At 69.9% G+C, this 230,686-nt stretch carries 177 protein-coding genes, 44 pseudogenes and 1 other annotated feature (1 of these 222 cut by a window edge); of the genes and pseudogenes, 126 read left to right on the top strand and 95 right to left on the bottom strand.

What is annotated here, in order from left to right; all coding sequences use genetic code 11:
* Positions 1 to 47: the beginning of a recombinase family protein gene (locus WJ438_RS37045; RefSeq protein WP_406729057.1), read on the bottom strand. The gene continues 385 nt to the left of window position 1, outside the view; 47 of the gene's 432 nt are visible here — the first part of the coding sequence; the start codon lies at positions 45 to 47; its stop codon lies beyond the left edge, outside the window.
* A gap of 35 nt (positions 48 to 82) precedes the next feature.
* On the opposite strand from WJ438_RS37045, the gene WJ438_RS37050 reads away from it, so the two are divergent.
* Positions 83 to 685: a maleylpyruvate isomerase N-terminal domain-containing protein gene (locus WJ438_RS37050; RefSeq protein ID WP_406729058.1), complete on the top strand. Its 603-nt coding sequence runs from the start codon at positions 83 to 85 to the stop codon at positions 683 to 685.
* A gap of 372 nt (positions 686 to 1,057) precedes the next feature.
* On the opposite strand, the gene WJ438_RS37055 is transcribed toward WJ438_RS37050, so the two are convergent.
* The 3 genes from WJ438_RS37055 to WJ438_RS37065 all read right to left on the bottom strand — a co-directional run bounded on the left by WJ438_RS37055 (position 1,058) and on the right by WJ438_RS37065 (position 4,979).
* Entirely contained in the window at positions 1,058 to 1,609 is a 552-nt protein-coding gene (locus tag WJ438_RS37055; protein WP_406729925.1) for an AAA family ATPase, read from the bottom strand.
* A gap of 334 nt (positions 1,610 to 1,943) precedes the next feature.
* Entirely contained in the window at positions 1,944 to 3,488 is a 1,545-nt protein-coding gene (locus WJ438_RS37060) for a DUF6056 family protein (RefSeq protein WP_406729059.1), read from the bottom strand.
* A gap of 6 nt (positions 3,489 to 3,494) precedes the next feature.
* The gene (locus WJ438_RS37065) at positions 3,495 to 4,979 is read right to left on the bottom strand and encodes a glycosyltransferase (RefSeq protein ID WP_406729060.1); all 1,485 of its coding nucleotides are present in this window, start codon (positions 4,977 to 4,979) and stop codon (positions 3,495 to 3,497) included.
* Positions 4,980 to 5,697: 718 nt separating this feature from the next.
* Between WJ438_RS37065 and tap the strand changes: the two genes are divergently transcribed.
* The gene (tap, locus tag WJ438_RS37070) at positions 5,698 to 7,956 is read left to right on the top strand and encodes a telomere-associated protein Tap (protein WP_406729061.1); all 2,259 of its coding nucleotides are present in this window, start codon (positions 5,698 to 5,700) and stop codon (positions 7,954 to 7,956) included.
* Between the two features lie 9 nt (positions 7,957 to 7,965).
* Positions 7,966 to 8,523: a telomere-protecting terminal protein Tpg gene (gene tpg / locus WJ438_RS37075; protein WP_406729062.1), complete on the top strand. Its 558-nt coding sequence runs from the start codon at positions 7,966 to 7,968 to the stop codon at positions 8,521 to 8,523.
* A gap of 214 nt (positions 8,524 to 8,737) precedes the next feature.
* Here tpg (WJ438_RS37075) and WJ438_RS37080 read toward each other — a convergent pair whose 3' ends face one another.
* From WJ438_RS37080 to WJ438_RS37090, 3 genes are all read right to left on the bottom strand, one after another.
* Positions 8,738 to 8,959: a hypothetical protein gene (locus WJ438_RS37080; protein WP_406729063.1), complete on the bottom strand. Its 222-nt coding sequence runs from the start codon at positions 8,957 to 8,959 to the stop codon at positions 8,738 to 8,740.
* A 173-nt stretch (positions 8,960 to 9,132) separates the two neighbouring features.
* A complete protein-coding gene (locus WJ438_RS37085) occupies positions 9,133 to 9,666 on the bottom strand; it encodes a TetR/AcrR family transcriptional regulator (RefSeq protein ID WP_406729064.1) in 534 nt (177 codons plus the stop codon).
* A gap of 365 nt (positions 9,667 to 10,031) precedes the next feature.
* Positions 10,032 to 11,057, bottom strand: a complete 1,026-nt coding sequence (locus WJ438_RS37090; RefSeq protein ID WP_406729065.1) for a glutathione S-transferase family protein — start codon at positions 11,055 to 11,057, stop codon at positions 10,032 to 10,034.
* Positions 11,058 to 11,470: 413 nt separating this feature from the next.
* Between WJ438_RS37090 and WJ438_RS37095 the strand changes: the two genes are divergently transcribed.
* The 3 genes from WJ438_RS37095 (at position 11,471) to WJ438_RS37105 (ending at position 13,073) form a co-directional block, all read left to right on the top strand.
* Positions 11,471 to 11,905 (top strand): integrase core domain-containing protein, encoded by a 435-nt coding sequence (locus tag WJ438_RS37095; protein ID WP_406729926.1) that lies wholly within the window; start codon positions 11,471 to 11,473, stop codon positions 11,903 to 11,905.
* A complete protein-coding gene (locus tag WJ438_RS37100) occupies positions 11,853 to 12,053 on the top strand; it encodes a hypothetical protein (protein ID WP_406729066.1) in 201 nt (66 codons plus the stop codon). The genes WJ438_RS37095 and WJ438_RS37100 overlap by 53 nt, the downstream gene beginning before the upstream one ends.
* Positions 12,054 to 12,380: 327 nt before the next feature.
* Positions 12,381 to 13,073, top strand: a complete 693-nt coding sequence (locus tag WJ438_RS37105) for a lysophospholipid acyltransferase family protein (protein ID WP_406729067.1) — start codon at positions 12,381 to 12,383, stop codon at positions 13,071 to 13,073.
* Between the two features lie 241 nt (positions 13,074 to 13,314).
* On the opposite strand, the gene WJ438_RS37110 is transcribed toward WJ438_RS37105, so the two are convergent.
* The 5 genes and pseudogenes from WJ438_RS37110 to WJ438_RS37130 all read right to left on the bottom strand — a co-directional run bounded on the left by WJ438_RS37110 (position 13,315) and on the right by WJ438_RS37130 (position 16,259).
* Positions 13,315 to 13,584: a hypothetical protein gene (locus tag WJ438_RS37110; protein WP_406729068.1), complete on the bottom strand. Its 270-nt coding sequence runs from the start codon at positions 13,582 to 13,584 to the stop codon at positions 13,315 to 13,317.
* Positions 13,585 to 13,600: 16 nt separating this feature from the next.
* Positions 13,601 to 14,014 (bottom strand): DUF2267 domain-containing protein, encoded by a 414-nt coding sequence (locus WJ438_RS37115; protein ID WP_406729069.1) that lies wholly within the window; start codon positions 14,012 to 14,014, stop codon positions 13,601 to 13,603.
* 26 nt (positions 14,015 to 14,040) lie between these two features.
* Entirely contained in the window at positions 14,041 to 14,472 is a 432-nt protein-coding gene (locus WJ438_RS37120; protein ID WP_406729070.1) for a CBS domain-containing protein, read from the bottom strand.
* Positions 14,423 to 15,603 (bottom strand): annotated as a pseudogene (locus WJ438_RS37125) (erythromycin esterase family protein). The gene WJ438_RS37120 and the pseudogene WJ438_RS37125 overlap by 50 nt, the downstream one beginning before the upstream one ends.
* 167 nt (positions 15,604 to 15,770) lie before the next feature.
* Positions 15,771 to 16,259, bottom strand: a complete 489-nt coding sequence (locus tag WJ438_RS37130) for an integrase core domain-containing protein (RefSeq protein WP_406729071.1) — start codon at positions 16,257 to 16,259, stop codon at positions 15,771 to 15,773.
* 596 nt (positions 16,260 to 16,855) lie between these two features.
* On the opposite strand from WJ438_RS37130, the gene WJ438_RS37135 reads away from it, so the two are divergent.
* Positions 16,856 to 18,451, top strand: coding sequence for a hypothetical protein (locus WJ438_RS37135; protein ID WP_406729072.1), 1,596 nt, complete (start codon positions 16,856 to 16,858; stop codon positions 18,449 to 18,451).
* A gap of 6 nt (positions 18,452 to 18,457) precedes the next feature.
* Positions 18,458 to 18,893 (top strand): annotated as a pseudogene (locus WJ438_RS37140) (helicase); the annotation flags it as partial.
* A 252-nt stretch (positions 18,894 to 19,145) separates the two neighbouring features.
* Here the strand turns inward: WJ438_RS37140 and WJ438_RS37145 are convergent.
* Positions 19,146 to 19,343 carry a hypothetical protein gene (locus WJ438_RS37145; RefSeq protein ID WP_406729988.1) on the bottom strand — a complete coding sequence of 66 codons (198 nt, stop codon included), beginning with the start codon at positions 19,341 to 19,343 and terminating at the stop codon, positions 19,146 to 19,148.
* A 124-nt stretch (positions 19,344 to 19,467) separates the two neighbouring features.
* On the opposite strand from WJ438_RS37145, the gene WJ438_RS37150 reads away from it, so the two are divergent.
* Entirely contained in the window at positions 19,468 to 19,743 is a 276-nt protein-coding gene (locus WJ438_RS37150; RefSeq protein WP_406729927.1) for a hypothetical protein, read from the top strand.
* 279 nt (positions 19,744 to 20,022) lie between these two features.
* Here WJ438_RS37150 and WJ438_RS37155 read toward each other — a convergent pair whose 3' ends face one another.
* Positions 20,023 to 21,054 (bottom strand): SDR family oxidoreductase, encoded by a 1,032-nt coding sequence (locus WJ438_RS37155; RefSeq protein ID WP_406729073.1) that lies wholly within the window; start codon positions 21,052 to 21,054, stop codon positions 20,023 to 20,025.
* Between the two features lie 313 nt (positions 21,055 to 21,367).
* On the opposite strand from WJ438_RS37155, the pseudogene WJ438_RS37160 reads away from it, so the two are divergent.
* Both WJ438_RS37160 and WJ438_RS37165 read left to right on the top strand, forming a co-directional pair.
* Positions 21,368 to 22,516, top strand: a pseudogene (locus tag WJ438_RS37160) (IS30 family transposase).
* 306 nt (positions 22,517 to 22,822) lie between these two features.
* A pseudogene (locus WJ438_RS37165) lies at positions 22,823 to 23,128 on the top strand (RNA-guided endonuclease TnpB family protein); the annotation flags it as partial.
* Positions 23,129 to 23,667: 539 nt separating this feature from the next.
* On the opposite strand, the gene WJ438_RS37170 reads toward WJ438_RS37165, so the two are convergent.
* The 5 genes and pseudogenes from WJ438_RS37170 to WJ438_RS37190 form a co-directional block, all read right to left on the bottom strand.
* Entirely contained in the window at positions 23,668 to 24,561 is an 894-nt protein-coding gene (locus WJ438_RS37170) for a Gfo/Idh/MocA family protein (protein WP_406729928.1), read from the bottom strand.
* Positions 24,555 to 25,790 carry an ROK family protein gene (locus WJ438_RS37175; RefSeq protein ID WP_406729074.1) on the bottom strand — a complete coding sequence of 412 codons (1,236 nt, stop codon included), beginning with the start codon at positions 25,788 to 25,790 and terminating at the stop codon, positions 24,555 to 24,557. Before WJ438_RS37175 ends, WJ438_RS37170 begins: the two co-directional genes overlap by 7 nt.
* A gap of 4 nt (positions 25,791 to 25,794) precedes the next feature.
* Positions 25,795 to 26,679 carry a carbohydrate ABC transporter permease gene (locus WJ438_RS37180; protein WP_406729075.1) on the bottom strand — a complete coding sequence of 295 codons (885 nt, stop codon included), beginning with the start codon at positions 26,677 to 26,679 and terminating at the stop codon, positions 25,795 to 25,797.
* Positions 26,676 to 27,694: pseudogene (locus WJ438_RS37185) on the bottom strand (carbohydrate ABC transporter permease). The gene WJ438_RS37180 and the pseudogene WJ438_RS37185 overlap by 4 nt, the downstream one beginning before the upstream one ends.
* Before the next feature lie 32 nt (positions 27,695 to 27,726).
* Complete coding sequence (locus WJ438_RS37190) at positions 27,727 to 29,133, bottom strand: ABC transporter substrate-binding protein (RefSeq protein WP_406729076.1); 1,407 nt, start codon at positions 29,131 to 29,133, stop codon at positions 27,727 to 27,729.
* Positions 29,134 to 29,258: 125 nt separating this feature from the next.
* Here WJ438_RS37190 and WJ438_RS37195 point away from each other — a divergent pair, with 125 nt between their 5' ends.
* From WJ438_RS37195 to WJ438_RS37215, 5 genes and pseudogenes are all read left to right on the top strand, one after another.
* Positions 29,259 to 30,305 (top strand): zinc-binding alcohol dehydrogenase, encoded by a 1,047-nt coding sequence (locus tag WJ438_RS37195; RefSeq protein WP_406729077.1) that lies wholly within the window; start codon positions 29,259 to 29,261, stop codon positions 30,303 to 30,305.
* 10 nt (positions 30,306 to 30,315) lie between these two features.
* Positions 30,316 to 31,116: a TIM barrel protein gene (locus WJ438_RS37200; protein WP_406729078.1), complete on the top strand. Its 801-nt coding sequence runs from the start codon at positions 30,316 to 30,318 to the stop codon at positions 31,114 to 31,116.
* A complete protein-coding gene (locus tag WJ438_RS37205) occupies positions 31,113 to 32,468 on the top strand; it encodes an MGH1-like glycoside hydrolase domain-containing protein (RefSeq protein WP_406729079.1) in 1,356 nt (451 codons plus the stop codon). Before WJ438_RS37200 ends, WJ438_RS37205 begins: the two co-directional genes overlap by 4 nt.
* On the top strand, positions 32,465 to 34,378 hold the full coding sequence (locus WJ438_RS37210) for a glycogen debranching N-terminal domain-containing protein (protein ID WP_406729080.1): 1,914 nt from the start codon (positions 32,465 to 32,467) through the stop codon (positions 34,376 to 34,378). Before WJ438_RS37205 ends, WJ438_RS37210 begins: the two co-directional genes overlap by 4 nt.
* Before the next feature lie 80 nt (positions 34,379 to 34,458).
* Positions 34,459 to 34,802: pseudogene (locus WJ438_RS37215) on the top strand (transposase); the annotation flags it as partial.
* 324 nt (positions 34,803 to 35,126) lie between these two features.
* Here WJ438_RS37215 and WJ438_RS37220 read toward each other — a convergent pair.
* On the bottom strand, positions 35,127 to 35,624 hold the full coding sequence (locus WJ438_RS37220) for a DUF1877 family protein (RefSeq protein WP_406729081.1): 498 nt from the start codon (positions 35,622 to 35,624) through the stop codon (positions 35,127 to 35,129).
* Between the two features lie 430 nt (positions 35,625 to 36,054).
* On the opposite strand from WJ438_RS37220, the pseudogene WJ438_RS37225 reads away from it, so the two are divergent.
* Together WJ438_RS37225 and WJ438_RS37230 are read left to right on the top strand one after the other, a co-directional pair.
* Positions 36,055 to 37,204: pseudogene (locus WJ438_RS37225) on the top strand (IS630 family transposase).
* 127 nt (positions 37,205 to 37,331) lie between these two features.
* Positions 37,332 to 37,988, top strand: a complete 657-nt coding sequence (locus tag WJ438_RS37230) for a hypothetical protein (protein WP_406729082.1) — start codon at positions 37,332 to 37,334, stop codon at positions 37,986 to 37,988.
* Positions 37,989 to 38,167: 179 nt separating this feature from the next.
* Here the strand turns inward: WJ438_RS37230 and WJ438_RS37235 are convergent, their stop codons facing one another.
* Both WJ438_RS37235 and WJ438_RS37240 read right to left on the bottom strand, forming a co-directional pair.
* A complete protein-coding gene (locus tag WJ438_RS37235; protein ID WP_406729083.1) occupies positions 38,168 to 39,511 on the bottom strand; it encodes a UDP-glucose dehydrogenase family protein in 1,344 nt (447 codons plus the stop codon).
* Between the two features lie 228 nt (positions 39,512 to 39,739).
* Positions 39,740 to 40,952: pseudogene (locus WJ438_RS37240) on the bottom strand (transposase); the annotation flags it as partial.
* A gap of 397 nt (positions 40,953 to 41,349) precedes the next feature.
* Here WJ438_RS37240 and WJ438_RS37245 point away from each other — a divergent pair.
* Positions 41,350 to 41,994 (top strand): protein-L-isoaspartate(D-aspartate) O-methyltransferase, encoded by a 645-nt coding sequence (locus WJ438_RS37245; protein WP_406729084.1) that lies wholly within the window; start codon positions 41,350 to 41,352, stop codon positions 41,992 to 41,994.
* Positions 41,995 to 42,298: 304 nt separating this feature from the next.
* On the opposite strand, the gene WJ438_RS37250 is transcribed toward WJ438_RS37245, so the two are convergent.
* Positions 42,299 to 43,036, bottom strand: a complete 738-nt coding sequence (locus WJ438_RS37250) for a PP2C family protein-serine/threonine phosphatase (protein WP_406729085.1) — start codon at positions 43,034 to 43,036, stop codon at positions 42,299 to 42,301.
* Positions 43,037 to 43,578: 542 nt separating this feature from the next.
* Positions 43,579 to 44,289 carry an IS6 family transposase gene (locus WJ438_RS37255; RefSeq protein WP_406729086.1) on the bottom strand — a complete coding sequence of 237 codons (711 nt, stop codon included), beginning with the start codon at positions 44,287 to 44,289 and terminating at the stop codon, positions 43,579 to 43,581.
* A 58-nt stretch (positions 44,290 to 44,347) separates the two neighbouring features.
* Between WJ438_RS37255 and WJ438_RS37260 the strand changes: the two are divergent.
* Positions 44,348 to 44,497, top strand: a pseudogene (locus WJ438_RS37260) (DUF2267 domain-containing protein); the annotation flags it as partial.
* Between the two features lie 254 nt (positions 44,498 to 44,751).
* Positions 44,752 to 45,183: an SRPBCC family protein gene (locus WJ438_RS37265; protein WP_406729087.1), complete on the top strand. Its 432-nt coding sequence runs from the start codon at positions 44,752 to 44,754 to the stop codon at positions 45,181 to 45,183.
* Between the two features lie 102 nt (positions 45,184 to 45,285).
* On the opposite strand, the pseudogene WJ438_RS37270 reads toward WJ438_RS37265, so the two are convergent.
* A pseudogene (locus tag WJ438_RS37270) lies at positions 45,286 to 45,866 on the bottom strand (TetR/AcrR family transcriptional regulator).
* Positions 45,867 to 45,979: 113 nt separating this feature from the next.
* Between WJ438_RS37270 and WJ438_RS37275 the strand changes: the two are divergent.
* Positions 45,980 to 46,357, top strand: coding sequence for a DUF4267 domain-containing protein (locus WJ438_RS37275; protein WP_406729088.1), 378 nt, complete (start codon positions 45,980 to 45,982; stop codon positions 46,355 to 46,357).
* 7 nt (positions 46,358 to 46,364) lie between these two features.
* Here WJ438_RS37275 and WJ438_RS37280 read toward each other — a convergent pair whose 3' ends face one another.
* Positions 46,365 to 47,459: an IS630 family transposase gene (locus WJ438_RS37280; protein ID WP_406729089.1), complete on the bottom strand. Its 1,095-nt coding sequence runs from the start codon at positions 47,457 to 47,459 to the stop codon at positions 46,365 to 46,367.
* Between the two features lie 281 nt (positions 47,460 to 47,740).
* Here WJ438_RS37280 and WJ438_RS37285 point away from each other — a divergent pair, with 281 nt between their 5' ends.
* Together WJ438_RS37285 and WJ438_RS37290 are read left to right on the top strand one after the other, a co-directional pair.
* Complete coding sequence (locus WJ438_RS37285) at positions 47,741 to 49,276, top strand: hypothetical protein (protein WP_406729090.1); 1,536 nt, start codon at positions 47,741 to 47,743, stop codon at positions 49,274 to 49,276.
* Between the two features lie 175 nt (positions 49,277 to 49,451).
* Positions 49,452 to 50,135 (top strand): DUF899 family protein, encoded by a 684-nt coding sequence (locus WJ438_RS37290; RefSeq protein ID WP_406729091.1) that lies wholly within the window; start codon positions 49,452 to 49,454, stop codon positions 50,133 to 50,135.
* 312 nt (positions 50,136 to 50,447) lie between these two features.
* Here WJ438_RS37290 and WJ438_RS37295 read toward each other — a convergent pair whose 3' ends face one another.
* The 3 genes from WJ438_RS37295 to WJ438_RS37305 form a co-directional block, all read right to left on the bottom strand.
* Positions 50,448 to 50,846 carry a hypothetical protein gene (locus WJ438_RS37295; RefSeq protein ID WP_406729092.1) on the bottom strand — a complete coding sequence of 133 codons (399 nt, stop codon included), beginning with the start codon at positions 50,844 to 50,846 and terminating at the stop codon, positions 50,448 to 50,450.
* Positions 50,846 to 51,121: a hypothetical protein gene (locus WJ438_RS37300; RefSeq protein ID WP_406729093.1), complete on the bottom strand. Its 276-nt coding sequence runs from the start codon at positions 51,119 to 51,121 to the stop codon at positions 50,846 to 50,848. The genes WJ438_RS37295 and WJ438_RS37300 overlap by 1 nt, the downstream gene beginning before the upstream one ends.
* A 306-nt stretch (positions 51,122 to 51,427) precedes the next feature.
* A complete protein-coding gene (locus tag WJ438_RS37305) occupies positions 51,428 to 52,045 on the bottom strand; it encodes a hypothetical protein (RefSeq protein WP_406729094.1) in 618 nt (205 codons plus the stop codon).
* Positions 52,046 to 52,552: 507 nt separating this feature from the next.
* Here WJ438_RS37305 and WJ438_RS37310 point away from each other — a divergent pair.
* Both WJ438_RS37310 and WJ438_RS37315 read left to right on the top strand, forming a co-directional pair.
* Positions 52,553 to 53,560 (top strand): TerC family protein, encoded by a 1,008-nt coding sequence (locus tag WJ438_RS37310; protein ID WP_406724034.1) that lies wholly within the window; start codon positions 52,553 to 52,555, stop codon positions 53,558 to 53,560.
* A 173-nt stretch (positions 53,561 to 53,733) separates the two neighbouring features.
* Entirely contained in the window at positions 53,734 to 53,931 is a 198-nt protein-coding gene (locus tag WJ438_RS37315; RefSeq protein ID WP_406729095.1) for a hypothetical protein, read from the top strand.
* 63 nt (positions 53,932 to 53,994) lie between these two features.
* Here WJ438_RS37315 and WJ438_RS37320 read toward each other — a convergent pair whose 3' ends face one another.
* The 3 genes and pseudogenes from WJ438_RS37320 to WJ438_RS37330 form a co-directional block, all read right to left on the bottom strand.
* Positions 53,995 to 54,624 carry a hypothetical protein gene (locus WJ438_RS37320; RefSeq protein ID WP_406729096.1) on the bottom strand — a complete coding sequence of 210 codons (630 nt, stop codon included), beginning with the start codon at positions 54,622 to 54,624 and terminating at the stop codon, positions 53,995 to 53,997.
* A gap of 52 nt (positions 54,625 to 54,676) precedes the next feature.
* Positions 54,677 to 54,865: a hypothetical protein gene (locus tag WJ438_RS37325; protein ID WP_406729097.1), complete on the bottom strand. Its 189-nt coding sequence runs from the start codon at positions 54,863 to 54,865 to the stop codon at positions 54,677 to 54,679.
* Positions 54,866 to 55,095: 230 nt separating this feature from the next.
* A pseudogene (locus WJ438_RS37330) lies at positions 55,096 to 55,317 on the bottom strand (DDE-type integrase/transposase/recombinase); the annotation flags it as partial.
* 358 nt (positions 55,318 to 55,675) lie between these two features.
* On the opposite strand from WJ438_RS37330, the gene WJ438_RS37335 reads away from it, so the two are divergent.
* Complete coding sequence (locus WJ438_RS37335; protein ID WP_406729098.1) at positions 55,676 to 55,885, top strand: hypothetical protein; 210 nt, start codon at positions 55,676 to 55,678, stop codon at positions 55,883 to 55,885.
* Positions 55,886 to 56,574: 689 nt separating this feature from the next.
* Here WJ438_RS37335 and WJ438_RS37340 read toward each other — a convergent pair.
* The 4 genes from WJ438_RS37340 to WJ438_RS37355 form a co-directional block, all read right to left on the bottom strand.
* Complete coding sequence (locus WJ438_RS37340) at positions 56,575 to 57,120, bottom strand: YceI family protein (RefSeq protein WP_406729099.1); 546 nt, start codon at positions 57,118 to 57,120, stop codon at positions 56,575 to 56,577.
* 130 nt (positions 57,121 to 57,250) lie between these two features.
* Positions 57,251 to 57,493 carry an integrase core domain-containing protein gene (locus tag WJ438_RS37345; RefSeq protein WP_406729100.1) on the bottom strand — a complete coding sequence of 81 codons (243 nt, stop codon included), beginning with the start codon at positions 57,491 to 57,493 and terminating at the stop codon, positions 57,251 to 57,253.
* Between the two features lie 142 nt (positions 57,494 to 57,635).
* Positions 57,636 to 58,322 (bottom strand): hypothetical protein, encoded by a 687-nt coding sequence (locus WJ438_RS37350; RefSeq protein ID WP_406729101.1) that lies wholly within the window; start codon positions 58,320 to 58,322, stop codon positions 57,636 to 57,638.
* 428 nt (positions 58,323 to 58,750) lie between these two features.
* Positions 58,751 to 59,515, bottom strand: a complete 765-nt coding sequence (locus WJ438_RS37355; RefSeq protein WP_406729102.1) for a BlaI/MecI/CopY family transcriptional regulator — start codon at positions 59,513 to 59,515, stop codon at positions 58,751 to 58,753.
* Positions 59,516 to 60,734: 1,219 nt separating this feature from the next.
* Between WJ438_RS37355 and WJ438_RS37360 the strand changes: the two genes are divergently transcribed.
* The gene (locus WJ438_RS37360; protein ID WP_406729103.1) at positions 60,735 to 61,385 is read left to right on the top strand and encodes an endonuclease domain-containing protein; all 651 of its coding nucleotides are present in this window, start codon (positions 60,735 to 60,737) and stop codon (positions 61,383 to 61,385) included.
* Positions 61,386 to 61,637: 252 nt separating this feature from the next.
* On the opposite strand, the gene WJ438_RS37365 is transcribed toward WJ438_RS37360, so the two are convergent.
* Positions 61,638 to 61,970 (bottom strand): hypothetical protein, encoded by a 333-nt coding sequence (locus tag WJ438_RS37365; RefSeq protein WP_406729104.1) that lies wholly within the window; start codon positions 61,968 to 61,970, stop codon positions 61,638 to 61,640.
* Positions 61,971 to 62,324: 354 nt separating this feature from the next.
* Here WJ438_RS37365 and WJ438_RS37370 point away from each other — a divergent pair.
* Positions 62,325 to 63,052, top strand: a pseudogene (locus WJ438_RS37370) (IS6 family transposase).
* Between the two features lie 456 nt (positions 63,053 to 63,508).
* Here the strand turns inward: WJ438_RS37370 and WJ438_RS37375 are convergent.
* Positions 63,509 to 64,195, bottom strand: a complete 687-nt coding sequence (locus WJ438_RS37375; RefSeq protein ID WP_406729105.1) for a TetR/AcrR family transcriptional regulator — start codon at positions 64,193 to 64,195, stop codon at positions 63,509 to 63,511.
* A 213-nt stretch (positions 64,196 to 64,408) separates the two neighbouring features.
* On the opposite strand from WJ438_RS37375, the gene WJ438_RS37380 reads away from it, so the two are divergent.
* The 21 genes and pseudogenes from WJ438_RS37380 to WJ438_RS37480 all read left to right on the top strand — a co-directional run bounded on the left by WJ438_RS37380 (position 64,409) and on the right by WJ438_RS37480 (position 86,765).
* A complete protein-coding gene (locus WJ438_RS37380) occupies positions 64,409 to 66,094 on the top strand; it encodes a class I adenylate-forming enzyme family protein (RefSeq protein WP_406729106.1) in 1,686 nt (561 codons plus the stop codon).
* A 3-nt stretch (positions 66,095 to 66,097) separates the two neighbouring features.
* Positions 66,098 to 66,901: an SDR family oxidoreductase gene (locus WJ438_RS37385; RefSeq protein WP_406729107.1), complete on the top strand. Its 804-nt coding sequence runs from the start codon at positions 66,098 to 66,100 to the stop codon at positions 66,899 to 66,901.
* A gap of 34 nt (positions 66,902 to 66,935) precedes the next feature.
* Positions 66,936 to 68,171 carry an acyl-CoA dehydrogenase family protein gene (locus WJ438_RS37390; RefSeq protein ID WP_406729108.1) on the top strand — a complete coding sequence of 412 codons (1,236 nt, stop codon included), beginning with the start codon at positions 66,936 to 66,938 and terminating at the stop codon, positions 68,169 to 68,171.
* Entirely contained in the window at positions 68,171 to 69,256 is a 1,086-nt protein-coding gene (locus tag WJ438_RS37395; RefSeq protein ID WP_406729109.1) for a phosphotransferase family protein, read from the top strand. The genes WJ438_RS37390 and WJ438_RS37395 overlap by 1 nt, the downstream gene beginning before the upstream one ends.
* 75 nt (positions 69,257 to 69,331) lie before the next feature.
* Entirely contained in the window at positions 69,332 to 70,651 is a 1,320-nt protein-coding gene (locus WJ438_RS37400) for an MFS transporter (RefSeq protein WP_406729110.1), read from the top strand.
* A gap of 108 nt (positions 70,652 to 70,759) precedes the next feature.
* Positions 70,760 to 71,488 (top strand): IS6 family transposase, encoded by a 729-nt coding sequence (locus WJ438_RS37405; RefSeq protein ID WP_406729111.1) that lies wholly within the window; start codon positions 70,760 to 70,762, stop codon positions 71,486 to 71,488.
* Positions 71,489 to 71,872: 384 nt separating this feature from the next.
* The gene (locus tag WJ438_RS37410; protein ID WP_406729112.1) at positions 71,873 to 72,241 is read left to right on the top strand and encodes a hypothetical protein; all 369 of its coding nucleotides are present in this window, start codon (positions 71,873 to 71,875) and stop codon (positions 72,239 to 72,241) included.
* Entirely contained in the window at positions 72,238 to 72,441 is a 204-nt protein-coding gene (locus WJ438_RS37415) for a hypothetical protein (protein WP_406729989.1), read from the top strand. Before WJ438_RS37410 ends, WJ438_RS37415 begins: the two co-directional genes overlap by 4 nt.
* Before the next feature lie 219 nt (positions 72,442 to 72,660).
* A complete protein-coding gene (locus WJ438_RS37420) occupies positions 72,661 to 73,533 on the top strand; it encodes a trypsin-like serine protease (protein WP_406729113.1) in 873 nt (290 codons plus the stop codon).
* A gap of 154 nt (positions 73,534 to 73,687) precedes the next feature.
* Positions 73,688 to 74,408: pseudogene (locus WJ438_RS37425) on the top strand (IS6 family transposase).
* A 117-nt stretch (positions 74,409 to 74,525) separates the two neighbouring features.
* Positions 74,526 to 74,735, top strand: a complete 210-nt coding sequence (locus WJ438_RS37430) for a hypothetical protein (RefSeq protein ID WP_406729114.1) — start codon at positions 74,526 to 74,528, stop codon at positions 74,733 to 74,735.
* Positions 74,736 to 75,091: 356 nt separating this feature from the next.
* Entirely contained in the window at positions 75,092 to 76,048 is a 957-nt protein-coding gene (locus WJ438_RS37435) for a PDR/VanB family oxidoreductase (protein ID WP_406729115.1), read from the top strand.
* Between the two features lie 190 nt (positions 76,049 to 76,238).
* Positions 76,239 to 77,393: an acyl-CoA dehydrogenase family protein gene (locus WJ438_RS37440; protein ID WP_406729116.1), complete on the top strand. Its 1,155-nt coding sequence runs from the start codon at positions 76,239 to 76,241 to the stop codon at positions 77,391 to 77,393.
* Between the two features lie 402 nt (positions 77,394 to 77,795).
* Positions 77,796 to 78,533 (top strand): LLM class F420-dependent oxidoreductase, encoded by a 738-nt coding sequence (locus WJ438_RS37445; RefSeq protein WP_406729117.1) that lies wholly within the window; start codon positions 77,796 to 77,798, stop codon positions 78,531 to 78,533.
* A 262-nt stretch (positions 78,534 to 78,795) separates the two neighbouring features.
* Positions 78,796 to 80,250 carry an aldehyde dehydrogenase gene (locus tag WJ438_RS37450; RefSeq protein WP_406729118.1) on the top strand — a complete coding sequence of 485 codons (1,455 nt, stop codon included), beginning with the start codon at positions 78,796 to 78,798 and terminating at the stop codon, positions 80,248 to 80,250.
* 72 nt (positions 80,251 to 80,322) lie between these two features.
* Complete coding sequence (locus WJ438_RS37455; RefSeq protein ID WP_406729119.1) at positions 80,323 to 81,126, top strand: crotonase/enoyl-CoA hydratase family protein; 804 nt, start codon at positions 80,323 to 80,325, stop codon at positions 81,124 to 81,126.
* 97 nt (positions 81,127 to 81,223) lie between these two features.
* On the top strand, positions 81,224 to 82,417 hold the full coding sequence (locus WJ438_RS37460) for a thiolase family protein (protein ID WP_406729120.1): 1,194 nt from the start codon (positions 81,224 to 81,226) through the stop codon (positions 82,415 to 82,417).
* Positions 82,418 to 82,462: 45 nt separating this feature from the next.
* Positions 82,463 to 83,224 (top strand): 3-hydroxyacyl-CoA dehydrogenase, encoded by a 762-nt coding sequence (locus tag WJ438_RS37465; protein ID WP_406729121.1) that lies wholly within the window; start codon positions 82,463 to 82,465, stop codon positions 83,222 to 83,224.
* A 120-nt stretch (positions 83,225 to 83,344) separates the two neighbouring features.
* A pseudogene (locus WJ438_RS37470) lies at positions 83,345 to 84,398 on the top strand (LLM class F420-dependent oxidoreductase).
* A 71-nt stretch (positions 84,399 to 84,469) separates the two neighbouring features.
* Complete coding sequence (locus tag WJ438_RS37475; RefSeq protein ID WP_406729122.1) at positions 84,470 to 85,573, top strand: CaiB/BaiF CoA transferase family protein; 1,104 nt, start codon at positions 84,470 to 84,472, stop codon at positions 85,571 to 85,573.
* A 37-nt stretch (positions 85,574 to 85,610) separates the two neighbouring features.
* Entirely contained in the window at positions 85,611 to 86,765 is a 1,155-nt protein-coding gene (locus WJ438_RS37480) for an acyl-CoA dehydrogenase family protein (RefSeq protein ID WP_406729123.1), read from the top strand.
* Between the two features lie 235 nt (positions 86,766 to 87,000).
* Here WJ438_RS37480 and WJ438_RS37485 read toward each other — a convergent pair whose 3' ends face one another.
* The 3 genes from WJ438_RS37485 to WJ438_RS37495 form a co-directional block, all read right to left on the bottom strand.
* A complete protein-coding gene (locus WJ438_RS37485) occupies positions 87,001 to 88,506 on the bottom strand; it encodes an acetyl-CoA acetyltransferase (RefSeq protein WP_406729124.1) in 1,506 nt (501 codons plus the stop codon).
* The gene (locus tag WJ438_RS37490; RefSeq protein WP_406729125.1) at positions 88,503 to 89,540 is read right to left on the bottom strand and encodes an LLM class F420-dependent oxidoreductase; all 1,038 of its coding nucleotides are present in this window, start codon (positions 89,538 to 89,540) and stop codon (positions 88,503 to 88,505) included. The genes WJ438_RS37485 and WJ438_RS37490 overlap by 4 nt, the downstream gene beginning before the upstream one ends.
* 75 nt (positions 89,541 to 89,615) lie before the next feature.
* On the bottom strand, positions 89,616 to 90,428 hold the full coding sequence (locus WJ438_RS37495; RefSeq protein WP_406729126.1) for an enoyl-CoA hydratase/isomerase family protein: 813 nt from the start codon (positions 90,426 to 90,428) through the stop codon (positions 89,616 to 89,618).
* A gap of 499 nt (positions 90,429 to 90,927) precedes the next feature.
* Here WJ438_RS37495 and WJ438_RS37500 point away from each other — a divergent pair, with 499 nt between their 5' ends.
* From WJ438_RS37500 to WJ438_RS37510, 3 genes are all read left to right on the top strand, one after another.
* Positions 90,928 to 91,365, top strand: a complete 438-nt coding sequence (locus WJ438_RS37500) for a Zn-ribbon domain-containing OB-fold protein (protein ID WP_406729127.1) — start codon at positions 90,928 to 90,930, stop codon at positions 91,363 to 91,365.
* Positions 91,362 to 92,528, top strand: coding sequence for a thiolase C-terminal domain-containing protein (locus WJ438_RS37505; RefSeq protein WP_406729128.1), 1,167 nt, complete (start codon positions 91,362 to 91,364; stop codon positions 92,526 to 92,528). The genes WJ438_RS37500 and WJ438_RS37505 overlap by 4 nt, the downstream gene beginning before the upstream one ends.
* A 172-nt stretch (positions 92,529 to 92,700) precedes the next feature.
* On the top strand, positions 92,701 to 94,110 hold the full coding sequence (locus WJ438_RS37510) for an aldehyde dehydrogenase family protein (RefSeq protein ID WP_406729129.1): 1,410 nt from the start codon (positions 92,701 to 92,703) through the stop codon (positions 94,108 to 94,110).
* A gap of 31 nt (positions 94,111 to 94,141) precedes the next feature.
* Here WJ438_RS37510 and WJ438_RS37515 read toward each other — a convergent pair whose 3' ends face one another.
* The 5 genes from WJ438_RS37515 to WJ438_RS37535 form a co-directional block, all read right to left on the bottom strand.
* Positions 94,142 to 94,657, bottom strand: coding sequence for a lipocalin-like domain-containing protein (locus WJ438_RS37515; RefSeq protein WP_406729130.1), 516 nt, complete (start codon positions 94,655 to 94,657; stop codon positions 94,142 to 94,144).
* A 220-nt stretch (positions 94,658 to 94,877) separates the two neighbouring features.
* Positions 94,878 to 96,218, bottom strand: coding sequence for an MFS transporter (locus tag WJ438_RS37520; RefSeq protein ID WP_406729131.1), 1,341 nt, complete (start codon positions 96,216 to 96,218; stop codon positions 94,878 to 94,880).
* Between the two features lie 1,013 nt (positions 96,219 to 97,231).
* Complete coding sequence (locus WJ438_RS37525; RefSeq protein WP_406729132.1) at positions 97,232 to 98,032, bottom strand: SDR family NAD(P)-dependent oxidoreductase; 801 nt, start codon at positions 98,030 to 98,032, stop codon at positions 97,232 to 97,234.
* A gap of 139 nt (positions 98,033 to 98,171) precedes the next feature.
* Positions 98,172 to 99,353 carry an aromatic ring-hydroxylating dioxygenase subunit alpha gene (locus WJ438_RS37530; protein ID WP_406729133.1) on the bottom strand — a complete coding sequence of 394 codons (1,182 nt, stop codon included), beginning with the start codon at positions 99,351 to 99,353 and terminating at the stop codon, positions 98,172 to 98,174.
* A 434-nt stretch (positions 99,354 to 99,787) separates the two neighbouring features.
* Entirely contained in the window at positions 99,788 to 100,738 is a 951-nt protein-coding gene (locus WJ438_RS37535) for a GNAT family N-acetyltransferase (protein ID WP_406729134.1), read from the bottom strand.
* 486 nt (positions 100,739 to 101,224) lie between these two features.
* Here WJ438_RS37535 and WJ438_RS37540 point away from each other — a divergent pair, with 486 nt between their 5' ends.
* The 16 genes and pseudogenes from WJ438_RS37540 to WJ438_RS37615 all read left to right on the top strand — a co-directional run bounded on the left by WJ438_RS37540 (position 101,225) and on the right by WJ438_RS37615 (position 117,846).
* Positions 101,225 to 101,899: a TetR family transcriptional regulator gene (locus tag WJ438_RS37540; RefSeq protein ID WP_406729135.1), complete on the top strand. Its 675-nt coding sequence runs from the start codon at positions 101,225 to 101,227 to the stop codon at positions 101,897 to 101,899.
* Between the two features lie 240 nt (positions 101,900 to 102,139).
* On the top strand, positions 102,140 to 102,514 hold the full coding sequence (locus tag WJ438_RS37545; RefSeq protein ID WP_406729136.1) for a hypothetical protein: 375 nt from the start codon (positions 102,140 to 102,142) through the stop codon (positions 102,512 to 102,514).
* 455 nt (positions 102,515 to 102,969) lie between these two features.
* Positions 102,970 to 104,493: a class I adenylate-forming enzyme family protein gene (locus tag WJ438_RS37550; RefSeq protein ID WP_406729137.1), complete on the top strand. Its 1,524-nt coding sequence runs from the start codon at positions 102,970 to 102,972 to the stop codon at positions 104,491 to 104,493.
* Positions 104,494 to 104,516: 23 nt separating this feature from the next.
* Complete coding sequence (locus WJ438_RS37555) at positions 104,517 to 105,257, top strand: SDR family oxidoreductase (RefSeq protein WP_406729138.1); 741 nt, start codon at positions 104,517 to 104,519, stop codon at positions 105,255 to 105,257.
* A gap of 294 nt (positions 105,258 to 105,551) precedes the next feature.
* Positions 105,552 to 106,502 (top strand): molybdopterin-dependent oxidoreductase, encoded by a 951-nt coding sequence (locus tag WJ438_RS37560; protein ID WP_406729139.1) that lies wholly within the window; start codon positions 105,552 to 105,554, stop codon positions 106,500 to 106,502.
* Positions 106,430 to 107,752 carry a molybdopterin dinucleotide binding domain-containing protein gene (locus WJ438_RS37565; protein ID WP_406729140.1) on the top strand — a complete coding sequence of 441 codons (1,323 nt, stop codon included), beginning with the start codon at positions 106,430 to 106,432 and terminating at the stop codon, positions 107,750 to 107,752. Before WJ438_RS37560 ends, WJ438_RS37565 begins: the two co-directional genes overlap by 73 nt.
* 40 nt (positions 107,753 to 107,792) lie before the next feature.
* Complete coding sequence (locus WJ438_RS37570) at positions 107,793 to 109,919, top strand: molybdopterin-dependent oxidoreductase (protein ID WP_406729141.1); 2,127 nt, start codon at positions 107,793 to 107,795, stop codon at positions 109,917 to 109,919.
* Between the two features lie 125 nt (positions 109,920 to 110,044).
* Positions 110,045 to 111,120 (top strand): annotated as a pseudogene (locus tag WJ438_RS37575) (AMP-binding protein); the annotation flags it as partial.
* A 228-nt stretch (positions 111,121 to 111,348) separates the two neighbouring features.
* Positions 111,349 to 112,137: an AMP-binding enzyme gene (locus tag WJ438_RS37580; RefSeq protein ID WP_406729929.1), complete on the top strand. Its 789-nt coding sequence runs from the start codon at positions 111,349 to 111,351 to the stop codon at positions 112,135 to 112,137.
* Entirely contained in the window at positions 112,100 to 112,867 is a 768-nt protein-coding gene (locus WJ438_RS37585) for a DUF2889 domain-containing protein (protein WP_406729142.1), read from the top strand. The genes WJ438_RS37580 and WJ438_RS37585 overlap by 38 nt, the downstream gene beginning before the upstream one ends.
* A 112-nt stretch (positions 112,868 to 112,979) precedes the next feature.
* A pseudogene (locus tag WJ438_RS37590) lies at positions 112,980 to 113,812 on the top strand (glucose 1-dehydrogenase).
* A gap of 131 nt (positions 113,813 to 113,943) precedes the next feature.
* Positions 113,944 to 114,661, top strand: a pseudogene (gene npdG / locus WJ438_RS37595) (NADPH-dependent F420 reductase).
* A gap of 325 nt (positions 114,662 to 114,986) precedes the next feature.
* Positions 114,987 to 115,796, top strand: a complete 810-nt coding sequence (locus WJ438_RS37600) for a helix-turn-helix domain-containing protein (RefSeq protein ID WP_406729930.1) — start codon at positions 114,987 to 114,989, stop codon at positions 115,794 to 115,796.
* Positions 115,793 to 116,035: a hypothetical protein gene (locus WJ438_RS37605; RefSeq protein WP_406729143.1), complete on the top strand. Its 243-nt coding sequence runs from the start codon at positions 115,793 to 115,795 to the stop codon at positions 116,033 to 116,035. Before WJ438_RS37600 ends, WJ438_RS37605 begins: the two co-directional genes overlap by 4 nt.
* Before the next feature lie 179 nt (positions 116,036 to 116,214).
* Positions 116,215 to 117,186 carry a serine hydrolase gene (locus WJ438_RS37610; RefSeq protein WP_406729144.1) on the top strand — a complete coding sequence of 324 codons (972 nt, stop codon included), beginning with the start codon at positions 116,215 to 116,217 and terminating at the stop codon, positions 117,184 to 117,186.
* A gap of 447 nt (positions 117,187 to 117,633) precedes the next feature.
* On the top strand, positions 117,634 to 117,846 hold the full coding sequence (locus WJ438_RS37615) for a hypothetical protein (protein WP_406729145.1): 213 nt from the start codon (positions 117,634 to 117,636) through the stop codon (positions 117,844 to 117,846).
* A 44-nt stretch (positions 117,847 to 117,890) separates the two neighbouring features.
* On the opposite strand, the gene WJ438_RS37620 is transcribed toward WJ438_RS37615, so the two are convergent.
* Together WJ438_RS37620 and WJ438_RS37625 are read right to left on the bottom strand one after the other, a co-directional pair.
* Positions 117,891 to 118,208 carry a dihydrofolate reductase family protein gene (locus tag WJ438_RS37620; protein WP_406729146.1) on the bottom strand — a complete coding sequence of 106 codons (318 nt, stop codon included), beginning with the start codon at positions 118,206 to 118,208 and terminating at the stop codon, positions 117,891 to 117,893.
* Between the two features lie 90 nt (positions 118,209 to 118,298).
* Positions 118,299 to 118,496 carry a hypothetical protein gene (locus WJ438_RS37625; protein WP_406729147.1) on the bottom strand — a complete coding sequence of 66 codons (198 nt, stop codon included), beginning with the start codon at positions 118,494 to 118,496 and terminating at the stop codon, positions 118,299 to 118,301.
* 415 nt (positions 118,497 to 118,911) lie between these two features.
* On the opposite strand from WJ438_RS37625, the gene WJ438_RS37630 reads away from it, so the two are divergent.
* From WJ438_RS37630 to WJ438_RS37660, 7 genes and pseudogenes are all read left to right on the top strand, one after another.
* Entirely contained in the window at positions 118,912 to 120,636 is a 1,725-nt protein-coding gene (locus WJ438_RS37630; protein WP_406727186.1) for an IS1182 family transposase, read from the top strand.
* Positions 120,637 to 120,975: 339 nt separating this feature from the next.
* Positions 120,976 to 121,849, top strand: a protein-coding gene (locus tag WJ438_RS37635) for an IS5 family transposase (RefSeq protein ID WP_406729148.1) whose coding sequence is annotated in 2 segments (ribosomal slippage) — positions 120,976 to 121,367 and positions 121,366 to 121,849 — 876 coding nt in all. Because the reading frame shifts where the segments join, the coding sequence is not laid out codon by codon here.
* A 98-nt stretch (positions 121,850 to 121,947) separates the two neighbouring features.
* Positions 121,948 to 122,951, top strand: a pseudogene (locus tag WJ438_RS37640) (IS5 family transposase).
* A 344-nt stretch (positions 122,952 to 123,295) separates the two neighbouring features.
* Complete coding sequence (locus tag WJ438_RS37645; RefSeq protein WP_406729149.1) at positions 123,296 to 125,977, top strand: hypothetical protein; 2,682 nt, start codon at positions 123,296 to 123,298, stop codon at positions 125,975 to 125,977.
* A 54-nt stretch (positions 125,978 to 126,031) separates the two neighbouring features.
* Entirely contained in the window at positions 126,032 to 127,567 is a 1,536-nt protein-coding gene (locus WJ438_RS37650) for a hypothetical protein (protein WP_406729150.1), read from the top strand.
* A 68-nt stretch (positions 127,568 to 127,635) separates the two neighbouring features.
* On the top strand, positions 127,636 to 128,943 hold the full coding sequence (locus WJ438_RS37655) for a hypothetical protein (RefSeq protein WP_406729151.1): 1,308 nt from the start codon (positions 127,636 to 127,638) through the stop codon (positions 128,941 to 128,943).
* A gap of 73 nt (positions 128,944 to 129,016) precedes the next feature.
* Positions 129,017 to 129,314 (top strand): annotated as a pseudogene (locus WJ438_RS37660) (transposase); the annotation flags it as partial.
* Positions 129,315 to 129,482: 168 nt separating this feature from the next.
* Here the strand turns inward: WJ438_RS37660 and WJ438_RS37665 are convergent.
* A complete protein-coding gene (locus WJ438_RS37665) occupies positions 129,483 to 129,665 on the bottom strand; it encodes a hypothetical protein (RefSeq protein WP_406729152.1) in 183 nt (60 codons plus the stop codon).
* Between the two features lie 19 nt (positions 129,666 to 129,684).
* Between WJ438_RS37665 and WJ438_RS37670 the strand changes: the two genes are divergently transcribed.
* The 3 genes and pseudogenes from WJ438_RS37670 to WJ438_RS37680 form a co-directional block, all read left to right on the top strand.
* Positions 129,685 to 130,056, top strand: a complete 372-nt coding sequence (locus WJ438_RS37670) for a peptidoglycan-binding protein (RefSeq protein ID WP_406729153.1) — start codon at positions 129,685 to 129,687, stop codon at positions 130,054 to 130,056.
* The gene (locus WJ438_RS37675) at positions 130,056 to 130,985 is read left to right on the top strand and encodes a LysM peptidoglycan-binding domain-containing protein (protein ID WP_406729931.1); all 930 of its coding nucleotides are present in this window, start codon (positions 130,056 to 130,058) and stop codon (positions 130,983 to 130,985) included. Before WJ438_RS37670 ends, WJ438_RS37675 begins: the two co-directional genes overlap by 1 nt.
* Before the next feature lie 80 nt (positions 130,986 to 131,065).
* Positions 131,066 to 131,629: pseudogene (locus WJ438_RS37680) on the top strand (IS6 family transposase); the annotation flags it as partial.
* 275 nt (positions 131,630 to 131,904) lie between these two features.
* On the opposite strand, the gene WJ438_RS37685 reads toward WJ438_RS37680, so the two are convergent.
* The gene (locus WJ438_RS37685) at positions 131,905 to 133,080 is read right to left on the bottom strand and encodes an MFS transporter (RefSeq protein WP_406729154.1); all 1,176 of its coding nucleotides are present in this window, start codon (positions 133,078 to 133,080) and stop codon (positions 131,905 to 131,907) included.
* A 329-nt stretch (positions 133,081 to 133,409) separates the two neighbouring features.
* Between WJ438_RS37685 and WJ438_RS37690 the strand changes: the two are divergent.
* From WJ438_RS37690 to WJ438_RS37705, 4 genes and pseudogenes are all read left to right on the top strand, one after another.
* Positions 133,410 to 133,538, top strand: a pseudogene (locus tag WJ438_RS37690) (short-chain dehydrogenase); the annotation flags it as partial.
* Between the two features lie 60 nt (positions 133,539 to 133,598).
* Positions 133,599 to 134,090, top strand: a pseudogene (tpg, locus tag WJ438_RS37695) (telomere-protecting terminal protein Tpg); the annotation flags it as partial.
* A 635-nt stretch (positions 134,091 to 134,725) separates the two neighbouring features.
* The gene (locus tag WJ438_RS37700; RefSeq protein WP_406729155.1) at positions 134,726 to 135,109 is read left to right on the top strand and encodes a hypothetical protein; all 384 of its coding nucleotides are present in this window, start codon (positions 134,726 to 134,728) and stop codon (positions 135,107 to 135,109) included.
* 377 nt (positions 135,110 to 135,486) lie between these two features.
* Complete coding sequence (locus tag WJ438_RS37705) at positions 135,487 to 136,995, top strand: ISL3 family transposase (protein ID WP_406729932.1); 1,509 nt, start codon at positions 135,487 to 135,489, stop codon at positions 136,993 to 136,995.
* Between the two features lie 197 nt (positions 136,996 to 137,192).
* Here WJ438_RS37705 and ltrA read toward each other — a convergent pair whose 3' ends face one another.
* Entirely contained in the window at positions 137,193 to 138,665 is a 1,473-nt protein-coding gene (gene ltrA, locus WJ438_RS37710; protein WP_406729156.1) for a group II intron reverse transcriptase/maturase, read from the bottom strand.
* 771 nt (positions 138,666 to 139,436) lie between these two features.
* Here ltrA and WJ438_RS37715 point away from each other — a divergent pair.
* The 3 genes and pseudogenes from WJ438_RS37715 to WJ438_RS37725 all read left to right on the top strand — a co-directional run.
* A pseudogene (locus WJ438_RS37715) lies at positions 139,437 to 140,753 on the top strand (Mu transposase C-terminal domain-containing protein); the annotation flags it as partial.
* A 511-nt stretch (positions 140,754 to 141,264) separates the two neighbouring features.
* Positions 141,265 to 141,660, top strand: coding sequence for a hypothetical protein (locus tag WJ438_RS37720; RefSeq protein ID WP_406729157.1), 396 nt, complete (start codon positions 141,265 to 141,267; stop codon positions 141,658 to 141,660).
* Positions 141,661 to 142,539: 879 nt separating this feature from the next.
* Positions 142,540 to 143,678, top strand: a pseudogene (locus WJ438_RS37725) (integrase core domain-containing protein).
* Positions 143,679 to 143,733: 55 nt separating this feature from the next.
* Here WJ438_RS37725 and WJ438_RS37730 read toward each other — a convergent pair.
* Positions 143,734 to 145,350, bottom strand: a complete 1,617-nt coding sequence (locus tag WJ438_RS37730) for an IS1182 family transposase (RefSeq protein WP_406723662.1) — start codon at positions 145,348 to 145,350, stop codon at positions 143,734 to 143,736.
* Positions 145,351 to 146,026: 676 nt separating this feature from the next.
* Between WJ438_RS37730 and WJ438_RS37735 the strand changes: the two genes are divergently transcribed.
* A complete protein-coding gene (locus WJ438_RS37735) occupies positions 146,027 to 146,176 on the top strand; it encodes a hypothetical protein (RefSeq protein ID WP_406729158.1) in 150 nt (49 codons plus the stop codon).
* A gap of 525 nt (positions 146,177 to 146,701) precedes the next feature.
* Here WJ438_RS37735 and WJ438_RS37740 read toward each other — a convergent pair.
* The 3 genes from WJ438_RS37740 to WJ438_RS37750 all read right to left on the bottom strand — a co-directional run bounded on the left by WJ438_RS37740 (position 146,702) and on the right by WJ438_RS37750 (position 150,207).
* Entirely contained in the window at positions 146,702 to 147,751 is a 1,050-nt protein-coding gene (locus WJ438_RS37740) for a zinc-binding dehydrogenase (protein WP_406729159.1), read from the bottom strand.
* A gap of 487 nt (positions 147,752 to 148,238) precedes the next feature.
* A complete protein-coding gene (locus tag WJ438_RS37745; RefSeq protein ID WP_406729160.1) occupies positions 148,239 to 148,847 on the bottom strand; it encodes a YceI family protein in 609 nt (202 codons plus the stop codon).
* Positions 148,848 to 149,445: 598 nt separating this feature from the next.
* Positions 149,446 to 150,207, bottom strand: a complete 762-nt coding sequence (locus WJ438_RS37750; protein WP_406729161.1) for a pirin family protein — start codon at positions 150,205 to 150,207, stop codon at positions 149,446 to 149,448.
* A gap of 231 nt (positions 150,208 to 150,438) precedes the next feature.
* Here WJ438_RS37750 and wrbA point away from each other — a divergent pair, with 231 nt between their 5' ends.
* The 4 genes from wrbA to WJ438_RS37770 all read left to right on the top strand — a co-directional run bounded on the left by wrbA (position 150,439) and on the right by WJ438_RS37770 (position 154,082).
* The gene (wrbA, locus tag WJ438_RS37755; protein ID WP_406729933.1) at positions 150,439 to 151,059 is read left to right on the top strand and encodes an NAD(P)H:quinone oxidoreductase; all 621 of its coding nucleotides are present in this window, start codon (positions 150,439 to 150,441) and stop codon (positions 151,057 to 151,059) included.
* Between the two features lie 704 nt (positions 151,060 to 151,763).
* The gene (locus WJ438_RS37760; RefSeq protein WP_406729163.1) at positions 151,764 to 152,279 is read left to right on the top strand and encodes a VOC family protein; all 516 of its coding nucleotides are present in this window, start codon (positions 151,764 to 151,766) and stop codon (positions 152,277 to 152,279) included.
* An 859-nt stretch (positions 152,280 to 153,138) separates the two neighbouring features.
* On the top strand, positions 153,139 to 153,729 hold the full coding sequence (locus WJ438_RS37765) for a hypothetical protein (RefSeq protein ID WP_406729164.1): 591 nt from the start codon (positions 153,139 to 153,141) through the stop codon (positions 153,727 to 153,729).
* Positions 153,711 to 154,082 carry a helix-turn-helix transcriptional regulator gene (locus tag WJ438_RS37770; RefSeq protein ID WP_406729165.1) on the top strand — a complete coding sequence of 124 codons (372 nt, stop codon included), beginning with the start codon at positions 153,711 to 153,713 and terminating at the stop codon, positions 154,080 to 154,082. The genes WJ438_RS37765 and WJ438_RS37770 overlap by 19 nt, the downstream gene beginning before the upstream one ends.
* 57 nt (positions 154,083 to 154,139) lie before the next feature.
* On the opposite strand, the gene WJ438_RS37775 is transcribed toward WJ438_RS37770, so the two are convergent.
* From WJ438_RS37775 to WJ438_RS37785, 3 genes are read right to left on the bottom strand one after another with little or no spacing between them, the layout of a single operon-like run.
* Positions 154,140 to 155,048: an intradiol ring-cleavage dioxygenase gene (locus WJ438_RS37775; RefSeq protein WP_406729166.1), complete on the bottom strand. Its 909-nt coding sequence runs from the start codon at positions 155,046 to 155,048 to the stop codon at positions 154,140 to 154,142.
* Positions 155,045 to 156,100, bottom strand: a complete 1,056-nt coding sequence (locus tag WJ438_RS37780; protein WP_406729167.1) for a maleylacetate reductase — start codon at positions 156,098 to 156,100, stop codon at positions 155,045 to 155,047. Before WJ438_RS37780 ends, WJ438_RS37775 begins: the two co-directional genes overlap by 4 nt.
* Positions 156,101 to 156,106: 6 nt before the next feature.
* Positions 156,107 to 157,900, bottom strand: coding sequence for an FAD-dependent oxidoreductase (locus WJ438_RS37785; protein ID WP_406729168.1), 1,794 nt, complete (start codon positions 157,898 to 157,900; stop codon positions 156,107 to 156,109).
* Positions 157,901 to 158,387: 487 nt separating this feature from the next.
* Between WJ438_RS37785 and WJ438_RS37790 the strand changes: the two genes are divergently transcribed.
* Entirely contained in the window at positions 158,388 to 159,107 is a 720-nt protein-coding gene (locus WJ438_RS37790) for an IS6 family transposase (RefSeq protein WP_406729169.1), read from the top strand.
* A 310-nt stretch (positions 159,108 to 159,417) separates the two neighbouring features.
* On the opposite strand, the gene WJ438_RS37795 is transcribed toward WJ438_RS37790, so the two are convergent.
* From WJ438_RS37795 to WJ438_RS37815, 5 genes and pseudogenes are all read right to left on the bottom strand, one after another.
* Positions 159,418 to 160,062 carry an integrase core domain-containing protein gene (locus WJ438_RS37795; protein ID WP_406729170.1) on the bottom strand — a complete coding sequence of 215 codons (645 nt, stop codon included), beginning with the start codon at positions 160,060 to 160,062 and terminating at the stop codon, positions 159,418 to 159,420.
* Positions 160,063 to 160,129: 67 nt separating this feature from the next.
* A complete protein-coding gene (locus WJ438_RS37800) occupies positions 160,130 to 160,843 on the bottom strand; it encodes an IS6 family transposase (protein ID WP_406729171.1) in 714 nt (237 codons plus the stop codon).
* Between the two features lie 86 nt (positions 160,844 to 160,929).
* Positions 160,930 to 161,742 (bottom strand): annotated as a pseudogene (locus WJ438_RS37805) (transposase family protein).
* Positions 161,743 to 162,011: 269 nt separating this feature from the next.
* Entirely contained in the window at positions 162,012 to 162,869 is an 858-nt protein-coding gene (locus WJ438_RS37810; protein WP_406729172.1) for a class I SAM-dependent DNA methyltransferase, read from the bottom strand.
* A 1,447-nt stretch (positions 162,870 to 164,316) separates the two neighbouring features.
* A complete protein-coding gene (locus WJ438_RS37815; protein ID WP_406729173.1) occupies positions 164,317 to 164,841 on the bottom strand; it encodes a DUF6328 family protein in 525 nt (174 codons plus the stop codon).
* Positions 164,842 to 164,987: 146 nt separating this feature from the next.
* Here WJ438_RS37815 and WJ438_RS37820 point away from each other — a divergent pair, with 146 nt between their 5' ends.
* The 4 genes and pseudogenes from WJ438_RS37820 to WJ438_RS37835 form a co-directional block, all read left to right on the top strand.
* A complete protein-coding gene (locus WJ438_RS37820) occupies positions 164,988 to 165,374 on the top strand; it encodes a hypothetical protein (RefSeq protein WP_406729174.1) in 387 nt (128 codons plus the stop codon).
* Between the two features lie 104 nt (positions 165,375 to 165,478).
* Positions 165,479 to 165,640 (top strand): annotated as a pseudogene (locus tag WJ438_RS37825) (DDE-type integrase/transposase/recombinase); the annotation flags it as partial.
* Positions 165,641 to 165,693: 53 nt separating this feature from the next.
* Positions 165,694 to 165,945 (top strand): annotated as a pseudogene (locus tag WJ438_RS37830) (ISAzo13 family transposase); the annotation flags it as partial.
* A gap of 303 nt (positions 165,946 to 166,248) precedes the next feature.
* A pseudogene (locus WJ438_RS37835) lies at positions 166,249 to 166,536 on the top strand (DUF2269 domain-containing protein); the annotation flags it as partial.
* Positions 166,537 to 166,557: 21 nt separating this feature from the next.
* On the opposite strand, the gene htpG reads toward WJ438_RS37835, so the two are convergent.
* Together htpG and WJ438_RS37845 are read right to left on the bottom strand one after the other, a co-directional pair.
* Positions 166,558 to 168,453 carry a molecular chaperone HtpG gene (htpG, locus tag WJ438_RS37840; RefSeq protein WP_406729175.1) on the bottom strand — a complete coding sequence of 632 codons (1,896 nt, stop codon included), beginning with the start codon at positions 168,451 to 168,453 and terminating at the stop codon, positions 166,558 to 166,560.
* Positions 168,454 to 168,581: 128 nt separating this feature from the next.
* A complete protein-coding gene (locus WJ438_RS37845; RefSeq protein WP_406729176.1) occupies positions 168,582 to 169,178 on the bottom strand; it encodes a TetR/AcrR family transcriptional regulator in 597 nt (198 codons plus the stop codon).
* Between the two features lie 173 nt (positions 169,179 to 169,351).
* Here WJ438_RS37845 and WJ438_RS37850 point away from each other — a divergent pair, with 173 nt between their 5' ends.
* Positions 169,352 to 170,257, top strand: coding sequence for an NAD(P)-dependent oxidoreductase (locus tag WJ438_RS37850; protein WP_406729177.1), 906 nt, complete (start codon positions 169,352 to 169,354; stop codon positions 170,255 to 170,257).
* Between the two features lie 561 nt (positions 170,258 to 170,818).
* Here the strand turns inward: WJ438_RS37850 and WJ438_RS37855 are convergent.
* Together WJ438_RS37855 and WJ438_RS37860 are read right to left on the bottom strand one after the other, a co-directional pair.
* Positions 170,819 to 172,198, bottom strand: a pseudogene (locus tag WJ438_RS37855) (IS1380 family transposase); the annotation flags it as partial.
* Positions 172,199 to 172,330: 132 nt separating this feature from the next.
* A protein-coding gene (locus WJ438_RS37860) for an IS5 family transposase (protein WP_406724978.1) occupies positions 172,331 to 173,145 on the bottom strand; the annotation gives its coding sequence in 2 pieces (ribosomal slippage) (positions 172,331 to 172,791 and positions 172,791 to 173,145; 816 coding nt in all).
* A 504-nt stretch (positions 173,146 to 173,649) separates the two neighbouring features.
* Between WJ438_RS37860 and WJ438_RS37865 the strand changes: the two are divergent.
* A pseudogene (locus WJ438_RS37865) lies at positions 173,650 to 174,138 on the top strand (IS6 family transposase); the annotation flags it as partial.
* 33 nt (positions 174,139 to 174,171) lie between these two features.
* Here WJ438_RS37865 and WJ438_RS37870 read toward each other — a convergent pair.
* On the bottom strand, positions 174,172 to 175,827 hold the full coding sequence (locus WJ438_RS37870) for an ISAzo13 family transposase (protein WP_406729178.1): 1,656 nt from the start codon (positions 175,825 to 175,827) through the stop codon (positions 174,172 to 174,174).
* A 63-nt stretch (positions 175,828 to 175,890) separates the two neighbouring features.
* Here WJ438_RS37870 and WJ438_RS37875 point away from each other — a divergent pair.
* Both WJ438_RS37875 and WJ438_RS37880 read left to right on the top strand, forming a co-directional pair.
* Positions 175,891 to 175,977 (top strand): annotated as a pseudogene (locus WJ438_RS37875) (IS6 family transposase); the annotation flags it as partial.
* Positions 175,978 to 176,024: 47 nt separating this feature from the next.
* A pseudogene (locus WJ438_RS37880) lies at positions 176,025 to 176,282 on the top strand (ISAzo13 family transposase); the annotation flags it as partial.
* A gap of 45 nt (positions 176,283 to 176,327) precedes the next feature.
* On the opposite strand, the pseudogene WJ438_RS37885 reads toward WJ438_RS37880, so the two are convergent.
* Both WJ438_RS37885 and WJ438_RS37890 read right to left on the bottom strand, forming a co-directional pair.
* A pseudogene (locus WJ438_RS37885) lies at positions 176,328 to 176,900 on the bottom strand (IS6 family transposase); the annotation flags it as partial.
* A gap of 74 nt (positions 176,901 to 176,974) precedes the next feature.
* Positions 176,975 to 177,229: pseudogene (locus tag WJ438_RS37890) on the bottom strand (IS110 family transposase); the annotation flags it as partial.
* A gap of 250 nt (positions 177,230 to 177,479) precedes the next feature.
* Between WJ438_RS37890 and WJ438_RS37895 the strand changes: the two are divergent.
* Complete coding sequence (locus WJ438_RS37895) at positions 177,480 to 178,022, top strand: hypothetical protein (RefSeq protein WP_406729990.1); 543 nt, start codon at positions 177,480 to 177,482, stop codon at positions 178,020 to 178,022.
* Between the two features lie 137 nt (positions 178,023 to 178,159).
* Here WJ438_RS37895 and WJ438_RS37900 read toward each other — a convergent pair.
* Positions 178,160 to 178,484, bottom strand: a pseudogene (locus WJ438_RS37900) (IS110 family transposase); the annotation flags it as partial.
* Positions 178,485 to 178,704: 220 nt separating this feature from the next.
* Here WJ438_RS37900 and WJ438_RS37905 point away from each other — a divergent pair.
* The 3 genes and pseudogenes from WJ438_RS37905 to WJ438_RS37915 form a co-directional block, all read left to right on the top strand.
* Positions 178,705 to 178,983, top strand: a pseudogene (locus tag WJ438_RS37905) (hypothetical protein); the annotation flags it as partial.
* An 88-nt stretch (positions 178,984 to 179,071) separates the two neighbouring features.
* Entirely contained in the window at positions 179,072 to 180,157 is a 1,086-nt protein-coding gene (locus WJ438_RS37910; protein WP_406729179.1) for an integrase core domain-containing protein, read from the top strand.
* 716 nt (positions 180,158 to 180,873) lie between these two features.
* The gene (locus tag WJ438_RS37915; RefSeq protein WP_406729180.1) at positions 180,874 to 181,470 is read left to right on the top strand and encodes a hypothetical protein; all 597 of its coding nucleotides are present in this window, start codon (positions 180,874 to 180,876) and stop codon (positions 181,468 to 181,470) included.
* A 127-nt stretch (positions 181,471 to 181,597) separates the two neighbouring features.
* On the opposite strand, the pseudogene WJ438_RS37920 reads toward WJ438_RS37915, so the two are convergent.
* The 7 genes and pseudogenes from WJ438_RS37920 to WJ438_RS37950 all read right to left on the bottom strand — a co-directional run.
* Positions 181,598 to 181,852, bottom strand: a pseudogene (locus WJ438_RS37920) (DDE-type integrase/transposase/recombinase); the annotation flags it as partial.
* A 28-nt stretch (positions 181,853 to 181,880) separates the two neighbouring features.
* Positions 181,881 to 183,115, bottom strand: a protein-coding gene (locus tag WJ438_RS37925) for an IS3 family transposase (protein WP_406727042.1) whose coding sequence is annotated in 2 segments (ribosomal slippage) — positions 181,881 to 182,836 and positions 182,836 to 183,115 — 1,236 coding nt in all. Because the reading frame shifts where the segments join, the coding sequence is not laid out codon by codon here.
* Positions 182,709 to 182,840 (bottom strand) — a sequence feature (AL1L pseudoknot). It overlaps the preceding gene by 132 nt.
* 51 nt (positions 183,116 to 183,166) lie before the next feature.
* A pseudogene (locus WJ438_RS37930) lies at positions 183,167 to 183,670 on the bottom strand (IS6 family transposase); the annotation flags it as partial.
* Between the two features lie 155 nt (positions 183,671 to 183,825).
* Positions 183,826 to 184,050 carry a helix-turn-helix domain-containing protein gene (locus WJ438_RS37935; RefSeq protein ID WP_406729181.1) on the bottom strand — a complete coding sequence of 75 codons (225 nt, stop codon included), beginning with the start codon at positions 184,048 to 184,050 and terminating at the stop codon, positions 183,826 to 183,828.
* Positions 184,051 to 184,255: 205 nt separating this feature from the next.
* On the bottom strand, positions 184,256 to 185,179 hold the full coding sequence (locus WJ438_RS37940) for an IS3 family transposase (protein WP_406729182.1): 924 nt from the start codon (positions 185,177 to 185,179) through the stop codon (positions 184,256 to 184,258).
* Entirely contained in the window at positions 185,176 to 185,484 is a 309-nt protein-coding gene (locus WJ438_RS37945; RefSeq protein WP_030420377.1) for a transposase, read from the bottom strand. Before WJ438_RS37945 ends, WJ438_RS37940 begins: the two co-directional genes overlap by 4 nt.
* Before the next feature lie 67 nt (positions 185,485 to 185,551).
* Positions 185,552 to 186,055, bottom strand: a pseudogene (locus tag WJ438_RS37950) (serine/threonine-protein kinase); the annotation flags it as partial.
* A 177-nt stretch (positions 186,056 to 186,232) separates the two neighbouring features.
* Here WJ438_RS37950 and WJ438_RS37955 point away from each other — a divergent pair.
* The 3 genes from WJ438_RS37955 to WJ438_RS37965 all read left to right on the top strand — a co-directional run bounded on the left by WJ438_RS37955 (position 186,233) and on the right by WJ438_RS37965 (position 190,816).
* Positions 186,233 to 187,129, top strand: coding sequence for a transposase family protein (locus WJ438_RS37955; protein WP_406729183.1), 897 nt, complete (start codon positions 186,233 to 186,235; stop codon positions 187,127 to 187,129).
* Positions 187,130 to 187,815: 686 nt separating this feature from the next.
* On the top strand, positions 187,816 to 189,294 hold the full coding sequence (locus WJ438_RS37960; protein WP_406729934.1) for an ISKra4 family transposase: 1,479 nt from the start codon (positions 187,816 to 187,818) through the stop codon (positions 189,292 to 189,294).
* Positions 189,295 to 189,721: 427 nt separating this feature from the next.
* Positions 189,722 to 190,816, top strand: a complete 1,095-nt coding sequence (locus WJ438_RS37965) for an integrase core domain-containing protein (protein WP_406729184.1) — start codon at positions 189,722 to 189,724, stop codon at positions 190,814 to 190,816.
* A gap of 55 nt (positions 190,817 to 190,871) precedes the next feature.
* Here WJ438_RS37965 and WJ438_RS37970 read toward each other — a convergent pair whose 3' ends face one another.
* From WJ438_RS37970 to WJ438_RS37980, 3 genes are all read right to left on the bottom strand, one after another.
* Positions 190,872 to 192,488 carry an IS1182 family transposase gene (locus tag WJ438_RS37970; RefSeq protein ID WP_406723662.1) on the bottom strand — a complete coding sequence of 539 codons (1,617 nt, stop codon included), beginning with the start codon at positions 192,486 to 192,488 and terminating at the stop codon, positions 190,872 to 190,874.
* Positions 192,489 to 192,827: 339 nt separating this feature from the next.
* Entirely contained in the window at positions 192,828 to 193,049 is a 222-nt protein-coding gene (locus WJ438_RS37975; RefSeq protein ID WP_406729185.1) for an SUKH-4 family immunity protein, read from the bottom strand.
* A gap of 307 nt (positions 193,050 to 193,356) precedes the next feature.
* Positions 193,357 to 193,497 carry a hypothetical protein gene (locus tag WJ438_RS37980; protein ID WP_406729186.1) on the bottom strand — a complete coding sequence of 47 codons (141 nt, stop codon included), beginning with the start codon at positions 193,495 to 193,497 and terminating at the stop codon, positions 193,357 to 193,359.
* 181 nt (positions 193,498 to 193,678) lie between these two features.
* On the opposite strand from WJ438_RS37980, the gene WJ438_RS37985 reads away from it, so the two are divergent.
* Positions 193,679 to 194,767: a hypothetical protein gene (locus tag WJ438_RS37985; RefSeq protein WP_406729187.1), complete on the top strand. Its 1,089-nt coding sequence runs from the start codon at positions 193,679 to 193,681 to the stop codon at positions 194,765 to 194,767.
* A 98-nt stretch (positions 194,768 to 194,865) separates the two neighbouring features.
* Here WJ438_RS37985 and WJ438_RS37990 read toward each other — a convergent pair whose 3' ends face one another.
* Complete coding sequence (locus WJ438_RS37990) at positions 194,866 to 203,898, bottom strand: DNRLRE domain-containing protein (protein ID WP_406729188.1); 9,033 nt, start codon at positions 203,896 to 203,898, stop codon at positions 194,866 to 194,868.
* A gap of 369 nt (positions 203,899 to 204,267) precedes the next feature.
* Between WJ438_RS37990 and WJ438_RS37995 the strand changes: the two genes are divergently transcribed.
* The 3 genes and pseudogenes from WJ438_RS37995 to WJ438_RS38005 all read left to right on the top strand — a co-directional run.
* The gene (locus tag WJ438_RS37995; RefSeq protein WP_406729190.1) at positions 204,268 to 204,852 is read left to right on the top strand and encodes a hypothetical protein; all 585 of its coding nucleotides are present in this window, start codon (positions 204,268 to 204,270) and stop codon (positions 204,850 to 204,852) included.
* 744 nt (positions 204,853 to 205,596) lie between these two features.
* A protein-coding gene (locus tag WJ438_RS38000; protein WP_406729192.1) for an IS3 family transposase occupies positions 205,597 to 206,828 on the top strand; the annotation gives its coding sequence in 2 pieces (ribosomal slippage) (positions 205,597 to 205,918 and positions 205,918 to 206,828; 1,233 coding nt in all).
* A pseudogene (locus WJ438_RS38005) lies at positions 206,825 to 207,304 on the top strand (IS6 family transposase); the annotation flags it as partial. The gene WJ438_RS38000 and the pseudogene WJ438_RS38005, both read left to right, overlap by 4 nt.
* A 22-nt stretch (positions 207,305 to 207,326) precedes the next feature.
* Here WJ438_RS38005 and WJ438_RS38010 read toward each other — a convergent pair.
* Together WJ438_RS38010 and WJ438_RS38015 are read right to left on the bottom strand one after the other, a co-directional pair.
* Entirely contained in the window at positions 207,327 to 208,847 is a 1,521-nt protein-coding gene (locus WJ438_RS38010) for a transposase (RefSeq protein WP_406729193.1), read from the bottom strand.
* Between the two features lie 11 nt (positions 208,848 to 208,858).
* Positions 208,859 to 209,059 carry a hypothetical protein gene (locus WJ438_RS38015; RefSeq protein ID WP_406729194.1) on the bottom strand — a complete coding sequence of 67 codons (201 nt, stop codon included), beginning with the start codon at positions 209,057 to 209,059 and terminating at the stop codon, positions 208,859 to 208,861.
* A gap of 92 nt (positions 209,060 to 209,151) precedes the next feature.
* Between WJ438_RS38015 and WJ438_RS38020 the strand changes: the two are divergent.
* The 4 genes and pseudogenes from WJ438_RS38020 to WJ438_RS38035 all read left to right on the top strand — a co-directional run.
* A pseudogene (locus WJ438_RS38020) lies at positions 209,152 to 209,391 on the top strand (IS6 family transposase); the annotation flags it as partial.
* Between the two features lie 913 nt (positions 209,392 to 210,304).
* Positions 210,305 to 210,895, top strand: coding sequence for a reverse transcriptase domain-containing protein (locus WJ438_RS38025; protein WP_406729935.1), 591 nt, complete (start codon positions 210,305 to 210,307; stop codon positions 210,893 to 210,895).
* Positions 210,829 to 211,008, top strand: a pseudogene (locus WJ438_RS38030) (reverse transcriptase domain-containing protein); the annotation flags it as partial. The gene WJ438_RS38025 and the pseudogene WJ438_RS38030, both read left to right, overlap by 67 nt.
* A gap of 93 nt (positions 211,009 to 211,101) precedes the next feature.
* Positions 211,102 to 211,452, top strand: a complete 351-nt coding sequence (locus WJ438_RS38035; protein ID WP_406729936.1) for a group II intron maturase-specific domain-containing protein — start codon at positions 211,102 to 211,104, stop codon at positions 211,450 to 211,452.
* A gap of 101 nt (positions 211,453 to 211,553) precedes the next feature.
* Here WJ438_RS38035 and WJ438_RS38040 read toward each other — a convergent pair whose 3' ends face one another.
* The 5 genes from WJ438_RS38040 to WJ438_RS38060 all read right to left on the bottom strand — a co-directional run bounded on the left by WJ438_RS38040 (position 211,554) and on the right by WJ438_RS38060 (position 214,913).
* Positions 211,554 to 212,015: a hypothetical protein gene (locus WJ438_RS38040; RefSeq protein WP_406729195.1), complete on the bottom strand. Its 462-nt coding sequence runs from the start codon at positions 212,013 to 212,015 to the stop codon at positions 211,554 to 211,556.
* A 346-nt stretch (positions 212,016 to 212,361) separates the two neighbouring features.
* A complete protein-coding gene (locus WJ438_RS38045) occupies positions 212,362 to 212,724 on the bottom strand; it encodes a hypothetical protein (RefSeq protein ID WP_406729196.1) in 363 nt (120 codons plus the stop codon).
* Between the two features lie 514 nt (positions 212,725 to 213,238).
* A complete protein-coding gene (locus tag WJ438_RS38050) occupies positions 213,239 to 213,442 on the bottom strand; it encodes a cold-shock protein (protein ID WP_406729197.1) in 204 nt (67 codons plus the stop codon).
* A 256-nt stretch (positions 213,443 to 213,698) separates the two neighbouring features.
* Positions 213,699 to 213,965, bottom strand: coding sequence for a hypothetical protein (locus tag WJ438_RS38055; protein WP_406729198.1), 267 nt, complete (start codon positions 213,963 to 213,965; stop codon positions 213,699 to 213,701).
* Positions 213,966 to 214,313: 348 nt separating this feature from the next.
* Complete coding sequence (locus tag WJ438_RS38060; RefSeq protein WP_406729199.1) at positions 214,314 to 214,913, bottom strand: hypothetical protein; 600 nt, start codon at positions 214,911 to 214,913, stop codon at positions 214,314 to 214,316.
* 12 nt (positions 214,914 to 214,925) lie between these two features.
* Between WJ438_RS38060 and WJ438_RS38065 the strand changes: the two genes are divergently transcribed.
* The 7 genes from WJ438_RS38065 to WJ438_RS38095 all read left to right on the top strand — a co-directional run bounded on the left by WJ438_RS38065 (position 214,926) and on the right by WJ438_RS38095 (position 219,092).
* A complete protein-coding gene (locus tag WJ438_RS38065) occupies positions 214,926 to 215,123 on the top strand; it encodes a hypothetical protein (protein ID WP_406729200.1) in 198 nt (65 codons plus the stop codon).
* Positions 215,124 to 215,152: 29 nt separating this feature from the next.
* Positions 215,153 to 215,320, top strand: a complete 168-nt coding sequence (locus WJ438_RS38070; protein WP_406729201.1) for a hypothetical protein — start codon at positions 215,153 to 215,155, stop codon at positions 215,318 to 215,320.
* Between the two features lie 279 nt (positions 215,321 to 215,599).
* Positions 215,600 to 216,346, top strand: coding sequence for a DUF5131 family protein (locus WJ438_RS38075; RefSeq protein ID WP_406729202.1), 747 nt, complete (start codon positions 215,600 to 215,602; stop codon positions 216,344 to 216,346).
* Between the two features lie 68 nt (positions 216,347 to 216,414).
* Positions 216,415 to 216,603, top strand: coding sequence for a hypothetical protein (locus WJ438_RS38080; protein WP_406729991.1), 189 nt, complete (start codon positions 216,415 to 216,417; stop codon positions 216,601 to 216,603).
* Positions 216,604 to 216,704: 101 nt separating this feature from the next.
* Entirely contained in the window at positions 216,705 to 217,559 is an 855-nt protein-coding gene (locus WJ438_RS38085) for an IS5 family transposase (RefSeq protein WP_406723466.1), read from the top strand.
* Positions 217,556 to 217,960: a hypothetical protein gene (locus WJ438_RS38090; RefSeq protein ID WP_406723465.1), complete on the top strand. Its 405-nt coding sequence runs from the start codon at positions 217,556 to 217,558 to the stop codon at positions 217,958 to 217,960. The genes WJ438_RS38085 and WJ438_RS38090 overlap by 4 nt, the downstream gene beginning before the upstream one ends.
* Positions 217,961 to 218,138: 178 nt before the next feature.
* On the top strand, positions 218,139 to 219,092 hold the full coding sequence (locus WJ438_RS38095) for an IS5 family transposase (RefSeq protein WP_406729937.1): 954 nt from the start codon (positions 218,139 to 218,141) through the stop codon (positions 219,090 to 219,092).
* A gap of 794 nt (positions 219,093 to 219,886) precedes the next feature.
* On the opposite strand, the pseudogene WJ438_RS38100 reads toward WJ438_RS38095, so the two are convergent.
* Both WJ438_RS38100 and WJ438_RS38105 read right to left on the bottom strand, forming a co-directional pair.
* Positions 219,887 to 221,068, bottom strand: a pseudogene (locus WJ438_RS38100) (recombinase family protein); the annotation flags it as partial.
* A gap of 245 nt (positions 221,069 to 221,313) precedes the next feature.
* Positions 221,314 to 222,213, bottom strand: coding sequence for a hypothetical protein (locus tag WJ438_RS38105; RefSeq protein ID WP_406729203.1), 900 nt, complete (start codon positions 222,211 to 222,213; stop codon positions 221,314 to 221,316).
* Between WJ438_RS38105 and WJ438_RS38110 the strand changes: the two genes are divergently transcribed.
* A complete protein-coding gene (locus WJ438_RS38110) occupies positions 222,212 to 223,156 on the top strand; it encodes an aldo/keto reductase (protein WP_406729204.1) in 945 nt (314 codons plus the stop codon). The genes WJ438_RS38105 and WJ438_RS38110 overlap by 2 nt on opposite strands.
* 50 nt (positions 223,157 to 223,206) lie before the next feature.
* On the opposite strand, the pseudogene WJ438_RS38115 reads toward WJ438_RS38110, so the two are convergent.
* Both WJ438_RS38115 and WJ438_RS38120 read right to left on the bottom strand, forming a co-directional pair.
* Positions 223,207 to 223,846, bottom strand: a pseudogene (locus tag WJ438_RS38115) (PrsW family glutamic-type intramembrane protease); the annotation flags it as partial.
* A 279-nt stretch (positions 223,847 to 224,125) separates the two neighbouring features.
* Positions 224,126 to 225,088 (bottom strand): helix-turn-helix transcriptional regulator, encoded by a 963-nt coding sequence (locus WJ438_RS38120; RefSeq protein ID WP_406729205.1) that lies wholly within the window; start codon positions 225,086 to 225,088, stop codon positions 224,126 to 224,128.
* Between the two features lie 98 nt (positions 225,089 to 225,186).
* Between WJ438_RS38120 and WJ438_RS38125 the strand changes: the two genes are divergently transcribed.
* Positions 225,187 to 225,732: a DinB family protein gene (locus WJ438_RS38125; protein WP_406729206.1), complete on the top strand. Its 546-nt coding sequence runs from the start codon at positions 225,187 to 225,189 to the stop codon at positions 225,730 to 225,732.
* Positions 225,733 to 226,148: 416 nt separating this feature from the next.
* Here WJ438_RS38125 and WJ438_RS38130 read toward each other — a convergent pair whose 3' ends face one another.
* Positions 226,149 to 226,799 carry a hypothetical protein gene (locus tag WJ438_RS38130; protein ID WP_406729207.1) on the bottom strand — a complete coding sequence of 217 codons (651 nt, stop codon included), beginning with the start codon at positions 226,797 to 226,799 and terminating at the stop codon, positions 226,149 to 226,151.
* Positions 226,800 to 227,151: 352 nt separating this feature from the next.
* Here WJ438_RS38130 and WJ438_RS38135 point away from each other — a divergent pair, with 352 nt between their 5' ends.
* On the top strand, positions 227,152 to 228,660 hold the full coding sequence (locus WJ438_RS38135) for an ISL3 family transposase (protein ID WP_406729932.1): 1,509 nt from the start codon (positions 227,152 to 227,154) through the stop codon (positions 228,658 to 228,660).
* A gap of 43 nt (positions 228,661 to 228,703) precedes the next feature.
* Here WJ438_RS38135 and tcmP read toward each other — a convergent pair whose 3' ends face one another.
* On the bottom strand, positions 228,704 to 229,000 hold the full coding sequence (gene tcmP, locus WJ438_RS38140; RefSeq protein ID WP_406729209.1) for a three-Cys-motif partner protein TcmP: 297 nt from the start codon (positions 228,998 to 229,000) through the stop codon (positions 228,704 to 228,706).
* Between the two features lie 388 nt (positions 229,001 to 229,388).
* Between tcmP and WJ438_RS38145 the strand changes: the two genes are divergently transcribed.
* Positions 229,389 to 230,612, top strand: coding sequence for an ISAs1 family transposase (locus WJ438_RS38145; RefSeq protein ID WP_406729210.1), 1,224 nt, complete (start codon positions 229,389 to 229,391; stop codon positions 230,610 to 230,612).
* The last annotated feature ends 74 nt before the right edge of the window (positions 230,613 to 230,686 follow it).

The following is a 230,686-nucleotide window of genomic DNA, read 5'->3' on the forward strand; positions in this document are numbered from 1 at the left end:
GTCGATTCGGATGTGGTTCCTGCTTGACGGTTACGGAATGCTGTCATCGGGCCGGGCCCTGGCGGTGGCTAGGGTCGGCCTCATGCGTGGCGACGATGTCCGAGCAGCAGCCGGGACGGCGATGTCCTTCCTCCAGCCGCACGCCGTCCGTGACTGGTCGGTTTCGGTACCGGGCTTGGACTTCACCGTGGCCTCGGTGGTGGCACACGCCGGCCAGGGGCCGTTGTGGTATGCGCTGGACCTCACCGGCGGCCCGGCGGACGACACGGCGTTCGAGATCAGAGTTCGGCCCGATGCCGGGCCGGAGGCGTTGCTCAGGAGCCTGTGCAACGCGGCTCACCTGTGTGCGACGGCCGTGGACAGCCTTCCAGTGACGGCGCGTGGTTTCCATCCGTTCGGGGCCGCCGACCCGTCCGGATTCGCGGCGATGGCCTGCGGGGAGATCCTGGTCCACACCTATGACGCGGCCACCGGTCTCGGCGAAGGCTTCCGGCCCGGCCAGCGCCTCGCGCGACGGGTGCTGACGCGGCTGTTCCCCTGGCATGCTCCGGGCACCGACGCCTGGGCGACCCTGCTGTGGGCCCACGGCCGGCTGGACCTGCCGCACGCGCCGCGCCAGTGCGACTGGCGTTGGCACAGCGCGCCGATTGCCGAATGGGACGGGACGATTCCCCGCAAGGCGTGACCGAGTGCTCACCTGCCACCGGTCCTCGGCTTCGGTCAGCCCGGCCAGGTCCTACCGGTGCTCGCCAGTCAACGGTCGCGAGCTCTCCGCGGGGTCCAGCCTGCTGATGACCATTTGTGATCTCCAGCGGCGTATCGGCTCCACCGATCTGGGGGAGGGAGGCCAGAGTGGTGTTCTTCTCGCCGAGCCAATGGAGGAAGGTCCGATACGGGTCAACTGTGGCTCCGAGGACGGTTCGTGGTACCACTGAACCGCCAGGGCCGGCTCCACCGGTGCCGGCGGCCACATCATCGAGACCGGCGCCGGCTCCTGCCGCCTGCCGCAGCCAAGACCCAGCAGGACGGCGGCGGACCGCAGACGCCAACACCGCGATCACCCTCCGGATGCCCCGCACGCTCGTACCCGGGCCAGCACGAGGTCCGCCAGCTCCTGCGGGGCCAGCTCGCCATCCAGGAACACCGTGTCGCCCGGCAGAGTGCCGACGGCGGCCATGCACGGTCCAATCCTGTCCTTGCCCCAGCGCCGGACCCGCTCCTCCCGCTCGGGGTCATCAGGGAAGAAGCTTCGTCCGTCGATCCGCTTCTCCAATACCTCTCGGGAGACCTTGAGGAAGAAGTGGTGAACGTCGATGCCCGCGTCCCTCAACACGCCGAAAATCTCAGCGACATAGCCCGGGTCAACCAGGGTCATGGGGACCAGGACCGGGCGGCGGTACTCTTCGACCAGCCCGACCGCCAGATCGGCAACCTGCCGGCGCCACAGCCGGAGATCCTGGAAGTCGCCGGTCGGCACGTCCACGATCTCCCGCAGCACAAAGCCGACCATCTCCGGGTCGTAGACCAGTGCCTCGGGCCAGCGCGGACGCAACTCGTCCACCAGCGTCGTCTTCCCGCTGCCGAACGCACCGTTCACCCAGACGATCAACGCGATCCTCCCCGCCTCATTGTCATGCCCGCGCGCCGGGCCTGGCACGTCGGACCAGCATGTCGCGCGGCCTGAGTGAGGCCGAAATCCATTGCCAGACCATGACCGAAAGATCGCTGAGCAGGACGGAATCCCGCCACCGAGCGGAACCGGCTCACCTTAGCAATGACACGACATCACAAGTCCAACCTCAGTGAGCGCTTCGGCGCAGTGCTTCCGTATAGGCATTCCGGAGCCCATCCATCACCGTCAACGATTGGTGCTCCAGGCGAACTCGTCCGGTGATTGCCACCAGTGGGGAGAACCCGCACAGTCGGCGCACCGTCTGACCGTCCTACGTTCGGCCCGGGGGCCGGGTGGCGTCGGTGATGCGGTCGATCCGGTAGTAGTCGGCGACACACCCTCCGGGCCAGTAGGAGCGTCCCTGCCGACTGAACGGCTCCAGCACCTGGCTGATCACGAGTCGCTCGTACGGGAGGACCCTGGCACCGGAACTTGCACCCGCGCGCAGCCGCCGGTCCTGGGCATCCCACTTCACCGCCCGCGCGCGCATGTTCGCGTCGAGGTCGAGCAGGGCGACCGCCGGGCCGAAGCAGACCAGGACGCAGAGCACCGCGCACGCGGCCTGCAGGGGACCGGTCTGCCGCGCACGCTGCCGGGCCGCCATGCCCAGCAGCGCCCCAGCGCCGACGAGCAGGGCCACGTACACCAAGAGGTAGTCGTTCCAGAGCCGGTTGGCGCTGGGATCACTCACCCGATCCTGGAAGGCAGGGTAGGTGATGACCGTGCAGAGGTAGCCGGACACGAGGAGCGCGGCCACTCCGGCACAGGCCGTCACAGGCCAGTGGGTGGGCGGGCCTGGCGGGCTCCCGTCCAGGCGTCGGCACAACAGGCCCAGGAGCATCCCCACCGCGACCGCCCCGACGTACTGCCAGGTGGTGCCAACGGTGTGGGCGATCTCCGCGAACCCGCGCAGCGAGGCGGCGAGCGACTCCGGCGCGATCAAGGATGTCGTATCCGCACCGAACCGATCCCGCCGGGTGTTCGAGCCGGGTGAGGTGATCAGGACGAGAACCCCGGCCGTGATCCCGGCGATGCCCGCTGCGCACCAGAGGCAGAGGAAGTGCCGGGAGGGACCGGCGGCGGCACGGCCGCTGAGAAGGAGGACGGTGACCAGCAGCACCATCACGACGATCGCGGTCTCTTCCGACAGAGTACCGATGGCCAGACCGGCGAACAGGGCGACGGCGAGGGCCACGCCCCTGCCACGGCGCGAGCGCCCCACCAGGAACGGGAGCAGCGCGGCGCAGGCCACTACCGGTGGCATCGTGTGCGAGACCGACGCTGCGGGCCAGTAGAACGTCTTGTACGTGTTGGGCGTCACGAACAGGAAGAGGGCGGTCGCCATGGCTGCGACCAGCAGCGGCAGCCCGCGCGGCACGGCGATCCTGGCCCGCCGCAGCGCGAGGACCGTCACCGCCCACAGCACCGCGAGCGTCAGCACGCCGCTGACCAGGCCGAACCATTGGTGGCCCGCGACCTGGAACTTCGCGTAGGCACCGACCAGCACCGCGTTGGCGACCCGTCCGTTGTCGTCGAAGTAGAACCGGCCGATGAGGCCTGTGATGCCGTCGTCCCGCACCACCGGCAGGAAGCACCAGTCGTCCGCGCCCGGCCGGACCGACCGCCCGAACCACGCGGCCGCGGCGAGCAGGGCGAGGGGCGGGAGGGAGAGGGCGGTCACCCAGAGCGAGGTCCGCGCGCGCGGCCGGGAGCCGTGCTCCGGCCGTCCTGGCACGCCCTGCGGGTCGTGCAGGTCGTACTGCCGCGTGGCGTCCGGCCGGCCCGGGGCCGCGGATTCCGGTGTGCTGTCGGGCATCCGTGCTCACCGGTCCTCGGAGCAGTGGAGGGGGCGGTCGGCGACCGGCTTGCTCACCGGCCGGGGTAGCTGTGCGGCCGCCCCGGCCGGGGCGGAGGTTTCGCGGCGACCCGACATGATCGCCCATCGGGCCAGCAGGAAGGAGACGGGAGTGACGAGGACACCGGCGACGAGGGCAGCCAGGTTCTTGTCCAGGCCGAGACCGCTGACCGCCCCGTAGAGCAGCGCGCCCGATGCCACGAGATTGACGAGGCTCGACACGGGATAGCGCACGAACGCGTGCCACGTCGGCTTCGTCCGACAGGTGACGTACGAGTTGAGCATGAACGAGCACACGATGCTGACCGCATATCCGAGGACATGGGCGACCAGGTAGGGGATCCATTGGTTCAGAACGGCGTAGACACCGAGATAGACGGCTGTGTTCACGCACCCCACCAGGACGAAACTGCCGAACTGGCGCGCGGTGCGTACCTGGACGGAGACAAGCCCGATCCGGGAGGAGACAAGCTCGTTCAGTTCCGATGTGCCCGGGGGCGGAGGGCGGTCCGACAGCACCGGACAGCTCTCGTCGGTCTCCCGCACCACGTACGGCGGACGGTGCTTCGCCTCCTGATAGATGCGCCCCACATATTCGCCGATGACCCCAAGAGTGACCAACTGGATACCGCTGAGGGCCACCACCGCGGTGAGCAGCGTGGCGTAGCCCGGCGTGTCGGCACCGTGCAGCACGACGGTCACAACGGTCCACACCGCGTAGGCCAGTGCCGACAGGAAGACCCAGAATCCTGTGTAGATGGCCAGGCGGAGCGGACGGTTGTTGAAGGAGAGAAGCCCGTCGATGCCGTAGTTCAGCAGCCGCCTGCTCCCCCATTTCGACCGGCCGGCGACGCGTTCGCTGTTCCGGTAGCGGAAGCTGACCGTGTCGAAGCCGATCCAGGAGAAGATCCCCTTCGAGAAGCGGTTGCTCTCCGGCAGGGACAGGACGCTCTCCACCGCCCGCCGGGACAACAGCCGGAAGTCACCCGAGCCGTCGAGGAGTTCCACGTCCACACAACGGCGTACGACTGCGTAGTAGGCGTGGCTGAGTGTGCTGCGGACCACGCCCTCGCCCGAGCGGTTGCGACGTGGGATCACCTGGTCGTATCCGTGCCGGTGCAGTTCGAGCATGCGGGGGATGAGTTCGGGCGGGTGCTGGAGGTCGGCGTCCATGATCACCACAGCGGCGCCCCGCGACATGCGGAGACCGGCAAGCATGGCGGCCTCCTTGCCGAAGTTCCGGCTGAGCGCCGTGTAGCGGGTCCGCTCGTCCTGTGCGGCGAAGGCGTTGAGCAGCAGTCGTGTGCGGTCGAGACTGCCGTCGTCCACGTAACAGATCTCGAAGGTGTCTTCGAGCCCTTCCAGGACGGCGATCAGAGCCGCGTGGAAAGACCTGATGCCCTCGGCCTCGTTGAAGCAGGGCACGACGACCGACAGTTGAAGGCCGGTCACGCGACACCTCCGGACGTCCTCGGACTCGGACCTGTTGATCTCGGATCGCTCCGTTTCACCACAGTGGCCCATCCAACGGTAAGGTCCTCCTCCTCGTGCTCCGACGCGCGAGCCGCCGCCCTCTTTCGCACGAACGGCGCACGGGCAGTGCCCAGGAAGGGGCTTCGGACCCCCGAAGGACCCGAAGCAGGAGGCGACCGGTACCGTGCCGCCCGGCGAAGGCAAGGTCACCTTTGAGATCGCCAGGGCCGATCCCCAGACCCCCGAACCCCCAGAGCCCCCAGGTCCCTCCCGGGGACCGATTCGCCGGCAGGCGCTTCGAGAAGGCCCTGAACGTCACGCTCGACTCGGTGGTGTTCGGCTCCTGCGGAGGGAGCCGCCCACCGCCGGCACCTTCCTCGAGATGACCTCCCGCGTGACCGGGTCCGCCCTTTTGGGCCTGGCGGCCCGTAACCGCGTCGAACGCCGACCCGGCCCGCCCACGGCCAGGGATCGGCAGAACACCAGCCTTCCTGTGCCGGTCTCACCAGCCTGCCGCCACGCCCTGTCCGGGGAGCGACGCGCCCTGCACGGCACCGTCCTGTGACCTGCTGCCCGGCCACTGCTGTGAGCCAGTACCGCCTTCCCCGCCCTCGAACGCGTTCTGTACGTTTTCAGTACGGTAAACATACGCGATCTGTGCGGTTCGCGGGATAGGGTGGCGGTCAGGAGGTGTTTCATGTCCGAGTTGTTCGACGCGGTCGACGCGCTGGTCGGGTCCCGCGCCCCGCTGCCGCCGGCGGCGGAGCGCAAGCGGCTGCGCCAGGCGCACGGCTTGACGCTGGACGACGTGGCCGCCGCGCTGAAGGTACGCCGGGCGACAGTGTCCGGCTGGGAGTCGGCCAAGAAGCCGACCGAGCCGCGCGGCGAAGTCCGCGAGGCGTACGCACGGCTGCTCAAGCAACTCGCAAAGCTCTACCCCGCACCCAGCGCAACGGAGGGGCCGACCGCCACGGTCGCGGCGCCTGCCACGTGCACCGGCACGGCCGCCACCCCGGCGGAGCGGATTCTGTCCCCGGGCCCGGCCCCCGGGACCGCGGCCATGACCGCCCACGAGAACACCCAGACCACCCCCGCTTCCGCCGCCACAGCTCCGCAGGCTGCGCCGCGACCGGCGCGCACCACCAAGAACACGTCCACGTCGACGTCGCGCCGCCCGGACACGCGGAAGGCGGCCCCGGCCGGCACCCCGGCAGGCGGCCCCGACCCGCGCTTCGCCAACGGGCCGCTCGCGGTCGTCGACGTCGACGCCGACGGACAGGTGCTGGCGTACTGCACCGGCGGCCTGGTCCTGGAGGTGCCCGCCAAGAGCCTGCCGGCCCTGGTCGACTGGACGCTCACGGAGGCAGGGCTCGGGCAGCCGAAACTGTCCGGCCCGGGCAGGGACGCCGACCCGCTGCTCGTGCTCACCCAGGCCGCGCTGGAGCGCTACGGCCTGCCCGCCGCCCTCACCGAGGAGGAGCGGCTCGCCGGGCGGATCCCCGAGGGCCACAAGGTCGTCAAGCAGCTGGTCCGCGCCGACTGGAAGCTGACCAAGCGCGGCTTCGGGCCGTGGGCGCGGATCTACCGCCCCGCCACCGGTGCACAACGGGCCTGCGTGCAGCTGTGCATCCCGTCCTGGCACGCGCTCGACTCCCGCCACTGGGGCGGGGCCGGACAGCTCCCACCGGCGGACCTCGCCCGCGTGCTGGGCGTGTACGCGTCGCGGGTGATGACGCCGCGCGGCTCCACCGCCGTCACCGGCCTGGAGCTGATGACCGCGCTGCACCCGCCGACCCGGGCCTCCGAGCCCGACACCGACGGCACGCGGCACTCCGAGCACAACCCCGGCAGCCTGGGCAAGGACCCGGTGGACTGCGCGCCGTGCGAGGCCCCGGACGGGCACCCGCTGCTGGCGGACCTGCCGCGCTTCCACGTGCGCGGCCCGGCGGAGAAGCTGTTCGAGGAGGCGTACGACTGGGCGCGGCCGATGACGGACGCCGAATGCATGCGTCGCCACCTGGTCGGCATCGACGTGAACATGGCCTTCGCCGCCGGCGCCAACGGCCTGGTCGTCGGCCTCGGTGCGCCGACGCACGTCAAGGCACCGGTGTTCGATCCGAAGCTGCCCGGCTCCTGGCTGGTCGATCTTTCCCACGTCGACCTGTCCCGGGTGAAGGTCGCCAAGGACACGTGGGCGGACCTGGATGCCGGCCTGCTGCCCAGCCCGTTCACGCCGACGGGCGAGCGACCCGAGGGCCCGGCCTGGTACGCGACACCCACTGTGGCCTACGCGGTGGAACTGGGCTACGAGGTGCGCCCGGTCGAGGCATGGGTGCGTTACGGCAACGGCCGCTACCTGGACGGCTGGTACCACCGGCTGCGCGACGCCTACCTCGCCACGATGGCCGACCTCGGCGTGGACGCGGACCTGTCGCCGGTCGGCTTCCTGGCGGCCATGGACGGCTACCAGGAGCGCGACCCTCAGCTGGCGATCGTCGTCTCGGCGATCAAGGCGACGGTCAAGGGCGGCCTGGGCAAGCTGCGCGAGCGGCCTCGTGGGGAGGGCTGGCGGCCGGGCGAGCCGTGGCGCGCGCTGTCCCGCCCGACGTGGCGGCCGGACATCCGCGCGGCGGTCATCTCCCGCACGCGGATCAACCTGCACCGCAAGATCGTCAAGCATGCGGCGTTCACCGGCGACTACCCGGTGGCGATCCTGTCCGACTGCGTCGTGTACGCGGCCGACGGAACGTCGCCGCTGGACTTCCTGCCCTACCGGGGGGGCAAGCCGCTGCCGGGCGGTTTCAAGCTCGGGGTGAACCCCGGGCTGGTCAAGCACGAGGGCACCCAGAGTGTGCTGTGGGGCGAGGAGGTCCGCGAGCGGTTCAACGCTCCGGAGCTCAACCTTGCCCGGTACATCAAGGACGGCACCGTCACCGGCGTCGACAACGGAGAGTAGGGGAGGGGCATGGGCCTGTTCGGGGACGGCCTGGACGCCGCGGTGCAGAAGGCGTTCACCCGCCCGGTGCCCAAGAGCGCGCCCGCGCAGATGCGGTACCTGGTCAAGCGGCTGGGGGGCACCAAGGCGGTCGCCCAGCTGCTGCGGATCTCCCAGCGCACCGTCGAGCGGTACGTGAAGGACCAGATCAAAAAGCCCCGGGCGGACCTCGCCGCCCGGATGGAGCACGAGGTCAAAAGGCGGTGGCAGCCGCAGATCAGGGCGAAGGCCCGCGAGAAGGCGGCGACCACCGGCGGCATCGTCCTCGACACCCGCGCCCGCCTCGGCTACACCGCGCCGATCGGGTCGACGGACCAGGACCGCATCCGGCACCTGACCGTGGCCCTGCCGCCCCGCTACGCCGCCCGCCTCTTCGACGCCCAGCAGGCCGGCGTCGGCGACCAGCAGCTCAAGGAGATCGCCGCCGAAGCGCTCAAGGAGGTGTACTTCCAGGACGGCGGCCGCCGCGCCGGAAGCCTGGAGGAGGTCCGGTTCACGGACATCGAGCACCTGGAGTTCGACCTCTGACTTGACTCGGACAGCCCGCGAGCCTGGACCAATTGGTCCAGGCTCGCTCACGTATGACGTGGGCTCAGGGAGCTGGCGGCTATCGACCCATCAGCTCGTTGAGCAGGCTGACGACGATGGCGCCAACACCGATCGCTGCTCCGACTGCCGGGTGAGGGAGAGCGAGGACGGCGGTTGAAGCGCCCACCGACCGTGGAAGTGAATACAGCTCCGCTCAGTTCCGTTCTTCGATCGCGGAGTTGAGATGCGTCAGAACATGGGCCGGGCCGGGTCTTGCCACGATAACGACGTAGCCGAGAGCTTCTTCGGCCTGCTCGAGGCGGAGATCGGCACCACCATCTGGAACACCCGGGCACAGGCCTGAGCCGACGTCTTCCGCTTCGTCGAGGTCGGATAAAACCGCAGCAGACTCCGCAAGCACCCCGAGTGCGGACATCTCACCCCCATCGAGACACGAGAACTGCTGCACCAAGATATCGCCCCGCAGCGTAGACACCCGCTGTCCAAGATCAGGGGAACTTCCGGGGGTGCGGGCCCAGTACGTCGGCGTCGGGGCCGCGTGACCGGTCGAGATGAGTGTCAGAGAGATGCAAGACCCGGAGGCGTGTATCAGCGCGGCCACCAGCCCGGGAGTTGCGCGGCGATGCCGGTGGCCGCGGCATCGACATCGGTCTCTTCACCGATGACCCAGACTTCGAAAGCCGTCACGACGCCTCCGGCGATGACCGCGGCCGGGTATCCCGAGGAGCGGGCGGGTACGTCGACCCCCAGCCGTGCCAGGTGCGAGATCGCCGCCTCCGCGCGCTCGCGCATGGCCTCGGTCAGGTGCCGGTGGAAACCCGCGTCGGCGTCCGAGGCGAACAGAGCGCGGTAGGTGGCCCGACGGCACAGAAGCTCCCGCAACTGGTGACGCAGCGCGATCATGTAGGCGGCTGCCAGGTCGGCAGGAGTAGCGGCGGTGGCGGTCGCCTCCTCGGGCACGCCCGCGAGGCGGTCGACGGCCTGGGCGAACACATCGGCCGCCAGGGTGCGGATGTCGGGCCAGTGCCCGTAGAAGGTCACCCGGTGCACACCGGCGCGGCGGCACAGCTGCGCGACGGACAACTCCTCCAGCGGGGTGTCGGGGATCGGTGTTCGGCGCACACGGCACACGCCGCCCGCGGCGCCGGGGGAGCGAGGGCGTCGGGACCGCGCCGCGGGCTCCTCGGACGAACGCCCCCGGCGAACGGGTCCTCGAGACCCCGCGGCGCGAGGTCCTGGACCGTCTGCCGAGCTGGCACGGGACGCACGTCCGGCACGTCCTGGCCGCCTGCGCCACTACAACCGGCATCGCCCGCACCGGGCCCGGGGGCGGTTTCTTCTCCTTGCCCGGGAGCATCCGGCGCCGGTGACCGGCCCGGCCGCTCACCGGCTTTGACCCACCCGGGTGCTCGGCGGCGTCCTCACCGGGTACCGCTACGCGGCCTGACCAGCAGCGACGACTTTCCCAACGGCACAAGGTCCGAGCGTCAGGGGCGGCCCCGCTCGGCTGTCTCCCCGTCCGCGCGGACCGGCCCAGGCGGCGTCCCGTCGCCGAACGGCCGACCGCCCAGGTCCTCGCGGTGATGAGGGGCCGACCAGCCGGACAGATCGGGGCCGAGGGGCACGATGCCGGTCGGGTTGATGCCGGTGTGAACCTGGTAGTAGTGCCGTTTGATGTGGTCGAAGTCGACGGTGTCGCCGAAGCCGGGCGTCTGGTAGAGATCGCGGACGTACGCCCACAGCACCCGGTTCTCCGTCAGTTTCCAGCGGTTGCACTTGAAGTGGCCGTGATAGACGGCATCGAACCGCACCAGCGTGGTGAACAGCCGGATGTCCGCCTCCGTGATCGTGTCGCCGACGAGGTACCGCTGCCCCGCCAGCCGCCGCGCCAGGAGTTCGAGCCGCCGGAACACGCCCGCGCACGCCACCTCGTACTCCCGCTGACCGGTGGCGAAGCCCGCCCGGTACACCCCGTTGTTCACATCGTCGAACACCTCCGCCATCACCGCGTCGATCTCGTCGCGCCGCCTCTCGGGATACAGGTCGGGCGCGCCTGCGCGGTGCAGTGCCGTCCACTCGGTGGCGAAGTCGAGAGTGATCTGCTGGTAGTCGTTGGTGACCAGCCGCCCGCCGGCCACCTCCACGATCGCGGGGACACTCACCCCGCCCGGGTAGTCCGTCTCCCGCCGGTTGTACGCCTCGCTCAGATACCGGATGCCGAGAACCGGATCACGACCGCCCGGGTCCAGGGTGAAGCGCCAGCTGCGGTCGTCCTGGACCGGGTCGGCGACGGCCAGGGACAGCGCGTCCTCCAGACCGAGTAGCCGCCGGGACACCAGCGCTCGGCTCGCCCACGGGCAGGCACGGCTGACGACGAGCCGGTAGCGCCCGGCCTCCACCGGCCACCCGTCCCTGCCGTCCGCGGTGATCCGGTCCGTGAAGTGGGCTCTCGACCGCTTGAACGCCTTCCGGCCGTAGGCGCTGTTGTCGCCGTCCCCCTCGTCGCGGCTCATGATGTCCTCCTCCTCGTCGCTTCGAACCCCGGTGAACGCGTTCCCCGTTTTCGGCGGTCGGCACGGTGTGACCGGGGCAACCGGCCGGGGTGGGTACACGATCGGATCGCAAGACCCGGGTCACCGTCCTGGTCGCGCTCGCAGACCTGGTCGGGCTGGGTCTACGTGGCCTTCGTCCTGGACGCGTACCCCGCCGGATCGTGGGCAGGCAGGCCGCCACCCACATGCGCACCGACCTGCCGCTGGACGCGCTGGAGATGGCCCTTTGGCGGCAGAAGCTCAAGAAGGACGCCGACCTCATTCATCATTCCGCCCACGGGTCGCGATACGTGTCCGCTCGCTACACGGAGCGACTGGCGGAGGCCGGAGCCTCGGCATCGGTCGGCTCACTCGCAGACTCGTACGATAACGCGATGGTCGAGGCTCTGCACGAAACGTTCAAGGCCGAACTGATCGAGCATCAGGGCCCGTGGCGGGACTTCGACGAGGTCGAACGGGCCGTTTTCCAGTGGGTCGCGTGGTACGACGGTGAACGACTCCACGCCGCCCTGGGCTACACGTCCCACCCGACGAGTACGAGCAGGCGTACTGGGCGAGCCTGGAGGAAGCCCCGCAGACCGCTTGATCACACGATCGCGGACTCCACGAAACGCGGGGCAGCTCACTGCATGGGACGGGATGGTGGATTTATCGTGGTCAGGGACTCTGGTCGCAGCCGTCCACAGGCCCGGACGGAGCCGACAGCTCCGTGCTCTGCTGCTCCTGCCGTCCACGGGGGGCGAAATGAGAATCGAAATGATCCAACGGGCAGCGGCCGCACTGTTCGAGATCTCGGACGAAGCGCGTGAGGAGACCATCACGTTCATCGAAGCTGTGGCCGGGGACTCGACGACAGAGGTCCCGGACCTGGCCGCAGCATTCGGTGAATGGTGCTGGCTTGTGTATACCCGCCATGGTGAGGTGGTCGAAGTACTGGACGCCGGCTGCGCCCGGTAACCAGCGAGGGGCCCGTACCACTGTCTGCTTTCTTACGTGGCCGACCGGCTTCATGACGTAGCCGGTGACGCTGTCGGTCGCGGGGGACGAAGATCCCGGTGACGAGCGCGGGCGGGGCGGGCTGGACGGCGGGGCGTAGTCGAGGGGCCCCAACCACAGCACTTTCGCCCGCTCCATAGCGTGCCCGGGTGCCCGGGGCCGGCGCGTGGGGGATGCGCGAGTGGACACGCGTCGGTGACCGTTCACCGGGTCCCGGCCGGGGAGGACAGGACCTGACAACCAGGCCCAGAGTACCGGGGAGCCGAGTCGGCAGGGGAGAAGCCGCCCGTGTTCTATTACCTGCTCAAGTACGTCTTTCTGGGGCCGTTGCTGCGGCTGTTGTTCCGGCCGCGGGTCGAGGGGCTCGAGCATGTTCCGGCGCAGGGCGCGGCGATCGTCGCCGGGAATCACCTGTCCTTCGTGGATCCCCTCCTCATGCCCGCGGTCCTGAAGCGGCGCATCACGTTCCTGGCCAAGGCGGAGTACTTCACGGCGCCGGGTCTCAGAGGCCGGCTGACCGCGCTCGTTCTCCGCGGTGCCGGGCAGATTTCGGTGGACAGGTCGGGCAGGGCCGCAGGGCAGGCGGCGCTTCGGAAGGGGCTGGGGGTGCTGGCGAAGGGGGAACTGCTCGCGATCTATCCGGAGGGCACGCGCTCGCCCGACGGCCGGCTGTACAAGGGCAAGGTCGGGGCGGCGGTGATGGCTCTGGGCGCGCAGGTTCCGGTGATTCCGTGCGCGATGGTGGGGACGTTCCGGATCTGGGCTTCGGGACGTGTCCTGCCGAGGCTCACGCCGGTCACGATTCGTTTCGGGGAACCGCTGGACTTCTCGCGTTTTGCGGGGATGGGGCACCAGAAGACGGTGCTGCGGGCCGTCACCGACGAGATCATGTACGCGATCTTGCGGCTGTCGGGCCAGGAGTACGTGGACCGGTATGCGGCCGAGGTGAAGGCCGTACAGGGGAGGGGGCGGCGAGGCTGAGATTCCGCCGCGCCTGGGTGCGATCCGGTCCGGACGGCCGTCCGTCCCAAGCGAGCAGTCATGCGACCACCACACCGGCCCGAAGACCTCTTGTCCGCTCATGCCCACGCCGACGGCGGGCACATCCGGCGCTCAATCGATGCCGCAGGTGCTCGATCTCTCATCTCACCGCCCGGCTGGCCACCGCTTGCTCCGAAGGGCCCTGTCGACCCTCGCTCCACGGCTCTGCCCGAACCTGCGTTCACGACTTGGTGTCCGGCTCCTTCCGGCGTGTCGAGAACTCCTTATGGCCTTTGGGGCATGCGGGGATCTTGTCGCCCTGCTTCACATGGACTTTCTCGTCACACTCGGCGCGGTAGAAGTCGCCTGTCTTCTGGGCCTTCTCGCCGGCTTTCGCGGTCACGGTTCCTCGCCTCCCTAGGTCTCGTCGTCCGACGCCCACGGCCCGGCGGTCGTCGTGGTTCTGGTGACGGTCGCTGTTGCCGAGGCCGGAGGCGCCCGGTTCGGTCACGTGAGCAGCGCATGTGTCAGGTGATCCCGCCGCTGCTGCCGGCGAAGAGGATCCGGGCGAGTTCGTCGTCCAGCGACTGGCGGACTTTGTCCGTCAGGCCGCCTTGAGTGGCCTCGCCGACGAGCTCCATGACGGTGCGGGCCTCGTGGGTGGCCTTTGCCTTGTCTTCGCCCGCGCGCTGGGCGACGCGGTCGAGGAATGTGTCGTAGTCCATCCGGATGCCGGTTTCCGGCAGGTCCGGTGCGGTGGCGACGCGGCGCAGGTGCTCGCCGATCTCCTGTGGCAGCTGGGCGGCGAGGTTGTCCGCGAGGGAAGCGGGGATGCGTTCGGCGAGGGTTTCCAGGGTGGCGCGGGTGGCGGTCTCGGCGGTGCCCCGGCTGTCGAGGTGGGCGCGCGCCTGTACCTGCCCGATGAAGGTGTCGTGGTCCATGGCTGTTCTCCGTTCGAGGTGATCGTTCAGGTGTTGGGCTCCGCCGCGCTGATCCGGCCCAGCGCGGAGTCGGGATCGCGTTCGGCGGCCAGATCGCCCAGCGAGACGATGCCGACCACACAGTCCCTGTCGGGGTCGACCACCGGCAGGCGGCGTACTGCCTTCTCCCGCATGGGTTCAACCGCGCGGTCGACCGGGTCGTCGGGAGTGACCGTGATCAGTTCGGCGCTGCACGCCTCCTGCACGCGTTTGTCGGTGACATCACCGCCTTCGGCGAGGGTCCGCACAGTCAGGTCCCGGTCGGTCACCAGCCCGCGCGGGTGGCTGCCCTCCGTCAGCACGACCGCGCCGATGTCCTCGTCGCGTATACGGCGGGCCACATCGGCCACGTAGGCGTGGGGGCTGGCCTCAACCGGCGGGGCGGTCATCACGTCCCGCACCATCTGTGCCGTCGCCATGGCAAGACCTCCAGCAGTCGTCGTATCGCCGTGCAGGTGTTGCTGCCCGAACTACCACGAACGCCACGATCCATGTCTGTTTCCCCCAAGATGTGCCCTGCCCAGGAGATCGGTGGTGCGCCGCAGTGGGCAGGGGGCACATACCGGAGGGCCAGGTCTCTTCTTCCTCGCCCGCGCCGGGACGTTCGGGGTGCGGCGGGGTGAGTGCCGTTGTGTGGTCGAGGTGGCGGAAGGTGTTGTATCGGTCGGCCAGCCGGGTGGGCACGTAGGTGCCCCAGCGTTCCCGGGCCGGACGGTAGGTGACGCCGATCGCACGGTGGTCGTTTTCCCGCTGGAACCACGGCCGCCCGTCCTCGGCCTGCCCGTCGGGTCGATCGCCGGGCGGGAACACGAACAGCACCTGCCGCCCAGGCGGTGCCTGGTGCAGGCGGTGCTCCAGGCTTCCGTCGCGCGCCGGCGGCGCACGCAGGACACGGGGGCGGGCGCCCCAGAAGTCCGCCGCCATCACGGTGCCTTCGTAGGAGCCGAACCCCACCAGCACGACATCATCGGCACCGTTGCGCTCGCGGACGAGCTGCCCGACGTTGACCATGCCGGCCTCCGCCATGTCGGTGGCCCGCGCGTCCCCGATGTGGGTGTTGTGCTCCCACACCACGGTCTTCGCTTCGGGCCTGTGGTGGGCCATGAGCCGGTCCACGATGTCGGCCATGTGGCGGTCGCGGATGTTCCACGACTCCGGCCCGCCGCGCACCAGCGCCCGGTAGTACGCCTCGGCGCCGGCCGGCACCTCGGCGTTCTGCCGGGCCGCGAACTCCGCCAGCCCGTCCGGCGCCCGGCCTGTTCCGCCCCGCGTCGCAGCTCGATGAGCAAGGCCAGCACCTCCGGTCCACATCCGGAGGGAATCAGCCGGGTGGCCTCGGCGTACTCCTGCGGATCCTTGGCATACGGCTCGAAGCAGCGATACGCCTCCATGGCCGCCTCGGCCCGGTCCGGATCGTGGGTGCGCAGATGGACCAGGACGGCGCGCAGGGACTCCCACAGGGTGTAGACGTCCAGGCCGAAGAAGCCGACCCGCTGCTCGGCGGGCCGTACGGCATTGTGACGTCGCAGCCACCGGGTGAAGTGGGCCACCTCGGTGTTCGCTCACCTCCACCGCGGCCAGCGGGTGAAGTCCTCCAGCGCCTCGCGCGGATCCTCAAGGGTGCCCGGCGCCGCGGTCACCGAGCAGTGCACCTGTAGGGTTCCAAAAGTCCTGCATGCACGCTGGCCTGCTGCTTCGTCAAATTTCGCGATCTTTTTCAGGCGGTGTTGTGGTACTCGTGGATCAGCCCGCTGAGGATGTCGTGGCGTTGGATCCGCAGTGCCGGCAACGGGACGACGTCCGGATCGTCGGCAGGCGCCCGGAGTCGCAGGGCCCGGTGCGGCCGTCCGGTGTCGTAGTGCTGGGCGTACTCGGCGAGGACGCGTAGCGCGTGCTGCTCGTTGTAGATCAGCAGGCGGTCCGTGCACTCGGCTCGTGCCGTGCGGAGGAACCGCTCCGCGTGGGCGTTCATCCGTGGCGCCTGCGGCGCGGCCTTGAGGATCTCGGTGCCGTCGGCGGCGAAGACCGCGTCGAACGCCTGGGTGTAGCGGCTGCCGCGATCGCGCAGCAGGTAGCGGAAGCCGGCGGCGCGGTCGCCGAGGTCGGTGATGAGGTTCCTGGCGAGCCAGGCCCAGGCCGCAGTGGGATGGGCCGTGGCGCCGAGGATGTGGACGGGGCGGGTGCCGACCTCCATGGCGAAGAACACGTACAGGCTGCGTGGCGGCGGGCGATCAGGGCGCGGGGCCGGGCAGCACCGTGTCTGGTCGGACCAGCGGTCGGATCCGCCGAATCGCCAAGCCTTGGACCGGTGCGGCCAGGAGGGCTCGGTCGCTCGCTGGAACCCGCCGGGAGATCCGCTGCCAGCGCGTCTGTCGCTCGAGTACAGCGATCCGGTAGCGCAGCGCCAGCACCTCCGAGTCTTTCTCTCGCTTGCTCATCGGCGGCAGCCGCAGCATCGCGAACGCTTTCGTCACGCCCGGGCACGTCGGTCGCGGAAGCACAGCCGCTCATCGTGCCACGATGATCACGCTGATGCGGGGCATCGGTGGGTCCGTCCATCAGCTGACGCCCAGGCACCCAATAACCGCACCCGCCTGTATGAAGCATTCGGCAAGGGCAGCGCTACCGGAGGCTGTCTTTCTCAAGGTGCCGCTGGTTCTGATGGCAGATAACGTGACACATGGGTCGAATGTTTCTTTTGTAAAGAAGAGCCGCGACGACTACGGGGATGCGTCCTCGCTGATAATGCCTGCGAGCGGGGAAGCCAGGCTTTGGTGGTCGCGCCCTACAGATGGGGACGCCATGGCCAACGATGTGCGCGCTGCGGACACTCCGCGGGAAGTGAAGGCGGGCAGGGAGCAGCAGCCGCGGGAGCCGGTAACAGACCCCGCCCTGAACATCGACGTCCACCCTGGTGGGCAGGGGCCGCCGCCCCGTCACCGGCTGGTGACGATCGGCGACTCGCTCACGCACGGTTTCCAAAGCGGGGCGGTCTTCCACACCGACCTGTCATACCCGGCGATCATCGCCGACGAATTGGGCTGGGGCGGGCACTTCCGCTACCCCTGCTACCCCGGGTATGGGGGCCTGCCGCTCAACATTGAACTGCTGCTGCGTGAGTTGGAAGACCGCTTCGGCCAGGACCTCGACTGGTGGGAGACGCCCCTTGCACTGTTCCAGGCCCGCCGGTTCATGGACGGTGCGGAGGACTACTGGGAGCGCGGACCGGGCGCTATCGGTCCCCGGACCACCGGCATCAACCACAACCTCTCGGTGTACGGCTGGGACCTGCGCGATGTCCTGGAGAGGACCGCGAAGACCTGCCGGGACGCCCTCCAGGCGCCCAAGGACAACTGGCTGCAGCAGGTCGTGGAGAACCACGGCGACCGCGCGGCCCTGCGAGTCCTGCCCTCCGACAGCGTCGACGGCAACGGGCGGCTGACGCTGCTGGACGCGGCGCAGCGGCTCGGCAACGAGCGGGACGACGGCCAGGAGCACGGCATCGAGACCTTGATCGTCTTCCTCGGGGCTAACAACGCCCTGCAGGCGGTAACCCAGCTGAAGGTGGTGTGGAGCGGCGAGGGATACAAGGACCTGCGCGGCAAGTGCTCGTATACGGTGTGGACTCCCCAGCACTTCCGGGAAGAACTGGAGGAGCTCGCCGAGCGAGTGCGTGAGATCAAAGCCCGCCACGTCATCTGGTGCACCGTGCCCCATGTCACCATCGCCCCGCTCGCCCGCGGCGTGGCGGGCAAGACCGAGCCCGGATCGAGGTACTTCCCGTACTACACCCGGCCGTGGATCAGCGACCGCGACTTCAATCCGCTCCTGCACCCGCACCTGACCGGCCAGCAGGCCGAGGACGTCGACCGGGCCATCGACCTGTACAACGACGCCATCACCGACCAGGTGCGCGAGGCACGGAAGGATGGCCGGGACTGGTACCTCATGGACACCGCCGGTTTGCTCGACCGGCTCGCCTCACGCCGCTACATCGAAGACCCCCTGGCCCGACCGACCTGGTGGCAGCCCTACCCACTGCCCCCGCAGCTGCAGGCCCTGTCGCCGGAGCCGAACTCCCACTTCCTGGCCAGCGACGGAACTCGGCGCACTGACGGAGGCCTGTTCTCCCTCGATGGCGTCCACCCCACCACCATCGGATACGGCATCCTCGCCCAGGAACTGATCACCATCATGCGCCGGGCCGGCGTGGAGTTCCGCCATGCCGACGGCAGCGTACGGCCGGACCCGGTCACCGTCGACTTCTCCCGCCTCATCCGCCGAGACACCCTGATCAACCAGCCGCCCGGAAACCTCACCTCTGGCCTGGGCGTCCTCGCCTGGGCCGAGCCCACCCTGAGCCTCGTGCAGCGCACCCTGTACTTCCGCGCCTGTTAGGGCGTGGAGAAGATGCCGGAGACGGCCGCGGAGCTGTACGTCAACGACGCCTCCGATGACGACTTGGCCAAGGCGGAGAAGCTGCCGAAGTCGTCGATCGACGCGAAGTTCTACGAGCTGGAGGCCGGCCGCCACGCACCCCGGAGCGGATGTGGTCGGCGTGACTGTGCGGCGACCACCTCGTCGCCGAGCGGCGCGGGGTCCTGCGGCAGTTCGCAGGCGGTATCGACGCGGCCGGTTGCCGGGGTGCACCGCGCGTTCCTCGCAAGCTGTCGCGTGTTCGGCGAAGGCGTCGACAGCGCCGGCGAGCGAGGAGTCGAGGCCGTCTGCTTCGCCGACACCCGCACCCCCAGGTCGAGATCGTGCAGACATCGGCCGCGCGCTGCGGCCCAACCGCGACGGTTCCACCAAGGTCGCCCGCATCATCGTGCCCGTCTTCCTCACCGTCCGGGATCCCGTCGGACGGGCGCTGCGCGGGCGGCGCGTGCGCCGAACGCCGGGGCGCCCACCCGGCGCAGGCCGGCCGGGCCGGGGGGTCAAAAACTCCCGCCCCGTCGGGCCGGCGCGGCGCGGGGCCGGCCGCGGCGCCGTCACCGCGCGCCGCGGCCGGCCTCCCGGGCCTGCCCCGGTGTCTGCTGGAGTCCCGCTTCCGGGCGATCGGCCTTGCGGCGCCCCACCAGCAGGGCCCCGGGCGTCACCGGGACCACCTGCGCCCCCCGGCGTCGGGGGGGCGCAGCGAGGACGGCGCCGCGCACCACGGCCGGTCCGCGGACTCGTCCCGCACCGGGCCCGTGAGCTGCCTGCGCGGCACCGCGTTCTCCCGCCGCGGCGGCAGCACCGCCGGGACGGAGAGTGGCTTGCGTGCCGCCTGGGACACCGGTGAGACAGCCACCCGGACCGAGTTTGAGTAAGCCGTCGTGGCGCACCAGCCCCACTGCGAGCAGCGGCGATGAGCCTCCGAACGGCACAGGATGATCGGCACTATCCGGCGCGAAGCCCTCAACCATGTCCTCCTCATGAACGAGGCCCACGCCCGGCACGTCCTGGCCACCTACCGGCGTCACTGCAACGAACACCGCCCCCACCAGACCCTCAACCAAATCCCGCCCGGCGCCGGTGGCCGGCCCGGCCGCTCACCGGCTTTGACCCACCCGGGTGCTCGGCGGCGTCCTCACCGGGTACCGCTACGCGGCCTGACCAGCAGCGACGACTTTCCCAACGGCACAGGGTCCGCGACCGCGGGTTGCCTGCCTGTCGTTGTGCTGGACGGTGATCTCGTATCCGAGGAGTGACGCCGCGCCTTTACGGGCGTAGGTGATCAGTGTTTTCTCTGGTGACAGCCAGGTGTGAGATCTTCACAAAGGAACGTCGCGAGACGGTGCTTGATCTCCGCGGCCTCGGATTTCGGCCCGAGCGCGCCGCACTCGGCGTCCCCGAACTCCGAGCCCCCGGTCCCGGACGAGTCGCCCGCGTAATCCGCCAGATCCGCGTGTGGCCCGGGAGGGCTCGCCCACCCGGGCCGCACCTGCGTCAGGTCCCGCCTGGGCTGCGACGTCAGGGTTCCGCCAGGGTCAGGCCACCTTCCGCCCCCGCAGCGGTTCCGTCGGCGCCCCCGCGCCCTGCTGCAGGCCCTGCAGGAACTCCTCCAGTACCTCGGGCGCCGTACGCGTCGGCCGCCAGCCCAGTTCCGTGTGCGCCCGCGTGCAGTCCATCAGGGGCAGCCTCAGCACGGCGTCGAACAGGTGCGGAGAGGCGGGCAGCAGGTGCAGCCCCCAGGCGGCGGCGACCGCCGAGCGGGCCGCCGTACGCGGGAGCCGGACCCTACGGGTGCCGAGCATCGTGCCCAGCAGTTCCGCGTCGACCGGCGGTTCGGCCGCCAGGTTGAAGGGGCCCCGGGCGTCGGGGGACAGCACCGCCCGCCGATAGGCGTCCGCCGCGTCGCCGGTGTGCAGGACCTGCACCCGCAGCCCGAGGATGTCGGGCAGGAAGGGCAGCAGGTCCGGGCGCACCAGCGGACCCGGCAGGAACCGTCCGCCGAAGATACGGCGCTGCTCGCTCGCCGACTCCCGCTTGAAGAGGAACGCGGGCCGCATCCGCACCACCCGCGTCCCCGGGTGGTCGCGTTCGAAGGTGTCCAGCGTCCGCTCCAGATAGGCCTTCTCCCGGCAGTACGCGGCATCCGGCCAGCCATGTGTCGGCCACGACTCGTCCACCTGCCGGTCCTTCGGCCCCGGCGAGTACGCTCCGACCGACGAGGCGTGCACCAGCGCGGGGACCCGGGCCTCGGCCACCGCGTCGAACACCTGCATGCTGCCGAGCACATTGGTGCGCCACGTGGTCGCCGGATCGTGCGTCGGCTGGAACGCCCAGGCCAGATGGATCACCGCGTCCGCGCCCGCGAACTCCTCCACGAGCCCGAACCGTTCGGAGGCCAGATCGACCGCGGACCACTGCGTCTTCGGCGGCGACCACGGGGGGACCCGCCGGGCCATGCCCAGGACGGACCCGACCTCCTCCGCCGCCGCGAGGGCGCTCACCACGCTGGTGCCGACGTTACCGGTGGCGCCCGTGACAACGACCCTGATACCCGTTTCACTGCTCACCTTCCGCTCCTTTCGGCCGCGTAGTCCCGCAGGAGCGGTCCGAGTACCCGGTCCGCGGCGCTCGGCACACGGCCGGCGGACGCAAGGACGAGACTTACGCGGAGAACGCGCGCAAGCGACGGCGCGGAGGCATGGAAACCCCCATCCACTCCTTCAGTTCAAGAGGTCGTCGCAACACCCCGATGCAGGGGGACGCGATGGACTTCGAGATCCGGGAGGGCCGGAGGCCGCAGGGGCCAGGAAACCCCTGAAGGGGCGTGAGCTCTACCTTGCTCTTGTGGATCAAGGGACGAGTATCACGCAGGCCGGCCGGATGGTGGGGGTGCATCCCCGGACCGGCCGGGAGTGGCGTCACGGACGGCCCGAGGGCCGGGCGAAGAGACCGCGACCGCGGGCGCAGGACGCGTCGGCGGTCGCGGTCAGATCCGTAAGACCGAAAACGCGGTTGATCGAGGTCCGTGGCGACTCGCGCTCTCTCGGCGAGGACGAACGGATACACATCGCCGACCGGCTGCGGGAGAAGGCCACGATCCGGGCCATCGCGGCCGAGCTGGGCCGCAGCCCCTCCACCATCAGCCGGGAGATCCGCCGCAACCGGCACCCCGTCAACGGCCAGTACCGGCCGCACGCCGCGCACGCCCGGGCCAGGGCCCGCCCGCCCCGCCCCAAGGGCGGGAAGATCGCGGCGTGTCTGTTGCTGCGTGACACCACCCAGTCGTGGCTGGGGCTGAAGTGGAGTCCCGAGCAGATCAGCCGGAGTCTGCGCCGGCACTTCCCCGACCGGCCGGGGAGGCACGTGTCGCACGAGACGATCTACCAGGCCCTCTACGTCCAGGGCCGGGGCGAGCTGCACCGCGAACTCCCCAGGGCGCTGCGCACCGGCCGCACCCTCCGCAAGTCCCAACGCCCGGGCCAGCGCGTTCCGGGCTTCCCGGCACCGATGGTGATGAGCAGGCCGCCCTCCCCATGCCCGGGGCCGAGGACCGAGCCGTCCCCGGGCATGGGGAGGGCGGCCTGCTCATCTGCAAGGACAACGGCTCCGCGATCGGCACCCTGGTCGAGCGGACCACCCGCTACGTGATGCTGGTCCACCTGCCCGGCACCCGCGCCACCCTCACCGTCCGCGACGCGCTGATCGACACCCTCGCCATCCTCCCGGACCACCTGTGCCGCTCGCTGACCTGGGACCAGGGCTTAGAGATGGGCCTGCACCACCAGTTCTCCATGGCCACCGGCATGCCGGTCTACTTCTGCGACTCCTCCGGCCCTTGGCAGCGCGGATCGAACGAGAACACGAACGGGCTGCTGCGGCAGTACTTTCCCAAGGGCACGGACCTGTTCCCGGCACAGCCGGGAACACCTGGACGCCGTCGCCGCCGAACTCAACGGCCGTCCACGCAAAACGCTCGGCTGGGAAACCCCAGCCGAGCGCCTCGCTAAGCTGCTGACAACAGCCGCATGACCAGCGGTGTTGCCACGACCCCTTGGATTCGCCCGTCATAGGGGGTGATCACGGCCGGGGCGGTCATCAGGATTCTGCCGTGGATACCCCGGCCGTCAGGCCGGGGTGGGGGTACCCCCGCTTGCGGGGGAGAAACGGACTTCTGCGGAGCGGGGCAAGCAAGGCCGAATCGCCGCCAGGGCGATTCGTCGTCCGCCGACCACAGGCCGGCACCCTTGGCTCCCACGGGAGCTGATACAACGTGAGGCGTGACGCGGCAGGTCAAGCGGGCCTTCAAGTACCGCTTCTACCCCACGGACGAGCAGGCAGCGGGAGCTGTCCCGGAAGGCGAAGGGCTCGGCCAACCGGGCCAAGGTCCGCCGGAAGGTGGCCCGCGTCCATGCGCGGATCGCCGACCGGCGCCGGGACTTCCTGCACAAACTCTCGACTCGTCTCGTCCGTGAGAACCAAACGGTCGTGCTCGAAGACCTGACCGTCCGCAACCTGGCCAAGAACCACACGCTGGCGCGCGCCATCTCGGACGCGTCGTGGACCGAGCTGCGGACGATGCTGGAGCACAAGTGCGCCTGGTACGGGCGCGAACTCGTCGTGATCGACCGCTGGTTCCCGTCCAGGCAAGATCGTCTCCAGGCGGACCGGCAGCAGGAGATGCCGCGGCTGCTCCCTCGGCAGGCGGCGGAGCGGACCGGCCAGGCTCACCCGGTCGGTGTCGGTGCACGTCGGCTTGCCGACCTGGCGTTGCAGGACCAGCAACTGGTGCCGCAGGGCGAGGATCTCGATGTCCTTGTCCCGGTCGCTCATCGGCAGCAGACTTGGCAGGGCGAGGGCGTGGGTGGCGGCGAGGTGGGCCAGGCGCAGCAGCACGAGAGAGCATGATGCCGTCCGCATTGGTCCGCGGGAAGACGACCAACGGTCGGTGTGCGCGGCTCGCCGCTGGGCAATCGAGGCCGTGACCTGCGCGGATGATGTATCGGCACCTGCAGAGTGGGGAGCGCACCCGGTCTGTGTGCATCGGCGCGAAAAGCAGCTGGGGATAGCAGTGGAACTCCAGGTCGCGGACCTGGGTCACGGGGTGTGTACGCTCGTCGGCGTGCCCCCGCCGGGTGCCCGCTGCTTCTCGGTCACACCGACCTCCGCCGTCCGGGCGTAGGTCAGCTGCGGGTTGCCCGCTCGATCAGGTCCTGGAGATACAGCCCCCGGGCCGCGTCGAGCTCAGGCGGTGTGTGAGTGCGTACCGCTGTGGCGAACTCCCGGCGCAGTATGGGCCAGCACTCCTCGTGGTCGATCTCGGCGGTGTCGTAGACCAGGGGCGGCTCGGTGCCGAAGAGTTCGACGCGGGTGACGGCGCGGGGCACGTCGACGGCGCCGGACAGGGAGGCCTGGCTCACCGCGCCATTCGCGTGTTCGAAGGTCAGCTCGATCCATGTGCGTGGGTCGCCCGTGCCGTGGATCGCGGTGATGGGACCGATCGCGGTGTCCAGGAGGTCGAGCAGATGCGGGCCCAGATCGAGCAGCGCGCCCCGTTCGAGGCGCCAGCCGGTCGCGAAGTCGCCGCCCAGGAAGGCGCCGTGCAGGTAGCAGGAGCGAGCGCCGGCGACCTCGATGCCGCGGGCGGCGTCGAGAAACGCACGGGTGGTCGGGTGATAACGCTTGGTCAGCACCAGCTGGGAGATGACCTCCGCCTCGGCGACGGCGTCCGCCACACGTCGTGCGGCAGCCCGATCAGGGCCCAGAGGCTTCTCGAGCAGCAGCGCCTTGCCCTGCTTGGCCGCCAGGGGCGCCAACTCCGCCTGGACGGCGGGCGGGACGGCGAACGCCACTGCCTCGCACCGGTCGAGCAGGTCCTCGAAGCTCCCGGCGGCCCGCGCCGCGTAGGGCTGTGCAGCCTGCTGTGCGGCCTCGGGGCGGCGGGCCCAGACGGCGGCAAGCCGGGTCTCTGGGCCGGTCGCCAGCATGCGGGCGTGCATGGCCCGGGCCCAGGGGCCGGCACCCACGAGGCCGACCTCGACCGGCCGGTGCGCCCAGGGGGATATGAGGGTCACGATGTTCCTGTCTGCGCGGAAGGGATGGTGCCGCTGAGACGGGCGTCCGCGCGGGCGGGGGAGTAGAGGTAATCGACGACCATGGTGGCCGCCCCGATCAGCCCGGCGTGGTCGCCGAGCCGTGAGGTGACGATCTGCAGGTTGGCCGTGGTACGGGGCATGGCGCGCTGGTAGAGCAGCTCGCGCACGCCGGTCATGAAGGGCACTCCGGCGAGGTCCCCGGCGAGCATCAGCACGCCGGGGTTGAGGAGGGTGACGACGGTGACGAGGACCTCGCCGACCCGCTGGCCGGCCTCCCGGGCGAGGCGGATCGCGTCCGGGTGGCCCTCGGTGAGCAGACGCTTCACGTCGGAGCCGGACGCCGCGCCGGCATGCAGGGCGGAGAGCTGCCTGGCCAGCGCACGGCCGCTGGCTACGGCGGCCAGGCAGCCGTAGGACCCGCACATGCACAGGGAGTCAGTCCGGTCATGCAGACGGATGTGGCCGATGTCGCCCGCGCCGCCGTCGATTCCGCGGTAGACGCTGTTGTCGATCACCACACCCGCGCCGATGCCGGTGGAGACCTTCACGAGGACGAAGGCCGCGCAGTCGGCGTGGTGGGCCTGCTGCTCGGCCAGCGCCATCAGGTTGGCGTCGTTGTCGACGAGGACGGTGACCGGCCCCTCGTCCAGGCCCGCGCCCACATGCCGGCCGTAGGCCGTCTGGAGGCGCTCGCGGATGGGGTACCGGTCCCAGCCCGGCATGATGGGCGGCTCGACGACCCGGCCGATCTCCCAGTCGACCGGGCCGGGCACCGACAGGCCGATTCCGCAGACCCGGGCCCCGTTGACGCCCGCCGCGGCGATCAGGTCCGGGAACCAGGCCGACACCTCGTCCAGGACCCGGTCGGGTCCTTCGGTGATGTCCAGCGGGCCGGTGTGCTCGGCGAGGATCGTGCCGGCCAGGTCGAGGACGGCGGCGCGGGCATGCCGTGTCTCCAGGTCGACGGCGATGACCGAGGCATGGGTGGGATCGAAGACGATCCGCTCCGACGGACGGCCGCCCGTGGAGGTGCCCGTGGTGTGCCGCAGCCAGCCCGCGCGGTTGAGCGTGTCCAGCCGTTGCCCGATGGTGGAGCGGGACAGACCGGTGGCGCGCAGCAGGTCAGCGCGGGTGTTGGCCCGGCCACTGCGGATCAGGTGCAGCAGCGCGCCCGCGCTGACCTGGTTCGACGTGATCACAACATCACCCATGATTTCAGCTCTTGTCGGCGCCGCTGGTCAAGCCCTCGGTGAGAAGTCGCTCGGCGGCGAAGAACAGAACTACCACGGGAATCGTCAGCACCACGGAACCGGCCATGAGGATCGTCTTGGGCACCTCGATGCCGTTGGAGAGTTGGGCCAGGCCCAGGGACACGGTCCACGCGTCGGGATCGGCGGCGAGGAAGAGCAGGGCGAACAGGAACTCGTTCCAGGCGATCATGAAGACGTAGAGGCCGGTCGCCATCAGGGAGGGCAGGGCGAGCGGGAGGATCACCTTGCGGATCGTCTGCAGCCGTGAGCACCCGTCGAGCGCCGCTGCCTCCTCGATGGAGTACGGGATGGTGACGAGGTAGTTCTTCAGCATGTAGATCGACACCGGCACGGTCTGGGCGACATAGACGATGGCGAGTCCGACCAGGCTGGAGGAGAGCCCCATCTTCGCGAAGATGACGAACAGCGGGACGGCCAGCAGGGTCGCCGGGAACAGGTAGACGGCCAGGAAGAGCGCGCTGACCTGGCGGTGACCGAAGAACCTCAGCCGGCTGACCGCGTAGGCGCCGGGCACCGCGGCCAGCAGGGTCAGTACGACCGTACCGAGGGACACCAGGGCGGAGTTGACGAGGAACGTCACGAAGCCCTGGCCGCCGGCGTCGGTGGACTTCAGCACATCGCGGTAGGTGGACAGCGTGAAGTCCTTGACCGGGATCCACAGGGAGCCCGGGTCGAGGAGCAGGGCGTCGATGGGCTTCAGCGACAGCAGGAGCATGTAGTAGAAGGGCAGCAGAGTGATCAGCGCGAGGAACGCGATGACGAACCAGCGCAGGACGCCGAAGAACCGGTCCTCGAACTGTGCCCTGGTCAGGGCGGTCTTGCGGGTCACGATTCCTCCTGGACCTTGTTGCCGAAGAACTTGAAGTAGAGGCCCAGCAGGATCATCAGCGAGGCGGCGAGGACGAGGGCCTGGGCGGCCGCGGCTCCCACGTCGTAGCGGGCGGTGAGGAAGTCGTAGACCCGGACGGCGGCGACGTCGGTGCCGGCGCCGCCGCCGGTCAGCAGGTAGACGTCGTCGAACTTGTTGAAGGTCATGATGAACCGCAGGACGCACAGCAGCGCGATCATGGGCATGAGCTGCGGAAGCAGAATGTGCCGGAAGCGCTGGGTGGGCGTGGCCCCGTCGACCGTCGCGGCCTCCTCGAGTCCGTTCGGGACGGCCTGCAGACGGGCGAGGAGGAACAGGAACGCGAAGGGGAAGTAGCGCCAGCACTCGAAGACGATGACGGTCAGCAGGGCCAGCGGGATGTCGAACCGGAGGCCCAGCAGGTTGACTTCGTACGCGCGGGTGGAGAGGAAGGCGATGGGGTCGTCCCAGCCGAACAGGCTTCGGCCCCAGTCGTTGACGATGCCGTACTGCGGGCTGAGCGAGACCTCCCAGACGAACGCCACGGCCACGACGGGTGCGACGTACGGCAGCAGCATCGCGGCGCGCAGCAGGCCACGGCCGCGGAACGGCTTGCGCAGGGCGAGCGCGGCGATCAGCCCGAGGAGGAGGAGCCGGCCGTGCTGCCCGCGGTGTAGATCAGGGTGGTGCTCAGGCTCGACCAGAAGCCGGCGGAGGCGAAGACCTGGCTGAAGTTGTCCAGGGACCAGTTGCCGAACAGGCTCAGCCCCTGGACGTCGACGAGCTTGGCGTTTTGGAACGCCAGCAGCACCGTCCAGGCGATGGGCAGGACGACGACCACCAGGACCACGATGAAGGTGGGCGAGACGAACGCGAGCCCCGCGCGGTTGGCGCGTCGGCTTGCGGTCATCGGGCGGCGGCCCCGGGCGGTCGGACCACCCGTGGGCCGGGGGCTGGTCTTCCGGCGCTGCGGCGCGCCGGTGGGAGCTGTTGTCATGAGGGGACCTTCGTGACGGGCGCGCGGGGCGGCTACTGGAGGGACTTCTGCAAGGCGGAGACTTCGTCGCCGGCTTCGCGGGCCGCCTCCGAGGGGGAGGTCTGCCCGCTGGTCATGGCGCCGATGGCCTTCGGTACGGGCAGTTCGCCGTTGGTGGCGCCGACGAGGGCTCCCTCGCCCTGGGTGATGCCCCAGCGGCGCATGTTGCTGACACCGTCGGCGAGTTCGTTGAGCAGGCTCGCCGGGAAGACCTCGTCGAAGGGCTTCCTGGTGTCGACCCCGATGTCGCTGTGCAGCCAGGCGTCGATGTAGCGGTCGGGCTGCGCGGCGGTGCCCTCCCGGACCGGGATCTTGCCCTCGGGGGACATACCGAACCAGGACTCGTAGCCGGTGCCCATCATGTACGCGATGAACTCGCGGGAGGCCGCCGTCTCGGCGGTCTTCGTCGCCACCCAGGAGGTGATCTCGCCGAACTGGGCCGCCTCGTCGGCGTCGGGGCCCCGCATCGCGGTCACGATGCCGCTGTTGTCGGCCAGGTAGCCCGGGTCCTTGCGGCACTCGCGGCAGCTGGGCAGGGCGTCCTTGCGTAGACCGGCGAGCTCGTCCAGCAGGAAGGAAGACCAGACGATCATGGAGGACCGGCCCGCGAAGTAGGTGGCGCGGGTGGAGTCCACGGTCTGCGTGCCCGGGGCGCCGTAACCGCGGGCCAGCTGGTCGTAGGTGCTGAACGCGGTCTCGCACTGCGGTGATTCGAGGGCGACCTCGTGCCGGTCGTCGACCAGCTGGCAGTCGTTGGCGAGGGCGATGCTCTCGAAGCTCTGCGAGGTGAAGACGTCGCCCGGATCGGTGGCCGCCGAGATGCCGTCGTGCCCCTTGGCGGTGAGTGCCTCGGCGGCGGCCAGGGTCCGCTCGTAGGTGTCGGGGGGCGCCAGTTGCTTCCCCTCGAACTGGTCCTTGCGGTACACCAGCAGCTGGAGCCAGGCGTCGGAGGGCACACCGAGGCTGGTGGCGCCGTCGGAAGTCAGGTCGAGCGCGTTGGCGTTGAAGGTGCCGCGCCCGAGCTCCCCGATGATCTCCTTCGGGATATCGGTGTTGAGCAGGCCGTTGGTGTACATCTGCCACACTTGGCCCATCGGTGCGGCACCGATGACGTCGGGCAGCTCGCCCGCCGCCGCGGCCGACATGATCAGCTGGGGCATCTGGCCCTCGTCGACCCCGACGAGTTTGACCTTGATCCCGGTCTCCTTCTGGAACCCGTCGATGATCTTTTGTGTCGCCGCGACGCGGTCCGGGAGGTTCTCCTGGGACCAGACGGTGATCTCACGGTCCGGAGTGCCGGGCCCGGTACCGCCGGTGGAGCAGCCCGCGAGCAGCCCGGTCCCCAGGGCTGTTGCGACGCCGACCGCAGTCATCCTCGACCGCAGGGTCCTGATGCGCATTGCGTTCCCTCGTTCCGACTTATGTCTACTGGGAACGCATCTCAGCATCACTATTGCTTGTTGACAAGGCATAAGTTCCGGATATCGTCAACGCAACCCGCCCAACGCACCGTTCGGAGTCCTTCGTGGAACGCGTCGTCCAATTCACCGGTCCCCGCCAGGTGGAGGTAGCCGAGCAGGTCAGGGCCGAAGTGCCTGCCGGGCACCTGAGGGTGCGCACCCGCTACTCGGGCATCTCGGCCGGCACCGAGCTCACTGCCTACCGCGGCACCAACCCGTATCTGACGCGCACCTGGGACCCCGAGGCCCGCCTCTTCCGCGACGGTGCGGCAGGCATCGAATACCCGGTGGCCGGCTGGGGCTACTCCGAGGTCGGCGAGGTCGTCGAGATCGCCCCGGACCTTGTCGGCACGCCGGGCCTTCCGCAGGTGGGCGACATGGTGTGGGGTATCTGGGGCCACCGCAGCGAGGGCATCGTCCCCGTCGAACGCATGATCGGCCACACCCTGCCGGCCGGTTTGGAGCCGCTCGCCGGCGCCTTCGCCCGCGTCGGGGCCATCGCCTACAACGCCGTGCTGGCCGCCGACATCCACCTCGGCGAGGACGTGGCCGTCTTCGGGCAGGGCGTGATCGGCCTGCTCACCACCCGGCTCGCCCAACTGAGCGGTGCCCGGGTCACAGCCGTCGACGCCCTGGACGGCCGCCTGGAGACCGCCAGGCGCTACGGCGCCCATCACACCCTCAACGCTCGCACCGACCAGGTCGCCGAAGCCATCCGCGCCGCCACCGCCGGTCTCGGCGCCGACCTCGCCATCGAGATCAGCGGCGCCTACTCGGCCCTGCACGAAGCCCTGCGATCGGTCGCCGTCGGCGGCCGGGTCGTGGCCTCCGGTTTCTACCAGGGCGACGGCATCGGCCTGCGCCTGGGCGACGAGTTCCACCACAACCGCGTCCAGCTCGTCTGCTCCCAGATCGGCGGCATCCCCCCGCAGCTGTCCAGCCGTTGGAGCGTCGAACGCCTCCAGCAGACCTTCCTGCGGCTGGTCGCCGAGGGACATGTGGACGTGACCTCCCTGGTCAGCCATGTCGTCCCGGCCGCCGAGGCCGCCGATGCGTACGCACTGCTGGACGAACGCCCCGCCGAGGCGCGGCAGATCGTCCTGGAATTCTGAGAGGCCCCTCATGCTCAAGACCGCCGTACAGGAACAACTCCTGCCCGGAGACACCCTGCAGGCCAAGTGGGAGTTCGCGCAGGAGGCCGGCGACGACGCCATCGAACTGCGCGGCAAGGGCGGCCTCCACTTCGCCTCCCGCCTCGACGAACTGAAGCAGGCCCACAAGGACGGCGTGGCCATGCCGACGGTGTGCGTCGACATGCCGCACTTCTTCGGTGCCTTCGACGAGGACCTGCGCCGCGACGCGCTCGCCCAGATGAAGTCCCAGCTCACCGTGATCGCCGAGATCGGCGGCCGGGGCGCCCAGACCCCGGCCTCCTACGGCATGTTCTCCCGCCGTCTGCCGCCTTTCGAACCCCCGCGTACCGAGGAGGAGGACCGCGAGATCCTCCTGGCCGGCCTCACCGAACTGGGCGAACACGCGCGCAGGGAAGGCGTCATGCTCTTCCTCGAGCCGCTCAACCGCTACGAGGACCACATGGTCAACCGTCTCGAACAGGCCGCGGACCTGATCCGTGCCACCGGCCTCGGCTCCGTGCGCATCGGCATCGACAGCTACCACATGAACATCGAGGAGTCCGACCCCACCGCCGCGATCCTCGCCCACCCCGACCTCATCGGCCACGCCCAAGTCTCCGACTCCAACCGCTTCCAGCCCGGCGCCGGACACCTCGACTGGCCCGCCTGGCTCGGCGCCCTGCACACCATCGGCTACGACGGCCACCTCGCTGCCGAGTGCCGGCTGACCGGCGATCCCGTCGAGGCCGTCCGCTCCATCCCCGCCTTCCTCAAGAGGTCCGGCGCGTGAAGACCCTCCTGGGCCGGCCCGCGCCCTCCGCGCCCGCAGACCACCTGACACTGCGGCGCGGTGCGGCGCGGGTCCTCATCGACAACTGGACCGGCACCTCCACCGTCCCCTCCCGCACCCTCTACCCCCATCAATGGAGTTGGGACTCCGCCTTCATCGCCATCGGCCTGCGCCACCTCTCGGTACGCCGCGCCCAGCGGGAACTCGAATCGCTGCTGGCCGGACAGTGGGCTGACGGCCGCCTGCCGCACATCGTCTTCAACCCCGCCGTGCCGTACGGGGCCTATTTCCCGAGCCCGGACTTCTGGCAGTCCTCCCGCGCCGCGCGGGGCGTGGGCGCACCGGCGATCCCCGAGACCTCGGGCATCATCCAGCCACCGGTGCACGCCCTGGCGGCCTGGCTCGTGCACTGCTCGGACCCCGCCGAGTCGGACCGCCGCGGCTTCCTGGCCCGCATCCATCCCGGGCTCACCGCCTGGCACGACTATCTCCTCACCCACCGCGACCTCGGAGGCGGGGGACTGGCGGCCGTCGTCCACCCCTGGGAACCCGGCATGGACAACAGCCCCTGCTGGGACCGGCCTCTTGCCCGCGTCGAACCCGCCGCCGACACCTTCCGCCGAGCCGACCTGGACCACGGCAGCCCCACCGACCGGCCCACCGACCTCGACTACGGCCGCTACGTCCGGCTGGCCGCGACCTACCGCGCAACCGGCTACGACGACCGGTCCACGGTCCACGGTTTCGCCGTCGAGGACCCCGGCTTCAACGCCCTGCTGATCACCGGCGAACTCGCCCTGGCCCGCATCGCGGAACACCTGGGCCACGCCGGGGGCGCCCACACCGAGCGGGCCGCCGACCTCACCCGGCGGCTCGTCGACCGCCTCTGGGACGACTCCGCGGGACTCTTCCGAGCCCGCGACCTCGCCGACGACTCCCTCATCGACGAGCGCAGCGTCACCGGACTCGTCCCGCTCGTCGTCCCCGGCCTGCCCGCCGACCTCGTTCGGCGTCTGCTGGAAACCTTGAACGGACCGCACTTCCGGGCACCAGCCACCCGACTCGTCCCCAGCTACGACCTGTCCGGACCGAGCTTCGACTCCCAGCGGTACTGGCGGGGCCCCGCATGGTTCAACACCAGCTGGCTCATCGAACGCGGACTGCGTACCCACGGCTGGCATGCACAAGCGCAGCACCTGCGCCAGGCTCTTGTCACGGAGGCCGGACGAACCCGGTTCGCCGAGTACATCGACCCCCTCACCGGCGAGGGCCGCGGTGCCCGGTACTTCTCCTGGACGGCCGCCCTCGCCCTGGATCTGTTGCTCACCGACGACAAGGAGCCGTTGCCATGACCGAGGCCGGCGAGCAGGTACAGCTCGTGCGCGACGCCGCCTTCGTCCGCCTCGGCCCGGACGGCGACCTCCACGGCGTACGCGGCACGGCACCCGACGGACTCTTCCTGCGCGACGCGCGGCACCTCAGCCGCTGGCGGCTCACCGTCGACGGCACCACCCCCACCACGCTCATGCCGTCCGCGGCCGCGACGGCAGACACCGCCACCTGTGTGCTCACCCCCGCCGGCACCCGCGACGAACCGCCCGCCTACGCCGTCTTCCGCCGGCAGACCCTGACCGCCACAACCCTCACCGAGCACCTGCGCTTCGTCAGCAACCGCCCCGAACCCGTGACCGCCCACCTGGACCTCACGGCCGACGCCGACTTCGCCGACCTCTTCGAACTGCGCGCCGACGACCGGCACTACGCCAAGCCGGACGCCGTACACCGCGTCCACACCACCGACGACGGCGTACGGTTCGAGTACCGCAGAGCCGAGTGGCACGCGCAGACGACCGTGGCCTGCCGGCCCGCTCCCGACGCCGTGACAGAGGCACAGGAGGGGCCGACGGCGCGCACCCTGCGCTGGCGGCTCCGGCTGGACGGCCACGCGGAGGCCGAACTCCACCTGACCGTACGCGCCCGGCCACACGGCATGCCCTCGCACATCCCGCAGGCTCCCCGCACCGATCGGAAACAACTCCCCGAACAAGCCGATGACTTGGCTCGGGCAATCGACCAGGGCCTCGCCGATCTGGATCTGTTGACGGTCCTGGCGACCGGGGTGGACGGCGAGGACGTGTTCGTTCCCGCCGCCGGTATCCCCTGGTTCCTCACCCTGTTCGGCCGGGACTCGCTGATCACGTCGTACTTCCTGCTGCCGTACCGGCCCGGCCCGGCCGCCGCGACCCTGAGCGCCCTCGCCGCGACCCAGGGCCAACGCCACGACGCCTTCAGCGGCGAGCAGCCCGGACGGATCGTCCACGAGATCCGCCACGGCGAACTCTCGCACTTCCGCCAGGTTCCCTTCGGGCGCTACTACCGCACCGTCGACGCCACCCCACTCTTCCTCGTCCTGCTCCACGCCCACTACGAGACGACCGGCGACCGGTCCCTCGCCGTACGCCTGGAGCCGCACGCCCGGCGGGCCGTCGACTGGATGCTCACCGACGGCGGCATCAACGACCACGGCTACCTCGTGTACACCCCGGACCCGAACGGTCTGATCAACCAGAACTGGAAGGACTCCCCGAACGCCATCTGCTTCACCGACGGTACCCAGGCCGAGGGCCCCATCGCCGTGTCGGAGGCGCAGGGCTACGCCTACGACGCCCTGACGCGCACGGCTCGACTGGCACACGAGGTATGGGGGGACGAGGCCTACGCGGCCCGGCTGCGCGACCTGGCGGTGCCGTTGCGGCACCGCTTCCTGCGGGACTTCTGGATGCCCGGCGCCGACTTCCCGGCCCTGGCCCTGGACGGCGAGGGCCGCCAGGTCGACGCCCTCGCCTCCGACGCCGGCCACCTGCTGTGGTCGGGCATCCTCGACACGGAGCACGCCCGCACTGTCGGCCGAAGGCTGCTGCGACCCGACTTCTTCTCGGGCTGGGCCATCCGCACTCTCGCCTCCGGCCAGCGTCCGTACCACCCGCTGTCCTACCACCGCGGCAGCGCCTGGCCGCACGACAACGCCCTCATCGCGCTCGGCCTCGCCCGCCACGGACTCGCCGACGAGGTCCGCACCCTCGGCGCGGGCCTGATCGCGGCGGCGGCAGGCTACGGCTACCGACTGCCCGAGGTCCTCGCCGGTTACGACCGCGCGGCGACCGCGTCACCGGTCCCGTACCCGCACTCCTGCTCCCCGCAGGCCTGGGCGGCGGCCACCCCGCTCGCCCTGCGGACCGCAATCGAACAGGTGGGCGTGTAGTCCGGTATGAACCGTTCCGGGTTCGATAGGGACTCGATCATTTGAGAGGATCGAGTCATGGCACGTCCTTCCCCCTACCCGTCACCACCGCGAGCCTCTCCGAAAGCGCCCTGGGAAGACGCCTCCTCGACCAGGCCAAGAACTGGGTCGGCACCGGCTTGAAGAAGGCCGTCGTCGAGCACGGCGCCAATCTCGGAATCGACGTCGAAGTCGTCAACAGACAGCCCGGAGCTCGCGGTTTCCGTGTCGTCAAAAGGCGCTGGGTCGTCGAACGTAGCCTGGGACGGATCATGACGCACCGGCGCCTCGCCCGCGACTACGAGACGCTCCCCGTCAGTTCCGAAGCGATGGTCGACATCGCGTCGATCGACAACCTCGCCAAGTGCGTAACGGACGAGAACACCCCACCTGGCGAAGCACCCACTGGCCTCGATCTTGCATGACGGTCCGTCGGTTCTTCCGTCGGGCCGTTTCGCTGTTGTGGGTTGGTCGTGGGAATGCCGGTGGCCCGACTGTCGTGTCGGGTGGGCGCCGGGTTCCACGGCTCCGGTGGGGTGATGCTGCTCGGAGGGACGGGAAGCTGCTGGTCAACCGGGGTTCGACAGGGCATGGAGCCGTCAGCTTCACCTGAGGAGTGCAGCTTTTCTGACGACGAACAGGACCCTAGACAAGTCCCATCGTCCCAGGTCAGAGGCACTCTTCACTTATTTGATCAAGCCTCGGACACTCACACTCGCGAAGCGCGAGGCTAGTACCAGAACGCCTTGGCGACGGCGCGGTGTGCAGCGGCCGCGCGGCCGTAGAAGTCCCGAAGGCCGGTGTGGTGGGCAAGGTAGTTCTCCTTGGCCGCGCCTTCCGGGTCCTCCCACTGGGCGTACGGCGCGGTGAGTTTGGCCCCCTCCACCTGCCAGAGAGCTTCGAAGGAGGCCCCGGCGAGCAGGTCTGCGACCGTGGCGACCTGGTTCGGGTCGAGGATGACGAATGGCGGTTGCTGGTCCATGCAGGCGGGGACGATCCGACCCCCGTAGACCGGCAGATCCCATGATGAAGTCCCGCCGGCGAGCGTGGGCCCTGCCAGGTAGAGGTCGTTGAGGGGGTCGAAGTCCTTGGCTATGGATTCCGCGATGCCTGCCGCGTACTCGGTCTCATGGTTGTCCCAGGCCGCGCCCATGAACTCCTCCAGTGAGGCGTGGTCGTCCCGGATCTCATCTTCTGCCACCGCTCGAAGGTGAAGGTGAAAGCTCATGTCTCGGTCTCCTCGTGACTGCCTGCCTTGATCTTGCATGACGGCCCGTCGGTTCCTACGACGGGCCGAGTCGCTGTTGCGGACTGGCTGCGGGAGTGCAGGTGGCCCGGCTGTCGCGTCGAGTGGGCGCCGGGTTCCACGGCTCCGGTGGGGTGATGCTGCTCGGAGGGACGGGAAGCTGCTGGTCAACCGGGGTTCGGCAGGGCATGGAGCCGTCATCTTCACCTGAGGAGTGCAGCTTTCCTGACGATGAACAGGACCCTAGAGAAGTCCCATCGTCCCAGGTCAGAGGCACTCCTCGCTTATTTGATCAAGCCTCGGACGCCCACACTCGCGAAAGCGCGAGGCTAGTGCTGTGACCGGCAACGTTCACCGGGTTGCTCGTTGTGCTGGTTGGAAGTGACGACTTCCAACCAGCAGGGGAGGCGGGATGGCACCACCGGTCAAGGTCCGGAGGCTGACTGAGCAAGAGGGGCAGAAGCTTCAGCAACTCGTGCGGCGGGGCAGCACGAGCTCGGTGCGGTTTCGGCGGGCGATGATGCTGCTGGCCTCGGATGGCGGCAACAAGGTCCGGGTGATCGCGCGGCTGGTCCAGGCGAACGAGGACACCGTCCGCGACGTGGTCCACCGCTTCAACGAGATCGGGCTCGCATGCCTCAACCCTCGGTGGGCGGGAGGCCGTCCTCCCCCAGGCTCCGCCCGGGGGTACCCCCAGCCTGCTGAGCAGTGACGACGAGGACTTCGTCATCCAGACGGCCACCACCCGCCCCACCATGCTGGGCAAACCCTTCACCCGCTGGTCGATCCGCAAACTGGTCGATCACCTGCGCAAGAACATAGCCCGGCCCGTCCGGATCGGCCGTGAGGCCCTGCGGTCGTTACTGGCACGTCGCTGGATCACCTTCCAGAGGACGAAGACCTGGAAGGAATCCCCGGATCCAGCGTTCGACGCCAAGCTGGAACGGATCGAGTACGCGGTCAACGAACGTCCGGACCGCACGTTCGCCTTCGACGAGTTCGGGCCACTGGGCATCCGCCCCACCGCCGGCTCCTGCTGGGCCGAACAGAGCCGCCCCGACCGATTGCCAGCCACCTACCGACGCACCCACGGCACCACCTACTTCCACGGCTGCTACTCGGTCGGCGACGACAAGCTGTGGGGGATCAACCGGCGTCGCAAGGGCACCGACCACACCTGGGCCGCCCTGCGGTCCATCCGCGCCGCCCGTCCGGACGGCGCCCCGATCTACGTGGTCCTCGACAACCTCTCCGCCCACCTGAACTGGAGAACCCGCAGGTGGGCGGACCGGAACAAGGTCGAGCTGTGCTTCACCCCGACCTACGCGTCCTGGGCCAACCCCATCGAGGCCCACTTCGGACCGCTGCGGCAGTTCACGCTGGCCAACTCCAACCATCCGAACCACACCGTCCAGACCCGCGCCCTGCACGCCTACCTGCGCTGGCGGAACAACAACGTCCGTCACCCCGATGTCCTGGCCGCCTAGCGACGCGAACGCGCACGCATCCGCAGCGAACGAGGCGTCCGCTGGGGCGGTAGACCTCTACCAGCGGCGGCCTGACGTCATCGCCCCGACCACAGGAACTGCTCGTCCGGTTCCTCATGCCGCTCCAGCACTCCCGCGGCGACCAGCTGAAGCAGCACCTCATGGATGTGATTGCCCTCTTCCCTCGCGATACGGTGCTGTCATGTCTCGATCAATCGAAGCCGGATCAGTCTTGTCTCCCGTCACCGCGGACGACGTCGACCTTGCCGTGCGGCTCGCCGTGGGCATCCTTCGGGACGCACCCCCGGAGGGGTGGGGCGGTAAGGCCGGTTCGCTGGAGTGGGACTGCTGGGAGACCGTCGAGCACCTCGCCAACGACCTGTTGTACTACGCCGTGCAGCTGGGGCCGCAGAGCCCGCCGCTGGACACCCATGTGCCTTTCGCGTTGAGCCAGAAGAGGCCGGACGGACCCATGGTCTTCGTCTACGCGGAGCGTGATGCGGGTCCGGCCGGCCTGGTGCAGGTGCTGGAGGCGTGCGGCGCGCTGCTGGTCGCCATGGTGCGTACGACGCCGCCCCGGGTCCGCGCCCACCACGCCGCCGGGGTGTCGGACCCCGAAGGCTTCGCGGCGCTGGGGGTGCAGGAAACGCTGGTGCACATGCACGATGTGGCGGAAGGCCTCGGGCTTGCCTGGACCCCGCCCTCCGCTCTCTGCTCGCGGGTGCTCGCCCGTCTGTTTCCAGAGGCTCCGGGCGGCGCGGATCCCTGGCTCACCCTGTTGTGGGCCACCGGCCGCGCCGAACTGCCGGGGCACCCTCGTCTCACCACATGGCGCTCGGACAGTACACCACGGTCATAGGAGCGGATCGGCTTCAGCCGCGGCCAGGCTGATGATCGTGCCCTTACCGCGGCGAGAGCGCACCGGGCCACCCGTCCCAACCGGCAACCCGGCGAACCTATGCGGTCACGGCACTTGGTGCATAAGGGGCAATGCGCCTACGTCAAACGCCCTCTCAGGTGCGCGAGGTGCCTCGCCTTTCACGGGCCGGGCAACGGGTTGGTGCCCTCTGTAGGCACCGGGTCCGCGCTCGGCAGACGGTTGCCGATACTGCGGTATGCCAGAAAAGGGCTTCTCATCCGGTGGGCGGGAAGGCAGTTCTTGCCGTCGACCACGACGCGCGGCGGGGCGAGGAGCTCTGCCAGGCCGACCCAGTCCGCCTCGATCACCTGGGGCCATTCGGTGAGTACCAGCGCGCCGTGCGCGCCGCGAACCGCATCGGGCAGGTTGCCCTGCGGCACGGCTGCAGGGAAGAGGCGCATCAGCTCATCCGGGGACGTCCCCGGGTCCCATACCCGCACCCGTGCCCCTTCCCTCAGCAAACTCGGCACGATCGTCCGGCTAGGGGCGGCACGCAGGTCATCGCTCCATGGCTCATAGCGCACCCCCAGGACTGCGATCTCGCACCCGGCCAGATCGCGACCCAGTCCTTGCGCCAGCACGGTGACCGCCGTCTGCGGTTGTGCGGCGTTGATGTCGATCGTCGCGTTCAGCAGCGGCGTGTGGATGCCGTGGGCCGCGGCCCAGTGAGCCAGCGCCGCGGTGTCCTTGGGCAGGCAGGAGTCTCCGAAGCCCAGGCCGGGCTGCAGCAGCGCGTGCCCGATCCGCGGGTCCGATCCCACTCCCTGGATCACCGTGTCGATGTCCAGATCAGGCAGTGTGCACAACCGGGCCAGTTCATTGGCGAAGCTGATCTTCGTGGCGAGGAAGGCGTTGCTCGCGTACTTGATCATCTCGGCGCTGGTCGGAGTGGTCACGATCCACGGGCAGGCGACGCCGGCGTACATCTCCCGCAGCACCGCAAGACAGGCCGGTGAGGTTGTTCCAGCGACGACGCGGGCGGGCGTTTGCCAGTCGTCGAGGGCGCTGCCCTGATTCAGGAACTCCGGGTTGTAGGCGTAGCGGCCGCGCAGGCCGGGGCGGGCAGTCAACAGCGTCTGGCTCGTCCCGGGCGGCACGGTGGACTTCAGCACCGTGCACGGCTGCGGCAGCAGCCCCGCCACCTCCTCCAGAGCCACTTGGACCTGCAAGAGATCAGCCGTGCCGTCCGCGCTGGGAGGAGTACCGACGGCAATCAGGACCACCTCGAACGGCCACTGACGGTGCAGCGGCTCCAGCTCGGCCGCGAAACGCAGACGTCCGGTGGCCAGGGCCGCCGCGAGCTGCTCCGGCAGGCCGGGCTCGTACACCGGCGCCTCGCCGGCCAGCAGGCGGGCCAGCCGCCCGCTCTCCTGCTCAATGCCGGTGACGTAATGACCCTGCAACGCCAAAGCCACCGCACCGGTCAGTCCCACATACCCCTGGCCCACGACGGCGATGCGCACGTGCCCGCTCCAACGGATCCGGCCGTGACACGGCTTTCAGCCCTGAGAGGGCGGACCGGCCACGGATGTCTGCACCATGTACCCGTTGGGAACGGCCACGTCCCGGCTGCACGAGGACTGCCGCTCGAACAGATGAGTCGAGGGCGCCGGACCACGGCCCCAGCCGGGACTGTAAATCGTTCGGCTCTGAACATGATTTTCGTAGCCGTTGATCGTCGGCTGGAGGGATCAGTTGAGCAGGATCCGGTGACGGAGGAGGCGGAAGCCGACCCGGCCGTACATCTGGTGCTTGATCAGTTTCGTCATGGTGCTGACGCCTCCGGTCCCGCCGTTGTGGAACGGCAGGGTGAATGCGTTGATCACGGCGTCACGGTCGCGTTCCAGGCCGCGGGTGAAGGCGTCCAGGTGGGGCAGGTCGTCGGCGCGGACACGAGTGATCCATTCCTTGAGGTGCCGGGCGTTGTCCGGGGCCAGGCTCAGGAGGTCCGCGAAGGTCCGGATACGCCCGGTCGGGGCGGTCATCTCGGGGCAGGTGCCGGTCAGTTCCGCGAGGAGCGCGCGGTCGGTGTCCTTGAGCCGGTCGGCGTCGATGCCCGGCCGCTTGCCGATCAGACGGGTGGTGGGGTGACCGATGACGTTGATGCGGGGGTTCTCGCAGGCGCGTACGATCCGCCGGGTCATCGTCTTCCGGCCGATGCGGAGTGGGAACGCACCAAGGCCACGCAGATGTCGAAGTCCTCGAGGAACTCGTCGGGCCAGTCCACCTCCCGGCCCGGGCCGATGTCGGGCTCGGTGCCGTGCAGCAGCCGCATCCCGTGGTGCCTGCCGTCCAGTGACCGCACCCGCTCGCGCTGGGCGAGGATCTTCTCGTCGGTCATGCGCTGCATGTAGAGGCTCGGTGCGTGGTCGGCGACCGCGTAGTACGCGTAGCCCCGTCCGGCGGCCGCTGCCATCTCCTTCAGTGGGCGAGGCCGTCGGTGAGGTCGATATGGGTGTACAAGTCGCCTCTGATGTCGTCCTCCGTCACCACCTCGGGCAGCTCGCCGCGCAGGCCAGCTTCGATCTCCCCTCGGTCCTCCCGCAGCGTGGGCGGGATCCATGGCAGGCCGAGCCGGGCGTACACCTCGTCCTCGGACCGCGAGGCGACCCGCTTTCCGCCCTCGGTCTCGAACAGGCCGTCCTCGTAGAGCCTCAGCCCCAGGTGGGCGGCGATCGTGCGGGTGCGGACGTTGTGCGCTTTCGAGCCGGTGAAGTACTGCTGGCCCGCGCCCCATGAGTCCGGCCGCACCACGCGCAGGTCGACCTGGACGCCCTTAACGGTACGGATCGAGGTCTTCTTGTCCTCCTGTGTGATGACCTCGGCGGTGGAGTGCAGTGCGGTGAGGGCGCCCATGAAGGGGGCCGACCGGCCGGCGGCGACCAGGATGTCGATGTCGCCGATCTCTCGAACGTGAGTCGTACGGTGATCTGGCTGATGGACACCGCCCCCCGGGCGGCGCGGTGGCCCGTGACCGTGGCCCGGCACCACCGGGTCGGCTGCAGCGGGCAGGCGTCCACTTGGGCCCGGTCGCCCCATTTCCTGACAAGCGTGGACATGGCGGATTGTCCGGCATGGTCCGAGCGATCGGATTGAGCACGTCGGTGAGGCGCTGGAGAATGTCAGAAACAGGTCGTCAATGGTCAGGACGTCGGCGGCGCGCCGTCGCTCGTTCAGGATGGCGCTGGCGTACGCCTGAGCTGCGAAGCCCTGGCCGGCGGCCGAGACGCCGTCGGTGGCCCGTCGACCGTGAGCCCGACGACACGTTCGCCCTCCGGCCATCACACGGAAAGCAGCGGACATGACCGAAGCCGCCCATCCGTTCGAGGAGCTCGTGCGGGCCGTTCGAGAGGCCGGTATCAGCGACGAGCGCCTGCTCCAGGCCGTACGAGCGACGCCCCGAGCGGCATTCGTCCCCACCGGCCACCAAGCGCATGCCTACCATGACGTGCCCTTTCCGATCGGGCACGCACAGGTGACCACGCAGCCCTCGCTCTCCGCCATGATGATCGAGGGCCTTGACTTGAGCGGGGACGAGCACGTACTCGAGATCGGTACCGGCCTCGGCTTCCAGACCGCGCTGCTTGCCCGGTTGGCCGCCGATGTCGTGACCATCGAGATGTGGCCGGACATCGCCCGGCAGGCACGGCGCAACCTCGCCAGGCAGGGCATTCGGAATATCGAGCTGCGCATCGGGGATGGCAGCGGTGGCGTACCGGACCGCGCTCCGTACGACGCAGTCATCGTGTCCGCCGCGTTCCCGGAGGTTCCCGCCCCGCTGGCCGAGCAACTGCGCTTCGGTGGCCACCTCGTCCAGCCCATCGGGCCGGGTGGCCGGGAGCAGGTGGTGTCCTTTCTGCGCACCGCGATGGGGCTGGAGCGCCGACGGATACTTACGCCCGCGCACTTCGTCCGCCTGCAAGGACGGTACGGCTTCCCTTCCTGAGCCCCGCCGACCGCGTCGGATTGCCGACATTCCGGCGACCTTGCGACATGAGGAGGGTGACGGTCAGCTCGCCGCGGCTGGGGCTGCGTCCACGCCGACACAACCGGAACGCGCGGCGATACGGCGGCAGCGCGCCGGTGACAACCGCGAGGGCAAAAGCGTCAGAACTCCCCGGAGCGCGAGGAGCGGGCGCTGACGTCAATCAGCGGTGACGCGGGTTCCCCTGTGATGTCGTGCCCTTCGCCGCACATCAGAGGGGCGCCCTCGGCCCCACCGTCCGGTTCGAACCCGTCAAAGCCGGGGCTCATTGGTTTGCGATGCGTGCCAGGGCGAGCGCGATGTTGTCGGGTCCGCCGGCCGCGATGGCGGCCTTCCACAGTTCGAAGGCGGCCCGGCCGTCGCCGTACCCCCGCATCAGGCCGTCGAGGACGTCGTACGGCACCGGGTCGGTCAGGCCGTCGGTGCAGATCAGGTACCGGTCGCCAGGGGCCACGGGGGTGGCGGTCACATGGGGGTGATGGCGCGCTACTCCGCCGTGCCGCCGAGGGCCTGGGCACGAGGGAAGTGATGCGCTGCCCTGGCCCGGTCGGGGATTGCCGTCCACGCTGACCTGGAGCAGTCCGTCCCGGGATGCGGCGAAGACCCGGCTGTCGCCCACGTTGAACGCCAGCAGCGATCGGGGCAGTATGACGGCGCCCGCGACGGTCGTGCCCATCGTGGCCGGTCCGTCTCCGCTTGCGGCCGCGTACACCTCGCGGTTGCAGGCGTGCAATGCCTCACGGACGCCGTTCTCATCGGTCAGGACAGGCCCGGTCAATGCGAGTCGGCGGACGACCAGGGCACTGGCCACCTCCCTGCCGGGCTGGCCGCCGAGCCCGTCGGCGGCGGCGACGACGAGCGGCGTACCGAGGGGGAACACGAGCGTCTGCGGGTTCTCGGTGACGGTGGCGCACGGTGTCCACGGCCCGACGACGAGGCTGTCCTCGTTCCGGTCGCGGACCAGTCCTGGATGGCTGAGCGCACTCACAGCGACGTACGTCATCGGATGCCACCGCCTTTCCATACGGGCCGATGGGTGCGTGACCCGTGACCGTCTGCCCTGGGGGCGGGTGCCAGGCAGTGCATCCGAGGCCGGATCGTGCCGTGACCATTCTCAAGTGGCCCACTCGGCAGTGCATCTCGGCCGCAGCGGCCGCTTCCGCGTGCGATTCGGCCATGCCCGTGACGCCGGGCAGTGGTGCGGCTGCCAGTCGGCTTCATCGGCAATAGCATGAATGTGACAGGGCTGGGACACGGAGGAGCCTGCGCGGGCAACGAGCCTCTTCCCACGGGGCGCACCGCCGACGCAGCGGCCGCTCGTCGTTCCGCCGCTTCTTGAACCTCCTGACCGCTTCCGGGTATCGGTGTCACGCACCGCCCGCGACGGAGGTGCGGCAGCCGGTGAGGCGCAGGCACGGATGCACGGACAGACCGCAAGGGGAAGATCCCTGTCCGCGACGCGCTCAGCCGGCGTTGTCACGTTGTGGGGTGCGTGACTGTCTGACGGCGGGCCGGGGCGTGGTGGGGCCGGGTGGCGATTTCGGGTCAGGCCGCGGTGGGCATGGCGGCGGCACCGGTGATCCGGTCCCAGATCGCGAAGCGGAGGGTCGTCTCGGCGCGGGGGACGGCGGCGGCCATCAGGTGGTGGGGGCGGAAGTGGGGTGGGATGCCGCTGCAGGCGGCCGGGAACCGCTGCGCTGCGCCGGCGGAGCGGAAGCCCTTCCTGGCGCGTTCGTGCCGCCGGGTGGGCTGGTGGCAGTTCTCCGCCCGGTGGTTCAGGCCCTGGTGCGAGCGGTGCTCGACCGAGCGCATCAGCTCCCGGCGGGCCACGCCGTGGGAGCGGAGCCTGTCGGTGACCAGCGCCCGGGGCACCCGGTGCTCCTTCATCAGCTTGGCCATGAACGGCTTGGCGGCCTTGGCGTCGCGCCTCGACCGGAGCAGGATGTCCAGCACGTTCCCGTGCTGGTCCACCGCCCGCCCCAGGTAGTGCCGCTCGCCGTTGATCTCGAGGAAGACCTCGTCCAGGTGCCACTTGCCCCCCGGGTCGGGTCGGCGGCGCGGGCCGTCGGCGCGGGCCTGCCCGAACGTGGTGCACCAGCGCCGGGCGCTCTCGTAAGACACGAGCACGCCGCGCCCGGGCATGAGCACCTCGACCTCGCGGAAGCCGAGCGGGAAGCGGACATACCGCCCCACGCAGTGGGAGATGATCTCCACCGGGTACCGGTGCCCCTGGTACGACGGCGACGCGCTGTCCATGGATGATCCCTCCCCGGCATGACCGACCAGAAGATCATCCCACCCGGTCAGCCAACGTGACAGTGCCCGACCGCGGACTGCGGAGTGGGACACGAGCGCAGTGCTGTCCACCGTCGCCGACGCGGCCTCCGACAGGCAAGTCGATCATCTGCTGTCTCAACTACCTGAATCTTGCGCGGAGTTGTTTGGCAGGCCAATCCTGAGCTAACCGCTCAGGCGTGGCCCGTCGCCGGTCGGCATCCGCACCCCACCGCGGCAGCCGAGCGCACAGCAAGCCCTGACCGATGTGCCCGGCGACGTCGCCTTCGACGTCACTGGATCCGTGCTGTAGCCAGTCGACCTCCTCGACCGGTCACATGGTGACCCTCAGCCCCGTCTCGTGTTTCGGTCGACCGGTCGGTGCCGACGCATACTGGAACCAGAGAGCCACATACGCATATGAGCCGGACGTGGAGGTGGGCCATGAGCACCCTCGAACAACACGTTGACGTTGGAGTTCCGATCGGCAAGGCATGGGACAGTCTCCACCGGGTGGAGAACTATCCGCGCTTCGTGGACGGACTGCGAGACGCCCGTACGGAGACAGAAGGCCGAGCGCATCTCGGCGTCGAGGCCGGCGGCCGGTCCCGGGAATTCGAGGCCGAAGTCTCCGACCGCGAGGGGGAGCACGTGATGGAGTGGCATACCACCGGTGCTCCCGACCTGACGGGTTCCTTCTCCCTGCGGTCGATCGACGAAAACCACACCCGGGTCCAGGCACGGCTCGAGTACGAGCCCGGCACCATCAGGGACACCTTCGGCGGGCCGAAGGGCTTCGCCCAGGCGAACGCGATAGAACGCCTCGTCCGCAGCGATCTCGAGCACTTCAAGGAGTACGTGGAACAAGGGCGGTGAACAGCAGGCGGGCCCCGCTGCGGTACCCGGCAGGTCAGCGCACAGCTAACAGCTAGTAGCTCGGCTCAGATCCTTGGCCTTTCCATTGCTCTTGTCGCGTGGTCAGCCCGCTGGGATGCCGGCGATCTGAGTGACGAGGAAATCGAGCCGTTCCTCTTGGCCGTCCGGGGGGATGCGGCCGCTGTCGGACAGGACAACCATGCCGTGCAATGCGCTCCAGGTGACTTCGGCGAACAGTTCGCGTCGCTCGTTGTCCAGGCAAAAGCAGCTGACGAACTCGCCGAAAGCGGCCCGTAGCGGGGGTGGTGTCTCGGCGCTCGCGAATTTCACGTCGGTGGGCAGGACGAACATGGCCTGGTACAGGGCAGGCCGCTCGGTCGCGAATTCCAGATAGGCGCGGCAGACGGCGCGCAGGGCCTGCCCGGCTCTGGGGCGGCCTGCCGGGCGCGGCGCAGGTGGGCGGCGAGTCCGCTGAAGCCATCGATGGCGACGGCGCTCACGATGGCGTCCTTGCCGTCGAAGTGGCTGTACAGCACCGGCTGGCTGTACTCGACGCGTTCAGCCAGCCGTCGCGTCGTCACCGCCTCCCAGCCTTCGGCCTCCGCGAGTTCGCGCGCGGCCGTGATGATCAGCTGATGACGGTGGGCGCGTTCACGTTCACGGCGCTCGTTGATGGCGGACATGACGGCATCCTAGCAACGCTAGACATCCTGTCGCGGCTAGGTCTATCGTCGCTAGCACTACTAGCGCCGCTAGAAATCGCTGCGGGCGCCGCCACCGAGAGGGGAAGCAACCCATGCTCACCAACGTCGCCAACGTGCTCACCGGACTGATCGGCGCAGGCATCATCTTCGTCGGCGCACGCGCATTTTGGGCACCTCAGGCCGCGGTCGGCTTTGGCATCTCCGGCACGCCGACCGAGGACCGGAACTTCCAGGCCTGGCTGTCCGTCAAGGCCGTGCGCGACATAGCCTCGGGGCTCTTCATCTTCATCCTGCTGGCTGGAGCGACACCCCACCTGTTGGGCTGGTTCATGCTGGCCGCCACCGGTATACCCGTCGGCGACGCGCTGATCGTGCTGCGCAGCAACGGGCCCAGGGCGGCCGTTTACGGCATCCACGGAACCACCGCCGTGGTGATGCTGGCGATCAGCGTGCTCCTGCTCGTCGCGTAACCGCTTGTCACGCCGCTTGGGCCGGGTATTGCGTCCACTGACGGATGGGTGAGTCCAGGGCGAAGTTGGTCTTCGGTTCGGCGCGGGCGTTGCGTCGGCGGACGTAGGCCGCGATCGCGGCGTTCTGCTCCTCGTGGGTGCGGTGGTCGGTGCCGTTGAGGACGAAGTAGCGCAGGGCCGCGAACTCCGACTCGGCCCAGTTCAGCCAGGAGCCGTAGGTCGGCAGGAAGGCCAACTCGACGTCGTTGTCAGCGGCCCGGCTGCGGACCTCGGCATGCTTGTGCGGGGAGAAGTCGTCCAGGACGACGTACAGCTTCTCTCCGGGCCAGCGCGAGCGCAGGGCCTTGAGCAAGCCGAGGAACTCTCGCCACCGCTTACGCTTCCGAATCCTGTAGTAGATCGTGCCGGTGGCAAGGTCGAGCGCGGCGAGCATGTGCATCACTTCGCCGTACCGGTGGTAGGTGGCCCGCAGCCGGCGGGCTTGCCGACCGGACGCCAGGACCTGCCCTTGCGGCTGGAGGTTGAGAGGGCCGATCTCGTCGACGCATGTCACCCGGCCGTCGGTCGGCGGGGTGTCGTACAGCGCGAGGATCCGGTGCATCTTGGCGACGAAGTCCGGATCGGTAGAGACCTTCCACGTGGTTGTGGCCTGCCAGGAGACCTTGCCGGAGCGCAGGATGCGGCGCAGCGTCTCCCGGCTGATTCTCGGAACCACGGGCCGTTGGACCAGGTGGTCGGCGAGCTTGGACAAGCTCCAGGTGGTAAAGCCGGTCAGGCCCCAGTCGGCGGGGGACGTCCGGGCGATCAGGCAGATGTGCTCGCGCACCCGCTCACTGATCGCCCTGGGGCGTCCCCCGCTCCATTTTGGGTCCAGCGCGTCGAACCCCCGCTCGTTGAAGGCGTGGATGACATCGCGGACGTCGTCCTCGCCGACCTGCATCAGCGAGGTGATGTCCTTGACCGTCTGGCCCTGGGCGGACATCAGCACCACGATCGCCCGGCGCAGCCGAACCGGGTCCTTCGCGGTCCGGCTGATCCGCTGCAGGCGGCGGCCCTCCTCCCTGCTGACCGGACGGACGAACACACTCGGTCGACGTCCCACGACCACCTCCAAGATCAAGTACTGGGGACAGTCTGCTGACCATCAGACGGGACGTCGATTACCCACCCAACGATGCGAGACGAGCCACTAGATCCACAACGCTGCAGGTCAAATGCCTTCAAGGAGCCACTGACATGGTCTGCAGATCTACCGACACACTCATGCCGACTCGCACTGGGCGCGCGGGTGCATGCGTCCGTACCGCTCCAAATTCCCGCGACGTTCCGTCGCCCCACCTCTACGATCGCTCGAAGCAGCAGGTCGGCAGGGGTGGGGCGAGCATGGACGACGGCATCGGAAGCGGCGGGACGGCGGCGGTCCGCCTGATCCGGGGGACGCCCCTCACCAAGGCTTTGGACACCGCCGACCCCCGCGCCTGGACCGCGTTCGACGTGGGCGTCCGGCAGGTCCTCCGGTACGGACATGCGCTGCTGCCGGAGGAAGAGCGGACCGCGGTGCTTCGCTCCGGCACGGCCGCCGATGCCTCACCGCGGACGGAGACGTCTTCCCGGCACCCGGCACCCGATCGGTCCGACCGCCTCCGCCGCTGGGTCAGCGCCCGCTTCCGCCGCCCGGCCGGGAGCTCGGGGCAGGATGCGCGGGCCCGGCTCGCTCTTGCCCTGTGCCATCCGGACGGGCGGGTGCGCGAGGCCGCTCTGGAGGGGGTCGCGGGGCATCCCGTACTGCTGCCGCTGCTCGTCATACGTGCTGGTGACCGGGTGATGCCCGTGCGGGAGCGGGCCCGGCGGTTGCTGGGCGAGAGGCTCGACGTGGAGACCGCGGTCGTCCTCGCGCCGCTGATCCTGCGGGTCGGTCGGCGCGACCGGGGCGCCTTCGGGCTGGAACTGCTCGACGGCGTGCTCCGACGGGCACCGCGCGAGCGGTTGCTGCCCCTGCACACCCACACCGACCGCGCGGTACGTCGGTTCGCCTTCCGGCTGGCCGTCGAGGAGGGGCTCCTCTCCCCCGGCGAGCTGGCCCGCCGCGCGGCCTGGGACGACGACGCGGTCGTCCAAGGCCTGTGCGCCGACGCCGCCCTGGCCACCATGACGGACGGAGGCGACTGGGACGAGGTGCTGGAAGCGCTGCTGGGCGCGCGCAATCCCCGAGCGCGGTCGGCCGGGGTCACTGCGCTGCGACGGGCGGGACGGCCCGGGCGGGCGGTGGGATTCCTCATCGACCGGTCCGCGGTGGTCCGGGCCTGTGCGCGGTATGTCGTACGGCAGCACGGGATGGACCCGCTGCCCTGGTACCGGAAGCAGTGCGCGGACCCGGCCGGCCCGGCGGTGCCGCCCGGTGTCGTGATCGGGCTGGCGGAGTGCGGGGAGCGCGCGGACGCAGAGCTGCTGCGGCCACTGCTCACCCATCCGGCACCGGCGGTGCGGGCACGGGCGGTGGCCGGGCTGCGCATACTGGACGTGACCGATGTGACCCGGCTGCTGCCGCTGCTCGACGACCCGGCGCCCGGTGTCGTACGGGAGACGACCACCGCGCTGCTTCCCTTCGCCGGGACACTGCCCGACGGGCTGCTGATGACGCGCCTCGGCGCCGAGCAGTCCCGGCCGGTCCGGGTCGCCGCGTTCCGGCTGCTCGACGCGCGCGGCGACCTCATAGGGCTGCGGGCCGCGGTCGCCCTGCTGGACGATCCGGACTACAAGCTACGCACGTGGGCCGGGCAGTCGGTGCAACGCTGGCATCCGGGAGCGGACACCCCGCGCGGGGAGGCGGAAGTGGGCGAGCTGCTGGACCGGGCCCGGCACCTCTTCAGCGACTACGTCCTTCAGCGGCGCAAGTGGGAGGCGGGGTTGACCGGCTGACGCAACCTCCGCACGGGGCGACTTCCTCGGTCCACCCGCGGATCAGCACAGAGCCGGACTTCAGCTCAACTGTCGGCGGACCATGAAGCCGCCATAGACTCAAAGGACCGGTTCGGGAACTGGGAGCTCGTGATTCGGACCGGGGGCCGGGGGATGGCCACCTCAGGAGGACGTGATGTTGCGGCACACCAGACTGGCCGGCGAATCGGCGGACTACCTCGACGCCCGCGAAGAGCTGCGCCTGGCCGAGATCGACCTCATGCGCCACCGCGAGAAGGTCGCGGCCCAGCGACGGGCGCTCCCGCAGGGGCCGCCCATCGACGACTACGTCTTCATCGAGGGCCCCGCCGATCTCGACGCCGGCGACACACCGGTCCGCGAGGTCACTTTGAGCGAGTTGTTCACCGCCCCGGACCGCCCGCTGATCGTCTACCACTTCATGTACGGCAAGCTGCAGACCGACCCCTGCCCGATGTGCACCCTATGGATCGACGGCTTCAACGGCATCGCCCACCACATCGCCCGCAACGCCGACTTCGCCATCGCCGCGGCCGCCGACGTGCCCGCCCTGCGGCAGCACGCCCGTAACCGCGGCTGGCACCGGCTACGGCTCCTGAGCTGCGGCGACAGCATGTTCAAGTACGACCTGGGCAGCGAGGACAAGGACGGCGAACAGGACTCCACCATCTCCGTCTTCACCCGCGACGGCGACGGCACGGTCCGCCATTTCTACTCCACCCACCCACTCATGGCCGACGACATCGACGAGCGCGGCATCGACCTCCTGGCCGCCGTCTGGCACCTCCTCGACCTGACCCCGCAGGGCCGCGACGACTGGTACCCGAACCTCGACTACTGACCCCCGACGACCGGCGGTGCCGGCTCCAAGCGTGAGTCACGTCAGATATCACGGCGCGTGCTCTGGGGCCGAGCGGATTCACAGGACTGCCGTACGCCCGTAAAGACCGCCGTTGACCGCCGGCTCGCGGTGAACCAGATCATCTGACACGACGAGCGAATCGGACCAGATCACTCGAGACAGGGACCAGATCGACAGAGACGGGACAGCAGCGGAGCTGTTGTCCCGTGCCACCGAACCTTGGTCGTTGCCATCGGAAGTTGATGATCGGTGAGTTCGTGCCATCGAACTTCCCGGTCTCCGGCGCTGGTGTCAGTCGCCGGGGCGGACGGCCTGGACGCCGGTGCCCGCATGTGCCTTGGGGGTCAGGGTGAGCAGGAAGCGTCCGGTGGGGTGGGCGGCGGAGGGGCGGGCGGCGTGGATGGCGTGGACGGCGGCCCAGGAGTCCCCGAAGCGCAGCAGCTCGGTGGCGGTGACCGCGGCGTCGGTGTCGAACGCCTCGAGTGGGATGAACCGCAGTCCCTTGATGTAGCCGAGCAGGCCGGGCCGCTCGGCGTCGCCGGCCGTCAGCGGCAGCACCGGCGCGTACAGCGTTCCCAGCCCGCCGGAGGCCTGCACGTAGAACGCGGCGACCGCCTCGTTGAACGGGTCCTTCGGGTCGTACAGCGCCGCGGCGGTCGTGTGGTCCAGGACGACTGCGATCGCCCTCACTACGCGACCGCCTGCGGGTTGTGCTGCGTTCCGCCCAGGCGCTCCAACAGTGCACGCGCCTTCGCCTCTGCCTCCGGGCTCGGCGCGCTGCCGAGCGCGGAGGAGAGCTCGGCGCGGGCCAGCTCGGCACGCTCGGCGTACTCGCCCTGGGTCGGGGCGCCCTGCGCGAGGTCCTCGACCAGGGCGCGGAGGGTCGTGCCGTGCTCGGCCGCCGGCCGGGCCAGCCGGTCCCGCGCCGCCGTGCTCACCTCGGTGCTCGTCTCGTCTGCTGCCATACCCCGACTCCACCGCGTTCCTCTACTCCGAGTAGAGGACTGTGGCCGTACCGGAGACGCCCGGCCCCGGGGGAACCGCTGGCCGGGTGTCCTTGGCGCTGCCGGTGCGGCCGGTGGGGTTTCCTGCGGATCCGACCGGCGACGTACTGGATCTCCTTGCCAGCTGTGGCCTGGGCACCGTTCGGTTCAGATGCCGGGTTCGCTGGCCGGGTGGGCGCACGCGATGTACGCGTGAGTTCGTCACGCAGGGTCTTGCCCGTTCCCGGGGCGAGCTGGGGATGCTCCCGCTGCAGCGCCTCCAGCTCGTCAGGTGAGGCTGTCGACCCACACGATCATGCGGCCGGTCTCGGCTTCCTCCGCGTTACGCAGCTGCTGGTCGTACCGGTCGAGTTCCGGCCCGGTACCGGCGAGCCAGGGTCGGGCGGTCTCGTCCTGCTGGCGCCGCTCGTTGGCACGCTCGGCGATACCGCACGGATACCCCTCCAACCCTCGCGGCCCGGCCAGGATCCGCCGCCGGGCGGCGAGCAGCGCCTGCTCGGTCTCCTCGCTGATGCCGCAGGCGGCGGCGAATCCGATCAGCAGCTCCTCGCTGGGTAGCCGCCGACCGCTCAGGGCGTGGGGAAGGGCGCCGCGGGAGAACCGGCCCTGGCCCGCCTCGGTCAACACGTCCAGACTGGGATTGTTGGCCTCGGCACGCAGACGCTGCATGGCCCGGGCGAGACACCCGCCCAGCTGGTGATCCGTCCCGGCACGTACGGGGCGTACCGGAACCGGCCGCGGACGCAGCACACGGACGGCACGCTCCCGCAGCCGCGCGGCCTTCTCCGGATCGGCGCCGGAACCCAGAGTGAAGGCGCGGACGGTGCGCTCGGAGGGCGGCCGCCCGTCCAGGGCCCGGCGCAGGATGCGTTCGCAGACCTCCACCCCGCGGGCGGGCCAGGCTGGCGAAGGTCCTTCCGCGCCGCACGCCGCGCAACCAGTCCCACAGCTCGGCCAGTTCCACCGGTACGGCCAGCGGGCCGGACGCCCGCCTCACTGCCGCCGCCGGTGAGGCGGCGAGCAGGCGGCACGCGCGGTGGGGGAGCAGCAGAAGCCCGGCCGCCGCGGCGGAGATCGGCCTCTTCCGTGTGCCGAAGATCTTGGTGTTTGAGAAGGACGCCTGAATACGAGGCCGCATTCGCAGCCCGACCGCTACACCGATGGTGTCCGTCATAGCGGAACAAGCTCACACCCCGTCGGCCATCTCCGCCCGCATCACGGCACCGGTGGTTGCGGCACTCGCCTACGTCGGGTGCTCGGGGGTCCGGGCGTGCGAGCGAGTCGGCGCCTTCCCACGGAGCACCGGAGGTCGAACCGTCCTGATCGTGCGCGTTTCCGCGGCCCCTGCCAGTACAGTCGCTGCAAGGTGCGGCTGGAGAGGCAGGTGCGGGAATGCTCGAGATCAGCGGGGGCACCTGGGCGGCGACGCTCGCGGTCATCGTGGGACTGCTGGCCCTGGACCTGACGCTGGGATGGGTGAAACCGCACCGCGTCGGCTTCCGGGAGGCCGCCGCCTGGTCCGTGTTCTACGTCGCGGCCGCTGTCGTCTTCGGCGTGTGGTTCATGAGCGCCCACGGGGGCACGTACGGCACCGAGTACTTCGCCGGTTATCTGGTGGAGAAGAGCCTCTCGGTCGACAACCTGTTCGTGTTCGTCATCATCATGACGACGTTCACCGTGCCGGAGGAGCACCAGCAGAAGGTGCTCTCCTTCGGCATCGTGCTCGCGCTCGCCATGCGTGCCGTCTTCATTGCACTCGGAGCCGCGCTGATCTCCGCGTTCTCCTTCATGTTCCTGCTGTTCGGCCTGCTGCTGATCTACACGGCCGTCCAGCTCTACCGGCACCGGGACGAGGATCCGGACGTCGAGGACAACGGCGTGGTGAGGGCGGCCCGGCGACTGCTCCCGGTCACCGAGGGCTACGTCGACGGCCGGATCCTCACCCGGGTGGAGGGGCGACGGATGGTGACGCCGCTGCTGATCGTGCTCATCGCGATCGGCAGCGTCGACCTCCTGTTCGCGCTCGACTCCATCCCCGCGGTCTTCGGCGTGACCGAGGAGCCCTACATCGTCTTCGTGGCCAACGCGTTCGCCCTGCTCGGCCTCAGGGCGCTGTTCTTCCTCGTCAAGGGGCTGCTGGACCGGCTCGTCTACCTGTCGACGGGCCTCGCGGTGATCCTGGCCTTCATCGGGGCGAAGCTCGTCCTCCACTGGGCGCACGAGGACATCTCGCACGGCGTTCCGGAAATCTCCACTCCGCTCAGCCTCGTCGTCATCGGGGTCGTGCTCGCCGTCGCCACGGTGGCCAGCCTGGTCAAGACCCGCCGTGACCCCACCAGCAAGGCGCACGCCGGATCGCTCAGGGCCCACCGGCCCCGGCCGGAGCAGGACAAGGACTGAGGCCGCCGGCACCCGCCACGAAGATTGCGCCGCATGCCGGGCTGACCGTTCAGGGTGCCCGGCCCGCGCCCCGGCACCGAACATCCTGCGGTTCAGCCTCCCCAAGGTCGCCGGCCTCTCCGCCTGGGAGCTCGGTCGCCCTCACCCGCCGCGCGAAGCCGCAGGTGCCCGCCGTGCAGGCCATGCCCGCGTTCCGGCACCGCGGCATCGCCCGCGAGCCGGTCGTGGTGATCGACTCCACCGCGGCCCACACCGGCCGCCCGGTCGAGCTCGACTCCGCGGTCGGCGCCGCCTGCATCCGCGTATCCGGCACCTGCGGGCTGACCCCCTTCACCACCGAGCTCTTCCACAGCCACGACCTGGCGCTGTGAACCCCAGCGCCCCCGCTCCTTCCGCCACGGCGAGTGAGTGGGGGCGCTTCGTCGTGTCCGACGTCAGTCGGCGATCTCGCCCTCGAACGCGGGGAAGTCGAGGTCGAAGTTCTCGCTGCTCCGCTGCACCGTGACCACGATCTTCCGCCCGTACTTCGTCTCGAGGACGTCGTCGTTGGTCTTCGTCGCCGCCACACCCGGCGCGAGACGCCCCTCGAGCGGCTGCGACCCCTTCTCGAACATCGTGAACGCGGCCTCGCCGCCGTTCGTCGCACCCTCCACGATGACCGACAGATCGTCGAGGTCCACCGCTGACTTGCCGCCGGTCTCCAGCTTCAGCGTCACCCGGAAGTCCGTACTGCCAGGCTCCGCCGACTCCAGCAGTTCCGGGTCGTAGTCAGTGAACACCCGCGCATCGACGACCGTGACCTTCAGCCCGTCCGGCCACGTGCACGACTCCCCAAACTTCAGGCCCGTCGCCTGCCACCCGGTGCCGTCACCGCCAGTGCCGGCCTCGTCGGAGCAGTGCTCCATCCACTCGGCCTGGTCGAGCGCCTGGTCGGTGCAGTCAACGGTGTCTGACTTGGACGCTCCCGGCTTCGGCTTGGATGCCGTGTCGGAACTGCTGCCACCGCCGCATGCGGTGAGTGCGGCCAGGAGCAGGGCGGCCGTGGCCGCGTAGCGCGAACGCACATGGATTCACCAGGTTGAACATCGGAATGCTGCCGGTCAGGGATTGCCGCCCCTACGGGCAGCTCTTCCCGAACTTGACCGCGGTGAGCTCCACCGGCTGCCCGTCCAGGGCCGTACCCCCGGCCGGCGTCTGGGAACAGACCTGCCAGTTGGACTCCATCAACACCATCCGGTCATCGGCCGACGCATCGTTCACCGTGATCGACGTGCTCGAGTCCAGGGCCCCGCGGGCCGCCTTCACCGACTCCTCCCTGAAGTCCGGCATCTTTCCGCCAGCAGCAGACGGCGGGACGTTGCCACGTTGTTGGGTGCGTGACTGTCTGATGGTGGGTCGGGGCGTGGTGGGCCCGTGGCCCGGGCCTGTGTTCCGGCCGTGGTGGGCAGATTGGCAGCGCCGGTGATCTGGTCCCGGATCGCGAAGCGAATGGACATCTCGGTGCGGTAGTTCGAGGCGGTCATCAGGTGGCGGTGGGGTCGGAAGTGCGGTGAGATGCCGCTGAACGCGGCCAGGAACCGCTGCGCGGCACCCACCGATCGGAAGCCTTTCCTCGCGCGCTCGCGTTGCCGCGTGGGCTGGTGGCTGTTCTCGGCCCGGTTGTTCAAGCCCTTGTGGGAGCGGTGCTCCACGGAGGGCATGACCGCACGGTGGGCGGCGCCGTAGGAGCGCAGCTTGTCGGTGACCAGCACCCGGGGCACCCGGCTTCGGGGAAGGGCCCCCGGGCGACTCACCCCAGAGCGACTTCACGCCGGGGCCCCGGCTGGGCGGGACGAAGACGCGAGGAGGAGGGCCCGGCGCAAAGTCACCGTGGTTCCGGTCGACGTGATCGGCGGCGCGGGTCGAAGAGCATTGGGGCGTTGGGCAGCGGCCTGGCGGAGCGGCGCGGGCGTGACCCGCGCCGCCGGGCGGGTCGACGGCGAGCGGGCCGCAGGAGGACGCACGTGGTCCCGCTGACGTGCGCCCCACACGGGACGGGTAGCGGATTTCTTGTGTTCGGGGACCCTGGGCGTAGTCGTTTACAGGCCCGAGCGGAGTGCACAACTCCGCCGTACCGTGCTGCTCCTGCCGCTGACGGTGGGCGAAATGAAAGTCGAACTGATCCAACCGGCTGCCGGCGTGCTGTTCGACGTCCCGGACGACACGCATGAGGAGAGCACCAGGCTCATCACCGCCGTGGCCAAGGATCCGGAGGTGCAGGTCCCGGGCCGGCCGCAGCGTTTGGTGAACGGTGCTGGCTTGTGTACACCGCCCATGGAGACGTGAGCGAAGTGCTGGACGTCGGATGCGCTCGGTGACGTCGGTGGCACGTGGGGCCTGTATCGCGGTGGTGCCGCTGTCGTGTCCAGATGCCTGGGTCCTGGCCGGCGAAGAGGGACTGTCTGTCACGGTGTCTCCGGGGCGCTGGGTCGCACGGCCAAGGCACACTGGTCACGTCTCTTTACGGCTGTCGGGCGAGGGGGTGTGGCCCCGCCCGCAGCCCGTGCACAGCGTGCACGGGCGCGAAGCCGCCAGGGAAGCCCTGAAGCGTTCCAGGGAGAAGTCTTGGGAGGAGGCGGCGGGGGCATGTGGGCGCGTGTGCCGGTCAGATCTCCATCACGGCATCGCAGTCGGGGCAGACCAAGGAGGCGTACTCATCGGGGTACCACGGCGCCCCACGGCGCTCGGAGGGCCTGCGGCGGGCGGTCGCCATAACGAACGTGTCCTTGCCGCAGAGGGTTCGTGGTCCGGTCCTGGTGGGCGCTCCCGGCGCGGTGGGCGCCGCGTGCACCCGGCGGACGGGCCGTTCTCCATCACCTGGTGAACCGGGGAGGAGCGTGTGGCCACCGGCTTGTCGAGCTCGTACACGACGACGATGTCGCTCATGCCTTTACCGTAGGCCGAGGGGTCGATCCGCCCGCAGCCTCGAGCCGGGTGGCTGTGATCGGCTGTCGCGCCTGGCCCGCGAACGGCGGCTACCCGGGCCTGTCCACCGGGCCAAGCCCGGCCACCTCGAACTCCACCCGGACCTCGTCGGCCAGCCGCAACGCGCCCAAGAACGCGGTGTAGGGCTTGATTGCCCAGGCGGACTGCGTGACGGTCGCCCAGCCGCGCAACGGCCCGCCGTCATTCCCCCTCCCGTGCACGGTCGCCGGGTGGGTCCGGCCTTTGATGGTGAGCTCCCCAGTGATCTCGAAGGACTGCGGGGTTCCCGTGATGCGGGTGGAACGGAAGGTGATCGCGGGGTGCTCCGCGATGTTCAGTAGGGCCTTGTCCGCCAGCGTCCGTTTGATCTCGGCCCGGTCGGCGTCGGTGAGCGCCTTCAGCCCGCCCGTCTCGACCGTCACACTCACCGACGACCTGTCCGGGGCGCCGACGGCCACCACGGCCTCCCCGGACCATCGGGTGACCTCGATGGTGAGGTCGTGTCCCGCCCTGCGGCCCGGCCCGGCGCGGCCGGTCTTGATCAAGAGGCGGCCGGTCGACGGCCCGAGCCGGTACGTTCCGTCGGTCAGCGTCACAGCGCCCAGGCTACGGGCGGGCACGGCTGGGGCCGTCGACGCGGTCCAGTCGGCGTGTCCCCATGGGGCGAGACGATGTCGCAAGGGAGCCGGATACCCGGTGTGGGGCTCGGAAAGTCGTCGCTGCTGCTCAGGCCGCCTGGCGGTACTCGTTGATGGTGCCGCCGAGGACGCGGGTGCGCAGGAGTCTGCGGTCTTCGAGGTTGTGGACGAGGGTGGTCGGCTCGGTGGCCTCGGGAGGTCGCTGATGCCGGGCACGATGCGGCCGATGCGTGTTGTAGTGCCGGGCGAACTCAGCCAATACCCGTGTGGCGTGGGTCTCGTTCAGGATCAGGGCGTGGTCGAGGGCTTCGCGACGGATGGTGCCGATCACTCACTCGCAGTGCGCGTTCATCCGCGGCGCCCGGGGTGCGCTGAGCGGCACCTCGGCCTCCTCCGCTACGAAGACGGCATCAAAGGCCGCGGTGTACTTCGCATCCCGATCGCGCAGCAGGAACCGCGGTGACCGGTCGCGCTTACCGAGGCTGACGGCGGTGTTGCGGGCCTGCTGCACCACCCCACACGGCCGCCGGGTGCGCGGTCGCCCCGGTCACGTGCAGTCTGCGGGTGCCGTGCTCCAGGAACGCCATGGCGTACAGACGCTTCCCCAGCACGGTGTCCAGAGGGAAGAAGTCCGCGGCCACGATGCTGTTGGCCTGCGCGGTCAGGAAATCGCGCCAGGTCAGGCCGGAGCGGCGCGGGGTCGGGTCGACGCCCGCGGCGTGGAGGATTTCCCAGACCGTCCAGGCGGCGATGGGGTGGCCGAGCCGGGCCGGCTCGCCCTGGATCTTCCAGTGCCCCCCACCGGGGGTTCTCCCGCGCCGGACGCGGGGTGAGCTTTTTGATCGCCTTCCTGGTCGGCGGCCGTCCGGTTCGCGAGCGCCGCCTGCTGTGGTCTCCCTTGGCGGCGCTGCACCGGCGGTGCCGGGCCAGGAGCGTGCCGGGGTGACGGGAAGACCGGGCGCCAGAGGCCGCCGGGGCAGCAGCGCGGACAGCACCGCGCACCGGAACCGGTGCGCGGGCGCGGAGCGGACCGGGCCCTTCCACTGCCGGCGCGGCACCGCGTTTTCGTGCCGCGGCACGAGCGGCTCGGCGTCCCTGGAGGTGTTGCGGCGCAGCAGCACCGCCGGGACGGACGGCGGCTTTCGGGTCACCTGGTACACCAGTGAAACGATCGCGCGGAGATGGTGCCGGCCGACGCCGCATTGCCGCCCTCGCCTGCAGCGATGACTTTCCGAGCGCCATAGGATGCCGTGGCGCCGCCGGGGGTCGCCCAGTCCCGCCAGCGCGCCCAACTGGCCCCCGCCGGGGGACCGCGCACGGACGACCCAGCCCAAGCGCAGCGGCAGCCCCGCAGCACATGCCTCCGGCGCGGCACAGCTCCGCCGTCCGGCCCACCTGAACCAGGTCTTCCCTTCGCGGCGGGATGCCGCCGCACGCCTGTGCGTGGCCGCCACGTGGGCGGCCACGCACAGGCGCCCGGCAGCGCACTTCCAACTCCTCACCAGCTGAGTGCTGCTGTCCGGCCATACGCATCACGCTGCGGACTTGGCGTCCGGCCCGGCCGGCGTCACCGCGTCAGGCGCGGGAGTCAGGCCTGCGCCGGCACCTTCTCGGTGTTCGCGGTCTCCGCGACGCCGGCCGTCTCGGCGGCCGAGGACGCTTCTACGGCTGCGTCGTCCGCGGCGGGCGCGGACTCGGTCACGGCGGTGTACAGCACGGTGTTCTTCTGCTTCATCCGCTCGATATGCCTCTTGGCGACCAGCCGCTCCAGGGTGCTGCGTACGGTGTTGATGTCACGGGCCCGCTCGGGGTACTCCCGCCCCAGGTCGCCGGTGACCTCGCTCGCGGTGCGCGGCTGCCCGGCGTGCTTGCCGAGGACGCTCAACAGCAGCTCACCCAGGGCCGGTTCACCGGCCTTGGTCGCCGTCGTCTTCTTCACCGCGGGCGCCTGCTTCGCTGCTGTCTTCTTCGCCCCCGGCTTTTTCGCCGTGGCCTTCCTGGCCGTCTTCTTGGCCGTGGTCTTCTTCGCGGGTGCCCCGGCCGGCTTGTCCTGCCGCTGCTTCGGCACCGCCGCGGAAGCCTCAACATCGGCCGCTTCGGTCGGCTCGGTGGGCCCGGACGTGTTGTCCTGCGGCCGTGCCGGCTCGCCCTCGGGCGCCCGGGCGCCGGCGCTGGCCGGGGCGGACACCGTCTCCAGTGCCTTGACCAGCCAGGCCTCGTCCGCCTCGAGCTGCTCAAGACGCTTACGCAGACGGGCCTGTTCCTCCCGGTTGGCCTTGAGGTGATCGGCGAACTGGGCCGCGTACTGGCTCTGCAGGCTCTGGGTGGTGGGCTCTTCCGGCTCGGTGGCCACGCGGCACGCTCCTTCATACGGGGGTTGTTGCTGCCGGATGCTACTCACCCAAACGGGACCGTCGCCGCTGTCCTGGGCACACACCACCCTTACGAACAGCCGCACCCGGCCTGCCGCACCTCCCGGCACCGGCCCGCCGGAAGGGACACCGGACGCGAAACCACCTCACCGTCTCCCGCTCCATGGCCCGCTCGGATCCGACCGCACAGACGCCCTGCCCACGAAGTTGACACTGCCGTGACCGCCGGTACGCGCCGTTTCGTGCCGCCGCGACGCACAGGATGAGGTGGGAAAGAGCTTGAGATCGGAGTGGTCGTGATGCGTGAGGCGTACGACGGGTACCAGGCAGCGGGCCGGCTGAAGGTGCCGGTTGCGGCCTGGCGGTGGGCGGGCGGCCTCGCACCTGGTCCCGGCCGCCCATGTGGGAGTGGGGCTGTGGGCGCGCGCGGTCGTCGAGGCCACAGCTGCGGAGGCGCTGCGGGCGGCGCTGCGGAGACCGGCCGTTAGCCTGTCGGTATGTCAGAGCGTGTCATCCCGGGCCGTAAGGGCGGCCTGATCACTCTGGGCGCCGCGGACGCTCTGTGGGCCGGCTTGACGGCCGACAGCGCTGTGCCGACGGCTTCTGCGGCGTTCACCTGCTCTCCCGCCCATGCCCAGGCGGGCTACGTCCTGCTCGGCGGCCGTGTGGTGGCGACGGTGAAGGCAGGCGGTGGCCAGTGGAGTGTTCCGGAGACTGAGGTGCGCCGGGCGGCAGCGGAACTGAACGCGGTGGAGATGGACCGCCAGGACCTGGTCCGCATCGGTCCGTTCCGTGACGGGTCGAAGCAGGAGCACAACGAGGGAACGCCGCTGCGATGGCGCCAGCGCATCGCCCGGGAACTGCAGGAACTGGACGAGCCCGAGCGGGCAGCACGATGTGAAGGCGGCCGGCCGTACCATCTGGCGGGGATCGACTGGCGGCGGATACTCGTGGAGAAAACCCGCGACCGGACGGCGCGGACATGGTGGCTGCCGCGCGCTGTGGTCAGGCTGCTGGATGTGGCCGAGCACACCGAAACGCGGTGGCTGCGAGCCGCGCGGACCTGTCAGGCAAGCGCAACCGTCACCGAGTCGCCCTCCCACCACCGGCAGACCCGAGCCGCCGACGGCCTGGCAGACGACGAGTCCCGACTGCCCAACCACCCCGCTGCGCCCGTACAACGAGGAACTGAAAGGCCACTTGTACTCGGTACTCAGCAGGAAACCCGACATCTCCCGCAAGGTGGCTGGGTGGACTTGCGCCATCTGCCGCACCGCACCCGCCGCCGTACTCGACCATTGCCACGAACATGGCTACGTTCGCGCTCCCGTCTGCCACTCCTGCAACACACAAGAACGACCCGACCACCTCTACAGCAACGACATCCGCGTGGCCAACCACTACACACGTCTCTTCCACACCCACACCGCCGACTGGCTCCGCCACTGGCACCGCTGCCCCGGCTGCCGCACCCGCACCACCCTGCCACTGCCCCACCTCGCCGCATGGACCGCCCACATAGCCTGCCGATCACTGCGCCCGACCCACCGCGCCCCCAGCGGCTCCCGCGGGCGCAAACCCTGCGGTGCGCTGCGCGTGTCCTGGACCGGCAGCCACAATGCGCCCGGCTCCTGCCTGCTCACTGTCGCCGTCGACTTGTGCCCCTCCGGCGAGCACCGTGTCCTGGCGCAAGTCCCCTACCGTGAAGCCGCCGAGCGGTTTCGTACCTGGCTGGCCGAGACCGCCCCTGCCGTGGCGGCTGAGGCCGGACCCGACCGCCTGGACGGCCTCCCGGCCCGATTCCGGCCAGTCATCGCGGACACCAGCGGTGAGGGCCTGGCGCTTTTCTGAGCGAACAGCGAGAGACCCGACACCAACGTCGACCGGATGATGACGAGGACCATAATGACAAAGCCGAAGGTCAGGGATGTGGCTGCGCGGTACCGGCCGGTGGGCGCCTTCCCGCGCCACCTACTGCGCGAGGGCCGTCAGGCCGCGCTGGAACGCCGCCTTCGCTGCGCGCTTGGCCGCCGGGGCCGGAGACGGCGCCTGGGCGGGCTTGATGCCCAGCCGGGCCAGCCGTTCCTGCTGCTTGCTCGACAGTTACTTCCAGGTGCCAGGCTGTTTCTGTCGCTGGAGCCACCGCCCGAGGTCGTCGTCTTCGAAGAGCACGCCGGGGGCGATGTCGGGCAGGCTGCCGTCGGCGTCGACGACCTGGTCGCGCGCCGCCACGTCCCGGCCGTCCTCGAACTCCACCCCCTGAGAGGCTGGCGCCATGCCGTCCAGCTCGACCACCTCGGACTGCGCCCCGGCGACCGTCCCGACCTCCACCGCGGCCACCAGGTCGTCCGCCTCGCTCGCGGGCACACCCTGGGCCTTCAGGAGCGCGAACAGCTTCAACCAGGCGTGGGTGCCTGTGGTCTGATACTGGCTCACCCTGTGCACAGAATCGCTGCTCAGCGCGGGGTCCGTTCCGGTAGATTCGTGGTGACCAATCACTGATGATCTGTAGGTTTTTGTCGGTGGTGGTTCGGCATGGTGATGTCAGTGCGGTAGGTATTGGGTTTCTGCTGTTCAGCGTGCTGTGGTGGGGGTTTCGGGTGGTGACACGGATGCCGATCTGGGGCTGAAGTTTTTGGTGATGGTGCGGGTCAGTTGGTTGCCGGTCGGTATAGCGCGGGGTGTGTTGTTGCTGGTCAGCGCCGTGGTGGCAGGGGCTGGATGGCACTGTCACGTTGGCCGACCGGCCTGGGAGGATCTTGGAGTTGATCGTGCCAGGGGGACTCGCTCGTGTCGTCCGCGCCGCCGTCGTACCAGCGGCACCGGCGCCCGGTGGAGACCGTCTCCCGCTGCGTGGGGCGGGACTTCCGCTTCCCGCTCGGCTTCCGCGAGGCCGGGGAGCCGATGCCCGGGCGCGGCGTGCTCGTCTCCCACGAGAGCGGCAGGCGGTGGTGCGCGAAGTTCGGGCAGACCTGCGCCGCCGCCGACCCGGGGACAAGTGGCATCTCGACGAGGCCCTCATCAAGATCAACGGAGAGCCGAAGTACCTGTGGCGGGCCGTCGACGCCGACGTGCCCGGCATCCTGGTCCGGGGCCGAAGGGACAAGGCCGCGGCCCGGCGCTTCTTCCGCCACCTGCTGAAGACGACCCGCACGGTGCCGCGGGGGGTGGTCACCGACAGGCTGCGCCCCTGCGGTGCGGCCCACCGCGAGGCGATGCCGTCGGTGGAGCACCGCTCGCACCAGGGCCCGAACCACCGGGTCGAGAACAGTCATCGGCCCACCCGGCAGCGCGAACGCGCGAGGAAGGGCTGCCGCTCCGCCGGCGGGGCCCGGCGGTTGCCGGCCGCGTGCAGCGGGATCTCACCGCGCTTCCGGCCCCGCCGCCACTTGATGACCGCCACCGAATACCGCACCGAGACGACCCCCCGCCTCGCCCTCTGGGACCGGCTCACCGGTGCCGCCGCCGTGCCCACCGCAGCGTGCCCCAGGCCCCCGCCCGCCCCCTCCATGCCCTGACGCGCCCACAATCGCTCAACACCCCATCCACGTGACAACGCCCGTCCAAGAAGGCAGAGCCACTTGTCACCGGGCCCCGGACGGCGCCGACGTGGAGCAGCGGCATAGGCCGGGCCGAACCGGCGCGTCCACGGGTGGACTGTCTCGTGGCCGACCTCGATGCCGCGCCCGGGCATCGGCTCCTCGATGTCGCGCAGGCTCGGGTGGAAGCGGTGGCACAGCCACACGCAGGGGAGATGACCTCCGGAGGGAAGCGGAAACCCCGGTACGACGGCGTCACCACGGACAGCCCCTCCAGCGATCCGACCAGACGGATGATCATGCCGCCCGAGAAGGCCACCACTCAACCTGACAACGCCTGCCTGACCTGTGACGATGACTTTTCGAGCGGCACAGGTTTCAGGGTTCGCGTGGTGCGTGGTGAGGGCCGGTGTCGTGGTTCGTGTGGGGGGTGGGTCAGGATGGTGGCAGGGGTGGTTCGCGGGATGTCGTGCCGACGGTCATGCGGGCCATGATGCGGTAGCGGGCGGCCAGTTCCGAGGGGGCGAGTCCGCCGTCCACGCGGTACCACTGGGACACCGCCGTGCACATCGTGACGATCGCCCGGCTGACCTCACGGGGGTACGGTGTCGTGAACGTTCCCCGCGCCACGCCTTCCTCGACGGCGGCGTCCATCAGGCGCTGCTGCCGGTCGCGGGCCTGGAGGTACGCGGCCCGGTCGTCGCCGAGCACGCTGCGGATCTCGCTCGCCGCGATGAACGCGAGTTCCCGCCGGTGCGCGTGGAACAGCACCAGGCACTCCACCAGTAGGTCCAGCCGCCGTCCTGCGTCGGGCCCGGCCTCTTCCAGTGCGGCCGTGCTGCGCTCCCACAGCTCCGCCATCGCCCGGGTGACGACGCCGACCAGCAGGGCGTGTTTCGACGGGTAGTGGTGGTACACCCCCGGTACTGACAGGCCCGCCCGTGCGGCCACCTGCCGGATCGTGGTGCCGTGGTATCCCTGTTCCACGAAGCAGGCCAGGGCGGCCCGCAGGACGGGTGGCATGCCGTCGCTGGTGTAGAGCCTCCAGTCCGTCCGGTGCCCGGCCGTGTCATCACCGGTCACCTCAGCTCCGCCGGGGGTCAGTGCTTCGGCTGCGGTCATGCTCTCCTCGCCGGTGTGCTCGTGCCGGTACATCAGTATGCACAGGCACCCCACTCGCTCGGCCGGGCCGTCGTGGCCGGGCGCCTCCGCGGAGCGGCCCCTTGACAGGGTGACGCGCCCCGTAGATCCTCACCTGCAACACCGAGCGAGCGCTCGGTCGGTACGTTGTCCAGCTTACCCCGAGCTATTCCAAGCCGGTGGAGGGAGCGGGAGATGTCGATGCCCGAGGCGCGTCCGTGGCGGGAGCTGTACCCGTCGGCGGTGCCGGCGGAGATGACCGTCGGCCATGATTCCCTGACAGCCGCATGGCGAGCCCGGGTGGAGCGCCACCCGGACGGCGTCGCGCTGCGCTACTTCGACGGCGCGCTCACGGCGCGCGAGGTGGACACCGCCTCCGACGCACTGGCCTGCGCCTTCGCCGCCCGCGGCACCCGGCGCGGTGACCGGGTCGGCATCTACCTGCAGAACATCCCGCAGTACGCCCTGGTGCTGCTGGCCCTGTGGAAGCTGGGCGCCACCGCGCTCCTCCTCAACCCGATGTACCGCCGCAACGAGCTGCGCCGCCTGATCGACGATGCCGGGGCCGTCGGTATCGTCTGCGCCGACCTGGACGTCGAGGAGACCCGCGCGACCCTCGCCGGCAGCTCGGTGCGATGGACGGTCAGTACATCGGCGCTGGACTTCCAGACGCGCAACGACCCGCGTGCCTTCCCCACGGCCGAGCGTCCATCTCCCGCCGCCGACGGCGATCTGGCGGCCCTGCTCAACGAGTTCGCGGGCCGCCGTCCCGAGCCGGTGGATCTCACCCGCGACGACGTGGCCCTGCTGTCCTACACCTCCGGCACCACCGGACCGCCCAAGGGCGCGATGAACTCCCACGGCAACATCCTCAACGTGGCGCTCACCAACGCCGCCTGGGCCGATCTAGCCGATGGCGACGCGGTGTACGCACTGGCCCCGCTCTTCCACATCACGGGGGCGGTGGTGAACGGGGTCATCTCGCTGATCACCCCCACCACCCTGGTCCTCACCGGCCGCTTCCGGCCCGAGGTGGCGCTGGACGCGCTCGTGGAGCACCGGGTGACCTATATGGTCGGCTCGATCACCGCGTACAACGCGATGTACGCGGTGGAGCATGCCGGACCGGAACACTTCGCCGCGGCCAAACACCTCTTCTCCGGCGGGGCTCCCATCCCGCCCGCCACTGTCGACCGGTTCCGGGAACGATTCGGCGTCTACATCCACAACGTGTACGGCATGACCGAGACCAGTTCCGCCGTCATCGCCGTGCCACCCGGCACCACCGCGCCGGTGCACGAGGCCAGTGGCACCCTCTCCATCGGCGTGCCGCTGCCCAACCTCACCGCCCGGGTCGTCGACCTCGACGGCAATCCGCTGCCCCCCGGCGAGCAGGGGGAACTCGAACTGAGCGGCCCCCAGGTGGTCGCCGGCTACTGGCGGCAGCCCGCCGCCACCGAACAGACCATCCCCGGCGGCAGGCTGCGCACCGGCGACGGCGCGATCATCGACGAGCAGGGCTGGGTCTACCTCGTCGACCGGCTCAAGGACCAGATCAACGCCTCCGGTTACAAGGTCTGGCCGCGTGAGGTCGAGGACGCCCTCTACGAGCACCCGGCGGTCCATGAGGCCGCCGTGGTCGGGCAGCCGGACGACTACCGCGGCGAGACCGTCGTCGCCTACGTCTCGCTCACCGCCGGTGCCTCGGTCACCCCGGACGAACTGATCTCCTTCACCCGCGAGCGGCTGGCCGCATACAAGCGGCCCACCGAACTGCACATCCGTGCCGACCTCCCCAAGACTCAGACCGGCAAAATCCGGCGCACCGAACTGCGCAGGGCCGTGGGCCACGACCTTCCTCCCACCACGACGAAAGGCTGACCGGTGCAGCACCACCCCACCGACCAGAACAACGCCACGCAGGCAGCGGGCCGTCTCGCCGGACGCACCGCCGTGGTGACCGGGGCCAGCCGCGGGATCGGCCTGGCCATCGCCGAACGCCTGGTGGCTGAGGGCGCGCGGGTGTGCATCACCGCCCGTAAGCCCGAGCCGCTGCTCGAGGCCGCCCGGACACTGCCCGACGGCAGTGTGCTCGCCGTGGCGGGCAAGGCGGACGACCCCGAGCACCGCGCCGAGGTCCTCGACACCGTGGCCCTGGAGTTCGGCCGCCTCGACATCCTCGTCAACAACGCTGGCATCAATCCGGCGTACGGCCCCGTCACCGAGATCGGCCTCGACGTGGCCCGCAAGGTGCTGGAGGTCAACGTGCTCGCCACGCTGGGCTGGGTGCAGGCCACCCTCGCCCACCCGCAGCTGCGCTTCGCCGAGCGCCACGGCACCGTCGTCAACCTCTCCTCCGTCACCGGCGACACACCCGCGCCCGGCATCGGGCTGTACAGCGTCAGCAAGGCCGCCGTCTCCCACCTCACCCGTGCCCTGGCCGCCGAACTCGGCCCGGACGTCCGCGTCAACGCAGTCGCCCCGGCCGTGGTCAAGACCCGCTTCGCCCAGGCGCTCTACGAGAACAGGGAGGACGAGGTCGCCGCGGCCTACCCGATGCGGCGGCTCGGCGCACCTGCCGACGTGGCCTCCGCCGTCGCCTATCTCGTCTCCGACGACGCCTCCTGGGTCACCGGCCACGTCCTCACCGTCGACGGCGGCCTCGCTGTCGCCGGCGGCACCGCCTGACCCACGGCACCCGTTCAACGAAAGGACCTGGACCATGTCCCCCAGCACTCTGCCGCCCTCGGTCGAGGAACTGCGCGAGCGCACCCGCCGTTTCATCCGTGAGACCGTCATCGACGCCGAGCCCGTCCCCGGCGAACGACTGCAGGGGGACACACGTGTCCGGCTGCAGGCCGCGGCCAAGGAGGCCGGGGTCTTCGCCCCCCACGTGCCCACCGAGTACGGGGGCCAGGGCCTGCCCATCGAGCACTGGTCACCGATCCTGCAGGAAGCGGGCTACTCGCCCATCGGCCCCAGCGTGCTCAACTGCATGGCCCCCGACGAGGGCAACATGCACATGCTCCACCTCATCGCCACCGAGGAGCAGAAGAAGCGCTACCTGTTCCCGCTCGCCACCGGTGAGATCCGCTCCTGTTTCGGCATGACCGAGCCGCACCCCGGTGCGGGCTCCGACCCGGCGGCGCTGCGTACCTCCGCCGTACCGGCCGAGGGCGGCTGGGTGATCAACGGGCACAAGCGGTTCATCAGCGGTGCCGTCGGCGCCGGCTTCTGCATCGTGATGGCCCGCACCCCCCAGACCGGGGACGCCCCCGAGGGCGCCACCATGTTCCTCGTCGACATGACCAACCCCGGCGTCCGGATCGGCGCCCCCATCCACACCGTCGATCGCTACATCGACGGCGGCCACCCGCACGTCCACCTGGAGGACTGCTTCGTTCCCGACGAAGCAGTCCTCGGATCGCCCGGTCAGGGCTTCCGGTACGCGCAGGTGCGGCTCGGACCGGCACGGCTCACCCACTGCATGCGATGGCTCGGGCTCGCCCGGCGCTCCCTGGACATCGCCCTCGACCGGGCCGAGGAGCGAGAACTGTTCGGCGCTCCGCTGAACGCGCTCGGCCTGGCGCAGAACCTGATCGCCGAGTCCGTCATCGACATCGAGACCTCCGACGCGATCATCGACAAGACGGCCGCGCTGCTGGCGAGCGATCCCCGGGCCGGCTCCGCGATGTCCTCGGTCGCCAAGGTGTACTGCTCAGAGGCCATCTCCCGAGTCATCGACCGGGCGGTCCAGCTGTGCGGCGGCGACGGCGTCTCCGACGGGCTGCCGCTGGCCCAGTACCTCAACGAGATCCGCCCGTTCCGCATCTACGACGGGTCCACCGAGACGCACAAGTGGGCCATCGCCCGCCGGGCCGCCAAGCGGCGCGGCGCCGAAGTACAGGCCGGAGAGCGCCACCAGGGCACCGCCGTCGTCCGGGGCAAGGAGGCGTGATGGAGACCATCCCCGATGGCATCGAGGTCGTCGCCGACCGGGAAGCCGCGGACCGGCTGACCGTCCCGCCCCTGCTCATCGTCGACGAGATCACCGGCTTCCTCGACAAGCACGGCATCGGCAGCGGCCCCCTGTCCTGGGGACGCATCGGCGACGGGCACTCCAACGTCACCTATCTGCTCCGGCGGGGCGACACCTCCGTCGTGCTGCGCCGCGGGCCGCGCCCGCCGCTGCCCAGGTCCACCCACGACATGGTCCGCGAGGCGCGCATCCAGCGGGCCGTGGGTGGCCACGGCGTGCCGGTGCCGGAGATCCTCGCCATCTGCGAGGACGACTCGGTGCTCGGAGTGCCCTTCTACTTGATGGGCCATCTCGACGGCGCCGTCATCACCGACACCGTCCCCGCCCACCTCGACGCTCCACAACGACGCCGGACCACGGGACTTGCGGTCGTCGACACCCTCGTCGGCCTGCACCGCCTCGACGTCACCCAGGGCGAACTCGCCTCCTTCGGGCGGCCCGAAGGCTATCTGGGCCGGCAGGTGGAGCGCTTCGCAGGCCTGTGGGACGTCAACACCACCCGCAGCCTGCCGACTGTGGCCCGGCTCGCCGACTGGCTCGGCAACAACCTCCCGGTCAGCCAGGCCGCCACGGTGGTGCACGGTGACTACCGCATGGGCAACCTGATGTTCGCGCCCGACGGCCCGCCCCGGCTCCTGGCCGTCCTCGACTGGGAGATGGCCACCCTCGGCGATCCGCTGGCCGACCTCGGCTACCTCGTCGCCACGTACGCGGAGAAGGGGCAACCCGTCACCCCGCTCGAACTCACCCCCGTCACACGTGAGGAGGGGTATCCCACCCGCGCCGAGCTTGTCCGGCATTACCACGCCGGCATGGACCACCTCGATCTCACAGCCCTCCCCTGGTACCAGGCCCTCGCGCTGTGGAAGGCGGCGATCTTCTGCGAGGCCATCTACACCCGGTGGCTGCGCGGGGAGCGCCCCAACGACCGCACCTTCGGGCCCTCGCTGGAGGCAGGGGTACCCCTGCTGCTGGAGGCAGCCGCCGCACACGCCGCCGGCTGACCGCGGCGTCCGGCCGCACCCCCGGCGCCCCAACGCAACGCCCTGCCCCTGCCTGCCCAGAGCAAAGGAGCTCTCGTGAGCGACGTACAGACATCTCACGGCGCGCCGCACGAAGCCGGAGCACCGACCGGCCTCTCGCTGCGTGCCAAGCGCAAGTCCCTCATAGCCAGCACGGTCGGCAACGTCCTTGAGTGGTACGAGTGGAGCGCGTACGCCGTCTTCACGCCGTTCATCGCCACGGCCATGTTCAACTCCCAGGACTCGGTCTCCGCCCTGCTGTCCACCCTCGCGGTGTTCGCGGTCGGCTTCCTCATGCGGCCCCTGGGCGGCATCGTCTTCGGCCGTATCGCCGACCGGCGCGGGCGCAAGTTCGTGCTGATCACCACCATGCTGATGATGGCCGGAGGCAGCCTCGTCATCGGCTTCCTCCCGTCGTACGCATCCATCGGCGCCTGGGCCTCGCTGATCCTGCTGCTGGCCCGGGTGGTGCAGGGATTCGCGCACGGCGGCGAGTCGGCCACCGCCAACACCTATGTAGCGGAGATCGCGCCCAGCCACCGGCGCGGCATGTGGGGCAGCATCGTCTTCGTCGCCATCTTCGGTGGCTCCGTCGTCGCCTATACCGTCGGCGGTGTGGTCACCTCCACCCTGACGGAGAGCGCCGTCGCCGACTGGGGCTGGCGCATCCCGTTCTTCCTCGGCGCGTTCCTCGCTCTGGCGGCGCTGTACCTGCGCCGCAACATGGAAGAGAGCGACGTGTTCGAGAACGAGCAGTCCGGCCCGGCGGACGCCGGCAGGCCGGTCTCGCGCAAGCAGGTGACCCGGTCGGTGCTGCTGGTCATCCTGATGACGTCCGGCATCACCTCGGCCCACTACACCTGGACCTCGTACGTCTCCACCTACGCCATCACCCAGCAGGGCATGGACCCCGGCGTCGCCTACTGGTGCTCGGTCGCGGCCCAGTGCATCGCGCTGGCGACGCTGCCTCTGTGGGGATACGTCTCCGACCGGGTCGGACGCCGCCCGATGATGCTCGCCTTCGCGGTGCTGATGACGACCCTGCACATGCCGCTCACCGGGATGATCGGCTCGGCGGGCTGGACGCTCTTCGTCGCGGCCACCGTGGCACTCGTCGTCGTGGCCATCCCCGGCGCGCTGCTGTCGGCCACCATGGCGGAGACCTTCCCGACCAAAGTGCGCACCCAGGGCATCGGCTTCGCCTACTCCATCTCCGTCGCCCTCTTCGGCGGCACCGCCCCGTACCTCAACCAGCTCTTCATCGACCTGGAGATGGCGCAGCTCTCCGAGGTCTACATCATGGTGCTGTGCGTGTGCACCGGTATCGCCGTGTACCTGATGAAGGAGACCAAGGGCATCGAGCTGAAGAACGCCTGAGGCGGCGCCCCGGGCGGGCCGGGCTCGGCACCGGAACTACGGGTGCCGAGCCCGGAACGAGGCACTGTCACGTTGGTGAGCTCCCATAGGGTGATCTTCAGGTTGATCATGGTGGAGGGGGTTGCTCGGAGTGCCGTGTCGCCGTCGTCCAAGGGGCACCGGTACCCGGTCGAGATCATCTCCCACTGCGGGTGGCTGTCTCACCGCTTCCCGCTGTCGTTCCGGGAAGTCGAGGAGCCGATGCCCGGGCGCGGTGTGCTCGTCTCGTACGAGACGATCCGGCGGTGGTGCGCGAAGTTCGGCCGGATCTATGCCGATGAGCTGCGCCGGCCGCGGCCGGGGGACACGTGGCACCCGGACGAGGTTTTCCTCACGCTCGACGGACAGCGGCAGTACCTGTGGCGGGCGGTGGACCAGCACGGGAACGTGCTGGACATACTCGGTCGGCCCCAGCGCGACACCCGCGCCGCCGTGCGGTTCTTCCGTCGGCTCCTGAAGGGCCTGGAGTACGTGCCGCGTGTGGTGGTCACCGACAGGCTCCGCTCCTACGGCGCGGCCCACCGCCAGGTCATGCCGGGGGTGGAGCACCGCAGTTCGAGGTACCTGAACAACAGGGCGGAGAACTCGCACCAGCCCACCCGCCGGCGCGAACGGGCGAGGAAGGGCTTCCGCTCCGCCGGCGGGGCCCAGCGGTTCCTTTCCGCGTTCGGCGGCATCTCACCCCACTTCAAGCCCCGCCGCCCCCCGATGACCGCCGCCGGCCACCGAGCCGGGATGACCATCCGCTTCGCGATCCGGGACCGGGCCACCGGCGCCGCCAGGCCCGCCGCGGCCTGAGCACCGGCCCGAAACCCGACCCCCGCCACATCCCGACGCGCCGTCAGAGAGCCACGCACCCCACAACGTGACAGCGCCCGGCAGATGCATCCGCGCTTTCCGGTGATCCCCGAACAGCTCGGTCTCTCCACCGGGCGCACCCCTGCGCAGCAGCGCGCCGCGTGGGGGCACGAGGTCTTGGAGGTGCACCAGCACCGGCGTCACCGCCGCTGACGTGCGGTCGGCGGGTCGGCCCCGGCCGTGCTGCACCCCATCACAGCGGTCGGAGCCTTGCCCGGGGCAACATACACCCGGAAAGCCACCATCCCGCTTAAACGGGTGCACATCGCGGTGACCGCGCGGTTGTGTGGTCACCGCGATGTCCGAGGGGCGATGCTGAGAGGCATGTCCGTGTCCTCGTCCACATCCTCGGCGCCGAGCGCATACGAGAGGCTGCGCGAGCAGTACGCACTGCGGCTGCCCACGTCATTGGAGGATCTCGCCGGTCCGGCGACCGGCATGGTGCACCTGCCCTTGCACGTTGTCTGGTCCGGTCGCCGCTCGTACGGGCTCGGCCGGCCTCGCTCGCGGATGAGTCTCTACCGCACCGTACTGGCCGAGGGGCAGCGTCAGGACCTGATCGCTTTCCTCAACCGGGACCTGCTCATCGCCCAGTGGCCGATCTTGCGTACGCTGATCAGCCGACCCCTCCGCGACGCCTGGGAGAGCCACTTCCCCGAGCTGCCCGTGGACAGGGCCGCTACTGCCGCGTGAACCTCTCCGAACCGCACCGACGCCTCCTGGCCGACGTCCTCGACATTGGAACCCCATACCCCCTGGTGATCACCGGCGGGTACGCCGTCCAAGCTCACGGTCTGGTCGACCGACTCTCCCAGGACGTCGACGTAGCCACCGAGGGGACCTGTCCCCGAGTGGTGGACACCTCCTACCCGGTCCCGGCAGGGGCCGGGTAGGAGGGATCTCTCCCAGCGGTACGAGATCGTCGGCTCTCACGCTGCACCTTCCCCACGCCACGGCCGGCCTCCATCGTGATGGCAGGGGGATCTCGCCGACCAGGCGCCGACCACGCCGGCGCCCGGGCTCGTGGTCTTGCCGCAGACGATCACAGGCGCTTCAATGCACCCACCCCCACAGGAGGAATACCCGATCCATACCCAGCGAAGGGGTTCTTCTTGACCGCCATACGCGCCACCGCCGTCACCGCGGCCGCCTGCGCCACCGTGCTCGCCATTGCGTCGCCCTCGTCCGCGATCAACTCCTACAACGCGACCCCCGCCCCCGAACGCACCGAGGTCGGCGCCCTCGTGGCCACCTGGGACAACGACGGCGATCCGGCTACCCCGGACCGCGTCGACTGGGTCTGCTCCGGCACGATGATCGACGCGGACACATTCCTGACGGCCGCTCACTGCACCACGGACTGGCCGGACAACGTACGGTTCTACGTCTCTCTCGACCAGGACGTCCAGGCCGGACTGGACGCCGCCGCGAAGAAATACCCCGGCGACCCCGTCACCCAGGCGAGAACCGTCGCTGTCCAGGGCGCGGCCCACAGCCACCCCGGCTACCCGGGCCCCGCCGCCGACACGCACGACATCTCGGTCGTCGAACTCCCCGCCGCGGAGATGAGGTCACGCTGGTCCTTCACCCCGGCCGCGCTGCCGACCGCCAACCAGTTGGGGGTGCTCGGACCGCAGAAACTCAACTCCACCGACTGGGTCGTGGCCGGATACGGCACCCAGGAGGCCGTGAAGGGACCGGGCGGCCACACCCACCCGGGTGGCGGTGTCCGGATGAAGGCACCGGTGAGCTTCGACGCCCTCAACGACGCCTGGGTGCACCTCGCCATGACCGCGCCGCAGGGCAACGGCGGTACCTGCTACGGCGATTCGGGCGGACCCAACTTCGCCGTCATCGGCGGTAAGCGCATCCTCGCAGCGACAACCATCACCGGCGACAGCCCGTGCTACGCCACCAATGTCACCTACCGGCTGGACACTCCAGGAGCGCGCGCCTTCCTGTCGCCGTTCGTGCAACTGCCCTAACCCTCAAAGCGCACAGGGCCGGGTGATGCCGGTGGCGGGCCATGCTGCCGGCACCACCCGGCCCAGCACGTTTGATGGGTCAGCCGGGCACTGTCACGTTGGCTGACGGTGTGGGACGGTCTTCGGGTTGACCGTGCCGTGTCGGGGGTTGCCGGTGCTGTCCGTGCCGCTGCCGTACAAAGGGCACCGGGTACCCGGTGGAGATCATCTCCCCCTGTGTGTGGCGGTACTTCCGGTTCCCGTTCGGCTTCCGCGAGGCCGGGGAGCCGATGCCCGGGCGCGGCGTGGTCGTCTGCCACGAGACGGTCCGCCGGTGGTGCCCGAAGTTCGGGCGGTCCTACGCCAACGCGCTGCGCCGCCGACGTCCCCGCCCCGGCGACAGGTGGCACCTCGACGAGGTCTTCCTCACGCTCAACGAAGAACAGACGTACCTGTGGCGGGCCCCGGACGCCGACGGCACCGTGCTGGACATCCTCCTGCAGAGCCGCCGGGACAAGGCCGCGGCATGACGCGTCTTCCGCCGCCTGAGGCGGAAGACCCGGGCGGTGCCCCGGGTGATCGTCACCGACAGGCTCCGCTCCTACCGGGCGGCCCACCGCGAGGTCATGCCCTCCGTGGAACACCGCTCGCACCAGGGCCTCAACAACCTGGCAGAAAACAGTCATCAGCCCACCCGGCAGCGCGAACGCGCCAAGAAAGGATTCCGCAGCATTGGCGCAGCCCAGTGGTTCCTGGCCGCGTTCCGCGGCATCTCACCCCACTTCCGGCCCCGCCGCCCCCCGATGACCGCCGCCCGCTACCGAGCCGAGATGACCATCCGCTTCGCGATCCGGGGCCAGATCACCGGCGTCGCCGGCCTGTCCGCCGTAGCCTGAGCCGCTGTCACCACCGAAGCCGAAACACGCCGAACCGGCTCACACCCTCGAGCACTCGCTCAACCTGACAACGCCCGGCCTATGGCGTTGTCAGCGGGCGCTCGTGGGCTGCCGGGCATGGCCCGTTCCTGGACGCGACTGCATGAGCACCTCGGTGTGCCGCCCGGCCCCGTCACCTTCGGCATGGTCGAGAAGGCCGCCGCCGACCGGCTGGCCGAGTTTGATGATCTGGATGGTGAGGAGCAGTTTCCCAGCCTCCTTGCGAGGATCGGTGGAACGAGCTGGCCAGGGACGTCGCCGCGATGGCCGACACCCATGGTGGCCTGATCATCTTCGGAGTGCGGGACAGACGTGCGAGCTGGTCGGCATCGATCCCGACGAGGTGAACACCGAGCAGTACGCCCAGTGGGTCCGCAACAACGTCCAGCCCTACCTGCCTGACCTCACCTTCACGCCCCTCACCTTGCCCCGATGGCGCCCGCACTCCGCCGCCTCGCGATGGTTCCGTGAGCCTCCCCGTCCCGGACCGGTGCGTCCCGGCCCCGGGGGACGCCCGGACAGGGGGAAGCCGTCTTCTTCGCCGATGGGGGTGGCGGCACGCAGTAGATGCAGTTAATCTACAGCCATAAGGTTATCTGGTTGCGGCGAGCGGTCGATCCGCAATTGCTTGAGAGGTGAGAGCGGTGCCGGCGAACGAGGGTGTTCACGATCTGGTCGTCCGACGGCGTGATCAGTTGGCCCAGGACGTGGTGCGCCTGACGCTGGCGTGCCCCGATGGCGGCGAAGTCCCCTTCTGGGAGCCGGGCGCGCACATCGACCTGGTCCTCGGCGGCGGCCTGGTACGCCAGTACTCGCTGTGCGGTGACGTCGGTGACCGTGCCGGATTGCAGGTGGCGGTGCTGCGCGAGCAGGTCGGCCGCGGGGGCTCCGTCCACGTCCACGACAGGTTGGCGGAAGGGGACCGTATCCAGGTCCGCGGCCCCCGCAACAACTTCGCTCTCGTCGACAGCCCTGAGTACCTGTTCATCGCAGGCGGTATCGGTATCACGCCGCTCATGCCTATGATCCGCCGGGCAGAGGCGGCGGGGGCGGAATGGACACTCCTCTACGGAGGCCGGACCCGCTCCTCCATGGCGTTCCTCGACGAACTCGCCGGTGAGCGCGCCGACCGGGTCCGCATCCAGCCCCAGGACGAGTTCGGGCTGCTGGACCTGGAGTCGGTCCTGGGTGAACCCCGGGACGGAGTCGCCGTGTACTGCTGCGGGCCGGAACCACTGCTGGAAGCGGTGGAGAAACTCACCGCGCCCTGGCCGCAGGGGAGCCTGCACCTCGAGCGGTTCTCCCCCAAGACACTCCACGACGTCCCCGAGCCCGGAGCGTTCGTCGTGAAACTCGCCCGCACGGGCACCGAGGCCACCGTGCCCGCAGACCGCTCCATCGTCGACGTGCTCGGCGAGGCCGGCGTCGACCTGCCGACCTCGTGCCTCGAGGGCACATGCGGCACCTGTGAGACGGCCGTGCTCGAGGGCAGGCCCGATCACCGGGACTCCCTGCTCTCCGAGGAGGAGCGCCGGCAGGGCAAGACGATGATGCCCTGCGTGTCCCGGTGCCTGTCACCGACCCTGGTTCTGGATCTGTGACGAACCGGGCCACCGGCACACACCTGCGCAAGGACCGGACGGGGCGGGCCGTGTGCGCTGGGGCGCGCCGCCCGGCCGCGAGGGCGGCCCGGCGGCGTGCCCCGGGGCCCGCCCCTTTCGCGCCCCGGCGGCGCCCGGCCGTCCGGCTGACCCATGGGCGCGTCAATTCCGCCCTGAAAAAGGAGACCTGATGGACAGTGACCTTTTCGAGCCCGACCACGAGGCCTACCGCGAGACCGCGCGTTCCTTCGTCCAGCGGGAGGTCGTGCCGAACATGGCGCGCTGGGACGAGGAGCGCTGCGTCGACAGGGAGACGTGGAAGAAGGCCGGCCGCGCCGGCCTGGTGGGGCTCCCCGTGCCGGAGCGCTTCGGGGGCGTGGGCGAGCCGGACTTCCGCTACCGCGTCGTCCTGTGCGAGGAGATCGCCCGCGTCGGCGCCTCCTCGCTGCAGTCCTCGTTCAGCACGAACGACGACATCGTGCTCGGCTACCTGCTGAACCTGGCGACCGAGGAGCAGCAGGAGCGGTGGCTGCCCGGCTTCGCCACCGGCGAGACCGTCGGTGCGATCGCGATGAGCGAGCCCGCCGCCGGGAGCGACCTGCGGGGGATCACCACCACCGCCGTCCGGGACGGCGACCACTGGGTGCTGAACGGCTCGAAGACCTTCATCACCAACGGCATCCTGGCGGACCTCGTCGTGCTGGTCGCGCGGACCGACCCGGACGCCGGCAGCAAGGGGTACAGCCTCTTCGTGGTGGAACGCGACACCCCCGGCTTCACCCGCGGACGCAAGCTGGACAAGGTCGGCCTGCAGGCGCAGGACACCGCGGAGCTGTTCTTCGAGGACGCCCGCGTCCCCGCCGGCAACCTCCTCGGCCCCCTGGGCAGCGGCCTGCCCTCGCTCATGCAGAACCTGCCGCGGGAGCGGCTGGCGATCGCGGTGGCGGCACAGAGCTCGGCGGAGGCGGCGTTCCGCTGGACGCTCGACTACGTCCGCGAGCGGCAGGCCTTCGGCAAGTCGGTCGCGGAGTTCCAGAGCGTCGGGTTCACCCTGGCGGAACTGCGTACCCGCATCGAGGTGACCCGCGCCTACATCGACCGCTGCGTCAGGGCCATCAACGCCGGAACGCTGACCGCGGTGGACGCGGCGAAAGCCAAGTGGTGGGCCACCGACATGCAGTGGAAGATCATCGACGCCGGAGTCCAACTGCACGGCGGATACGGCTACATGAAGGAGTACCCGATCGCCCAGGCGTTCATGGACGCGCGCATCCAGCGCATCTACGGCGGCACGAACGAGATCATGAAGGAAATCATCAGCCGCGACCTGGTACGCACCCCCTGACGGCCACGGGGCCGCAGGAGGGCCGGGCCCGGCCCCCCCTGCGGCCGCCGCCCGCACGACGGCCCCGGACCACACCCCTCCCCGGACACGCGGATCACGGACCACACCGATCACGCGGGACACGAGGCGACGCCGAGCAGTCGGACGGGCGGTCGACACATCATGGAGCTGATATGACGAAGCGTTGGGGCATCACCCTCCCCGTGGCGGGACTGTCGCTCCCCGACCATCGGGAGCTGGTCGCCTCCCTGCCGGACATGGGCTACACGGACGTCTGGTCGGCCGAGGCCAACGAGACCGACGCCTTCACCCCGCTGGCACTGGCCAGTGCGTGGGCGCCCGCGCTGCGGCTGGGAACCGCGATCGTGCCGGTGTTCACCCGTGGGCCGGCCGACCCTGGCCGTGAGCGCCGCCACCCTGGCCGCGGCGGCCCCGGGCCGGTTCGCCCTGGGCATCGGCACCTCCTCCGACGTCATCGTCGAACGCTGGAACGACATCCCCTTCGAGGAACCGTACAAACGGGTGCGGGACACCGTGCGGTTCCTGCGCTCGGCGCTGCGCGGGGAGAAGGTGACGGAGACCTACGACACCTTCACGGTGCGCGGGTTCACCGCGCAGCTCGTCCCTGAGGAGCCACCCCCCGTGCTGGTCGCGGCCCTGCGCCCCGGCATGCTGCGACTCGCCGGCCGGGAGGGGGACGGCGCCGTCGTCAACTGGCTGTCGGCGCAGGACGTGTGCACCGTGGCCCCCTACGTCCGTGAACGGGACCCGGACAAGGAGATCGTCGCGCGGATCTTCGTGATGCCCGGAGCGGACCCCGATACCGCCCGCGCCCTGGGCCGGCGGATGATCGCCGCCTACCTCAACGTCCCCGTCTACCGGGCCTTCCACGAGTGGCTGGGCCGCGGGGACGACCTGGGGCCGATGTGGAAGGCGTGGAGCGACGGCGACCGCGCGGCGGCACTCCGGGCCATCCCCGACGCGGTGGTCGACCAGCTGGTGCTGCACGGCCCGGCCGCGCACTGCCGTGAGCGAATCCAGCACTACGTCGACAACGGGGTCACCACCCCCGTGATCCACATGGTGGGCGCCGAAGGCGATCCGGTACCGCTGGTGCGCGGGCTGGCCCCCACGGGGTGAGACGGCCGGGCCGGCGCACGGGGAGAGAAACCTCCCCGGGGGCTGGCTCACCGGTCCCGAACACCCATATGCTTATCTATAGCCATTAGTTTATTGGTGGCAGGTTCCCCTCACGCCGCCGCGCACCGCCGCCGTCCTCGTGAGCCTGCCATCACCTGCGCCGCCACGCGCTTTTGGAACCCGTCATCCCTGTCCGGCAGGGAGCCCGGTACGTCCCGGCGAAACGGTCGATCGAACGAGGCGGAAGAAACGAGGGAGCTCCATGGAACTGGACCGATGGGAACTGTTCATCGGCGGGAAGTGGTCCGCGCCGGCCGACGGCGGCCGGGCCGAGGTCGTCGAGGCCGCCACCGGAAAGGTCCTGGGCCGGACCGCGATGGCGTCGGCCGCGGACGTCGACGCGGCGGTGACCGCAGCCGAATACGCGCTCACCGGGCCATGGGGGACCATGCAGGCCGGCGAACGGGCAGACCTACTGGACCGGTTCGCGGCGGCGCTGAAGGCCCGCGGACGCGACATCGCCCCCCTGGTCAGCCGGGAGAACGGGATGCCCCTCTCGCTCTCCATCCCCGTCAACGGGTTCAGCGCCTCGATGATCGTCTCCTACTACGCCCGGCTGCTGCGGGAACTGCCCGCGACGGACGTACGGCCGAGCCTGATCGGCGAGACCGTCGTACGCCGCGAACCGGTGGGCGTCGTCGGCGCGATCACCCCGTGGAACTACCCGCAGTCCCTGGCCGCGATGAAGATCGGGCCGGCCCTGGCCGCAGGCTGCACGGTCGTCCTCAAACCGGCGCCGGAGACCGCCCTGGACGCCTTCTTCTTCGCCGACGCCGCGCAGGAGGCTGGACTGCCCCGGGGCGTGCTCAGCGTCCTGCCGGGCGGCCGCGAGGCGGGGGAGCACCTGGTCTCCCACCCGGGAGTCGCCAAGATCGCCTTCACCGGCTCCACGGCAGCGGGCCGCGCCATCGGGGAGCAGTGCGGACGCCTGCTGCGGCCGGTCACCCTGGAACTGGGCGGGAAATCCGCCGCGATCATCGCCGAGGACGCCGACCTCGCCGAGTTCACCGGGGCGCTCCTGGACGTGAGCCTGACCAACAACGGCCAGACCTGCCACGCCAGCACCCGGATCCTGGCCCCAGCCTCTCGCTACGACGAGGTGGTCGACGCGGTCACCGACACCGTCCGCGGCCTGCGCATCGGTGACCCGCTGGACAGGGCGACGCAGATCGGCCCGCTCGTCAGCGCCGCCCAGCGCGAACGCGTCCACGCCTACATCGACCTCGGCGTGCGGGAAGGAGCCCGCCTGACCACCGGCGGCACCGCGCCGGTCGACGGCCTGACGGACGGCTGGTTCGTGCGGCCGACCGTCTTCGCCGACGTGAGCAACAACTGGCGGATCGCCCGCGAGGAGATCTTCGGCCCGGTGCTGTGCGTGATCCCCTACGAGGACGAGGACGAGGCGGTCGCCCTCGCCAACGACTCCGAGTACGGCCTCGCCGGCACGGTCTGGACCGCCGACATGGCAAGGGGCATGGACCTCGCCGCCCGGATCCGGTCCGGCACGGTCGGCATCAACCAGTACGGCGTCGACCTCCAGGCACCCTTCGGCGGAGTGAAGGCCAGCGGGTTGGGCCGTGAGATGGGGCCGGAGGGCCTCGACCCCTACCACTGCCTGAAGTCGGTCTACCGGCCGGCGCAGGAAGCGGCGAGCTGACACGAGCGAGTGGGCCGGACCGGCAGCCGCCGCACCGGCCCCAACCGGTACACCACAGGAGACAGGACAGCAATGACCACCTCGAAGGAGACGGCCGGCGAGGCCGCGACGCTGGAACGGCGCGGACACGTGGGAGTCATCACCCTGAACCGTCCGCAGGCCATGAACGCGGTGAACTCCGCCCTCTCGGCCGCCGTCGGCGCGGCACTGGAGGAGATCGCCGCCGACCCCGATCTGCGGGTCGGTGTGATCACCGGCGCGGGTCGGGCGTTCTGTGCGGGCGCCGACCTGAAGGAACTGGCCGCCGGACGCCCGGTGACGGCCGAGGGGCACGAGGAATGGGGCTTCGCCGGTCTGGTGCAGCACCCGATCGACAAGCCGCTGATCGCCGCGGTCAACGGGTTTGCGCTGGGCGGCGGCACCGAGATCGTCCTCGCCTGCGACCTGGTGGTCGCCGCCGAGGAAGCCCGACTGGGCCTGCCCGAGGTCAAGCGCGGCCTGATGGCGGCCGCGGGCGGAGTGTTCCGCATGCCCCGGCAGATCCCGTCCAAGGTCGCGGCCGAACTCCTCTTCACCGGCGAACCGATGAGCGCGCAGACCGCCCACGGCTGGGGCCTGGTGAACCGGGTCGTACCGGGCGAGCAGGTCCTGGCGAGCGCGCTGGAACTGGCCGAGTCCATCGCCGCCAACGCGCCCCTGTCCGTCCAGAGCAGCAAGCGGCTGATGCGGGACAGCTACGCCTACGGCTCGGACCTGGACCCGCAGCTGTGGACGCTCAACCACAAGGAAATGGCCGCCCTGATGGCCAGCGAGGACGCCAAGGAAGGCCCGCGCGCCTTCGCCGAGAAGCGCACCCCCCGCTGGACCGGCCGCTGACACCCGGCCGGACCCCGGTGCGGCGCCCGTGGAGCGACACCCCGGACGCCCGCCGACCCCACCACCGCCCGCACGTTCCTCACGAAAAGGAAGACCCATGACCGAAGCGGTAATCGTGGATGTGATCCGCACCCCCTCGGGGAAGGGCAAGCCCGGCGGGCAGCTGTCCGGGGTGCACCCGGCAGACCTCCTCTCCCGGGTACTGCGCGCCCTGGTGAAGCGCAACGACCTCGACCCCGCCCTGATCGACGACGTCATCGCCGGATGCGTCTCCCAGTCCGGCCAGCAGACGATGAACATCGCCCGCAACGCGGTGCTGGGCGCGGGCCTGCCCGAATCCGTGCCCGGCACCACCATCGACCGGCAGTGCGGTTCGAGCCAGCAGGCCGCGCACTTCGCCGCCCAGGGTGTGATCGCCGGCGCCTACGACGTCGTGATCGCCTGCGGCGTGGAGTCGATGAGCCGGGTACCGATGTTCAGCAGCTCGCAGGGCGAGGACCCCGCCGGGCCCGCCGTGGCCGCCCGCTACCCCGACGGCCTGGTCAACCAGGGCATCTCCGCCGAACTCATCGCCGCCCGCTGGAAGCTGGACCGGAACACCCTCGACGAGTTCTCCGCCCGCTCGCACGCCCGCGCGGCCGCCGCGGCGGCCTCCGGCGCCTTCGACAACGAGATCCTGCCGATCACCGTCCCCGGCCCCGACGGCACCGAGCGCACGCTCACCACCGACGAGACCGTCCGGGCCGCGACCACCGCCGACGGCCTGAGCGCGCTCAAGCCGTCGTTCCGCAACGAGGCCATGGGCGAACGGTTCCCGGAGATCGACTGGTCCATCACCCCGGGCAACTCCTCACCCCTGACCGACGGCGCCTCCGCCGCTCTGATCATGAGCGCGGAGAAGGCCGCCGCCCTGGGCCTGCGTCCCCGGGCCCGCTTCCACTCGTTCGCGGTGACCGGCTCGGACCCGCTGCTCATGCTGACCGGAGTCATCCCCGCCACCGAGAAGGTCCTCGCCCGCGCCGGCCTGGCGATCGGCGACATCGACGCCTACGAGGTCAACGAGGCGTTCGCGCCCGTCCCCCTGGTCTGGCAGCGGGAACTGGGCGCCGACCCCGAGCGGCTCAACCCGCGCGGCGGTGCCATCGCCCTGGGCCATCCGCTCGGTGGGTCCGGCACTCGTCTGCTGGCCACCCTGCTCAACCACCTCGAGGCCACCGGCGGCCGTTACGGCCTGCAGACCATGTGCGAGGGCGGCGGCATGGCCAACGCCACCGTCATCGAACGCCTCTGACTCCACCCCACCCCCACCACACCTCGTTCGAAGAAGGGAAATGCCGTGGATATCACCGGCAGCGTCGCCCTGGTCACCGGCGGCGCCTCGGGCCTGGGCCTGGCCACCGTCAGGAAGCTGGCCGCCTCCGGAGCACGGGTCGTCATCGCCGACCTGCCCTCCTCGCCCGGCAAGGCCGTCACCGAGGAACTCGGTGACGGAGTCGTCTTCGCACCCGCCGACGTCACCAGCGAGCAGGACATCACCGCCGCCCTGGACGCCGCCCGGGAACTGGGCACCCTGCGGGTGGCGGTGAACTGCGCGGGCATCGGCAACGCCATCAGGACCGTCGGCAAGCAGGGCCCCTTCCCCCTGGCAGACTTCACCAAGGTCCTCCAGGTCAACCTCGTCGGCACCTTCAACGTCATCCGGCTGGCCGCGGAACGCATCAGCCGGGCGGAGGAGATCGACGGGGAACGCGGAGTCATCGTCAACACCGCTTCCGTGGCCGCCTTCGACGGCCAGATCGGCCAGGCCGCCTACTCCGCCTCCAAGGGCGGCGTGGTCGGACTGACCCTGCCCGTCGCCCGTGACCTCGCCTCCCTGAAAATCCGCGTGGTCACCATCGCCCCCGGTCTGTTCGAGACGCCCATCCTGTCCGGGCTCACCGACGAGGCGAAGGCCTCCCTCGGCGCGCAGATCCCGCACCCCTCCCGGCTGGGTGACCCCGCCGAGTACGCGGCGCTCACCGCGCACATCGTGGAGAACCCGATGCTCAATGGGGAGACCATCCGCCTGGACGGCGCGATCCGGATGGGCCCGCGCTGACACGCCCCCACCCCTGGTCCACGTGTCCGCGCCCCGCGAGGCGCGGACACGTGGACCTCGTCCCCCCGCCCGGCACCGCCGGGTGCACCCACCCGGCTCCCCACGGAAGGGACTACTGCCATGCGTATCGGGATACAACTGGACTACAGCGGCGGTTTCGTCGAAGCCGTCGAGGAGTTGCGCGACCTGGAACGCGCGGGACTCGACATCGTCTTCGTCGCGGAGGCCTACAGTTTCGACGCGGTCAGCCAGCTCGGCTACATCGCCGCCAAGACCGACCGGCTCCAGATCGCCTCCGGCATCCTGCCGATCTACTCCCGCACCCCCACCCTGATGGCCATGACCGCCGCGGGACTCGACTACGTCTCCGGCGGCCGCTTCACCCTCGGGCTGGGCGCCTCCGGCCCCCAGGTCATCGAGGGCTTCCACGGCCTGCCGTACCACGCGCCGCTGGGCCGGACCCGGGAACTCGTCGAGATCTGCCGCAAGGTCTGGAGACGCGAGGCCGTCACCCACGAGGGCCTGGCACTACCGCATCCCCCTGCCGGCCGAGCAGGGCACCGGACTCGGCAAATCCCTCAAGCTCATCAACCACCCCGTCCGCGACCGGATTCCGGTGATGCTCGCGGCCATCGGCCCCAAGAACGTGGCACTGGCCGCGGAGATCGCCGAGGCGTGGGAGCCGATCTTCTTCCACCCCGGCAAGGCGGCCGAGGTCTTCGGCCCCGCCCTCGCGGAGGGCCGTGCCAAACGAGCACCGGAACTGGGCGAACTGGAGATCAGCATCGGAGTCCCCACCGCGATCGGCGACGACACCGAGGAGGCGCTGCGCGCCGTCCGCGCCCAACTCGCCCTCTACATCGGCGGCATGGGGGCCCGCGGCAAGAACTTCTACAACGACCTCGCCCACCGCTACGGCTACCCGGAGGAAGCCGAACGCACCCAGGACCTCTATCTGGCCGGACGCAAGGACGAAGCCGCCGCCGCCCTCCCCGAGGAACTGGTACGCGCCCTGTGTCTGGTGGGTACCGCCGACGAGATCGGCGAGCGCCTCACCGCCTACGCCGAGGCCGGCGTCACCACCCTGTCCCTGCAGCCGGTGGGCCCAAACGCCGCCGACCGCCCCGGACGCGTCCGGCTCGTCGAACAGGTCGCCGCACTCGCCGCCGGCTGACTACCCGACCCTCTGACCCCCGCAGCCCAGACGCCCGACCCGCACACCGCGCGGAGCACAAGGAGGACACGATGCCCGGACCGCTGGCAGGCCTGCGGGTGGTGGAACTGGCCGGTATCGGCCCCGGACCGCACGCGGCCATGCTGCTGGCCGACCTCGGCGCCGACGTCGTACGCATCGAACGGCCCTCCGGCGGCATCCGGACCGTGCCCGAGGGCCGACCGGACTGGCTGCTGCGCGGCCGTCGCTCGGTGGCGGCCGACCTCAAGGACCCGGCCGGACGGGACACCGCGCTGCGGCTGGTCGAGCGGGCCGATGTGCTGATCGAGGGCTTCCGACCCGGCGTGACCGAACGCCTCGGTATCGGCCCGGACACCTGCCTCGCCCGCAACCCCCGCCTGGTCTACGCCCGGATGACCGGCTGGGGCCAGGACGGCCCCCTGGCCGACCGCGCCGGACACGACATCAACTACCTCTCCCTCACCGGCGTCCTGCACGCCATCGGCACCACCGGCGCCCGCCCCACCGCCCCCCTCAACCTCGTCGGCGACTTCGGCGGCGGCTCCCTCTACCTGGTCATGGGCATCCTCGCCGCCCTCTTCGAACGGGAACGCTCCGGAGCCGGCCAGGTCGTCGACGCCGCCATCGTCGACGGCACCGCCTCGCTCGCACAGATGATCTGGGCCTTCCGGGCCGCCGGAGTCTGGAACGACCGGCCCGCCACCAACCTGCTGGACACCGGCGCCCCGTTCTACGACACCTACGCCTGCGCCGACGGCGCGTACGTCGCCATCGGCGCCCTGGAACCGCAGTTCTACGCCCAGCTCCTGGACGGCCTCGGCCTGGACCCCGACCACCTGCCGCCCCAGAACGACCCGGCCGGCTGGCCCGCCCTGCGTGCCGCGTTCACCCGGGCCTTCGCCACCCGCACCCGCGACGAGTGGATCGAGGTGTTCACCCACACCGACGCCTGCGTCACCCCCGTCCTCACCTTCGCCGAAGCCACCGAACACCCCCACCTGGCCGCCCGTAACACCCTCACCACTCTCGACGGCGCCCCCCAGGCCGCCCCCGCGCCCCGCTTCTCCCGCACCACCCCCGACACACCCACCGCCCCGCCCGCCCCCGGCACCGACACCGACGCCGTGCTGCACGACTGGGGCATCACCGCATGACGCCGGACGCGGGAGCGCCACGCCCCAAGGAGCCACGATGAAACGAGGCCTGTACACCGCCGACCACGAGGAGTTCCGCGAGGTCGTCGCGGAATTCGTCAGACGGGAGGTCACCCCCCACCTCGACCGGTGGGAGGAGCAACGGCTCATCGACCGGGACGTCTGGCTCGCCGCGGGCAAGCAGGGCATCCTCGGCCTGGCCGCACCCACGGAACACGGCGGAGCCGCACTGAGCGACTACCGCTACCGCAACATCGTGCAGGAGGAACTGGCCAAGGTCTTCGCCTCCTCCCTGGCGTCCGGCTTCTCCCTGCAGGACGACATCGCCATCCCCTACATCACCTCCCTCGGCACCGAGGAGCAGAAGCAGCGCTGGCTCCCGGGAATGGCGGCCGGCGAGCTGATCGGGGCCATCGCGATGACCGAGCCGGGAACCGGCAGCGACCTGCGGGGCATCAAGACCTCCGGCACCAGGGTCGACGGCGGCTGGCGGATCAACGGCAGCAAGACCTTCATCACCAACGGCATCCAGTCGGACCTGGTGATCGTCGTGGTGCGCACCGACCCCGACGGCGGCTCGCAGGGGTTCAGCCTGCTGGTGGTCGAGCGGGGGATGACGGGATTCACCCGCGGCCGCAAGCTGGCCAAGGTCGGCCTGCACGCCCAGGACACCGCGGAACTGTTCTTCGACGACGTGTTCGTTCCGGACACCCACGTCCTGGGCACCGTCGGGGGCGGGTTCGGGCAACTGGTCTCCCACCTGCCGCTGGAGCGCCTGTCTATCGCCGCGCACGCCATCGCGCTCGCCGACGCGGTGCTGGCCGACACCATCACCTACACCCAGCAGCGCGTCGCCTTCGGTCAGCCCATCGCCGACTTCCAGAACACCCGGTTCGAGCTGGCCGAACTGAGCACCGAACTCGACGTCACGCGCGCCTTCGTCGACAGGGCGGTCCTGGCCCACGGCGAGAACGACCTCACCGTGGTCGACGCCGCCAAGGCCAAGTGGTGGGCCACCGAGGTCCAGAACCGGGTCGTCGACCGATGCCTGCAGCTGCACGGCGGATACGGCTACATGCTGGAATACCCCGTGGCCCGCGCCTTCCAGGACTCCAGAATCCAGAAGATCTTCGGGGGCACCAACGAGATCATGAAGCAGATCATCGGACGGGACATCATCGGCCGGAAGTGATCCGCCCGCACCCCGGCCCGCGCCCGCGTCACCGCCCCACCCGGCGGCGGCGCGGGCGCCGCGCGTCTGCGGCGAAGCGGAGCAACGGCGGCACGGGCCTGCGGCGTCCGGCACCCCTGGGGACGCACGACGCCCCGGCCGGACATCCCGAAAACCCCGGCCGGACACGGGGATGCGGCCTGGTGCCCTTCCCGCGTCCGGCCGGGGGGTGAAGGACACTCCCCGGCCGGAGGGCTCAGGCCCCGCCGGGGTCCGCACCGTCCTCGAGCCGGGCGGTGCCGTCCAGGGCGACCCGCACCTTTACGCCGGCGAGCTCGCTCCGTGCCATCTCGGCCAGCTCATCGGCCTGACGGCAGATCGCCAGGGTCCGCCCGCCGTCCGGGGCCCGGACACTGAGGAAAGCCCGCTCCGGCAGGCCCTCCCGGTCATGGACCACCGTCCACGCCTCCAGTGACCCGGTCCCCTCCCACTGCGTCAGCGCCCGGACCCTGGGCTCGCGGTCCACCTCCGCCTGGACGTCCGGCGCCCGGAAACCGGCGGCCGGCGGCTCCGTCCCGTACACGCCCATCGCGTGTTTGGTGAGATAGCCCCCGTTCGCGGTGACCAGCCCCACCGACCCCGGGGCGGAACGCAGCCGGGCCGCCATCGTGGCGATGGAGTGGCTGACGTAGTTGTTCCAGGGACCGCCCGCGAACGTCAGACCACCGGTCACCGTCAGCGGACGCGCCGGATCGTCGATCGCCAGCCCCAGCTCCTTGGCCGCCACCTGCACCGCGGAAGGGAAACACGAGTAGACGTCGACGAGATCGAGGGCGCCGACATCGGTGCCCGCGAGCTCCAGCGCCCGCCGACCGGCGATGCGGATCGCCGGCGACCGGTGCAGCGCGCCGCGCTCGCCCAGCTCATGGGTGTCGTGCGCCTCCGCACCCGCCAGCGGGAACACCCACCGCTCGGACGGCACCCCGTACAGTCGGGCGGCCCGCACCGAGCACAGCAGCAGCGCCGCCCCCTGCTCCACCATGTTGTTGGAGTTCATCAGCTTCGTGTACGGCCACGCGATCCAGCGGTTGGAGTCGGACGGGGTCAGGATCTCCTCCGCCGTGTGCTCACGCCGGATCCAGGCGTGCGGGTGGCCGGCGGCGACCCGGCTGAAACCGGCCCACAGCTCCGCGCTGCGCCGCATCTGCTCCGCGACGCTGCGGCCCGCGGCGATGCGGTGGGCCTGCTCGAACAGCGGATACACCCAGGAAGGCGGCTCGAGCCCGATGCGCTTCTCGCCCTGCCCCAGGAGCGGGCCCTGGGAGCCGAGGGGCGAGGCCGCGGGGACCGTCTCCTCCTGGACTGTCCACGCGGGCCGCTCGCCGTTCGCCCGCAGCCGCATCCGGGTCCGCCACGCCTCCGCGCCGCCGATCAGGACGACGTCCGCCCGGCCGGCGGCGATGTCCAGCGCGGCCCGGTTGAGCAGGGCCTGCGGATTGTTGCCGCCGTCGGCGGTGTACCCGGTGTGCCGGGGGGACGCGCCGACCCGTTCGGCGACCAGCGCGCCGGGATCGCGGTAGCGCCAGGAGAGCATGCGCACGACCTGGACCGAGTCCAGCGACTTCAGCAGCCCCGAGCCGCCGGAGTCCCGTTCGGCCTCACGGGCCGCCGCCGCGAGCAGGTCGACCGGCTCGAGCGCGCCGTCGCGCTGGTCGACCTGCCCGACGCCGACCAAGACCGGGGTACGGGGATCGAGGCTCATCCGCGCACCGCTTCCAGGATCCGGCCGCGGACCTCGGGCCGGGGCCAGCCGGAGAGGATTATCGTGGTGACACACGTCGGGCGCCACCGGCGCTCGATCTCCTCGCAGATCTTGTCGGCCGGCCCCACCAGCGCGACGTCCTCCACCATCGCCGTCGGGATCGCCTCCCTCGCGGCCTCCTTGCGGCCCGCCAGGTACAGGTCCTGCACCTCCGCGCACACCTCGCCCCAGCCCATCCGGGCAAAGACCTCGGTGTGGAAGTTGGCGCCCTTCGCGCCCATGCCGCCCGCGTACAGCGCGATCATCGGCTTGATCTTCCGGGCGGCCACCTCGACGTCGTCGTGTTCGGCGATCGGGCAGACGGCGGCGACCTCGAAATTGCCGGGGCCGCGCCGAGCCCCCGGCCGGGCGAAACCCTCCTCCAGAGCCGCCCGGTAGAAGCCGTCGCTCTTGGGGGAGAACCACAGCGGGATCCAGCCGTCGGCGATCTCGGCGGCCAGCGCCACGTTCTTGGGCCCCTCGGCGCCGAGCAGAACGGGGATGTCCGCCCGCAGCGGGTGGACCGTCGACCGCAGCGGCTTGCCCAGCCCCGCGCCGCCCGGATGCGGCAGCTGGTAGTGCCGGCCCGCGTACGTCACGGGCTCCCGGCGCTCCCAGACCCGGCGCATGATGTCCACGTATTCCCGGGTCCGCTCCAGCGGCCGGGGGTAGGGCTGCCCGTACCAGCCCTCGACGACCTGCGGCCCCGAGGCCCCCAGTCCGAGCATCACCCGCCCACCGCTGAGGTGGTCCAGGGTGAGTGCGGCCATGGCCGTCGCGGTCGGTGTACGCGCCGAGAGCTGGGCGACCGACGTGCCCAGGCCGATGCGCGACGTACGCGCCCCCCACCACGCCAGGGGAGTCAGCGCGTCGGAGCCGTAGGCCTCCGCGGTCCAGAAACTGTCCACCCCCAGCGCCTCGGCCTCGGTCAGCCGCTGCTCGACCTTCGCCGGTGGGCCGGAGCCCCAATAACCTGCCTGGAATCCGACCTTCACAACCGTCCCTCCGCCGTGTGCGAGAGCGCCCCGGACCCGCCGGAGCGCTCCATGTTGGGTTCCTCCACGCGAGCCTCAGCGGTTGCGGTAGACGGGCGGACGCTTCTCCAGGAACGCGGCGACCGCCTCCTGATGGTCCTTCGTCATGGTGCTGAGGATCTGCGTGCGATTCTCCAGCTCGACCGCCGACCGGAAACTCGGCGCCTCGAGGTTGGCCCACAGCACGCTCTTGGTCATCCACACACCGAACGGACTGTTCTCCGCGATCGCCGACGCCCGGTCGAGCGCCGCCTCCAGCAGCTCGTCGTCGGGCACCACGGCCGACACCAGACCGATCCGCTCGGCCTCCCGGGCATCGAGGGACCCTCCGGTGAGCAGCAGCTCGGCGGCCCGGGAGAAACCGATCAGACGCGGCAGCAACCAGCTGACCCCGATGTCACCCCCGCCCAGACCGCGCTTGATGAACGAGGCGTGGAAGGCGGCCGACGACGCCATCACCCGGATGTCGCAGAACAGCGACAGCGCCATGCCACCGCCGGCGGCGGCTCCGTTGACGGCCCCGACGATGGGCGCACGCACCCGCCGGAAGGCCTCGCCCAGACTGACGATGTGTTCCTGCACCCGCAGCCCGGCCTGGGGGCGCCCCTCACCCTCGACCGCCCCCGGAGCGGCTCCATAGCCGCGGAAGTCGAAACCCGCGCAGAAGGCCCGGCCCGCCCCGGTGAGCACCACGGCCCGCACCCGCGGGTCGTCCCGGACACCGTCGAGCACGTCGTGGAGACCCTGGATCAGGTCGGAGGTCATCGCGTTCAGTTTGTCCGGCCGGTTCAGCCGCACGAGCAGGATGCCCGGACGCGGCTCCTCCGTCTCGATCACTGTGCTGGTCATCAGTGCTCCTTGTTTCGTCACCCATGCGGTCGGCCAGGTGGGCCGCGGCCTTCCGCGGCCACCGCGTGACGGCACCGTAGCCGCACCGAATTAACCTAATAGCATAAGGTTGGTGAGGCAAGAGTCGCGCTGGAGAGGAGCCGCCCGTGCGTGACTCAAAGCGCTGGGTGCCGTCCGCCCGACTCGGGCGCCGCGCGCCGAACAGCCCTCGGGTCGGTGAGTTTCACTGTGGGCTCGGCCTGCGGACCTCCCGGTGCGGGGCGGCGGGCCGGCGGACGGCAGTGGGCCGGGGGAGAGGGTGCGGCGCGACACCTTGCCGTCGATAACCAGAAGGCTTTAGTTTTGATTCTGTGGGGGAGAACCACACGAGGCACGCGACAGGGCCCGGCTCTCCGCGGATGAGCGGCACGACCACGAAGCCCGGCCCGTGTGGCACCCCACGACACCCGAAGCACTCCAGGACCCGCTCCCACCGCGCGACGGAGGAAGGCCGACACCCATGAGACTCTCCGAGGCACCCACCGCGGGGCCGATCGCACCGGACCCCGACGGCGCGGACCGCCCCTACTGGGACGGCCTGCGCCGGGGCGAGCTGCGCATTCCGTGCTGCGAGAACTGCGGCCGCCACGTCTGGACCCCGCAGCGGATGTGCCCCCAGTGCCAGAGCACCGCGTTCGCCTGGCCGGCCGTCGCCGCGACCGCCACCGTGTACTCCTGGACCCGCACCTGGCACCCGTTCCTGCCCGAACTCGCCGACCACGTGCCCTACACGGTGGTCCTCGTCCAACTCGACGAGGTCCCCTCGGTCCGCCTGCTGGGCATGCTCGTCGACGATGAGAGCGCCCTGCGGATCGGAGCCCCCGTCCACGGTGTGATCCAGCCCCCCGGCCCGCTCACCCACGACACCCCGGTACTGCGCTGGAGGCTCACGGCATGACGGTCGAACTGCGCGGCGCGACAGCCGTCGTCGGCATCGGGGAGACGCCCTGCCACAAACGCGGCACAGCACCCCTCGACGAGGACGGCCTGCGGCTGGAGGCCATCGTCGCGGCCTGCCACGACGCCGGCGTCGCCCCCGCCGACATCGACGGCTTCTCCTCCTACGGCCACGACGCCGAGGCGACCAGCCTCGTCCCCGCTCTCGGCACCCGCGAACTGCGCTGGGCCTCGCAGGTGTCCGGCGGCGGAGGCGGCGGCCTGGGCGCGGCCCTCGCACAGGGAGCCGCCGCCCTCGCCCTGGGCCAGGCCCGGTACGTGATCGTCTACCGCGCACTGGCCCAGCGCCAGAGCGGCCGGCTGTCCTCGGCGGTCTCCAGCTACTTCTTCGACGAGCACTACCGCGCACACGGCCTGGTCTCACCCGCCCAGGTCTGCGCCCTGCGCACCCAGCGGATGATCGAGCACGACGGCATCCCGGCCGGCGCGCTCCAGGCGTTCGCCCAGGCCTGCTACCTCCACGCCCGCCGCAACCCGCTCGCCGTGGGCCGCGAGGTGGACCTGACCGACGAGACCTACCTGGCCTCACGCATGATCTCCGAACCGCTGCGGCTGTTCGACTCCTCCCGGGAGAACGACGGAGCCGGAGCCGTCCTGCTCACCACTGCCGAGCGTGCCCGGGACCTGCGCCGGCCACCGGCCTACATCCTCTCCGCCGCCCAGGGCGCCGGAGCGGACTGGGGCGAACTGCACGAGAACGATAGGGACTACACCTCGGCGGGCTTCGCCCCACTGGCCCCACGGCTGTGGAGCGACGCGGGCATCGGGCCGGGCGACGTCGACGTCGCCCAGATCTATGAGAACTTCACCGGCCCCGCCGTCGCCGCCATGATCGACCTCGGGCTGGTGACCCGGGAGAACGCCGGCGAGTTCCTGACGGTCGAGAACCTCACCGCGCCGGGCGGCCGGCTGCCGGTCAACACCGGGGGCGGCAATCTCGCCGGCGGTTTCGTCCACGGAATCGGACTGGCCGCCGAAGCCGTCCGCCAACTGCGCGGCACCTCGCCCAACCAGGTCCCCGACGCCAGGATCTCCCTGCTGACCGGCGGCCCCTCCGCCCCCCTGGTCAGCGCCGTCGTCCTCGGGAGCGCGGACACGCTCTGACCCCGCGGGAGATGAGGGGATGCGCCACCGGGCGCGGGGAACCGGCGCGCCGTCCGCGGCACCCCGCGCCCGCCTCCCCGGCCCCCGCGCGGGTGCCCCCGGCGGCCGACCTCCGCCCCTTCGTGTCACGAGGACCTCCCCCACCCACATCACCGACAGGAGTGGCCCGGCAATGACACACGACACCTACGTGGACGGCGCGTGGAAGGCCTCGCACACCCGCGACCGCGTGGACGTGATCAACCCCGCGACCGAGGAACGCGTCGGCAGCGTCCCGGCGGGCGCCGCCGAGGACGTCGACGCGGCCGTGGCCGCCGCCCACCGTGCCCTCGACGACTGGGCGCGTCGCGATCCCGCGGACCGCGCCCGGCTGGTCACCCGTCTCGCGGACGAACTGGAACGGAGTCAGGACGAACTGACCGACCTCGTGGTCGCCGAGGTCGGCACGCCCCGCCGCGTCGCCCGCTGGGCACAGGTCGGCTTCGGCATCCTGGATCTGCGCAGCGCCGTCGACGGAGCCCGGCAGATCACCTGGGAGCAGCCGGTCGGCAACTCCCTGGTCCTTCGGGAACCGGCCGGAGTGGTCGGCTGCATCACCCCCTGGAACTACCCGCTGCACCAGATCACCGCGAAGATCGGGGCCGCCCTGTGCGCCGGCTGCACCGTGGTGGTCAAACCCAGCGAAGTGGCACCTTTGACCGCGCTGGCACTCGCCCGCGCGGTGCACGAGGTGGGCTTCCCGCCGGGCGTCTTCAACCTCGTCAACGGCTACGGCACACGCGTGGGCGAGGCCCTGGCAGCCCACCCGGACGTCGACATGGTCAGCTTCACCGGCTCCAACGCGGTGGGCCGCCGGGTTCTCGCACTGGCGTCCGGCACGGTGAAGAAGGTCGCCCTCGAACTCGGCGGCAAGAGCGCCAGCGTGGTCCTCGACGACGCCGACCTGGAGCGGGCCGCCGCGTTCACGGTGCGCAGCTGTTTCCTGAACGCGGGGCAGAGCTGCAACTCCCAGACCCGCATGCTGGTGCCGCGCGGCCTCCTGAGGGAAACGGAGGCCCTCGTCACCCGGGCCGTGGCCGCCTACGTGCCGGGAGACCCGCTGGATGAGTCCACCAGGATCGGCCCGCTGGTCAGCCACGTCCAGCGCGAACACGTCCTGGAGTACATCCGGCAGGGCATGGGCGGCGCTCGGCTGGTCACCGGCGGCCCACAGCCCCCCGCGGGCCTGCCCAGGGGCTACTACGTGAAGCCGACGGTCTTCAGCGACGTACCGCCCGGCCTGCCGATCGCGCAGGAGGAGATCTTCGGCCCGGTCCTGTCGATGATCCCCTACGACTCGCAGGACGAGGCCGTGGCCCTCGCCAACGGCACCGTCTATGGCATCGCCGGCGCGGTGTGGTCCGAGGACCGCGACCGGGCCCTGGCGACAGCGCGTCGTCTGGCGGCGGCCCAGGTCGAGGTCAACGGGGGCCGCTTCAACCCGGCCGTCCCCTTCGGCGGTTACAAGCAGTCGGGACTGGGCCGTGAGGGCGGGGTCTACGGCGTCGAGGAGTTCCTGCAGCTCAAGAGCCTCCAGCTGTAACCCGGCGGGCACCGGAGGGGCCCGGCACACCTCAACGGGCGGACCGGGCCCACTCCAGACGGTCCGTCAGCGTACGGCCGGAACGGGTCCGCAGATCCTGCGTCTCCAGTACCAGACGGGGCCCCGACCACGACACCCTGCGGACCAGGACGGCACCCACGTGCTCGACGTACAGCGACATCTCCACGTGATGGAACACCAGGCCGTCCCGCAGCACGAAGCGGCCCGCGTAGCCGACGAAGCCCAACGCGGCCGCCCCGCGCTCCTCGTCGGTGGCGTCGGTGAACGACCTGCCGGACGTCCAGGGGCGTTCGCGCCTCATCAGGAGCGCGCAGACCCGTCCGTCACGCTGGTAGACGAGCTGCCCCACGGGGTCGGGCCCCAGGGGACGGCCGATGACCTCCGCGTCGACCCGGCGGGTGTAGTCGACCAGGGCCCAGGTGCCGTGGAGGCGGTCCGGCGCGTCCGGCTCCTGCGCGCGCCCGGCCGCCGGCCCGGGCGGTGACGGCTGCGCCGGGCCGGCGGACGTGTGCGGCTGATGTGTCATGACGACCCCGTTCGGTCTGCGGTGCGGACGGGCGCGGGCCCGCCCCCGGGTTCTTCCGTACCGGGCTCGGTACGGGCTCCTGTGTGTCCACGGCGGCCGGGGCCCGTGTGCGCGGAACGGTGACGGTGTCCTCCCAGGGGAGGGCACCCGTCCGCACGCCCCGGCTGCCTGGCAGATGCCGGCAGCCGGGGGCGCGCACATCCGGGCCCCGAGGCGGGACTCACGCGGCGGAGGGGGCTTCCTGCCGTTCGGCGGCCGCGGGTCCGTCGTTCAGACCGGTCCGCGGCACCAGCAGCACGAGTAGCGCCGCGGCCACCGCCGCGAGGGCGAAGAAGTAGAACACCCACGAGGTGCCGAGCGACGATCCCATGATCAGACCCACCAGGATCGGCCCGAAGACGGCTCCCAGACGCCCCAGTCCCACCGCCGCACCGAGCGCCGTGCCACGAGCGGCCGCGGGATAGTAGATCCCCACGAACCCGGAGACGGCCGTCTGCGCGGACGAGCAGAACCCGATCACGAGCACCATGGCGAAGACGACCGCCTGCGGCGGGTGCAGGGTCAGGAAGGCCACGGCCAGGGCGGCGCAGACGAACCCGGCCGAGATCACCGGACGCGGACCCCAGCGGTCGGCGAGACCGGCCAGGATCAGCATGCCGATCGTGCTGCCCAGGTAGAAGGCGACCAGGAACGTCAGAGCGGACCCGAGGTCGTAACCGGAGGCCCGCAGAAGCTGCGGGATCCAGGTGTTCATGCCATACCCCAGAAGGAGCCCGCAGAAGCTGATGACCGGGAAGAGCAGCGTCGCGACCCGGAACCCCGGCGCGAACAGCAGCTTCAGGGACGCGGTCCAGCTCGGCTTCACCGCCGCGGGCCCCGCCGCGGGCTCGGCCGGCACCTCGACCCCGTAGCGCTCGGCGAGCTGCCGCGCCTCCTCGTGCCGACCCCGGCTGGTCAGGAAGGCGAGCGACTCGGGGATCCGCCGGTAGACGCCCGCGAACAGGACCAGACCGATGACGCCGCCCAGGACGAACAGGGAGGTCCAGCCGAAGGACGGCAGAAGGAAGATCGCGAGGAAGGCGACCAGGCACCCGCCGATGGGGAAGCCCGTCTGGACGACACCGTTGTAGAACTGCCGCTTGTCCAGCGGCACGTACTCCATGGTCAGGGCGATGACGGTGGGGAGGGCTCCGCCGAAGCCGAAGCCCGCCAGCAGCCGGAGCAGGCCGAAGACCTCCAGGTTCGGGGCGACCGAGCACAGCAGGGTGAACACGCTGAAACTCGCGACGCAGGCGAGCACCGTCGGCCGCCGGCCGATGATGTCGGCGACGTAACCGGACAGCAGCGCCCCCAGCATCATTCCGATCAGGGAAAGACTGCCGATGACACCGGCCGACGCAAGGGTGATCCCCCACTGTTCGGACTGCAGCAGGGTCGGCAGCACGGCGCCGTACATGCCGCTGTCCAACCCGTCGATGAGAGTGATCGCCAGACAGGCGAAGACCACCGACCGGGCACCCGTCGAAGTTCTCGGACGCACTGCCGAGCTGGGTCGAGTCAAGGGAAACTCCTTGTCGTGGAGCAGACGTCCGTCCGGCCCGGTGGGCCGGACGGTCTGAGAAGCGGATGTCCCTCCCACCGGGCACCCGGCCCGCGGGAGGTCACCGAGCGGGCCCGAAAGGGCCCGCGGCATCAGGCCGGTGCCGGGTACCGGCGGGCGCCGGAGCGGCGCGCACCGGTGGGGCCGGCCGTCGTGTTCCGGCCGCCGGCCGCATGGGCGCGGCAGCATCGCGCTCCGGTGGTCGTTCCGAGAGGATTCCCGCACCCCCGGCCCCCCTCGCCGCCGGATGGGAACCACGGACCGGCCCCGGGGACACCGGGCACCGGAACGAAGAGACAAGGCAGACCGACGAGCACCTTCGATCCTCCTGTTGGACGTGCCGGCCCGCGCCGGCCACCGGAAGAACCGCAGTGCCGCACGGGGACACACGTCGTGCGCCGGGCGGCGGGAGAGAGAAGAGGACGAACTCAACGATGCCGACGCCGCCTCCGATCGGAGGCGGCGGCCAGGAATGCTCTGGTAAGGCGCTGGACCATTTAACTTATGGCCGTAGTTTATGGTCAAGAGTCAGGCAGGAAGAACTTTCCGGCCCGCGCGCCCGCCGGTCGAAGGGCCGCCCCGGGCGCGGTGTTCCCCGCCCCGTCCGGCGCGCCACCAGGTCGCCGGTCTGCGCCGCAGTGGTCGGCAAGCCGGGCGGGCACCATGAACTGCCTTGTCAGGTAAGGGGATGAGGGCGCGGACGGTATCCCGGGGCGGGGGAGGGGGACGCAGGATCCTGCACGGGGCAGCGGCGCCATCCGGGGTCCCGGTTGCCCGCCGCCGGAGTGCCCAGCCCGTGGGGGTCCGACGGCCGCGGCTCCACGCCACACCCCGACAAAACCTATGACCTTAAGGTCAGTGATGGTCTTTCCAAGCAGAGCGGAAGGCGAACGCCGGCCCGGCGGGCCACCGGTCTTCGAAAACCGGGGCCCTGCCGGACCGGCGCACCGACGTCCGGACGTGTGAGCGGATGCTCAGTGTCCGGACATTCCCCCGTCCACGGCGAGGGTCGTGCCGGTGATGTAGCTCGAGGCCCGGCTGGCCAGGAACACGATTGCCGCGTCGAGTTCCCGCTGGGTGCCCGTGCGGGCCAGCGGGCTGGTCGCACGCAGGAAGCCCTCGAGGGTCTCCGCGGGCATCTCCGCGATCATCTCCGTGGCGACGAAACCAGGCGCCACGGCGTTGACCCGGATCCCGCGGCGTCCCGACCACTGTTGCGACAGGTCCCTGGTCAGACCGATGAGGCCGGCCTTGCTCGCGGCGTACGCGGCCTGCGGCAGCACAGACTTGATCAGGCCGAGCACGCTGGCGACGTTGACGATGCTGGACCCGGGGCCCATGACCCGCGCGCACGCCTGCGCCATCCAGTACGCGCCCATCAGGTTCACGTCGAGGACCTGGCGGAACTCCTCCGGGCGTTCGCGCAGCGCGGGCACCGCGGAGGAGACGCCGGCGTTGTTGATCAGGACGTCGACGTGCCGGAAGCGTTCCACGGCCGCCGCGACGGCCGCCTCGCACTGCTCCGGATCGGTGACGTCGGTGGTGACGACGAGGCTCTTGCGGCCGATGGCGGCGATCTGCTCGGCCGTCTCCTGGAGCCGGTCCGCCCGTCGGGCCGTCAGGACCACGTTCGCCCCGGCTTCGGCCAGCGCGAGGGCGAAGCCCGCTCCCAGGCCCGAGCTGGCGCCGGTGACGAGCGCGGTCGTTCCGTCCAGCCGGAACAGATCCAGCACCCCGTCGCCGGGAAGGGGGCGGTTCGTCGTGGTCGTACCCATGTGCCGTCCTTGCCTCTTCTGGTGCCTTCGGCCGTGCGGCACACGGTGCCGCACGGCCGAAGGCACCGGTTGGTCTGCGACCCGGAGAAATGAGATGACCGCGCCGGGGCGCGCGCCGGGCAGGCCCGGCGCGCGGGGCTCAGTCCGTGCCGTCGGCCGCGAGCAGCCGCTGGGTCTCCCGGTGGAAGACCTGGTTCGCGACCTCGTTGCGGCCGAAGATCATGGGCCCGGCATCCTGGCTGGACAGCGCTGTCTGAGAGCCGCGCAGCAGCGGGAAGTCCTCCGCGTGCAGGACGTCCAGCAGGATCTGCCAGTTCCTCTCCCAGCGCTTGTTCCAGGTGGCCTCGTCGTAGGAGGTCTCCTCCAGACGCGGCACGATCACCCGCATCTCCATCCGGCACCGGCCCGGATCGACCGGGTCGGGACGGAAGGTGAGCAGCTCGAAGTGATTGTCGGGCAACCGCAGCAGGGTGCTGTTCGGCAGCAGCAGATGCGACTCGGTCACGTGCTTGGCGAGGCTCTGGTCCCCCGGGTCCTCGTCGATCCACCGATCGATCGTCTTGCGGGGCGCGAGCCAGCGGCAGTGCCGCCCGTAGTCCTCGAACGCGTACACGTTCGTGTGGACGATCTTCCCGGCGGTGTTCGGGTGGGCGTACTGGATGTGGTACCCGTCCAGGAACGCGTCCTGCATCAGCTTCCAGTTGCACGGCTCGTCGAAGCCCTCGGCGCGGAAGGAGACCAGATCGCCGAGCTTGTAGCCCCGCAGGACCGCGTCCATCTCCGGGCCCAGCCAGGCGGCGACGTCGATCTCGGCGCCGACCGCGTCGATCACCCAGATGAACCCGTGCCGTTCCTCGGCGGGGAGTTCGAGCAGCCCGTACTGCGAACGGTCGATGTCCCCGAAGGTGTTGTCGCGTGTGATCGTGCGCAGGGTGCCGTCGGTGTCGTAGGACCACCGGTGGTAGCCGCAGGAGAACAGCCGGCACTTGCCCGACGGCTGTTCCTCCAGCAGGGCGCCCCGGTGTCGGCACTGGTTGACGAACGCCTTGATCCCGCCGTCCGCCTGCCGCACCACGATGGCCTTGTTGCGCGGCAACTGCAGGGTGATGAAGTCGTTGGGCTCGGGGATCTCCGAGCTGTGCGCGACGATCGACGGGACCCGCCCGAAGATCAGCTCTCGTTCCCGGGCCGCGAGGTCGGCGTCGGTGAACTCCGTCGGGCTGAAGGAGACCGTCCCCTCGAACTGGTCGGTCGTGTTGTTCCGCAGATGTTCGAGCAGGCGACGAATTCGTTCTTCGCGCATTGCATCAAGTTCCGGCACGTCGTCCTCCTGTACTGTCCGCATTCACTTGCGCCGCTGCGGTCGCTCGGCCCCAGAGGCAGGTGCGGTCTCGCGACGCGGGATGCGAGACACACGGCATCACGGCCCTTTTCTCCGGCCCCGCCGAGGAGCTGCGGGAACGGAAGCGAGAGGGGCGCTGGATGTCCTACGGGTGGGGCACGTCCCCCACCCGTCGGCGACCCCGGGGCGATGACTCGCTCCAGGACGTCACTCGTGTGAGCGGAAAAGCTCACTTAATCTTATGGCTATAGGTTTTCTCGGTCAAGTGAACGGCCTCTTCCCCTTGGGTTCTGGCGTCTGCCAGCTACCTAAAGGTAGTAGGTAAAGACCTGAGGGATCCCGGGGTCGCCCCCGATCGCCCCCGCCCCCGGGCCCGGCCCCGGCCCGCGGACCGGCGGACACGGTAGGCCCCGTCAGCCCGCAGCCGGCCGTCCGCCGACCGGCACCCTGAAGCACACATCGGTCTGGTCGTGGTGGAAACCCAGGGCGCGGCAGACCCGCACCAGCGGCTCGTCCAGCGGATCGACCGACATCTCCACCTCGCGCACCCCCGTGTCGGCCAGCCGTCCCAGAGCCGACGCGAGTAGCGCACGCCCCACCTCGTGCCCCGCGGCCGCGGGGCCGGCCGCCAGTGCGTGCACCGAGCCCAGGCCGGACTGCCCCTCGCCGCCCAGGGGTCGCGCCGAGAACGCCACGAACCCCAGGACCTCCTCCGCCGGCCCGTCCACCGCGACCAGCACCTCCTGCGAGGACAGATCCGCCCACGCGGCCCCTCCCGCGGTGCGCGCGATCGCCTCGACCGCGGCCTCGTCCCGGCCCGGCAGCAACCGTCGCAGGCGGACCCCGGCGGGCGGCGCGACCTCGGCCATGCTGTTCGCCCTGCGCAGCGGCCGGATGATCCGCCACAGCACGGCCTCCGGGGTGGCGCCGAAGCGCCGCGCCATCCGCTCGGCGGCAGGGTGGGACCCGTGGGCCCAGGCCCGCAGCGACCGGGTGCCGTCGCCGGCCCAGTCCGCCGCTCCGCCGTCCGCCAGGCCCAGCCGCTCGAACAGCAGGGTCGCGATCCCGAGCGACCTGAACCCGGGACGCACCACGAACTCGACCCGGCCGACCCCCTCGGATCCCGTCATGACCCGCAGGAAGGCGACGACGGCCTCCTCCTCGCCCGCTCCGGCCGGACCCACCTCCTGCGACATCCGGACGATAAGCTCCGACAGGCGCCCGGCTTCGTCCCCGCCGAAAGCGGACGGCACGGGAGGCACGGCCGAGAACCCCTGCTCGGCGTCGAAATCCGCCGCCTCCCGCAAAAGACTGACGACCTCCGGATCAGTGCCGAAGGAGGTGCCCCACTCATACGTGATCACGGATCATCCTCGGTTGTCGGGTCGTCGCCGGGGCGCTCCCTCCCCGGCGGCCCGCGAAGGTGCACCGGAGCCGGGGGAATCCCGGGAGGGTGCACGCGTCGCCCGTGCGACAGGTCCCTCGTGACGCGGCACGTGCGGTGAGGGCGCGCCGCGCGCGGCCCCGGCGCTGCAGGGAGGTTCATGGTGCCGGAAGGGCCCCAGGGCAACGACAACGTCAGCAGCTCATTACCTCCAAGCTATAGGTATAAGGGAGTGCTCACAAGCCTGGAGCGTAGGACGAGGCCTTGCTATGTCTAGGAGTTGACTCCACTCCGCAGACCGAAGAGCGCCCAAGAAAACTAGAACCTTATGATTAGTCCGAGGTGGAGGAAGCCTCCCCGGATTCGGCGGAGCGCAGGCCCGCCCGCACGGCCCCCGGGGCCGACGCCGCTCGCCGGCCCGGCCGCCGCGGTCCCATCCACGCGGCGGGTGCGGGATACTTCGGCCATGCCCCGACCGCTCCAACCACTACTCAGCCGCGAAGCGATCATCGCCGCCACCCTGAAGATCATCGACGTGGAAGGGATCGATGCGTTCAGCATGCCTCGCCTGGCAAAGGTGATGGGAGTCCGAGCGCCGTCGCTGTACCACCACTTCAAGAACAAGACGGAACTCATGACGGAAGTGGCCCGGGTGATCGTGCTGGACACGCGCTTCCCGCGCCGTCCCGCCGATGAGAACTGGCCGGACTTCTTCGTCGCTCTGAGCCTGAATTTCCGGCGCTCGATCCTCCGCCACCGCAATGCCGCTCCGATTCTCCTGGAGCACCTGCCACGCGACGTCCTCATCACCATGTACGAAAGAGTGGCCCGCTTCCTAGATAAGGCAGGCGTTCCCCCACACCTGCACGTGCTCATCCTCGACGGGATGGAGAAACTGAGCCTGGGAGCCAGCCTCAGCGAGGCCATGAAGACCCCGGAGAGCCAGGCGCAGATCTTCCCCAACGTCAATTCCCAGGAGGAACCCACTCTCGCCACGGCCCTCGCCGCCAACGAATGGAGCGCCGAGCAGATCTTCGCCCAGACGATCCGCAGCTTCCTGGCGGGCGTCATGCAGCTGGACGCGCAGCAGCACCAGGAGGCGGCGCCCCCCGCGCAGCGGAGCGCAGGCCGGAAGGCCTGACCCCGGCCGCCGCGCCCTCTTCCCGCACCGGGCCGGAGGCGCGGCGGCGCCTCCGGCCGCCCGTGCCGCCACGCGGTACGGACGGCCGGACCGCACGCCCCAGGAAGGACTCCGAGCGCGAACCCTTGCCCCTTGTTATCTAAGGGCTTTAGGCTGAGGGTGAGTTCGCGCAGTGAGCGCCGGCTCGGGTTCCGCAGGGGCGTGACAGCCCGACGGTCACCGATGGGGAGGCATGTCCAGATGTCCACGGAGTCCCAGGAGTTTCACGAGCTGTACAGGCGGCACGTCCAGTACGTCCTCGAAGGCGACGTCAGGGCGTCCCTCGCGGACATGGTGCAGGAGAACATCCCCCAGGTTTTTCACGGGGTGACCGTCCCGCGCGGGAAGGTCGATTCCCTCCGGATCGTCGACATCCGGCCCGAGGGTGACACGTGGGTGGGGGAAACGGTGTACGACACCTCCCAGGGGCGCATCGGGCTGCGGTCCATCTGGGAGCTGCACGACGGCTCCTGGAGGGCCGCTGCGCTGGAGAACTTCCCCCGGGGGAGGAGGGTTGACCTCCGGGCCCGCCCGCCGGGCGCCGGCTGCACCCGCCGTCGACGGTCGCACCGGTAGCGGCACTCCCGCCGGGCCAGGAATACATCCCGCAAAAACCTTGTCCGGGATACCTGAAGCTCTTAGATTAATCGTCCACGGTCACGCGAACGGATCCCGCCATCAGGGGCTCGCGGGCCAGGTGCGTCGAGAAGTGTGTGGCAGCCCGTCCGGCCGCAGAACCCGGTCTCTCCGGTGCACGCCACACGAGGTCGGCCGGCCCGGCGGGGCGACCGACGCGCGCGGTCCCGTCCCCGGCCCCTGTGCCGTCGAACGGAACGCGCCGCTGGGCAGCGGCGGACCCGCTCCTTCCCGGTGAGGAAACGACCCGGCTGTCACCACGACATGTGACGCCCTTCATCAGAATTTTTTCGGCATGAGCTCGGGTGTATCTGCTGGTGCGCCGCGAGAGGACGACTTGTTCGGCGGCCCGAAGTGCTGAAAGAGATCGCGGACAGAGCGCAGGAGGAACAGACGTGAGCGGGACGCTCGTGAGTACCCTGACCTGGTGGGCTCGGAACATTCCTGACCAGCCGGCCATCGATCTCGATGGCGACGTGGTCACCTACCGGCAGTTGGAAACGTGGGCGGACGGCGTGGCCGCTGACCTCAGCGGAGCGGGAGTGGGCCACGGGGACCGGGTGTCCCTCGTCGGCCAGAACTCCCTGGAGTGGTGCGTCGCCGCGCTCGGCGCGATGAAACTCGGCGCCATCGTCGCACCGTTCAACCATCGGATGGTGGCGCGCGAGCTGACCGGCCTGCTGGAGGACTGCGAGCCGACCGTCGTCTATTGCGACGACGCGCTGCGCGACCGGCTCGACGAGGCGCGCCAGGGCCTGCCGTCCGTCGGGATCAAGTCGCTGCAGGGCGACGTCCGGCCGTTGCGGGAGGGGGAGCACGAGCCGGTCACCGCCCCCGTGACGGAGGTGTCCGAACCCGCCGCCATCGTCTACACCAGCGGCACCACCGGAAGACCCAAAGGCGTGATCTTCACGCACGCCAGCATCGCCGGCGAGATGCACGAGTGGTCGCTCATGGAGCCGGTCCAGCCCAACGGCCTGCGGCCGCTGCTCGTGCTGCCGCTGTTCACCGCGGCGGGCATCGTCTGGGGACTCGCCCGGGTGGTCATCCACGGCGGCACCCTGCTGCTGCAGACTCGTTTCGACCCACCGAAGGCCCTGCGCGTCCTGGCCGACCAGAAGGTCACCACATTCACCGGCCCACCGATCCTCTTCGAACAGATCGCGGCCGAACCGGGATTCGACCGGGCCGACCTCAGCAGCCTGACGACCGCCCACGTCGGCGGGGCACGGGTCCCCGTCGACCTGCTGACCTCCTGGCAGCGCAAGGGCGTCTCGCTGCGCCAGATCTACGGCCAGACCGAGATCGGCGGGTCGGCCACCGTGATGCCCCGTCACGAAGCCATGGAGCAGCCGGAGAAGTGCGGCTGGGGAGGCGCGTTCACCAAGATCAGGGTCGTCGACACCGAGGGCAACGACTGCCCGGCGGGCAAGCCCGGACAGATCCTGTTGCGAGGGCCGGGAATGATGCCCGGCTACTGGCGCAACGAGGAGGCCACCCGCGCGGCGATCGTGGACGGCTGGCTGCACACGGGCGACATGGGAATCCTTGACGAGCACGGTTACCTGACCTTCGTCGACCGCATGAAGGACATGATCATCTCGGGTGGGCTGAACATCTCGCCGACCGAGATCGAGAACGTTCTGCAGGAGATGCCCGGCGTCGAGGAGGTGGCCGTCATCGCGGTCGAGGACGCCAAGTTCGGCGAGACACCGGCCGCCCTGCTCAAGACCAGTACCCCGGTCGAGCCTGCCGACGTGGTGGCGTACTGCAACGAACGGCTGGCCGACTACAAGGTCCCGCGGTACGTCGTGTTCCTCGACTCGGCCCTGCCCCGCATGGCCAGCGGCAAGATCGCCAAGCGTGAACTCAAGGCGACCTATGCCACCCTGCCCCAGACGCACACCAAGGTGCGCTGACCACACCACGGAGGCCGTCCCTGATGGAGCGTGCGAAAGTCGCGGTGGTGACCGGCGGCGGGCGGGGCATCGGAGCCGCGGTGTCCCGCCGGCTGGCCGCCGACGGCTTCGCGGTCGCGGTCAACTACTCGCGCAGCGACCGCGAGGCGAAAGCACTGGCCGACGGGATCACAGCCGGCGGAGGCCGGGCGGTGGCGATCCGGGCGGACGTGTCCGACGCGCGTGAGGCGACCGCCCTCATCGAACAGACCACCGAACGGCTCGGCGCTCCCACCGTGCTCGTCAACAACGCGGGAGTGAACGCCAACGGTTCGGCGAGGTCGCAGCCCCCCGAGCAGTGGGACCGGGTCGTCGGCGTCAACCTCAGTGGCGCCTACTACTGCACGCACGCGGCACTGCCCGGGATGTACGAGGCGGGCTGGGGCAGGGTCGTCTTCTTCGGCAGCCCGAGCGGAGGCCGCGCGCTGACCCCCACCATGAGCGCCTACGCGGCCGCGAAGGCGGGACTGGTCGCGATGGCCGGCGTCATGGCCAAGGAAGTGGCCCGGCGCGGGATCACCGTGAACACGGTGGTGCCCGGCTTCGTCGAGACCGACATGGTGCGCTCCGCCGGCGAGCGCGCGGTGGAGAACCTCCACGCCGGCTGGCCGCGGGTGCCCGCCGACGCGGTGGCATCGGTCGTGTCGTTCCTGACGGGCGACGAAGCCGCCCACGTGTCCGGCGAGGAGATCGGTGTGTGGCTGGGCGGGCCGGTCTCCGTCTGAGCGGCCCGCCTCCCGGCGCGCCGGGAAGGCCGCCGACGGCACCCCCGGCCGGGGCCGGCCCCGCACCACGAGGGGCCGGCGGCCCGAAGCCGTGCGGGGTCCCGCCCCGCGACCGGCACCGCGGGCACGACAACACCCTCCGGCGCCACCGTGCCGGACCGAGCCGCGTGGCGCCGGACGCCCGCGGAGGAAAGGGCCGTTGATGACAAGCCCACTGACAAGGCACGGGCCGGCCGAGGCCGGCGGCCCGGCCGGGTACGGGCGCCCGCGCGCGCCACGACGGAGGCCCCTGTGGTGAGGAGGACGTCGTACTGCCGCCTGTGCCCCGCCTGCTGCGGGGTCGGTGTCGAGATCGACGGCGAGCGCATCCTGCGTGTCCTGGGGGACCGGGAGCACCCGCTCTCCCAGGGGTTCACCTGCCCCAAGGGGCGACGGGCCGGCGAACTCATGCAGGGGCCGGGCCGACTGACCACCTCCCAGCGGCGCACACCCACGGGCGGTCACGAACCGGTCGACGCGGCACGGGCGATCGCGGAGGTGGCCGAACGGCTCAACCGGATCGTCCGGGAGCACGGCCCGGACGCGGTGGGCCTCTTCATGGGCACCCAGCACAACTTCGCCACGCTCACTCCCTTCATGGCACGGGCGTGGTTCCGCGGCCTGGGCTCACGCAAGCTCTTCTCCACCATGACCATCGATCAGTCGGCGAAGTGGCTGGTGGCCGCCCGGATGGGCCAGTACACCGGCGGGCCCCAGTCGTTCGGCGACGCCGATGTGTGGCTGCTGGCGGGCACCAACCCCCTGGTCTCCGTCAACGGAGGCGACGGGGACGGCGCCCTGGTCACCAGCCCGTCCGCGAACCTGAAGGCCGCCCGGGACCGGGGGCTGCGGCTGATCGTGGTCGACCCCCGCCGCACGGAGACCGCGGCACGGGCCGACATCCACCTGCAGCCCAGACCCGGACACGACGCTCTGCTGTTCGCCGGCATGCTCCACGTCATCCTGCGGGAAGAACTCCACGATCGTGACTTCTGCGCCCGGTACGCGGACGGCCTGCCCGAACTGCGGGCGGCCGTGGCGAAAGCCACCCCCGACGTGGTCGCCCGCACCTGCGACGTGCCCGCCGACGACCTGGTCAGGGCGGCCCGGCTGTTCGCAGGGCCGGCCGGGGCATGGCGACCACCGGAACGGGCGTCTGCATGGGGCCCCACTCCAACGTCGCCGAACACCTGGCTGCCTGCCTGAACGTCGTCTGCGGACGCTTTCTGCGGGAGGGCGAACCGGCACGGGGACGCGGCGTACTCATGGGCGACCGGACGGCCCGGGCGGAGGTGCTCCCCGCGGACCGCGACTGGGAGAACGGATTCCGCAGCCGCGTGGGCGGTCACGGACTGATCCGCGGCGAGCTGCCCTCGGCACTCCTGCCCGACGAGATCCTGCGGCCCGGACCCGACCGGATCAGGGCCCTGGTGGTCTCGGGCGGCAACCCCGTGCTCGCACTGCCGGACCAGGACACGGCACAGCGCGCGCTGAACCACCTGGAACTGCTGGTGTCGATCGACACCAGGATGTCGCAGACCGCGCAGCTCGCCGACTACGTGATCGCGCCCACGATGCTGTACGAACGCGCCGACCACACCGCGCTGATGGAGACCTTCTTCCCGCAGCCGTTCGCCCAGTACACACCTGCTCTGGTGCCCCCGCCGCAAGGAGTCATCGAGGACTGGCAGTTCTTCTTCCGGCTGGCGGCCGCCATGGGGCAGAAGCTGCGCTTCGCGGGAAGGGACCTGGACACTTCGCGGCTGCCCGCATCGGAGGAACTGCTCGACATGGTCGCCGAACGCGGCCGGGTCCCCCTGAACGACGTCCGCCGGGCGCGGCACGGCCTGCTCGTCAGCCACCCCGCCACCACGGTCGCCGCGCCCCGCCCGGACCGGGCGGGCCACCGCCTCAGCCTGCTGCCCCCCGACGTGGCGGCGGAACTCGACGCCGCCCTGGAGGACGAGGCCGCGAACGACGGCTTCCCGCTGCGGCTGGTGGTGCGCCGGATGCGGGAACTGGTCAACTCGCTGGGGCGGGACGTCGCCGGACTGCCGCCGCACCCGTACAACCCGGCCTTCCTGCACCCCGAGGACATGGAACGCCTCGGCATCGAGGACGGCGCCCCGGTCATGGTCCGGTCGCCGCACGGATCCGTCGACGCCGTCGCACACGGTGACGCGTCGGTGCGGCCCGGCGTCCTGTCGATGTCCCATGGGTGGGGGAGCGTCGACCCCGCGGCGGACCCGCGCGAGTGCGGCAGCAACGTCAACCGGCTCACCTCCCTGGACCACGCCGCCCAGCCCATCAACCACATGCCGACCATGACGGCCGTACCGGTGACGGTCGTACCGGCGGAGCGGCGGCCGCCGTCCCGCGCCCACCCGGACGACCCCTTCCTCCCGGCCACCGGGAGGGCTGGGGAAGCGACCCCACCGCACACTCGTTTCGCATGACCCCACACCACGGGAGCGGTCCCGGACTCGGAGGCAGGCTGTGACCCAGAGGCGAACCGCGACGTACTGCCGGATCTGCGAAGCCGCGTGCGGTCTGATCGCGACGGTCACCGACGGCGTGCTGACCGGACTCGAACCGGACCGGGAACACCCCGTCTCCAGGGGCTTCGCCTGCGCCAAGGGGCTGGCCGCGGTCCACATCAACACGGACGCCGACCGCCTCCGGGTGCCCCTGGAGCGGATCTCGGCGACGGACACGCGGGAGCGGAGCTGGGACACCGCGTCGGACGCCATCGCGGGCCGGCTCTCCGCCCTCGTGAACGAGCACGGACCGCAGGCCGTGGGGGTCTTCCTGGGCAACCCCGCTGGATTCAACAGCCTGCTCGGCGTGGGCACGCCCGAGGTGTTCGCCCGGCTCGGCGTCGACCGGATCTTCTCCTCCGGCACCCAGGACACCATGAACAAGTACGCCGCGAGCGCCGCCGTCTACGGGTCCAGCCTCCTGCACCCCCTCCCCGACGTGCGCAACGCCGACGCCGTGCTGCTGTTGGGGAGCAACTGGCGGGTCAGCAAGGGCACGCTCATCTCCATGCCCAACGCCTACAACGACCTGGTCGGCGCCGCGTCCAGGGGCGCCAGGATCTGGTTCGTGGACCCACGCAGAACCGAGAGCTCGGGACGGCGGACGGGGGAGGCGGTCCAGATCAAACCCGACACCGACGCGTACTTCCTCGCCGCGCTGCTGTGCGAGATCGACCGGACGACGGGCTTCGTGGACGGGCTGTCCGACGTGGCGCGCAACATCGACGGGCTGCGGGAGTTCGTCCGCCGGTACCCGCCCGAGCGGGTCGCGGACGTCTGCGGCCTCGACGCCCGGACGATCCGCACGATCGCGCGCGAGTTCGCCGCCGCCCCCAGGGCCTGCGCCTACATGGCGACCGGCGTGAACATGGGGCGCCAGGGCACCCTCGCCTACTGGCTGCTGCAGATGCTGGTCCTGGTCACCGGCAACCTCGACACCAGGGGTGGGAACATCCCGGGGCAGGAGGTCTACCCCTACATCGCCAGGGGCCGGGCGGATCTGGAGGCGGAGCTCGTCCGTGGGGAGTTCGGGGACATGCGGCGCGGGCACCTGCCGGGCGTCCTGCTCGCCGACTACATCCTCGACGCGGCCGAACCGATCCGGGCCCTGTTCGTCATGGCCGGCAACCCACTGCTCAGCATCCCCGGAGAGGGCCGGCTCCGCGAGGCGCTGAAGAGCCTCGAAATGCTCGTGGTCGTCGACATCTACCCGAACGCGACCAGTGACTACGCCCACTGGCTGCTCCCCGCCACCGACCAGTACGAACGCGAGGACATCAACCTGGCCCTGCCCGGAATGCAGCCGGACCCGTTCGTCCACTGGTCGCCCCGGGTCGTGGAACCCCGGCACGGGCAGCGCGAGGAGTGGCGGATCCTCGCCGGACTGGCGCGGAGCCTGGGACAGCCCAGCGTGCTCGACGAGGCCGACCCGGAGGCCGCACGGTGGAAACGGGTCGACCACATGCTGACACGGGGCGGACTCAGCCGCGCGCAGGTCACCGGGCAGCCGCGGGGGATCGCCGTGGGCGGCGGACTGCGGCCGGGTGCGCTCTTCTCCGGGCACGTGCACACCCACGACGGGCTCGTCGACTGCCGACCGGCCGTCTTCGCCGCGGCGATCGAACGCCTCGAGCGGTTCTTCGGCGAACTTCGCGCCGAGCCCGAGGACCAGCTGAAACTCATCACCCGCCGGTCGGTCAAGTGGCACAACTCCTGGTACGCGAATGTGCCGTCCATGAAGGCCGGGACCCGCGACCGCAACCGGCTCGGCATGAACCCCCGGGACGCCGGCCGCAGGGGAGTGGGGGACGGGGATTTTGTCCGCGTGACGTCGGCGTACGGCACGCTGAAGGTGACGGCCCAGCTCGATGAGACGCTGCGGCCGGGGGTCGTCTCGCTGGAGCACGGCTGGGGGCTCCAGCGCGGGCTCGCCCTGTCACGCGAGTTCCCCGGGGCCAACGTCAACCGGCTCACCCCGCACGGGCCGGGCGCCTACGAACCTGTTTCCAACCAGGCGCAGTTGACCGGCGTCCCCGTGGAGGTCGCCCCCGCCCCGGAAGGGGCTTCGGGGGAGGCCGCGGAGTGAGCGGCGGCGCCCCCCCTTCCCTTTACCTAAAGCCTTGAGGTAATTATCTAAAGCCTATAGGATATCTCTTCAGATGGGTTTGCCGACCTCCGCACCACGCGGCGGCATGACGCGAAAGGGCTGACATGGCAGGCTGGGACTTCGCCAGTGTCTTCGAGGCCGTGGCCCGTGTGCACCCCGAGCGCACTGCGTTCGTCCACGGGCAACGGCGAGGGACCTGGGCGCACTTCGACGACCGTGCCTCCCGGCTCGCCACGGCCCTGGAGGCCGCCGGCCTCACTCCGGGCGATGTCGTGGCCGAGTACATGCGCAACGGTCCCGAATACCTCGAGACCTTCTTCGCCGCCGCCAAGTCGGGCCTCGCCCCGATGAACACCAACTACCGTTACGTGGACGACGAGCTCGTACAGATCTGGTCCGACGCCGACGTGAAGGCTGTGGTCTTCGACGCCGAGTTCCGCGACCGGGTCGACCGCGTACGCCACCGGCTGCCCCACGTCAGGCTGTGGCTCGAAGTGGGCCAGGGCACCATCTGGGCCGCCTCCTACCAGCAGGCGGTGGACACCCACCCTCCGCGTCCGCACGGCGGCGGACGAGCCGACTCCCTGATCCTCATCTACACCGGGGGACGACGGGACAGCCCAAGGGCGTGATGTGGCGGCAGGGCGACATCCTCTCGCTGCTCAACACGCAGAACCGGCGCCCCCTGCCCGACCACGGCGATCGCCAGGCCATCGAGGACCACCTCGCCACGCACACACGCGAGATCCGGTCACTGGTCGCGAGCCCGCTGATGCACGGTGCCGGCCTCTTCTACGCGATCGCCGCGCTGAGCGGGGCCGGAACCCTCGTCATGGTGCCGGGAACACGGTTCGACCCCGAGCAACTCCTCGACGTCACGGAGGCCGAGCGGGTGCAGTCCCTGGCGATCGTCGGGGACGCCTTCGCCCGGCCGATGCTCGCAGCACTCGACCAGAACCCGGGCCGGTGGGAACTGCAGAGCCTGCGCGCCGTGTTCTCCTCCGGCGTCATGTGGAGCCGCCAGGTCAAGGAGGGCCTGCTGCGCCACGTGCCCAAGGCGCGCCTGCTCGACGGACTCGGGTCGTCGGAGGCGTCGGCCGTGGCGTCGACGGTCTCAGTGCGGGGGAACGTGGCGGACACCGGCTCGTTCGTCCCCTCCGACCGGGCGGCGGTCCTGCTCGACGACGGCACGCTCGCCGAGCCGGGAGACGGCAAGGTCGGCCGCCTCGCCGTCACGGGCTGGATCCCGGTGGGGTACCTCAACGACCCGGAGAAGTCCGCCCAGGTCTTCGTCGAGGCCGCGGGACGCCGCTGGTCCGTCCCCGGCGACCTGGCCGAACTCGACGCCCACGGGCGGATCCAACTCCTCGGCCGCGGCTCCAGCTGCATCAACACCGGCGGGGAGAAGGTGTTCGCCGAAGAGGTCGAAGAGGTCCTGAAGCAGCACCCGGGCATCGCGGACGCCGCGGTCCTCGGCGTGTCCGACGAACGCCTCGGCAGGAAGGTCGTCGCCCTTCTTCGGGCGGGGGAGCGGCCGCCGTCGGAGGAGGAACTCCACACCCACGCCCGCGCGCACCTGGCGGGCTACAAGGTGCCCAAGCACATGGCCTTCGTCGACTCGCTGGAACGCGCGGACAACGGAAAGCTCGACCACCGCCGGCTGACCGGCATCGCGGAGAGTAAATGGGGGACGGCCACGCCTGACCCGGACCGGCAGCCGCGGCCCGCACCGCCTCCCTCGGCCTTCGTCACCGGCCGAGGGAAGCAGTCGGCACGGACCGGGACCATCCCACGCACGACTGCGGGACTCCAGGACGGACACGGGCGGCGGACCGCCCCGAGGACGACGGCGCCGGCTCACGCCGGACACCCTCTGTGGCCCGGCCTGAAGAGCGTGAGACCCTCATCGACGAAGAGGCACCCGATGACCATCGAAGACCCTTCGGCACCGCAGACCGCCGGCCCCTCGGGCCGTCACCGGCCCGCCGCCCGGGCAGCGTGCGCCGTACCTCGACGCTCGACACACGGTGGCCCGGCGGATTCGGCACCGGGCTCCACATCGAGGGACGGGCCCGCGACCTCTACACCCCGGCCGACGGCCGGCCCCGCTCGTCCTCGCCGAGGACCGGCTGCGCGTCCGGTTCACACCGGCGAGCCGGGTGATCGAGGAGATCGAGTCGACCCCGGTCAGGAGTGAACTGGCCCTTCTCGCCGGCGCCCGCTGCGGCGGCGGATTCCGCACCCTGCTGGCACAGGCCCTACCGCGGGAACGGGACACCGGAACGCCGCTGTACCTCATGCTGGACGACCTCGCCGCGGTATCACTGATCGCGGACTTCGCCGTGACCCGGTGGCCGTCCGCCGAGCCCGGTACACCCCGGACCACGGTGAGCCCGCAGGAAGGCGTCTGTACGGGCTTCATGCCGGGATCCAGCGCCCTGAGCCCCGACCGGGTCCGCGAAGGCGGCGACCGGACCCGCCGGGTCGTACCGCTGCCGCACCCCGACGACCCGGCGGGCTGGCACGAACTGGCCGTGCCCGCTGAACCGTCGATGCGCCGGGCCCGGCGCATCGACGTCACACCGGGCGAGGTCATCGGCGTGGACGCGATGTTCCAGGACAGCGCGACAGTACCCGAGGGCGGCCGGAGCGCCGTGCACGAATACCGGCTGCACGCCACGGCCCACGCACGCACCGGGGTCCTCCTCAGCCTGCGGGCCGAGCCGCGCATCCTGCCGTACGACGAGTGCCCGCTGGCCGTGCTCAACCTGGACCGGCTGCTCGGGACACCTCTGGCGGACCTGCGCACCACCGTGCCCAGGGTGCTGCGCGGCACCGACGGGTGCACGCACCTCAACGACGCCCTGCGCGCGCTGGCCGAGGTGCCCGTCCTGGTGGCCGCGCTGCACCGGCGCGCGCAGGAGTGAAGACGCCGGGACGGCAGGCAACACCTGGAAGGAACGGTCCGCCAGGAGCCTCACCCCCGGAGAACACGACGCCCCGGGCAGATCACCGCAAGGCGAGGAGAGAGGTCCCATCGTGCACTCACTGCAGGGAAAGGTCGCCCTGGTCACCGGAGGCGCCAGCGGAATCGGGGCGGGTATCTGCCACCACTTCGTCGACGCGGGGGCCTTCGTGGTGGTGGCCGATGTCGATGAGGAACGGGGCCGCGGCCTGGCCGAGGAGCTCGGCGACGCGGCGGTGTTCCGCCGTGTCGACGTCACCCGCGAGGAGGACATCGCCGCGGCGGTGACGGACACGGCGGCCACCCGGGGACGCCTGGACTGCTTGGTCAACAACGCCGGCCGGGTGGGGTCCTGGACCTTCGCCGAGGACATCCCGGCCGACGAGTGGGACGAAGCCTTCCGGCTGCTGTGCCGCAGCGCCTTCCTCGGCATCAAGCACGCGTCCCGGGTCATGCGCGACCACGGCGGCGGCAGCATTGTGAACACCGGCAGCGTCGCCGGCCTGAGGGCCGGTTACGGCCCCCACCCCTACGGCGCGGCCAAGGCCGCCGTCGTCCAGCTGACCCGCAGCAGCGCGGTGGAACTCGCCCCTACGGAATCCGGGTGAACGTGATGACGCCCGGCGGCGTGGCCACCCGCATCGTCGGCCACGGCGCCGGTCTCACGGGATCGGCCCTGGACGACAGCGTCGAACGGGTACGGGAGAGCCTGCGCGACTTCCAGCCGGTCCCCCGCAGCGGTGAGCCGCAGGACCTGGCCGCCGTGGCGGCCTTCCTCGCCTCCGACGCGTCGAGTTTCCTCACCGGACAGGAAATCGTCGTCGACGGCGGCCTGTCGCTGGGCAGGGCCTGGCCTCCGGAGATCCAGGCACACGCGAGGAAGGCGTCGTCCCGAACCGCGACATGAACGCGGGCGGGCGGCACGGGCCGGTGCCTGCGCCCCGGCACACCGCCCCGGCCCGTCCCTTGCCCGGATCCCCGGGAACAGCCCGGACGACCGTGCTGTCCACCCCTGCCCCTCACAAGGAGGAACACAACGTGAGCACACCAGACGCAACGCCCCCCGCCCCCGCGAAGGCCACCGGCAAGGACCCCTGGGACCTGCCCGACGTCTCCGGGCTCGTGGTCGGCGTGCTCGGCGGCACCGGACCGCAGGGCAAGGGCCTCGCCCACCGGCTCGCCCAGGCCGGCCAGAAGGTGATCGTCGGCTCGCGTGCCGCCGAACGCGCCCGGGCCGCCGCCGAGGAACTCGGGTACGGCGTCGAGGGCGCCGACAACGCGGAGACCGCCCGTCGCAGCGACATCGTGATCGTCGCCGTGCCGTGGGACGGCCACGGCAAGACGCTCGAGTCCCTGCGCGAGGAACTGGCCGGCAAGCTCGTCGTCGACTGCGTCAACCCGCTCGGCTTCGACAAGCAGGGCGCCTACGCGCTGAGGCCCGAGGAGGGCAGCGCCGCCGAGCAGGCCGCGGCCCTGCTGCCGGACTCCCGGGTCACCGCGGCCTTCCACCACCTGTCCGCGGTGCTGCTCCGGGACCCGGAGATCGACGAGATCGACACCGACGTGATGGTGCTCGGCGAGGTCCGCGCCGACGTGGAGATCGTGCAGGCGCTGGCCGGGCGCATCCCGGGGATGCGGGGCGTCTTCGCCTGGCCGGCTGCGCAACGCCCACCAGGTGGAGTCCCTGGTCGCCAACCTGATCTCCGTCAATCGCCGCTACAAGGCACACGCCGGGCTCCGCGTCACGGACGTATGACATCCCGGGCGGCCCGGTGCGGGCCGCCCGGAAGACGCGCCCAGGCCACCGCGATCCGGCTGTCCAGGCAGCGGGAGCGCCCCGGCCGCCGGGGCGGTGGCCCAGCCCTGGTCACTGCATCGCCGCCGTGATGCTGCTCGGTTCCGTACCGTCGGCCGCCACTGCGGCCCCCTGCCCGCGCCGTTCCCTGTCAACTGAGGGTTTCGCTTCGGGGTGAGGTGTGACCGTGATGGGTGTAGCCCGGAGGTATGAGGTATCCCGATGGGGGCGGCCTGACCGCGAAGCAGCGGGCCAGCGGGAGCGGGTGCGGCTCGAGGCCGCCGAGATGTTCGCCGCCGGGGTCACGCCGCCGCAGGTCGCCCGACGGCTGCGTGTCTCGCGCAAGTCCGCCTGTGCCTGGCACGCCGCCTGGCGGGCCGACGGCGCCGACGCGCTGTGCTCGAAGGGGCCCTCCGGCTGTCTGTCGCGGATGAAGCTCCTGGCGGGCGTGGCCGGAGCAGGCGATGGAGGAGGGGCCGGCCGCGCTGTCGTCGCCGACACCGCGCCGGCGCCGGAGCTGTGCCTTCCCGGTCACGCCGGGGGCGCTGTCGGCCCGGCACCGCAGGCCGACCGCCAAGAAGTGGGACTACGCCGACCGACGCCGCACCGGCCGCCGCGCTCCAGAAGCTGGTTCTGCCTCCGGCCAAGGAGAACCCGTGGTGGGGCCACCGGCGGATCCTCCCCCTGCGGCTTCGCCGCGGGCGGGGCCCCCAGGCGAGCCTGCCCGGCCGGGGCAGCCGATCGCACCGTCCACGGTCCGGGAAATCCCGCACGCGGCCGGCATCGGCCCGGCCCCGCACCGGCCCGAGCCGGCGCGCATTCCTCACCCCCAGGCCGAGGGGATCCTCGCGGCGGACCTCTTCCACGTCGACACGATCACCGGCATCACCGCCCGCCCCACCGCGCAGTGGGCGACCCGGCAGGCCCGCACTCCGACCGCCGCCCTCGGCGCACGCGTCGAGTCGCTCCGCTTCGTTCTCCGCGACCGCGACAGCAGGGACACCGACTCCTGCGACGCCGTCTTCGCGGCCGAAGACAGGGACGTGCTGCTCAGCGCGCCCCAGGCGCCGCGCAGGAACCCCCTGCGAGCGAGTGAGCGGCACGATCCAGCGCGAGGTCCTCGGCCACCTCCTGATCGTGAACCAAGCCCACGCCCACCAGGTCCTCGCCGGGTACCAGGAGCACTGCACCACGCATCGGCCCCACCGATCACGAGACCGACGACCACCCGAAGCCCAAGAACAGCCGGCGGTATGGCACGATCGCGTGCCCCGCAGGCTCCTGCGCACCCGCGTCGGCGGCGGGGTCATCAACGAGTACCGATACACGGCTTGAGCCGCGGCGATGACTTTACGAGCCCCACAGGCCTTCTGCGGCACGCGTTGAGGGCTGCCCGTGAACAATCCGGGAACGACACGCCTGCCGTGCCGTCGATCACCGCCACCGCCCCCTGTTTGTCGTATTTTCTGATCTATCGTTGTCTCACTCCACAGGAATACCGAGGCCTGCCCGCCATGCCCGATGGACCGCTCAACGGGACGTACGAGGCGCTCAGAAGGCCCCGTTCCGCCGGCCTCCGCCCGCACGCGCTGACGGCCTGCACCGCCACCGCGATTGCGGCGTCGCTCGTCGCCTGCTCCGCCACCGGCACGCTCGACGAGGTGCAGGCATCCTCCACACGGGGGAATGCACCGGCCACCGCACTGGCGGCGCCACCGCCGGAGAACCTTGGCGCGACTCTCGCGCGGGCGCTCGAGCCGGTCCTGCGGAACGGCGACACGCGGCTGGCGGTGGCCGTGCTCGACCTGGACAGCGCCGACCGGGAGATCGCATCGTACCGGGGCGACGCGGTGTTCGACACGGCGAGCATCAGCAAGGTGAACATCCTCGCGGCGCTGCTGCTCCAGGCGCAGGCCGAGGGCCGCGAGTTGACGGCCGGGGAGCGCCGAGCCACCGAGGCGATGATCAGGACGAGTGACAACGACGCGGCGGACCTCCTGTGGCGGGCGATCGGCAAGGGCGAAGGTCTCGACGCGGCGAACGAACGGCTGGGGCTTTCCTCGACGCAGGGCGGCCCCGGCTTCCGCTGGGGCCTCACCCGGACCACGGCGAAGGATCAGATCCGGTTGCTGCGTTCGGTGTTTGCCCAGGAGCCGGCGGCCTCCGCCCGCTCACGCGAAGGGCTGAACCGGGCATCCCGTGACTGCATCCGGGAGCTGATGGGCGACATCACGCAGGGCCAGGACTGGGGAGTGTCGGCGGCAGCTCCTCGATGGGCCCTCAAGAACGGCTGGCTGCAGCGGACCACAACCGGGCTGTGGATCATCAACAGCATCGGGCAGGTCACGGTGTACGGGCACCGGTATCTGGTCTCGGTCCTCAGCAGCGGCAACGCGTCGGCGGAGGCCGGTGTCTCGCTGGTCGAACGGGCGGTGAGAGCGGCGATCGGCGCGGCCAGCGCCCATGTCCGTCCCTGGCCGGAATGAGCCGTCCACCGCGGCACCGGACCGAAGCCTTCTCCCGCCACGGGTCCGGGCCTCCGCGGACAACAGCCCCGTCCACCGCTCGACGTCGCTCCGCGCTCGGCCGCCCGGCGATCACCCCATGTGAGCCGTCCTACGGCACCGGCGTCAACTCCACCCGGGTCTCCCATCGCCCGTGACCGTGGGAACGGTCGTAGAACTTCGCCGTCGCCTTGTGCCAGGGCAGGGTGTTGAACTGCGCATACAGGGTCGGTTTGGCGTAGTGCGCCTGCTTTTGCTCGACGAGGAAGTGGGCATGGGCGCGCTGGGTGTGCAGGGCATCGGCCGGTTACCGTCACGCCGGTCAGGTCGTAGGGCTCCAGCAGGGCGGCGAAGCAGGTGATTTCGTTGGTCTTGCCGGCACCCGCAGCTGGGTGACGGTCTGGCCGCCGCCGTCATGGCGGCCGGCGGTTGGGCGACAGGGCGGTCACCGGCGCGCGAGCCGCGGGCACTCTTGCCGTCCACGATCGGCGTGTCGGCCCCGGCTGGATCGCATCCCAGCAGGTCGGCCGGCAGGTGCGCTGGACGACCCGGCGGATCGTCGCGCAGCTGGGCGCGATCCGCACGGCGAACGCCGTGGTGGTGCGGGCCCCGAGCCGGGCGAGGGTGTCCTGTGGCGCCTGACCGGCCCACTGCCCGATGGCTGTGAGAGCCTGTGTCTGGACCTGTTACGGACGCGCTGGCGATGACTCGGGGCCCAGCACACGCCACAGTAGGTGCATTGCGGAGCCTGTCTGCAGTACCTCGGAGGTCTCCAGCTGGATGTGCTTGCCCTCCAGCTGTTCGAACAGCCGCAGGCCGCTTCCGAACAGCACCGGCACCAGGTGGATGGAGATCTCATCCACCAGGCCTGCCGCGAGGCACTTCCGGATGCAGTCCGCGCCGCCCATCACGGACACGTCCTTGCCGTCGGCCGCGGCCTTCGCCTCCTGCACCGCGGCCTCGACGCCCCCCGTCACAAACGTGTACACGCCGTCGTCGGGCACCTGGGCCGGATGGCCGTGGGAGACACGAACACCGGGAGCCGGGCCGGTCCAGTCGGGCCGTCGGCCTTCCACCAGGGCACCGAGTCGTCATCAGGTACGCCGGCCCGCCACCACCGCCCCGATGCCACCGCCCGCCCTGGCCATCAGCTCGCGGGCGCGCTCGTCACCGGCGAACGCCCACTGGTGCAAGCGCTCGCCCCCCTCGCCCATCGGTTCCTCGGCGCTCTGCTTCGACGCGGCCACGAACCCGCCCAGTGACATGCTGATGTCTGCAACCACCTTGGCCATGAAGACTCCTTCGTAAGGGAGCACCGGGCCGTCGCCCTGCTCCGGCTTGCACATACAGACGGAGCGGGCCGACGAATCTCATCAGTGCGGGTTGCAGGAGCCGTCGCTGAACCTCGTTCCACCCCGCTGCTGACCCGCGGACCGGAGGATCGGAAACAGGTTCTCAACTTTGAAGACCCCAATACATGGCTGGCAAGCTCAAGCGGCTGGGGTGGTTTGCCCCGGTTTTCGGGGCACTGTGCGGCCCTGTGTCACGCTGACACATGCTGCCCGGGTGACGTTTTGACGCCCCGCTAGGCCGTGTTTTGGAAGTGGTGCAGACTCTGCTGCGCAATTCGCTGCGGGGGTGAGGTCGGGTCCGCGATGATCGTTCCTGGGGTCGCTTCTCTGTCGTGCGGCCGTGGAGGCGGTACGGATGTCGATGCGGCCGGCGGGGCTGCCGGAGATCCCGGAGCAGACCGTGATGGTGGCCCGGGCGGCGTTCCCGAAGGGGAGTCTGGCGATACGGGTGCGGGACCGTCTGGCGGAGGTCTTCGCTGATGAGCCGTTTTCCGCCGCGTTCGGGGTGCGTGGGGCTCCGGGCCTGTCGCCGGGGGTGTTGTCGCTGGTGACGGTGTTGCAGTTCGCCGAGGACCTCACCGATCGGCAGGCCGCGGCGATGGCGGTACGGGCGATCGACTGGAAGTACGCCCTCGGTGCGGAGCTCACCGACACCGGCTTCGACGCCAGTGTCCTGTCCAGGTTCCGTACCCGGCTCGCGGACAGCGGCATGGAGCGGGTGGTCTTCGACCGGCTCTTGGCGCACTGCAAGGAGGCCGGTCTGGTGGCGGCCGGCGGCAAGCAGCGTACCGATTCCACCCATGTGATCAGTGCGGTGCGGGACTTGAACCGTCTGGAGCTGGCCGGGGAGAGCGTGCGGGCGGCGCTGGAGGCCCTGGCGGTCGCGGCCCCGCTCTGGCTGGCCGGGCAGATCGACATCACCGAGTTCGCCGAGCGGTACGGGCCGCGGGCCGACGGCTGGCGCATGCCGCCCTCGCAGACCAGACGCGACCGTCTCGCCCAGGTCTTCGGGCAGGATGCCCTCGCCTTGTGCCGGGCGGCCTGGGCCGAGGACGCGCCGGGGTGGATCCGCGAGATCGAGGCGGTGGACCTGCTGCGGCAGGTCCTCGTGCAGACCTACCTCATCCGCAGCGACGCGCGGGGACGGCAGGTGATCAGGAAGCGGGACGCCGACGACGGTGTCCCGCCCGGTCAACTCCGCCTGTCCTCCCCCTATGACCGTGACGCACGGTGGGCGGCCAAGGGTGAGGACCTGTTCTGGATGGGCTACAAGATCCACCTGACCGAGACGTGCGGCACACTCCCCGACGCCGCCGCCGGGTCTGGGGCAGGTTCTGGGACAGGGGTGGTGCCGAACCTCATCACCGACGTGCATACCACCGACGCGACCGTGCCCGATGTGAAGGCGACCGCACCGATCCAACGCAAGCTCACCGAGCGCGGCGTGAAACCCGCCGAGCACTACCTCGACTCCGGCTACCCCTCAGCAGACCTGATCACCAAGGCCATGCAGGACGGCATCCGCATGGTCACCCCGGTCCTCCTGGACCACTCCGCGCAGGCCAAGGCCGCCGAAGGCTTCGACAAGAACGCCTTCACCATCAACTGGAAGACCCGTCAGGTCCGCTGCCCCGCCGGTCGCACCAGCTCCCACTGGAACCCGGTCAAGCAGCACGGCAAGGACGCCATCGTGATCACCTTCAGTGTCCTGACCTGCCGCGACTGCCTCTTCCAGAAGCAGTGCACCACCTCGAAACCCGGGCGCCGCATGCTCACCCTGCGTCCCGAGGAACTCCACGAGAACCTCGCCCGGGCCCGCGCCGAGCAGAAGACCGACACCTGGAAGAACAAGTACGCCCTGCGCGCCGGCGTCGAGGGCACCATCAACCAGGCCCTCGATGTCACCGGCATCCGCCGGGCTCGCTACCGCGGCCTGCCGAAAGTCCGCCTTCAACACGCCTTCTCCGCCACGGCACTCAACCTCGTCAGACTCGACACCCACTGGACCACCGGGCCCCTGCCCCTCGACCGCCCTCGCAGCAGCAGGCTCGAACGACTCAGCTACCGACTTTCCGCATGAACGAATTGCGCAGCAGAGTCGGTGCAGGATGGGGTCAACCGCGTGCCGATGGGAAGAAGCTCTCGTGGTTGACCCCGTACTCAAGGTCGCCCTACGTCACCTCCGTGCTGTGAGGTCGGAGCGGCCGACTGGCGCAGAGCCCGTCGAGTTTGCTGAATGGCGGGAGAGGATCGCTGCATCCCTGGACGCTTTGGCTCGCGTGCTCCGCTTCGAGGAGGACCGGGTCAGGGCCAGGGCGGAGGCAGCCGCGGCACGGGCTCAGGCGGACGAAATCCGCAATCGTGGTGAGACCGTGCTCTGAACCGAAAGTGGATCAAGGTCGTGCCATGATCATCCACTGTGGCTCGGGGAGATCTGTCAGACGCTCAGTGGAAGGTGCTGGAACCGTTGCTGCCGGTAGGCGTCAAGCCTGGTCGGCCGCCGGTTCACAGCAAGCGGCAGCTGATCGACGGGATACGGTTCCGCACGCGGACGGGCATACCGTGGCGCGACCTGCCTCAGCGATATGGGCCGTGGGAGACGGTGTACGGGCTCTTTCGCCGCTGGCAGCGCGATGGCACGTGGCACCGAATCTTCGAGCAGTTGCAGGCCCGGGCGGACGCGAAGGGCCTGATCACCTGGGACATCTCGGTGGACTCCACGATCGCTCGCGCACACCAGCACGCGGCCGGCGCCGCAAAAGGGGGATCTGCAGGTCGAGCCGCCCGGCGGAGTGTTCACCGAGCCCGCGGACCACGGTCTCGGACGCTCCCGGGGCGGGCTGAGCACGAAGATCCACCTGTCGGTCGAGCAGAGCCAGAAGCCGATGTCGCTGGTGATCACGGCCGGACAGCGCGGCGACTCCCCGCAGTTCCAGGCGGTGCTGGGCCGTATCCGGGTTCCCCGGATCGGGCCGGGAAGGCCGCGCACCCGTCCGGACAAGGTCCGCGCCGACAAGGCATACGGCTCCCGCGCGAACCGCGCCTACCTGCGTCGACGTGGCATCCGCTGCACGATCCCGGAGAAGAAGGACCAGATTGCCAACCGCAAGAAGCGCGGCTCGCACGGAGGGCGACCGCCGAAGTTCGACAAGGCCGACTACAAGGAACGCCACGCGGTCGAGTGCGGGATCAACCGCCTCAAGCGCCACCGTGCGGTTGCCACGCGATACGACAAGCTCTCGGTCCGCTACGAAGCGACCGTGCTGGTCGCGGCCATCAACGAGTGGCTGTGACCAGCACTTTCGAAACACGGCCTAGGGCCTGTGTGATGTTGTGATCAGTCTTGCCGGTCCGGATCCGCCTGGAAGGCGGATCCGGTAGGAAGACAATCGTGACGCGCAGACAACTCACCGAAGAACAGTGGAAGTTGATCGAGCCGTTCCTGCCGATAGGCGAGTACGGCCCGTACCCCGAGCGGCTGCGGGATCAGTTCGAGGGGGTGATCTGGCGGTTCAGGACGGGCGCGCAGTGGCGGGAGATGCCGGGCGAGTTCGGCCCCTGGCCGACCGTCTACGGACGCTTCCGGCTCTGGCGGAACGCCGGTGTCTTCACCGCCCTGCTGGAGGGCCTGATCGCCGAGGCCGCCTGCCGGGGCAAAACGGACCTGTCCCTGGTCAGCGTGGACTCCACGACCGTCCGCGCCCACCACGACGCCGCCGGGATGCTCGTCGGCCAGGAGGTCATGGAGGCGCTCGAGGAGGCCGCCGCCGAGCAGGAACAGGCCCGGCAAAAGGGGGCGACAAGGCGGAACAGAACGGGCGGGACGGCGGAAACGGGCCCGAGCGGGAAGAACGCCGGCGCGTCCGCCGCCGACGCAGGCTCCGCCTGAAGGAAGCCCTGCTCGGCCGGTCCCGCGGCGGACTGACCAGCAAGATTCACCTCGCCGCCGACCAAAAGCGCCGGCCGCTGTCGTTCGTGCTGACCGCCGGGCAGGCCGCGGACAGCCCGCAGTTCATCCCCGTGCTGAACAAGGTCCGGGTCCGCGGGCCGGTCGGCCGGCCCCGCACCCGGCCCGGCGCGGTCGCCGCGGACAAGGCCTACTCGTCCCGCGCCAACCGCGCCTACCTGCGCAAACGGCACATCAGGGCGGTCATCCCGGAGAAGAAGGACCAGGCCGCCAACCGCAAGAGGAAGGGCAGCAGGGGCGGCCGTCCCGTCACTTACGACGCCGATCGTTACCGTGACCGCAACACCGTCGAGCGACTGATCAACCGGCTGAAGGACTGGCGCGGCATCGCCACACGCTTCGACAAGACGCCCGAGAGCTACCTCGCCGGCCTCGAACTCCGCGCCTCGATGATCTGGATCGGAGATCTCCTGCAAGCGGCCGATTGATCACAACATCACACAGGCCCTAGAGGCCAGGCGAGAGCGCAACCCCGCGCAGGGGGCACGACGACCGTAGACGACGGCACTGACACTCCCCCGGACACCGCCCGCACACCTCGTCGTGCAGTGACGGCACGGAGCCCTTGGGGAAAGGCCGTCAGCACATCCCAGGCACCTGCACAGCATGCACGTCACTGCTGGGCCATGGACGGGCACATGGCCATGTCCCCGCTGGAGGGGGAGCCATCGGGTGTCCGTTGAGCGAATGTTTATCGGCTGCGCGGAGCATGGACATCGTGCCCGCCGTAAGGGTGCGGCGAGCGGAATCAAGAGAAAGCCGGGTGCAGCGAATGGATTTGCTCAGATTCCGGAATACGAGAGCCACCCGCCGGTCCGAGCCGGCGGAGACCGAGGTTCTCCCGCTGATCGCGGGCGGCCTGCACGGCGGCCCGTTGCTCGTCTCACTGTCCACACTGGTACGCCAGGGGGCGGAAGATCTGCCGGGTAGTGCCCGATTCCTGTCGGAGGATTACCTGACGCAGCCCGAGGCACTGACCGAGGAGGCGCTGCGTCGCCTGCATCCCGGCATGAACGACGACGCCGCCAACGGGCCCTCCGGTCAGCAGCAGCTACGGCAACTGGTGTCCCTTGACGTGTGGTTGGTCGATCAGGCGGGCCAGCCGGACCTGCTCGAGCTGGAGCGCCGGCTCAACGCCATGCTTCCGCAGGGCGGACCGCAGGACGATGACGATCGCCGACGGGCAGTCGCGGCCCCACAGCCCGGCTTCGAGATCGTCTTCGGGGCGGCCTGGGCGCGGCTGGCCGACGGTCTCGCCGCCGCGCTGCTGGATCCGCACGGGGCCGGCCGGGGTCCGCGGATCACCCGGTTGCTGATGGTCGCCGGTTTGGTGCATGCCCGAAAGAAGCGCCGCCGCGCCTTCGGGAGTGTCGACGAGGTGGACGCACTGCTGCGGCTGCGCACCCCGCTGTTGCCTCCGGAGATCTTCCCCGCCGTCCTCCCCGAGCGGAGGGTCCGACTGGTCCGTGACGCGACCGTGAGCGATCTGTACATCGTGCGCAGCGAGTGGCGGTGCTACCAGGCCGGCGAGATCGCGGACATCCGCAATGTCCTGGCCGGCGAGAAGCTGGAGCACCGTGTCCTGCAGATCGATGAGCGGGAGATCACCGACGTCACCGAGGTGGAGACGACCACCACAGAGGAGCGGTCGGAGGAGTCGAGCGAGCAGCAGCAGCTCTCCGAGGAGGCCCAGCGCGAACTACGGTCGGCGCTGCACGCCGAGGGGCAAGTGGACACCAGTGGACAGTACGGACCCACACACGTCAACGCGTCCGTCTCAGGATCCGCCGACTACTCGCTCACCGAGGCCACCAGCCGCTCGGCCACGCTGGCGCGCGAAGCGGTCTCCCGTGCGCTGTCGCGTGTGGAGAGCCGCGTACGCACCGAGCGCACGGCTCGGCAACTCACCCGGCACGAGGACGCGGCCACGCACACCATCAGCAACGACAAGGAGCGAGCACAGCACGTCAACGGCATATACCGGTGGGTGGACCGCATCGACCGGTTGCAGATCTTCCGCTACCCGAACCGGCTTCAGCTGGAGTTCCAGCTGCCCGAACCGGGCCGGATGCTGCGCGACAAGCTGTCGAAGCCAGCGACGTCCGGCGGGTTGTCCGATCCGGGGCCCTTCAGCGTCGATCCTGCCGCCATCACCCCGGAGACGTACCGCAACCTGATCGCTCAGTACCAGGCGGTCGGTGTGCCGGCGCCGCCGGAGCCGCGGATCTCCGTCACCCAGGCGCTCGCCATCGACCCGCCGCAGCTGCCGAACAACGGTGACACCGTGCGCAACCCCGCCTCTGTCACCAAGAGCGCCGAGATCGCCATCCCTTCCGGCTACGCGGCCAACCACATCGCTGTGAGCGGGCAGGCAACCCCGGTTCTGGCCAAGTGGCTGCGCGAGAGCACAGCGGATCAGAACCGTGGCTTCGGAGACCTGGAGGGCTTCCACACCATCGCGGTCACCCTGGCGGCGGCCGACCAGCGATGGACGTTCGTGCAGCCCGGGCCGCATGTGGAGGGCGAGCACCGCGCCAACTCCGTCCAGGACGAGGGCACCAAGGAACGGGAAGTCCAGTACGTCGACGCGTTGTTGGACTTCTCGGCGCAGAGCGCGCTCGACATCCCGCTGCCCTCGAAGGTTCCGGTGGCGTTCTCGGCCACCGCGGCGAGCGCCGCGACCGCGACGGTGGAGCTCGTCTGCGTTCCGACCGAGCAGGCCATGCGGGAGTGGCAGCGCAACGTCTACGAGGCGCTGCTCGCCGCACACGAGGACCGGATCCGTGCGTACCGCGCGGAGCGGAATCTGCTCGGCGCCGACCAGCGCCGGCTGCGGGAGCGCTCCCCGGCTCGGCACGCCGAGATGATCCGCGACGAGATCAAACGCCATGTCATCGCCTGGCTGCTAGATGAGGAGGACGGCTTCCGCGGCCGGCACGCCCTCAAGGGAGAGCACGGCTACGACATCGACCTCGAGCAGGCGTCGCGGTTCGCTCCGGAGATCCAGTTCCTCGAGCAGGCCTTCGAGTGGACGAACCTCACCTACGTCCTGTACCCGTACTACTGGGCCGACCGGGACGAGTGGCCCGAGCTCCTGGAACTCGAAGCGGTCGACTCTGAACTCGCCCGGTTCCTGCGCAGTGGCTCCGCCCGGGTGGTCGTTCCCGCCCGGCCCGGGATGACGAATGCGGTCGCACACTGGTTGCTGTACCGCCAGCCCTGGCAGGGCGGGCTGCCCCCGGTGCCCGGTGACCCAGGCTACCTGTCGGTGGCGACCGAGATCCGCGACCTCGTGCAGCCGCCCGCCGACGGGCAGCCCGGCGAGAGCTGGGAGGTCCGGACACCGACCACGCTGCGCTGGCTGGACCGTTCCACCGAGCTGCCGCACAACCCCGCAGCCCGGCTCGGCCAAGCGCCGCACGAGCCTGCCGAGCCTCTCTGCGCGGACGCCTGAGACATGTTCGTCATCATGGAACCGGGGCCGGCACGGCGTACCGTGCCGGCCCCGGTGGACGCGGGAAACGGGCCGAGGCTGCGGTTCAGAGTGCAGTGGCTGCCGGAGGAGCCGGACAGTCCGCGGCCGCCGGTGTCCCAGGTGACCACCCTGGACGTTCCGGTCACCGCGGAGCACCTGGGTGAGCTGGTCCACGCCGTCTACCAGGTTGGCGGCGGCGAGCTGGTAGACGCGGTCGTCGCCCAGCCCGACTCCGCCCCGGCACTCTGGGACCCGGACAGCGACACGCTGGCACAAGCCCGCCGGTACTGCGCGGAAGCGGTCGACGGGGTCAAGGAGGAAGCTCTCGAGGCACTGGAGGAGGTCGACTGGCACGCCAGACTGGTCCTGTCCGAGCTGACGGAGCACCTGTACCGGCAGACGCGTCTCGCCCAGTACGGGCTGGTGGAGATGCCGCTCGGTGCAGCGGTGAAGCCGCCGATCGCCTGGAGGGACTGGCTGGGCCCTGAGCGATACCGCCGATTCCGCCGCACGGTGCTCGACTTGGACAAGGCGGCCCGCTCCTTCCGTTCCGCGGGCAAGTACCTGGTCGGTACGGACCGGCTGCCGCCACCGACCCGCATCCTGGGCGACGCGGGCAAGGACTGGCGGGCGGCGCGGAGCACCTTCGTCGCGGCGTGGCGTACGGCGGTCGAACGCTTCCCCGCGCTCGCCGTCTGCGGTGCGCAACTCCTCGCCGACTGCGCCGACCGGTTCACCGACGACGACATGCACGAGGTGAAGAAGCAGACGGAAGGCAGCTTCGACAAGCCGTTCGACCATCTCATCCAATCGGCGGTGGTCGAGGCCTGGCGAGGCGTCAGGGAGCACAGCTCGGACGTCGTCGACGAGATCTTCGAGCAAGCGGACGAGGCCCAGGAGAAAGCACGGAGGGTGAGGGAGACGCCAACGCTGTTCGAGCCAGCGGCATGGCCCGAGCAGGTCTACGGCGAGCGCAACCCCCTCTGGCGCTATCCGTTCGTCATCGCCGCCGCTCTGGAACGCTGCGGCGCCGAGCCCGGCAGCAGAGCCTACGCCGCGGCGACGGCGGCCCTCGAAGCGGCTGCAAAGGCCGCGGCGGCGGAACAGCGGGAGAGTGAACTGATCGATTCGGCGCTTGGCTGGGCGTCACTCGGTTTCGGTGTGCTGGCCTTCGTCCCCGTCATCGGTCTCGCCGCCGGCGTCGCGGCCATGGCGCTCTCCGCCGGCTCCGCGATCGTCGGCGTCCACCGGTATCGGCGGCAGCGAGCGAAGTACCTCGCCTTCGGGCCGATGGCACCGGACCTGGGGGTGGAGGACCCTGCCGGCGCCGGTCTGCTCCTGTCAGCGGTGGAGAGCACCTACGGAGCGCTGCCCGTGGTGGGGCCGCTCGGTCGTGCCGGCGGCCGCCTCCTGAGATTGGCCGCTCTGGAGAGCCGGGTGACGACTTTCGTGGTGGACACCGTGGCCGCGCAGCTCGAGACGGAAGCGATCGCCGCCCTGATCGAACGGGAACTGCGCAAGGCGAAGGCCTACGAGATGCCCGACGATGACGATGAGGAAAATACATGAAGCCGCCACCCAGCCCGCACCAGGCTCAGAGGAACATCCTCGCCCACGCGCGTCGGAATGCCACTACTATGGAGCCCCATCCCTCGCGGCTCGCCCCCGGCCCGACGGTTCCGGTGCCGTCCCTCCCCGCGCCGCGCACCGCAGGGACGGCGTCCGCCGCGCCCGACTTGTCCGACCATGCCGCGCTTTCGCGCGTCCTGCCTCCGCTGCCGGCGAAGACAACCCCCAACAGGCGCTTTCGCAACTACCGGAAGGCGCTGTCGATCCCCCTGAACCGGATCGGCGCCTTCTTCACCAGAGACCTGAACCGGCAGGACAAGGACCGGCTGCTGGCGCTCGTCAGGCGTGCCCACACGTGGCTGGGGCAGCGCCGGATCGTCGACCTCACCCCGCATGAACTGACCGAGTTCACCGGACAGATGCGCCGCGCTCTCGTGGAGACCGCACCCGGATTTCCCCAGCTCCTGGCGGCAGCGACGGCACGCGCTGCGGGCATGCGCGGCGCCGTCTCCTCGCTGGTGGTCGCCACCAGTGTGGAGGTCCCGAACTCGGGCGTGTGGGTCTTCTGCCACACCCGAGGCAGCGAGCCGGTCGTCGTGGCCGAAGCGTTCGTCCCCCGCTCCGGCAGCGGGAATCCACCCGCCAGGCCGGACCTTCCGGACGCACGGCGGCCACGGTGGCTGCATGGGGACGGCAGCATCCTGGACAACCCTCCGCCCCTTCCCGACCGGCCGGCCCTGATGACCTCAGGGCTGCCCGCTGAGGCGCTGGACGAGGGAGTGGAGGTCCTCGTCGACCAGCTTCGCCGTGCCGAGATCGGCTACCTGACCCGTGCCGCCGTTCCGTTCGGCAGCCGCCGGTTCACGGCCACGAGTGTGCCGGCGAACGAGCAGCGCACCCTTGGGTACGCCATCGAGCACATGGAGTACCGCGCACGGCGCAGCCACGACGACGGCGACTTCGACCGGGTGGCCATCATCCGAGGAGAGGTCATGCCCCCGATCGGACGCGTGGGCGACGAGGACTTCCTTCCCTCACCGGCCCTGCTCGGCGAGTACGGCCGCGGCATGGAGCGCCTTCACCTGTGGGGTTCGGTCCTCGGCGACTCCACCCCATTCGGACAGGCGTACGGGCCGAGCGACTTCAACGCGAAGCAACTGGAATTCGTCGAGAAGTACCTGAAGGTCAGCCGCGTGACTCCCCCGGGAGCCGAATTGCGGATCACCGCTTACATCAAAAGCGTCGAGATCGACGGACGGGAATACCCGTTCCTCCGCGAGGTCGAGTACGACCTGACCATCGACGGCCGCACGGTGCCGACCGTCATCGTGTGGCTCACTTCGGCCGGCGACGTCAGGGTCCGTTACGGCGAGTGAAGAGGGGGTGAAGGCGATATGGGGAGGTCTGCCAGGAGGCACTTCCCCCCGAAGGGTGGACACCAGTTCGTATCGTGACGGTACCGTCCTCGACATCCTGCTGCAGTCCAAGCGGGACGCGAAGGCCGCAAAGCGGTTCCTGGCCAAGCTGATGAAGAAGCAGCCGAGGACACCCAGGGTACTGGTCACCGACAAGCTCCACTCCTACGGCGTCGCCCACAGAGAGTTGATGTCCTCGGTCGATCACCGTTCCCACCAGGGCCTGAACAACCGGGCGGAGAACTCCCACCAGCCCACCCGGCAGCGCGAACGCGCGATGAAGGGCTTCCGTAGTGTCGGCGGAGCCCAGCGGTTCCTGTCCGCGTTCAGCCAGATCTCACCGCACTTCCGGCCCCGCCGCCGCCGGATGACCGCCCCCGGCTACCGCACCGAGATGCGCCACCGCTTCGGAACCTGGAACGTGATCACCGGCACTACCGCCATGCCCACCGAGCCTGAACCAGAGGCGGAAACCAAGCCCAGCACACCCCGGCACACCCTCAAGCAATCGCACACCAACAAGTTGACAATGCCTCCTCCAGGACCCCGAGGCGCACTACGAGGATCTGGGTGCCGACCGGCACCATCGCCATCTCAACCCCGCCCGCAAGACCCGCGACCTCGTCCGCCAACTCCAGGCCCTCGGCCACCAGGTCACCCTCACCCCCACGGCCTGACGCCACCCGCCCATCCACTACATCCGTGCAGGACGAGCAGACGGCTGCCCGGGGCAAGAAGGACACGGCGGCTCCGGAGCCTGCTCCGGCACCCGGCCCCGAGCCGGCCTCTGACGCCGATGCCGCCCGGTACGAGCCGTACCCGGGCGCCGTGTTCTTCCACGGCGGACGCCACTCTGCCATCGTTGCCGCCATGGCCCGCCGCCTCGAGCAGGAAGACTGCTCCGACAGCCGGTCTCTGGGGGCGGACTGGACCCGCGCGCACCGGGACGCCTTCGCCGCCTGGCAGCGGCAGTTGCGCCCCAAGGAGGGCGGCGACACCTCCGGCATCCCCGACCAGATCGCCTGGGACCGGCTCCAGGTCCCGCGCGTCACGCCCCTTCCCAAGGAGTCATGATGGCCACACCCCTGTCCGTGAACGCTTTCGTCAAGGCGCTGAAGGCCGAGGGCCTCACTGTTGTGGAGGTCGGCGACTGGCGGACCCACAACCGCAACAGCAAAGGCCCCTGGGGCCCCGTGCACGGGGTGATGATCCACCACACCGTCACCAAGGGCAGCGCCCACACGGTGGACATCTGCCGCAAGGGCTACTCCGGACTGCCCGGCCCCCTGTGCCACGGCGTCATCACCAAGGACGGCACCGTGCACCTGGTCGGCTACGGCCGCGCCAACCACGCCGGCAGCGGCGACGACGACGCGCTCCGCGCCGTCATCGGCGAGCGGGCCCTGCCCGTCGACAACGAGGCCAACACCGACGGGAACCGGTACTTCTACGGCTTCGAGTGCGAGAACCTCGGCGACGGCAAGGACCCGTGGCCGGCCGCGCAGCTCCTCGCCATCGAGAAGGTGGCCGCGGCGATCTGCCGGGAGCACGGCTGGAACGAGCGCAGCACGATCGGGCACCTGGAGTGGCAGCCGGGGAAGGTCGACCCGCGTGGCTTCACCATGGCGTCGATGCGTGCCCGGATCGCCAAGCGGCTGGGCGCCGAGCCGTCCGGCAGGACGGGTCCTTCGGGCGGCACCACGTACACGGTGAAGAAGGGCGACACCCTGTGGTCCATCGCCCGCGCGCACGGCACGACCGTGCCCGCCCTCGTCGACACCAACGGGCTGGAGGATCCCGGCCGTCTCGATGTCGGGCAGAAGCTGAAGCTCTCCGGCGGCACGGTCAGCACGTACACGGTCGCCCGCGGGGACACCCTCTGGTCCATTGCCGCCAGCAAGCTCGGTGACGGCAACCGCTGGCGCGAGATCGCCGCCCTCAACAAGCTCGCCGACGCCGACGCGATCACGTCCGGCCAGAAGCTCAAGCTGCCCAAGAAGTGAGGACCCCTCGTGAAGGCACTGTCACGTTGGCTGACCGGGTGGGATGATCTTCGAGTTGATCATGGTGGAGGGGGTTGTCCGTGGGCAGTGCGCCGCCGTTGTACCAGGGTCACCGGTACCCGGTCGAGATCATCTCCCACTGCGTGTGGCTGTACTTCCGCTTCCCGCTGTCGTTCCGCGAGGCCGGGGAGCTGATGCTCGCCCGCGGCGTGCTCGTCTCCCACGAGACGGTCCGCCGCTGGTGCGTCAAGTTCGGGCAGGCCTACGCCGGCGCGCTGCGTCGCCGCCGACCTCGGCCCGGGGATAAATGGCACTTGGACGAGGTCTTCCTCAAGATCAACGGAGAACGGAATTACCTGTGGCGGGCCGTCGACGCCGACGGCACCGTCCTGGACATCCTCGTCCAGTCCCGCCGGGACAAGGCCGCGGCCCAGCGCTTCTTCCGCCGCCTGCTGAAGACGACCCGCACGGTGCCCAGGGTGATCGTCACGGACAAGCTCCGCTCCTACGGCGCCGCCCACCGCCAGGTCATGCCCTCGGTCGAGCACCGCTCGCACAAGGGCCTCAACAACCGGGCAGAGAACAGTCATCAGCCGACGAGGCAGCGTGAACGCGCGATGAAAGGCTTCCGCAGCGTGGGTGGGTGATGAGCTGTAAGTTTTTGTCGGTGGTGGTTCGGCGTGGTGATGTCAGTGCGGGAGGTATCGGGTTTCTGCTGTTCAGTGTGTTGTGGTGGGGGTTTCGGGTGGTGACACGGATGCCGATCTGGGGCTGACGTTTTTGGTGATGGTGCGGGTCAGTTGGTTGCCGGTCGGTATAGCGCGGGGTGTGTTGTCGCTGGTCAGCGCTGTGGTGGCAGGGGCTGGATGCCGGCAGTGGGGGACGGGGGCGGCTGGTGTCGCCTTCTACGGTGTGGGCTTCAGGGCGTAGCGGATGCCTGTTGCGGTGAGGGAACGGAGGCGGCGCCTTTGCCGAAGGCGCGCATGGCGAGGGCGCCGGCGAGGGGGCCGGGCGAGAGAAGGAGGAAGGCGTACTGCCAGCCGATGGCCTCGGCCAGGAGGGGGGTGAGCTGGATGCTGAGGACGGTGAGGGCGAACCCGATCGCGGTCTGGCCGGTGAGCGCCGTCCCGATGTAGCGGTGGTCGGCCACCTCGCTCAACGATGTCGAGAACACCCCTGAGTCCGCGATCACAGCAGCACCCCACAGCGTGCAGAAGGCGAACAGAAGCAGCGGCGGAGCGTGGAAGAAGAACGGGGAGAGCAGGCAGCACAGGCCGCTGAGAAGAAGTGCTGCCAGGGCGGCGGGAGAACGGCCGAAGCGGTCCGCGCCCCAGCCGCCGAGCAGGCAACCGATTGCCCCGCCGATTCCCATGGTGAGGAACACCGTGATCTCCACCGAGCCCGGGAGCCCTCCCGCGGCAGAGGCCGCCAGCAGGAAGGACGGGATCCAGGTCCACAGGGCGTAGAGCTCCCACATGTGCCCGAAGTAACCGAGATTGGCCAGCCGCGGCCCGCGCTCGGTGAACATGGTCAGCGCATACCGGGGGTTACGGGTGGGTGCGGCCGGTGCCGCGTGGGGGCCGAGCCGGACGAAGACCAGTGCTATGACGGAGCCCACGAGCCCGGCTGCTGCTGCGGCGAGCAGAACACCACGCCAGGGCAGCGAGCCCACGCCGGCGATGAGATGGGGAAGAGTGGAGCCAAGGGTGAGGGCGGCGATGAGGACGCCCATGGTCCTGCCCCGTCCGGCGCTGCCGGACCAGGAGGCCATGAGCTTCATGCCGGTGGGGTAGACCCCGGCCAAGAACACCCCGGTCATGAATCGCAGCGGGACGGCGACGGCCGGCCGGTCGGCGACCAGGGCCAGCACCACGGTGCAGGCGGCGGCTGCCGCGGCACTGGCGGCGAGCAGGCGCTGAGGCGGGACGCGGTCCGCCAGGTTCAGGGCGGTCGAGGCCACGGCCCCGGCGACGAAGCCGAACTGCACGGAGGCCGTCAGCCATACCGCGCCGCCGGCCGTGAGCCCCCAGTCGTTCCGCAGACTGGGCACCACCGCCGATATGGAGAACCACACGGCGAGACCGAGCACTTGCACGGCCGCGATCGCTCCGCGTTGTACACCGACGTTCACAACTGCCCCCTGGACCGAGGTCTTGTTCCTCTGCTCTCGCGCGCTACGGCCGAAGGCCGACCCTGATCACCCCGAGACCGCGAGCCCGATTCGCCCCTCCGCTCGGCAGTCAGCCGCCCGGAAGGTGATGCGCCGGCTCCCAGCGTCAGCGGCATCACATCCCGGGGCTTGAGTCGCCGTGACGCCGTCTTCGGCGTACTCGATGGCCAAGGCCGGACTGCACTCCCTCACGCAGCACCTGGCCATGGAACTCGCCCCACACCATCCGCGTCAACGCCGTCGCCCCGGCTGTCGTGCGGGCTCCCATCCACGAGGAGTTCATCCCCATGGCGAACCTGGACTCCGCACTCGACGGGTTCAACTTGTTCCATCCGCTGGGTCGTACCGGAACGCCCGACGACGTTGCCGCCACCTTGGTGTTCCTGCTGCCGGAGCAGACGGACCGGGGCACCGGCGCGGTCCGGGACCTCGACGGCGGCCTCATGGCGTCGTCCTCCCTGGCATCCGATGCGCCCACCGTGTCCGCGGAAGAGCCGAATTACGTGACCGCCGACACCAAGTCGGTCGGCGCGCAGATGCGGTACCTGGTCAGGCAGCTCAACGGCACCCGCGCGGTGGCCGACGCGCTCGGCGTCTCGCAGCGCACCGTGGAGCGCTATGTGAAGGACCAGATCCGCCGGCCCCGCGCCGACCTCGCGCAGCGCCTGGAGGACGCGGTGCGCACCCGTTGGCAGCCCCGCGTCCGCGAACGCGCCCGCCGCCGGGAGGCCACCCGCACCGGTCTGGTCGTCGACGCCCGCGCCCGGTCCGGCTTCACCGCCGCGCCCGGCACCACCGACGACGCCCGCATCCGCCACCTCGCTCTCGCCCTGCCCCCGCACCATGCGGCCCGCCTGTTCGACGCCCAGGACGCCGCCGGCGAGCAGCAGCTGCGCGACATCGCCGCCGAAGGCCTGGGCGAGGTCTACTTCCGTAGTGCGGCCAGCTGATCAGGGGTGAGTTTGTCCCTCCGCTGCTTGGTGTTGGTGACCCCACAACCAGCTTCACGGTCACCGGTTCCGTTTCGCCGTCGATCGTGAACTGTTCACTGTGGCCGCGCGGTACCGGCCGGTTGTCTTCCCGTTCCACCCACTGTGCGAGGGCTGTCAGGCCGCGCTGGAACGCTGCCTGGGCCTTGCTCGGGCCCTTCGGCGTGCGCTTGGCCGCCGGGGCGGGTGCGATGTGTCGGGTTCGTGTCAGTGGAGTGGCCGGCCGGTCGTCGTCGGCCGCTGCCGGCGTCTCGCTGCCGGCAGCGGTGGGGGCGCGGGACGGTGCGCCGCCGGCACCGGAGTGGCACAGGCACCGGACCTCACTGTCATGAGGCGGTGTATCGCCAGGTGGTTCGCCGGCATGAAACCGAGAGGCCGCACAGAGGCCGACCTGGTGCCGGGCGAACCCTTCGAGTAGGACCACCGGTGCCGGAAGCGTTTCACGTTCACTGAGTTGGAGGCGCACAGCGTGCCCGTGATGCCTGATCATGGGAAGTTTCGGACGGTGCCCCATCGCCTCGGGGCATCGTCCGAGGTCCCGCTCCTCGGGGCCTCGGCATGCCATTCAAGGAGGAATGATCATGAGTCGCATATTCGGAAGGCGGGTCGCCACCGCGGCCGCCTCGGTGGCTGTCGCGGCGGGCGCCGTGCTCGCCGCGGGCGGTACGGCCTCGGCAGCGCCCCACTCCGACGCCCAGCGCGTTGTCACCGGCTCCTACGCCACGGACAACGACCGGCACGACCGCGACAATAACCGCGACAACAACCGCGACCGGCACGACCGTGACAACAACCGCGACCGCGACCGGCACGACCGCGATAACAACCGCGACCGCGACCGGCACGACCGCGATAACAACCGCGATAATAACCGCGACCGCGACCGGCACGACCGCGATAACAACCGCGACAATAACCGCGACCGCGACCGGCACGACCGCGACCGCGGGGACAATCGCCGCTGACGGCGAGGGGCCGAAACCACCGCCCCGCTGATCAGCCGCACGCACCGTCCGCATGGCTCATGTCCGACAACGACGCCGCGTATGAGCAACCGCGGCCGAGAACGGCAGTAGATGACCGGACGGGATGCGCCCATACCACCAGGGGGTTCGGTGCGACTGCAGGCGCACCGCACCCCGCCCCGGCCAGGTCGTCGCCCGATGCGCGGGCGACGACCGGAACACAGCACCCGCACCAGGGCCGCCGAAAGAGCCGTCCGGAGAGAGCCTCCAACGAGGGGAGTGTCTAATCAACGGGTCTGGCCCGTAGTCGGTGGTGACGGCGGGTAGCCATCAGCGATCATGATCTTGTGATGGATGTCAACTCGCTTGTCGCGACGGTGTTTTCCGGGCTCTCGGGGGTGGTGATCGAGGGTGTTACGGACGGCGGGGACGCGGTCGTGGTCACGGCCCGTACCCGGGGTGTCGCGGTGCCGTGCCCGGTGTGCGGGACGCCGACGATGAAGGTGCACGGGTATCACGGCCGGACGGTGGCGGACGTGCCGGTCGACGGCCGGCAGGTCGTCGTCCGGCTGCGGGTGCGGCGGCTGGTCTGTCCGGTGCTGGGCTGTGTGCGGCAGACCTTCCGTGAGCAGGTTCCCGGACTGCTGGAGCGTCATCAGCGCCGGACGGTGCGGCTGGCCGGGCAGATAGCCGAGGTGGCACGGGAGTTATGCGGCCGGGCGGCCGCCCGTCTGGCCGGCCTGCTGGCCGTGCCGGCCTCCCGCAGCACCGTGCTGAGGTGGCTGTGGCGTCTGCCGGTGCCCCAGGCGCCGATCCCACGGGTGATCGGGGTGGACGATTTCGCGCTGCGGCGCCGTCGCCGCTACGCCACGATCATTACCGATGCCGTCACCGGCCGGCGCATAGAGGTCCTGCCCGGCCGGGACGCCGATCCCCTGGAAGCCTGGCTGCGCGAGCATCCCGGCATCGAGGTCGTATGCCGGGACGGCTCGGCCACCTATGCCGAGGCCATCCGTCGCGCCCTGCCCGACGCGGTGCAGGTCAGCGACCGCTGGCACCTGTGGCGCAACCTGTGCGACAAGGTCCAGCTCGAGGTCCGCGCCCACGCCGGCTGCTGGGCCGCCGTCCTCAACCCGCCGCTGCCCGGCGGCATCCGCGAACAGACAACCCGTGAACGCTGGAACAAGGTCCACACCCTGCTCGGCCAGGGCGTCGGCCTGCTGGACTGCTCCCGCCGCCTCGGCCTCGCGTTGAACACTGTCAAACGCTACGCCCGCATGCCCGAGCCCACCGGTCTGCGCATCGCGCCGGCCTACCGGCCCACCCTCGTCGACCCCTACCGCGAACACCTGCGCCGGCGCCGGACCGAGGAGCCGGGCGTCCCCGTCCTCCACCTCTTCCACGAGATCAAGGAACTCGGCTACACCGGCAGCCTCAACGGCCTGCACAAATACCTCAACCAGGGCCGCGCCGACGGCGACCGGCCCGTCACCACCCCACGCCGCGCCGCGCGGCTCCTCCTCACGGATCCGGAGAACCTGCGGCCGAAGGAGGCCCCCCTGCTGGAGAAGATCACTGCGGCCTGCCCGGAGATGACCGAACTCGCCGATCTCGTGCGCGGCTTCGCCGCCCTGCTCACACCGGCCCAGGGCAACGATCTGAAGCTCACCGAGTGGATCACCGCCACCCGCGCCGCGGCCCTGCCTCACCTGCACAGTTTCGCCAACGGCCTCGAACTCGACCGCTCAGCCGTCGACGCCGGCCTCACCCTGCCTTACCACAACGGCCGCACCGAAGGCGTCAACACCAGAACGAAACGGATCATGAGACAGATGCACGGCCGCGCCGGATTCGACCTCCTCCGCCACCGTATCCTCCTGCGCTGATGGCTACCCGCCGTCACCACCGACTACGGGCCAGACCCGTTAAGTTGACAGTCCCCGAAAACTCGGCAGTTAACCCCGGAAGTTGTTGAGTCGGCACGGAGCGCGGTGCCGATGTTGCCATCGGTCCGTTTCTCCGTGCCGCTCGCCGAACCCGCCGTGCGCCTCTCAACGCAACGGGCTCTCCACGGTCCCTGCCGTCAGGCGTGGTTGATACTGGTCCAGGGATTGGGGATCCTCGACGCCCGATAGCGGTAGCGGGTGACCGTCACCGCTTCGATGTCGAACAATTCGATCCCGTCCGCGTGTGGGCGGCGCCAGCCCCCGCGGGGGTCGGCGAGCCACCGGCGGACGTCCTTCCACCGCCAGCGATGCAGGGCTCTCAGCCACCGGACCACCCGCCACCAGACGAAGTACTCCAGTTTGCTGAAGGTGTCTTTGGCCACTGCGTGCTTGAAGTAGTTGGCCCAGCCGCGCATGATCTGGTTGAGACGAATCAGCACGTCCCTGGGTGGGAGTTGCGACGTCCTGTGTGTCAGGGCACGGATCTTCGCCTTCAGCGACCGGAGGGGCCGGTCGGCGATGAAGGTGTAGACGTACCACTTGTTCGTGCCTCGCTTGCGGCGCCACTGGATGCAAAACCCCAGGAAGTCGAACCCGTCGGCCATGTCCACGATCCGGGTCTTGGCCGGTGACAGCCGAAGTCCCAGAGGTTCCAGCACATGAGCGACGTCTTCGTGCAGCACTTCGACGTCATCGCGAGTGCCGTTCACGAGAACGACGAAGTCGTCCGCGTAACGGACCAGCCGCCACCTGGGCAGCCCTCGGTAACGACGCATCGTCCGCCGGGAGTTGGTGCTCATCTCTCCGCCGTCCTTCCACGGCCCGTGCAGGTGCTCGTCGAGCGCCGACAGGACAATATTGAAGATCAGCGGTGAGAGGATCCCGCCCTGCGGAGTGCCGGTGTGGGTGTCCTGATACCGGCCGTCCTCGGTGAGGACACCGGCCTTCAAGAACGCCTTGACCAGCTCCAGCACGCGCTTGTCCTTGACCCGGGCCCGCACCGCGTCCATGGCGGCGAGGTGCGAGACGTTGTCGAAGGCCGCCTCGATATCCGCATCCAGCACCCATCGATAGCCTCGGGTGCCGAAGTAGTGGATCTCGGCGATCGCGTCCTGGGCCCGCCGGGCGGGCCGGAACCCGTAGGAGACCGGCTCGAAGTCGGCCTCGAAGACGGGCTCCAGCACCAGCTTCAGTGCCGCCTGGACCAGGCGGTCCTCCACCCGGGGAATCCCGAGCTTGCGGACCTTCCCCGAGCCACCGGGCTTGGGGATCATGCGTTCACGCACCGGCATCGGGCGCCAGGCCCGTGCCTTGAGCCGCTCACGCACGTCGGCCAGGAACACCGGGACGCCGATCTCGGACTCGATCCAGGCGACCGTGCGCCCGTCCGTGCCCGGAGTCCGCGCCCCCTGATTGCCCGCGACCCGGTCCCACGCGATGCGCAGCGTGGCCGGGTCGTGCACGAAGTTGAACAGGTCGTCGAACCTGCGGCCCGGATCGGCCGCCGCCCAACGGTGAAGCTTGGCCTGCATCTCCGATACCCGCCGGCGGGGCCCCGGTTCGGGGTCCGCCGACGGAGCACCGCCGTTCGGCAGTGCGTCTTCCGGCATTGCAGCATCCTTCCCTTCTCGATACCGCTGCCGCCCTTCCCCATGTGACCGGCTCTCCCGGCCTCGGAGTACTACGGCGGCTCCGTCCCGTCCCGGACCGATCGGTCGTCGGTGGACTCAGCCCCGCCCTCACCGCCGGACGCGGCGTGCGGGGCAAGGACCGGAACGGTTCCCGTGTTCACTGCGGTTCGCTCGATGAAGGAGGAGCCCGACTGTGTCCCTGTGGCATCGCCGCGAGTACGCCGCAGACCTTCCCCACGGCCTCCCGGACAGCTCTTGAATACCGCCCCAGGAGTTCTCCGGGCCACCCGAACGGATGACCCGGATACGCGCCACTCCCGGCCCAGATCTACCAGGTTCGAGCCGGTGTCGCTTTGAGAGACGTAAAACGCCGGTTCCTCGCGTACTCCTCTCCATCACGCTCGCCGAACCCGCACCATCTGGCAGTACTGGTACGTCCCGGCTTTGTCAGGGCCGCTTCCCGCCCTCCCCGGCACCACCCGGATCAGGCTGCCCTCAGCTTCAACATCCCTGCTGCGACAGGGGGTTGGTGCAGGTCTTCCACCTCCACTCGAACCGACAGCGCCTCACGGCGCAACCAAGATCCCCGACAGAGTCAAGCTAAGTTTCGTGAGTTCTTATCCACTGGCCGGCGGGTGGTTGGTGTGCTTGAGACGTGGATCAGGAAGTGGAGCGCCCGGTTTCTGAGGAGTCGGGCCGAGCGGCTGGTGCGTTGCCTGCTGTGTCGGTTCGGGCGTTGCGGGGCCGGCGGTGCGCCGGTTGCTGGCCTTGCGGCGGGAGGGGAAGCTCACCACGGGGCAGGTGCGGTCGGCGGCGGACGTGCTGGGGGTGCGGGAGCGTGCGGTGTGGCGGTGGCTGGCCGCCGCTGAACAGGATGAGTCCGCGGCCCGGGCGCCGGGGGAGCGGGCCGGGCTTGCGGGTGGGGAGCGGGCGGCGCGTAGGCATGATGTGTTCCTGGCCCGGCCGCGGGGTTGGCGTAACCAGGTGTGGGAGACCGACCACGTGCAGGGCCCGCTGCTGGTCGACGTCGACGGCACCGCGCGTAGGCCGTGGATCACGTGGTTCACCGATTGCGCGACGAACGCGATCACCGGCGTTGCGGTCACGCCGGGGGATCCGTCGCGGGAGTCGGTGCCGGCCGCGCTGCGCTCCGCGGTCCTGCGCGAGGACCCCTACGGCCCGTTCGGCGGCCTGCCGGAGAAGGTACGGGTCGACCGAGGCAAGGACTTCCTGTCCAGGACGGTGAGTGCCGCGTTCGATCTCCTGGACGTGACGGTTCAGGACCTGCCCGCGTATACCCCGCACCTCAAGGGCACGGTGGAGGGCCTGAACCGGGCGGTGGAGAGCATGTTCTTGGCCGCGCTGCCCGGCTACGCCCGCCAGCCGCGCCCCGGCAAACGCTCTTCCCGCCCGAGGGACGAGGTGCTGCTCGGCTTTGAGGACTTCACCGCCCGGCTGCTGGCCTGGACGGCATGGTGGAACACCGAGCACCGCCCCGCGCCGCTGCGGGGCCAGACCCCGCTTGAGGCGTGGCAGGACGATCCCACCCCGCTGCGGGAGGTGCCGGCGGCGGATCTGTGGACGTTCACCCTGGAGGACGCCGGTACCCGCACGCTGACCACCCGCGGGGTCCGCTTCAAAAAACGCGACTATGTGGGGGCGTGGATGACCGGCCAGGCCGGGATCCAGGTCCGGGTCCGTTTTATGCCCCACCACGACCACCGGATCGAGGTCTACCACGCGGCCACCGGCCGCTACCTGGGTCCCGCGGACCTGGCCGATCAGGCCACTGGCGAACAGGTGAGCGCGGTACGGCGGGCGCGGGCCGCCCGCGCCCGCCGCCTGAAGAAGGACCTTCAGGCTTCCCAGCGCGAGCGCTACGCCGCCGCCAACCGGCCCGAGGCACCCCGGCGGCTCGGCGCGCTGACCACCGCGCAGGCCGCAGCCGAACTCGCCCAGGCCACCGATACCGGCCTGTCGGATCTGGCGCTGCCGGACCTCATCCCGCCCGCCGCGCCGCCGGCCGGGTGGCGCACTCCTGCGTCCCTGGCCGCGCTGACCACGCCAGGCGGCAGGCCCGCCCGGCCCACCTGGCGGTCGGACAGCCGCGCGGTGGTCATCTCCCGCACGCGGATCAACCTGCACCGCAAGATCGTCAAGCATGCGGTGTTCACTGTCCACGGACGCCACTCGCGGGCGTGCCAGCCCAGATCTCCCGACCGGAACTTCCTGATCACTGTGCAGGCGCGCGGCTGCTCGGCGACGCCCCGCACTTCTCCCGATGCGGGGCGTCGCCGGTCCCGCTAGCGTGGACCCGGGCGGTCACCGATGCAGGTGGCACTCCCGTTTGCAAGCGGCCCCATCACGCCGACCGGGACCGGTGGCCGTACCCCGTGGCACCCATGTCCCGGGTGCACGTGCCGTCGCGCCTTCGCATGACGGGGGCCGTTCAGCGGACATTTCTACTGGAGGTCTCCCAATGTATGTGTCGAGACGGCAGTGGGCGCCGAACGCGTTGTCCGCTGCCCGGCAGGTGCCCATCCGGCTCACGGCCGGCGCTTTCCTGATCAACTCGGGCTTGACGAAGAGGAACGTGGACGAGGAGAGTGCCGCCGGGCTGCATGGCTTCGCAGCGGGCACCTATCCGTTCCTCGGCAAGGTCGAGCCGCGGAAGTTCGTGAAGATGCTCTCCACGGCGGAGATCGCACTCGGCGTCGCGCTGGTGGTGCCCGCGGTTCCGGCGGTCGTGGCCGGAGCGGGACTGAGCGCGTTCTCCCTCGGCCTGATCGGGCTGTACCTGAAGACGCCGGGCATGCGGCAGGAAGGCAGCCTCCGCTGGACCGAGGAGGGACTTCCGCTCGCCAAGGACTCCTGGCTGGTGGGCATCGGACTGTCCCTTCTGGCCGAGGGCCTCACGCAGGGGCTGCAGATGAAGCCGAAGAAGCCGCGGCCGCGGCCGCGCCGGAGGCACTGACCTGCCCGAGCCTGACGGTAGCGGCCACGAGCCAGCGTGGTGCCCTGGGGAACCCGGGGGCGATCGCGCTGACACGGATGTCTCAACGCCGGCCCCGGCGATGGCGATACTGCTGATGAAGGCGTGCAGCCGAAGCCGGACGCCTCCTCAGGAGTCGTACGCGTCCGCACACAACTGCCCCCACGAGTCTTCGACTGTGCTCCGGGCCATGTCACAGACCATGTCCATGTGGTGCGACGGACGGGAGCGGGAAGCCGGGGCTTCCGGCCGTGCCTGAGCCTGTGGAACCGGCGAACGCTCTCGCGGAGCGGGCAATGTCTGCCGCCGGGGCGTATGGCGCTATTCGGCAGCTGGGGTGCGGCGGACGGAAGGATGTTCGGCTCCGGCAGGCGAGGTGCCGCCGAGGTTCTTTCGCCGCCGGTTCTCCTTCTCCTTTGTCTGCTTTTCTTGCTCTCGCCGACGACAGCGAGTTCCTCGTGTGCCGTCTCGGGCAGGCGGTGCTGTTGGTGGCCGAGCCGGGACTGACGCCGCACTGGCTGCGGCACGTTGCGCTTGGGCTCGGGTGGTGCGCGTCGGCAGGGCCGCCGCGCTCACCCGGCCGCTGAGGCGCCCGGAACGCGGGGAGGGAAGGGGCGGGGCCGGCGCCCAGGGTGCGGCGTCCGGCCGGACGCGGGGGCGTGGGCGCCGGTGCCGTGGCGGCGGGGAGGCGTTCGGCGGCGAGCCGGGCGCGCGGCGCCGGGGCGGGCTGCCTTTGATAGGGCTCTTTGAAAAATGGCTCTGACCGCAGTTCCGTGAATCCCCAGGCCAGCGCCGGGAACGAGGGATCGTTTCGGCAGGGTGTTTCCTGCCGTGGCGATCAGCCCGGCATGATGGCTGGTCGTGCTGCTGCGACTGGCTTACCTGACCGTGACGAACGCGTTCGCCGTGCTGCGCCTGCTGCCCATGAGCGACCGGGACAAGGACACGGAGATCCTCGCCCTCCGGCATCGGATCACGGTGCTGGAGCGCCAACTCGGTGGCGAGAAGGTTCGGTTCTCCCTGAACGATCGCGTGTTCCTGGCGGCGTTGCCGCACCGCCTGCCCTCGGAGGTGCTGCGCAGGATACGGTTGGTGGTGCGTCCGGACACTGTGCTGCGCCGGCACCGCGATCTGGTCGCACGCCGCCACGCTGCGCGCTCCCGGCCCAAGCGCCCGGGAAGGCCGCGGACCGTGCGCTCCATCCGGCTGCTGGTGCTGCGGCTCGCCCGAGAGAACTCCAACTGGGGATATCGCCGCATCCACGGCGAACTCCTCGTTCTGGGCGTTACGGTGGCCGCCTCCACCGTCTGGGAGATCTTGAAGGAGGCCGGCATCGACCCGGCGCCCGAGCGGGCCTCGAGCACGTGGGCGGGCCTCCCGCGTTCCCCGGCCGACGCGCTCCTGGCGTGCGACTTCTTCGAAACCGTCACCCTGTCCGGGGCCCGCTTGTACGGGTTCGCCGCGATCGAGCACGCGAACCGCCGGATCCGGATCCTGGGCGCGACCGCGCATCCGACCGCCTCCTGGGTGGTCCAGGCCGCGAAGAATCTTGTCATGGACCTCGAGGACGCCGGCTGCCGGGCACGCTATCTGATCAGGGATCGGGACGGGAAGGTCCCGCGGTTGTTCGACGCCGTCCTCAAGGACGCGGGTATCGAGGTGGTGCTCAGCGGCGTCCGGATACCGCGGATGAACTCGAGCACGGAGCGGTGGGTGCAGACCTGCCGGCGGAGTTGCCGGACCGCACATTGATCTGGGATCAGCGACACCTGCTCCACGCGCTACGCGAGTTCGAAGACTTCTACAACTTCCATCGGCCCCATCAAGGCATCGCCCACGCCCACCCGCTACGCCCCTTGCCGATGCCGATGCCGATGCCGATGCCGATGCCGATGCCGATGCCGATGCCGATCAGCGATCCGGAGCAGATCACCCACCTCGACATACGACGACGCCAACGATTCGGCGGCATCCTCCACGAGTACCGACATGCCGCCTGAACTGGGCGGATGAGCTTTTCGGCAGGCGCACGATCTTGGTGGTTAACCCCAATAGTCATGCGGCGAGGCGGAGTTGGAGTCTGGCGAGGTGGCTGTGGTTGGTGCGGTCGAGGGGGTGGCCGTTCCACCAGGCGTTGAGTCGGATGAGGTTGAGGGCGGTGGCGCTGGTGGTGTGGTCGAGGTGGGTCTTCGCGAGGCCGCGGTAGCGGGTTCGGCGCAGGCCGGTGGTGTGGGTGGCCTGGCGGATGGTGCCCTCGATACCGGCGCGGAGCGCATAGTCGCGCTGCCAGGTTCCGTCCTGTTGCCGGGCGCGGGCGGTGCGGATGGCCTCGGTGAGCTCACGGGGGTAGAGGCTGAGCCGGCGGCCCTTTCGTGAGCTGGTGCACTGCTCCTTGGCCGGGCAGGGGATACAGTCCAGGGCGGCGAAGGCAACAACGGTCTTGGCCACGCCCTCCTGGACGACGTCGTTCCAGGTGGCGCTGATCTTTCCGGCCGGACAGACGGCTCGCTTGCGATCCCAGTCGATGGTGAAGTCGTGTGCCGCGAAGCCCTGTTGGGCCTTGGCTTGGTGGGAGGTGTCGAGGAGGACTGGGGTGATCAGGGCGAGGCCGTAGGTTCTGGCGGAGGAGACGATGAGTTCGGCGCTGGGGTAGCCGGAGTCGAGGTAGTGCCGGGCGGGCAGCAGTCCGCGGTGTTGAAGGGATTGGTGGATCGGCTCCAAGGCCTTGGTGTCAGGCAGGGTGGAGGCGGTGGTGGCCACGTTGGTGATGATGTTCGGGCGGGCGGGCCGGTCTCCGTCGGCCTGTGGGTGACAGGTCTCCGAGACGTGGAGTTTGTAGCCGTTCCAGAATGTCTCGCGTTTGGCGGACCACCGGGTGTCGGTGTCGTAGGGGGAGGCAAGGCGTATCGGGGCGGGTGGCAGGCCGTCGCCGTTGTCCTCGGCGCGCTCGCGGCGCCGGATCCGTAGTCTGCCGTTCCGGTCCGGGGTGCGGATGTAATTCTGCAGCAGCACGATCCGTAGGGTCTGGACCGCGGGCAGTTCGCGCAGCCATGCCGGGGACGAGGGTGCATACACGGCCTGCAGCAGGGTGTAACCGTCGGTGGCGTAGTGCAGGGCGAGTTCGTGCTGCTTGGTCTTGGAGGCGGGCAGCCGCCAGTTGTCGATCCGGTCCGCGTAGCGGTGGCTCCAGTCCTCCACCACCAGCACCTGATCGACCCATTCGGGGCATGCGGCGGCCAGCGCGTTCAGGGCGGCGCGGACGCTCTCGCCGACCAACTCGAGGCGGTTCAGATCTCGCACCGCGGCAACGATGTGGGTGGAGTCGGTGCGCTGGCTGCCGCCCGCCTGCACCAGTTCCAGGGTCTGCAGGCGCTCCAGCAGCAGGTCCAGCACACGTTCCTCCAGGCCGTGGGCGACGACGCGGGAGCGGAACTCTGACAGCACGCTGTGGTCGAAGCCCGGGTCCTCCAGGTCCAGGCCGAGTGCGTATTTCCAGGCGAGGTTCTCGCGAACCTCGTCAGCAGCCTGCCGATCGGTCAGGTTCGCGGCCTTCTGCAGCACCGTGACCAGCGCCAGACGCCCCGGCGACCAGCCCGGCTTGCCCACCTGGCCGAACGCGTCAGCAAAGGCCGTGTCCGGGAACAGCTCCCCGAGCCGGTCACGAACCTGCACCGCCAGCGGCGCCTCCCGCCGGCCCGATACATCGCCCGGATCGCCGCCGCGACCTGCGGATCCGGCTCAGGCCAGGACTGCGGCTGCATCGACACGACACACTCCGATCCCCAAGGAACCACGACAAGATCAACGATCAGCATGATCCCATCCGCCGGAGCCGTCGTTCCTCAGCGATAACTCCGACTCACAGAAGGTGAATTGGAATTAGCCACCAAGATCGCGCACCGTCGGACAGCGTCAGGATGCCGCCCAGTTGAGTCCGAGGTCGGCGAGGGCGGCCCGCTGCGCGTTCGAGAGCTTGTCGCGTCTCGTTTTTGTGTTTGATACCCATACCCCCAGCTTCACGATCACCGGCTCCGTCTGCGAATCTGAATGAGGGTGTCACTGGTTCTGCGGTGGGTGTCACGGGCTGGCTGCGGGCGTCTGGTCTGGGGTGATGCGGCGGGTGGTGTCATCGGGGTGATGCGCTGGTGGTGGCACGGGGATGAGTGTCCGCTGGTCGGTGTGGTGCGGATTCCGGAGCGGTGGGGGAGTGTAGTGCTCGGCTTGCCGCGTGTTTCCAGGATTGGTTTGTCTGTCCCGGATCGTGTGAACTGCCGGACTGTGTCTGGGTGTTGACGGGGAACGTGCCTGATGTGCGCCGGTACGCGGTGTCGGTGCCAGGGGGTACGTCATGGCCGGGCCGGGTGAGAACGGGGCAGGGGCCGAGGAGGTCTCGCTGGTGTCGCGGGCGCTGGGGCGTGAGCAGGCGCTCGCACGGTTGCTGGCGCTGGACGGGCGCGGGGAGTTGACCACGGAGCACGCGCAGCTGGTCGCCAGGTGAGGCAGTGTCCGGCGGCGGGTTGGGCACGAGGGGTCGGCGGCGCCCGTGCCCGCCGGGGCGCCGGCCCGAGGCGCACGGGCTGAACGGCGCCGGGCGGGCTTCCCTCTCGGTACGGCCGTATGGGAAGCCCACCCGCGGACTGTTATGACCGTGGCCCTCGCGTGCGGTGGGTGTTCCTGCGCGGCGTCTGGGGCGTGCTGGGCAGCAGGTCCGTGTCTGCGGCTGCGAAGACGGCGTCGAAGGAGTCGGGGTACCTGCGGTTGCGGGGAAGGGAGCGGAGCAACTCGACGCGTGCGCCGAGACCGGCGGGCAGATGGCGGGCCTGCCGGGGCGCCCACTGCGCGGTGGGGCGGGCGGCGATGCCGGTGATGTGGAGCCGGCGGGTGCCGTGTCCCGGCGCAGCGGGACCGCGGGCACGGACACACCGCCCGGGGGGCCCGGTACCGCAGCGAGATGCTCACCGGTGCGGCATCCCGGCCACCGGCGAGGGGCCGTGCACGCGGGCTGCCACCCGCAGCGATGACGTTACGAGCCCCACAGGTGGCGTTCGCCGGGCAGCGGTGGCCCCGAACCGCCTCGGTCCGGGGCCACCGCAGGCTTTTGCCGTGCTTGCCGGCTGCAGTCCTCGTACATGGCGATGATGCGGCCGACGACCCCGCCCTTGCGGAGGCGCTCCAGCCCCTGGGGGATCCGGTCCGGCGTGATGCGGTTCAGCGGCGGGTTGAGGTCGCCCGACCGCATGAGGTCGTAGAGCTCCTCGAGATCCTGCTTCGTGCCCGACTTGGAGCCGAGGACCCGCAGCTGCTTCAGAATGATCGCGCCGGTGCTGATCGTGGACTCGAGGCGGCCCATGCCGACCTGCACCAGCGTGCCGAATTCGCCGAGCGTCTCGAGTGCCTCGGCGGTGGTGGTGCCGAAGCCCGCGTAGTCCACGATGAGCTCGAGGTCCTTGTCCGCGAACTCGGTGATCGACTCGGCGACGCCCGCCAGGCCGACCTCGGCGGCGAGCTCCCGGGTGGCCGGGTTCACGTCGGCCGCATACACCTCGGCGCCCTTGAGGACGGCGGTGCGGGCGCCGATGTAGCCGAGGCCGCCGAGGCCGATCACACCGACCCGCATGCCTTTCTTCGCTCCGCCGAGCGTGACCATGGCGTGGTACGCGGTGAGGCCCGCATCGGTCGCCATCGCGCCCAGCTCGAACGACACCTCGTCCGGCAGTCGCACCAGATTCGCGTCGGTCGCGCGCACCCTGGGTCCGTAGCCGCCGTCCCAGGCGCCGTAGCCGATGGCGTCGCCGTCCGGCATCATCGGCGAGAGGCCGACGCGGTCGCCGATCCTCCAGTGGTCCATGCCCTCGCCGACCTCGCTGATCACGCCGGCGTTCTCGTGCCCGAGCGTCATCGGAATCCGCGGGAACATCGACATCCAGCCCGCGTCGTCCATCGCGCTGACATCGGAGTGGCAGAGACCGGCGGCCTTGACGTCGACGACGACCTCGCCCGGCCCCGCGTGCGGCGCTGCCACCTCCTCCAAGGTGAGCGGCTGGTTGGTTCCGTGGAAGCGCCAAGATTTCATGGTGTCGCGTGTCCTTGCATACGTGCGTCGGGGGACGACGCCAGATGACGCCGTCCGTCCGGGCTGGATGGGCTTTTTCTTGTTCTCTCGATCCGGACGGCGCTCGCTGGAGGCTCCCCGGACGGTTCTTTCGGCGGCCCTGGTGCGGGTGCCGTGTTCCGGCCGTCGCCCGGCATCGGGCGGCGACATGCCCGGGGCGGGGTGGGCGCACCCCGCCCGGTCACCTGCTGCCATTCTCGGCCGCGGTCGCTCATACGCGACGTCGTTGTCGGACATGAGCCATGATCACTTGCGTGCACCACTCCGGTGACCCGACCCGTGCCTTCCGCGCTGCGATCCCCTTCAGGTCCGCAGCGTCCCGGGAGGCGGAGGGACAGGCGTGGCCGAGGCACGATGCCACCGTGATCAGAGTGGCTCGTGCTCGTGTCGCCTGCCCGGGGGCCTCGAGGCGGCCGGGCCGGCCGCCTCCCGCGGGCGGGGGCGGTGGTCAGGCGGCGCGGATCGCGGAGACGTCGAACTCCAGCTTCACCTTCTCGCCGACCAGCACGCCGCCGGTCTCCAGCACGCGGTTCCAGGTCAGGCCCCAGTCGGTGCGGTCGACCGTGGCGGAGCCCTCGAAGCCGGCGCGTTCGTTGCCGAAGGGATCGGTCGCCGTGCCGGTGTGGGTCAGGTCCAGGGCGACCGGGCGGGTGACGCCCTTGATGCTCAGGTCGCCGGTCAGGCGGTAGGTGTCCGCGGAGAGCTGCTGCACCAAGGTGCTGCGGAAGGACAGCTCGGGGTGGGCCTCGGCGTGGAAGAAGTCGGCGCTGCGCAGGTGCTGGTCGCGCCGCTCCTGGCGGGTGTGGAGGCTGGCGGCCTGGAGGGTCACGTCGGCGGTGGAGCGGCCGGGGTGCTGGCCGTCCAGGTACAGGCGGCCGTCGAAGTCTGCGAAGGTGCCGCGGACCTTGGTGATCATGGCGTGCCGGGCGACGAAGGCGATGCTGCTGTGCGCGGGGTCGATGGTCCAGACGCCGGTCAACCGGGCGGTGGCCGGCGCGGAGGCCGAGTCGGTGGCCGGGGCGGGAGCGGTGGCGCGGCGGCGGTTGAGCAGGCCCATGGGGTTGTCCTTCGGGGAGGGGGATGTCCTCCACTCTCCAACATGTTGAGGTTTGAATCAATTTCGGGGGATTCCTGCATTCTCGGCGGTCCGGCAGCCCGGGCACAGCAGCCCTGAGAAGCGGCTGGGGCGCCGGGCCTGTCCGCCGACCGGCCGGGAGGGCGCACCGCGCCACTCGCGTTCGTGTCCGCCGGTACCACGGCCGCGAAGGCTGCCCACACGGTTGTCGTGCCGGCGGAGGCGGACCGCCGCTCCTGGGCGCCCCGCCGGTACGACACCCACCGCCGGGGCATCGCGGCCCGGGACTGCGGCCAGGCCGTGTCCGTCGTCATAGTTGCGCGAGCGGGGCGCGGACGCGGCGGTGTGGTGGCGCCTGGGACGCGACGGTGCGCAGACGCCGACCCCCGCGGGGCGCCGGGGAGACCGGAACGACGCCCGCTGGTTCTCGACCTGATCGGTCCGGCGCGGAGCCCGTATGCGCTGCGCGCTTGCGCCAGCCGGTCTTCGGCCCCGGAGCGGGGATGCGTTGAACCGGCCGTGTTGCGGAAACTTTCGTCAGGTCGTACCCACAGGCCGGCTGCACGGATCGGTGCGCGTGTCACGCCGTGGTGACGGCGGCGTGCATTTCCCACATCAGCACCTCGGCGCCGTCGGGGCCTGCGGTGATGCGTTGGCCCTCCGCGCCGGTGATGCGGACCGCGTCGCCGGTGGTCAGCGGGCCTGCACCCTCCAGTTCGGCGCTGCCCCGGGCGAGGAAGAGGTGGGTGAAGGGGGCGGTGGTGATCGGGAGGGTCTCGTCGGGGCGGAGGCGGGCAACGTGCAGGGCTGCGTGCTTCTGCCGGATGCCGATCGCGCGCTGGTGGGCGTGCCGGGGCATGCCGGAGGCGAGGGTGGTCCAGCCGCCGCGGGCGAGTTCGTCGTTGATGTCGAGCTGCTCGTAGCCGGGCTTGATGCCGGCCTTGTCGGGGATGACCCACATCTGGATGAAGTGGACGGGTTCCTGGTGGGCGGGCTCGCCGGTGAGGGTCCAGGAGTCGTTCTTCTCGCTGTGGAGGATGCCGGTGCCGGCGCTCATCCGCTGGGCGAGGCCCGGGTAGATCACCCCGTTGTGGCCCTCGGAGTCCTGGTGGACCAGACCGCCGTCCAGCACCCAGGTGATGATCTCCATGTCGCGGTGGGGGTGGGTGTCGAAGCCGGTGCCCGGCGCGACGACGTCGTCGTTGGAGACCAGTAGCAGCCCGAAGTGGGTGTTCTCGGGGTCCCAGTGGCGGGAGAAGGAGAAGGAGTGCCGGGAGTCGAGCCAGCCGGCACGGGTGTGGAAGCGCTCGCCGGAGCGGCGGACGTCGAGGGCGGAGGCCATGGCGGTGTCCTTGTCGTGGGTGGAGGCGGGCCGTCAGGTCGCGATTTAGTTGAACCATAAACCATCCTGTGAGCCTGGTCGCTCCTTCACCCCGCAAGCGTGGGCGCCCTCACGATGGTTTACGGTTCAACCAACACCCGGCGATGGGTGTTCAGCACCAGAACGAAAGCTGTCATGAGCATCTTCAGCCGTCACCGCACACCCGACACCAACCGAACGGAGACCGCAGCCGTGCGCACCCCGACCAAGCTCGCCGTCGTCTACTACTCCTCCACCGGCACGATCGCCGCCATGGCCCAGGAGATCGCCCAGGCCGCGGAGAAGGCCGGCGCCGAGGTCCGCCTGCTCAAGGCCGCCGAGCTGGCCCCGCAGGCCGCCATCGACTCCAACCCGGCCTGGGCCGCCCACGCCGCCGCCACCGCCGAGGTTCCCGTGGCCACCCCGGCCGACATCGAGTGGGCCGACGCCGTGATCTTCGGCTCGCCCACCCGCTTCGGCAACATCGCCTCGCAGCTCAAGCAGTTCATCGACACCCTGGGCGGCCTGTGGGCCCAGGGCAAGCTCGCCGACAAGGTCTACAGCGGCTTCACCGCCACCTCCACCGCCCACGGCGGCCAGGAGTCCACCCTGCTGGCGCTGTACCACTCCGTCCACCACTTCGGCGGCATCCTCGTGGCCCCCGGCTACACCGACCCCGCCAAGTTCGCCGACGGCAACCCCTACGGCACCTCCCACGTCGACGCCCAGGGCAACAACCCGGTCGACGACACCACCCGCACCGCCGCCCGGATCCAGGCCGAGCGCGTGGTCAGGATCGCGTCCGGCCTCAAGGCCGGCCTCGCCGCCGCCTGACCCCCACCTCCCGAGCGGCCCCCAGGCCGGCCTGCAGCGCCAGCGAGGCCCTCGCCTCCTGCACCACCTTCGCCAGGTGAACGAGCAGACTTCGCGGTTCACCTCATCGGCTTCTGGCCGTGACAGCGCAGTTCGTGCAGCTGAGCAGGGTCGGACGGCGGCACGCGCGTGGGCGGCTGCCCACGGCGGAATGGGTGCTCCCCCGCCCAACGCCGCGGGCGGGGGCTGTTTTCCGTGCGGAGTCGGGCCGGGTCAGGCCGACCGCGGCGCGGCGAACGCCACAGCACGATGTGCCGCGGCTAGAAAGCCTGTCCTGCGCCGGGGAACTGCAGCAGAGCAGAGCCGCCTGGAGGCGATCGACCTGGCTGCTGCCCACCGCGACGGGCGCGTCGTCCGAAAGCGCGGCTTCCGCCTCTCTTCCGCCCCCGTACGGTCAGGCGAGACACTGCCGGTGACCGCGGGCGAAGCCGTCGCCCCGAACGAGAATCCGGCGCACGGGTCGCTGCGCAGGGGCCGGGCCGGGACGAGCTCCCCAAATGGGCTTGCCTCCTCAACCCGGGGTTCCGTGCTACTCAGGGCTGCCGGCCCGCTGCTGGGGCACCGGGACACGGGAAGGCACGCCTTCAAGGTGGCCACTCGGCTTCCGCTCCTGCAGCAACGCCGAGGGGCACACGCCACTGTGGAGTCCGGTGGGAAGGGAAACGATGACCAGTACGCACGAAAACGCGCAGCCGGACCGGCCTGCCCGAGAAGCGGAGCGAACCCGCATCCGGGACCGGTACCTGCGGCCGAGCGGGCAACGGCCCGCCTCGTCCGCTCGAGGCCTGCACCACACCGCCCTGATCAGCAGCGACGTCGAGCGAACGATCCGCTTCTACCAGGAAGTGCTGGAGTTCCCGCTGACCGAACTGATCGAGAACCGAGATTACCCCGGTTCGTCGCACTTCTTCTTCGACATCGGCAACGGCAACCTGCTCGCCTTCTTCGACTTCCCCGGACTCGACGTGGGACCGTACGCCGAGGTCCTGGGCGGCCTGCACCACGTGGCGATCTCGGTGGAAGCAGACCGCTGGCGTCACCTGTGCGACAACCTCGCCCGGGCCGGCGTCGACCACGTAGTGCACAGCGAGGTGTCGGTGTACTTCCGGGACCCCGACGGTGCCCGCATCGAGCTCATCGCCGATCCACTCGGTGAGATGTACGGCAACAAGGTGCTGTGATCAGGGTGCTCAGGGCTGTCCTGCCCTCACGGCGCAGGCCTGCCTCGGTCACTGTCTGCCGCGCGATCACCGCTTCGCGGTTGCCGGGAAGGTTGTCCGGCCGGGGCGGCCGGTGCGGCCAGGCGGGCCAGGTCAGGCTGAGGCGTACACCGTGACACCCGCCGCCCGCGGTATGAGCGCCTCGGGCATGGGCTGACCGGCGAGCGCGCCGATTTCCCGCCGTCGGTACGCCTCCCTCACCGTCGGCGTTCGCGGCAGCGTGACAGGCGCTGCTCCGCGCGGGCGCCGGCCTGTCGAAGCGACGCCAGGCCGTTCCGATGTCACACCGACGTTCCAGGATCCCGACGGAAGACCGCGGTGCCGAAGCAGAAGTAGGGGGTGCGGCCTGTCCGAAAGGCCCACGAACACACCCAGCAGCCCTCAGAGCCCCATGGCTGACCGGGTTCGTGCCCGCGCCGGAGGCGCCATGCGACCTCTTTGGTCATCCTGGCGGACACTGGCACCCCTGGCGCGTCGAGCCGCGCATCTGCACGGGCGCGAGCGATGGGGCAACCCCTGGTGCCGCACAGTCCGCAGGAACCCCCGCTTGATGAGTTCGGTCCTGCCCCCGAACGAGGGCACTCCCAGGAGGGGGAACGAGCTGGATCGGGGGTGCTGCGTTGCCTGCCGACGGACACTGACCTGCCAGGGCGCGCAGCTTTCGGTCGTCGTGTCCGAGGCGGGGGACCGCGTTGGTGAGGGAACCGCTTCGGGCGGAGACCGGCCCTGGCACCGCCTCGGTGATCGCCTTCTCGGACGATGCGAAGTCGGGCGGGAACGCACAGAGGGCAGTCAGCCGCACAAGCATTACCCTGCTGAAATGACGACCGGGATGATGGCGGGTCCGGTGCGCTTCAGCACGTTCGACCTCCCCGAGGCCCAACGCATTCCCCTGTGGGAGGAGCACAATGCCGAAGCCCTGATCGGGTTGCGGTGTCGCTCTCTTCACGACAGGGCCCTGGATGCGACGGAGATCAACCTGCAGCTCCCGAAAGTACATGTCGCCCGGGTGACCGGAAGCCCGCACGTCGTGGAGCGGACGCGGACGGTGATCCGCCGCATGCCGGCGGAGGCGATTGCCTGCTACCTGACCCTGGCCGGGGACGCGTTCTTCTACCACGATGACGGTGTCCGGTTGCTGCGTCCGGGACAGTTGATCGTTTGTGATGCGGACCAGCCCTTCATGCGCGGCTTCTCCCAAGGGATGGAGGAGCTGGCGGTCAAGGTGCCCCGGCCGGTGTGGCGGGACCTCGGAGGACCGGAGTCGTTGACGCAGCCGCTGGTCTTCGATGTCGACGACGGTGCCGTCCAGGCCAGGACCCTCGCGCAGCTGGCCGGTCGGGCAGTGCACCAGGAGTCCCCCGGGGCGCGGACGAGGACACCCTGCTGGAGTTGCTCGGCAGTGTGGTGACCGGCCGCGAGCCGACCTACTCCGCCGTTCACCTGGCGATCGCCAAGGCTTACATCGAGGAGCATCTGCTCGATCCGAGGCTTTCCGCGGCCCGCGTCGCCCAAGGCATCGGCATCAGCGAGCGCCATCTGTCGCGGGTGTTCGCCTCTGGTGGCCCGAGCGTTCCCCAGTACCTGCTCGGCCGCCGCCTCGAGCGCGCCCGCTCGTTGCTGGCCGAGGGAGGAGAGGTGACCGTGGCCGAGGTGGCTGCTCGCTGCGGATTCGGCTCGGCCGCCCACTTCTCCCACCGGTTCAAGGAGCGCTACGGGATGCGTGCCACGGATGTCCTGCGTGAGGCGCGGTCACGGGCATGACCCTCGCCCGGCCCCGCCGGCAGGCACGTCGTGTGCCGCGGGGCCGGGACCGGTGGGTTACGTGCCGTCCGGTGCGAGCACGATGTCGAAACGCACGCGGGACCAGGCCTGGTCCGCGAGGTCGCGTCCATCGGGGGACGGCGTGCCCGGCTGCTGGATTCGGAAATCCTTGACGAGTGACTCCTTGACTCCGAACACGGCGTCACTTTCCAGGAGTTCGTCGCCACGGACGAAGATGTGGGTGACGAGGGTGCGCAGGGCGGGCGCGCTGACCATGAAGTGCAGGTGCGAGGCGCGCATAGGCGAGCGGCCGGTTGCCGCCAGCAGCCGCCCGACCGGACCGTCGTGCGGGATGGGGTACGGGGTCGGGGTCAGGCCCCAGAAGCAGTAGCGGCCTTCGGAGTCGGTGAACAGGTGAGCTCGCGCGGCGGTCCGGCCGTCGTCGTACTGGGTGTCGTAGAAGCCGTCCTCGTCGGCTTCCCACACCTCGATCCGTGCTCCGGGGACCGGCTTGCCGGCGCTGTCGGTGACGGTGCCCTCCACCCAGCAGGGCTGGCCGGCGGCGCCGAAGGCGATGTCGCCGCCGAGCGCGATCTCGGGGCTGTCCTCGACGAAGAACGGGCCGAAGACGGTGGCTTCGGTGGCGTCGCCGTACGCCTCGTTGTTGACGGCCACGGTCTGCATGGAGGCACCGAGCACGTCCGACAGCAGGATGAACTCCTGGCGCCGGTCGTCGGTGAGGTGACCGGTCCGGGTGAGGAACTCGATCCCCTTGCTCCACTCCCGCTCGGTCAGGCGGACCTCCCGGATGAACGCGTGCAGGTGCCGGACCAGGCACTGCAGGACCTGCCGGAGCCTGGGGTCGGTGCAGTCGCCGAAGGAGTGCAGCACCTGGCGGGTGATCTCAGCTTCCCGTTCCTGCTGCTCACGTGACACAGCGACGGTGGTGACGACGGCGTCGGTCATCGCGGTTCCGTTCCTTCCCAGGCTGCCTGGACCAGCTCGCTGATCGTTTCGAGGGTGACGGCTCGTGGATTGCCGGCCGGGGCGGCGGCGACGACGGCCTCGGCCGCCGCTGCGACGCCCTCCTCGGGCATGCCGAGTTCACGCAGAGAGCGCGGGGCGTTCAGATGGGCGCGCAGCCGGGCCAGCCCCTCGTTGGCGGTGGGGGCGTCGAAGGCAGCCGCGAGGCGCCGCTCGGCCTCCGGGGCCTGCGGGCCGTTGAAGGCGAGGACGTGGGGGAGGACGACGGCGTGGGTCTGGGCGTGCGGCAGGTCGAACATGCCGCCGAGGACATGGCAGATCTTATGGTGAAGACCAGATCCGGCCGACGCGAACGCCACGGCGGACAGGTAGGCGCCGTACAGTGCCTGCTCCCGGCTCTGAAGCCCGTCGGGTTCCTTGACGACCAGGGGCAGTCCGGTGCGCAGTGCCCGGACGCCTTCGGCGGCGAGGGCCTGGTTGATGGGGTCGGTCCGCGGAGCCCACATGGAGTCCACGCAGTGGGCCAGCGCGTTCAGTCCGGAAGCCGCACTCAGACCGGCGGGCAGGGTGAGCGTCAGCGAGGCGTCGTAGACGACCGCGCGGGGCAGGGCCCGCGGGTCGGTGCCGGTCGTCTTGCGGGAGCCCTCGGTGAGCCCCCACACGGGAGTGGCCTCGGAGCCGGCGTAGGTGGTGGGTACCGCGACGATGGGCAGCCCGGTGGTCAGGGCGACTGCCTTGGCGAGCCCGGTGGTCGAGCCGCCCCCGATGCTGACGAGGACGTCGGTGCCGTGGGCGGCGGCCTCGGCGCGGGCTCGTTCGGCCACCTCGACCGGGACGTGCATGACGACGTCGTCGTGCCGGTGGACGACGGGCAGCCCGTCGGTGATGCGGTGGGCGAGTTCCTGCTCGGCCGTGGCGGCGATCACCATCACTCGTCGGGCGCCGAGAGCGGCGACCTCGGCGGCGAGGTTCTCGGCCGCCGCGCCGGAGGCGAACCGTACGCGCTGGGGCAGGGTGTCGTGGTCGAAACGCATGGGGGTTCAGTTCCTTCCCAGGATCGTGGTCAAAACGTGCCGCAGCTGGGCCTCCGGGTCCTCGGGGAGGGTCATCGCGCGCCAGGCGATGTGCTTGTCGGGGCGCACCAGCAGCACCCCGCTCTCCTCGACCTCGCGCAGCTTGGCCCAGTCGTAGTAGAGGTCGGTGACCTCGCGGCCCGGGCCGATGACGACGGTCGCCAACGGTATGCCGAGTTCCTGGCCGACCTTCTCGGCGGCCTGTCCCCAGTCCTCGCCCGCTATGCCGGTGATGAGCGTCCACCGGGTGTAGGGGGCGAGGTCCATCATCGCCTGCTTGCGTGCGCGGTCACCGACCCAGGCATGCGGCAGGCGCGCGCCCGGCACGGTGGACATCTCGTAGTAGAGGTCGGGGTCCCGCGCCGGGACGGGGGGCGTGGTCCCGTCGGAGAGGATGGCCGAGGAGGTGTAGTGCTGGCCGAGTTCGACGCCGTGCGCGTTGAACTCGTAGTTCTTCAACTCCATCGCCCGCACCAGGGCGGCCCGCTTGGCGGCGCCGGCGGGGGTGTTGGCCTTGCGCTCCTCGATGGCGGCCGCCATCTCGGCCTCGGTCGTGGCGTCGAGGAGACCCAGGGCCTTGAAGATGTCCACGAACTCGCGGCTGGACTTGTTGGCCCGCTTGACGATGCGCTCCGCGACGGGCGCCCGTTCGGTGCTGTAGGTCTCCAGCAGCGCGGGGGACGCGTGTCCCTTCAGCACGGCGGCGAGCTTCCAGGCGAGGTTGTAGGAGTCCTGGACCGAGGTGTTGGAGCCCAGGCCGTTGCTCGGCGGGTGCCGGTGTACGGCGTCGCCCGCGCAGAACACCCGCCCGAGGTGCAGGCGCGTGGCGTACATCTCGTTGTTGCCCCACAGGCTGGTGCCGGTGATCTCGACGTCCAGGTCCGGCATGCCGAGGAGGTTTCGCACGATCTCGGTCGCGGCCTCCTCGTCGATGGGCGGGGGCTCCTCGGCGATGTCGTAGCCCCACACGATCAGCCACTCGTTCCAGGGGCGGGCCATCCGGACCAGGCCGGCGCTGATGCCTCCCACGTTGGAACCCGGCTGGATGACCCAGTACAGGACGGAGGGCCGGTGGGATACGAAGGAGGCGATGTCGGCCTTGAAGGTGATGTTCATCGAGCCCGCGATGTCCATCGCGCCCTCGAAGGGCAGCCCGATGTCGGCGGCCACCTTCGAGCGGGCCCCGTCGGCACCGATCAGGTACTTGGCCCGGATGCTGTACCGCTGTCCGGTCAAGTGGTCAAGGACCTCCACGGTGACCCCGTCGGCGTCCTGGAAGTGGGAAAGGTACTCGGTGGAGAACCGCGTCTGGGTCCCGCGCTGCGTTGCGTTCCTGACCAGGATCGGCTCCAGGTAGGTCTGCGGGATGTCGACGGTCAGGCACGGGGAGGCGAGCCGGTAGTCGGCCTCCCGGTCGGGTCGGGTGCCCCAGGTGTGGATGCGGCCGATCTCCTCCCCGGCGATGCTCGTGCAGAACACGGTGTCGCCCACGAGGGCGTGCTCGGTGGCGTCCGCCAGCACCTGGTCCTCGATGCCGAGATCGCGGAAGACCTCCATCGAACGCTGGTTGGTGATGTGCGCGCGAGGTGTGTTCGCCGTCCACCGGTACTTGGTGATCATGATGTTGTCGACGCCGAGCGTCGAGAGCAGCAGGGCGGCGGTGGCACCCGCGGGACCGGAGCCCACGACCACGACCTCGGTGGTCACGGTCGAACCGGTCGGCAGCTCAGTATCGGGTGTCCCGTCGTTGAATTCCGGCATCCTGATGCACCTCTCTTCGAACCGGCGTCGTTGCCGGTGACGTCAGTGTCGGAACGACCCGACGGACACGGAACCCGTCAGGACCGATGTTGGCGGTAACAGGAAGACGTGGCGGATCTGCAAAGGGCCGCGTGCACGGCTGCGGCCTACGCTCCTTCGTCGCTCCGGTGGACGACTTCACGACCACCGGTCCGTCTTCCGGGCCCGGTTCCAGGGCGAGCGCGCCATCCCTCGCCAGCCCGGCAGTGGGAGCGAGGCGGTCGCCCAGAGGACGCGCGCGGACGTCGTGCGACATAGTGCCGCTGCCGGATCCTCTCGGTTTCTGCGACCAATCAGCCAATGGCCGACAGCAGGGATCGTTCAGCGATTCGCACACTGGTCGGCGAAGTCGTCGCGGGTCTTGGCAGCCTGACCCATCGCGGGTGCTGTCACGTTGGCTGGCCGGGTGGGATGATCTTCGGGTTGATCATGGTGGAGGGGGTCGTCCGTGGACAACGCGCCGCCGTCGTACAAGGGGCACCGGTACCCGGTCGAGGTGATCTCTCACTGCGTGTGGCTGTACTTCCGCTTCCCGCTGTCGTTCCGTGAGGTGGAGGAGCTGATGTTGCAGCGCGGCGTCGTCGTCTCCCACGAGACGGTCCGCCGCTGGTGCGCCAAGTTTGGGCAGGCCTACGCGAACGGACTGCGCCACCGTCGGCCCCGGTCCGGGGACAAGTGGCATCTGGACGAGGTGTTCACCAAGATCAACGGAGAACGGAAGTACCTGTGGCGCGCGGTCGACCAGGACGGCAACGTGCTGGACATCCTCGTCCAGTCCCGGCGGGACACCGCCGCGGCCAGGCGCTTCTTCCGCAGGCTGCTGAAGACGACCCGCGCGGTGCCCCGGGTGATCGTCACCGACAAGCTCCGCTCCTACGGCGCCGCCCACCGAGAGGTCATACCCTCCGTCGAACACCGCTCGCACAAGGGCCTGAACAACCGGGCCGAGAACTCGCACCAGCCCACCCGGCAGCGCGAGCGCGCGAGGAAGGGCTTCCGGTCGGTGGGTGCCGCCCAGCGGTTCCTGGCCGCGTTCAGCGGCATCTCACCCCGCTTCCGGACCCACCGCCACCTGATGACCGCTGCCCACTACCGCGCCGAGATGACCATCCGCTTCGCCGTCTGGGACCAGGTCACCGGCACCACCGCCCGATCCACCGCGGCCTGAGCACAGGCCCGAAACGCCGGCCACCACGCCCCGACGCACCATCAGACAGTCACGCATCCAACAACGTGACAACGCCCTCCAAGGTCCCGGCTGTCGCCGTCATCGACCTGGCCGCCGATGCGGCCCCACCGCGTTCCGAGGTGCAGGAGCCGCCTCCCGAACCGTCACGTGATGATCCAGTGCCCACTTCCCCGGTGCGCCGGAAGGCCCCGGAGAAGACGGCCCCGGCCCGGCGCAAGCGGCTGCCGCAGAAGGCGGCCCGCGCCCTCGCCGACAGCGCTGCCCTTGCCGAAATCCTCGTCCGGGCAGGTCAGGCGGCATGCTCGTACTCGTGGAGAAGGCCGCCGAGGCGATCGCGTCGTACCTCGAGGCGGGCGATCTGGTCCGGATCGGCGATCGGCGGGGGCAACGGGTTCAACGGGTGGGCGTTCGCGATGCCCTGATGAGGCCGGTGCACATTGTAGAAACGCTCGAATTCACGCAGGGCGTGGAGCAGATGCCGCTGATCCCAGATCAAGGCCCGGTCCGGCAGCTCGCGCCGGCAGGTCTGCACCCAGCGTTCCATGACCGCATTCATCCGCGGCATCCGGACACCCCTGAGCACGGCCTCGATCCCCGCATCGGCGAGGACCGCGTCGAACAGGGCGGGGAACTTCCCGTCCCGGTCCCGGATCAGGAACCGTGCCCGGCAGTTGACATCCTCCAGGTCCATGACGAGATTCTTCGTGGCCTGCGCCACCCAGGAGGCCGTCGGGTGCGCGGTCGCGCCCAGGATCCGGATCCGTCGGCTGGCGTGCTCGATCACGGCGAACACGTACAGTCGTGCCCCGGTCAGGGTGACCGTCTCGAAGAAGTCGCAGGCCGGCAGCGCGTCGGCCGGGGAGCGCAGGAAGTCGGCCCACGTGCTGGAGGTCCGCTCGGGCGCCGGGTCGATCCCGGCCTCCGGTGTTGTCAAGTTGCTGTTGTGGCAGGCGAGTTGAGGTGTGCTGGAGGTGCGTTCGGCCGGGCCGGGGGCATCCTGGTCAGGCGGTCGTGAGGGCTCCGGTGACGGTCCTCCAGATGCGGAACCGTTCGGTCATCTCGGTGCGGTAGTCACTCGCTGTGATCAGATGGCGTCGGGGCCGGAAGTGGCCGGAGATCCGGCTGAAGGCGGCAAGGAACCGCCGGGCCGCTCCGCTGGAGCGGAAGCCCTTCATCGCGCGCTCGCGCTGCCTCGTGGGCTGATGACTGTTCTCGGCCCTGTTGTTCACGTACGTCGAACTGCGGTGCTCGACCGACGGCATGACCTCGCGGTGGGCGGCACCGTAGCTGCGGAGCTTGTCTGTGACGATCACGCGGGGTACGTACTCGAGGTCCTTGAGGAGCTTGCGGAAGAAGCGCCTGGCTGCGGCCGTATCGCGGCGATCCTGGACGAGAACGTCGAGGACGTTGCCGTCCTGGTCGACCGCGCGCCACAGGTACCGCATCTTCCCGTTGACCTTGATGAACACCTCATCCAGATGCCATGTGTCGCCGGGACGCGGCTGCCGGCGGCGCAACTGCGCGGCGTAGGCGGGGCCGAACGCGGCACACCAGGCCCGGACCGTCTCGTAGGAGACCACGATGCCGCGTTCCAGGAGGAGCTCCTCGACCTCCCGGTAGGAGAGCGGGAAACGGTGATACAGCCACACAGCGTGACCGATTACCTCGGGCGGAAACCGGTAACCCCGGTACGACGGTGCCGTCCCGCTCTCCACCCGCAGCCTCTCCTCACGACGATCTACACCAAGATCATCCCACGGCCCGAGCCGAACCTGACAACGCCAGTGAGCTGTTTCCAATCTCATTTTGAGGCGTTGCGGTGGAGAGTGAGGACGGCCTGGACGAGGGCGGCGACGCGGGTGGTGCTGCACCGCAGCTTGCGCAGGAGCCGCCAGGTCTTGAGGGTGGCCATGGCCTGCTCGCCGAGCGCGCGGATCCTCGCGGGAGACGTTAACGGCTCGCTGACCTGCGGACAGCCGCTCCCAGCGGCCGCGGTAAGGCACGCGCACCGTACCGCCGGCTCCCTGGTAGTCCTTGTCGGCCCAGCAGCGGATGCCGGCCTCGGCCAGGGCGTCGATGACGCCGTGGGTACGGGCCGCGCGGACGTCGTGGACCGCGCCGGGCAGCGCCGGCGCGGCCCAGAGCAGGTTGCCTGGGGGCACCCCGGCCGAAGGCTGGGGGAGGGTCGGCGAGGACCTGCACGTTCATCCCGTGCTTCCGGTGCTTTCCGGAGTAGTACGGCCGGTCGGCGGCGATGCGGTCGATGGGCAGTAGGCGTGCCGTCGAGGATCACGAACGCTTTGCGCGCCGCTGTCCGGGTGGCAGCGGCAAGGTCCGGGGCGAGCGCCGCGAGGATCTCGACGGCCTCCGCCACATAGCGGTACACCGTGGCAACCCCGACGCCACGGTCTATCTCGGTACGCACTGGCTCAGTGACGTGCTGCTCGGCTGGGCCGCGGGGTTGCTGATCGTGCTGGTGCTGCCGTGGTTCGAGCCGCTGATCGCCCGCAGCGAGGTGGGGATCCTCGACCGGCGCGACCAGTGGCGGGCTCACGGCGCGCCCGCCCCGGCCAGCTCCCCCGTCATGCTCAGGTGGAGTCTGGGGGCTGAGCAGGACCCTCCGGCGCTCGACACGGTATCGCCGGCGACCTGCTCGCCTTCGACGCCGGCCCATGCGACACCGGGCCCGCACACGGCCCGCCCGGAGCACATGCCGGTCACCCCCAGTGGCAGCCACAGGCCACCACTCGCTGACGCCAGGCCGCGCGGGACGACCTCGACGACCCACCCCATGACAGGCGACTGACCGGCACGGCACGGTCACTGCTGCGACGACAGTTCATCGACGGAAACCTTGCCGATACCGGCCTGGCCACGACGACCTCACACGGCAGGGCCCGGAGCCTGCCGCTGGCGCCGGGCCAGTTCCTCGTGCTGGCCGCGGCTGGGCAGCGGGGGGCGGCTCACCCGGATCTTCGACTGGCCGTGGGGCCGCTTCTCCCAGTCGCCCATGAAACGCCCGTGAAGGCCGTGCTTGCGGGCCAGGTGCAGGAGGGTCTCGGTGCGGTAGTAGAAGTCCTCCCGCAGCACCTGGTGTTCGGTGCCTTCGGTCCGGTCGAAGGTGAAGTCGAAGAACCCCGTGTCGGTCAGGACCCGGCCGACGTGGGCGAGGCACTGCTCGATCACCTCCAGCGGGGAGTGGGAGAAGACGCTGTGCGCCTGGACGACGTCGAAGTGGTCACCGGGCAGGAAGTCCAAGGTGAGGTCGCCGGTGAGCGTCAGGTGCGGCAGCTTGTCCTGGAGTCCCCGCTCGACGAGCGTCTTCTTGGCGGCGATCAGGATGTCCGGCGAGATGTCGATGCCGTAGTAATTGCCGGTCTCGAGGTAGTCGATGAAGCGCCAGCCGCCGCGCAGGTTGCCGCAGCCGATGTCGAGCATCCGGTGCCCGGGGCGCAGCCCGTGCTCGATGAGGTAGTCGAACTGCATCTGTCCCAGCGCCAGCCAGCGCTCGTGGGTTTGGCTGCCGACCGCTGCCTCCGGGTTACGGCGGGTGTCGGAGACCATGACGGCGCGGTAGTAGCTGACGTGATCGGTGTGCTTCAGGCGCAGCCAGGTATCGCGGGTGGCGCGGCGCAGGTATGGGACGACGCGAGCGGGGTGGGTCAGGGCGTAGCCGACCTTGTGGGTGAGGGCAGACCGGTTGCGCAGCAGCTTCTTCGGGGACTTCGCATCCTGGGCCATGGCGGCGACCTCCGTATGAGGCCGTCCCGATGCGGGGAGCGGCCCTTTGAGGAACGGGCGGGTGACCGACCCAGCATTACCAGCGCACCGACCCCTCCCGGGTAGGCCCCGGAGGCCGGCCTGCCCTCCGGACCACCTCATGCTGGAGGTTCGCACGCAGCCTGACGTTCACCGACCAAAATCAAACATAGATACGCTAGGGCGGCCCATTTGCTCCGGTTTGACAGACGCCGCGCAAACCGGACCTCTTCGGCAACCGCCGGCCCTCGAACATGACCTGCCCGGGCAAACCCGGCAAGCCGGGCCTCAGCCTCCACGCCGACCTCCTCAGTGCGCGGCGTCCTTGGCCCGGCGCCGGGCTTCGCGCACGGCCCGGTCCACGGACCAAGTGTGGTCGCGTGCCATCGGGCGTACGCAGCCTGGCCACACGGGCCAGGGCGGGTGGCCTCGCGGGCCCACTGCTGCTCGCGTTCGGCACCTGAGGCTGATGGGACAGTAGGTGGCTCGCTGCTCGCGGTACCGGCCGGTTGCCTGCCCGCTTGACCCACTGTGTGAGGGCGGTCAGGCCGCGCCGGAACGCCTACCACGCCTTTCCGCGGTTCGGGAGGCGCCCGCTGCCTGTGCCACCGGCGGCGTCTTCGTCCATGGGATGCGGCGCCGGTCGGAGCGGCGTCGCATCCCATGGACGCCTGGTCAGTCGAAGAGTCCTTCGACGACCTCTTCGGCGATCTCGCCGCCGATCTCTTCGGCCGTCTCTTCCGCAATCTCCTCGATGAGTTCCCCGAAGATGTCGTCCATGTGTCGAATCCCTTCTGGTCGGTGTGGCCGCCCCGCGGCACGCGTGAGGTGGCTGCGAGCTCGTGGGCATCCGGTCAACGTGCTGTTCCCGGACGCGAGTTCCCAGAAGATCTTCCTTGTGCGGCGCGTTGGCTGCCGACCCGGGGTGAATGAACAGCGGCGCCCGCTCCCCCTGAGGGCGGCTATGCCCATTCCACGCCCAGCTTGATGATCTGCGGGTTTTTGTCGGTGGTGGTTCGGCATGGTGATGTCAGTGCGGGAGATATGGGGTTTCTGCAGGTCAGTTCGTTGCGGTGAGGGTTTCGGGTGGTGTCATGAATGCCGATCTGGGGCTGACGTTTTTGGTGATGATGCGGGTCAGTTGGTTGCCGGTCGGTATAGCGCGGGGTGTGTTGTCGCTGGTCAGGGCCGTGGTGGCAGGGGCGGGACGCCGACAGTGGGGCCGGGGGCAGCCGGTGTCGCCTTCTACGGAGCGGGCTTCAGGGCGTAGCGGAGGTGAGCCGGTGCGAGAGATGGACGCAGCAGCGCAGATCATGTTCTCTCCGCGCGAGCGGAGGTGAACCGGACCTGGAGGCCGCTGTGGGCGAGCGTGGCGAGTCGGCGGTGATCAGCTCCGCGACGTCGTCGGTACGGCCGGAGACGGCCAGGGCTACTTGCGGCCGGTGTAGTACCGCCGGGCCCAGATGGGGAGCACGAACCATATGGCGATCAGCCAGACGCCGATAGCGGCGGTCAGCCAAGCGGCGAGCGTGTTGTCGAGAGCCACCCGCAGCAGCAGGAGCAGGGTCAAAACGATGGTCACCGCAAGCAGCGCCAGACCGCTCTTGGCCATACGGGAGGCGAGTACCACGGCCTGCGGTTTGATGCGGCGGCCGACGACGATCCGGTGCAGGGAAACCGGGCCGATGAGAGCCCCCGCACTGGCCGCCCCCACGATGACCGCGGTGACGTAGAGCGCCCGGTCGGTGTCGCCGAGGCCGGTGAAGGCGGGCTGGAACACGGCGATGAGCAGGACGCCGAAAAGGATCTGTACACCGGTCTGAGCCACCCGCAGCTCTTGCAACAATTCGGCCCACATCCGATCCGCACGCTCTTCGGCGGTCTCGTCGCGCCCCCGCCGCTGGGCGGGAAGGTCAGGGGCGGTGTCCCAGTGGCCTTCGGACTTCCTCACCATGGCACACTCCCTCGACGGAACTCCCCTTTGTGACATTTTCCCGCGATTGGCAATGAATAGACGGTTTCGCTGGTAGGGCCCACGCTCTGTGAGACTCCGCCTACGCTGGAGACACGCGCCGCCCTAGGGAAGCTGGGAGGTGTGCCGTGGCCCGCACTCACCGCTTCCACCTCGACTTGGCCGGTCACTCCGTCACGGTGCAGACCCGCCACGCCACACGCGAGACCGAGCTACTGGTTGACGGCAAGGTGGTCGACTACCAGCGCACACAGACGGGACACCGCAAACCCGCGATCGCACTCACCGCCGAGCTGCCTGGCGACCCGCCCCAGCCCTTCGACGTCACTGTCCAGACCGGCGAGACCGCCGGACGTGCCGCCACCTGCGTACTCGAGATCGCCGGACGCAAACATCCCATGCCGGAAATGCCACTGGGCCGAACCGACACCGACTTGTCCGGAGCGCCCCGCCCCTCCTTGCGCTCGATGCGCAGGCTCCTACGCAGCCTCCTGCGACGCACCCGCCGCCGGTAACCGGCACAGGCTGAGGAACAGGACCGTCGAGGCCCGGCCCGGCCCGGAAGAGGGGATACCGGGAAGGGTCCCCGACGCCGAGCGCGGCGTCGGGGACCGCGAACGTGATCGTCACGGACAAGCTGCGCTCCTACGGCGCGGCCCACCGTGAGGTCATGCCCTCGGTCGAGCACCGTTCGCACAAGGGCCTGAACAACCGGGCCGAGAACAGCCACCAGCCCACCCGGCAGCGCGAACGGGCGATGAAAGGCTTCCGCAGCGTCGGGGGCTTGTAAAGAATCAACACGTTGCTTTGCGGGCTCTGGCGCGTTGGTCTGGTATGCGCATACCGAGTGAGGTTCGTGATCAACCCGCCCTGAGGTTCGGGGTGTTGTTTCCGCATCTGGATGAGCGGCAGCGGCGGCTGGCGCTGGCCACCGAGGCCCGGCTGCTGGGCCATGGCGGGGTCCGGGCCGTCGCGCGCACTGCGGGCGTGAGCGAGACGACGGTGCGGAAGGGGGTCTTCGAGCTGGAGGGCGGCGAGGATCCGCTGCCCGGCGGGCGGGTTCGCCGCTGTGGTGGGGGGAGCCGGTTCGCACCACCCGAAAACGCCCCGCAGAAGGCCGAATCGCCATGTTGATTCTTCACAAGCCCCCGGCGGAGCCCAGCGGTTCCTGTCCGCGTTCAGCGGCACCTCACCCCACTTCCGGCCCCGCCGCCACCTGATGACCGCCCCCGGCCACCGAGCCGAGATGACCGCCCGCTTCGCCGTCTGGGAGCAGGTCACCTGCGCTGCCGACCGGCCCACCACGGCCTGAGCACAGGCCCCGAACCGGGCCCCACCACGCCCCGACATGCCGTCAGACAACCCCATACCCAACAACGTGACAGCGCCCTGGCCAGGCACCGGTGGGTCTGGACGAAGTTCTGGCTGACCCTGGCCACGACCACGGCGGCGGCGTTCGCGCTGCGGCCGGGGGTGGGCGCGGCGGCCGCGGCCGTGGCCGCCGGCCACCCCCTTCCCGACGCGGGCGACGTCCTGATGGGGCCGGTCGTCTCCCTGTCCGCCTATGTCTTCATGACGGTGATCTCGATCCTCAAGCCCTGGGGGCCGACCCGGCGGGGCCGCCGTCTGCGGGCCGCCGCCCGGCCGCCGAGGACCGCCGAACCGGCCCGCGGATGAGTGCGGCCGCCCGCCGTCGCGTCACAGGGTGCGCTCCAGGCGGTCCGCCATAAGCTGCACGAAGCGTGCCGGGTCCTTCGGCCGGCCGCCCTCCGCCAACACGGCCAGGGTGTGCAGCAGTTCGGCGGTCTCGGTGAGCTCCGAGCGGTCCTCGCGCTCCCGGTACGCCTGGTGCAGGCCCTTCACCAGCACATGGGCGGCGTTGAGTTCGAGGATGCGCTTGGTGTGCGGCACCTCCTGGCCCATGGCCCGGTACATGCTCTCCAGCGCCGGGGTGAGATCGTGCGCGTCGGCCACGAGACAGGCCGGGGACACTGTCAGGCGCGTCGACAGGCGCACCTCCTTGACGTCCTCGTCCAGTTGCTCCCGCATCCAGCCGAGCAGACCGGCGTACTCCTCGGCCTGCTTCTCCCGGTCCTCCCCGGTCTTCTCGTCGTCTCGCGCCCCGAGGTCGATCTCGCCCTTGGCGATCGACCGCAGCGGCTTGCCCTCGTACTCGCCCACGGCGTCGACCCACACCTCGTCGACGGGGTCGGTGAGCAGCAGCACCTCGATGCCCCGCTCCCGGAACGCCTCCATGTGCGGGGAGTTGTTGATGCTCTCCCGGGACTCGCCGGTGATGTAGTAGATGTCGTCCTGCCCGTCGCGCATCCGTTCCACGTACTGCTTCAGCGTGACGGTCCCGTCGTCGTGCGTGGTCGCGCACGAGGTCACCGCGAGGATGGCGTCACGGTTGTCGGAGTCGGTGACCAGTCCCTCCTTCAGTGCGGTGCCGAACTCCCGCCAGAACGTGGCGTACCGCTCGGCGTCGTCGGTCATCATGCTCTTGACCGACGACAGCACCTTCTTCGTCAGGCGCCGCTGCATCATGCGGATGTGCCGGTCCTGCTGGAGGATCTCGCGGGACACGTTGAGCGAGAGGTCCTGCGCGTCGACGACGCCCTTCACGAAGCGCAGGTACGGCGGCAGCAGCGCCTCGCAGTCGTCCATGATGAACACGCGCTTCACATAGAGCTGCACCCCGCGCTTGAAGTCCTGCGTGAACAGGTCGTGCGGCGCGTGCGACGGGAGGAACAGCAGGGCCTGGTACTCGAAGGTGCCCTCGGCCTGCAGCTGGATGGTCTGCAGCGGGTCGCGCCAGTCGTGGCTGATGTGCTTGTACAGTTCGTGGTACTCGTCCTCGGACACCTCGTCGCGCGAGCGCGCCCACAGCGCCTTCATCGAGTTCAGCGTCTCGGGTTCGGCTGCCTCGCCGTCGTCGCCCCGCTCACCGACGAGCCTGACGGGCCAGGTGATGAAGTCCGAGTAGCGCTTGACGATCTCCTTGATCTTCCACACCGAGGTGTAGTCGTGGAGCTGGTTGTCGGGGTCGGCCGGCTTGAGGTGCAGCGTGACCGAGGTGCCCTGCGGCGCGCCGTCGACCTCCTCCAGGGTGTACGTCCCCTCGCCGCGCGACGTCCAGCGCGTGCCCTGCTTCTCGCCCGCGCGCCGCGTCAGCAGGGTGACCTCGTCCGCGACCATGAAGGCGGAGTAGAAGCCGACGCCGAACTGGCCGATCAGCCCCTCGGCGCCGGCGGTGTCCTGCGCCTGGCGCAGCTCCCGCAGGAACTCGGCCGTGCCCGAGTTGGCGATCGTGCCGATGAGCTGCCCGACCTCCTCGTACGACATCCCGATGCCGTTGTCCCGAACCGTGAGCGTACGGGCTTCCTTGTCGGTCTCGAGCTCGATGTGCAGGTCGGAGACGTCGGCGTCGAGCGAGTCGTCCCGCAGCGCGGCCAGACGCAGCTTGTCCAGCGCGTCGGAGGCATTGGAGACGAGCTCACGGAGGAAGACGTCCTTGTTCGAGTAGACCGAGTGGATCATCAGCTGGAGCAGCTGACGGGCCTCTACCTGGAACTCAAACGTTTCGGTCGACATGGTTCGCGATTACCTCACTGGTCCATGGATGGACGGTAACTGGCGCAGTCACTGTAATAAAACACGGCGTCACCGTACGCCGGTGCCGAGGCCGGCCGACGCCGCGCCATCACCGACCGCCGGCCGGGTCAGTCGGTGCCGCTCACCGCCGCGTCCAGGAGGGGGCCGAGTTCGCGGGTCACCGTGGTCAGGGCGCGGACGTCCTGCTCGGCGCGGGCCATGAGGATCGCCCCCTCCAGGGAGCTGATCATGAGCGTGGCCAGTGGCGCGGCGCGTTCCCCGGGAACTCCCATGCCGGACAGGGCCCGGGCCACCGCCCCGGTCCAGTGGGCGAGCGAGACGGACGCGGCCTCGCGCGTCGACACGGTGGACCCGGCGCAGTCCACGGTGGCGGCGGCGACGGGGCAGCCGCCCCCGAAGCCGGCCGTCTCGTACTCCTCGGTCCACTGGCGAACCATCTGCGCGAACAGCCCACTGGGCGTGGGCTCGGGAAGTGCCGCCAGGAACCGGTCGACGCGCCTGGCCGCGTACCGGCCCGCCCAGCCCACCGCCTCGTTGACGAGCTGTTCCTTGCCGCCGGGGAAGTAGTGCTGGAGTGACCCGCGCGGCGCCCGCGCGTGCGCGGCCACCTCCCGCATCCCCGTGGCGTCGACCCCGTCGCGCCGGATGAGCTGGGCCGCGCTGAAGACCATCCGCTCGCGTGGCCCTCGTTCGGACACCGCCATTGCGACCTCCCGCCACCGGATTCTCTCTCCCGCACTCTATGACCGCTGTCATGACGACCGCTACTATGACAGCTGCCATAAGGAGTGACGCCGGCGTCCGCCCGCGGACCCGCCGGCGTCCACGGGTGCGGCAGCGCCCCGACCGCGGCGCGAGCCGGAGATGGCGGTGCATCGTGTACGTCGGCTTCATTGGACTCGGGGTCATGGGCCTGCCCATGGCGCTCAACCTCGCCCGCACCGGGACGCCCCTCGTCGTCTGGAACCGCACCACCGAGCGGTGCGCACCCCTGCACGACGCCGGAGCCGAGGTGGCCGGGGGTCCCGCCGAGGTCTTCGACCGGGCCGCCACCGTGATCCTCATGCTGGCCGACGAGACGGCGGTCGACACGGTGCTGGCACGCGGCACCCCGGACTTCGCCGCCCGCGTGGCCGGGCGCACGGTCGTCCACATGGGCACCACGTCGCCGGAGTACTCGTCCGCGTTGGAGGCCGCCGTCCGCGCCGCGGGCGGTGCCTACGCGGAGGTCCCCGTCTCCGGATCGCGGGTCCCGGCGGAGCAGGGGCAACTGGTCGCGATGCTCGCGGGCGACGCCGCCGCCACGGCGGCCGCACGGCCCCTGCTCGCGCCCCTGTGCCGTGAGACGTTCGACTGCGGCCCGGTCCCGAACGCCCTGCTGATGAAGCTCTCGGTGAACCTGTTCCTGATCACCCAGGTCACCGGGCTGACCGAGGCGTTCCACTTTGCCGACCGGCACGGGCTCGACCGCCGTCGCTTCCTCGAGGTCCTGGACGCGGGCCCGATGGCCAGCGCCGTCTCGCGGATGAAGGCCCCCAAGCTGCTCGTCCGGGACTTCACCGTCCAGGCCGCGGCCGCAGACGTGCTCAAGAACAACCGCCTGATCGCGGAGGCCGCACGCAAGGCCGGCCTGGCCTCCCCGCTCCTGGACACCTGCCACATCCTCTTCGACGAGACCGTGGCCCGGGGGCACGGGGGCGAGGACATGGTGGCCGTGCTGTGCGCGCTGGAGGCCAGGACCGGTGGTGCGCACTCCGGTGATCCCGTGGACGAGGGGCCGTGACGTCCGGCCGGATCCGGGTGTCCGGCCGGGGTGCGCCCGAGCTGCTGCATCGCAGTGGTCTTCCCGGTGGTCGCCGGCCCGGAGATGATCAGGCCGTGCCGAGCTCCGCCCTGCTGGCCACGGTTGAGCAGCAGCAGACGGCGTACCGCGGTGGAGATGGCGTCCATCGCGGGGGTTTTCAGCACCACGAACCGCGCGTGGTAGTCCTCCCGCTGCTCCAGGGTCCACTCCTGGTCGTTGGCGTCCCGTGCCGGGGCGAGGGGAGTGTCGACGAACTGCTGCCAGCCGTCCCACGTGGTCAGCAGGTTGAAAGCGCCGTGCTGCGCGGTGGCAGGCTGGGCCGTCGTCACCATGCCTGGGCCTCCTGGTACGGATCGTAGATGCGCATGCCGCTTAGCCTCGATCCACCGACGTAGTCTGAAGTTGATCTTCTGGTGGGTCTCCGGGCCGGTGGCTGGGTGCGGGCAGGTGGTATCCGCTGGTCTGCCCAGCATTTCCACGGTTCGGTTCCGGTCGGGCCCTTGCGGACGGGGCGGACAGGGACTGTTCGTATCGGCCAGGCCCGTGGGCGGTGGAGAACAGGTGTGTCCAGGCGGGCTGCCAGGGCCAGTTGTGCGGCAGGTGCAGGGTGATGCGGCGGGCGGAGCGGGCGATCCGGGCCGGAACGTGGACCAGGTGGGTACGGATCGTGGCGGTGGTGGCCCTGGCGTGGAACGCGGAGGCCAAGGAACCGGTGGCCCGCAGCAGGTTGTAGGTCATCGCCCACAGGGTGAGCCAGGCGGCGTTGGCATGGAAGTGCCCGGACGGCAGGTGGGCCAGTGCCCCGGCCTTGCTGTCCGCGATGACCTGCTCGATGACCGCGTGGTGGCGGTGTTCCCGCTCGGCCTGGAGGGTTTGTGCGGGCTGGTCGGTGAAGAAGGGGTGGTAGCGCCATACGGGAAACAACTCGCCCTGCGCACCCACGACGGCGGGTTTGGCCAGGTCACGGACCCGACGCACGATCAGCCGCGCGGTGACCCGCTCCGCTTTCCTGCGGCCGGCGAACGCGGTGTAGGCGGGTATCTCGGCGACCTCGGCGTCCGAGATGAGGTCACCGGTCTCGGGATCGGGCACCGCGGTCGGGTACGTGATCGGCTGCCAGGCCTGGTCGGGGATGCCGAGGACGGCCCGCTTGACGGAGGGGTTCATGCCGGTGGTGATCGAGAAGTGGGCGCCGGCCCGGCGGCAGGCGGCGATCACCCCGGCGTTGTAGAACTGCGAGTCCGCGCGCAGGATCCGGGTGCCGGTGCAGCCCGCCTCGACGGCGGTGGCCAGGGCCTCACTGACGAACTTCGGGGCCCCACGGGAATCGGCCGCCTTGCCCCGGCGCATCCGCACTCCGGCGATCACCGGCCGGGAATGCGGGGTGCAGACCGTGGCGAGCAGGGGGTGCAGGGTGCGGATGCCCCTGAACCGGCCGTACTCGGCGCCCTGCTTGGCCCGGCCGTAGACCCGCTTGTGGGTGGAGTCGACGTCGATGAACGCCTTCTCGCCGGAGCCGGGAAGCAGCGGGGTGTGCGCGGCCAGTTGACCGAGGAACCTGCGGTGCACGGCGTGGAGTTGGAGGGCGTGACCGTGGGTGAACGCGCGCAGGAACGTGCCCAGCGTGGACGGCGCACGGACCCCTTGGAACAGGGCCGGCAGCGCGCCGTGCCGCAGGGTGTGGAGGTCGTCAATGCTGTTCGCACCGGCGGCCATGCCGGCCACGATGCTGCTGACCTTGGCGTCCGCCGCGGCACCCGCCCCGTTCTTCGCCCCGGTCAGCTTCACCCTCTCCGCCACCAGCCGCGACAGCCCGCACCGCTCGGCCAGCCGCAGCACCGGAACCAGCCCGGCCTGCGCGACCAGGTTCGGGTCATCGAACGCAGCGGAGACCGCCGCTGGGGTATGGGAAACTTGCATCTCGGAAGTGCCTTGCCGATCGTGCGTACTGGAAGCCTCAAGAACTCCCATCATCGCAGGTCACAAGGCACTTCCTCGTTTCTCGAAGAGTCATCCACAGCCATCAGGTCGGTGGATTCAGGCTTAGAGGTCCTAACAGAGTGCTCGGACGCGCCGGTGCAGGATGAGGCAGACAGCCAACTGCAGGAAGGCGTCATGGATGTCGTCCCGGCGCTCCCAACGGATCCTCAAATGCCGGAAACCGTGCAGCCACGACAGTCCACGCTCGACCACCCACCGGTGAACGCCGAGGCCCGAGCCGTGCACCTGTCCGCGGCGGGCGATGACCGGGGTGATGCCCAGGGCGCGGACCATGCGGCGATAGCGGTCGTGGTCGTAGCCGCGGTCCGCATACAGACGGCGCGGCCGGAACCGGGGACGCCCGCGGTGGCCGCGGACGGCGGGGATCGCCCGCAGCAGCGGCATCAGCTGGGTGACGTCGTTGCGGTTGCCGCCGGTGAGCGAGACCGCCAACGGAGTTCCGTGCGCGTCGGTGATCAGGTGGTGTTTCGAGCCTGGCCGGGCGCGGTCGACCGGACTCGGCCCGGTTTTGGGCCGCCTCGCAGGGCGCGGACGTGGGAGGTGTCGATGGCGGCGCGGGAGAAGTCCAACTGGTCCGCACCGCGCAGCTTCGCCAGCAGGATCTCCTGCAGCTGGTGCCAGACGCCGGCCTGGTTCCAGTCCCGCAGTCGGCGCCAGCAGGTCATGCCCGAGCCGAAGCCCAGTTCCTGCGGCAGCCACTCCCACTGGATGTTGGTGGACAGCACGAACAGGATGCCCTGCAGGGCCTTGCGGTCGTCCAGTCGTTTGCGGCCCGGGTGGTCGGGTCGGCGCTCCACCACTGGCAGCAACGGCTCGATCAGGGCCCACAGGTCGTCGTCGATCTCCCAGGGCTTGGGGCGGGACATCACACACCTCCCGATCGGCACGAACTCGCACCAGTACACCCAGAATAATGCAAGCACCCTATTTTGTTAGGGACTCTTACCCCAGCGGCCTCCTGCGTCTGTTCAGCGGCCTTGTCGCGGGCTGTATCGGACGACGGTCCGGACGGTGCGGCCAGATCCCCGTGGCCTGCCGCGGCGTACTCGTCGGCAAGGCTGGCGAGAAGGTAGTCCTCCTCGGCCAAGTCCTCTGGACTGCCTTCCTCGACGTCGCCCAGGTCGTCGTCGATGTCCCAGCCCTCGGCTTCAACGAACGAGACGGTGAAGGAGCCGGACAGCCCGAACGAGGCCCCTGGCGCGGAAGACAGCAGAACTGGCTGGTGCGGGTTCGCGGTGAGAGAGGGGTCCGCCATCTGCGCGGCAGCACGAGCCCGGGCGGCTACCGTCCGCTCGGGCGCTGTCACGTTGGCTGGCGGGGTGGAATGATCTTCGGGTTGATCATGGTGGAGGGGGTTGTCCGTGGGCAGTATGCCGCCGTCGTACAAGGGGCACCGGTGCCCGGTGGAGGTGATCTCCCACTGCGTGTGGCGGTACTTCCGCTTCCCGCTGTCATTCCGTGAGGTGGAGGAGCTGATGCTGCAGCGCGGCGTCATCGTGTCCCACGAGACGATCCGCCGGTGGTGTCTGAAGTTCGGGCAGTCCTACGCCAACGCGCTGCGCCGCCGGCGTGCGAGGCCGGGCGATAAGTGGCACCTGGACGAGGTCTTCCTCACGATCAACGGCGAGCAGAAGTACCTCTGGCGGGCCGTCGACGCCGACGGCACCGTGCTGGACATCCTCGTCCAGTCCCGCCGGGACAAGGCCGCGGCCCAGCGCTTCTTCCGCCGCCTGCTGCAGAAGACGCGCGCGGTCCCGCGGGTGCTCGTCACCGACAAGCTGCGCTCCTACGGCGCCGCCCACCGCCAGGTCATGCCCTCCGTCGAGCACCGCTCGCACAAGGGCCTGAACCAGGGGGCTGTCGAAAAATAACTCCTCGATCTTGATGTGGAGTTATGGGGGCGTGGAGTCGTGCCCGGCGATGGTGGCGAGTTGCTGCGTCGTGGTGACGGTGAGAGGGCCGGCGGGGATCGTGTGGCCGAGTGCGGTGAGGACGGGGTTGGCGTCCCGGAGCGTCGCACCGATCCTGCTCTTGGTCAGTCCGGTCACCTCGGCCAGCAGGGCGTGGGTCATGGACCAGCGGTTCTTGAGGAGGAGGACCGTGAGGTGATCGGCGGCGGAGAGTCGACGGCCGCCGGCGCCGGGACCACCGTTGGGTCGTTTCCCGGGGAGTAGGACGGGAGGGTGCTCCGTGCACCAGGTGCGGTAGCGGGCGACGAGGCTGTCGAAGACCGCCGGTTCCAGGCCGGTGAGGCTTGGATGACGTAGCCAGGCGGGGGTCTTGTCTCCGGCGGGGAACCTGCCGAAGGCCGGGTCACGAGGTGGCCTGGGCGCGGGCGGGGCGAGCGGTTCGGGTCGCACGGTGTAGTTCCAGGTGCCGTGCCAGTCGTGCGGCGTGAGGGGCAGGCGGTCCATGACGCCGTCGGGGACGGTGACGCCGGTGGGGTAGGCGCCGGGGTCGAGTTCGGCGTGGACGGTCAGTCCGGTGCGGGTCCGGGTGGCGCCGATGGTGGAGACAACGACTTCGTGGCTGGTCAGAGGGCGTCCGCGCCAGTTGATGCTGATCTGGGAGAACAGCCGGTGCTCTATTTTATTCCACTTTGATGTGCCCGGCGGAAAGTGACAGACGGTCACCTGCAGGCCGCTGTCCAGGGCGAAGGCGGCGAGTTCCTTCTTCCAGGCCCGTACTCGGTAGCCGTTGGAGCCGCCCGCGTCGGCTGTGATCAGCAGCCGGGAGGCGCCGGGGTAACGGTGCCGTCCCTCCCTGTCCCACCAGCGGCGCAGGGTGGCCACGGCGAACGCGGAGGTATCGCCGTCACAGCCCACCGTTACCCAGCCGGCGTCCGCGCCGATGTCGTAGATCCCGTACGGGACCGCCTTGAGAGCACCCTTCTCGGGGAAATCGTGCGCACGGACCTCGACAGGATGCCCGGCCCGGTGCCATTCCCGTCCGATGACCGCGTAGCGGCCCAGCGTCTCCTTCTTCTTCGCGTCCACGCTGATGACCGGCTGCCCGTCCGCGAGACACGCCGTGACCTGGTCGTTGATGTAGCGGAACTGGGCGTCACGGTCAGGGTGGCGGGCCCCTTCGGTGGTACGCGAGGTGGCCTGCAGGGAGAATCCCTCGGCCTTCAGGAGCGCGGCCACGGTGTCATGCCCGACCCGCCGTCCCTGCCGCGTCAGTTCCGCAGCCAGGGCGCGGGTCGACTTCACCGTCCAACGCAACGGCGACTCCGGGTCGCCGCGCTCGCCGGGCTCAACCAGCGCCAGGAGACCCGGAACCAACTCCGGGTCAAGATCCCGCAGCCGCTTGCGGCCTGCACCAACAGCCCGGACCCGGCCGTCACTCTCCTCGCCCCGCTCCAGCTCCCGCAGTCCACGAGCCACCGTCGACTCCGCGGCGCCCGCGACACCGGCCATCAGCCGAATTCCGCCATGCCCGTAGACCCGTGCAGCCGCCCCGAGCACCAGCCGCCGCTGCCGCTCATCCAGATGCGGCAACAACAACCCCAACGTCTCCGCCAACCCCGGCGCTATCCCCTCCGTCACCCCGGCATCCTACGGGCCAACGGAAGCCAGAAATCGACGAGTTATTTTTCGACAGCCCCCTGGGGCCTGAACAACCGGGCCGAGAACAGCCACCAGCCGACGAGGCAGCGCGAACGCGCGATGAAAGGCTTCCGCAGCGTCGGGGGCTTGTGAAGAATCAACACGTTGCTTTGCGGGCTCTGGCGCGTTGGTCTGGTATGCGCATACCGAGTGAGGTTCGTGATCAACCCGCCCTGAGATTCGGGGTGTTGTTTCCGCATCTGGATGAGCGGCAGCGGCGGCTGGTGCTGGCCACCGAGGCCCGGCTGCTGGGCCATGGCGGGGTCCGGGCCGTCGCGCGCACTGCGGGCGTGAGCGAGACGACGGTGCGGAAGGGGGTCTTCGAGCTGGAGGGCGGCGAGGATCCGCTGCCCGGCGGGCGGGTTCGCCGCTGTGGTGGGGGGAGCCGGTTCGCACCACCCGAAAACGCCCCGCAGAAGGCCGAATCGCCATGTTGATTCTTCACAAGCCCCCGGTGAGCGGAAGTACTTCATCGCGCGTTCGCGCCGGCGGGTGGGCTGGTGGGAGTTCTCGGCCCGGTTGTTCAATCCCTTGTGCGAACGGTGCTCGACCGAGGGCATCACCTTGCGGTGGGCCACGCCGTAGGAGCGGAGCTTGTCGGTGACCAGCACTCTGGGCACCCGGCGCTGCTTCTTCATCGGCTTGGCCAGGAACCGCTTCGCGGCCTTCACGTCCCGCTTCGACTGCACGAGGATGTCCAGCACGGTGCCGTCCTGGTCGACGGCCCGCCACAGGTAGTGCCGCACACCGTTGATCTTCACGAACACCTCGTCCAGGTGCCATTTGTCGCCGCCCTGGGGTCGGCGGCGGCGCAGGCCGGCCGCATACTGGGGCCCGAACCGGTCGCACCACTGGCGGATCGTCTCGTGGGAGACAGTAATCCCGCGGGCGAGCAGCAGCTCCTCGACCTCGCGGTAGCTGAGCGGGAAGCGGTAGTACAGCCACACTGCGTGCGCGATGATCTCCGCCGGGAACCGGAACCCCTTGTACGACACCGCCGCCCCGGCCTCCACGGCCACCCTCCCCGACCCCGCCAAGCCAACCCCAAGATCATCCTATCGACAGGCCCCCAGGCAACCTGACAACGCCCGGGAAAGCTGAGCAGGAGCTCGCTGTCGGCGTGCTGGCGGAATGCCTCATCGACGGCTGCCGCGAGGTCGTCCGCGGCCTGGCAGGCGGCGTCCAGCTGCTTGAGGAGGGCCAGGAGCTGGTGGCCGAAGGCTTCCTCGACGGCTGGGAGCTGGCGAGCGTACTTCGAGCGGAAGATGCCTCGCAGGCGCTCGGTTTCGCTGTCGAAGGAACGGGTGCGGCCGCTGCGTTTGAGAGCGGCTCGCAGCTGGGCCCGTCCCCGCCCGGTCCTCTGCCGCTGGGCGTCGCGGGTCACGGGGGATCTACGATCCTCGTCGGCCCGAACGGTCTGCGGCTGCGGCGGGAGACGGCCCGGACCCTGGGCGCGGCGGTGTGTGCAGAACTCGTCTGGCGCAAGGGATTTGCACGGAATCCGCCTCCTGCGGTCGGCCGCTCCGTGTGGCAGCATGCCCTCCGGATCTTCCGTTCCGCCATCGGCCCACGTACCTGTCACGGAGAGAATCATGCGCGTGTGCGTCATCCTGTCGGCGAGCGTGGCTGCCGCGTTTCTCACCCTCACCGGATGTTCGGCCGACGAGTCCTCGAGCGGCGGTAGGGAGAACGGGTCTTCGCAGGAGCGGACGCCGCCGCTGAAGGACGCGGACGCCGCGCTGACCGAGGCGGTGGAGAAGTACACCGCCGCCTACTTCGGCGGAGACGCGGCGACCACGTTCGGAATGCTCTCGGAGCGCTGCCGGGGCGTGGTCAGCGACGAGATGGACCACGCGGCCGAGGGCGAGGAGGGGGAGGCCCACGGCCACGCCGATGAGAAGGGCGGGGACGACCACGCCGCCGAGCACGGTGGCACCGCGTACGAGGCCGCAGTGGCGCAGGCCGCCGAGAAGCACGGGCCGCGGCGCGCCACCGGTGTCAAGGTGCGCGGGGAGACGGTGGGCACGGAGGACGGCCGGGTCCTCGTGGAGTACGAGGTCGAGGGCGTTCCGGATTTCGGCCAGGAGCAGCCGTGGCTGAAGGAGCGGGGCGACTGGAAGTACGACGCCTGCTGAGGCGGTGCCCGGCCGGCGGTGGTGTGCTGCCGGCCGGGCGAGCCGGTGACCGCGGCGTCACCGGGCGGCCCGGCACCGTGCGAAGCACACTGGTGGTGAGGCGGGGGTGCGGCCGTCGCGCAGCACCACGGGGTTCGCAGTGACGTCAGGACCTGGGAAAGAGGGTGCGCCTCCGGCAGTTCGCTGATCTGGGCTTCCAGGGCCCGGCGTCGTTCGTGGACGGCCGTGAGCGAGCGGGCCAGGGACGGGACGACGAGGCCGGGGGTGCCGGTGCCCGGAACGGCGGCACTCCGTTCGTCGAGCGCGTCGAAGACGTCGTCGATGAGCCGAGGTGGCCATGCGCGGGGCCTTGGGGCGGATCAGTTCGACGAGCCTGCGGCGGCCGGCCTTCCGCAGGGCGTCCGGGGAGCCGTGGCGTTCCAGCAGCCAGGTGACGGCCTGGCGGTCGAGGCGGGGGCCGAGGGACGCGCTCCCGCTTTCCCGGGAGCCGGCTGCTGGCTGCGATCTCTCGGTTTCGGGACAGTGGAGTGAAAGACAGTGGACCTGGGTGCGTTGTTGCTGGTCGGTGGTGGTTTAGGGACGTGGGGTTACTGTCCTGGACGTGAGAGATCCGCGGAGCATCGCTGTCGTGGGGGTGCTATCCCGTGAGGGGTGACGCTGTCTCAGTTCTGTGAGTTCTCACCTGGGCCCGGAGGAGATCGCCGACCACCTGGTCACCGGTGCGGTACGGGGCACCGAGGCCGTGGGAGCGGGCGTCGGGTCCGCTGCGGCGCTGCCCACGCCGCCGGCCATGCCCGCGGAGCTGGCCGCGGGCATCCTCGGAACGGCCTCCATCGAATTCAAGCTCATCGCCGAACTGCACGAGGTGTACGGTCTGCGGGCCCCTGGCACCGCACGACAGCGTGCCGCGCTGTATCTCGCGGAATGGACCGAGGGACGCGGCCTGAACGTCACGAAACCGTGTCCCGCTCGGAGATACGATTCTGGGTCTGGCCTGCAGCTTCTCCGTGTGGGGCAACGGCCTCCGCGGCGCCTGGGATGATCCTTCGATGCCGCTGTCGATCGTCACCGCGCTGGTCCGGAATCTGATCAAGGTGCCCGCTGCCGTGCTGCGCAGCCGGGTGGCCAAGGACGCGGAGGTGCTGGCGCTGCGGCACGAGAACGCGGTGCTGCGCCGCCAGATCGCTCGGGTCCGCTCTGAGTCCGCCGACCGGGTCTGGCCGGCCGTCCTTTCCCGGCTGGTCCCGCGGGAGCGCCGGCGTCAGGTCTTCGCGGTCACGCCGACCACGCTGCCGGCCTGGCACCGACGCCTGGTCTCCCGGAAGTGGGCATTCACCGAGCGCCGCCACCCGGGACGGCCTCCGACTGCGCCCACCGTCAAGCAGCTCATTCTCCGTCTGGCGCGCGAGAACAGCACCTGGGGCCACCGCCGCATCCAGGGCGAGCTCGCCCGCCTCGGCCACTCCGTCGCCCCGTCCACCGTAGGGGAGATCCTGCAGTCCTCGGGAGTTGCCCCCGCCCCGCATCGCTCCGGCCCTGCCCGGCGCCAGTTCCGCACCCCCCAGGCCCACGGCGTCATCGCCGCCGACTTCCTGCACCTCGACACCGTGGCGCTGGAGCGCCTGTACGCCCCGATCTTCATCGAGCACGGCACTCGCCGACCACACCTCGCCGGCGTCACCGCCCACCCCACCGCGCAGTGGACCATCCAGCAGGCGAGGAATCTCGCCATGACGTTGGGGTGCCGGATGGACTCGCTGCGCTTTCTGCTGCGGGACCGGGATGCGAAGTACACCGACGCCTTCGATGCCGTCTTCCAGGCCGACGACGTGCAGATCCTGCTCAGCCCGCCGCAGGCACCGAGGGCGAACGCGATCTGCGAGAGAGCCGTGGGCACCCTCCGGCGCGAACTCCTCGACCGGATCCTGATCTACCACGAGGCCCATGCCCAGGCGGTCCTGGCCGAGTACATCCGGCACTACAACCAGCACCGCCCCCACCAGTCCCGGCGGCAACTGCCCCCGGACAGCACCAAACCGCCCGCTCCAGCCACCGTCACCGACCTCCAGGCCCAGCGAATCCGGCGACAATCCCTCCTCGGCGGCCTGATCAACCAGTACCGGAGAACCGCCTGACCGAACGGCCTCGCCGCAGCTCACAGCACCGAATCGTATTTTCGAGCGACACACGGCCCGGTATCCGGCCAGTTGCCGATCCGCTTCGCCTGGCCTCCGGGGTGAAGAAGGCCGGCCGGGCCGGTTCCCATGGCCGGAAAGCCTCGAAGTCCCGCACCCGGTGCGCGGCGATTGGGGGCGGCGTCGGGGGGATCGATCAGGCGGAGCCCGGTGCTGCCGCGCATGGCTGATCCTTGGCGCGGTCCGTCGGATGAGACGGCCTGCCGATGAGCTCGTCACACGGTCCTGTGCACGGTTCGCAGGACATTGTGTTCGTCCTGGCGGACCTGGGGTTCGGCTCGGGCCGGACGTGCTGGCGCCGCCAGGACCGGTGGCAGAAGTGCAGGGGTCCTCGACCGACTGCACCGAGTCCTGCCGGCCTCCTTCGCTCGCGGCCTCGTCTGCTGGAGACGCCTCAACGAGAAGTGGTCGTGACCGTGTTGCGAACGCTGAGCCTGCCCGAGACCCGATGTCGTGCTGACGGGGTCCTCATGTCTAATTCAGGACAATGTGGTTACTGGTTTTCGACAGTCACATTTTTCACCATCCGTGCCGACTAGGGTGCCTCCTGATCCACTGCCAGGTGCTCTCGGTCGCCGAGAGGGAATACACCGGAATGTCCATGGGATGGGTGTAAATTGAATAGTCAATCGCGTCGCCCTCAGGGCCGTACGACGATGTCGTTCCTCCGCAGCAGGTTCGCCGCGATGGCCGGAGCGGTCGCGATGCTCGCGGCCGTCTTCGCCGGCATGGCCACCAGCACAGCGGCAGCCGCCGAGGCCGGGTCCGCGGGGGCCACGGTGGGCGGATGGACCTGCCCGGGCACCCCCGTCCCTCCCGGTTACGTCATCACCGCGTTCGATCGCAGCGGCTGCAACGGTTCAGGATCCTGGCTGCACGAGGCCCGCGACGGCATATGGACGTGCACCTACTCCCCGATCGTGACCGGGTATGTCATCACCGGCTACATCAGCAGCGGTTGTGACGGCATCGGCTCCTGGCAGCACAGCCTCGCCCGTGACGGCATCTGGACCTGTGGGGGCTCCCCGGTCGTTTCCGGATACGTCATCACCAACTACAGCCAGAGCGGTTGCGCCGGCGTCGGCGGCTGGTACCACCAGCTCGTCCGCAACGGCATCTGGACGTGCCCCTACTCCCCATCCCGTCGGGCTACCGGAGCACCACCTACAACGCGACCGGATGCGGCGGCCTCGGTGCCTGGTACACCGTGCGCGTCTGACCCCGGTCCCACGCACACACCGCCCCTGTCGTAAGCCACCTGAGGCACCACGTACCGCGTGGTGCCTCAGGTGTGTCATGGGAGGGCGTTGTCACGTTGTTGGGTGTGTGAGTGTCTGATGGCGCGTGGGGGCGTGGTGGGCTTGCGCTTCGGGCCTGGGGTCAGGCCGTGGTGGACCGGCCGGCGACGCCGGTGATCTGCTCCCAGATTGCGAAGCGGATGGTCATCTCGGCTCGGTGGTCGTGTGCGGTCATCAGGTGGCGGCGGGGCCGGAAGTGGGGCGAGATGCCGCTGAATGCGGCCAGGAACCGCTGCGCCCCGCCGGTACTGCGGAAGCCCTTCATCGCGCGTTCACGCTGCCTCGTGGGCTGATGGCTGTTCTCCGCCCGGTTGTTCAAACCCTTGTGCGAGCGATGTCAAGCCCCGGGTTTGGTGGACGGTGGGTTAGTTGGTTTTCAGGGCGAGTTCTGGGGTGGGTGTTGCCGCGTGGAGGGACTCGTATTCGAAGGGCGGGGTGTGGCCGAGTTCGCCGTGGAGCCTTCGCCGGTTGAACCAGTCGATGTACTCGGCGACGGCGATCTCGACATCGTTGATGCCGCTCCAGGGACCCTTGTTGCGGATCAGTTCGGCCTTGAACAGGCTGTTGAACGCCTCGGCGAGGGCGTTGTCGTACGAGTCGCCGCGTGAGCCGACCGAGGCCACGGCGGCAGCCTCGTCCAGGCGTTCGGTGTAGCGGATGGCGCGGTATTGCACGCCGCGGTCGGAGTGATGGACCAGTCCGGACAGGTCCGCGCCGTCGCGCCGGCGGCGCCACAAGGCCATGTCGAGTGCGTCGAGGGCGAGTTCGGTGTAGAGGCTGGTGGCGACCTGCCAGCCGACCACCATGCGGGAGTACACGTCGATGACGAACGCGGCGTACACCCAGCCGGAGAAGGTACTGATGTAGGTGATGTCCGCGACCCACAACTGGTTCGGTGTCTGCGCGGTGAACTGGCGTTTCACCAGGTCGGCGGGTCTGGCGGTCTCCGGTGCAGGACGGGTCGTGCGCGGGCTCTTGGCCCTGCTGACGCCGCGCAGGCCCGCAGCGCGCATCAACCGCTCAACGGTGCAGCGGGCCACCTTCCGGCCGGCCCTGCGCAGGGCGGCGTGCACCTTGCGTGCGCCGTAGACCCCGTAGTTCGCGGCGTGGATCACGCGTATCTCGTCGGTGAGCTGCGCATCGCGCAGGCTGCGGGCGGAGGGCGGTCGGCTGGTGGCGGCGTAGTAGGTGCTCGGCGCGATCTCGGCGTCCGTACCCGTCAGGACGTCGCAGATCGGCTGGACGCCGAACTCCTGTTTGTGCTGGTCGATGTAGGCGACCTTCAGCGCAGTGGGCGGTCCAGCTCCGCCGCGAAGAAACTCGCCGCGGACTTCAGGATCGCGTTCGCTCGCCTCAGTTCCTTCACCTCGCGTTCCAGCTCCGCGAGCCGGGCCGCGTCCGTGCTCGTCGTGCCGGCCACGATGCCTTCGTCGGTCTCGGCCCGCTTGACCCAGGTCCGCAGGGCCTCGGGGTGCACGTCGAGCTGGTCGGCGATGCGCTTGACCGCACCGGTCCGCGCGGCGGGGTCTTTACGGGCCTCGACCGCCATCCGCGTCGCACGCTCACGGAGTTCGTCGGAGTACTTACGGGGGGCAGCCATGATCGGCATCCTTCCGGGTCTTCGATGTCTCCATCAAACCCGGGGCGCTTCACGATGTTCCACTGAGGGCATGACCTCGCGGTGGGCCGCGCCGTAGGAGCGGAGCTTGTCGGTGACGACCACCCGCGGCACCGTACCGGTCTTCTTGCGGAGCTTCCCGAAGAAACGCCTGGCCGCGGCCCTGTCCCGGCGGTCCTGCACCAGGATGTCCAGCACGCTGCCGTCCTGGTTGACGGCCCGCCACAGGTACCGCTGCTCACCGTTGATCCTGATGAAGACCTCGTCCAGATGCCACTTGTCCCCAGGCTGAGGCTGCCGTCGGCGCAACGAGTTGGCGTACTGCTGCCCGAACTTGCCACACCACCGCCGCACCGTCTCATAGGAGACGGTCACGCCGCGCTCGGGCATCAGCTCCTCGACCTCGCGGTACGACAGCGGGAAGCGGTGGTACAGCCACACGCAGTGGGAGATGACCTCGACCGGGTACCGGTGCCCCTTGTACGACGGCGCGCTGTCCACGGACGACCCTCCCAGCCTGATCAACCAGAAGATCATCCCACCGGTCAGCCAACGTGACAGCGCCAACTGCCACCCGGCCCCACCACACCCTGACATGCCATCAGCTGGTCACACCCACACCAACGTGACAACGCCATCCCGACTCTACGCAACTCGGGACAGGTCCGAGTCTCCACCGATCCCAGAACGGTTCACCCTTGTGAACGCCCGGCCTTTTCGAGCCGTCGGTATGGCCGGTCCCCGCCTCGGCTGCGCAGGGGAGTGTCTGCCTCGGTGAGCACACGGTGGACGAACCCATACGACCGTCCGTGCGCTTCAGCGATGGCCCGTATGGACAGGCCGTTCTCATACTGCTTCTTCATCCCCCGCGCGAGTTCCTCACGGGCCGCACCTGTGATCTGTTTGCCCTTGTCCACGACTCGTCTCCTTCGGTGAGCGACGTCTGGCTGTGGTCGTCTACCCCCGGCAGGGCGCAAGTCACGGAACGGAAGCGTGCCCAGCCGTCCCCGCAAGCCCGGCGCCGTCTCGACTCTTCGTCGACGATGATGAAGCCCGCCACGTCCAGGACATGGCGCACTTCCTTGACGGGTTGAGGTTCCCCCGCTGTGCGGGAGCGGCTGATCAGCTGGTCAGGGCGGGTTGGCGGGGTTTCAGGTTCACCGGTTCGGCCGCTGCCTGTTCGGCGTAGTGCTTCTCCTCGAACTCGACGGGGCTGAGGTAGCCGAGCCGCTTCTGGATGCGCCGGCTGTTGTAAAAGCCGTCGAGATACTCGAAGAGTGCGAGGTTGGCCTCGGCCCGGGTGGCGAAGATCCGGCCGCGGAGGCACTCGGTCTTGACCAGCATCCACAGGTTCCCCGCCAGGGCATTGTCGAACGAGTCGCCCACCGACCCCATGGACGCCTCAATTCCCGCCCGCATCAAGCGGGTTGTGAGCTTGATAGACGTGTACTGACAGCCGTGGTCGGCATGATGAATGAGCGTGCCGGGGGCGACCTCGCGGGAGGCGAGGGCGTACTCCAGCGTGGTCAGGACCAGGTCGGCGTCCGCGCGGGCGGAGGTCTCCCAGGCCACCACCCGGCGGGAGAAGGCGTCCCGGATCGCCGACAGCCACAGCGGCCCCTCGCCGGTGGGGATCATGGTCAGGTCGGTGACCCACAGCCGGTCCGGCGCGCTCGCGGTGAAGTCGCGCCGCACCAGGTCCGGGGCGAGGGTGGCGTCCGGGGCGCGGCGGGTGAAGCCCCTGTTCGGGCGGCGTGGGCTGATGCCGGCCGGCTCGGCCTCGCGCATCAGCCGCTCGACCCTTTTACGGCCGATCGACACGCCCTCGCGCTTCAGGACGGCATGCACGCGCGGCGAACCGTAGATCCCGCCGGAGTCGGCGTGGACCTTGCGGATGTGCTCGGCCAGCTCGGCGTCCCGCCGACGCCGTTCACACGGCTCCTTCTCCGCCTGGCGCCAGCGGTAGTAGGTGGACGAGGGGATGTTCAGCTCCCGGAGTACGGGCTCGACCCCCAGGTGCGGATGCTCGTCGACGAGCGCCGTCACCTGGGCCGGGTCGGGTCGAGCTGTGCCGCGAAAAAAGCCGAGGCCGTCCGCAGGACCTCGTTCGCCCGGCGCAGCTCACGCACCTCGCGCCGCAGCCGGGCGAGCTCTTCCTTCTCCTCGGTGGTGAGCAGGTCGCCCCGCTCGCCGGCGTCCGCCTCGGCCTGGCGGATCCACCCGCGCAGGGCCTCGTGATGCACGCCGAGCTCCTCGGCCATGCGGCGGATGACGGGCTTCGGCTCGGAAGCGCGGTACATCCGCACCGCACGCTCACGCAACTCCAGCGGATACTTTCTCGGGGCAGGCATCGTCTGGGCTCCTCTCATGAGTCCCATCTGACCTGCTGTCACCTCTCCCCGCATCTCGGGGGAACCTCAGAGGCACCAGGCCGAGGGCGTACACGTCGGCGGGCCGGCCGACGGGCCGGCCGAGGACCTGCTCGGGGGAGAGGTAGGCGGCGGTGCCGATGAGCGTGCCGGTGGCGGTGCGGGTGGAGGCGTCCAGCAGTCGGGAGATGCCGAAGTCGGTCAGATGGGGGCGGTGGGAAGCGTCCAGGAGGATGTTGGACGGTTTGACGTCTCGGTGGACGATTCCCGCTTCGTGTGCGTGCGCCAGTGCGTGGGCCAGGTCGACGCCGAGCGCGGCGGTCGCTCGGGAGGGCAGCGGGCCCTTGGCGATGCGGTTTTTCAGTGTGTTGCCTTCGATCAGTTGCATGACCAGGAAGACACGTTCGTGGTGCTGGCCGGCGTCGTAGGCGGTGACAAGCCCGGGGTGGTGCAACCGGGCCAGGATCACCGCTTCGCTGTGCAGGTTCTCCTCGATGTCGATGCCGGTATCGGGCCGAAAGACCTTGACCGCCACCGGTCGTTGCAATCGCAGATGGGTGCAGATCTTCTGAGGGTGCCTCGTTGGGGGTGATTCGCAGGGGTTCGGGGTGTGGCTGATTGTGCCGACTTTTACGACTTGGTGCACGGTAACGATCGGGGCACTGCCGGGGCATGAAGTAGGCCGTGCGGCTTGGGTGTTGTTGTGACGCAATACCTGGGCCGCACGGCCTTGTCCAAGCGTATCTTCACCGGCCTCGCCCCGCGGCGCCTTGGCAAACTCATCGTCGAGCTCACCGACTCCTGGTTGGCCGCGGAGGAGGGGCGACTGCGTGAACGTCGAGGTCACGACCGTCGGCGCGCGCCAGGGTCTGGCCCCGACCACGAGTTGGTGTTCGTCGACCGGGTGATCGTCACCCTGGTCGTGCTGCGCTTCCAGCTCCCGCACGCGGCCCTGGCGGAGCTGTACCGGGTGGACCGCTCCACGGTCACCCGCGCCGTCCACGAGATCCGGCCGCTCCTGGCGGCCCGCGGATTCGCCGTCCCCGGCCGCCCCGACCTGCGCCTTCGCACCCTGGCGGATGTCTTTTCGTACGCAGCTGCCGAAGGCGTCGAGCTGCGCATCGACGGCACGGAGGTCCAGGTGCGCCGCCCGCGGGCCCACAAGCCCGGCCGCCGCGCGTTCGTCTCGGGCAAGAAGAAGATGAACACCAAGAAGGCCACCGTCGTCACCGACGACAAGGGCCGCACGCTGTGGGCGGGGGCATTTCGGCCCGGCCGCATGCACGACCAGACCGCCGTGCGTACCGAGGGCATCGCCGACCTGTTCGAGCGGTTCCCCCAGGTCAAGGCCCACGTCGATGCCGGATATCGGGGCCTGGCCAAGGAGTTCTCCGACCAGGTCACCGCCCCGCCGCTTAAGCCGAAGAAGGACGCAACGCTCGAGGAAGTCGCCGCCTGGGAGGCCAAGCGCCACCAGCAGTCCTCGGAACGGATCTGCGTGGAGCATGCCAACGCCGAGCACAAGCAGTGGCGAACCCTCCAGCGCTTCCTCGGACGCCGCGAATACTTCGACGAGAGCTACCAGGCCGTCGCCGGCCTGGTCTCCGACCGCGCCGCCGAAAGGTGATCACTCACCAGCCGACCCGCCCGGCCGGCACGCCCCGACCTCAATCGCGCACCACGCCGTTACCGTCGCCGGGGTCGAGCCCGCCGTGAGGCGCGGGGGTGCTGAGCGAGGGTGGGTGTGGTGTGCCGTCGTTGATGGAGGCGTTGGAGGCCAGGCGGGCTGAGGTACTGGGCCAGGCCGAGCGGCTGCGTGAGCAGATCGCTGGCCTGTCCGAGGAGTTGTCGCGGGCAGAGGAACAACTGGCGCGGTTGCAGATCGCGCGGGAGACGGTGGAGGAGGTGCTGGCCGCACCGTCTTCCCCGGTGCCGGGCACGGACGCCACGGGCGTGGGTGCCGGCGGAGTCGCCGTGGCGCTGGTGAAGGCCGAGGCGGAGCTGGACGTGACGGTGATGTCGCCGGAATACCGGGAGATCATCGCCTTGTTCGCAACCTCGGGGGCGGCGATGCGCTGCAAAGAGGTCTGCCGGCACCTGGGTCTGGGGACCGAGCCGCGGCACGTCGAGGGGATGCGCGCAAAGTCCCCGAAGGGGGCAACCCCCAGAAGCGGCTGGTGGAGCGCGGAATCCTGGCCGAGCCGTCGTCCGGGCTGTTCACGGTCGACGGCAGGAAGCAGGGGTGGTGAGCGTGGTGGGGCCGGCCCGGGCGCACTCACGGAGTGTGAGGACGCCTTCGCCGCCTCGGCGGGTCTGTTCGCCGCGGCGTGTGCGGAGCTGGCGGCCCCACAGGCGGCGGTGATGACGCACGCGCAGTTGGAGGACCTGCTGGGAGCGAGGATGCGCGAGGTCACCCGGCAGTTGTTCCAGGACCACCTGACCCTGCGGGCCAGGGACGAGGCGCGTCGGCAGGAGGTCGTGGACGCCGCCGGTGCCGAGCGCACCCGCATCGAGCGGGGCCGGCGCCGGAGGCTGGCCACGGTGTTCGGCAAGGTCACCGTGGTCCGGATCGCCTACCGCGGCACCGGCGTGGCGGACCTGCACCCGGCCGACGCGGTGCTGAACCTGCCGGACGGAATGCACTCGCACGGGCTGGCCAGGCTCGCCGCCATCGAGTCCGCCCGCGGCAGCTTCGCCGACGCCTGCGAGCGGATCAACGCCCACACCGGCTCCGGCATCGGGCACCGGCAGGTCCAGGAACTCGCTGTCAGCGCCGCGGCGGACATCGACGCGTTCTACGACGCCCTCGTGCCGGCTCCCTGCACCGACACCACGCCACTCATCTTGTCGGTCGACGGCAAGGGCGTGGTCATAAGACCCGAAGCCCTGCGCGAGGACACCGCCAGGGCCGCGGCCGCCAAGGGCGGCAACGCGATGAAGACCCGGCTGGCGTCCGGGGAGAAACACGGCAGGAAACGGATGGCCACCCTGGGAGCCGTCTACGACGCCGAATCCGCCCTGCGCACGGTCGACGACATCATCGCCGATCCCGACCGGCAGGACGACGCCGCCCACGGCGCGGCGCCCGAGCGCCGCCCTGGGCCGAAGACCCGCTCGAAGTGGTTGTGCGGCTCGGTGAACGACACCGCCGCGCAGGTGGTGGCCGCCGTGTTCGATCAGGCGGAGCACCGCGACCCCGGCCACCACCGCCCGTGGGTCGTCCTGGTCGACGGGGCCCGCCACCAGATCGACCTCATCAAGGCCGAAGCACAGCAGCGCGGTGTGGACGTCCACATCATCGTCGACCTGATCCACGTGCTCGAATATCTGTGGCGAGCGGCCTGGTGCCTGCACGACAGCGGCGATGCCTGTGCCGAAAACTGGGTCGCCCGCCATGCCCGCGTCCTACTGGGCGGAGGCGTGCAGCAGACCGCCGCCGCACTCGAGGAAGCCGCCCGCGCGGCCGGACTGCGCGGCGCCCAGCGCAAGGGCATCGACGAGGCCGTGAACTACCTGTCCGGCAAGGCCGAGCACCTGCACTACGACACCGCCCTGGAACGCGGCTGGCCGATCGCCACCGGAATCATCGAGGGAGCATGCCGGCACCTGGTCAAAGACCGCCTGGACATCACCGGCGCCCGCTGGGGCCTGTCCGGAGCTGAAGCCGTGCTCAAGCTGCGTGCCGTCCGCACCAACGGCGACTTCGACGCCTACTGGGCCTGGCACCAGCAGCAGGAGTTCATCCGCAACCACCAGACGCGCTACCGCGACCAGCTCATACCCACCTCCTGATCGACAGCACCCTCATTGGATCTGCACCCAACCCCGCGGACGCCCGCCCGGACGCCCCCGAGGACGTCGCTCCGCCCCCGCACCCCGCTGTCCCGCCATCAAAAAGCAGGCGTGACCGGAAGGTTGCCGCAACACGCGCAGACAGCATCACGGCGGGGTCATCCGCCACCAGCAGATGACCCCGCCGAACAGCGCCCACAAGTAAAAAGCGAAGCTTAGGGGTCATGACAAAATAGAACATTACGAGTATTCTGGACTCGCCGGTGCCGTTTCGTCCGGGTCGGGAGGTGCGTGATGGCCCTGCGCTTGCCGATAACCTCATCCGCCCTGGTCGGAGCTGGTGTGCGGGGTGTACGGGATGCCGAGTGCGGTCGGTCGAGTCTGCGCCGTCGCGCGGCTGTCGATCAACGCGGCATGATGACCAACCGTGCTGCTGCGACTGGCCTACTCGGGCAGGGCGAACGCGTTCGCCATGCTGCGCCTGCTACCGATGAGCGATCGGGACAAGGACACGGAGATCCTCGCCCCGCGCCACCAACTGTCGGTGCCGGCGCGCCAACTCGGTAAGGAGAAGGTGCGCTTCAGCCCGAGTGACCGGGCTTTCCCGGCGGCGCTGCTGTACCGGCTGCCGCGGGACGTGCTGCGCAGGCTGCGGCTGCTGGTGCGGCCGGACACGGTGCTCCGCTGGCACCGCGACCTGGTCGCCCGCCGCCACGCCGACCAGTCCAAGCCGAAGCGCCCGGGTCGGCCGCGCACCGTGCGCTCCGTCCGCGCCTTGGTGCTGCGCCCGGCACGGGAAAATCCCACGTGGGGCTGCCGGCGCCTCCACGGCGAGCTGCTGGTGCTGGGCGTGCAGGTCGCCGCCTCCACGGTCTGGGGGATCCTGCGGGAGGCCGGGATCGACCCGGCGCCCGAGCGGACCTCCAGCACGTGGGCCGACTTCCTGCGCTCCCCGGCCGACGCGCTGCCGGCCTGCGACTTCTTCGAGACGGTCACCCTGACCGGGGCACGACTGTACGTGTTCGCCGTGATCGAGCACGCCAGCCGGCGGATCCGGATCCTGGGCGCGACCGCGCACCCGACGGCCTCCTGGGTGGCGCAGGCCACGAAGAATCTCGTCATGGACCTGGAGGATGTCAACTGCCGGGCACGGTTCCTGATCCGGGACCGGGACGGGAAGTTCCCCGCCCTGTTCGACGCGGTCCTCGCCGATGCGGGGATCGAGGCCGTGCTCGGCGGTGTCCGGATGCCGCGGATGAATGCGGTCATGGAACGCTGGGTGCAGACCTGCCGGCGCGAGCTGCCGGACCGGGCCTTGATCTGGGATCAGCGGCATCTGCTCCACGCCCTGCGTGAATTCGAGCGTTTCTACAATGTGCACCGGCCTCATCAGGGCATCGCGAACGCCCGCCCGTTGAACCCGTTGCCCCCGCCGATCGCCGATCCGGACCAGATCGCCCGCCTCGAGGTACGACGCGATCGCCTCGGCGGCCTTCTCCACGAGTACGAGCATGCCGCCTGACCTGCCCGGACGAGGATTTCGGCAAGGGCAGGATCTTGGTGGTTAACCCCAATAGTCATGCGGCGAGGCGGAGTTGGAGTCTGGCGAGGTGGCTGTGGTTGGTGCGGTCGAGGGGGTGGCCGTTCCACCAGGCGTTGAGTCGGATGAGGTTGAGGGCGGTGGCGCTGGTGGTGTGGTCGAGGTGGGTCTTCGCGAGGCCGCGGTAGCGGGTTCGGCGCAGGCCGGTGGTGTGGGTGGCCTGGCGGATGGTGCCCTCGATACCGGCGCGGAGCGCATAGTCGCGCTGCCAGGTTCCGTCCTGTTGCCGGGCGCGGGCGGTGCGGATGGCCTCGGTGAGCTCACGGGGGTAGAGGCTGAGCCGGCGGCCCTTTCGTGAGCTGGTGCACTGCTCCTTGGCCGGGCAGGGGATACAGTCCAGGGCGGCGAAGGCAACAACGGTCTTGGCCACGCCCTCCTGGACGACGTCGTTCCAGGTGGCGCTGATCTTTCCGGCCGGACAGACGGCTCGCTTGCGATCCCAGTCGATGGTGAAGTCGTGTGCCGCGAAGCCCTGTTGGGCCTTGGCTTGGTGGGAGGTGTCGAGGAGGACTGGGGTGATCAGGGCGAGGCCGTAGGTTCTGGCGGAGGAGACGATGAGTTCGGCGCTGGGGTAGCCGGAGTCGAGGTAGTGCCGGGCGGGCAGCAGTCCGCGGTGTTGAAGGGATTGGTGGATCGGCTCCAAGGCCTTGGTGTCAGGCAGGGTGGAGGCGGTGGTGGCCACGTTGGTGATGATGTTCGGGCGGGCGGGCCGGTCTCCGTCGGCCTGTGGGTGACAGGTCTCCGAGACGTGGAGTTTGTAGCCGTTCCAGAATGTCTCGCGTTTGGCGGACCACCGGGTGTCGGTGTCGTAGGGGGAGGCAAGGCGTATCGGGGCGGGTGGCAGGCCGTCGCCGTTGTCCTCGGCGCGCTCGCGGCGCCGGATCCGTAGTCTGCCGTTCCGGTCCGGGGTGCGGATGTAATTCTGCAGCAGCACGATCCGTAGGGTCTGGACCGCGGGCAGTTCGCGCAGCCATGCCGGGGACGAGGGTGCATACACGGCCTGCAGCAGGGTGTAACCGTCGGTGGCGTAGTGCAGGGCGAGTTCGTGCTGCTTGGTCTTGGAGGCGGGCAGCCGCCAGTTGTCGATCCGGTCCGCGTAGCGGTGGCTCCAGTCCTCCACCACCAGCACCTGATCGACCCATTCGGGGCATGCGGCGGCCAGCGCGTTCAGGGCGGCGCGGACGCTCTCGCCGACCAACTCGAGGCGGTTCAGATCTCGCACCGCGGCAACGATGTGGGTGGAGTCGGTGCGCTGGCTGCCGCCCGCCTGCACCAGTTCCAGGGTCTGCAGGCGCTCCAGCAGCAGGTCCAGCACACGTTCCTCCAGGCCGTGGGCGACGACGCGGGAGCGGAACTCTGACAGCACGCTGTGGTCGAAGCCCGGGTCCTCCAGGTCCAGGCCGAGTGCGTATTTCCAGGCGAGGTTCTCGCGAACCTCGTCAGCAGCCTGCCGATCGGTCAGGTTCGCGGCCTTCTGCAGCACCGTGACCAGCGCCAGACGCCCCGGCGACCAGCCCGGCTTGCCCACCTGGCCGAACGCGTCAGCAAAGGCCGTGTCCGGGAACAGCTCCCCGAGCCGGTCACGAACCTGCACCGCCAGCGGCGCCTCCCGCCGGCCCGATACATCGCCCGGATCGCCGCCGCGACCTGCGGATCCGGCTCAGGCCAGGACTGCGGCTGCATCGACACGACACACTCCGATCCCCAAGGAACCACGACAAGATCAACGATCAGCATGATCCCATCCGCCGGAGCCGTCGTTCCTCAGCGATAACTCCGACTCACAGAAGGTGAATTGGAATTAGCCACCAAGATCGGGCAGGCCCGGATCGAACGCAGACAAGCGGTCTCCGGCCTCATCAACGAGTACCGCCAGACAAGCTGACCACTCGCCGGAGCAGCAGGTAAGAGGCTATGAAGCCATTTTGAAGCGCTACGGGTCCCTGATCTCCAGGCCGAAGGCGACCCTGGCCGCCTCCGCCGGATCCACGTAGTCGTCCTCCTCCTCGTCCTCGGCGTCCGCATCGGACTCGAGCTCGTCGAAGTCATCGACGTGCTCGCACCGGTGGTCCCACGCCGCGAGCGCGTCCAGGAACGCGATCAGCGAGGAGTTCACAAACCGGGGCTCCGGCAGCGAAGGGTCGAGCAGCAGCACCCGGCCCTCGTCGTTCGAGGGCGTACTCGGGCACGTGGTACCGGGGCGTCAGCTGAGCTTCGTGCTGTCCGAGCCGCCAGTAGCGTCGGCCGTTCCCGGCGAAGACCTCCGTGAAGGGCGCCCCGTCCGCGCTCGGGTAGAACATGGCGGATTCCCGGGGCAGGCCGAACTCGTCGGCCACCTCTCGCGCTCGGCGCACGGGAGCGGGCCGGCCGGACTCTGCCGCGACAGCGTCCGCGTCCAGGTCGAGGACGCCGTCCTCCTCCCACGAGGAGGAGTTCAGCCACTGAGGTATGTATGCCAAGGTTCACGCACTCCACTGCTTCAGGACCTGCACCGGCGCGAACTCCGCCGGCCAGACGTCGATCCGGATCCGTTCCATCGTCTCCTCGGACTCGTCCGCTGCGATACCCGCCTCCACAGCCCGCGCCAGGTTCTGCTGCTGCACGGCCCGACGGCACTTCGAGGCCGGCCTCCAGAACGTGGTCCAAGGACGACACGTCGAGCGTGGGCGGCTCCGTGGCGACGTGCGCCTGCGCATTCACGTCGACGTTCGCCTCGGTCCAGATCCCGCGGCTCTCCCCGCGGCGGCACGCTACCTGCCACTCGGGTGTGGAAGCATGCCGTCCATGTCCACCGATCCCATAGACGCGGCCGCTGTGGCACACACGGCCCGCCTCGTTGCCACGGTCCCCACCCCCCTCGGCGCCGCGGACGCCGACGCTCCGCGCATCCAGTACGGGCCCGGCCACAGGCTGCTCGTCCAGCGCGGGGACGACGAGCTCGCCGTGGTCGGGCTCGGCCCGACAGGGCAGGAGCACGGCGCCGAGTTCCGCTTCCCCGCCCCCTGGCCTCGGCCCTTCGGCGATGTCACCGTCTCTCCCACGGGCGACCTCGCCGTGTTCAGCGGCGTGCACGCCGTACGGGCCGTGGACCGGACAGGCAAGGTCCACTGGGAGCTCCCGCACGGGTGCTGGTCCGCCGCCAAGTGCACGGCGGCCGATGCCTCGTTCGAGGAGTACGCGGACGACCCGCGGCATCGGCGCGCAGGCCGCGGTTCCGCCGCGTTCAGCCCGGACGGTAAGCTGGTGTGGGCCCATGTGCGGCACGCACAGGACTGGCCGCACGAGGAGTGGCTGGTCCTCGACGCGGCCGACGGGTCGGTGCTCGGCCGGACCAGGACCTCGACCGTGGGTTCGGCGTCCGCCCACTTCCCGCATCCCGACGGCTCGTACATGGGACTGACCGTCGGTGAGGGGCATGAGGACTCCCCTTCCCTGTGGGGGCATTGGGACGGTACCGACCTGGGCTTCGAACGCATCGAAGGGGTACTGCTGCAGGACGTCAGCCCGTCCGGTGGGCACTTCCTGTGCACGGATCCCGGCCAGTGGGCGCTGTATCTGCACGAGTCCCCCGGCGCGCAGGAGGCCGGACGCCTCAACGCCAGGGATGTCGTGCCACCCGCGCCGGGTGAGGACATGGCGCGCTGGGATTACGAGGGCGCCTACCCCTACGAGGACGGCGCCGTCGTCAGCACCGATGGGCACACCGCCGAGCCCCGTCACTGGCTCGTGGACCCGGGCACACTCGCCCTGCGCGGGCGGATCGTCTACTCCCTGCCGGTCTCGGGCAGCCCATTGCCTGGCCCCGGCCTGTGGGCCACCCTCGCCGAGGACCGCACGGCCGTGCACCTGTGGAGTCTGGCCGACGCGAGCTGAGCGCGTCCCGCGACGCGAACGCCCGGCCGGGGAAGCTCCCCGGCCGGGCGTCCTGCTTGCGTGTCTGGCGGCGCCACTGGAGGTGGCGCCGGTGTCTCCTAGCGCCTCAAGCGCCAGAACGTCCGGAAGTCGGTCTTGTCGGACGCTCCGCCGAACACCTCACCGTCGAGCTTCATCTTGCTCTGCTCGACGAGTGGTGCGCAGATGTCGGAGCACACGTTCTTCGACGTGCCGCCGTACAGCACCTCGTAGTCCGGGTTCTCCTCGAGCCACCTGAACACCGATTCCTCGGCGTGCTCGTAGGCGGGATTGCCCTTCTTGGTCACACGTCCGGGCACCAGGTTGCCGGGCACGAACGACTGGCCGTCGAAGAGGTCCAGAAGGTCGCCCTTCTGACCGGAGCTCATGCCCACCTTCTCGAAGATGTCCTTGGTGCCCTTCTTCCGGACCCCGATGACCGCGACGGTCACCATGGACTCCTTGAAGAAGTGGAGCTGACCGGCGAGTTCCTGGGCGCGCTGCTGCGCCCTGACCGCCTCGTCCTTGTAGCCACAGTTGTGGACCAGGACCGCGGCGGTACCCGACCCCACGTAGTACGTGTGGACGCCCTCGACCGACAGGTTGTAGACCCTGGCCGAGTGGTGGGCGGTGTCGACCGCACTGATCTGGACCCAGGTACCGGCCGAGGTCTGCAGCCACATACCGGACTTGAGGTCCTTGGCCGGGACCCACTTGCCGAAGTCCGGCAGCCAGTACAGGTGCGCGGCCGTAGAGGTCAGCTTGAGCGCCTTGCCCTTGCCGCCGGAGTCGACGGTCAGGGTGACGAGGTCCTTGGTGCCCTCGTGATCACGCGTCTCGGTGACCTCCCGGGCCCGGGTGTCCCCGGTCTCCGGGTCGGTGGCCACGACCAGGTCGCCGACCTCCAGCTTCTCGATGGCCCGGGTGGTGCCGTCCGCGAGGACGACCTGGGTGCCCGGCAGGAAGCTGTTCACCTTGCAGGCGGGTGCCTGCGGACTGTCCGGCGACTTCGTCGTCGGGGCGTCCACGCCGTCCGCCTTGCGGACGTCGCTCGCGGCGTTCGCCGAGTCACCGGCGTTGTCCACCGCCTTGCGCACGTCGTTGGCGGAGTCCACCGCCTCGACACCCTTCTCGACGTAGCGGCCGGCCTTGACGGCGGTGGCCGCGTACCCCGCGAGCGGGATCGCCGAGGTCAACGACAGTGCGGCGTCGACATAGTTGCCCTCGGCCGCGTACCAGATGCCGTTGGCGACGTCGGCGACCTCACCGACGACGGGGACCAGGCCGACCACGTCGAGCGTGGCATGGCCGATGTCCGAGAGCGACAGACCGAACAGGTGCCCGTCGAGCTCGACGAAGCTGATCGGGTTGCCGCCGGCGAACGCGTACCGGTTGCCGGTGAACGGGTCGGTGGCCAGGGACATGTCGGCCAGGGCACCGCTGTACGAGTCCCGGGTGAGGAAGCGGTTCAGCCCCGGGTCGTAGTTGCGGAAGCCCATGTCGTACGTGCCCGAGGCACCGTCCCAGCGCGAGGAGTTGAAGCGGAACGAGTTGTAGTCGCTCTTGCCCTCGGTGCCGCTGCCCGGCTTGTCCGCACCGGTCATCTGGGACGAGTCGTCCGAACCGTAGGCCGTGTAGCCGTACGTGGAACGGGTCTTGCCGTCCTCCTTCGTGATCGCCTCGACGTCGCCGCGCGGACTCGTGACGTACTGCGAGACCTCCTTGCTGCCGTCGTCCTTGTGCTTGATCTGCGTGGCGCGCTGACCACCGGCTATGTACTGATAGTCCTTGTCCGCCTTGCCGTCGACCGTCTCGCGCAGGAGCGTCTTGTCCATGGCGAGGTAGGTGAACGCCGTGGTCTTGCCCTGGTCGCCCGAGGTGGTCTGGGAGACCGTCCGGTCGAACGGGTCGTAGACGTACGAGGTGGTCACCGCGGTGGCGCCCACGCCCTGCCGGACCTTCGCCTCACGGTCGAAGCCGTCGTAGTAGTGCTTCTCGACGGTCTGACCGCCGGTGCTGACGGTGTCGAGCCTGCCCAGCGGGTCGTAGTTGTAGGTGGACGTGATCCCGCCCGAACTCGCCGACAACAGGCGGTTGCGGTCGTAGCGCTGGGTCGTGGTGACGTCGTCCACCGTCTGCTCGACGATGTTGCTGTTGCGGTCGTAGCGGTAGGACTCGGTGGACGCGTCGTCGCCGCTCTTGGTGACCTTGGTGATGCGGTCCTGCGGGTCGTAGTCGAAGGTGTACGTGTTGTTGATGTAGGCCGAGTTGTCATCGGCGTTCATCAGCTTCAGGACGTCCTTGGAGCGGTGCCCGTTGGGCGAGTACTCCAGGTCGTGCTGCGCCACCACGGTGTCGCCCGAGGTCTTCTCGAGCGACTGCTCCACCGACCCGTCGGGGTAGTAGCGCATATCGAGCGTGTTGCCGTTGGGCTTGGTCTGCTTCAGGAGCTGGCCGCGCCCGGTGTAGGTCATCGTGGTGATCTGCTGATCGCCCGCGGTGGGCGAATCGGCGTTGGTCACCTTCTTGACCATGTCGCGCTCGTCGTACTCGATCTTCGTCCAGGTCAGATCGTGCGTGGACGTGACGGGGTTGCCGTTTTCGTCGTAGGTCAGCGAGGTGGTGTTCTTCACCGTGCCGCCCGCGGACTCCTCCACCTTGGTGATGTGGTTGAGGCCGTCGTACGAGATCTTGTACGTGTCGATCTCCGCGCCCGGCGAGAGGTCACGGACCTCGGTCATGTTGCCGTTCGCGTTGTAGCTGTAGGTGAAATCCTTCTTCTCGTTGTCCGTTTCACCGGAGTTCGAGCGGACCAGCTTCACCGCGTCCGCGAGCACCGTGCCATTGGCGGCGTCGGTCAGCGTGACCTTCTGCGGACCGTCCTCCACGAACGCGTAGGACCCGAGTGAGACCCACGCGCCGGTGTTCGCGGTCTGGTCGACGGTCTTGGTGGTGCTGCCGCCGTCGTGGTCGACCTTGAACTTGGCGTCCGAGGCGGCACCCGTCAGCTTCGGGTAGCGGACGAACACCTCGTAGGTGCCGTTCTGCGGGATGTTCAACTGCCAGGACAGCGACGAGGTGCCGGTACCCGCGGGGTGCGAGTACGTGTCGTAGCCGTACTGCTGCTCGGCCTGCGTCCGCGACCAGTTGCCCTGGGTCGCGGTGTTGTTGAAGTCCGAGCTGTCCACCAGGACGACCTGGTTGCCGACCGGCACACCGTCGTCCGAGCGGGCCTTCTTGTTGCCCGACGGGTAGTAGTCCCAGGTCATGGTGCGCTGCTGGGAGCCGCCCGCCGAGGTCAGCGTGTTCTTCGTCTGCTGGCCGAGCTTGTTGTACTCGTAGGCCGTGGTGATGTCCCACGGGTCCTTGGCCGTACGTGTCCAGCCGTTGTCGAAGTACGTGTACTCGGTGACGTTGCGGACCGTCTGGCCATCCGACGGGGGAGCCGAGACTGACTTCAGGTTGCCGACGGAGTCGTACTCGTAGAACACCGAGTCCGGTGAGGAGTAGACCGCTTCGTCCTTGTCGTAGGGCGAGCGCTCCTCCTTGACCCGGTTCAGCTCGTCGTAGACCGTCTCCGACATGAAGTCCGCGTCGTCGTCACCGGTGGCGACACCGCGCGGGGTGGTGGTCTTCGTACGGTTGCCGACCTGGTCGTACGCGTACTTGGTCGTGCGGTAGGTGATGTTGCCGGAGGTGTCCTCCTTGACCGGCACCTTGGACTCCACGAGCGCGCCGCGTTCGTCGTACGTCGCGAGCGACTCGTTGCCCTCCGCGTTGGTCTGCGCGATCTGGAGGCCGTCCTTGTCGTAGCGGACCGAGGTGGCCCACTCCAGGGCGTCGACCGTGCGCTTGACCCGGTGGTTCAGGTCGTATTCGTAGCGCGTGGTGTAGTCGTCGGCGTTCGCGGTGGCGTTCTTGCGCGCGTCCACGACCTTGACGACGTTGCCGACGTTGTCGTACTCCACCGTCGCCTTGTTGCCCTCGGCGTCCACCATCTCGATCGGCTGGTAGATCGCGTCGAACTTGGTGGTGGCGGTGTAGTCGCCCTCGGTCGCCGTCAGGTTGCCCTGTGCGCCGGTACCGGAGACGAGGTTGCCGACCTTGTCGTAGACGGAGGTGGACTTGCGCACCGGACCGCCGGGCTCGTCGGACGGCTTGACCGACTCGATCCGCTGGTCCGCCTTGTCGAACACCGCCGTGGTCTCGGTCCCGTTGGGGGCGAAGGCCTTGGTGATGTTGTCGTTGGCGTCATAGACCGGCTCCGGCGTGACGATGAACTCGCCTGCCTTCTGGTCCTTGGGCTCGCGCTTCTCCAGCGGTCTGCCGAACGCGTCATAGGCCTGGGTGACCTCGGCGCCCTGGGCGTTGGTCACCTTGGTGACGTTGCCTCGCACGTCGTAGACGAAGTGCGAGGGGTTGCCGGCCGCGTCCGTGATGGTCTTCGGGTAGCCGACCGGCTCGAACTCGCCGTACTGTGTGGCGTGCCCGTTGGCGTCGGTCTCCTTGATGACCTGGCCCAGCGCGTCGTACTCCGTGCGCGAGGTGTAGTCGCCCTCGGTGGCGGATGCGACGCCCTTGGGGTTGGTGACCGAGGTCAGGTTGCCCTTGGTGTCATAGCCGAACCGGTAGGTGCGGCCCTCCGGGGACTTCTTCTCGAAGAGGTCCGCGATATGGCCGTCGAGCCCGTAGGAGTATGTGAGGGTCTGCGCCGCGGTGCCGTTCTTGTTGGCTTCGGCGTCCTTCATTTCCAGCGGATAGCCGGTGCTGGTGTCGTACTTCCACGTGGTGACCGCGCCGTTGGCCTCCTCCAGGCGCGTCACATTGTTGTCGGTGTCCCAGGCTGTCTTGGTGGTCTCGGACTTGGCGTTGGTCATCTGGGTGGCGCGGCCGTACCCGTCGAGCACGTACTGCGTGTCGTGGTTCTCGGCGTCCGTCACCTTGGTGTTGACGACCGAGCCCGCCGTGCCGTCCGGATCGGTGTACACATAGCCGGTGGTCCCGCCCAGGCGGTCCGTCAGCGTCTGCGTGTTCCAGTGGAACTTCGGGTCCTCGCCCTCGCTCGGGTAGTAGTAGTCCAGCGAGGTGGAGTTGCCGCGCGGGTCGGTGACCTTGACCAGCTTGGCGTTCTTGTTGCCCTGCTCCATGTCGTACGTGAAGCGGAACACCTTGGGCTGCGCGCTGCCCGCACCGTCGGTGAGGGTGGTGAGCAGGCCCTGGTCGGAGTACTCGAAGGTGACCTTCCGGCCCGAGATGTCGGTCATCGACTTGACGTGGTCGATGATCTTCGGGCTCTTGGTGTCGGCCTTCGTGTAGTAGTCGACCGTGAGCGACTGACACGCGGCCGGGTCCTCGATGTAGGTGAGGAACTTGACCGGCTTGTTGTTCGACTTACGCTCGGCGTAGGTGTACGTCTGCGTGTTGCCGTTCTTGTCGACGATCGACGTCAGGTAGCCGTCGCAGTCGAAGAAGAACTGGGTGCGGTCCGGGCGGGTCAGCGACCAGGCCTTCGGGTCGCCGTCCTTGTCCGGGGTGCAGTCCACGCCGGTGCCCTGCCGCAGCAGGTAGTGCACGCCCGCCGGCGCCAGCCAGGTCCCGTCCTCCTGCTTGCGGAAGACGTGGGCGGTGCCGTCACCGTCGGGGAGGGTGACCTCGGTCGGGTCGGGGTTGGGGTGGAAGTCCAGCGCGGCGCCCAGGCGCAGCGGCATCGCGGCCTGGGCCGACCAGCCGTGGCCGAGGACCGTGTCGGAGGTGTCCTGGGAGTTGTACGCGAACCGGGCGAAGGTGGTGATGCCGCGGCCCGGGTTGGAGAACGCGTTGTACTGCCAGACGCTGTTGCCCGCGTACAGGTTCGTCATCAGCGACGAGCCCGCACCGGTGTTCTTGCCCGCGTAGGAGTAGAACTTCTCCAGACCGAGCTGGTTGGAGGTCGGGTCCTCGGTGCGGACGTTCTGCGCCAGCGGGGCGATGCCCTCGCTGTCGGACAGCCAGGTGCCGGTCGTGGTGTTCTTCAGGTCCCACTTCAGCACGTAGTCCAGGCGCTTGTTGCCGGAGTCCGAGTTGATCGGGGCCTTCAGCTTGGCCGGCACGGTGACCGAGTCGCCGGGCAGGACCTCGTCCGGCAGCGCCGTCTGAAGCTGGTTGCCGCCGGTGGTGGCGTCGGTGCCGTCCGGGAGCGACCAGGTGTAGGAGAGCGCGTGGTCGCCCGCCGCCCAGATGCCGGTGGTGGTGTTGGTGAGGGTGACGTCGACGGTGTACTCGTCACCCGGGATCATCCGGGACGGCGTGTACGGGGCGTGGTACGTCGCCTCCGTCGACTTCGTCAGGTACGTGACGACCAGCTGCGGGCGCAGCTGCGGTTCCTCGGCCTCGGAGGAGAGGAACAGCGTCCGCTCTCGCGGGCCTGCCGTCGACTCGTCGCGCAGCTTGATCGCCGCGCCGTGGTTGCTGGAGGGGTCCGAGACCCAGCTCTGCGCCAGTGAGGTGATGTACCACGACTGCCGTGCCGGGTCGTTGGTGACCGTGCCGACCGTGTCGGAGACGGCGGCGTCCATGTCACCACCGGCCGTCGTCCACGACGTGGTGGCATTCGCCTTCGTCCAGGACGCGGTCGCCTCGTCGAAGTCACGGGTCAGGCCGTGGGCTTCGTAGATCGCGCCGCTCGAGTCGGTCGTGGTCTGGAAGCCCCACATGTTCAGCTGCGCCTCGAGGACCCGGGCGTTGCCCGGGATCTCGCTGACGGCGGGGAACTTCAGCACGGCACGGGTGTTGCCGTACGTGGCCGAGTTGTTGCCCACCGACAGCCACGGGTGGGCGACACCCGCGTCGGTGAGCGTGTCGTGACCGGTGGACGGCTCCGCCGAGGAGAGCGTGGTGTCGCTCTGCCCGGACTGCAACACCACCGTGGTGCGGCCGGCCTTGGGCAGACGCACCAGCTCCGTGGCGGACGGGAGGATCTGCCCGTTCGCGGTCTTCACCGCGACCATGTAGTAGTACGCGTCGCCGAACTCCTCGGCGGAGTCGGCCGGGGTGGGCCGGGCCGAGGTGTCCGTGTACGCGCGCGTGTCCTTGGCGACGGGGGAGACCAGGGTCTGCGAGGACGGCGTGAAGTGCTGGAAGACGCTGCGGTGGACCTGGTACTCGACGATGTCGTCGCTCGGCGAGGTCGACGGGTCGGTGTACGCGGGCCAGCTCAGCTCGGCACCGGTGGAGTGGATGACCTTCGGCGGGTTGACGTCTACGCCCTGGTCGCCCCAGGTGAGGACCAGCTTCGGGTAGTTGGCGGCCTCGCCCTTGTAGGCGTACTCGGCGGCCTCATAGCGGGGGCCGCCCTTGGGGGCGCTCGCGGACTCGTCGGCGGCCTTCACCACGAAGCCGTGGTTCTCGTACGTGCCGTCGAGCCACTGCTGGACGGTCTTGGTCACCGGGAAGGAGTGCCAGGTGTTGACCTCCTGCGGCTGCTTGGTGACCACACCGCCCTTGGTGAAGCGCACGGCGTCCGCGAGGACGGCCGTGGAGGTCGAGGCGGGGCCGTCGCCGAGCACGACCTGGCCGGTGGTGCCGGCCTTGAAGGGGTGCTTGCCCAACGGCTTCCAGACGCCCTCGGTGCCTGCCTGCTGGTTGACCCGGTACGTCTTGGTGCCGCCGTCGTACGTCACCGTGTAGGGCGCGTCGGTGGCGCGGTCGGGGGCCGGGACGTAGTGCACGTCGACCTGGTACTCGCCGTCCTCGGGGAGGCTCGGCTGCCAGGTGTACTTGTCACCCGCCGTGGCGTCCTTGTTGTACCGGTAGTCCTGACCGATCGCGTACTGGGTGTACGCGGTGTTCCCCGAGGTGGGCCAGGCGCCCTGGGCGGCTGTGGTACCGGAGTCGCCGTCGTCGACGAGGACCGACGTGCCGGACAGCTCCCCGGTGATGCCGCTCGCGTTGCTCCAGGTCGCGCCCGCCTCGGTCCACGCCGTGGTGGCCCGGTGCGCCTCCAGCTGGACCTCGGTGGCGCCGGTGGTGTGGGTCTGGTCGTAGTACAGCTTCAGTTCGGCCGAATCCAACTGCGTGCCGACGGGTATGCCGGACAGCCCGAACCTCAGCAGCGCACGCGACGTGCCGGTACTGGTGTTGCCGACCGAAAGACGCCAGAGGTCCGCATAGTTGGCGCTCGGGTCGTCCGAGGAGATCATCGCGTCCGCCGACTGCGACGGCGTCGGCGCGATCGTCACCGTCGGGTCGACCGTCACCGGGTACTGGCGCTCCGGCGCCGCCAGCCACTTGGCGTCCGGCTTCAGGCTGATGCCGTACGAGCCCTCCTTGCCGGACAGGACCTGGCGGACGGCGTCGGTGCCGGTGGTGCCGTACGCGGAGCCAGCGTTCTTCTTCGCGTCCGTCATGAACGGCGCGGGGATCACCAGCGCGGGGGCGCCGACGGGGGAGTTCTCGCCGTACAGCGAGATGGTGCCGTTCTTCTCCGACTTCGCGGTCAGGCCGCCCGTGGTGAGCGTGAACTCGAAGGAGGGGGTGCCCTTCGGACGCTCGTTGAGGACGATGTCCTCCTTCACGCTGCCGTTGCCGACCGTGTAGGAGAGATCGATCCCCTGGCCCAGGGCGTCCTGGTAGGTGACCTTGTTGCCGTCGACCGCCGGGGTCAGCTTCGCGGCACCCGCGTCCTTGAGGCCGATGGCGACCCAGTGGCCCTCGTCGAGCTCGAAACGGACCAGCTCACCGGGACGTGAGCCGAAGTAGGTGCGGGCGAGGTTGGTGGTGTTCGCCTTCTCGAAGCCCTTGCGGTCGGTGCCGGTGACCGCGGTGTCGATCGGCTTCCACTCGGCGTCCTCGCCCTTGCCCGTCTCGTAGGCGGTGGCCATGGCCGAGACCTCGGACTGAACCCGCCCGTCCGACATGCGCCAGTGACGGGAGTACGGCGTCCGCTGGTCCGTCAGCTCCTTGACACGCTTGGCCTTCGGCGTGTCCTTCGCCTTGGCGAGCTTGTCACTGGCCGGGACATCGGTGTCGGGGAGCTCTGGCGGATCAGCAGGTTCGGTGTCCCCGTCAGCGAAGAGACCGCGGAGGCTGTCGGCGAGTTGTCCCGTGTCGGGTGGTGCCGCGAATGCCGGTGTCATCGGTGCGACGGTCGCGAGGACCGCCAGCGCCGCACTCGAGGCCAAGAGCCTTACGGCCCGTGGTCTGTACATCGGTTTCCCTTCGAAGGAACCAAGGACCATCTGCCGGACGGCAGTTGGCAGCCGAGACTCCTAACAAAGGACACCCTGTCCATGTCAACTGCACAGACCATCTACACAACTCACCTAAAAGCCATGGCTGTTGGCGTCTGAGCTGCTGTTTCCCTTCTTCTTCACAGGATCTTCCCGCACGTGATGCGTTGAGATCAGGCCAATCCTGACCGGGGACCAGGATCCCTTGACAGGGGCCTCCCCACGCCTTTTGGATCGGGCGGGGCCCATCCGGGCCTGCGGCCGAGGGGAGTTTGGATGAGCAGCGAGACGCGCGAGGCGGGGCCCTCCACGTCCACCGTCGAGCACGCGGGGGCGGACGCGGACGCTCCCGAAACGACCGAGACGGCTGACGCCGGGGCCGGAAGCGACGGACACGGCAGGACTCCCCCGGTCGACACCGAGGACGGCGGCCACAAGACCCACTCCGACCGCCCCGTGCTGATCGCGGCCGTCGGCTTCCTCGTGCTCTGTCTCGGCTTCGTGCTGTTTGGTATGGTGCGCGGCGGCGACGAGGGCAAGGCCGAGCCTAAGATCCTCACCGCGCCGGTGACGTACGAGGTGACCGGCGAGGGGACCGCCGACCTCAGCTACCAGGGGGCAAGCGAGCAGGGCACGGCGGAGACCGTCTCCGGCGCCCGACTGCCCTGGAAGAAGACGGTCGAGGTGCCTCTCGGTCAGAACCCTGTCATCAGCATCACTCTGGGCGAGCAGGGCGGTCAGGCCCGCTGCGCGGTCGCCGTGCGCGGGCGGCACGTGCAGAGCGCCACGGCCAGCGGTGGGTTCGGCCGGGCGACCTGCTCGGCGCCCCTGCCCGCGCCAGCACCCGAGGCGTCCAACTGACCTTTTCTGGTGTTGATGAGTTTGGGAGGCACCAAGTCGCTTGCCAGGGCAGTATCAGGATGCTCTTGGCGGGTGGCGATGGACGGAGCGGGCCTGCGCTGGGTGCGTCCATCTTGTCCAGCCCCTCGAGGACCGGCAGCACCAGACGGGAACGCACCAGTGTCCGGGCTTCGTGGCGCGGCAGGCGGTAGGCGCGGGTCAGATGGGTGGTGAGCCAGTCAGGCAGGGGGGCATCGGGCCAGGCGGCGGCCGACAACCGCACTGGGACCGGCTCGTCGGCTGCCCGGTGCCGGGTCAGGCCGAGGATCAAGGCAACCGCCAGGACCGTCTTCCCCGTCCCCGCATCCCCCAGCCCCTGAGTCGGGGCCAACGGCTCCGGTGATGACCAGTCGGCCCGGCCGGAGTTCCCGGTAGAATCCGGCGATCTCCTGTAGCCTGCCCTGCCGAGCCGCCCCCGTCACCCCCGGGGCGGAGGCGAGGGCAAAGGCGAGATCGATCGGCCCGTTCAGCGACTGCCGGTCCCCGCCCAGCAACTGCCGGAACGGCGTTGTCAGGTTGTCCGGCGGCGTTCCTGATTGGCATGATCATCGGGTGGATCGCCACCGGTGAGAGGGCAGGTCGTGGACTCGGTGCAGGCACCTTCGTACCGGGGTTACCGTTATCCGCCGGAGGTCGGGACCTGTCCCCGAGCGGTGGACACCTCTGAGCCCGGCCCCGGCAGGGGCCGGGGAGGAGGGATCTCTTATGGTGATGAAGGTCTATTCGCCCGAGTTCAAGGCGGACGCTGTCGCGCTGTACCTGTCGGATCCGAGCCACACCCTCGAGGGCATCGGCAAGGACCTGGGGATCAGCCGGGAGACGCTGCGCAACTGGGTGCGGGCCGAGCGGGCCCGCCGCGGCAAGAGCGGCGCCATGATCAAGAGCACGAAGGACGTCCCGGTGAGCGAGGCCACGAAGGAAGAGCTGGAGGCCGAGATAGCGGCCCTGCGCGCGGAGAACAAGGACCTGCGCAAGCAGAACGCGACCCTGGCCACCGAACGGGACATTCTGCGCAAGGCGACGAAGTTTTTCGCCACCGAGATGAACTGGTGAACCGCTTCAAGTTCATCGAGGACCACCACCGCGCCTGGGGCGTGAAGCGGTTGTGTCACGTGCTGGAGGTCGCCCGCTCCAGCTTCTACAAATGGCGGGCCGGCCGGGAGGCCCGCGCCGCCCGCGAGCGGGCGGACGCCGCGCTCGCCGAGCGGATCAGGGCCGTGCACGCCGAGTGGGACGGCACCTACGGCCGGCCCCGGATCACCGCCGAGCTGCGCGACGACGGTGAGCGCGTGAACCACAAGCGCGTCGGACGGGTCATGCGCAAGTACGGCATCGCCGGGCTGCGGCTGCGCAGGCGCCAGGTCACCACCGTGCCCGAGCCGTCCGCCACGCCCGTGCCGGACCTGCTTGGGCGCGACTTCACCGCCACGGCGGCGAACACCAAGTACGTCGGCGACATCACCTACCTGCCGGTGGGTGACGGCGAGTTCCTGTATCTGGCGACCGTGATCGACTGCTTCTCGCGCCGCCTGGTGGGCTGGTCGATCGCCGATCACCTGCGCACCTCGCTGGTCGCCGACGCGCTCCGGGCAGCTGCCGCGACCCGCGGCAGCCTGGCCGGAGCCGTCTTCCACAGCGATCACGGAGCGCAGTACACCTCCCGCCAATTCGCCGATATATGCGCCGAGTTGGGGGTGCGGCAGTCCATGGGCGCGGTCGGCACGAGCGCGGACAACGCGCTCGCCGAGAGCTTCAACGCGGCCCTCAAACGCGAGACGCTCCGCGGCGCCCGCCGCTTCGGCGGGGCCCGGGCCTGCCGCCTGGCCGTCTTCCGCTGGACCACCCGCTACAACACCCGCCGACGACACTCGGCGAACGGACAGCAGGCACCGATCGCCTACGAGCAACAGTCGGCTACCCTGACACTCGCCGCATAACGACACGAACAGGTGTCCACCCCTCGGGGACAAGGCCCGTCATCGGTCACTGCGTGTGGCCGTACCACCGGTTCGCCCTCAGCCTGCGCGACGTCCAGGAGCTGATGCTGGAGTGGGGTGTCGAGGTCACGTACGAGACCATCCGCCGCCAGTGGTCCGCGACGTTCGGCCCCGACTACGCGGCCGCGCTGCGGCGGCGTGGCCCGCGACCGGGTGACAAGTGGCATCTGGACGAGGTCTTCATCAAGGTCAACGGCGAGCGGAAGTACCGGTGGCGGGCCGTCGGCCAGGACGGAGGCGTCCTGGACATCCTGGTCCAGAATCGGCGGGACCCGGCCGCGGCCAGGCGTTTCTTCGGGAAGCTCCGCAAGAAGACCGCCTCGGTGCCGCGGGTGGTGATCACCGACAAGCTCCGCTCCTACGGGGCGGCTCTGCGCGAGACCATGCCCTCGGTGGAGCACCGCTCCCACAAGGGATCCTGCTGGCCAAATGTGGGGCTCAGACGGCGAGGGTGAGGTCGAGGCGAGCGAGGTGGCTGGTGCGGGTGTGGTCGAGGGGCTGGCCGTTCCACCAGGCGTCGAGGCGGATCAGGTTGAGGGCGACGGCGGAGTAGACGTGTTCGAGGTGGGTCTTCGCGAGGCCCCGATAGCGAGCGCGGCGGCTGCCGGTGACCGCTATGGCCTGGCGGATCGTGCCCTCGACGCCCGCCCGCAGGGCGTACTTCGCCTGCCACGCCTGGTCTTGCTGGGCGGTGTGGTTGGCGTGGATGAGTTCGTGCAGTGCCCGTGGCCGCAGGGTGAGTTGGCGGCCCCAGCGGGTGGCGTTGGTGCATGCTGCTCTGACCGGGCAGGGGCCGCAGTCGGCCTGGTCGAAGCGGACCACGACTACGTTGCGGCCCTTCTGCTTGGCCGGGCTCCAGAACCGGCTGGTGGCGCCCTGGGGGCAGGTGGCCTGGCGGGCGTCCCAGTCGATGGCGAAGGCTTCGCGCTGGTAGCCGGCGTTCTCCCGGTACTGGCGGGAGGTGCCCGTCAGCAGCGGTGTGACCAGTGTGATGCCGAAGGCGGCCCGGGCACCGACGATGAGTTCGGCGCTCGCATAGCCGGAGTCCAGGTAGTGCTCGGCGGGCAGCAGGTCCCTGCCGGCGAGGGCCTGGTGGACGGGCTCGACGAGTTTCACGTCGGGCACGGTCGCATCCGTGGTCGCGACATGCGTGATCACGTTCGGGATGGGAGGACGTGCCCGCCGGCCGGGCCGCGGAGCCCCGTCGTCAGGCCGGGGTGGCCGGCAGACCTCGCTGATGTGCAGCTTGTACCCGGTCCAGTGGAGATCTTCCTTGGTGCCGTAGCGGGCATCGAGGTCATAGGGCGAGGTCAGGCGGATCCTGCCGGGCGGGAGGCCGTCCTTGTCCGCCTCCCGCCGCTTGACCACCTCCGCTCCGTTGCTGTCGGTGGTGATCAGGTAGTTCTGCACGGTGATCTGCCGCAACGTCTGGACCGCGGGCAGCTCCCGCAGCCAGACCGGCGAGGCCGGATGGTAAACCGCCCGCAGCAGAGCCACCGCATCACGGCCGTAGTCCACAGCGAGCTGGTCGCGCTGGGTCTGGGAGCCGGGCGGGCGCCAGTACGCATCGATCCGCCGCCCGTAACGCCGGTTCCACTCACAGACCTCCAGCACCTGCGCCACCCAGTTGGGGGCCGTGGCGGACAGCGCCTCCAGCGCGGCCCGCACCGTTTCCCCAGCCAGCTCCAGCCGGTTCAACTCCCGCACCGCCGCCAGCACATGAGTGGAATCGGTACGCTGCTTGCCTCCTGCCTTGACCAGGCCCTTCTCCTTCAGCGCCGCAACCAGCAGATCCAGCACCCGCTCTTCCAGGCCGTGGCCGGCCACCCGGGTGCGGAACTCCGACAACACCGACGCGTCGAAGCCGACATCCTCCAGCTCCAGGCCCAGGCAGTACTTCCACGACAGATCGAACCGGACCCGCTGAACGGCGGCACGGTCACTCAGGTTCTCCGCCATCTGCAATACGGTCACCATCGCCAGCCGTCCCGGCGACCATCCACGCCGGCCCGGCGGCCGAACGCCTCGACGAACTCCGCATCCGCGAACAGCTCGCCCAGCTCGTCCCGCACCCGCATCGTCAACGGCGGGGCCCCGCGTCCTGCCACTGCCCGTGCCACCCTCGCCGTCGCCTCGGGGACCTCGGGCCACTCCTCCGGCCGCAACGACATGACTCCCACCCCCAGCAACCGGGAACGACAAGACCGGCCACCACGGTGCCAACAGCATCCCCACACCCCAGGACACGGCATTTGGCCAGCAGGATCACAAGGGGCTGAACAATCGGGCGGAGAACTCCCACCAGCCGACGAGGGAACGCGAACGGGCGATGAAGGGCTTCCGCAGTGTCGGCGGAGCCCGGCGGTTCCTGGGAGCCTTCAGCTCCATCTCCCCGCACCTCCGACCACGCCGACACCTGCTCACCGCCCGTAACTACCGGCAGGAGATGACCGAGCGCTTCACCGTGTGGAACCAGGTCACAGGCGTGTCCACGCCGGCCTGAACCAACACGGACATCCCGCCCAGCCACGCCCCGTTACAGGTCACGCCGCCCGACGCTCCCTCAACTTGACAACGCCGTGACCGCGGCCAGGCTGCTGCACTGGTCCAACTGGCGCCGGCGCCAGTTGGCAACAGCCCGACACAGCCACTACCGACGACGAACCGCCGGCGAACCCGCTCGATGGATCACGAAACCGCACTGGAGTACTAAACGGCATTGTTGTGTCCTGAACGCGAAAGGAAGAAGCATGTAGGAACTCTTCTTGTAGCGATGCTGTACGAAGGATGAAGGTATGGCCCTTCAAATTCGCCCTGCGGGGGAGAATTTAAACCACCTCATGCTGCGCTAGCTGAAGACTGCCGTGGTGAACGATGAGGAAAAGGCGTCCGTTGAGACGTCAGGTAGGGATCGGGAAGGCGAGCGCAAGTGAATCGCTGCTGACGTGTCGAAACTTAGAGACGACATCAGAACCGGGGTGTCAATGCGATCCCGGGATGAGCCTGGCGGGTGCCCGTTTACTGGCCAGGCGGTGTCCGGCATACAGGCGACGCGAGCCCGGTCTGCGGCCTTCGTACGGAACAGGAGAAGGCGGGCTTGGATACGTCTCCGCTGGTGAGCGGGGAGAGAGGGAGCGTCCCGGGCGGTCCGAAGCCGTGAGGGACTGAGTACCGATGCCAGGCACGCCGGCGGACCGGCTCGTAGTAGTGATGAAACCCCTGTAACGGGGGCGGAGCGAAGGGGCCGGGTCGTTCGTGACTGTGTTTATTCGATCAACCGGGGGTCACCCGGGAGGAGTCGCGTGAACGAGTTGAAAGCATCAGACAAGCCGTTCAATATTTCCAAGCATTCCGTCTGGGAGGCGTACGAGAAAGTCAGGTTGAACAAGGGCGCGGCGGGCGTGGATGCGGTGTCGATGGAGGAATTCGAGAAGGATCTGAAGGACAATCTGTACCGGATCTGGAACCGTCTCACCTCCGGCACCTATTTTCCGCCTCCGGTGCGTGCGGTGGAGATCCCCAAGAAAGGGGGCGTCCGAATTTTGGGCGTGCCCACGATTGGGGATCGTATCGCTCAGACGGTGGTTGCCGGGGTCCTGGAGAAGAAGGCCGAGCCGGTCTTTCATCCGGATTCCTACGGCTATCGTCCCGGCCGGTCGGCGATCGATGCTGTGGGCCGGTGCCGGGAACGCTGTTGGAAGGCGGACTGGGTCATCGACCTGGATATCCGCGCGTTCTTCGACAGCGTTCCGTGGGACCTGGTCCTCAAGGCGGTCGCCGCCCACACTGATCCGTCCCAGTCCTGGGTCCTGCTGTATGTGCGGCGCTGGTTGGCCGCACCGCTGCAACTGCCCGACGGGACACGGCGCGAGCGGGACCGGGGACGCCCCAGGGCTCTTCGGTTTCGCCGGTCCTCGCCAACCTCTTCCTCCACTACGCCTTCGATGCCTGGATGGCGCGGAACTTCCCCGCCATCGGCTTCGAACGGTACGTGGACGACGCGGTGATCCACTGCGTCAGCGAACGCCAGGCACGCTTCGTGCTCGCGGCGATCAAGAAGCGGATGGCCGAGGTGGGGCTTGAACTCCACCCGGAGAAAACCCGGATCGTGTACTGCCAGGATGCCAACCGGCGTGCCTCGTACCAGCACACCGAGTTCACTTTCCTGGGGTTCACCTTCCGCACACGCTCCGCGGTGCGCAAGGACGGCCAGATGTTCCGGTCGTTCCTCCCTGCCATCAGTGGGGAAGCCCTGCGCAGGATCAGTTCCGAGGTGCGGTCCTGGCGGCTGCACCACCGCACCAGCCTGACCGAAGCAGATCTCGCACGGTTCATCAACCCGATCATTCGGGGATGGATGGCGTACTACGGGGCCTTCTACCAGTCGGCCCTCTGCCCCCTCCTGGAACGCGTCAACGCCTACGTGATGCGGTGGATGCGCAAGAAGTTCAAACGGCTGAGGGGCAGGAAGAAAGCCCAGACGGCGTGGAACCAGGCCGTCGCACGGCGACCCCGGTTCTTCGCCCACTGGGCCTGGACCACCCACGCTCCCCGCGTCTGGTGACCAGAACGACAAGAGCCGTATGACGAGAGATCGTCACGTACGGATCTGTGAGGGCCGAGGGGTGAGAATCCCCTCGGCTACTCGGCGTTTCTGAGGGCGGCTCAGGAGTAGGGGAACTCCTGGTCCGCCACCCGGATGGTCTCGTCCATCCGCAGGACGACGCAGCTCACGGTCCCGGACTCGACGATCAGGATGTCGGGCACGTACGACTCGTAGAAGCGGAGGTACCCGATGGGGCCCCCGGTCGTCGTCCGCTCGCCGAGCCATAGCACGAGCCTGCGCAGATCGTGGAACCCGTCGGGATGCGCCTCCTGCCGCACGGTCAGCGCCCACCCCCTATGGACCGAACGCAACTCCGCCACCTGGAGGCCTCCGATGCGCGGTGCCGGCCCTCGGCCGTCCCACAGGGGAACCTCGTACCCCTCGTACCCCTCGTGCTCTTTGTCCTCCTCGTCCTGCCGACCGCCGTCCTCTCCCAAGTGCCAGCGGAGCAGGTCGAGATCGCGGGACGAGAGGGAGCCCGGCAGGTTGAGCGTGAGCTGGAGCTCGTAGGTGTCAGCCATGGCCACAAGCCTACGATCCGGTGATCGTCTCGGCGACGTGCGATGTAGTCGTTCGTGTCAGTGGAGTGGCCGGCAGCCGTTGCCGGCCGTCTTCCCACCGGCCGCGGTGGGGGCGCGTGATGGTCCGCCGCTGACACCGGGGTGGCACAGGCACCGGGTTTCGCTGTCATGAGGCGGTGTATCCCCAGGTGGTTCGCTGACATGAAGCCGAGAGATCGCAGCAGGGTCAGGCGCCTCGACCGAAGTAGCTGCTGCAAGGTGCGACGCCGCCATCAGGCCCGGGCCGGTCACCACCGGCGACAAGCCGGGCATCAGCCATGAAGAACATCTCCTCGGGGCTGGCATGCTACTGCCGGGCCAGGACGTCAATCTCCTCGACGACCGCCCAGTTCAGCTCGACAGGGGGATGCTCCAACATCTGGAACAACTGTTGCTCAAGGCCCGCGTCGGGGCCGTGGGACAGGGAGAACAGGTGGGTGAACCGCGCGAACCAGAAGTACCGGTTATAGAAGAGGGTGACGCCGGAGAGCGCCGCCTCCTTGGCGATCAGGGAGGACATGTGGGTGAGCAGCCAGTAGTGGCGGAACGCCGGACCGTAGCTCACGTTGTCGACATCGACCGAGACCGGCCGTTGCCGCAGGTCGGCCCTGACGGATGCCTCCCTTGAGGCAAGGATCTCCTCGGAAACCAAGATCGCCGCTACGTTCATTCGCGCTTCCCGGACATCATCTCGCGCTTCGATCCCCCACTTCGTCGACGAGCACACGCTACCGGTGCGAATCTGCGTCTCCATGTCACCGGTTTCTGTAGTGGTGACACCAGTGCCCTCCAGCGCTGGTGTCAGGGCGGTGAGCTGGGGGCTCGCCGTGCGGTGTGGGGTGGTGGTGACCTCGGGGTGCGGTTTTTGCGGTGACGGCTCGTGCGGTTGCCGCAGGTCGCGGCGTGTCCTTCCGGCGCAGATTCGAACGTGGGGCGTCCGTCAAGGACTGGTTGAGGTGGACCGCGGTCAGCCCCTTTGGCGGGCGGCCGGGTCGGAGGCGGCGCCGTGGGCGGCGACCGCGTCGACGCCGGGGCGGGCGTACCCGCTTCAGGGAGCGGACGGAGGCGTGGCGGGAGCGGGCCAGCAGCATCGGGGTGGGGGTGGTGCGCTCGGCGTCGGGGTGAGCGGTTCGACACGGAGGCCCGGCACCGCGGGGGGTGCCGGGCCTGTTCGGGCGCTGGGGTCAGACGACGCGGATGTTCTCCGCCTGGGGGCCCTTCTGGCCTTGGGTGACGTCGAACTCCACGTGCTGGCCCTCCCGCAGTTCGCGGTAGCCCTGCCCGGTGATGTTGGAGTAGTGGGCGAAGACGTCCGGGCCGCCGCCCTCCTGCGCGATGAAGCCGAAGCCCTTCTCCGCGTTGAACCACTTCACGGTGCCCCTGGCCATGCCTGTCTCCTTCGCGGGGTGCGGGCCCGCACGGTGCTGCGGGTCCGGAGGTGATCGCCTGGTCCGGAGCGGGCTGCACAGCAAGGCGCCCGCGGGCAAGGTGACCGCGGGCGAACGACTTCGGAACCACGCCTGCTCTGTGGATCACGCTAGCCCCTTTGCGGGGGCACCGCAGGCCGAAACCCCGCCGGCCCCGGCGTGCGCCGGGGCCAGCACTGCCGCGAGCCGCTGAGGGCGACCGCCCGCAGGGAACGTGTCAGGCCATCGCTGGCTGCGCGGGCCCCCCGGGCTCTGTCCGCTCGGTGGCGGCCTGCCGGCCCTGTTCGCGCTCGGCGCGGTCCCGCTCGATGCGCTCGTGTTCGGCGCGCTGGCGTGCGGCCTGCTCACGGGTGATCACTTCGGTGGCGGCGCCGACGGCGACCGCGATCGGCCACTCGACGGCCTCGACCACGGCCATGGCGCCGAGGAGGCCGTAGAAGGCCAGCTTGCGGGGCGAGGGGAGCAGGGACGTGGCCGTGGACACGGGTGCGGCCGGCAGGCGGTGGAGAACATGTCGCCCGGGGTGATGTAGGGGATGGGAACCCGGGCGTGCGCGGTGCGCAGGTGCAGCAGCTTGCCGCCCGTCCGCTTCTCCTTGGGGTGCTCCGCCGGGGCCTGCTGGGGTTCCGGAGCGCGGGTCTCCGCGGCCTGGGTCCCGGCCTGCGGCGGGACCGGCTGTTGCGGTTGCTGGGTCTGTGGATCCGGGGAAGTCATCTCTTCCTCTCCTGCCGTGCGGCGTGAGTGGCGAGGGCTCTCCCTGGCCGCATTCCATCGATGCGCGCGAATAAACCCGCCTGAACGGGCAATTCGGGCCAGCCGGTTCGGGGGCCGCTCAGGCGTGTGCGGCCGCCGGGCGCCCGCTCGTGCCGAGGGCCCTCCAGAGCCGGACGGCCAGCCGGACCACGGCGGCCTCGAGCAGGGCGACCGCCACCTGGGTCAGGACCGTGGTGAGGATGTGCGGCATGGCCCGCCGCCTTTCGTGTGTGGCGTGCGGGGTACGACTCCTTTGTCCGCTCCGAGGCCGTCCGGCAGGCTGCACACGGGTGTGCTGCGGGTGAACTTTTCCGAGCGCACCGGCGGCGCCCCGCACCGCGAGGGGCACCGGCACCGAGCCCGCCGCCGACGCCGGCGCGATCGTCCAGGCCGCGGGGCCCAGGGGGCGGCTGCCGAAGAAGTGGCTGAGCCCCGGCACGCTCACCACCACGCGCCCCAGGGCGCGCGTGTCGGGTGCGTGCGAGGCGGTGAACTTCGGTGAGCACCCGGCGGTGGTCTGGGCGGCGGCACTGCCCGGCCCGGAGCAGGGCGCCGGGGCCCGGCAAAACCGGGCCGGTACTGCCCGCAGGAGCCTTGCGGGGGCTCCGAGGGAAGTAGTCGGTGCGGCCGGCCCCTCGACCAGCGTGCTGACCTGCGACTCTTCCTCACGTCCGTGCACGGTTGAGGCGCCTTGTCCGGCGCTCTGCCCGGCCGTCGGCGGGCGCCGACCGAAGAAGCCGCCACCCGGCGGCGGCCGAAGACGCGCCAGCCCCTGCCGCGCTGCCGTCACGACCCGGCGGGTGCCGTGCCGGTCTCCCTGACCGCCACCAGCGCCGCCTGGGCCAAGCTGCTCACCGACAACTCGCTTTCCCAGGCGATCACCCCTTGACCACCGCCGCTTTCCCAGGCCCAGCCCTCTTGACCGCCCGTGCGAACACGGGCCGCCCCGCCCGGTTCGGCTTCACCGCCGCGCCCGGCACCACCGACGACGCCCGCCTCCGCCCTCTCACCCTCGCCCTGCCCCCGCAGCATGCGGCCCGCCTCTTCGACGCCCAGGCCGCTGGCGCCCCGAGCCCTGAGCGTTGAAGAGGCAATGCCGAAGGCCTCCAGGAGTGGTACTTCAAGGACCACGGTCGCCGTGTCGACAGGCTCCTGATGGGGTTCACCGACATCGACTATGTGCTCTTTAACTACTAGATTGGGAACAGGAGTTCGAATTTCGAGGTTACGAGAAGCGATCGAAAGCCTTCGAATGCCGGACTGTGGGTCCCAGTACGCCCGCCCCAACGGCATCGTTAGGCACTACAACCGCCCCGCCCGCCTCCGTGGGCGGCGTGACCCGTGCATGGCAGCAGGAGGAGAGCAGTGAGCGACCGCAGCTCCATCGAATGGACCGAGGCGACCTGGAACCCGACCACCGGCTGCGACCGCGTCTCCTCCGGTTGCGACAACTGCTACGCCCTCACCCTGGCGAAGCGGCTGAAAGCCATGGGGGCGGCGAAGTACCAGAACGACGGCGACCCTCGCACCTCCGGCCCCGGCTTCGGCGTCACCCTGCACCCCGACGCCCTCGACATCCCCTACGGCTGGAAGAGCCCACGGGTGGTCTTCGTGAACTCCATGTCCGACCTCTTCCACGCCCGGGTCCCGCTGGATTTCGTCCGCCAGGTCTTCCAAGTCATGGCCGACACCCCGCAGCACACCTACCAGGTTCTGACCAAGCGAGCCCGCCGCCTGCGCCAGGTAGCCCACAAGCTCGAGTGGCCGGCCAACCTGTGGATGGGCGTCTCCATCGAGACCGAGAATGAACTGGCACGCGTCGACGACCTGCGTGAAGTCCCTGCCGCAGTTCGGTTCCTTTCCTGCGAGCCGCTCCTCGGCCCTTTGCCCGGCCTCAGCCTCGAGGGCATCCACTGGGTCATCGCCGGTGGCGAGTCCGGACCACGCCACCGCCCCCTGGAGGAGGCCTGGGTCACCGACATCCGAGACACCTGCCAGGACGCCGGCGTCGCGTTCTTCTTCAAGCAGTGGGGCGGCCGCACACCGAAGGCAGGCGGCCGCGAATTGCACGGCCGCACCTGGGACCAGATGCCGCTGCCCGTTGCCGTATGACGGGTGTGAGTAGTTGCGGTACAGGAAGTGCCGCTGGGGTTCCCGGAAAGATCGCCGGGGGGCTGTTGGTGCTGGCTACGGTCCGCTTCGTGCCGGTGGAGTTTCTGACTGATGAGCAGGCCGAGGCGTACGGGACGTTCACCGAGGTGCCTACGCGCCCGGAGCTGGAGCGGTTCTTCTTCCTCGACGATGACGACCGGGATCGACCCGCTGGCGTGGCTGCGCGGCAGGGGCCTCAACCCCTGACGAGCCTCTGAGAGGGCGTTAAGTCCCATCTCTCTGGGTTCGCGATCGCTCGTTCGTGTGACTGGTTGCCGTTCGGGGCAGCGGTTGGGCATGTGCATGCTCGGATATCGGCATGGAGCGTGAGCCGTATCCGAGCGACTTATCGGACGAGCAGTGGGCGTTGATCGAGCCGATGATCACGTCCTGGAAGCAGGACCGGGTGGCGCGGTCGGCGACCAAGGATCCCGGGACCTGTGATCTCCGGGAGGTCGTGAACGCGATCTTCTACCAGAACCGGACGGGCTGCCAGTGGCGCTACCTGCCCCATGACCTGCCCGCCTGGTCGGCGGTGTTCTACTACTTCACGCTGTGGCGCAAGGACGGGCTCGACCAGCGGATCCAGGAACTCCTGCGCTGCCAGGTGCGGGAGAAGGCCCGCCGATTAGAGGACCCGTCCCTCGTGGTCATCGACACCCAGTCCGTGCGCGCGGCCGCGGGAGTCCCGAAGACCACGACGGGGCTGGACGCCAGCAAGCGGACGCCGGGGCGCAAGCGGGGCCTGGCCGTCGACGTGCTGGGACTGATCATCGGGGTCGTCGTGCTCGCCGCGTCGGCGCACGACAACGCCGCCGGGGTGGCCCTGCTCGACCAGGTGGCCGAGCGGTGCGGGATGCGCCTGGAGAAGGCCCTGGTGGACCAGGGATTCAAGGACGAGGTCATCATCCACGGCGCCCTGCTGGACATCACCGTCGAGACCGTCCGCCGCAACCCGGACGAGAAGGGCAAGGGCTTTGTCCCACAGCCGAAACGGTGGGTGGTCGAGCAGGTCAACGGCACGTTGATGCTGCACCGGCGCCTGGCCCGCGAGTACGACCACCGTCCCGACAACGCCGCCTCGCGCGTCTACTGGGCCGCCACCGCGAACATGGCCCGCCGCCTCACCACACCCACACCGGCCTGGCGCGACACCGTCCGGGCGGCCGCGTGAACATCACCGAGTTCCTGACGGATCTCCAGGCCCAGCAGGACGAGGCCACCGCCCGGGCCGGTGAACTCCGCGGCCAGATCGAGCACCTGACCGCCGTGCTCGCCGAGACCGAAGCGCGTCTCATGGACCTGGCCACCACCCGGAAGGTCATCGTCGAACTCACGCCGACCAGAGACGGAGACGAGGCCGGTCCGTCCGAGTCGACCACCGCCTACCAGGCCATCGTGAACGCCTTCAACCAGCACCCCGACCAGGCATTCCGGGTCCGCGAACTGCACGAACTCCTCGGCATGCCCACCGACGACCCATGCATGAACGTCACCCGCAGCCGCCTCGGGCGCCTCACCCGCCAAGGCTTCCTCACCCAGCCCGGACGGGGCCGCTACCAGAAACGGACTTAACGCCCTCTGAGAAGCCATCCGCTTACCGATCAACGGGCTGGTCTGGTCGAACGAGGGTCTTGATCGGGTGATCGCGGTGGGGTCGGCGCATGAAGGCAGGGCCTCTTGGTAGCTCGGGGTTGTCGAAGCCAACGAGCACCAGGAGGCCCTGTTGCCGCAGTCTTTCGCGCTCGCGCCGGTGGAGTCCAACGCGCCGTCTCCGTCGTGTGACTGCCTCGCGCACAGGTTCGGCAACGCGGCGGACGGGCCGGACCGTGCGCGGTGTTACGGCTCGGACCTGACGGACGCGGAGGGGCAGGTCATCCGGCCGTTGCTGCCCGTTCCGGCGTGGTTTCGGGGGCGGGGAGGCCGGCCGGAGGGCTATTGCCATCGCGTGATGCCGGACGCAGTGCGCTACGTGGTCGACAACGGCGTCAAGTGGGCCAACCTGCCTGCGGATTTCCCGCCGTACCGGCGGGTGCACGCCTTCGCCCGCCGCTGGCAGGTGACGGGCCTGCTCGCCGAGTTCCACGACCGGCTGCGCGACCGCGTGCGGGAGAAGGCGGGCCGCGCGGTGGACCCGACCGCCGCGATCGTGGACTCGCAGTCGGTGCGGGCAGCGGCGAACATCCCGCGCTCAACATCCGGCTGGGACGGCGGGAAGAAGGTGGGCGGCCGCAAGCGGCACCTGGTGGTGGACTGCCTCGGCCTGGTCCTGGCTGTCGCGGTGACCGCGGCGAATGTGCAGGACCGCGACGCCGCCGTCCCCCTGCTCGCAAGACTGCGCGAGATGTACTTCTCCATCCGCCTGGTGTGGGCGGACGGCGGCTATGCCGGGCGGCTGATCGACTGGGCGGCCGAGAAGTGCCGGCTCACCCTGGAGATCGTCAAGCGCTCCGACGACATGGCGGGGTTCGTGGTGCTCCCCAGGCGCTGGGTGGTCGAGATCTGTCAAGCACAGCGCACTCATGGAGTCTGTTGCTCTGCCGTCTCGGCGGTCTCGGTCCAGATGCGGCGGCTGTACCAGCCGGGCGGACGGGTGCGGCGTTCGCGGAGTTCGGCGAGTTCTCGCTGGTCGGCGTGGGCGATGAGCCGGTGGGGCCAGCAGCTTTCCCGGCGGGTGGTGATCCAGCCGCGGTTGATCCAGGCATAGAGAGTGGAGGTGGTCATGTCCAGCTCGGCGGCCAGGTGCCCCAGCCACCACTCGTTGGGGCCGGGCTCCTCGCCGGGTGGTGCGGGGCGGTGCCGGTGGACGCGGCCTGCGGGACAGGCCAGGCGGCGCATGAGGTCGCGGACGGTGGCTGCGGAGATCCGTTTGCCGCCCTTCGCGGGCCGGAAGCCCTCGGCTTCCAGGCGGTCGGCGATTCCGCTGGCTCCTATGCCCTGGCCTGCGAGTTCGCGGATCCGATCGGTCAGTTGCGGGTAGCAGCTGAGCTGTTCCAACCGCTGGACCGGGCGGATGACCTCTCCCGCCGTCGTGGTCCCGCCTGCCCAGACGATGGTGACCTTCACCCGCTCGCTGGTGCCGAGCACGGTGACGACGACCTTGTCGACGACCGCGCGGACGATCTCCTTGCGGTCCGCCCTTGTGGTGCTGCGCGCGCGCCACAAACCCTCGATGTCGCCGGCCAGGGCCGTGATGGTCTGCCGCTCGGCCAAAGTGAGGATGCGCGGACTGCTGCGGGTGAAGCGGTCGTACTCCTCGCAAAGCCGCTGCTGGGCGGCGAGTGCGTCCTCCCACTCCTTCTCCAGCTGGCGCACGACCAGGCGGTTCTCCGGTTCGGCGAGGTGGTGGCTGCGGCGGGCCCGGTCGGCGTCCTGCGCGGCGCGTTCCAACCGCCTCGACCACAGCCGTTCCAGCTCGGCCCGCTCGGCCAGGACCTGGTCGGCCGCGCGCAGGGACACCTCGACGGCGGCGGGCGTCAGTGCCGCGAGGACCTGCTGCTCGACGAAGGCGTCCACGCAGGCGGAGTTGAGCAGCTGGCAGCTCTTGTGCGCGCCGTAGTTGGTCATGTCCCGGGCGCACACGTACTCGGGCAGTGCCTTGCTGTGCTGGGTGTGGTAGCGCACGCTCATGCGCCGGTTGCAGCGTCCGCAGTGCACCAGCCCGGCCGTGAGCGCCCGGCCGCCTCGCACCGCGCCCATGGCTTCGGCGCGGGCGCGGTTGGCCGCCAGTTTCGCCTCGTTCGCCTCGAACCGGGCGACGGTGATGTAGGCGGGCAGGGCATTCGGGATCATCACATGCCATCCGTCCCGGGAGCGGACGACCCGTCCGGTGCTCGGCCGGGCCGGGTCCTGGCGGCGCGGGTCGACCCGGCGCCGCCCGTAGGCGTAGATGCCGGCATAGGCGGGATTGTGCAGCAGGGTCTGCAGTGTCATCCGGTTCGGCCTTCGCCACTCCAGGGTGCCCTTGTCCGGCCCCTCCCGCAGCCGGATGCCCAACTGGATGTCGTGGTCCACGAGATAGCGCAGCACGCCGTGCAAGGTGCCGAGCCGCTCGAACTGCGCGAAGATCAGGCGGATCACGGTCTGCACCTGTTCGTCCGGGTCCAGGGCGGCCTCCCCGGACGGGCGGCGGACATAGCCGCTGGGCAGGGGGAAGGTCAGCTCGCCGCGGCGGGCCTTGTTCAGGCGCCCGCTCCACATCCGTTGCTTGATCAGGTGCAGTTCGGCCTCGCTCATCGTGCCCTTGAGCCCCAGCAGCAGCCGGTCGTTGTACTCGGCCGGGTCGTAGACCCCGTCGGGGTCCGCCAGTACCGCACCCGACAGGGCGCACAGCTCGATCAGCTGGTACCAGTCCTTGCCGGAGCGGGCCAGGCGGGACATCTCGATGCCCAGCACGAGACCGACGTGGTCCAGCCCGATCTCGGTGACCAGACGCTGGAAGCCGGTGCGGGCGACCGCACTCGATGCCGACCTGCCCAGGTCCTCGTCGATCACCAGGATCCGGTCCGCCGGCCAGCCGAGCGCGACCGCCCGGTCCGCCAGGGCGTACTGCAACCGGGTCGACTCCTGGTGGTCGACGAGCTGCCGGCGGGTGGACTGGCGGACATAGACCACCGCGAGCCGCTGCAGGTGACGGTCGTCGATCTTGCTGCCGGGCCGCTCCCACGGCATCACCGAGGTCATCGTCGGTCCCGCTCACTTGCCATTGCTGCAACCGGCAACGCGCGGCTCGCCAGCCGCACCAACTGCCCCACCACCGCCCGTCGGTTCACCTCCGGCAGTGCTGCCCACACCTGCCCGTCCGGCACCGCCGGAATCGTTCTCTGGGGCCGACGTCACTGTCGTCGCGCATGGCGACTCATCTCCCTCGTCACGGTCCTGCAGCCGCTTGGCCACCGCGGCCAGCCGCAGCAGGCCCTCACGACCGATTATCGGCGCCCGCTCACTGTCCAGACCGTCCATATGTGCAGTGTGACTGGGCGATGGAGAGAACGCTGAGCTGGCTGATGCGTTCGCGTCGTCTGGTGCGTGACCACGAGACGCTGCCCGTCCTGCACGAGGCCATGGTGCTGTGGTCCATGACCATGCTCATGAGCGGCCGTCTGGCCGGGCGCCGACCGGCTGCCTTCAGCCGGTCGGCATCCCGAGCGCGGTGAACACCCCCGGCCGCACCTGCACGGCCCATCCCCGCTCCACCAGGCGTTTCTGGGGGTTGGCCCCTCCGGGGACTTCGGCCGCGGCCCCTCGACCTTCGCCGGCACCGCCTGAAGCCCCGGGGCCGCAGCCAGCTGCTGGCAGCGCATGCCCTCGCGGCCCGCTTCCGACTCCAGCACCGACACAATCCGCTGGTAGTCCGGCGCCAGGACCGACACCGTCATGCCTTCGGTCCGGTGCGGCACCACCGACCCCGCCACCGCCTTCCGCACCGGTTCCGCCACCGCGGCAGATGGCTCGGCCAGTACCTCGGCCACCGTCACACGGGCATCCACCAGCCGCTGCAGCGCACATTCCGCCTCGCCGAGCGCGGCCTGCATCCGCTCGGCCTCCTCCCGCAGCCGCGCTGCCTCTTCCCGGACCTTCTTCTCCCGGGCCTCCAGCAGACCGAGAACCGACGGCATGAGCAACCTCCACCAGCGACACGAGCGGACCAAACGCCCCATCTCTCCCGCCGCAGGCGCGAGTTCATGCCCACCCCAGCCGAACCAATGGATCACGTTCGGAAAGCGGATGCCTTCTGAGGCCCCTGACAAACCCCTGACGCCTGGTTGCGCAACCTTTGCGGCCGGATGCGGAATGAACCGTCCGGCCCGGTTGTTGATGTTGAACATGACTTCTCTGCGCAAACTGGGCTCGTCCGATCTCGAGGTCTTCCCGCTCGCCCTCGGCGGCAACGTCTTCGGCTGGACCGCCGACCAGGAGCAGTCCTTCGCCGTCCTGGACGCCTACACCGCCGCCGGAGGCAACTTCGTCGACACCGCCGACTCCTACTCGGTGTGGATCGAGGGGAACCAGGGCGGCGAGTCCGAGACGATCATCGGCAAGTGGGTGAAGGCACGCGGCAACCGCTCCGACGTCGTCATCGCCACCAAGGTCAGCCAGCACCCCGACTTCCCGGGGCTGAGCGCCGCCAACATCAAGGCCGCGGCCGACGCCTCCCTCAAGCGCCTGGGCACGGACTACATCGACCTGTACTACACGCACTCCGACGAGTCGGAAGTGCCCGTCGAGGAGATCATCGGCGCGCTCGACGAGCTGGTGAAGGCGGGCAAGGTACGGCACATCGCCGCCTCGAACATCTCCGCCGAGCGCCTCAGGGCGTCCCTGGACTTCTCCGAGCGCGAGGGCCTGGCCCGCTACGTGGCCCTCCAGCCGCACTACAACCTGGTCTCCCGCGACACCTACGAAGGCGAGCTGCAGAACCTGGCCGAGCGGGCCGGTCTGGCCGCCGTCCCGTACTACGCGCTCGCCTCCGGCTTCCTGACCGGCAAGTACCGGCCCGGTACGACGGTGGACAGCGCGCGGGCGCAGGGCGCCGCCAAGCACCTGGACACCGAGCGCGGCCAGAAGGTCCTCGCCGCCCTCGACGAGGTCGCCCGGGCCCACGACGCCGAGGTCGCCACGGTGGCCCTGGCCTGGCTCGCGGCCCAGCCGACGGTGGCCGCCCCGAGCGCCTCGGCGCGGACGGTGCAGCAGCTCCCGGCGCTGCTGGGGGGCGCGGAGCTGCGGCTGACGGAGGAGGAGATCGGCAGGCTGACGCAGGCGTCGGCGTAACTCCGGCCCCCGGCCTCCTACGGCTGTGTCCGGTACGGGTTGTACGAGGGCTATGGTGCCGCCGGCCCGTACGACCCGTAACCCGGGGCGTGCCCCGGGGGCTGCCCGGGCATCCCGTACGCCGGCCAGGGCGGTGCGGCCACCGGCAGCGTCATCCTGGCCGCGTGGTTCAACGCGGGCTGTGCCACTTCCCGCCTGCGCCACCGCTCGTGCAGCAGCTCCCGCTCCCGTACGGCGAAGTCGGCACCGGCGGCCCCGGTGCCGCAGGAACGCCAGCGAGGTGGCGTACGCCTCGTACTCGGCGACCGTCCGCGCCGCGGGCTTGCCGAAGTGGCGCCGGGCGTGGTCCCGGGCCAGCCGACGGGCCCGCATGGAGCCGAGGGCGAGCGGTTCGGCCGGGGTGAGCCACCCGGCGGCGGCGTACGCGGGCAGCTCCTCGCGCACGGTCCTCAGCTCCCGCTGCCGGGTCCAGATGACCAGCCAGGTCAGCAGCCCGAACGCGGGCATCATGAAGACGGCGTAGACCGCGAGGAAGCCGTACGGGCCGAAGGCCGTCGAGCCGTTCCACAGCGCGTGCATGCCCATGGCGAGTAGCAGCCCGGCCAGCGGCAGCAGCACGCGCCGGCGGTCCCCGGACAGCGCGGCGATGCCGAAGCCGATGCCGGTGAGCACGGTGAACAGCGGAGTAGCCCGACCCCACCAAGATCAATCTCAGCGGCACTTCCTGTACCGCAACTACTCACACCCGCAGACACCCGCGGGTTCGAGGAAACTGAAGGCGATTCAGCGGGAACCCGCGGGTCGGATGCTGTGCTCTGTGGGGATCGACCCGTGAGTTCGCCTCGGATTCACGGTGTTGCCGTGGATGGCTTGAGGAGCTTGGCACGGCCGAGCTCCTCGAACGCGCCGGCGACGAGATCGTCCGTGCCACCCGTTGCCGGCGGCCGGAGCATCCCAGCGGTTGAACTGTCAGCCCCGCCCCGCCCGGTCGAATCGGGCTGCCCAGTCGCGGAGTTGGTCGACCAGTTCGGCCGGTTCGAGCACGCGGAACTCGGCGCCGAGAGAGCCCAGGGCCAGGGCCGGCCAGTCCAGGGAGTCGGTGGTCATGCGGACCCGGCAGTGTTCGGCGTCCACCTCCTCGACCGTGCTCCACCGCCCGATCCGTTCCAGTACGGTCGCGGCCGGGGCGTACACCAGGACCGCCACCCGGTACGGGCGGGGCAGGTCATCGATCCCGGCGCGGACGAACTCGGCGGCATCGGCGGCGGGCAGGGTGCGCGGACGGAACGGAGCGCCGGTGCCCTCCGGCGCAGTGAGCCGGTCGACCCGGAAGCTGCGCCAGCCGTGCCGGGTGAGGTCGTACGCGACCAGATACCAGCGGCGCTCGAGGCAGACAAGCCGGTGCGGCTCGACCTGCCGGTCGGTGCGGCGGCCGTCGGCGGCGGTGTAGCCGAAGCGCAGCTGTTCGCTGTCCCGGCAGGTCAGTGCGAGTGCGGTGAGCACGCCCGGGTCGACGCCCGCCCGGGCCGGGCTGCCCCAGCCGGCGGGTACGGTCATCGCGCGCAGCGCCTCGACCCGGCGACGCAGCCGGGTGGGCATCACCTGCACCACCTTGGCCAGCACCCGGACCGAGGACTCGGCGATGCCCTCCACCGCGCCCTCCGCGGCGGTGTGCAACCCGACGGCCAGGGCGACTGCCTCATCGTCGTCGATCACCAGTGGCGGCAGCGCGGCGCCCGCGGCGAGCTGGTAGCCGCCGTCGACGCCGCGCTGCGCCTCCACCGGGTAGCCGAGCTCGCGCAGCCGATCGACGTCCCGGCGCAAAGTGCGGACCGAGACACCGAGCCGGTCGGCCAGTTCGGTGCCTGACCAGTAGCGATGGGTCTGCAGTAGGGACAGCAGTCGCAGCGTCCGGGTGCTGGTGTTCGCCATGTCTCCGATTCTCCCGGAATTCAGGACAGAAACTGTCCGCTATGGCTCCTACCGTCCTTCTTGACCGAGGAACACGGGACCAACCGAAGGCGGAGATCATGACCGAGACCCTGAGCCCGAGCGAGTCGGCGGCCCTCACCGGCGAGCGCGCCGACCTGCTGCGGACGCTGAGCAAGCACCGGCACTTCCTGCGCTTCACCACCCGCGACCTCACCGACGAGCAGGCCGGGCTGCGAACCACCGTCAGCGAACTGTGCCTGGGCGGCCTGGTCAAGCACGTCGCCGCGATGGAGCGGATCTGGGTGGACTTCGTCCTGGACGGACCGTCGGCCATGCCCGACTTCACCGCCATGGCCGAGGCCGACTTCGCCGAGCGGGCTGACGAGTTCCGGCTGCTGGCCGGCGAGACGCTGGCCGGCGTGCTGGCTGAGTACGCGGCGGTGGCCCACCGGACCGACGAGCTGATCGCCGCCCTGCCCGACCTGGACGCGACCCAGCCGCTGCCGAAGGCGCCGTGGTTCGAGTCCGGCGTACGCTGGTCGGCCCGTCAGGTGCTGCTGCACGTCATCGCCGAGACCGCGCAGCACGCCGGGCACGCCGACATCATTCGCGAGTCCCTGGACGGCGCCAAGACCATGGGCTGAACGGAAGGTTGGAGGGGGCCACGATGAGCGCCGCTGCGCCGATCTCGCTGGTCACGGAAGCCAACCGCGGGATCGGCCGGGCGACTGTCCACCAACTCGCCGGTCCCAGGCACGTGGTGCTGCTGCGTGCCCGCCTGCCCAACGACGCCGAGTCCGCCGCCGAAAGCCTGGCCGGCCAGCCAGCACGTCGGCCTCGAACCGCTCCAGTTCGCCTCCTCGCCTTCGACCAGACCGCAGATCGGTCGCACGCACTGAGAACCCTTCAAGAATTCAGAAGTTATCTCACACCCCGGTAAAGCACCCGAAGGAGGAAGAAACCCCTGGCCACGGCCTCGAGCACTCAGCGGGCCTCAGGAGAACTCGCGGGATGTCGCACATGAGCGGGGCCGGGCGGCACGTTGCCCGGCCCAAGCACGTCATGCGACGAGTCTTCCTGGGAAGACCTTGATTTCCCGGGTTCGCTTCACGCCCACACCATTGCTGGGTGTCTTGCCCTCGCCATGCAGGCGCTGCACTGCTTTGCGCGCCGCTGGCTCAGTCACCTGCCCGTAGAAGTCCCCGAAGATCTCCAAAGTGTGGTCCACGAGCCTGACCGGGCCCCGGGTGCGCAGCAACAGCTTCTCCAGGTTCTTTGCGATCTCGGGAACCGCCCGGTTCGTGACCTCCTTCGGGTCCGGACGCATGGGCCACAGCGCCAGCTTCCCCTCGCTCTCCTCACGGGCATCCAGCGTCTTCCACCATTCGTCACGGGCCCGGGCAACCGAGTCGCCGAAGACCCACAAGCCGTACTGACTGCGGGTGGCGAAGACCAGCCGGTAGACGGCCCGCTTGTGCGCGTCGTGGGAGACCGGCACCGACTGCACGAACATGCCGGTGCGCTCCGCAAGCAGACGGGAGTACTCAGCCGCCACGGCCTCGATGGCGTCCTCAGCAGCTCCCTCCTTCGCCTTTGGGGCAGCAGCTTCTGCGAAGTACTCCCGCCACCAGGTGCCACCGCACACATCGTCGAAGCGCTGCAGCGACCTCTCGTTGCCCTGCGGGGAGCGCACGTGCCGCCCAAGCGCCACACAGCCATCATGCTGAAGTTCATCAACAGCTCGGTCGGCGGTTTTGTCTCACGCCGCTGCCGGGCCAGCACGTCCACCAGACGATCCTGAGGAAGAACCAGCCCGCACGGATCCAGGAACAGGAACAGCGGCGCGCCTGCAGCCCGCTGAACAACACTGTCGAGAACCCCATCGACCTCACCGCGGCGGGCATGCGCCAGCACACCGCCGGCCCGATACTGCTCGACGACCTGATGCAGCCGATCGAACGGGGTGTGTCAACTTAACGGGTCTGGCCCGTAGTCGGTGGTGACGGCGGGTAGCCATCAGCGATCATGATCTTGTGATGGATGTCAACTCGCTTGTCGCGACGGTGTTTTCCGGGCTCTCGGGGGTGGTGATCGAGGGTGTTACGGACGGCGGGGACGCGGTCGTGGTCACGGCCCGTACCCGGGGTGTCGCGGTGCCGTGCCCGGTGTGCGGGACGCCGACGATGAAGGTGCACGGGTATCACGGCCGGACGGTGGCGGACGTGCCGGTCGACGGCCGGCAGGTCGTCGTCCGGCTGCGGGTGCGGCGGCTGGTCTGTCCGGTGCTGGGCTGTGTGCGGCAGACCTTCCGTGAGCAGGTTCCCGGACTGCTGGAGCGTCATCAGCGCCGGACGGTGCGGCTGGCCGGGCAGATAGCCGAGGTGGCACGGGAGTTATGCGGCCGGGCGGCCGCCCGTCTGGCCGGCCTGCTGGCCGTGCCGGCCTCCCGCAGCACCGTGCTGAGGTGGCTGTGGCGTCTGCCGGTGCCCCAGGCGCCGATCCCACGGGTGATCGGGGTGGACGATTTCGCGCTGCGGCGCCGTCGCCGCTACGCCACGATCATTACCGATGCCGTCACCGGCCGGCGCATAGAGGTCCTGCCCGGCCGGGACGCCGATCCCCTGGAAGCCTGGCTGCGCGAGCATCCCGGCATCGAGGTCGTATGCCGGGACGGCTCGGCCACCTATGCCGAGGCCATCCGTCGCGCCCTGCCCGACGCGGTGCAGGTCAGCGACCGCTGGCACCTGTGGCGCAACCTGTGCGACAAGGTCCAGCTCGAGGTCCGCGCCCACGCCGGCTGCTGGGCCGCCGTCCTCAACCCGCCGCTGCCCGGCGGCATCCGCGAACAGACAACCCGTGAACGCTGGAACAAGGTCCACACCCTGCTCGGCCAGGGCGTCGGCCTGCTGGACTGCTCCCGCCGCCTCGGCCTCGCGTTGAACACTGTCAAACGCTACGCCCGCATGCCCGAGCCCACCGGTCTGCGCATCGCGCCGGCCTACCGGCCCACCCTCGTCGACCCCTACCGCGAACACCTGCGCCGGCGCCGGACCGAGGAGCCGGGCGTCCCCGTCCTCCACCTCTTCCACGAGATCAAGGAACTCGGCTACACCGGCAGCCTCAACGGCCTGCACAAATACCTCAACCAGGGCCGCGCCGACGGCGACCGGCCCGTCACCACCCCACGCCGCGCCGCGCGGCTCCTCCTCACGGATCCGGAGAACCTGCGGCCGAAGGAGGCCCCCCTGCTGGAGAAGATCACTGCGGCCTGCCCGGAGATGACCGAACTCGCCGATCTCGTGCGCGGCTTCGCCGCCCTGCTCACACCGGCCCAGGGCAACGATCTGAAGCTCACCGAGTGGATCACCGCCACCCGCGCCGCGGCCCTGCCTCACCTGCACAGTTTCGCCAACGGCCTCGAACTCGACCGCTCAGCCGTCGACGCCGGCCTCACCCTGCCTTACCACAACGGCCGCACCGAAGGCGTCAACACCAGAACGAAACGGATCATGAGACAGATGCACGGCCGCGCCGGATTCGACCTCCTCCGCCACCGTATCCTCCTGCGCTGATGGCTACCCGCCGTCACCACCGACTACGGGCCAGACCCGTTGATTAGACACTCCCATCGAACGACTTCTGCTGCGCCTCCGTGAAGAAGCACTCCACAGTGATCCCGTGCTGGGCACGGAAGTGGGAGGCAACCCGCAGAGCGATCTCCGCCGAAGCAGGGTCACCGTTCTCGTAGCGGCCCTCACCTGCGTACCCGTCCAGGTACACCAAACGCTTGTCCCGCGTCTGTGAAGCTGTCATGCCACCGAACTGAGGCATATAGCGCTTCAGCAACTCGTGCTTGAACACGCTGGGCAGAGCCTTGTCCGCCCAGTAATCCCCACCCGTTCCAGTGGACATGATCCCCCACTCCGTCACGGCCCAACTACTCGTCTGTAACGCATAGTCAGTTACGCGCCAGAGTCCGACAAGAGGCCCATCACGCCACCTGTCCCAGTTCTGGGGCGGCTGTACCGGTGCAGAGAGCTACGGACCGTCCCTTGGTTCCGGACATACCTCGATCGAGTGAGTTGACCAAGTGCGATCTCTCGGTTTTGGGACAGTGGAGTGAGTGACAGTGGGGTCTGGGTGTGTTGTTGCTGGTGGGTGGCGGTTTCGGGGCAGGGCGGTTGCAAGTTCCGGGATCGCGTGGATCGTCCGCGCCCAGCGGGAGTTGACGCGGCAACAGCACAGGCACGAGACCGGTGATCATCAGGGTGTCTATGCCAGCTGATCACATTGAGGTCCCGTGCCTGCCACTCCATCCTCCCCGATCCCTGCCGTCCTGGCGAAACTGGGCTCCCTTCACCAGCACGACACCGGCCGCCTGAGCGCCCACCTCCGGCGCGTACCCGACCCGCGTTCGCGTCGCGGGCGGTGGTACCCCTTGGCCGGCTTGCTGCTGGTCTGCGCCTGCGCAGTCGTCTCCGGCGCCCGGACCGTCACCGAAATCACCGAGTGGGGACAGCGCGCCACCACCACGGTGCTGGAACAACTCGGCATCCGCCGCCACCTGCCCGGACGTCGACGCGCCCCGTCCCATGCCACCCTCACCCGGCTCCTGGCCGCCCTCGACGGCGATGCCCTGGACGCCGCGATCGGCGCCTACCTGGCCGGACACGACCACACCGACGTCGGCACCACCGGCTCGGCGCCGCGGCCGGCGATCGCGGTGGACGGCAAGGCGCTGTCCGGCGCCGCGCATCGACAGCAGCGCCACCGGCACCTGCTGTCCGCCGTCACCCACGCCCCCACCGTCACCCTGGCCCAGCGGGAGGTGGGGGCCAAGACCAACGAGACGGCCGCCTTCCGCCCGCTGCTGGAACCACTCGATCTGACCGGCACCGTGGTCACCTTCGACGCCCTGCACAGCGTCAAGGACCAGGTGCGCTGGCTGGTGCAGGAGAAGAAAGCCCACTACATCGCGGTGATCAAGGGAAACCAGCCGACCGCGTCGGCCCAGGTCAAGGCCCTGCCGTGGGACCAGGTGCCCGTAGCGCACACCGTCTCCGGGACCGGGCACGGCCGGCGAGAATCCCGCTCGGTCAAGACCATGGCCATCGCGGCGAACCTGGGCGGGATCGCCTTCCCGGAAGCGCGGCTGGCCCTGCGTATCCACCGGCGCCGCCAGGAGAGCGGCAAGCGGCAGACCCGGGAGACGGTCTACGCCGTCACCAGCCTCGATACCCACCAGGCCAGCCCAGCTGACCTGGGCGGATACGTCCGCGGGCACTGGGGAATCGAAAATTCCAGCCACCATGTCAGAGATGTGGTGTTCGCCGAGGACGCCTCCACCGTCCACACCGGCAGCGCGCCGCGGGCGATGGCCGCTTTGCGGAACCTCGCCATCGGCAGGCTGCGGCTGCTGGGAGCGGACAACATCGCCAAGACCACCCGAGCGATCCGGGACGCACCCGAACACGCCGTCTGGATCTGGGGCATCACCGACAGCCCGCTCCTACCGGGAACTTGAAGCCGCCCTGCATGGAAGCTAGTTGACCGAATGAGTCGCAACTCCTGGTGTAGATGACGTCCGCTTCGTTCGGG

The organism is Streptomyces sp. GD-15H (assembly GCF_045291515.1).
GTDB lineage: Bacteria > Actinomycetota > Actinomycetes > Streptomycetales > Streptomycetaceae > Streptomyces.

What these genes read in the sequence shown, in the direction of transcription:
- WJ438_RS37050 (WP_406729058.1), top strand. Translation starts at nt 83, where the DNA reads ATGCGTGGCGACGATGTCCGAGCAGCAGCCGGGACGGCGATGTCCTTC.
- WJ438_RS37060 (WP_406729059.1), bottom strand. Translation starts at nt 3,488, where the DNA reads ATGCCCGACAGCACACCGGAATCCGCGGCCCCGGGCCGGCCGGACGCC.
- tap (WP_406729061.1), top strand. Translation starts at nt 5,698, where the DNA reads ATGTCCGAGTTGTTCGACGCGGTCGACGCGCTGGTCGGGTCCCGCGCC.
- tpg (WP_406729062.1), top strand. Translation starts at nt 7,966, where the DNA reads ATGGGCCTGTTCGGGGACGGCCTGGACGCCGCGGTGCAGAAGGCGTTC.
- WJ438_RS37080 (WP_406729063.1), bottom strand. Translation starts at nt 8,959, where the DNA reads ATGTCCGCACTCGGGGTGCTTGCGGAGTCTGCTGCGGTTTTATCCGAC.
- WJ438_RS37090 (WP_406729065.1), bottom strand. Translation starts at nt 11,057, where the DNA reads ATGAGCCGCGACGAGGGGGACGGCGACAACAGCGCCTACGGCCGGAAG.
- WJ438_RS37095 (WP_406729926.1), top strand. Translation starts at nt 11,471, where the DNA reads ATGGTCGAGGCTCTGCACGAAACGTTCAAGGCCGAACTGATCGAGCAT.
- WJ438_RS37100 (WP_406729066.1), top strand. Translation starts at nt 11,853, where the DNA reads ATGATCCAACGGGCAGCGGCCGCACTGTTCGAGATCTCGGACGAAGCG.
- WJ438_RS37115 (WP_406729069.1), bottom strand. Translation starts at nt 14,014, where the DNA reads ATGGACCACGACACCTTCATCGGGCAGGTACAGGCGCGCGCCCACCTC.
- WJ438_RS37120 (WP_406729070.1), bottom strand. Translation starts at nt 14,472, where the DNA reads ATGGCGACGGCACAGATGGTGCGGGACGTGATGACCGCCCCGCCGGTT.
- WJ438_RS37135 (WP_406729072.1), top strand. Translation starts at nt 16,856, where the DNA reads ATGGCCAACGATGTGCGCGCTGCGGACACTCCGCGGGAAGTGAAGGCG.
- WJ438_RS37150 (WP_406729927.1), top strand. Translation starts at nt 19,468, where the DNA reads ATGAACGAGGCCCACGCCCGGCACGTCCTGGCCACCTACCGGCGTCAC.
- WJ438_RS37175 (WP_406729074.1), bottom strand. Translation starts at nt 25,790, where the DNA reads ATGGGTGATGTTGTGATCACGTCGAACCAGGTCAGCGCGGGCGCGCTG.
- WJ438_RS37190 (WP_406729076.1), bottom strand. Translation starts at nt 29,133, where the DNA reads ATGCGCATCAGGACCCTGCGGTCGAGGATGACTGCGGTCGGCGTCGCA.
- WJ438_RS37200 (WP_406729078.1), top strand. Translation starts at nt 30,316, where the DNA reads ATGCTCAAGACCGCCGTACAGGAACAACTCCTGCCCGGAGACACCCTG.
- WJ438_RS37210 (WP_406729080.1), top strand. Translation starts at nt 32,465, where the DNA reads ATGACCGAGGCCGGCGAGCAGGTACAGCTCGTGCGCGACGCCGCCTTC.
- WJ438_RS37220 (WP_406729081.1), bottom strand. Translation starts at nt 35,624, where the DNA reads ATGAGCTTTCACCTTCACCTTCGAGCGGTGGCAGAAGATGAGATCCGG.
- WJ438_RS37230 (WP_406729082.1), top strand. Translation starts at nt 37,332, where the DNA reads ATGTCTCGATCAATCGAAGCCGGATCAGTCTTGTCTCCCGTCACCGCG.
- WJ438_RS37245 (WP_406729084.1), top strand. Translation starts at nt 41,350, where the DNA reads ATGACCGAAGCCGCCCATCCGTTCGAGGAGCTCGTGCGGGCCGTTCGA.
- WJ438_RS37250 (WP_406729085.1), bottom strand. Translation starts at nt 43,036, where the DNA reads ATGACGTACGTCGCTGTGAGTGCGCTCAGCCATCCAGGACTGGTCCGC.
- WJ438_RS37255 (WP_406729086.1), bottom strand. Translation starts at nt 44,289, where the DNA reads ATGGACAGCGCGTCGCCGTCGTACCAGGGGCACCGGTACCCGGTGGAG.
- WJ438_RS37265 (WP_406729087.1), top strand. Translation starts at nt 44,752, where the DNA reads ATGAGCACCCTCGAACAACACGTTGACGTTGGAGTTCCGATCGGCAAG.
- WJ438_RS37275 (WP_406729088.1), top strand. Translation starts at nt 45,980, where the DNA reads ATGCTCACCAACGTCGCCAACGTGCTCACCGGACTGATCGGCGCAGGC.
- WJ438_RS37285 (WP_406729090.1), top strand. Translation starts at nt 47,741, where the DNA reads ATGGACGACGGCATCGGAAGCGGCGGGACGGCGGCGGTCCGCCTGATC.
- WJ438_RS37290 (WP_406729091.1), top strand. Translation starts at nt 49,452, where the DNA reads ATGTTGCGGCACACCAGACTGGCCGGCGAATCGGCGGACTACCTCGAC.
- WJ438_RS37300 (WP_406729093.1), bottom strand. Translation starts at nt 51,121, where the DNA reads ATGGCAGCAGACGAGACGAGCACCGAGGTGAGCACGGCGGCGCGGGAC.
- WJ438_RS37310 (WP_406724034.1), top strand. Translation starts at nt 52,553, where the DNA reads ATGCTCGAGATCAGCGGGGGCACCTGGGCGGCGACGCTCGCGGTCATC.
- WJ438_RS37375 (WP_406729105.1), bottom strand. Translation starts at nt 64,195, where the DNA reads ATGACCGCAGCCGAAGCACTGACCCCCGGCGGAGCTGAGGTGACCGGT.
- WJ438_RS37380 (WP_406729106.1), top strand. Translation starts at nt 64,409, where the DNA reads ATGTCGATGCCCGAGGCGCGTCCGTGGCGGGAGCTGTACCCGTCGGCG.
- WJ438_RS37390 (WP_406729108.1), top strand. Translation starts at nt 66,936, where the DNA reads ATGTCCCCCAGCACTCTGCCGCCCTCGGTCGAGGAACTGCGCGAGCGC.
- WJ438_RS37395 (WP_406729109.1), top strand. Translation starts at nt 68,171, where the DNA reads ATGGAGACCATCCCCGATGGCATCGAGGTCGTCGCCGACCGGGAAGCC.
- WJ438_RS37405 (WP_406729111.1), top strand. Translation starts at nt 70,760, where the DNA reads ATGGTGGAGGGGGTTGCTCGGAGTGCCGTGTCGCCGTCGTCCAAGGGG.
- WJ438_RS37410 (WP_406729112.1), top strand. Translation starts at nt 71,873, where the DNA reads ATGTCCGTGTCCTCGTCCACATCCTCGGCGCCGAGCGCATACGAGAGG.
- WJ438_RS37430 (WP_406729114.1), top strand. Translation starts at nt 74,526, where the DNA reads ATGGCCCGTTCCTGGACGCGACTGCATGAGCACCTCGGTGTGCCGCCC.
- WJ438_RS37440 (WP_406729116.1), top strand. Translation starts at nt 76,239, where the DNA reads ATGGACAGTGACCTTTTCGAGCCCGACCACGAGGCCTACCGCGAGACC.
- WJ438_RS37450 (WP_406729118.1), top strand. Translation starts at nt 78,796, where the DNA reads ATGGAACTGGACCGATGGGAACTGTTCATCGGCGGGAAGTGGTCCGCG.
- WJ438_RS37455 (WP_406729119.1), top strand. Translation starts at nt 80,323, where the DNA reads ATGACCACCTCGAAGGAGACGGCCGGCGAGGCCGCGACGCTGGAACGG.
- WJ438_RS37460 (WP_406729120.1), top strand. Translation starts at nt 81,224, where the DNA reads ATGACCGAAGCGGTAATCGTGGATGTGATCCGCACCCCCTCGGGGAAG.
- WJ438_RS37475 (WP_406729122.1), top strand. Translation starts at nt 84,470, where the DNA reads ATGCCCGGACCGCTGGCAGGCCTGCGGGTGGTGGAACTGGCCGGTATC.
- WJ438_RS37480 (WP_406729123.1), top strand. Translation starts at nt 85,611, where the DNA reads ATGAAACGAGGCCTGTACACCGCCGACCACGAGGAGTTCCGCGAGGTC.
- WJ438_RS37485 (WP_406729124.1), bottom strand. Translation starts at nt 88,506, where the DNA reads ATGAGCCTCGATCCCCGTACCCCGGTCTTGGTCGGCGTCGGGCAGGTC.
- WJ438_RS37495 (WP_406729126.1), bottom strand. Translation starts at nt 90,428, where the DNA reads ATGACCAGCACAGTGATCGAGACGGAGGAGCCGCGTCCGGGCATCCTG.
- WJ438_RS37500 (WP_406729127.1), top strand. Translation starts at nt 90,928, where the DNA reads ATGAGACTCTCCGAGGCACCCACCGCGGGGCCGATCGCACCGGACCCC.
- WJ438_RS37505 (WP_406729128.1), top strand. Translation starts at nt 91,362, where the DNA reads ATGACGGTCGAACTGCGCGGCGCGACAGCCGTCGTCGGCATCGGGGAG.
- WJ438_RS37510 (WP_406729129.1), top strand. Translation starts at nt 92,701, where the DNA reads ATGACACACGACACCTACGTGGACGGCGCGTGGAAGGCCTCGCACACC.
- WJ438_RS37515 (WP_406729130.1), bottom strand. Translation starts at nt 94,657, where the DNA reads ATGACACATCAGCCGCACACGTCCGCCGGCCCGGCGCAGCCGTCACCG.
- WJ438_RS37525 (WP_406729132.1), bottom strand. Translation starts at nt 98,032, where the DNA reads ATGGGTACGACCACGACGAACCGCCCCCTTCCCGGCGACGGGGTGCTG.
- WJ438_RS37540 (WP_406729135.1), top strand. Translation starts at nt 101,225, where the DNA reads ATGCCCCGACCGCTCCAACCACTACTCAGCCGCGAAGCGATCATCGCC.
- WJ438_RS37545 (WP_406729136.1), top strand. Translation starts at nt 102,140, where the DNA reads ATGTCCACGGAGTCCCAGGAGTTTCACGAGCTGTACAGGCGGCACGTC.
- WJ438_RS37555 (WP_406729138.1), top strand. Translation starts at nt 104,517, where the DNA reads ATGGAGCGTGCGAAAGTCGCGGTGGTGACCGGCGGCGGGCGGGGCATC.
- WJ438_RS37565 (WP_406729140.1), top strand. Translation starts at nt 106,430, where the DNA reads ATGGCGACCACCGGAACGGGCGTCTGCATGGGGCCCCACTCCAACGTC.
- WJ438_RS37600 (WP_406729930.1), top strand. Translation starts at nt 114,987, where the DNA reads ATGTTCGCCGCCGGGGTCACGCCGCCGCAGGTCGCCCGACGGCTGCGT.
- WJ438_RS37610 (WP_406729144.1), top strand. Translation starts at nt 116,215, where the DNA reads ATGCCCGATGGACCGCTCAACGGGACGTACGAGGCGCTCAGAAGGCCC.
- WJ438_RS37625 (WP_406729147.1), bottom strand. Translation starts at nt 118,496, where the DNA reads ATGGCCAAGGTGGTTGCAGACATCAGCATGTCACTGGGCGGGTTCGTG.
- WJ438_RS37630 (WP_406727186.1), top strand. Translation starts at nt 118,912, where the DNA reads ATGTCGATGCGGCCGGCGGGGCTGCCGGAGATCCCGGAGCAGACCGTG.
- WJ438_RS37645 (WP_406729149.1), top strand. Translation starts at nt 123,296, where the DNA reads ATGGATTTGCTCAGATTCCGGAATACGAGAGCCACCCGCCGGTCCGAG.
- WJ438_RS37655 (WP_406729151.1), top strand. Translation starts at nt 127,636, where the DNA reads ATGGAGCCCCATCCCTCGCGGCTCGCCCCCGGCCCGACGGTTCCGGTG.
- WJ438_RS37675 (WP_406729931.1), top strand. Translation starts at nt 130,056, where the DNA reads ATGGCCACACCCCTGTCCGTGAACGCTTTCGTCAAGGCGCTGAAGGCC.
- WJ438_RS37700 (WP_406729155.1), top strand. Translation starts at nt 134,726, where the DNA reads ATGAGTCGCATATTCGGAAGGCGGGTCGCCACCGCGGCCGCCTCGGTG.
- ltrA (WP_406729156.1), bottom strand. Translation starts at nt 138,665, where the DNA reads ATGCCGGAAGACGCACTGCCGAACGGCGGTGCTCCGTCGGCGGACCCC.
- WJ438_RS37735 (WP_406729158.1), top strand. Translation starts at nt 146,027, where the DNA reads ATGGCCGGGCCGGGTGAGAACGGGGCAGGGGCCGAGGAGGTCTCGCTG.
- WJ438_RS37740 (WP_406729159.1), bottom strand. Translation starts at nt 147,751, where the DNA reads ATGAAATCTTGGCGCTTCCACGGAACCAACCAGCCGCTCACCTTGGAG.
- WJ438_RS37745 (WP_406729160.1), bottom strand. Translation starts at nt 148,847, where the DNA reads ATGGGCCTGCTCAACCGCCGCCGCGCCACCGCTCCCGCCCCGGCCACC.
- WJ438_RS37750 (WP_406729161.1), bottom strand. Translation starts at nt 150,207, where the DNA reads ATGGCCTCCGCCCTCGACGTCCGCCGCTCCGGCGAGCGCTTCCACACC.
- WJ438_RS37760 (WP_406729163.1), top strand. Translation starts at nt 151,764, where the DNA reads ATGACCAGTACGCACGAAAACGCGCAGCCGGACCGGCCTGCCCGAGAA.
- WJ438_RS37765 (WP_406729164.1), top strand. Translation starts at nt 153,139, where the DNA reads ATGACGACCGGGATGATGGCGGGTCCGGTGCGCTTCAGCACGTTCGAC.
- WJ438_RS37775 (WP_406729166.1), bottom strand. Translation starts at nt 155,048, where the DNA reads ATGACCGACGCCGTCGTCACCACCGTCGCTGTGTCACGTGAGCAGCAG.
- WJ438_RS37780 (WP_406729167.1), bottom strand. Translation starts at nt 156,100, where the DNA reads ATGCGTTTCGACCACGACACCCTGCCCCAGCGCGTACGGTTCGCCTCC.
- WJ438_RS37785 (WP_406729168.1), bottom strand. Translation starts at nt 157,900, where the DNA reads ATGCCGGAATTCAACGACGGGACACCCGATACTGAGCTGCCGACCGGT.
- WJ438_RS37810 (WP_406729172.1), bottom strand. Translation starts at nt 162,869, where the DNA reads ATGGCCCAGGATGCGAAGTCCCCGAAGAAGCTGCTGCGCAACCGGTCT.
- WJ438_RS37815 (WP_406729173.1), bottom strand. Translation starts at nt 164,841, where the DNA reads ATGGTGAGGAAGTCCGAAGGCCACTGGGACACCGCCCCTGACCTTCCC.
- htpG (WP_406729175.1), bottom strand. Translation starts at nt 168,453, where the DNA reads ATGTCGACCGAAACGTTTGAGTTCCAGGTAGAGGCCCGTCAGCTGCTC.
- WJ438_RS37845 (WP_406729176.1), bottom strand. Translation starts at nt 169,178, where the DNA reads ATGGCGGTGTCCGAACGAGGGCCACGCGAGCGGATGGTCTTCAGCGCG.
- WJ438_RS37895 (WP_406729990.1), top strand. Translation starts at nt 177,480, where the DNA reads ATGCGCGTGTGCGTCATCCTGTCGGCGAGCGTGGCTGCCGCGTTTCTC.
- WJ438_RS37910 (WP_406729179.1), top strand. Translation starts at nt 179,072, where the DNA reads ATGCCGCTGTCGATCGTCACCGCGCTGGTCCGGAATCTGATCAAGGTG.
- WJ438_RS37915 (WP_406729180.1), top strand. Translation starts at nt 180,874, where the DNA reads ATGTCGTTCCTCCGCAGCAGGTTCGCCGCGATGGCCGGAGCGGTCGCG.
- WJ438_RS37945 (WP_030420377.1), bottom strand. Translation starts at nt 185,484, where the DNA reads ATGCCTGCCCCGAGAAAGTATCCGCTGGAGTTGCGTGAGCGTGCGGTG.
- WJ438_RS37985 (WP_406729187.1), top strand. Translation starts at nt 193,679, where the DNA reads ATGTCCACCGATCCCATAGACGCGGCCGCTGTGGCACACACGGCCCGC.
- WJ438_RS37990 (WP_406729188.1), bottom strand. Translation starts at nt 203,898, where the DNA reads ATGACACCGGCATTCGCGGCACCACCCGACACGGGACAACTCGCCGAC.
- WJ438_RS37995 (WP_406729190.1), top strand. Translation starts at nt 204,268, where the DNA reads ATGAGCAGCGAGACGCGCGAGGCGGGGCCCTCCACGTCCACCGTCGAG.
- WJ438_RS38010 (WP_406729193.1), bottom strand. Translation starts at nt 208,847, where the DNA reads ATGGCGGAGAACCTGAGTGACCGTGCCGCCGTTCAGCGGGTCCGGTTC.
- WJ438_RS38015 (WP_406729194.1), bottom strand. Translation starts at nt 209,059, where the DNA reads ATGTCGTTGCGGCCGGAGGAGTGGCCCGAGGTCCCCGAGGCGACGGCG.
- WJ438_RS38025 (WP_406729935.1), top strand. Translation starts at nt 210,305, where the DNA reads ATGGAGGAATTCGAGAAGGATCTGAAGGACAATCTGTACCGGATCTGG.
- WJ438_RS38035 (WP_406729936.1), top strand. Translation starts at nt 211,102, where the DNA reads ATGTTCCGGTCGTTCCTCCCTGCCATCAGTGGGGAAGCCCTGCGCAGG.
- WJ438_RS38040 (WP_406729195.1), bottom strand. Translation starts at nt 212,015, where the DNA reads ATGGCTGACACCTACGAGCTCCAGCTCACGCTCAACCTGCCGGGCTCC.
- WJ438_RS38045 (WP_406729196.1), bottom strand. Translation starts at nt 212,724, where the DNA reads ATGAACGTAGCGGCGATCTTGGTTTCCGAGGAGATCCTTGCCTCAAGG.
- WJ438_RS38050 (WP_406729197.1), bottom strand. Translation starts at nt 213,442, where the DNA reads ATGGCCAGGGGCACCGTGAAGTGGTTCAACGCGGAGAAGGGCTTCGGC.
- WJ438_RS38085 (WP_406723466.1), top strand. Translation starts at nt 216,705, where the DNA reads ATGGAGCGTGAGCCGTATCCGAGCGACTTATCGGACGAGCAGTGGGCG.
- WJ438_RS38110 (WP_406729204.1), top strand. Translation starts at nt 222,212, where the DNA reads ATGACTTCTCTGCGCAAACTGGGCTCGTCCGATCTCGAGGTCTTCCCG.
- WJ438_RS38105 (WP_406729203.1), bottom strand. Translation starts at nt 222,213, where the DNA reads ATGTTCAACATCAACAACCGGGCCGGACGGTTCATTCCGCATCCGGCC.
- WJ438_RS38120 (WP_406729205.1), bottom strand. Translation starts at nt 225,088, where the DNA reads ATGGCGAACACCAGCACCCGGACGCTGCGACTGCTGTCCCTACTGCAG.
- WJ438_RS38125 (WP_406729206.1), top strand. Translation starts at nt 225,187, where the DNA reads ATGACCGAGACCCTGAGCCCGAGCGAGTCGGCGGCCCTCACCGGCGAG.
- tcmP (WP_406729209.1), bottom strand. Translation starts at nt 229,000, where the DNA reads ATGTCCACTGGAACGGGTGGGGATTACTGGGCGGACAAGGCTCTGCCC.